At 41.2% G+C, this 230686-nt stretch carries 228 protein-coding genes, 2 tRNA genes and 1 other RNA gene (2 of these 231 cut by a window edge); 127 read left to right on the top strand and 104 right to left on the bottom strand.

All coding sequences use genetic code 11. From position 1 onward, the window contains the following. On the top strand, positions 1-423 hold the 3' end of the coding sequence (locus tag MURRU_RS01115; RefSeq protein ID WP_014031565.1) for a response regulator. The gene continues 489 nt to the left of window position 1, outside the view; only the last 423 of its 912 coding nucleotides appear in the window; its start codon lies off the left edge, out of view; the stop codon is at positions 421-423. A 253-nt stretch (positions 424-676) separates the two neighbouring features. Here MURRU_RS01115 and MURRU_RS01120 read toward each other — a convergent pair whose 3' ends face one another. Then, positions 677-1774 (bottom strand): hypothetical protein, encoded by a 1098-nt coding sequence (locus MURRU_RS01120; RefSeq protein ID WP_014031566.1) that lies wholly within the window; start codon positions 1772-1774, stop codon positions 677-679. 1 nt (position 1775) lies between these two features. Next, on the bottom strand, positions 1776-2570 hold the full coding sequence (locus tag MURRU_RS01125; RefSeq protein WP_014031567.1) for a sigma-70 family RNA polymerase sigma factor: 795 nt from the start codon (positions 2568-2570) through the stop codon (positions 1776-1778). Positions 2571-2765: 195 nt separating this feature from the next. On the opposite strand from MURRU_RS01125, the gene MURRU_RS01130 reads away from it, so the two are divergent. Together MURRU_RS01130 and MURRU_RS17265 are read left to right on the top strand one after the other, a co-directional pair. Then, positions 2766-3155 (top strand): helix-turn-helix domain-containing protein, encoded by a 390-nt coding sequence (locus MURRU_RS01130; RefSeq protein WP_014031568.1) that lies wholly within the window; start codon positions 2766-2768, stop codon positions 3153-3155. A 227-nt stretch (positions 3156-3382) separates the two neighbouring features. Next, on the top strand, positions 3383-4615 hold the full coding sequence (locus MURRU_RS17265; RefSeq protein WP_014031569.1) for a hypothetical protein: 1233 nt from the start codon (positions 3383-3385) through the stop codon (positions 4613-4615). Between the two features lie 177 nt (positions 4616-4792). Here the strand turns inward: MURRU_RS17265 and mobB are convergent, their stop codons facing one another. From mobB to MURRU_RS01155, 4 genes are all read right to left on the bottom strand, one after another. Continuing rightward, positions 4793-5815, bottom strand: a complete 1023-nt coding sequence (gene mobB, locus MURRU_RS01140) for a MobB family relaxase (RefSeq protein WP_014031570.1) — start codon at positions 5813-5815, stop codon at positions 4793-4795. A gap of 5 nt (positions 5816-5820) precedes the next feature. Next, complete coding sequence (locus tag MURRU_RS01145; protein WP_014031571.1) at positions 5821-6405, bottom strand: BfmA/BtgA family mobilization protein; 585 nt, start codon at positions 6403-6405, stop codon at positions 5821-5823. 263 nt (positions 6406-6668) lie between these two features. Further along, positions 6669-7907, bottom strand: a complete 1239-nt coding sequence (locus tag MURRU_RS01150; protein ID WP_014031572.1) for a site-specific integrase — start codon at positions 7905-7907, stop codon at positions 6669-6671. Positions 7908-8133: 226 nt separating this feature from the next. Beyond that, positions 8134-8207: transfer RNA gene (locus tag MURRU_RS01155), tRNA-Pro, on the bottom strand. A 167-nt stretch (positions 8208-8374) separates the two neighbouring features. Here MURRU_RS01155 and MURRU_RS01160 point away from each other — a divergent pair. Beyond that, entirely contained in the window at positions 8375-9493 is a 1119-nt protein-coding gene (locus MURRU_RS01160; protein WP_014031573.1) for a PQQ-dependent sugar dehydrogenase, read from the top strand. 12 nt (positions 9494-9505) lie between these two features. Here the strand turns inward: MURRU_RS01160 and murQ are convergent, their stop codons facing one another. Then, positions 9506-10321: an N-acetylmuramic acid 6-phosphate etherase gene (murQ, locus tag MURRU_RS01165; RefSeq protein WP_014031574.1), complete on the bottom strand. Its 816-nt coding sequence runs from the start codon at positions 10319-10321 to the stop codon at positions 9506-9508. A gap of 4 nt (positions 10322-10325) precedes the next feature. Then, entirely contained in the window at positions 10326-11075 is a 750-nt protein-coding gene (locus MURRU_RS01170) for a DeoR/GlpR family DNA-binding transcription regulator (RefSeq protein WP_014031575.1), read from the bottom strand. 172 nt (positions 11076-11247) lie between these two features. Here MURRU_RS01170 and nagB point away from each other — a divergent pair, with 172 nt between their 5' ends. The 5 genes from nagB (at position 11248) to MURRU_RS01195 (ending at position 18003) form a co-directional block, all read left to right on the top strand. Beyond that, the gene (gene nagB / locus MURRU_RS01175; RefSeq protein ID WP_014031576.1) at positions 11248-13185 is read left to right on the top strand and encodes a glucosamine-6-phosphate deaminase; all 1938 of its coding nucleotides are present in this window, start codon (positions 11248-11250) and stop codon (positions 13183-13185) included. 211 nt (positions 13186-13396) lie between these two features. Next, a complete protein-coding gene (locus MURRU_RS01180; protein WP_014031577.1) occupies positions 13397-14677 on the top strand; it encodes an MFS transporter in 1281 nt (426 codons plus the stop codon). Next, positions 14670-16256 carry a glycoside hydrolase family 3 protein gene (locus MURRU_RS01185; RefSeq protein ID WP_014031578.1) on the top strand — a complete coding sequence of 529 codons (1587 nt, stop codon included), beginning with the start codon at positions 14670-14672 and terminating at the stop codon, positions 16254-16256. Before MURRU_RS01180 ends, MURRU_RS01185 begins: the two co-directional genes overlap by 8 nt. After that, positions 16253-16918: a class I SAM-dependent methyltransferase gene (locus tag MURRU_RS01190; protein WP_014031579.1), complete on the top strand. Its 666-nt coding sequence runs from the start codon at positions 16253-16255 to the stop codon at positions 16916-16918. Before MURRU_RS01185 ends, MURRU_RS01190 begins: the two co-directional genes overlap by 4 nt. Next, entirely contained in the window at positions 16915-18003 is a 1089-nt protein-coding gene (locus tag MURRU_RS01195) for an anhydro-N-acetylmuramic acid kinase (RefSeq protein WP_014031580.1), read from the top strand. The genes MURRU_RS01190 and MURRU_RS01195 overlap by 4 nt, the downstream gene beginning before the upstream one ends. Here MURRU_RS01195 and MURRU_RS01200 read toward each other — a convergent pair. Next, on the bottom strand, positions 18000-19214 hold the full coding sequence (locus tag MURRU_RS01200; protein WP_014031581.1) for a multidrug effflux MFS transporter: 1215 nt from the start codon (positions 19212-19214) through the stop codon (positions 18000-18002). The two genes, MURRU_RS01195 and MURRU_RS01200, sit on opposite strands and share 4 nt — an antisense overlap. 175 nt (positions 19215-19389) lie before the next feature. On the opposite strand from MURRU_RS01200, the gene MURRU_RS01205 reads away from it, so the two are divergent. Beyond that, positions 19390-20451: a Gfo/Idh/MocA family protein gene (locus MURRU_RS01205; RefSeq protein WP_014031582.1), complete on the top strand. Its 1062-nt coding sequence runs from the start codon at positions 19390-19392 to the stop codon at positions 20449-20451. A gap of 312 nt (positions 20452-20763) precedes the next feature. Here MURRU_RS01205 and MURRU_RS01210 read toward each other — a convergent pair whose 3' ends face one another. From MURRU_RS01210 to MURRU_RS01220, 3 genes are read right to left on the bottom strand one after another with little or no spacing between them, the layout of a single operon-like run. After that, positions 20764-22305 carry an acyl-CoA carboxylase subunit beta gene (locus MURRU_RS01210; protein WP_014031583.1) on the bottom strand — a complete coding sequence of 514 codons (1542 nt, stop codon included), beginning with the start codon at positions 22303-22305 and terminating at the stop codon, positions 20764-20766. Between the two features lie 5 nt (positions 22306-22310). Further along, a complete protein-coding gene (accC, locus tag MURRU_RS01215; RefSeq protein WP_014031584.1) occupies positions 22311-23753 on the bottom strand; it encodes an acetyl-CoA carboxylase biotin carboxylase subunit in 1443 nt (480 codons plus the stop codon). A gap of 6 nt (positions 23754-23759) precedes the next feature. Beyond that, positions 23760-24260: an acyl-CoA carboxylase biotin carboxyl carrier protein subunit gene (locus MURRU_RS01220; protein WP_014031585.1), complete on the bottom strand. Its 501-nt coding sequence runs from the start codon at positions 24258-24260 to the stop codon at positions 23760-23762. Between the two features lie 236 nt (positions 24261-24496). On the opposite strand from MURRU_RS01220, the gene udk reads away from it, so the two are divergent. The 11 genes from udk to MURRU_RS18010 all read left to right on the top strand — a co-directional run bounded on the left by udk (position 24497) and on the right by MURRU_RS18010 (position 34832). Beyond that, positions 24497-25105, top strand: a complete 609-nt coding sequence (gene udk, locus MURRU_RS01225; RefSeq protein WP_014031586.1) for a uridine kinase — start codon at positions 24497-24499, stop codon at positions 25103-25105. A 1-nt stretch (position 25106) separates the two neighbouring features. Beyond that, entirely contained in the window at positions 25107-25439 is a 333-nt protein-coding gene (locus tag MURRU_RS01230) for an FtsB family cell division protein (protein WP_014031587.1), read from the top strand. Beyond that, complete coding sequence (locus MURRU_RS01235) at positions 25432-26817, top strand: methylmalonyl-CoA mutase subunit beta (protein ID WP_014031588.1); 1386 nt, start codon at positions 25432-25434, stop codon at positions 26815-26817. The genes MURRU_RS01230 and MURRU_RS01235 overlap by 8 nt, the downstream gene beginning before the upstream one ends. Continuing rightward, a complete protein-coding gene (gene scpA / locus MURRU_RS01240; RefSeq protein ID WP_014031589.1) occupies positions 26810-28918 on the top strand; it encodes a methylmalonyl-CoA mutase in 2109 nt (702 codons plus the stop codon). Before MURRU_RS01235 ends, scpA begins: the two co-directional genes overlap by 8 nt. A 134-nt stretch (positions 28919-29052) precedes the next feature. Beyond that, positions 29053-29826 carry a ParA family protein gene (locus MURRU_RS01245; protein ID WP_014031590.1) on the top strand — a complete coding sequence of 258 codons (774 nt, stop codon included), beginning with the start codon at positions 29053-29055 and terminating at the stop codon, positions 29824-29826. After that, positions 29827-30732 (top strand): ParB/RepB/Spo0J family partition protein, encoded by a 906-nt coding sequence (locus tag MURRU_RS01250; protein ID WP_014031591.1) that lies wholly within the window; start codon positions 29827-29829, stop codon positions 30730-30732. It abuts the gene before it with no gap. Beyond that, complete coding sequence (locus MURRU_RS01255) at positions 30725-31381, top strand: DUF5683 domain-containing protein (RefSeq protein WP_041801206.1); 657 nt, start codon at positions 30725-30727, stop codon at positions 31379-31381. The genes MURRU_RS01250 and MURRU_RS01255 overlap by 8 nt, the downstream gene beginning before the upstream one ends. Positions 31382-31384: 3 nt before the next feature. After that, positions 31385-32086, top strand: coding sequence for a 4-hydroxy-tetrahydrodipicolinate reductase (gene dapB / locus MURRU_RS01260; RefSeq protein ID WP_014031593.1), 702 nt, complete (start codon positions 31385-31387; stop codon positions 32084-32086). Between the two features lie 50 nt (positions 32087-32136). Beyond that, entirely contained in the window at positions 32137-33876 is a 1740-nt protein-coding gene (gene lepB / locus MURRU_RS01265) for a signal peptidase I (RefSeq protein ID WP_014031594.1), read from the top strand. Positions 33877-33898: 22 nt separating this feature from the next. Continuing rightward, positions 33899-34531: a WbqC family protein gene (locus tag MURRU_RS01270; protein WP_014031595.1), complete on the top strand. Its 633-nt coding sequence runs from the start codon at positions 33899-33901 to the stop codon at positions 34529-34531. Next, a complete protein-coding gene (locus tag MURRU_RS18010) occupies positions 34524-34832 on the top strand; it encodes a DUF6122 family protein (protein ID WP_014031596.1) in 309 nt (102 codons plus the stop codon). Before MURRU_RS01270 ends, MURRU_RS18010 begins: the two co-directional genes overlap by 8 nt. On the opposite strand, the gene MURRU_RS01280 is transcribed toward MURRU_RS18010, so the two are convergent. The 7 genes from MURRU_RS01280 to MURRU_RS01310 form a co-directional block, all read right to left on the bottom strand. Next, positions 34821-35615: an endonuclease/exonuclease/phosphatase family protein gene (locus MURRU_RS01280; protein WP_049789079.1), complete on the bottom strand. Its 795-nt coding sequence runs from the start codon at positions 35613-35615 to the stop codon at positions 34821-34823. The two genes, MURRU_RS18010 and MURRU_RS01280, sit on opposite strands and share 12 nt — an antisense overlap. A 249-nt stretch (positions 35616-35864) precedes the next feature. Continuing rightward, positions 35865-36725: a rhomboid family intramembrane serine protease gene (locus MURRU_RS01285; RefSeq protein WP_014031598.1), complete on the bottom strand. Its 861-nt coding sequence runs from the start codon at positions 36723-36725 to the stop codon at positions 35865-35867. 3 nt (positions 36726-36728) lie between these two features. Continuing rightward, positions 36729-37463, bottom strand: a complete 735-nt coding sequence (locus tag MURRU_RS01290; protein ID WP_014031599.1) for a rhomboid family intramembrane serine protease — start codon at positions 37461-37463, stop codon at positions 36729-36731. Further along, positions 37464-39311 (bottom strand): DNA mismatch repair endonuclease MutL, encoded by a 1848-nt coding sequence (gene mutL, locus MURRU_RS01295; RefSeq protein WP_014031600.1) that lies wholly within the window; start codon positions 39309-39311, stop codon positions 37464-37466. It lies immediately after the preceding gene. After that, positions 39311-39595, bottom strand: coding sequence for a hypothetical protein (locus tag MURRU_RS01300; protein ID WP_014031601.1), 285 nt, complete (start codon positions 39593-39595; stop codon positions 39311-39313). The genes mutL and MURRU_RS01300 overlap by 1 nt, the downstream gene beginning before the upstream one ends. Positions 39596-39793: 198 nt before the next feature. Next, the gene (gene ribH, locus MURRU_RS01305) at positions 39794-40276 is read right to left on the bottom strand and encodes a 6,7-dimethyl-8-ribityllumazine synthase (protein ID WP_014031602.1); all 483 of its coding nucleotides are present in this window, start codon (positions 40274-40276) and stop codon (positions 39794-39796) included. 3 nt (positions 40277-40279) lie between these two features. Further along, positions 40280-41041, bottom strand: a complete 762-nt coding sequence (locus MURRU_RS01310; protein WP_014031603.1) for a tetratricopeptide repeat protein — start codon at positions 41039-41041, stop codon at positions 40280-40282. Positions 41042-41168: 127 nt separating this feature from the next. On the opposite strand from MURRU_RS01310, the gene recF reads away from it, so the two are divergent. The 3 genes from recF to MURRU_RS01325 are packed head-to-tail and all read left to right on the top strand — an operon-like array spanning position 41169 to position 42971. Next, positions 41169-42248 carry a DNA replication/repair protein RecF gene (gene recF / locus MURRU_RS01315; protein ID WP_014031604.1) on the top strand — a complete coding sequence of 360 codons (1080 nt, stop codon included), beginning with the start codon at positions 41169-41171 and terminating at the stop codon, positions 42246-42248. 4 nt (positions 42249-42252) lie between these two features. Beyond that, the gene (locus MURRU_RS01320) at positions 42253-42675 is read left to right on the top strand and encodes a hypothetical protein (protein WP_014031605.1); all 423 of its coding nucleotides are present in this window, start codon (positions 42253-42255) and stop codon (positions 42673-42675) included. Next, a complete protein-coding gene (locus MURRU_RS01325) occupies positions 42675-42971 on the top strand; it encodes a DciA family protein (RefSeq protein ID WP_014031606.1) in 297 nt (98 codons plus the stop codon). The genes MURRU_RS01320 and MURRU_RS01325 overlap by 1 nt, the downstream gene beginning before the upstream one ends. 126 nt (positions 42972-43097) lie before the next feature. On the opposite strand, the gene MURRU_RS01330 is transcribed toward MURRU_RS01325, so the two are convergent. Both MURRU_RS01330 and MURRU_RS01335 read right to left on the bottom strand, forming a co-directional pair. Next, positions 43098-43517, bottom strand: coding sequence for a nucleoside-diphosphate kinase (locus MURRU_RS01330; protein WP_014031607.1), 420 nt, complete (start codon positions 43515-43517; stop codon positions 43098-43100). 49 nt (positions 43518-43566) lie between these two features. Further along, a complete protein-coding gene (locus MURRU_RS01335) occupies positions 43567-44601 on the bottom strand; it encodes an alkaline phosphatase D family protein (RefSeq protein WP_014031608.1) in 1035 nt (344 codons plus the stop codon). A 74-nt stretch (positions 44602-44675) separates the two neighbouring features. On the opposite strand from MURRU_RS01335, the gene MURRU_RS01340 reads away from it, so the two are divergent. The 6 genes from MURRU_RS01340 (at position 44676) to MURRU_RS01365 (ending at position 52843) form a co-directional block, all read left to right on the top strand. Then, the gene (locus MURRU_RS01340) at positions 44676-45692 is read left to right on the top strand and encodes a DHH family phosphoesterase (protein ID WP_014031609.1); all 1017 of its coding nucleotides are present in this window, start codon (positions 44676-44678) and stop codon (positions 45690-45692) included. Beyond that, on the top strand, positions 45689-46237 hold the full coding sequence (gene gldI, locus MURRU_RS01345; protein WP_014031610.1) for a gliding motility-associated peptidyl-prolyl isomerase GldI: 549 nt from the start codon (positions 45689-45691) through the stop codon (positions 46235-46237). Before MURRU_RS01340 ends, gldI begins: the two co-directional genes overlap by 4 nt. Before the next feature lie 11 nt (positions 46238-46248). Beyond that, the gene (locus tag MURRU_RS01350) at positions 46249-47352 is read left to right on the top strand and encodes a peptidylprolyl isomerase (protein ID WP_014031611.1); all 1104 of its coding nucleotides are present in this window, start codon (positions 46249-46251) and stop codon (positions 47350-47352) included. Positions 47353-47455: 103 nt separating this feature from the next. After that, complete coding sequence (locus MURRU_RS01355) at positions 47456-48529, top strand: DUF3810 domain-containing protein (protein ID WP_041801722.1); 1074 nt, start codon at positions 47456-47458, stop codon at positions 48527-48529. Between the two features lie 59 nt (positions 48530-48588). After that, the gene (locus MURRU_RS01360; protein WP_014031613.1) at positions 48589-51534 is read left to right on the top strand and encodes an amidohydrolase family protein; all 2946 of its coding nucleotides are present in this window, start codon (positions 48589-48591) and stop codon (positions 51532-51534) included. A 10-nt stretch (positions 51535-51544) separates the two neighbouring features. Continuing rightward, positions 51545-52843: an amidohydrolase family protein gene (locus MURRU_RS01365; RefSeq protein ID WP_014031614.1), complete on the top strand. Its 1299-nt coding sequence runs from the start codon at positions 51545-51547 to the stop codon at positions 52841-52843. A 57-nt stretch (positions 52844-52900) separates the two neighbouring features. On the opposite strand, the gene MURRU_RS01370 is transcribed toward MURRU_RS01365, so the two are convergent. Continuing rightward, complete coding sequence (locus tag MURRU_RS01370) at positions 52901-53698, bottom strand: DUF6503 family protein (RefSeq protein ID WP_014031615.1); 798 nt, start codon at positions 53696-53698, stop codon at positions 52901-52903. A 49-nt stretch (positions 53699-53747) separates the two neighbouring features. Between MURRU_RS01370 and MURRU_RS01375 the strand changes: the two genes are divergently transcribed. The 13 genes from MURRU_RS01375 to MURRU_RS01435 all read left to right on the top strand — a co-directional run bounded on the left by MURRU_RS01375 (position 53748) and on the right by MURRU_RS01435 (position 69918). Beyond that, positions 53748-54569: a TrmH family RNA methyltransferase gene (locus MURRU_RS01375; RefSeq protein WP_014031616.1), complete on the top strand. Its 822-nt coding sequence runs from the start codon at positions 53748-53750 to the stop codon at positions 54567-54569. Between the two features lie 3 nt (positions 54570-54572). Next, positions 54573-55805, top strand: a complete 1233-nt coding sequence (locus MURRU_RS01380; RefSeq protein WP_014031617.1) for a M48 family metallopeptidase — start codon at positions 54573-54575, stop codon at positions 55803-55805. A gap of 44 nt (positions 55806-55849) precedes the next feature. Further along, the gene (locus tag MURRU_RS01385; RefSeq protein ID WP_014031618.1) at positions 55850-58054 is read left to right on the top strand and encodes a RelA/SpoT family protein; all 2205 of its coding nucleotides are present in this window, start codon (positions 55850-55852) and stop codon (positions 58052-58054) included. Between the two features lie 41 nt (positions 58055-58095). Then, complete coding sequence (locus MURRU_RS01390; protein WP_014031619.1) at positions 58096-58551, top strand: Fur family transcriptional regulator; 456 nt, start codon at positions 58096-58098, stop codon at positions 58549-58551. A 12-nt stretch (positions 58552-58563) separates the two neighbouring features. Beyond that, positions 58564-59832, top strand: a complete 1269-nt coding sequence (locus tag MURRU_RS01395; protein WP_014031620.1) for an adenylosuccinate synthase — start codon at positions 58564-58566, stop codon at positions 59830-59832. 109 nt (positions 59833-59941) lie between these two features. Next, positions 59942-60421: a Dps family protein gene (locus MURRU_RS01400; RefSeq protein ID WP_014031621.1), complete on the top strand. Its 480-nt coding sequence runs from the start codon at positions 59942-59944 to the stop codon at positions 60419-60421. Positions 60422-60599: 178 nt separating this feature from the next. Next, positions 60600-62303 carry an OstA-like protein gene (locus MURRU_RS01405; RefSeq protein WP_014031622.1) on the top strand — a complete coding sequence of 568 codons (1704 nt, stop codon included), beginning with the start codon at positions 60600-60602 and terminating at the stop codon, positions 62301-62303. Continuing rightward, on the top strand, positions 62303-63499 hold the full coding sequence (locus MURRU_RS01410; protein ID WP_014031623.1) for an aspartate aminotransferase family protein: 1197 nt from the start codon (positions 62303-62305) through the stop codon (positions 63497-63499). The genes MURRU_RS01405 and MURRU_RS01410 overlap by 1 nt, the downstream gene beginning before the upstream one ends. A gap of 86 nt (positions 63500-63585) precedes the next feature. After that, entirely contained in the window at positions 63586-64986 is a 1401-nt protein-coding gene (locus MURRU_RS01415) for a tetratricopeptide repeat protein (protein ID WP_014031624.1), read from the top strand. Positions 64987-65007: 21 nt separating this feature from the next. Further along, on the top strand, positions 65008-65925 hold the full coding sequence (locus MURRU_RS01420; RefSeq protein ID WP_014031625.1) for a polyprenyl-phosphate transporter: 918 nt from the start codon (positions 65008-65010) through the stop codon (positions 65923-65925). Positions 65926-65944: 19 nt separating this feature from the next. Continuing rightward, positions 65945-66982 carry a DUF368 domain-containing protein gene (locus MURRU_RS01425; protein ID WP_014031626.1) on the top strand — a complete coding sequence of 346 codons (1038 nt, stop codon included), beginning with the start codon at positions 65945-65947 and terminating at the stop codon, positions 66980-66982. Continuing rightward, positions 66936-67688, top strand: coding sequence for a shikimate dehydrogenase family protein (locus MURRU_RS01430; RefSeq protein WP_041801724.1), 753 nt, complete (start codon positions 66936-66938; stop codon positions 67686-67688). Before MURRU_RS01425 ends, MURRU_RS01430 begins: the two co-directional genes overlap by 47 nt. A gap of 142 nt (positions 67689-67830) precedes the next feature. Then, a complete protein-coding gene (locus tag MURRU_RS01435; RefSeq protein ID WP_014031628.1) occupies positions 67831-69918 on the top strand; it encodes a DUF349 domain-containing protein in 2088 nt (695 codons plus the stop codon). 76 nt (positions 69919-69994) lie between these two features. Here MURRU_RS01435 and MURRU_RS01440 read toward each other — a convergent pair whose 3' ends face one another. The 5 genes from MURRU_RS01440 to MURRU_RS01455 all read right to left on the bottom strand — a co-directional run bounded on the left by MURRU_RS01440 (position 69995) and on the right by MURRU_RS01455 (position 72877). After that, complete coding sequence (locus tag MURRU_RS01440) at positions 69995-70414, bottom strand: CBS domain-containing protein (RefSeq protein ID WP_014031629.1); 420 nt, start codon at positions 70412-70414, stop codon at positions 69995-69997. Positions 70415-70487: 73 nt separating this feature from the next. Then, positions 70488-72059 carry a ribonuclease Y gene (rny, locus tag MURRU_RS01445; RefSeq protein WP_014031630.1) on the bottom strand — a complete coding sequence of 524 codons (1572 nt, stop codon included), beginning with the start codon at positions 72057-72059 and terminating at the stop codon, positions 70488-70490. A 52-nt stretch (positions 72060-72111) separates the two neighbouring features. Then, positions 72112-72221, bottom strand: a non-coding RNA gene (gene ssrS / locus MURRU_RS17545) — 6S RNA. 54 nt (positions 72222-72275) lie between these two features. Continuing rightward, positions 72276-72569 (bottom strand): cell division protein ZapA, encoded by a 294-nt coding sequence (locus MURRU_RS01450; RefSeq protein ID WP_014031631.1) that lies wholly within the window; start codon positions 72567-72569, stop codon positions 72276-72278. A 14-nt stretch (positions 72570-72583) separates the two neighbouring features. Further along, on the bottom strand, positions 72584-72877 hold the full coding sequence (locus MURRU_RS01455; RefSeq protein ID WP_014031632.1) for a hypothetical protein: 294 nt from the start codon (positions 72875-72877) through the stop codon (positions 72584-72586). A gap of 169 nt (positions 72878-73046) precedes the next feature. Between MURRU_RS01455 and MURRU_RS01460 the strand changes: the two genes are divergently transcribed. After that, positions 73047-74738 carry a M23 family metallopeptidase gene (locus MURRU_RS01460; protein WP_014031633.1) on the top strand — a complete coding sequence of 564 codons (1692 nt, stop codon included), beginning with the start codon at positions 73047-73049 and terminating at the stop codon, positions 74736-74738. 212 nt (positions 74739-74950) lie between these two features. After that, positions 74951-75598, top strand: a complete 648-nt coding sequence (locus tag MURRU_RS01465; RefSeq protein ID WP_014031634.1) for a hypothetical protein — start codon at positions 74951-74953, stop codon at positions 75596-75598. A 2-nt stretch (positions 75599-75600) separates the two neighbouring features. Here the strand turns inward: MURRU_RS01465 and MURRU_RS01470 are convergent, their stop codons facing one another. Then, complete coding sequence (locus MURRU_RS01470) at positions 75601-76749, bottom strand: cysteine desulfurase family protein (RefSeq protein ID WP_014031635.1); 1149 nt, start codon at positions 76747-76749, stop codon at positions 75601-75603. A 110-nt stretch (positions 76750-76859) separates the two neighbouring features. Here MURRU_RS01470 and MURRU_RS01475 point away from each other — a divergent pair, with 110 nt between their 5' ends. Beyond that, on the top strand, positions 76860-77381 hold the full coding sequence (locus MURRU_RS01475; protein WP_014031636.1) for a hypothetical protein: 522 nt from the start codon (positions 76860-76862) through the stop codon (positions 77379-77381). Here the strand turns inward: MURRU_RS01475 and MURRU_RS01480 are convergent. Continuing rightward, positions 77378-77920: a Smr/MutS family protein gene (locus tag MURRU_RS01480; protein WP_014031637.1), complete on the bottom strand. Its 543-nt coding sequence runs from the start codon at positions 77918-77920 to the stop codon at positions 77378-77380. The genes MURRU_RS01475 and MURRU_RS01480 overlap by 4 nt on opposite strands. An 11-nt stretch (positions 77921-77931) precedes the next feature. On the opposite strand from MURRU_RS01480, the gene MURRU_RS01485 reads away from it, so the two are divergent. From MURRU_RS01485 to MURRU_RS01495, 3 genes are read left to right on the top strand one after another with little or no spacing between them, the layout of a single operon-like run. Then, complete coding sequence (locus MURRU_RS01485; RefSeq protein WP_014031638.1) at positions 77932-78312, top strand: DUF2752 domain-containing protein; 381 nt, start codon at positions 77932-77934, stop codon at positions 78310-78312. Positions 78313-78324: 12 nt separating this feature from the next. Continuing rightward, the gene (locus MURRU_RS01490) at positions 78325-78648 is read left to right on the top strand and encodes a CCC motif membrane protein (RefSeq protein WP_014031639.1); all 324 of its coding nucleotides are present in this window, start codon (positions 78325-78327) and stop codon (positions 78646-78648) included. Between the two features lie 10 nt (positions 78649-78658). Beyond that, the gene (locus MURRU_RS01495) at positions 78659-78970 is read left to right on the top strand and encodes a CCC motif membrane protein (protein WP_014031640.1); all 312 of its coding nucleotides are present in this window, start codon (positions 78659-78661) and stop codon (positions 78968-78970) included. On the opposite strand, the gene recQ is transcribed toward MURRU_RS01495, so the two are convergent. Continuing rightward, positions 78967-81168 (bottom strand): DNA helicase RecQ, encoded by a 2202-nt coding sequence (gene recQ, locus MURRU_RS01500; protein ID WP_014031641.1) that lies wholly within the window; start codon positions 81166-81168, stop codon positions 78967-78969. The genes MURRU_RS01495 and recQ overlap by 4 nt on opposite strands. A gap of 185 nt (positions 81169-81353) precedes the next feature. Between recQ and MURRU_RS01505 the strand changes: the two genes are divergently transcribed. The 4 genes from MURRU_RS01505 to lptB are packed head-to-tail and all read left to right on the top strand — an operon-like array spanning position 81354 to position 84299. Next, on the top strand, positions 81354-82319 hold the full coding sequence (locus tag MURRU_RS01505) for a KpsF/GutQ family sugar-phosphate isomerase (protein WP_014031642.1): 966 nt from the start codon (positions 81354-81356) through the stop codon (positions 82317-82319). Beyond that, positions 82319-83158: a twin-arginine translocase subunit TatC gene (tatC, locus tag MURRU_RS01510; RefSeq protein ID WP_014031643.1), complete on the top strand. Its 840-nt coding sequence runs from the start codon at positions 82319-82321 to the stop codon at positions 83156-83158. The genes MURRU_RS01505 and tatC overlap by 1 nt, the downstream gene beginning before the upstream one ends. Then, positions 83151-83501 carry a carboxymuconolactone decarboxylase family protein gene (locus MURRU_RS01515; RefSeq protein WP_014031644.1) on the top strand — a complete coding sequence of 117 codons (351 nt, stop codon included), beginning with the start codon at positions 83151-83153 and terminating at the stop codon, positions 83499-83501. The genes tatC and MURRU_RS01515 overlap by 8 nt, the downstream gene beginning before the upstream one ends. A gap of 57 nt (positions 83502-83558) precedes the next feature. Next, positions 83559-84299 (top strand): LPS export ABC transporter ATP-binding protein, encoded by a 741-nt coding sequence (gene lptB / locus MURRU_RS01520; RefSeq protein ID WP_014031645.1) that lies wholly within the window; start codon positions 83559-83561, stop codon positions 84297-84299. 2 nt (positions 84300-84301) lie between these two features. On the opposite strand, the gene MURRU_RS01525 is transcribed toward lptB, so the two are convergent. Then, positions 84302-85027: a CDP-alcohol phosphatidyltransferase family protein gene (locus tag MURRU_RS01525; RefSeq protein ID WP_014031646.1), complete on the bottom strand. Its 726-nt coding sequence runs from the start codon at positions 85025-85027 to the stop codon at positions 84302-84304. A gap of 102 nt (positions 85028-85129) precedes the next feature. On the opposite strand from MURRU_RS01525, the gene MURRU_RS01530 reads away from it, so the two are divergent. From MURRU_RS01530 to MURRU_RS01560, 8 genes are all read left to right on the top strand, one after another. Then, positions 85130-86299: a lipoprotein N-acyltransferase Lnb domain-containing protein gene (locus tag MURRU_RS01530; RefSeq protein WP_041801208.1), complete on the top strand. Its 1170-nt coding sequence runs from the start codon at positions 85130-85132 to the stop codon at positions 86297-86299. A gap of 21 nt (positions 86300-86320) precedes the next feature. Continuing rightward, the gene (locus tag MURRU_RS01535) at positions 86321-88192 is read left to right on the top strand and encodes an ABC-F family ATP-binding cassette domain-containing protein (RefSeq protein ID WP_014031648.1); all 1872 of its coding nucleotides are present in this window, start codon (positions 86321-86323) and stop codon (positions 88190-88192) included. Between the two features lie 61 nt (positions 88193-88253). Beyond that, the gene (locus tag MURRU_RS01540; RefSeq protein WP_148261461.1) at positions 88254-88691 is read left to right on the top strand and encodes a hypothetical protein; all 438 of its coding nucleotides are present in this window, start codon (positions 88254-88256) and stop codon (positions 88689-88691) included. A gap of 17 nt (positions 88692-88708) precedes the next feature. After that, the gene (locus tag MURRU_RS17865) at positions 88709-88870 is read left to right on the top strand and encodes a hypothetical protein (protein WP_014031650.1); all 162 of its coding nucleotides are present in this window, start codon (positions 88709-88711) and stop codon (positions 88868-88870) included. Between the two features lie 54 nt (positions 88871-88924). Beyond that, positions 88925-89485 carry a cob(I)yrinic acid a,c-diamide adenosyltransferase gene (locus tag MURRU_RS01545; protein ID WP_014031651.1) on the top strand — a complete coding sequence of 187 codons (561 nt, stop codon included), beginning with the start codon at positions 88925-88927 and terminating at the stop codon, positions 89483-89485. Positions 89486-89607: 122 nt separating this feature from the next. Further along, on the top strand, positions 89608-89832 hold the full coding sequence (locus tag MURRU_RS01550) for a DUF2795 domain-containing protein (RefSeq protein ID WP_013551418.1): 225 nt from the start codon (positions 89608-89610) through the stop codon (positions 89830-89832). Positions 89833-89966: 134 nt separating this feature from the next. Further along, positions 89967-93329 carry a preprotein translocase subunit SecA gene (gene secA / locus MURRU_RS01555; RefSeq protein ID WP_014031652.1) on the top strand — a complete coding sequence of 1121 codons (3363 nt, stop codon included), beginning with the start codon at positions 89967-89969 and terminating at the stop codon, positions 93327-93329. Between the two features lie 159 nt (positions 93330-93488). After that, positions 93489-94706 carry a sensor histidine kinase gene (locus MURRU_RS01560; protein WP_014031653.1) on the top strand — a complete coding sequence of 406 codons (1218 nt, stop codon included), beginning with the start codon at positions 93489-93491 and terminating at the stop codon, positions 94704-94706. 171 nt (positions 94707-94877) lie between these two features. On the opposite strand, the gene MURRU_RS01565 is transcribed toward MURRU_RS01560, so the two are convergent. After that, on the bottom strand, positions 94878-95114 hold the full coding sequence (locus MURRU_RS01565) for a hypothetical protein (protein WP_041801211.1): 237 nt from the start codon (positions 95112-95114) through the stop codon (positions 94878-94880). A 323-nt stretch (positions 95115-95437) separates the two neighbouring features. Between MURRU_RS01565 and msrA the strand changes: the two genes are divergently transcribed. Further along, positions 95438-96133: a peptide-methionine (S)-S-oxide reductase MsrA gene (gene msrA, locus MURRU_RS01570; RefSeq protein ID WP_014031656.1), complete on the top strand. Its 696-nt coding sequence runs from the start codon at positions 95438-95440 to the stop codon at positions 96131-96133. Positions 96134-96218: 85 nt separating this feature from the next. On the opposite strand, the gene MURRU_RS01575 is transcribed toward msrA, so the two are convergent. The 4 genes from MURRU_RS01575 to MURRU_RS01590 all read right to left on the bottom strand — a co-directional run bounded on the left by MURRU_RS01575 (position 96219) and on the right by MURRU_RS01590 (position 99453). Then, positions 96219-97679 carry a hypothetical protein gene (locus tag MURRU_RS01575; protein ID WP_014031657.1) on the bottom strand — a complete coding sequence of 487 codons (1461 nt, stop codon included), beginning with the start codon at positions 97677-97679 and terminating at the stop codon, positions 96219-96221. Further along, a complete protein-coding gene (locus tag MURRU_RS01580) occupies positions 97651-98253 on the bottom strand; it encodes a hypothetical protein (RefSeq protein WP_014031658.1) in 603 nt (200 codons plus the stop codon). The genes MURRU_RS01575 and MURRU_RS01580 overlap by 29 nt, the downstream gene beginning before the upstream one ends. Then, positions 98243-98725 carry an RNA polymerase sigma factor gene (locus tag MURRU_RS01585; RefSeq protein ID WP_148261544.1) on the bottom strand — a complete coding sequence of 161 codons (483 nt, stop codon included), beginning with the start codon at positions 98723-98725 and terminating at the stop codon, positions 98243-98245. Before MURRU_RS01585 ends, MURRU_RS01580 begins: the two co-directional genes overlap by 11 nt. Before the next feature lie 302 nt (positions 98726-99027). Further along, positions 99028-99453, bottom strand: a complete 426-nt coding sequence (locus tag MURRU_RS01590; protein WP_014031660.1) for an Ohr family peroxiredoxin — start codon at positions 99451-99453, stop codon at positions 99028-99030. A gap of 211 nt (positions 99454-99664) precedes the next feature. Between MURRU_RS01590 and meaB the strand changes: the two genes are divergently transcribed. The 3 genes from meaB to MURRU_RS01605 all read left to right on the top strand — a co-directional run bounded on the left by meaB (position 99665) and on the right by MURRU_RS01605 (position 102723). Beyond that, positions 99665-100708 (top strand): methylmalonyl Co-A mutase-associated GTPase MeaB, encoded by a 1044-nt coding sequence (gene meaB, locus MURRU_RS01595; RefSeq protein ID WP_014031661.1) that lies wholly within the window; start codon positions 99665-99667, stop codon positions 100706-100708. A gap of 199 nt (positions 100709-100907) precedes the next feature. Next, positions 100908-101870, top strand: coding sequence for a glycosyltransferase family 2 protein (locus MURRU_RS01600; protein WP_014031662.1), 963 nt, complete (start codon positions 100908-100910; stop codon positions 101868-101870). Beyond that, complete coding sequence (locus MURRU_RS01605) at positions 101851-102723, top strand: lysylphosphatidylglycerol synthase transmembrane domain-containing protein (RefSeq protein WP_014031663.1); 873 nt, start codon at positions 101851-101853, stop codon at positions 102721-102723. Before MURRU_RS01600 ends, MURRU_RS01605 begins: the two co-directional genes overlap by 20 nt. On the opposite strand, the gene MURRU_RS01610 is transcribed toward MURRU_RS01605, so the two are convergent. The 5 genes from MURRU_RS01610 to mazG all read right to left on the bottom strand — a co-directional run bounded on the left by MURRU_RS01610 (position 102720) and on the right by mazG (position 107761). Further along, positions 102720-104378, bottom strand: coding sequence for an ArnT family glycosyltransferase (locus MURRU_RS01610; protein ID WP_014031664.1), 1659 nt, complete (start codon positions 104376-104378; stop codon positions 102720-102722). The two genes, MURRU_RS01605 and MURRU_RS01610, sit on opposite strands and share 4 nt — an antisense overlap. Next, positions 104375-104944, bottom strand: coding sequence for a phosphatase PAP2 family protein (locus tag MURRU_RS01615; RefSeq protein WP_014031665.1), 570 nt, complete (start codon positions 104942-104944; stop codon positions 104375-104377). The genes MURRU_RS01610 and MURRU_RS01615 overlap by 4 nt, the downstream gene beginning before the upstream one ends. Then, entirely contained in the window at positions 104944-105171 is a 228-nt protein-coding gene (locus MURRU_RS01620; RefSeq protein WP_014031666.1) for a hypothetical protein, read from the bottom strand. Before MURRU_RS01620 ends, MURRU_RS01615 begins: the two co-directional genes overlap by 1 nt. Before the next feature lie 366 nt (positions 105172-105537). Then, entirely contained in the window at positions 105538-106905 is a 1368-nt protein-coding gene (locus MURRU_RS01625; protein WP_014031667.1) for an MATE family efflux transporter, read from the bottom strand. A gap of 82 nt (positions 106906-106987) precedes the next feature. Beyond that, positions 106988-107761: a nucleoside triphosphate pyrophosphohydrolase gene (gene mazG, locus MURRU_RS01630; protein ID WP_014031668.1), complete on the bottom strand. Its 774-nt coding sequence runs from the start codon at positions 107759-107761 to the stop codon at positions 106988-106990. A 286-nt stretch (positions 107762-108047) separates the two neighbouring features. Between mazG and MURRU_RS01640 the strand changes: the two genes are divergently transcribed. Next, positions 108048-108692: a GDSL-type esterase/lipase family protein gene (locus tag MURRU_RS01640; RefSeq protein ID WP_014031669.1), complete on the top strand. Its 645-nt coding sequence runs from the start codon at positions 108048-108050 to the stop codon at positions 108690-108692. 54 nt (positions 108693-108746) lie between these two features. Then, positions 108747-110282 carry a family 20 glycosylhydrolase gene (locus tag MURRU_RS01645; RefSeq protein ID WP_049789080.1) on the top strand — a complete coding sequence of 512 codons (1536 nt, stop codon included), beginning with the start codon at positions 108747-108749 and terminating at the stop codon, positions 110280-110282. A gap of 3 nt (positions 110283-110285) precedes the next feature. On the opposite strand, the gene MURRU_RS01650 is transcribed toward MURRU_RS01645, so the two are convergent. The 3 genes from MURRU_RS01650 to ruvX are packed head-to-tail and all read right to left on the bottom strand — an operon-like array spanning position 110286 to position 111790. Beyond that, positions 110286-110729, bottom strand: a complete 444-nt coding sequence (locus MURRU_RS01650) for a DUF5606 family protein (RefSeq protein WP_014031671.1) — start codon at positions 110727-110729, stop codon at positions 110286-110288. A gap of 55 nt (positions 110730-110784) precedes the next feature. After that, complete coding sequence (gene def / locus MURRU_RS01655) at positions 110785-111375, bottom strand: peptide deformylase (RefSeq protein WP_014031672.1); 591 nt, start codon at positions 111373-111375, stop codon at positions 110785-110787. 4 nt (positions 111376-111379) lie between these two features. Beyond that, complete coding sequence (ruvX, locus tag MURRU_RS01660) at positions 111380-111790, bottom strand: Holliday junction resolvase RuvX (RefSeq protein WP_014031673.1); 411 nt, start codon at positions 111788-111790, stop codon at positions 111380-111382. A gap of 100 nt (positions 111791-111890) precedes the next feature. Between ruvX and MURRU_RS01665 the strand changes: the two genes are divergently transcribed. After that, a complete protein-coding gene (locus MURRU_RS01665) occupies positions 111891-112706 on the top strand; it encodes a 2,3,4,5-tetrahydropyridine-2,6-dicarboxylate N-succinyltransferase (RefSeq protein ID WP_041801214.1) in 816 nt (271 codons plus the stop codon). Here the strand turns inward: MURRU_RS01665 and MURRU_RS01670 are convergent, their stop codons facing one another. Then, on the bottom strand, positions 112707-113753 hold the full coding sequence (locus tag MURRU_RS01670) for a glycosyltransferase (protein WP_014031675.1): 1047 nt from the start codon (positions 113751-113753) through the stop codon (positions 112707-112709). 94 nt (positions 113754-113847) lie between these two features. Here MURRU_RS01670 and glf point away from each other — a divergent pair, with 94 nt between their 5' ends. Together glf and MURRU_RS01680 are read left to right on the top strand one after the other, a co-directional pair. Next, positions 113848-114966 carry a UDP-galactopyranose mutase gene (gene glf, locus MURRU_RS01675; protein ID WP_014031676.1) on the top strand — a complete coding sequence of 373 codons (1119 nt, stop codon included), beginning with the start codon at positions 113848-113850 and terminating at the stop codon, positions 114964-114966. Between the two features lie 190 nt (positions 114967-115156). Beyond that, positions 115157-115960: a glycosyltransferase family 2 protein gene (locus MURRU_RS01680; RefSeq protein ID WP_014031677.1), complete on the top strand. Its 804-nt coding sequence runs from the start codon at positions 115157-115159 to the stop codon at positions 115958-115960. Here the strand turns inward: MURRU_RS01680 and MURRU_RS01685 are convergent. Beyond that, on the bottom strand, positions 115942-116775 hold the full coding sequence (locus tag MURRU_RS01685) for a glycosyltransferase family 2 protein (RefSeq protein WP_014031678.1): 834 nt from the start codon (positions 116773-116775) through the stop codon (positions 115942-115944). The two genes, MURRU_RS01680 and MURRU_RS01685, sit on opposite strands and share 19 nt — an antisense overlap. 66 nt (positions 116776-116841) lie before the next feature. Between MURRU_RS01685 and MURRU_RS01690 the strand changes: the two genes are divergently transcribed. From MURRU_RS01690 to MURRU_RS01715, 6 genes are read left to right on the top strand one after another with little or no spacing between them, the layout of a single operon-like run. Further along, positions 116842-117690: a Zn-dependent alcohol dehydrogenase gene (locus MURRU_RS01690; RefSeq protein WP_014031679.1), complete on the top strand. Its 849-nt coding sequence runs from the start codon at positions 116842-116844 to the stop codon at positions 117688-117690. After that, positions 117662-118222, top strand: a complete 561-nt coding sequence (locus tag MURRU_RS01695; protein WP_014031680.1) for an L-threonylcarbamoyladenylate synthase — start codon at positions 117662-117664, stop codon at positions 118220-118222. The genes MURRU_RS01690 and MURRU_RS01695 overlap by 29 nt, the downstream gene beginning before the upstream one ends. A gap of 2 nt (positions 118223-118224) precedes the next feature. Continuing rightward, positions 118225-119655 carry a CCA tRNA nucleotidyltransferase gene (locus MURRU_RS01700; protein WP_014031681.1) on the top strand — a complete coding sequence of 477 codons (1431 nt, stop codon included), beginning with the start codon at positions 118225-118227 and terminating at the stop codon, positions 119653-119655. Then, on the top strand, positions 119652-120665 hold the full coding sequence (locus MURRU_RS01705; RefSeq protein ID WP_014031682.1) for a COX15/CtaA family protein: 1014 nt from the start codon (positions 119652-119654) through the stop codon (positions 120663-120665). The genes MURRU_RS01700 and MURRU_RS01705 overlap by 4 nt, the downstream gene beginning before the upstream one ends. Before the next feature lie 42 nt (positions 120666-120707). After that, positions 120708-121211 (top strand): IS1096 element passenger TnpR family protein, encoded by a 504-nt coding sequence (locus tag MURRU_RS01710; protein WP_014031683.1) that lies wholly within the window; start codon positions 120708-120710, stop codon positions 121209-121211. Between the two features lie 45 nt (positions 121212-121256). After that, complete coding sequence (locus MURRU_RS01715; RefSeq protein WP_014031684.1) at positions 121257-122315, top strand: nucleoid-associated protein; 1059 nt, start codon at positions 121257-121259, stop codon at positions 122313-122315. Here MURRU_RS01715 and MURRU_RS01720 read toward each other — a convergent pair. Further along, entirely contained in the window at positions 122312-123388 is a 1077-nt protein-coding gene (locus MURRU_RS01720) for a hypothetical protein (protein WP_014031685.1), read from the bottom strand. The two genes, MURRU_RS01715 and MURRU_RS01720, sit on opposite strands and share 4 nt — an antisense overlap. Positions 123389-123466: 78 nt before the next feature. Between MURRU_RS01720 and MURRU_RS01725 the strand changes: the two genes are divergently transcribed. From MURRU_RS01725 to uvrB, 3 genes are all read left to right on the top strand, one after another. Continuing rightward, positions 123467-124363, top strand: coding sequence for an ABC transporter ATP-binding protein (locus MURRU_RS01725; RefSeq protein WP_014031686.1), 897 nt, complete (start codon positions 123467-123469; stop codon positions 124361-124363). 11 nt (positions 124364-124374) lie between these two features. Beyond that, on the top strand, positions 124375-125208 hold the full coding sequence (locus tag MURRU_RS01730; RefSeq protein ID WP_014031687.1) for an ABC transporter permease: 834 nt from the start codon (positions 124375-124377) through the stop codon (positions 125206-125208). A gap of 65 nt (positions 125209-125273) precedes the next feature. Further along, entirely contained in the window at positions 125274-127262 is a 1989-nt protein-coding gene (gene uvrB / locus MURRU_RS01735; RefSeq protein ID WP_014031688.1) for an excinuclease ABC subunit UvrB, read from the top strand. Positions 127263-127352: 90 nt separating this feature from the next. Here uvrB and MURRU_RS01740 read toward each other — a convergent pair whose 3' ends face one another. From MURRU_RS01740 to MURRU_RS01760, 5 genes are all read right to left on the bottom strand, one after another. After that, complete coding sequence (locus tag MURRU_RS01740) at positions 127353-127778, bottom strand: Hsp20/alpha crystallin family protein (protein WP_014031689.1); 426 nt, start codon at positions 127776-127778, stop codon at positions 127353-127355. 115 nt (positions 127779-127893) lie between these two features. Next, on the bottom strand, positions 127894-128295 hold the full coding sequence (locus tag MURRU_RS01745; protein ID WP_014031690.1) for a hypothetical protein: 402 nt from the start codon (positions 128293-128295) through the stop codon (positions 127894-127896). A gap of 115 nt (positions 128296-128410) precedes the next feature. After that, positions 128411-128746, bottom strand: a complete 336-nt coding sequence (locus tag MURRU_RS01750) for a hypothetical protein (RefSeq protein ID WP_014031691.1) — start codon at positions 128744-128746, stop codon at positions 128411-128413. 352 nt (positions 128747-129098) lie between these two features. Then, a complete protein-coding gene (gene sucC, locus MURRU_RS01755) occupies positions 129099-130292 on the bottom strand; it encodes an ADP-forming succinate--CoA ligase subunit beta (RefSeq protein ID WP_014031692.1) in 1194 nt (397 codons plus the stop codon). Positions 130293-130411: 119 nt separating this feature from the next. Further along, on the bottom strand, positions 130412-131050 hold the full coding sequence (locus MURRU_RS01760) for an LON peptidase substrate-binding domain-containing protein (RefSeq protein WP_014031693.1): 639 nt from the start codon (positions 131048-131050) through the stop codon (positions 130412-130414). Between the two features lie 161 nt (positions 131051-131211). Here MURRU_RS01760 and lysA point away from each other — a divergent pair, with 161 nt between their 5' ends. Next, positions 131212-132450, top strand: coding sequence for a diaminopimelate decarboxylase (gene lysA / locus MURRU_RS01765; protein ID WP_014031694.1), 1239 nt, complete (start codon positions 131212-131214; stop codon positions 132448-132450). Positions 132451-132549: 99 nt separating this feature from the next. Next, positions 132550-133065: a thioredoxin family protein gene (locus MURRU_RS01770; protein ID WP_014031695.1), complete on the top strand. Its 516-nt coding sequence runs from the start codon at positions 132550-132552 to the stop codon at positions 133063-133065. Positions 133066-133097: 32 nt separating this feature from the next. Here the strand turns inward: MURRU_RS01770 and guaB are convergent, their stop codons facing one another. Further along, positions 133098-134570: an IMP dehydrogenase gene (guaB, locus tag MURRU_RS01775; protein ID WP_014031696.1), complete on the bottom strand. Its 1473-nt coding sequence runs from the start codon at positions 134568-134570 to the stop codon at positions 133098-133100. 153 nt (positions 134571-134723) lie between these two features. On the opposite strand from guaB, the gene MURRU_RS01780 reads away from it, so the two are divergent. Next, positions 134724-135074, top strand: coding sequence for a DUF6686 family protein (locus MURRU_RS01780; protein WP_148261463.1), 351 nt, complete (start codon positions 134724-134726; stop codon positions 135072-135074). Positions 135075-135248: 174 nt separating this feature from the next. Here the strand turns inward: MURRU_RS01780 and MURRU_RS01785 are convergent, their stop codons facing one another. Next, the gene (locus tag MURRU_RS01785) at positions 135249-135755 is read right to left on the bottom strand and encodes a hypothetical protein (protein WP_014031698.1); all 507 of its coding nucleotides are present in this window, start codon (positions 135753-135755) and stop codon (positions 135249-135251) included. A 271-nt stretch (positions 135756-136026) separates the two neighbouring features. On the opposite strand from MURRU_RS01785, the gene MURRU_RS01790 reads away from it, so the two are divergent. Next, positions 136027-138249 (top strand): TonB-dependent receptor family protein, encoded by a 2223-nt coding sequence (locus MURRU_RS01790; protein ID WP_014031699.1) that lies wholly within the window; start codon positions 136027-136029, stop codon positions 138247-138249. A gap of 160 nt (positions 138250-138409) precedes the next feature. Here MURRU_RS01790 and MURRU_RS01795 read toward each other — a convergent pair whose 3' ends face one another. From MURRU_RS01795 to MURRU_RS01810, 4 genes are read right to left on the bottom strand one after another with little or no spacing between them, the layout of a single operon-like run. Further along, complete coding sequence (locus MURRU_RS01795) at positions 138410-139273, bottom strand: hydroxymethylglutaryl-CoA lyase (protein WP_014031700.1); 864 nt, start codon at positions 139271-139273, stop codon at positions 138410-138412. 21 nt (positions 139274-139294) lie between these two features. After that, positions 139295-139951, bottom strand: coding sequence for a LysE family translocator (locus tag MURRU_RS01800; RefSeq protein WP_014031701.1), 657 nt, complete (start codon positions 139949-139951; stop codon positions 139295-139297). A gap of 6 nt (positions 139952-139957) precedes the next feature. After that, entirely contained in the window at positions 139958-140998 is a 1041-nt protein-coding gene (locus MURRU_RS01805; protein ID WP_014031702.1) for a quinone-dependent dihydroorotate dehydrogenase, read from the bottom strand. Between the two features lie 56 nt (positions 140999-141054). Next, positions 141055-141474: a hypothetical protein gene (locus tag MURRU_RS01810; RefSeq protein WP_014031703.1), complete on the bottom strand. Its 420-nt coding sequence runs from the start codon at positions 141472-141474 to the stop codon at positions 141055-141057. 103 nt (positions 141475-141577) lie between these two features. On the opposite strand from MURRU_RS01810, the gene pepT reads away from it, so the two are divergent. The 6 genes from pepT to MURRU_RS01840 all read left to right on the top strand — a co-directional run bounded on the left by pepT (position 141578) and on the right by MURRU_RS01840 (position 145779). Further along, the gene (pepT, locus tag MURRU_RS01815) at positions 141578-142807 is read left to right on the top strand and encodes a peptidase T (RefSeq protein ID WP_014031704.1); all 1230 of its coding nucleotides are present in this window, start codon (positions 141578-141580) and stop codon (positions 142805-142807) included. A 2-nt stretch (positions 142808-142809) separates the two neighbouring features. Further along, positions 142810-143400, top strand: a complete 591-nt coding sequence (locus MURRU_RS01820) for a YdeI/OmpD-associated family protein (protein WP_041801215.1) — start codon at positions 142810-142812, stop codon at positions 143398-143400. A 159-nt stretch (positions 143401-143559) separates the two neighbouring features. Beyond that, the gene (locus MURRU_RS01825; RefSeq protein ID WP_014031706.1) at positions 143560-144078 is read left to right on the top strand and encodes a hypothetical protein; all 519 of its coding nucleotides are present in this window, start codon (positions 143560-143562) and stop codon (positions 144076-144078) included. Positions 144079-144376: 298 nt separating this feature from the next. Next, positions 144377-144748, top strand: a complete 372-nt coding sequence (locus MURRU_RS01830) for a VOC family protein (RefSeq protein ID WP_014031707.1) — start codon at positions 144377-144379, stop codon at positions 144746-144748. 87 nt (positions 144749-144835) lie between these two features. Then, positions 144836-145027, top strand: a complete 192-nt coding sequence (locus MURRU_RS01835; protein WP_245545051.1) for a hypothetical protein — start codon at positions 144836-144838, stop codon at positions 145025-145027. Positions 145028-145218: 191 nt separating this feature from the next. Continuing rightward, entirely contained in the window at positions 145219-145779 is a 561-nt protein-coding gene (locus tag MURRU_RS01840; RefSeq protein ID WP_014031708.1) for a PepSY domain-containing protein, read from the top strand. 120 nt (positions 145780-145899) lie between these two features. On the opposite strand, the gene MURRU_RS01845 is transcribed toward MURRU_RS01840, so the two are convergent. After that, positions 145900-147297, bottom strand: a complete 1398-nt coding sequence (locus MURRU_RS01845) for a M20/M25/M40 family metallo-hydrolase (protein WP_014031709.1) — start codon at positions 147295-147297, stop codon at positions 145900-145902. Further along, complete coding sequence (locus tag MURRU_RS01850; protein ID WP_014031710.1) at positions 147294-148178, bottom strand: PPK2 family polyphosphate kinase; 885 nt, start codon at positions 148176-148178, stop codon at positions 147294-147296. The genes MURRU_RS01845 and MURRU_RS01850 overlap by 4 nt, the downstream gene beginning before the upstream one ends. A 182-nt stretch (positions 148179-148360) precedes the next feature. Here MURRU_RS01850 and MURRU_RS01855 point away from each other — a divergent pair, with 182 nt between their 5' ends. Continuing rightward, entirely contained in the window at positions 148361-149071 is a 711-nt protein-coding gene (locus MURRU_RS01855; RefSeq protein WP_014031711.1) for a hypothetical protein, read from the top strand. 2 nt (positions 149072-149073) lie between these two features. Here MURRU_RS01855 and MURRU_RS01860 read toward each other — a convergent pair whose 3' ends face one another. The 10 genes from MURRU_RS01860 to MURRU_RS01905 all read right to left on the bottom strand — a co-directional run bounded on the left by MURRU_RS01860 (position 149074) and on the right by MURRU_RS01905 (position 158640). Next, positions 149074-150237, bottom strand: a complete 1164-nt coding sequence (locus MURRU_RS01860; RefSeq protein WP_014031712.1) for a sigma-54-dependent transcriptional regulator — start codon at positions 150235-150237, stop codon at positions 149074-149076. 10 nt (positions 150238-150247) lie between these two features. Continuing rightward, complete coding sequence (locus MURRU_RS01865; protein ID WP_313777685.1) at positions 150248-151150, bottom strand: DUF6268 family outer membrane beta-barrel protein; 903 nt, start codon at positions 151148-151150, stop codon at positions 150248-150250. Further along, a complete protein-coding gene (locus MURRU_RS01870; RefSeq protein ID WP_014031714.1) occupies positions 151151-152038 on the bottom strand; it encodes a mechanosensitive ion channel family protein in 888 nt (295 codons plus the stop codon). Positions 152039-152044: 6 nt separating this feature from the next. Then, a complete protein-coding gene (locus tag MURRU_RS01875; RefSeq protein WP_014031715.1) occupies positions 152045-153382 on the bottom strand; it encodes an ABC transporter permease in 1338 nt (445 codons plus the stop codon). Continuing rightward, positions 153372-154310 carry an ABC transporter ATP-binding protein gene (locus tag MURRU_RS01880; RefSeq protein ID WP_014031716.1) on the bottom strand — a complete coding sequence of 313 codons (939 nt, stop codon included), beginning with the start codon at positions 154308-154310 and terminating at the stop codon, positions 153372-153374. The genes MURRU_RS01875 and MURRU_RS01880 overlap by 11 nt, the downstream gene beginning before the upstream one ends. Before the next feature lie 261 nt (positions 154311-154571). Continuing rightward, positions 154572-155693 carry a molecular chaperone DnaJ gene (gene dnaJ / locus MURRU_RS01885; protein WP_014031717.1) on the bottom strand — a complete coding sequence of 374 codons (1122 nt, stop codon included), beginning with the start codon at positions 155691-155693 and terminating at the stop codon, positions 154572-154574. A gap of 6 nt (positions 155694-155699) precedes the next feature. Continuing rightward, positions 155700-156275: a nucleotide exchange factor GrpE gene (locus MURRU_RS01890; protein WP_014031718.1), complete on the bottom strand. Its 576-nt coding sequence runs from the start codon at positions 156273-156275 to the stop codon at positions 155700-155702. A 150-nt stretch (positions 156276-156425) separates the two neighbouring features. Beyond that, positions 156426-157370 (bottom strand): TIGR01777 family oxidoreductase, encoded by a 945-nt coding sequence (locus tag MURRU_RS01895; RefSeq protein ID WP_014031719.1) that lies wholly within the window; start codon positions 157368-157370, stop codon positions 156426-156428. Positions 157371-157501: 131 nt separating this feature from the next. Beyond that, entirely contained in the window at positions 157502-158167 is a 666-nt protein-coding gene (gene mnmC2, locus MURRU_RS01900) for a tRNA (5-methylaminomethyl-2-thiouridine)(34)-methyltransferase MnmC2 (RefSeq protein ID WP_014031720.1), read from the bottom strand. Next, entirely contained in the window at positions 158164-158640 is a 477-nt protein-coding gene (locus tag MURRU_RS01905; RefSeq protein WP_014031721.1) for a DUF4920 domain-containing protein, read from the bottom strand. Before MURRU_RS01905 ends, mnmC2 begins: the two co-directional genes overlap by 4 nt. A 106-nt stretch (positions 158641-158746) precedes the next feature. On the opposite strand from MURRU_RS01905, the gene MURRU_RS01910 reads away from it, so the two are divergent. Continuing rightward, positions 158747-159817: a branched-chain amino acid aminotransferase gene (locus MURRU_RS01910; protein WP_014031722.1), complete on the top strand. Its 1071-nt coding sequence runs from the start codon at positions 158747-158749 to the stop codon at positions 159815-159817. A gap of 33 nt (positions 159818-159850) precedes the next feature. Here MURRU_RS01910 and MURRU_RS01915 read toward each other — a convergent pair whose 3' ends face one another. Continuing rightward, entirely contained in the window at positions 159851-160237 is a 387-nt protein-coding gene (locus MURRU_RS01915) for a pyrophosphohydrolase domain-containing protein (RefSeq protein WP_014031723.1), read from the bottom strand. 39 nt (positions 160238-160276) lie between these two features. Here MURRU_RS01915 and MURRU_RS18190 point away from each other — a divergent pair, with 39 nt between their 5' ends. The 6 genes from MURRU_RS18190 (at position 160277) to MURRU_RS01945 (ending at position 164265) form a co-directional block, all read left to right on the top strand. Further along, complete coding sequence (locus tag MURRU_RS18190; protein ID WP_014031724.1) at positions 160277-160465, top strand: hypothetical protein; 189 nt, start codon at positions 160277-160279, stop codon at positions 160463-160465. Between the two features lie 118 nt (positions 160466-160583). Then, a complete protein-coding gene (locus MURRU_RS01925; RefSeq protein ID WP_014031725.1) occupies positions 160584-160763 on the top strand; it encodes a hypothetical protein in 180 nt (59 codons plus the stop codon). A gap of 16 nt (positions 160764-160779) precedes the next feature. Further along, positions 160780-161154 (top strand): fluoride efflux transporter CrcB, encoded by a 375-nt coding sequence (gene crcB / locus MURRU_RS01930; protein ID WP_014031726.1) that lies wholly within the window; start codon positions 160780-160782, stop codon positions 161152-161154. 269 nt (positions 161155-161423) lie between these two features. Further along, complete coding sequence (locus tag MURRU_RS01935) at positions 161424-161762, top strand: P-II family nitrogen regulator (protein ID WP_014031727.1); 339 nt, start codon at positions 161424-161426, stop codon at positions 161760-161762. Between the two features lie 32 nt (positions 161763-161794). Then, on the top strand, positions 161795-163075 hold the full coding sequence (locus MURRU_RS01940; protein WP_014031728.1) for an ammonium transporter: 1281 nt from the start codon (positions 161795-161797) through the stop codon (positions 163073-163075). Positions 163076-163209: 134 nt separating this feature from the next. Next, positions 163210-164265 (top strand): outer membrane beta-barrel protein, encoded by a 1056-nt coding sequence (locus MURRU_RS01945; RefSeq protein WP_014031729.1) that lies wholly within the window; start codon positions 163210-163212, stop codon positions 164263-164265. A 54-nt stretch (positions 164266-164319) separates the two neighbouring features. Here the strand turns inward: MURRU_RS01945 and MURRU_RS01950 are convergent, their stop codons facing one another. From MURRU_RS01950 to MURRU_RS01960, 3 genes are all read right to left on the bottom strand, one after another. Then, positions 164320-164958, bottom strand: coding sequence for a DUF1684 domain-containing protein (locus MURRU_RS01950; protein WP_014031730.1), 639 nt, complete (start codon positions 164956-164958; stop codon positions 164320-164322). Positions 164959-165022: 64 nt separating this feature from the next. Continuing rightward, entirely contained in the window at positions 165023-166378 is a 1356-nt protein-coding gene (locus MURRU_RS01955; protein ID WP_148261465.1) for an alpha/beta hydrolase family protein, read from the bottom strand. Positions 166379-166506: 128 nt separating this feature from the next. Beyond that, on the bottom strand, positions 166507-166959 hold the full coding sequence (locus tag MURRU_RS01960) for an Lrp/AsnC family transcriptional regulator (RefSeq protein WP_014031732.1): 453 nt from the start codon (positions 166957-166959) through the stop codon (positions 166507-166509). Positions 166960-167080: 121 nt separating this feature from the next. Here MURRU_RS01960 and MURRU_RS01965 point away from each other — a divergent pair, with 121 nt between their 5' ends. Further along, on the top strand, positions 167081-167482 hold the full coding sequence (locus MURRU_RS01965; protein ID WP_014031733.1) for a hypothetical protein: 402 nt from the start codon (positions 167081-167083) through the stop codon (positions 167480-167482). Positions 167483-167491: 9 nt separating this feature from the next. Here MURRU_RS01965 and MURRU_RS01970 read toward each other — a convergent pair whose 3' ends face one another. Continuing rightward, on the bottom strand, positions 167492-170950 hold the full coding sequence (locus MURRU_RS01970; RefSeq protein WP_041801732.1) for a methylmalonyl-CoA mutase family protein: 3459 nt from the start codon (positions 170948-170950) through the stop codon (positions 167492-167494). A gap of 142 nt (positions 170951-171092) precedes the next feature. Here MURRU_RS01970 and purU point away from each other — a divergent pair, with 142 nt between their 5' ends. The 4 genes from purU to MURRU_RS01990 all read left to right on the top strand — a co-directional run bounded on the left by purU (position 171093) and on the right by MURRU_RS01990 (position 176729). Continuing rightward, positions 171093-171941, top strand: a complete 849-nt coding sequence (gene purU / locus MURRU_RS01975; protein ID WP_014031735.1) for a formyltetrahydrofolate deformylase — start codon at positions 171093-171095, stop codon at positions 171939-171941. Positions 171942-172159: 218 nt separating this feature from the next. After that, positions 172160-173512, top strand: a complete 1353-nt coding sequence (locus MURRU_RS01980; protein ID WP_014031736.1) for an MFS transporter — start codon at positions 172160-172162, stop codon at positions 173510-173512. A gap of 109 nt (positions 173513-173621) precedes the next feature. Further along, positions 173622-175913: a glycoside hydrolase family 65 protein gene (locus MURRU_RS01985; RefSeq protein ID WP_014031737.1), complete on the top strand. Its 2292-nt coding sequence runs from the start codon at positions 173622-173624 to the stop codon at positions 175911-175913. Between the two features lie 111 nt (positions 175914-176024). Next, the gene (locus MURRU_RS01990) at positions 176025-176729 is read left to right on the top strand and encodes a DUF4197 domain-containing protein (protein ID WP_014031738.1); all 705 of its coding nucleotides are present in this window, start codon (positions 176025-176027) and stop codon (positions 176727-176729) included. A 184-nt stretch (positions 176730-176913) separates the two neighbouring features. Here the strand turns inward: MURRU_RS01990 and MURRU_RS01995 are convergent, their stop codons facing one another. Beyond that, complete coding sequence (locus MURRU_RS01995) at positions 176914-177438, bottom strand: hypothetical protein (RefSeq protein WP_014031739.1); 525 nt, start codon at positions 177436-177438, stop codon at positions 176914-176916. 198 nt (positions 177439-177636) lie between these two features. On the opposite strand from MURRU_RS01995, the gene MURRU_RS02000 reads away from it, so the two are divergent. Beyond that, on the top strand, positions 177637-177828 hold the full coding sequence (locus tag MURRU_RS02000) for a hypothetical protein (protein WP_014031740.1): 192 nt from the start codon (positions 177637-177639) through the stop codon (positions 177826-177828). 16 nt (positions 177829-177844) lie between these two features. Here MURRU_RS02000 and pyrF read toward each other — a convergent pair whose 3' ends face one another. The 9 genes from pyrF to MURRU_RS02040 all read right to left on the bottom strand — a co-directional run bounded on the left by pyrF (position 177845) and on the right by MURRU_RS02040 (position 186790). Then, positions 177845-178666 (bottom strand): orotidine-5'-phosphate decarboxylase, encoded by an 822-nt coding sequence (gene pyrF, locus MURRU_RS02005; protein WP_014031741.1) that lies wholly within the window; start codon positions 178664-178666, stop codon positions 177845-177847. A gap of 41 nt (positions 178667-178707) precedes the next feature. Further along, positions 178708-179784 (bottom strand): peptide chain release factor 1, encoded by a 1077-nt coding sequence (prfA, locus tag MURRU_RS02010; protein WP_014031742.1) that lies wholly within the window; start codon positions 179782-179784, stop codon positions 178708-178710. A 69-nt stretch (positions 179785-179853) separates the two neighbouring features. Further along, positions 179854-181149 (bottom strand): DUF3570 domain-containing protein, encoded by a 1296-nt coding sequence (locus MURRU_RS02015; protein WP_014031743.1) that lies wholly within the window; start codon positions 181147-181149, stop codon positions 179854-179856. 34 nt (positions 181150-181183) lie between these two features. Next, positions 181184-181393 carry a DUF4266 domain-containing protein gene (locus tag MURRU_RS17550; RefSeq protein WP_014031744.1) on the bottom strand — a complete coding sequence of 70 codons (210 nt, stop codon included), beginning with the start codon at positions 181391-181393 and terminating at the stop codon, positions 181184-181186. A 12-nt stretch (positions 181394-181405) separates the two neighbouring features. Beyond that, positions 181406-182401: an FAD:protein FMN transferase gene (locus MURRU_RS02020; RefSeq protein ID WP_014031745.1), complete on the bottom strand. Its 996-nt coding sequence runs from the start codon at positions 182399-182401 to the stop codon at positions 181406-181408. Further along, entirely contained in the window at positions 182398-182835 is a 438-nt protein-coding gene (locus MURRU_RS02025; RefSeq protein WP_014031746.1) for a thioredoxin family protein, read from the bottom strand. Before MURRU_RS02025 ends, MURRU_RS02020 begins: the two co-directional genes overlap by 4 nt. A gap of 20 nt (positions 182836-182855) precedes the next feature. Next, the gene (locus tag MURRU_RS02030) at positions 182856-183296 is read right to left on the bottom strand and encodes a QcrA and Rieske domain-containing protein (protein WP_014031747.1); all 441 of its coding nucleotides are present in this window, start codon (positions 183294-183296) and stop codon (positions 182856-182858) included. A 48-nt stretch (positions 183297-183344) separates the two neighbouring features. Then, positions 183345-184523 carry an AIR synthase related protein gene (locus MURRU_RS02035; protein ID WP_014031748.1) on the bottom strand — a complete coding sequence of 393 codons (1179 nt, stop codon included), beginning with the start codon at positions 184521-184523 and terminating at the stop codon, positions 183345-183347. Positions 184524-184603: 80 nt separating this feature from the next. Continuing rightward, a complete protein-coding gene (locus MURRU_RS02040; RefSeq protein WP_014031749.1) occupies positions 184604-186790 on the bottom strand; it encodes a glutamine synthetase III family protein in 2187 nt (728 codons plus the stop codon). 211 nt (positions 186791-187001) lie between these two features. On the opposite strand from MURRU_RS02040, the gene MURRU_RS02045 reads away from it, so the two are divergent. After that, the gene (locus tag MURRU_RS02045) at positions 187002-188012 is read left to right on the top strand and encodes a glutamine synthetase beta-grasp domain-containing protein (protein WP_014031751.1); all 1011 of its coding nucleotides are present in this window, start codon (positions 187002-187004) and stop codon (positions 188010-188012) included. Between the two features lie 61 nt (positions 188013-188073). On the opposite strand, the gene MURRU_RS02050 is transcribed toward MURRU_RS02045, so the two are convergent. Continuing rightward, on the bottom strand, positions 188074-189012 hold the full coding sequence (locus MURRU_RS02050) for a calcium/sodium antiporter (RefSeq protein ID WP_014031752.1): 939 nt from the start codon (positions 189010-189012) through the stop codon (positions 188074-188076). 150 nt (positions 189013-189162) lie between these two features. Between MURRU_RS02050 and MURRU_RS02055 the strand changes: the two genes are divergently transcribed. The 3 genes from MURRU_RS02055 (at position 189163) to MURRU_RS02065 (ending at position 191937) form a co-directional block, all read left to right on the top strand. Next, positions 189163-189522 (top strand): BlaI/MecI/CopY family transcriptional regulator, encoded by a 360-nt coding sequence (locus tag MURRU_RS02055; RefSeq protein WP_014031753.1) that lies wholly within the window; start codon positions 189163-189165, stop codon positions 189520-189522. After that, positions 189522-191264: a M56 family metallopeptidase gene (locus MURRU_RS02060; RefSeq protein WP_041801222.1), complete on the top strand. Its 1743-nt coding sequence runs from the start codon at positions 189522-189524 to the stop codon at positions 191262-191264. The genes MURRU_RS02055 and MURRU_RS02060 overlap by 1 nt, the downstream gene beginning before the upstream one ends. 523 nt (positions 191265-191787) lie before the next feature. Beyond that, positions 191788-191937 carry a hypothetical protein gene (locus tag MURRU_RS02065; protein ID WP_014031755.1) on the top strand — a complete coding sequence of 50 codons (150 nt, stop codon included), beginning with the start codon at positions 191788-191790 and terminating at the stop codon, positions 191935-191937. On the opposite strand, the gene MURRU_RS02070 is transcribed toward MURRU_RS02065, so the two are convergent. Beyond that, entirely contained in the window at positions 191928-192440 is a 513-nt protein-coding gene (locus MURRU_RS02070; protein WP_014031756.1) for an adenine phosphoribosyltransferase, read from the bottom strand. The two genes, MURRU_RS02065 and MURRU_RS02070, sit on opposite strands and share 10 nt — an antisense overlap. A 63-nt stretch (positions 192441-192503) precedes the next feature. Here MURRU_RS02070 and MURRU_RS02075 point away from each other — a divergent pair. From MURRU_RS02075 to MURRU_RS02095, 5 genes are all read left to right on the top strand, one after another. Further along, positions 192504-192577, top strand: a tRNA-Arg gene (locus tag MURRU_RS02075). A 355-nt stretch (positions 192578-192932) separates the two neighbouring features. Then, positions 192933-194615 (top strand): sulfatase family protein, encoded by a 1683-nt coding sequence (locus MURRU_RS02080; RefSeq protein WP_014031757.1) that lies wholly within the window; start codon positions 192933-192935, stop codon positions 194613-194615. A gap of 66 nt (positions 194616-194681) precedes the next feature. Further along, positions 194682-195782 (top strand): formylglycine-generating enzyme family protein, encoded by a 1101-nt coding sequence (locus MURRU_RS02085; RefSeq protein ID WP_014031758.1) that lies wholly within the window; start codon positions 194682-194684, stop codon positions 195780-195782. Positions 195783-195794: 12 nt separating this feature from the next. After that, positions 195795-196607 carry a helix-turn-helix domain-containing protein gene (locus tag MURRU_RS02090; RefSeq protein WP_014031759.1) on the top strand — a complete coding sequence of 271 codons (813 nt, stop codon included), beginning with the start codon at positions 195795-195797 and terminating at the stop codon, positions 196605-196607. An 83-nt stretch (positions 196608-196690) separates the two neighbouring features. Then, the gene (locus MURRU_RS02095; protein WP_014031760.1) at positions 196691-199165 is read left to right on the top strand and encodes a TonB-dependent receptor; all 2475 of its coding nucleotides are present in this window, start codon (positions 196691-196693) and stop codon (positions 199163-199165) included. 91 nt (positions 199166-199256) lie between these two features. On the opposite strand, the gene MURRU_RS02100 is transcribed toward MURRU_RS02095, so the two are convergent. Together MURRU_RS02100 and MURRU_RS02105 are read right to left on the bottom strand one after the other, a co-directional pair. After that, positions 199257-200111, bottom strand: coding sequence for a universal stress protein (locus tag MURRU_RS02100; RefSeq protein WP_014031761.1), 855 nt, complete (start codon positions 200109-200111; stop codon positions 199257-199259). A 6-nt stretch (positions 200112-200117) separates the two neighbouring features. Beyond that, entirely contained in the window at positions 200118-200975 is an 858-nt protein-coding gene (locus tag MURRU_RS02105; RefSeq protein WP_014031762.1) for a universal stress protein, read from the bottom strand. A gap of 304 nt (positions 200976-201279) precedes the next feature. Here MURRU_RS02105 and MURRU_RS02110 point away from each other — a divergent pair, with 304 nt between their 5' ends. From MURRU_RS02110 to MURRU_RS02120, 3 genes are read left to right on the top strand one after another with little or no spacing between them, the layout of a single operon-like run. Continuing rightward, complete coding sequence (locus MURRU_RS02110) at positions 201280-202275, top strand: efflux RND transporter periplasmic adaptor subunit (protein WP_245545052.1); 996 nt, start codon at positions 201280-201282, stop codon at positions 202273-202275. Further along, positions 202272-203534 (top strand): ABC transporter permease, encoded by a 1263-nt coding sequence (locus tag MURRU_RS02115; RefSeq protein ID WP_014031765.1) that lies wholly within the window; start codon positions 202272-202274, stop codon positions 203532-203534. Before MURRU_RS02110 ends, MURRU_RS02115 begins: the two co-directional genes overlap by 4 nt. A gap of 10 nt (positions 203535-203544) precedes the next feature. Continuing rightward, entirely contained in the window at positions 203545-204222 is a 678-nt protein-coding gene (locus MURRU_RS02120; protein ID WP_014031766.1) for an ABC transporter ATP-binding protein, read from the top strand. On the opposite strand, the gene MURRU_RS02125 is transcribed toward MURRU_RS02120, so the two are convergent. Beyond that, the gene (locus MURRU_RS02125; protein WP_041801225.1) at positions 204216-205217 is read right to left on the bottom strand and encodes a universal stress protein; all 1002 of its coding nucleotides are present in this window, start codon (positions 205215-205217) and stop codon (positions 204216-204218) included. The two genes, MURRU_RS02120 and MURRU_RS02125, sit on opposite strands and share 7 nt — an antisense overlap. Before the next feature lie 80 nt (positions 205218-205297). On the opposite strand from MURRU_RS02125, the gene MURRU_RS02130 reads away from it, so the two are divergent. The 4 genes from MURRU_RS02130 (at position 205298) to MURRU_RS02145 (ending at position 212424) form a co-directional block, all read left to right on the top strand. Further along, a complete protein-coding gene (locus tag MURRU_RS02130; protein ID WP_014031768.1) occupies positions 205298-205762 on the top strand; it encodes an Hsp20/alpha crystallin family protein in 465 nt (154 codons plus the stop codon). 102 nt (positions 205763-205864) lie between these two features. Continuing rightward, positions 205865-208510, top strand: coding sequence for a cation-translocating P-type ATPase (locus tag MURRU_RS02135; RefSeq protein WP_014031769.1), 2646 nt, complete (start codon positions 205865-205867; stop codon positions 208508-208510). 283 nt (positions 208511-208793) lie between these two features. Next, positions 208794-211340, top strand: a complete 2547-nt coding sequence (locus tag MURRU_RS17270; protein WP_014031770.1) for a PAS domain S-box protein — start codon at positions 208794-208796, stop codon at positions 211338-211340. 4 nt (positions 211341-211344) lie between these two features. Beyond that, a complete protein-coding gene (locus tag MURRU_RS02145; RefSeq protein ID WP_014031771.1) occupies positions 211345-212424 on the top strand; it encodes a response regulator in 1080 nt (359 codons plus the stop codon). A 60-nt stretch (positions 212425-212484) separates the two neighbouring features. On the opposite strand, the gene MURRU_RS02150 is transcribed toward MURRU_RS02145, so the two are convergent. The 4 genes from MURRU_RS02150 to MURRU_RS02165 all read right to left on the bottom strand — a co-directional run bounded on the left by MURRU_RS02150 (position 212485) and on the right by MURRU_RS02165 (position 215594). Beyond that, positions 212485-213468 carry an MlaD family protein gene (locus MURRU_RS02150; RefSeq protein WP_014031772.1) on the bottom strand — a complete coding sequence of 328 codons (984 nt, stop codon included), beginning with the start codon at positions 213466-213468 and terminating at the stop codon, positions 212485-212487. 1 nt (position 213469) lies between these two features. After that, positions 213470-214249, bottom strand: coding sequence for an ABC transporter ATP-binding protein (locus MURRU_RS02155; protein ID WP_014031773.1), 780 nt, complete (start codon positions 214247-214249; stop codon positions 213470-213472). After that, positions 214246-215037 (bottom strand): MlaE family ABC transporter permease, encoded by a 792-nt coding sequence (locus MURRU_RS02160; protein ID WP_014031774.1) that lies wholly within the window; start codon positions 215035-215037, stop codon positions 214246-214248. Before MURRU_RS02160 ends, MURRU_RS02155 begins: the two co-directional genes overlap by 4 nt. Positions 215038-215207: 170 nt before the next feature. Then, positions 215208-215594, bottom strand: coding sequence for a hypothetical protein (locus tag MURRU_RS02165; RefSeq protein ID WP_014031776.1), 387 nt, complete (start codon positions 215592-215594; stop codon positions 215208-215210). A 119-nt stretch (positions 215595-215713) separates the two neighbouring features. On the opposite strand from MURRU_RS02165, the gene MURRU_RS02170 reads away from it, so the two are divergent. Further along, positions 215714-216094, top strand: coding sequence for a hypothetical protein (locus MURRU_RS02170; protein ID WP_041801227.1), 381 nt, complete (start codon positions 215714-215716; stop codon positions 216092-216094). A 208-nt stretch (positions 216095-216302) separates the two neighbouring features. On the opposite strand, the gene MURRU_RS02175 is transcribed toward MURRU_RS02170, so the two are convergent. From MURRU_RS02175 to MURRU_RS02195, 4 genes are all read right to left on the bottom strand, one after another. Next, the gene (locus MURRU_RS02175; protein WP_014031778.1) at positions 216303-218018 is read right to left on the bottom strand and encodes an adenosylcobalamin-dependent ribonucleoside-diphosphate reductase; all 1716 of its coding nucleotides are present in this window, start codon (positions 218016-218018) and stop codon (positions 216303-216305) included. Between the two features lie 49 nt (positions 218019-218067). Then, positions 218068-218916 (bottom strand): universal stress protein, encoded by an 849-nt coding sequence (locus MURRU_RS02180; protein ID WP_014031779.1) that lies wholly within the window; start codon positions 218914-218916, stop codon positions 218068-218070. 396 nt (positions 218917-219312) lie between these two features. Next, complete coding sequence (locus MURRU_RS02190) at positions 219313-219858, bottom strand: hypothetical protein (protein WP_014031781.1); 546 nt, start codon at positions 219856-219858, stop codon at positions 219313-219315. Then, on the bottom strand, positions 219855-220106 hold the full coding sequence (locus tag MURRU_RS02195; protein ID WP_014031782.1) for a hypothetical protein: 252 nt from the start codon (positions 220104-220106) through the stop codon (positions 219855-219857). Before MURRU_RS02195 ends, MURRU_RS02190 begins: the two co-directional genes overlap by 4 nt. Positions 220107-220393: 287 nt before the next feature. Between MURRU_RS02195 and MURRU_RS02200 the strand changes: the two genes are divergently transcribed. After that, positions 220394-221059 (top strand): dienelactone hydrolase family protein, encoded by a 666-nt coding sequence (locus MURRU_RS02200; RefSeq protein ID WP_014031783.1) that lies wholly within the window; start codon positions 220394-220396, stop codon positions 221057-221059. Continuing rightward, entirely contained in the window at positions 221052-221687 is a 636-nt protein-coding gene (locus MURRU_RS02205) for a phosphoribosyltransferase (protein ID WP_014031784.1), read from the top strand. The genes MURRU_RS02200 and MURRU_RS02205 overlap by 8 nt, the downstream gene beginning before the upstream one ends. A 345-nt stretch (positions 221688-222032) precedes the next feature. Here the strand turns inward: MURRU_RS02205 and MURRU_RS02210 are convergent, their stop codons facing one another. From MURRU_RS02210 to MURRU_RS02220, 3 genes are all read right to left on the bottom strand, one after another. Then, positions 222033-222671, bottom strand: a complete 639-nt coding sequence (locus MURRU_RS02210; protein ID WP_014031786.1) for a class I SAM-dependent methyltransferase — start codon at positions 222669-222671, stop codon at positions 222033-222035. 133 nt (positions 222672-222804) lie between these two features. Beyond that, positions 222805-223011, bottom strand: a complete 207-nt coding sequence (locus tag MURRU_RS02215; protein ID WP_014031787.1) for a dodecin family protein — start codon at positions 223009-223011, stop codon at positions 222805-222807. A 47-nt stretch (positions 223012-223058) separates the two neighbouring features. Beyond that, the gene (locus MURRU_RS02220; RefSeq protein ID WP_041801231.1) at positions 223059-223568 is read right to left on the bottom strand and encodes a nicotinate-nucleotide adenylyltransferase; all 510 of its coding nucleotides are present in this window, start codon (positions 223566-223568) and stop codon (positions 223059-223061) included. A 261-nt stretch (positions 223569-223829) separates the two neighbouring features. Between MURRU_RS02220 and ppsA the strand changes: the two genes are divergently transcribed. The 3 genes from ppsA (at position 223830) to MURRU_RS17555 (ending at position 227598) form a co-directional block, all read left to right on the top strand. Next, positions 223830-226229 carry a phosphoenolpyruvate synthase gene (gene ppsA, locus MURRU_RS02225; RefSeq protein ID WP_014031789.1) on the top strand — a complete coding sequence of 800 codons (2400 nt, stop codon included), beginning with the start codon at positions 223830-223832 and terminating at the stop codon, positions 226227-226229. A gap of 775 nt (positions 226230-227004) precedes the next feature. Beyond that, positions 227005-227406, top strand: coding sequence for a DUF302 domain-containing protein (locus tag MURRU_RS02230; RefSeq protein ID WP_014031790.1), 402 nt, complete (start codon positions 227005-227007; stop codon positions 227404-227406). Between the two features lie 21 nt (positions 227407-227427). Beyond that, positions 227428-227598: a zinc ribbon domain-containing protein gene (locus MURRU_RS17555; protein ID WP_014031791.1), complete on the top strand. Its 171-nt coding sequence runs from the start codon at positions 227428-227430 to the stop codon at positions 227596-227598. A 42-nt stretch (positions 227599-227640) separates the two neighbouring features. On the opposite strand, the gene MURRU_RS02235 is transcribed toward MURRU_RS17555, so the two are convergent. The 3 genes from MURRU_RS02235 to MURRU_RS02245 all read right to left on the bottom strand — a co-directional run bounded on the left by MURRU_RS02235 (position 227641) and on the right by MURRU_RS02245 (position 229639). Beyond that, positions 227641-228402 (bottom strand): SDR family NAD(P)-dependent oxidoreductase, encoded by a 762-nt coding sequence (locus MURRU_RS02235; RefSeq protein ID WP_014031792.1) that lies wholly within the window; start codon positions 228400-228402, stop codon positions 227641-227643. Continuing rightward, positions 228399-229076 carry a WG repeat-containing protein gene (locus MURRU_RS02240; protein WP_014031793.1) on the bottom strand — a complete coding sequence of 226 codons (678 nt, stop codon included), beginning with the start codon at positions 229074-229076 and terminating at the stop codon, positions 228399-228401. The genes MURRU_RS02235 and MURRU_RS02240 overlap by 4 nt, the downstream gene beginning before the upstream one ends. A 110-nt stretch (positions 229077-229186) precedes the next feature. Beyond that, positions 229187-229639, bottom strand: coding sequence for a DUF2267 domain-containing protein (locus MURRU_RS02245; protein WP_014031794.1), 453 nt, complete (start codon positions 229637-229639; stop codon positions 229187-229189). Positions 229640-229988: 349 nt separating this feature from the next. Between MURRU_RS02245 and MURRU_RS02250 the strand changes: the two genes are divergently transcribed. Together MURRU_RS02250 and MURRU_RS02255 are read left to right on the top strand one after the other, a co-directional pair. Beyond that, positions 229989-230531 (top strand): flavodoxin domain-containing protein, encoded by a 543-nt coding sequence (locus MURRU_RS02250; protein ID WP_014031795.1) that lies wholly within the window; start codon positions 229989-229991, stop codon positions 230529-230531. A 55-nt stretch (positions 230532-230586) separates the two neighbouring features. Further along, a protein-coding gene (locus tag MURRU_RS02255; protein ID WP_014031796.1) for a DUF2267 domain-containing protein crosses the window boundary here: on the top strand, positions 230587-230686 show its beginning. 356 nt of this gene lie beyond the right edge of the window; the window shows 100 of its 456 coding nt (coding positions 1-100); its start codon is at positions 230587-230589; its stop codon lies beyond the right edge, outside the window.

Raw genomic sequence — 230686 nt, forward strand, 5'->3', positions numbered from 1 at the left:
AAAGCACAATTAAAAAACCCTAAACTTTCAGATGAAATCAAGCCAGTTATTGAAAATATATTTGATAATATTTTTGCCAATGCTGAAGAAAAGTACAACAAGGCTAAGGCAAGAAAATCCAAGGACATATTTAGAGATAATATTTTATTCAATTCTTCTCAAAAAATATTCGCCTTAGGAGAAATTTTAAAGATTCTTAAGAAAGAAAATTTTTCGGAAGATTACTCGAAGGAAATAATCCTAATACGAAACCAATTTGCGCACGCTGAATTAATGAAAAACGAAGATGGTAAAGAATACTTTAAAGTAAAAGGTGAAGAAGTCTACTTTGATGAAAACCTGTGTAGAGAAATCAGAAAAAATATTATAAAGCACGTGAACAATATCTCTGGTCTTGAAAGTAAATTGGATTCCAACGCATAAAGCCATACACATTTGCAATTCGCTACAGCCAACACACAAGCCAAAAATTGCAAAAGAGTATGTCTTTGCCAACGCTGAATGACAAACTGAACGGAAAAAAGCCAGCGTACTATCAGTATAAAAGGTAGTAATTTAAAAGCTTAAACTAAAGATTACAAATAATAAGAGAGCCCACGCGTTGTACATGCAGTCTGCATTTAGTGAGTGTCTTGACCTCACCTTACGGGTGTACAAGCACCCTCGACCATTCTATTCAATCAATAATCAATTCAAGACCAGCTTTCTTAGCTTTGTATTCTATTTTGGTCATCAAATCACAATAGCTCCAATTTCTTAATACAAATCCCTCTTCTTTAGCAATCTCAGTTTTTTCCTCCTGATTCAAAAGTATGAGGGTTCCTGCTCTATGTTTAACACAAAAATCAATCAACCTCCGGCTATAGACATGCAGACGATGATGGACATATTTACGTTCCGTTTGACCAAGTCTGTCAACTGCCTTTAGTTTTCTTTTGATGCCTTTACCCGATTTGGAATAGGTTGCCCCGATCTTTGCCCGTCTGTGTGCCGACTGGATTGCCAGTCTTCTGTATAAAAATTCTTCCTTTGTGCCAATGGTAAGCCTTGCTTTGCCAACCTTTACAACAATGGGATATTCAAGGGAAAGTGAAGCCTCTGCAATAATCTCAGGTCTTAGGTCGTGGTTTTCTTTTTCAATTTCGAATACTGCCAACAAGAAAATCTTGCCCTCTTTTAGTTTTATGTGTGACGTGCACAGCTTAGTCTTGCCCTCCACTACCCGCTCCAACAATGTCCGTTTATCCGTAAAATCCTTTCCCAAATAGGTTTTAAAGGGAATCCGAAATAAACGAAAGCAGAAAGCCTTTTTTTCTTCGTTGTAGTGTAATCCACTCATACCCTCCAAGTCAAAAGGGAAGGCCATATCTCTTCTGAAATTTTTCAAGGAGCGTTCACCATTCCAATACTCTGGTCTGTTTTTCTTGAAAGATGAAATCAAGGCCTGGTTCAAATTGGACAATATGTTTGTGGGGATTTCGCCTTTAAACCGGTCTGATACCACTCGATAGGTGGTGTTGATTCTGGAACGATTAAGGATTCCTTGTTCATCTTTCTTTTCATCCGCCAGTTTATATTTTTTCCCCTCTGAGAGATAAAAGAATTCCCTTATCATTTCCTGAACATAAAGATGGGTTACTATTAGGTTGGCTGCCCTAAAGCACCTATTCTGCCACTGGTACAGTTTATCCAAAGCCTCTTTTTTCTCTTCTTTAGTAGAAAGGTCAATCAGAAGTTGGATCTTTCGAGTGAGTTTTAGTGTTGTCTTTTCCATGTTAGGCTGATTGCAATTGATGTTTTGCTTCCATTAGCCTATAGGCTATCATGAATTCCTGATGCACCTCCTTTTGAGAGATGTTAAGTTCATCCGCTATTTCGGAAAAGGAATATCTTAGTTCACAACGCATTTTAAGCACCTTTGTCTGCTCTTCTGTCATCTCGCCAGTAAACTTTATCTCATCTGTATTGTTATCACCGAAATCGAGCTTATTTCCTTGATGAAGGATGGTTTTAATATCTTCAATAGCTTCCTTGATCTCTCTACAGGTTTCATTGATGCCTTTTCCCATTGCTTTGGAAATGGCCTTGTACTGAAAACCATATTTCAAACACAGGTTGATTACGTGTCTTTTGCTGTCATCCAATAACGGCAGGACGCTTTTGATACTTTCGAACTTCTCTTGTTCCCCTTCCTGTAGTTTAACATTGTTATTGTCTTCAGCAGGGTCATACCCGACCATATAGTCTTGGTAATTCTCAAAACTCTCCAACGAGTGGACTTTCCTGAAAAACCTGTTCTTAGGGCGTGTATAGTATGAAATACACTCCCTTTTCATGACAAACCGCAAGAAAAAATAAATATGTTTCGGTGATTCCAATGTATCTCTATGTACCCACAACTTCAAGAATACATCTTGTACCAATGTTTCCACAACAAAACCATCATCTAGAAAGCTCTTTCCCAACCAGAAAATCTGTCTATTGTATTTGGTATGGATTTCCGTAAAAGAGTTGGAACAACCCTTTTTGAGGCCTTTATAGCATTCTTCTAGGGTATGGTGGTTTTCCATGTGTTTGTTCTTTTGCACTCCTTGGTGTTGATGAAGCCTTATTCTTTAGTTTGGAATTTTTCCAAGCTGAAATTTTCGCTTAAATTAGTCGTGTTGAAAGGTGTAACCCACCATTACCGATTGTAAATTACCAGTATGAGCCTGTATTTTACCAAAAAGGGGAAAGCGAAAGAAATTTATCGATATCTTTAAGTTATGACGACAGACACAAAAACCAATCATATAGGAAGAAAGATTGCCCGAATCAGGGAACTCCGGGGAATGAAGCAAGAAACGCTTGCGGAGGAACTGGGGATAAGCCAACAGAGTGTTTCTTCTTTGGAAAAAAGTGAAACCTTGGAGGATAAGAAACTTGAAGAAATCGCAAAAGCATTGGGAGTTACGAAAGAAGGTATCGAGAATTTTTCCGAGGAATCTGTTTTAAATATTATTTCAAATTCTTTTCATGACCAATCGGCATTAAATGCAATTTTACATCAACCCACTTTTAATCCGATTGATAAAGTAGTTGAGCTGTATGAGCGACTTGTTCAAGCTGAAAAGGACAAGGTTTCTTATTTGGAAGAGCTATTGAAGAAAAAATAAGTGATTCAAAAGGAAATAAGATCTCCTCATTTTTATTTGATATTGAGGTGTTTTATTATTCATTGAATTTTAAAAATCCCCCTTATAATTTAATACTTACTTAATTTTCAATTAATTGACACTTTCTTAGGAAAGTATCCACAGTATAAATTTTCTTAAGATTGGTCCTCAATATGTTGATTCAGTCAGACTTTTGAAGCCATAACTTGATTGAGTTAAAATCAGAAATGAAGCAAGGAACTTGTCATCTATGCGATAAAAACACAGACCTAGCAAAAAGTCATATAATCCCAAAGTTTGTATTTCGTTGGATGAAAAATACTGGTGGAAAATATTTCCGTTCTCCGTTGAATCCAAATAGGAGAATACAAGATGGAGAGAAAAACTATTTGTTCTGTTTTGATTGTGAACAAAAGTTTAGTTCTTATGAAAAATGGTTTGCCAACAATATCTTTTTTCAGCATTTAAACAACGACCAAAGGTTTCTAAATTATGATGAAAATCTCGGCAACTTCATCATTTCAATTCTATGGAGACGACTTTTGATCAGCAAAATTAATGCGGAGAATTACTATGAAGATGTTTTCTACGACTGGAAATCTTATTTAGATAAAAACAAACCTCTTAAGTTTAACGATATCCACATGTTATTCCTTGGAAATAAATGGGGAAAGCAAGCACAGCCAAATGAATTCGTGCATAGATATTTTAATAGGGCAGTTGACACAAATATAGCCGAAATAGATGGTGAAACATTTGTTTTTGCAAAATTTGCCAGGTTTCTATTATTCACTAAACTAAAGGGTGAAACCAATAATTTTAGAGGAACTCAAGTTTTATTTAAAAAGAGCCGATTTCCATTTGTTCAATACATAGACAATGGAAAATTTTTCCTTTTCTTTCTGGATAGAGCTGAAAAAATATATCAGTTAGCGTTAAGTGAAATTTCTATAAAGGAACAAGAAAAAATAGTAACAGAAATTAGCAACAAACCACAAGAGTTTTGGAAATCTGATGCAGGAAAAAGTGTGGCCTTGGATTTAGATAGCAATATTGCACCATTTGAAATTGACAATCATATGAAATATTTGTGCGATTGTTGTCTATCCTCTATGGAAGAACCTGATGGCTATTTATTACGAACATTTGAAGTAATACAGTCAGCTTACTATTGGGGGTTTGCTTTTCAAAGAAACGAACTTGGCTTAGACAAAGATGGATTAGATAGGCGGATTGAATATTTTAAGGAAATATCGTCATCACCAACCCCATGGATAATTTGCGATAAGTGTATATCAATGTTTGACATAGATAGAATAGAAAGTAAATCATTTATGAATAGATGGATTTCATTGAAGGGCAACTTTGAGCCTTCAAAATGTGATGATTTTAGAAATTATGTTGATGATGCAATGATGAAGAGGATATCAGAAATAATTGTGACTGTAAACAAAAACTAATGCCAATAACAAAACTATTCAGCCGGCTGTAGTTAAACTTGCCCGTTTAAAGTAGAATAAGAAGAACCCCAAATCTTACCCCCAACTTTTGCGCATGGATCCTATCGGGTTTTTGTAGCGTTCAGATAGATAAGCGTAAAGCAAAAACCCGGTAGGGCGCAACCTACTTCTTGAATTTCAGTAACCCATATCCTCGCCTGTACCCCTAGCCTTATCAATACCCTTTCCAAGGGCCTTGATGATCTTGGCTGCAATCTGTACTTTATTGGTCGGTATATTGGGAGCCTTGACACCCATCGTTTTAAGTAGTTTAAAGGCTATGTCCTTTTCCTTAGTGGGTAGTCCCATGACCTTCGCAAAGAACTTACCCGGTTCTTTAGCATGGGCCTTTCTCCCAACATAGGATTCCACATAGTTCCTCTTGAACCCTGTTGTCCTGTCATAGGTTTTTTCTGCTGCTTGGTAAAAACTGTCCCTATCAAATCCCCTCTTGACCATCTTTCCATTCAGTTCCACTTCGGATGCCTTGTGCTTGGCCATCGGGGAAAGCGTATAGGTGTTCGTTACATCCCTCCTGCTCACTATGATATGGATATGGGTCTGTGGCCCCTCTTTCTGCATCCCAGCAGCCACAAGCTGTCCGTTCTGCTTATGAGGTGCCAATCTTTCATGCTCTTTGATCCTTTTTTCAAGCTCTTTGACATTCCCAATGGATTCGCCCCTTTCCACTTTTCGTATCTCGTTCCTTAGCCTTGCTATTTCCCCTCGGTAGGGCGCATTCTCCTGAACCTGTTTGTCAAGGCCCCGATAGGTACGTTCATGTTCGATCTTGGCGTAATATTTCAAGTTCTCGGCCTTGACCTCTTGGTTGCGATGGAAACTCTTGGCATAGTCCTCCATAAGCTTCCTTGTATATTCCCTGAGCATGTTTGGGTCATTTCCTATGGCCTGCAATTCCTTTTTATTGGGACTGACCACTATGGAATAGAATTTCGGGTCTTTCTGCCTTAATTTGGCAGTATTGGCATCTATTTCATCGATGACGGTTTGAGGGCTTACGCTGTCGTTTTCTTGGTCAAAGAATTCTTCCCTCTGTTCCGGTAACCTGTCCTCGTTTTCCTTTTCCAGATAGTCCACATAGTTCCCCACACTGGAATTGTAGGTACTGCCCATTTTCTGTGCCGAGATGGTAAGGTACATAGCCGTTATCTTAAATGGTACTTTAATTTTTCAAACTCCCCGATGTCCATATTAATTTTTAAATAGGGCTTTCCCATCATGGGTTCTATCTTTTCAACGTTGTGGAGCATTTCATTGCAACGCTTTTTATAGCTTTCAAATTCACGGAGTATTCTCTCATGATCCACTTTAGGAACGGTGTTTCTTGGCTCCAAAAAATCCATTCGCTCTTCCTGAATTTGGACAGGTTCCTGTCTCGGTCTCTTCCCATCCTTTACATAGGCCTCGTAAAGAATCAACATCATTTCATAGGTGGGCCGGATACTGGTCTTTTCCATGTTCTTGATAATGGCGATGATTCTATCGAATTTTTTCATCATCTGACGCTCCAGTTTTTTGATACTGTCAAGAATGATCTTTGTTCCCTCCCCAAAAGGGTCAAGTTGATTCTCCTTGAAGTATTGTACCATTCCATCCAACACCTCACTATGCGATTTGTTGAACCTTTTGGAGTAATTGCGAAAGCGTGTGGCCGTTTCCTTCTTTACCGTGATATTGGAATAACCACCTGTCCCTCTCTTTGTTCTGCCGTTTGTTGATTGCTTTTCCATAGGTGCTATTTTGTTTTTTAGTGAAATTGCGTCAATTTTTTCGTCAAAAATTTCCAGTGTTTACAGGGCTTCCCAAAGGGTTTACTGTAGATTTCGGAAAAGTCTACTGTAGCCACATATTTTGTACAGTATTCTAAGTCCACTTCAATTGACTGGTTTTCAACTTGTTGAAGACCCGAAAACAACCGTGATGGCGCAATCTGCGCATCACCCTCTTGCTATTCCCTACGTCCCGCAAGCGGGACCTAATGAATACTACCTTATCATCCTTCGGCTGATCGGCTAGTCTGCATATGTTCAATTAGATTTTGCATGTCCTCCCCTATCTTGTGTTCCAATACCCTTGCATAGATCTGGGTAGTGGACAATTTGGTATGGCCGAGCATCTTTGAGACGGTTTCTATCGGGACTCCATTGGACAAGGTTACCGTTGTTGCAAAAGTGTGCCTTGCAGTATGGAATGTCACTTTCTTGTAAATCTTACAGGCTTTGCAGATTTCCTTTAAGTAATAATTGACCTTTTGATTGCTATAAACAGGCAATAGGACTTTTGCTATTCTCCTTTCGGCTGAATCTTCATATTTCTTGATGATTTCCTTTGCCTGTGGAAGTAACGGGATTTTAAGTTTTTCGTCCGTCTTTATCCTTTTGGTGAACAGCCATTCATTGCCATCTATCCCTTTAAGTAGGTGGTCTGGGGTCAATACCTTCACATCGATATAGGATAGGCCAGTATAGCATGAGAAAAGAAACACATCCTTGCATTTCTCAACCCCCTCCTTTGTGAACGTGGTTTCTTCAATCAACCTCAATTCCCGTTTTGTCAAATATTCCCGTTCGGTTTTCTCAAAACGCAGTTTATAGTTTTCAAAAGGGTCTTTTGTTATCCAATCCAACCGAACGGCCAACCTCGACATTTTCTTTAGCCGTTCCATATGTTTCATGGCCCCATTGTTGGTGCATTTGGTTCGTGTAGATGGTCTGTACTTTCTTAGGTACTGTTCAAAGTCGGATATAAAACGATAATTCAGTTTTTTGAGCTTGATGTCCTCAACCCCATATTCTTCTTTTAAAAATAGGCCCACGCATCTTTCTGTGATGTGGTAATTCTTTCTGGTTCCCGGACGTAAAGAAGTGTGCATGGTTCCATTATGGTAGGCAATCAATTGTTTTAATGTTTTTCCGCCTTCATCTTCCCCAAAAAACCTTGCTTTGATAGATAGTGGAGTGATTACTTTTTCTTCTGCCATCATCAATCTATGGGCCTCATGTAGTCCTGTATAAATTTGGTCCAGGTACTTGTTAAGGGAAATCACATAACTGGAAAAACCCTTGCCCCTTTTACGGTTATTGTCCCATAAATTGGCTTTTATCTCCCGATTTATGCTAAAATCGGTGCGATCACCATCGATGGTGATCCTACAATAGACAATCCGGTTCTCGGATTGCACCTTGTGCTTTCTAGTAAAGAAATTGATTGTTAAACGATTGTTTTTCTGCATGTTGTAACCTTTTAGAGTGTGAATACTGTGAAAGTCAAAACACAAGAAAAATGGTTCTAAAAGTCATTTAAAGTTACAATAAGAACTGTAAGTGTTTGCTCCCGATGGGAACACGCTTGATATGATTTTAGATGGTTTTAAATGAATTCAAACGATATGCCTAAAAACACAAAACACTGAAAATCATAAGATTAACAGTGTTTTGATTTTACTTGAAAAGGTTAAGTCGGGATGACTGGATTCGAACCAGCGACCACACGCACCCCATGCGTGTACGCTACCAGACTGCGCCACATCCCGAAAAGGGAATGCAAAAATATAAATTTTAGTGATACTTCAATCCTAAAATTACTTTTTTACCAAAACCACATAGAGAATACTCAGATTTGGAACTTCAATAATCTAAATCATAGATTCTGTTCTTACAAAAATTCTTTTTATCTTCAATAAAACTGACTAGTAAAATCATGCAAAAAAGCCTCTTATTTCCGTATTTTTTTATTCTATTGCTCAGTACATCTTGTGCCCAAAAATCCGATATGGGCATACAACTTCCAACAACCATTGATTTTACACCTAAGCTTGTGGTAGGTGGAGTCCAAAATCCTTGGGGCATGGTATTTTTGCCCGACAATAGTATTTTGGTATCCGAAAAATCAGGAAAGCTACTTCTCCACAAATCTGGAAAAACCATTGAAGTAGGCAATGCCCCTGAAATTTATAATAGAGGTCAAGGTGGGTTAATGGACATTGAATTGCATCCTAACTTTAACACTAATGGTTGGATTTATTTCTCTTATGCCTCCACAGAAGGCGAAGGCAAAGGAGGAAATACGGCGATTATTCGCGCTAAATTATCCAACAATAAACTCGTAAACATTGAAAAGCTCTACAAAGCATCGCCAAACTCAACACGCGGACAACATTTTGGCTCAAGAATAGAGTTTGATAGAGACGGATACCTGTTCTTTTCCATTGGTGACAGGGGAAACAGGGATGTAAATCCGCAAGATATCACCCGCGATGGTGGTAAAATATACCGTTTGCACGATGATGGCAGAATACCCAAGGACAATCCATTTATTGATGAAATAGGAGCAAAAAAAGCCATTTATAGCTATGGGCATAGAAATCCTCAAGGCTTGGCTCTTCACCCTAAAACTGGAGTGCTTTGGGAACACGAACATGGTCCAAGGGGCGGTGATGAAATCAATGTCATCCAAAAAGGAAAGAACTATGGGTGGCCCGTAATCACCTACGGCATTAATTATAGTGGTACCGAAATCACTGATGAAACCTCAAGACCTGGTATGGAACAGCCACTTTATCAGTGGACACCGTCCATTGCTCCGTCGGGAATGACGTTCGTTACTTCCGATAAGTATCCCAAATGGCAAGGCAACTTATTGGTCGGCTCCTTGGCTTTTCAATATTTGGAACGACTGGAACTAAAAGAAAACCAAGCGGTCTATCGAGAAAAGTTGCTGGATGGCATGGGTCGTGTTCGCAATGTACGTCAAGCACCCGATGGTTTTATCTATGTAAGTATTGAAGGGAAAGGTATTTACCGCTTAGAGCCGAAATAATATAGTTCTCACTTATTTCAAAGCATCTATGGCCATTTTTACCGAACCATATTTTTTGAGTGCTTTTTCCGCTTCATCATAGTCCAATCCAAGTTCTTCCATGATATAGCGTGTGCCCCTATCCACCAATTTGGTATTGCTCAGTTGCATGTGCACCATCTTGTTTCCTTTTACCCTGCCCACACGAATCATCAAAGCCGTGGAAATCATGTTAAGTACCAATTTTTGACTGGTTCCACTTTTCATTCGGGTACTCCCTGTTAAAAATTCGGGTCCTACGTTCACTTCAATGGGAATATTGGTTGATTGTGCCAACGGTGAACCCGGGTTGTTGGTAATACCAACCGTTAGGATGCCATTGGCCTTTGCATCCATAACACCTCCCAATACGTAGGGAGTGGTACCCGAAGCAGCAATGCCCACCAAAACATCATTAGGATTGATGTCATATTCTTGAAGGTCTTTCCAAGCTTGCTTCGTATCATCTTCGGCATTCTCTACCGCCTTGCGAATCGCCTGATCTCCACCCGCAATAAGCCCAATTACTTTATCATGAGGCATTCCAAATGTGGGGGGTATTTCCGAAGCATCCAATATACCAAGTCTACCACTGGTTCCTGCACCTATGTAAAACAATCTTCCTCCCTTGTCAAAACGCTTGGCCATCTCATCAACCACTTTAGAGACCTGAGGCAATACCTGCTCGACAGCTTCCGCCACTTTCTTGTCCTCATTGTTGATATGGGTCACAATATCCAAAGTCTCCATTTCATCCAACCCATCATAATGGGATGGTTCCTCAGTAATCTTAATGTGCTTTTGTACCACTATATTATAATATTTGTATGTTCAAATTCTTAAATGCATCAAGTTTTGAGTCCCAAGGCTCCAATTCCGTTATCATGGTGTTGATTACGTTTAAATCGCAAGTTTTAAAGCGATGCTGGGAATTCAGCTTCTCCGAAATACATAAAAGTACTGCTTTCTTGGAAGCATTGATAACGGCCTTTTTGGTCTGTACCACATCCCAATCAAACTCTGTTAATCCAAATTTGGTGTCAACATAGCCTGTTCCTATAAAACTATAATCCACTTTAATCTGTGACAATGCATTGATGGTACTGGAGCCCATGGCTATTTGCGACCCCTTTGAAAGTGTACCTCCAATAAATATCGTTTCTACATTTGGTTTGCGAAGCAATTCCATGGCTACGGGAAGGCTCAAGGTGAAACAGGTAAGCTTTAGATTTACAGGTAATAACCGTGCCAACTCCAGACAAGTTGTACCCCCATCAATTAGAACAACACTGTTATTTTTAAGGAGGCCCACCGCTTTTTTGGCGATCGCTATTTTCTTGTCTTGGGCATAAACATTGCTTTGTTGAGGGCTGTGATTGGCAAAGCCCAAAGAAACCGCACCCCCGTGAACTTTGACCAATAGGTTATCCGCATCAAGTTCTTTAACGTCTCGCCGCACGGTATCTATTGAAACATCAAGTTTCTCGGCCAAATCCGTAAGCAACACTCTGTTGTGCAACTCTACTTCATTAAGTATGGAATGTTGTCGTTCTTCTTTAAGCATATACTATCCTTTTCCTAAGATTTCAAAAGTAGAAAACAATTCAAAATAACGCCTTCTGGTTTGATTGCAATGTTAGCTTTTCTTTAAAAAAGCATAAAACTGCAAATTTATTGCAAAAAACAGCAATTTTAACGTATATTTGTCCCGTTTAACATCTAAACATGGATAAATAATGCAAGAATTAGCCGATAATCTATTAAAAAAAGAGGCCTTGGACACCGAAATGGTGAAGTTCGAAAAAATCGACACCCATATTTACCAAGACGCTCAAAGCGCATCATGGTATGTTGCCAATGAAATTGCAAGTCTGATCAAACAAAGGCAAGACGAAGGCAAAAAGGCAGTTCTTGGGTTGGCAACAGGTTCTACGCCGACCAAGGTGTACGATTACTTGGTTCAGTTTTATAAAGAAGGTAGACTTAGCTTCAAAAATGTGGTCACTTTCAATTTGGACGAATATTTCCCGATGGACCCAGACTCCATCCATAGCTATGTTCGCTTCATGAACGAACACTTGTTTGACCATATTGATATCGAACCTCACAATGTTCACATTCCAGACGGGAGTTTGCCCAAGGAAGAAATCAGAAAGTATTGCTTGGATTATGAGGAGAAAATAAAAAATGTCGGAGGTATTGATATTCAGATTCTGGGTATTGGTAGAACAGGGCATATCGGTTTCAACGAACCTGGTTCCTCCCTTAACAGTAAAACCCGATTGGTTCGTTTGGACCGTGTTACGCGCCTTGATGCCGCAAGTGATTTCTTCGGCGAGGAAAATGTGCCAAGAAGAGCAGTTACAATGGGTGTCGGCACCATTATGGATGCCAAAAGAATCATAATCATGGCATGGGGCGAAGGAAAAGCACCCATTGTTCAACAAGCCGTTGAGGGCGAAATAAAGGAATCCGTTCCTGCAACTTTCTTACAGCATCATAAAAACTGTGATTTTGTTCTTGACGGAGCAGCATCCTCCTATTTAACAAGAATAAAAACACCTTGGTTGGTAACCGAGTGCGATTGGGACGACAAACTCATCAAAACCGCATCAATTTGGCTTTCAGAAAAACTGGACAAGGCCATTTTAAAATTGACCAACGAAGATTATAATGAATATGGTATGGGTAGCCTGATTGCCGAGGTAGGCTCCGCAGAGCAAATCAATCTATCGGTATTTAACCAATTGCAACGCACAATTACCGGCTGGCCAGGTGGCAAACCCAATGCTGATGACAGTCAAAGACCGGAAAGAGCACAACCCCACCCTAAGACCTCATTGATTTTTAGTCCTCACCCCGATGATGACGTGATTTCAATGGGAGGCACTTTATTGCGATTGGTGGACCAAGGACACAATGTGCACGTAGCGTATCAAACTTCGGGTAATATTGCAGTTTTTGATGATGAAGTAATACGATTCCTTGATTTTGCCACCGATGTTCAAAAAGACAACAAGGAGCTCAAAAAGAGGTTTAAAGAGGTGCGTGAGTTTCTGGCCAACAAAAAACCGGGAGAATTGGACAGTCCCGAAGTACAGCATTTTAAAGGATTGATTAGAAAAGGGGAAGCCTTGGCCGCTTGTCGCTATTGTGGTGTGAAGGAGGAAAATGCGCATTTTCAGAACCTGCCATTCTATGAAACAGGTGCCGTTAGGAAGAAACCTCTTTCGGATGAAGATGTTCAAATCACCTATGATTTGCTGAACAAGCTAAAACCGCATCAAATCTTTGCCGCAGGAGACCTTTCCGACCCACATGGTACACACAGAGTTTGTTTGGATGTAATCTTTAAAGCTATTGAACGCTTGGTGGACGAAGGCTCGGATTGGATAAGAAACTGCTACGTTTGGTTGTATAGAGGTGCATGGCAGGAATGGGACATTGCAGATATGGAAATGGCCGTACCGATCGGACCAAAAGATATGGACAGAAAAATCAACGCCATATTCAAACACCAATCCCAAAAGGATAGTGCCATGTTCCCAGGGAACGACGAAAGAGAATTCTGGCAACGTGCCGAACAAAGAAACAAAGATACCGCAAATAGATATAATGCACTTGGAATGGCAGAGTACGAAGCCATGGAAGGCTTTGTACGATACCATTTCTAAAAAAAAACACCATTTCATTTTAAGTTGTTAGTTGTTTAATTAATCTTGAAAAGGCCTACATTTAGTGCATAAGTGGGCCTTTTTTCTTTTATGTGCCATCGTTAAAACGACATAAAAACTTAACCGTTAACTGAAGTGATGTTACCGAATTAGCCTGAACTTCCCGATATTTCAACAAATAAAAGACCAATTCTATATAAAACCACCACCAATGAATGTAGCTCCGAAAGATAAAAACGCATGGCTGTGGATTCCCTTTTTATATTTCACCCAAGGGATTCCCTACATTTTGGTGGTAACAGTTTCCGTGATTATGTACAAGCGTTTGGGCATTGGCAATGCGGAAATAGGTTTGTACACAAGTTGGCTATACCTCCCTTGGGTCATCAAACCTCTGTGGAGTCCCATTGTTGACCTTAACGGCACCAAACGAAAATGGTTTTTGGGAATGCAACTGGTGGTTTCTCTTGCGTTTTTAGGTATTGGCCTTTTTTTACCGTCAAACTCCTTTTTTATAATCACCTTAGCGTTCTTTTGGATGGCCGCCTTCGCCTCTGCAACCAATGATATTGCCTCGGATGGGTATTATATGATTGGCCTCACCCAGAAAAAGCAATCCTTTTTTATTGGCCTTCGCAGTACCTTCTACCGGTTGGCCATGGTAACGGGACAAGGGCTTTTGGTCATTTTCGCAGGCTTTTTGGAGAATCAGTACGGAGACAATACCAAAGCATGGTCCGTAACCATGATCAGTGCCGCGGTATTAATGCTTGCCCTAACGGTATCGAACTTTTTTACGGCTCCAAAATTCGAAGATGCAAGCTCAGAACCCAAGGAAAAACCAGCAGGATTCATTGAAGTATTTGCCACCTTTTTCAAGAAACATCAAATCGGAGTCGCCCTTTTGTTTGTGTTAACGTATCGTTTAGGAGAATCACAATTGGTTAAAATGGCATCCCCGTTTTTACTGGATGAGTTACAAGTTGGTGGATTGGCCTACTCCACCGAAGCCGTGGGCACCATTTATGGTACCGTGGGAGTCATTATGCTATCGCTCGGAGGAATTCTTGGGGGAATATTGATTTCCAGGGACGGTCTTAAAAAATGGATGCTGCCTATGTTGCTTGCACTAAACCTGCCCAATGCACTTTACGCAATTTTGGCCGTAACACAAACCACCAGCATATATGCAGTGGTCGGTACTGTGGTTCTTGAACAATTCGGGTATGGTTTCGGCTTTGCTGCGTTTATGATGTACCTTATTTATGTGGCCGAAGGTGCTTCCAAAACATCGCACTATGCCATTGCCACAGGCTTTATGGCCTTGGGCATGATGCTGCCCGGTATGCTGAGCGGATACATACAAGAATGGTTGGGCTACGATGGTTTCTTTATTTGGGTAGTGATTGCCGCTTTACCCGCATTTTTGGTGCTTCATTATTTAAAATACCCGGCTGATTACGGTAAAAAAACGGTTGAATCCAATGACTGATATCCATCGAACATACACGCTTCCAAAAGAAACACTGACCCTAAAACAGAAAGTAGGGCAATTGTTTATGCCTGCTGTTTTTATCAACGACACGGAAGAGGAAGTCCAGAAAATGGAGAAACTCATCAAAGAACAGCACGTAGGTTCCATCTGTTTTTTCCACAGCAGGGCCAGTGCGGCCACCAATTTTGAAGGGAAGAAAAAAATAGTCCACAACGAAAAAAGCTATGACCGTTTGTTGGAACTTATTGCGCGATATCAAGAAGCTGCCAGCACACCTTTACTTGTTGCTATTGATGCTGAATGGGGACTCGCCATGCGTATAGAAAATACCCCACAATACCCGTATGCCATTACATTGGGAGCTTTGACCAACAACAACGATTTGATTTATAAAGTGGGCGAAGCTATTGGAAATGATTGCAAACAAGCTGGAATACAATGGAATTTGGCCCCGGTGGTCGATATCAACAACAATCCTGAAAATCCCGTAATCGGTTATCGTTCTTTTGGGGATGATAGAAATAGTGTATTCCATAAAGCAGAAGCATTCCTAACAGGAATGGCCAAGAGTGGAACCCTAAACTCCATCAAGCATTTTCCAGGGCACGGCGATACGGCAACGGATTCCCATTTGGGGTTGCCCGTTATCGATAAATCCATGGATGAACTCATGGAAAACGAGCTATTTCCTTTTCAAAAACTGATTAAAGCAGGAGTAGATTCCGTTATGGTAGGCCATTTGCTCCTACCCCAGTTGGATGCAGAAAATCCATCCACAACCTCATCAAAAATTATTTCTGGACTGCTCCGAAAACAGTTGGGTTTTGACGGAGTTGTAATTTCTGATGCTTTGAATATGCATGCCGTTTCCAAAAAGTTTCCGCAGAAGGGGAAATTGGAAAGTGTTGCCTTCGAAGCTGGAATTGATGTACTCTGTTTTAGTGAACATGTGGAAGAAGGGATTGATGAAATTTTGACCACTGCCTCAAAAGAACGAATTCAAGATAGTTTTGAGAGAGTCTGGAAACTCAAACGCAAAGTCTTTTCTGAAGAGATGCGATCAGAGGAATTTGATCATGGTTTGCACTCCAAACTGAACCGTGAAATTGCCGAGCACAGCATCACAGAGTTATACGGGAATCCATCAACGGTCAAGAAGTTTAAATCTTCCGATTTTCTCAATATTTCGGTGAGTTTGGGCAAAAAAAACAGCTTTTCAGAGCAGATTTCATCACATTTTGGGTCCAAAGTAATTGATTTAGAGGCTCCATCCGTTTCAACTACAGATAATGTAGTATTAAGCATATTCCCACCTGCCGTAAAACCCAAAAACCAATTTGGCTTTGATGATGAAACATTGGCAATCCTCCATAAATTGGTGGAAGAAAAAAACATCTTAATTTATCTTTTTGGGAATCCGTATGTACTGGATATTTTAAAATTAAAGCCTTCAACCAATGTGGTCTTGGTCTATCAAGATTTTCTAGAGTTTCAAGAAGTTGCTTTTGAACATTTCTCTGGTAAAATTGAAGCGAAGGGCAATCTTCCCATCAAACTAAAAACTTTTCGACCATGAGCAAGGAAATTATTTCATCATGGGATAAAAACGCTGCGGAATGGATAAAAGTCATTCAAAATGATAGCATACCTTCCAGAAAATTCACGAATCTCGCTATTTTGGAAACCATAAAGCAATTGGACGGTGACAAAATTGTTGACATTGGGTGTGGTGAAGGCTGGTTGACCCGTGAAATGGCAAATTTGGGATGGGAAGCTACTGGTTTGGACGCTACTGCAAGTTTAATTGAGGAAGCACGGAAAAACAGTAATCAGCCTTTTGAAGTATTCACCTTTGAAGACATTATTGAAGGAAAAAATATTCCAAATACCCCGTTTGATGCCGCTGTCTTCAATTTTTGCCTGTATCTTAAAGATGGACTGAAAGAATTATTGTCAAACACATTAAATCAACTATCAAAGGATGGAGTGCTCCTTATTCAAACCTTACACCCCTACTTCCTCATTCAAAACGATTTAAAATTTAAAAGCCAATGGTTGTCCGATTCTTGGAAAGGATTACCCGGCAACTTCACGGACGGACATTCTTGGTATGCCCGAACTATGGAAGATTGGCTCCATGAACTCAATCAACTTGAAAATAGCAATTTCAACATCAGGGAAATCTTGAACGATGAAGAGAAACCGATTTCCTTGATTATAAAAATCAACAAGATATGAGCATTTATAAAGTCTTGGGACTAATGTCCGGTACTTCGTTGGATGGATTGGACATAGCCTATTGCCACATTTGGGAAGAAGGTGAAAAATGGAATTTCTCCATTAAAAATATCGCAGAAATTGACTATACCGATAAAATGCGGGAATACCTTAAAAATGCCATTCACCTTTCCAAGGAAGATCATGAGCAATTGCACAAGGATTATGGGATTTGGTTGGGACAACAATCCAAGTTGTTTATGGATGAATTGGGCAAAGAGGTCGATTTTATTGCCAGTCATGGACACACTTCGCATCACCGACCAGAAGATGGTGTAACGTTTCAATTGGGCGATGGGCAGCTATTGGCAAACACGTCTGGCAAACAAGTGGTTTGCGATTTCAGAACTAAAGATGTGTCCCTAAAGGGACAAGGCGCTCCTTTGGTGCCCATTGGCGATAAATTGCTGTTCCCTGAATACGATTTTTGTTTGAATTTGGGAGGCATAAGCAATATTTCTTTTGAAAAAGGTGGCGAACGCATTGCTTACGACATCGGATTGGCGAATATGCCGCTTAACTACATTACCCATAAAATGGGATTGGCCTATGACGAAGATGGAAAACTGGCCCGGTCCGGTAAATTGGACCATGCGCTGCTAAGAAAACTGAACAACCTTAAATATTATAGCCTGCCCTATCCCAAATCCACGGGGTACGAATGGTTCACTTCCAATATCGTCCCCTTAATTGAATCATCCACAGTCTCTAATGAGGATCTATTGCACACTTTTATCCATCATAATTGTGAACAGATTGCGTTTGCGGTCCTCAAGCATGGGGACAATGGCAAATCCAACAGTAAGCTGTTGGCTACGGGAGGGGGCGCACTCAATCAATTCTTTATGGATACACTTCAAGATAAACTAGGGAAGAGTGTTGAGGTTGTAGTACCCAACAAAACCTTGATTGCCTATAAAGAAGCTCTCGTTTTTGCTTTAATGGGCGTACTCCGCTTGGAGGGGAAAACCAACGTTTTAAAATCAGTTACTGGCGCCACTTCCGATTCGTGTAGTGGCGAAGTGTTTTTTCCTGAAACAATTTAAGTCGTGGCCACACGCTTTCTTTTGGGTTTGTTCACCAAAAGGAAGATGGTCAAAGCACACAGTCCACAAATCGCCAAACCTGCAAACAACGGCCAAACGGAATCTTTTACAAACTCACCGATAAAGGTTGCGATCGGTATGGAAAGTAATGTGGACACAAACCCATTAATAGCTGCTCCGATTCCTGCAATATGGCCAATGGGCTCCATGGCGATGGAACGGAAGTTACCCCACATAAATCCGAGGCAGAAAAACTGAACGGATAAAAAACCGACCAATACATAAATGCTTGGGTTAGGGGTGTTGAGAAAAACAATGGAGTAGGTCAGTGCTACAACGCAAAATACAATGGTTGCCATTAAGGACAACCTTCGCATACCAAAACGCATTACCAAGGTTCCATTCAAAAATGTGGAAAGTCCAATAGAAACCGCAAGGCCTGCAAAAATGTACGGGAATATTTCTTTAAGGGCATATTGGTCCTCAAAAATATGCTGGGCAGAACTCAGGTAAACCAAAAATGCCCCGGTTACCAATCCCGATGTCAAGGTAAAGGCAACCGTCTCCCTATATTTCACAAACTCTTTAACACCATCAACAAAAACGTGTCTAGTGAATGGGATTTTATATTCAGGATGAAGTGTTTCTTTTTGTCGCTTCCAAAACCATACAGCCACCACCAACACAAAGAACATCTGCACATAAAAAATGGCTTGCCAACCTGCAGCATCCAAAATCAATTTTCCTATGGCAGGAGCAACAACAGGCACTAGAATAAAAAATGCAACTACGAACGACATTACTTTGGCCATATAGTCTCCCTCATACGTATCTCGAATAATGGATATGGAAATGGTTCGAGGTGCTGAGAGCCCGATTCCCTGTAAAATTCTACCAATTACCATAATCTCCAACGATGGTGCATACAAACAGATGATACTTGCCAGTAAAAAGATGATAAAACCGATGTACACAACCGGCTTTCGTCCAAAACTGTCCGATATGGGCCCAAAGAACAATTGCCCCACGCCAAGTCCCAAGAAAATCATGGTTACCAACAATTGATTATCCGTAGGGTCCGTGCTATTAATGGCAGTCCCAATGTTGGAAATTGCTGGTAAGATGGCGTCAATGGCCAAGGCTACAATGGACATCAAAGCGGCCATCATGGCCACAAACTCAAAGTTGGGTTTTTGATTTAACTTTTGCATCTGGCAAAATTAGGCATACCCAACGGACCAGTAAAGCTTTTAAGAAAGGTTTAATGATAAGAAAACATATCCAACGTTGTAGTTTGAGATTATCGATGGTTTAAGGGAATATCTCCTTCCAAATCCGTTCAAAAAAACCAGATAACCTTATCTTTAAAGCTAAATTAACTAGGCAATGAAACAATTAAAAACCTTGGTCGTAGGATGTGGTAATATGGGAACTTCGCACGCTCGTGCCTATCACCAGTTGAATGGATTTGAAATAGTGGGATTGGTAAGTCGTGGCACCAAAAGTAGGGAACGCCTTTCCAAAGAATTGGATGCAGCACCCACTTTTTCGGATTATGCCGAAGCATTGAAAACAACCCAACCCGATGTGGTTTCCATAAACACATACCCAGACACGCATTATAATTATGTAAAAATGGCCCTTGAGGCCAATGCTCATGTTTTCGTAGAAAAACCGTTGGCTTTGACCGTGGAAGAAGCACAAAAACTGGTTGATCTTTCCCAAAAGAAGAATCGCAAAATGGTGGTGGGCTATATTTTGCGAGTGCACCCTACGTGGGCCAAGTTTACCGAAATGGCTCAGACATTGGGCAAACCCTTGGTAATGCGCATGAATCTGAACCAGCAAAGCTCAGGGGAGCAATGGTACACCCACAAACAGTTGATGCAATCCATGTCGCCCATTGTGGACTGTGGCGTACATTATGTGGATGTGATGTGTTCCATGACCCGTTCCAAACCTATCAGCGTTTCTGCCATTGGCGCACATTTATCGGATGAAGTGGATTCCGATATGTACAATTATGGACAGCTACAAGTTCGATTTGAAGATGGTTCCGTAGGTTGGTACGAAGCAGGTTGGGGACCCATGATGAGCGAAACCGCATTTTTCATTAAGGACGTAATTGGTCCCAAGGGCTGTGTTTCCATCAGCGATACGGACAAAGGTGCATCTGAAGATATTGAGGGCCACACCAAAACAGGTAGTTTAAAATTGCATCACAGCGAACTCAATGCTGACGGAAATTTCACCAAAAAGGATGAAATCATTAGCACAGCGGACGAACCCGACCATGATGGGCTATGTTTATTGGAACAGGAATACCTGTTGGATGCTATTGTGAACGACCGAGACCTCACTGACCACTTGAATGACGCCGTGAACAGTCTTAAAATTGTATTGGCTGCGGATGAATCCGTTAAAACGGGTAAAACCATATTCTTATAGAAGGAGGAGGAGTAAGATTTTAGTAAAAATTACTGCAACTGGTATCAAACCTTTGACCTGAGCGATAATAAACACAAGAGATTCTTCGCTACGCTCAGAATGACAGGTTAAGAACAGCTGTCATTTCGAACCGACCGAAGGAAGTGTGAGAAATCTAAACACGTACCCTTACTTCCTTCCCCCTGGAGGTCTCGTCCCGATAGTTGTCGGGAGCGCTCGACCTGACATTACAGAACTAGTTCAGATTTAAGTTTTTCGTAAAAATTAGCGTGATTCGTTTCAAGCCTTTTTCCTTTAACCCATCACCTTAATTTACAACGGAATATTCCCATGCTTCTTCCAGGGAGTTTGCACCTCTTTTTTCTCCAACATGGCAAAAGTCTTCAACAATTTGCTTCGCGTATCTTTGGGCAGAATTACCTCATCAATAAATCCACGCTTAGCGGCTCGATAAGGATTGGCAAACTTATCGGCATACTCTGCTTCTTTCTCCTTTAATTTGGCTTCCGGGTTATCGGCGGCAGCAATTTCCTTTCTAAAAATAATTTCACTGGCACCCTTTGCCCCCATCACCGCGATTTCCGCACTTGGCCAAGCAAAGTTGAAGTCGGCACCAATATGTTTGGAATTCATTACATCGTAGGCTCCGCCATAAGCTTTACGGGTAATTACGGTAACTCGTGGCACGGTCGCTTCACTCAAAGCATACAGCAATTTTGCCCCGTGCATAATAATTCCGCTCCATTCTTGGTCAGTTCCGGGCAAAAATCCAGGAACATCCACCAAAACCAATAATGGAATATTGAAAGAATCACAAAAACGGGTAAAACGGGCTGCCTTTGTGGAGCTGTTCACATCCAAAACCCCTGCCAAAAACATAGGTTGATTGGCAATAATCCCAATACTCCTACCCCCTAATCTAGCAAAACCGGTAATAATGTTTTCCGCGTAATCTTTATGGATTTCATAAAATGAATCGGTATCAATGATTCCACTGATTACATCGTGCATATCGTAGGGCTTGTTGGGATTGTCTGGCACAATACCAGACAGTTCATCCCTCGTTTCATCACCAAGCTCATAAGGTAATAATGGTGTAGTTTTCTTATTGTTTTGAGGTAGATAGTCCAACAAGTTTCGAATATCATCCAAACAAGTGGCATCATTGGCAGAAGTTTTATGGGCAACCCCAGATTTTACAGCATGGGTACTTGCTCCTCCCAACTCTTCAGAGGTTACGGTTTCATTGGTCACCGTTTTTACCACATTGGGTCCCGTAACAAACATATAACTGGTTCCCTCCACCATTATAATGAAATCTGTCATGGCAGGCGAATACACCGCTCCCCCAGCACAAGGTCCCATAATGGCCGAAATTTGTGGGATTACGCCAGATGCTTGCACATTACGGTAAAAAATATCGGCATATCCCCCAAGGGATTTCACCCCTTCTTGAATACGGGCTCCTCCAGAATCGTTAAGACCAATAACAGGTGCTCCCACTTTCATGGCCAAATCCATCACCTTACATATTTTTTCGGCATGGGTCTCGGAAAGTGCTCCCCCGAAAACGGTGAAATCCTGTGCATACACATACACCAATCTTCCATTTACGGTTCCATAACCCGTAACCACGCCATCGCCATAATACATTTCCTTGTCCATACCAAAATCTGTGGTACGGTGGGTCACCAAAAGGCCCATTTCTTCAAAAGAGCCTTCATCCAAAAAGTAAAGTACCCTTTCGCGAGCCGTCAACTTTTTCTTTTGATGTTGCTTTTCAATACGTTTTTCTCCTCCACCCAAATGGGCTTCTGCTATTTTTTCTTGTAGTGCTTTTATTTTGGGATCCATAGGATTCAGTTTGAAGGTAATCGTACTATTTTCTTATCTTCCAGAAATTGATAAAGGGCTATCATGGCGGCAACTTCTGCTCCGTTGGCGGTTTGCTCCTTGATTTTTTCTGGAGAATAATAATTCTTCACAAAATGGGTGTCAAAATTACCTGATCGGAACGCTTCATGGGCAAACACAAAACTTCCGAAAGGCAAGGTGGTCTGCACCCCTTTTACTTTATAATTTTGAATGGCATCGAGCATCAACGCTATGGCCTCCTCGCGGGTTTTACCATAGGTAATGAGCTTGGACAACATAGGGTCATAATAAATAGGGATATCCATTCCTTCCTTAAAACCATTGTCCACCCTTATCCCTTCACCAACTGGCAATTGATAGGCTTCCAAGTTGCCCACACTGGGCAAAAAATCGTTCAACGGGTCTTCGGCATACACCCGAAGCTCTACAGCATGCCCATTGATTTCAAGGTCTTCCTGTTTCATAGGCAGTTCCTCGCCACGGGCCACTTTTATCTGCAATTCCACCAAATCCATCCCAGTGATCAATTCGGTAACGGGATGTTCCACTTGCAGACGGGTATTCATTTCCAAAAAATAGAAATTGAGATCGGCATCGATCAAAAACTCAACGGTACCTGCACCAACATAATCACAAGATTTAGCCACTTTACACGCTGCAACACCCATTTCTTCACGTAATTCGGGGGTTAAAATGGCAGAAGGTGCCTCTTCCACCACTTTTTGGTGACGTCGCTGTACGCTACATTCCCTTTCAAAAAAATGGAGGACATTGCCATGCGTATCGGCCATTACCTGTACCTCGATATGCCTTGGTGAGGTTACGTATTTTTCAATAAAAACGGAACCATCGCCAAAGGCGGACGTAGCTTCACTGATAGCTCGTTTCATCCCCGATTCAAGGTCTTCTTCCTTTTCAACAATCCGCATTCCTTTACCTCCACCACCTGCGGAGGCTTTGATCAATACAGGATATCCTACTTCATTGGCAATTTCGTGTGCCTTGGCCACGTCAGAAATAGCTTCGTCAATACCCGGCACCATGGGGATATCATAAGCTTTCACAGCATCTTTGGCCGCCAACTTGCTCCCCATGATCCGAATGGCCTTGGATTTTGGACCAATAAAAGTGATTCCGCTTTTTTCAACCGCTTCGGCAAAATCTGCATTTTCACTTAAAAAGCCATAGCCTGGATGAATTCCATCAACTTGACGTTCTTTGGCCACCTCAATAATTTTATCCCCACGCAAATATGATTTATTGGAAGGTGCTTCGCCAATACAAACCGCTTCGTCTGCAAATTGCACATGAGGGGCATTCCTGTCTGCCTCCGAATAAACGGCCACGGTTTTAATGCCCATCTTTTTTACGGTCTTCATAACCCTTACCGCAATTTCGCCACGATTGGCTATCAATATTTTTTTCATGGTGTTCTATTGAAATTCAATCAACAACTGTTTCTTGTCAACGGCATCACCTTTCGAAACACTGATATTTTTAATTACTCCGTTTCTTGGAGAGGTGATGATGTTTTCCATTTTCATGGCCTCCAAAATCAATAATTGGTCTTCTTCCCGCACTTCTTGATCTTCTTCGACCAGAATGTCCAAGATCAACCCTGGCATAGGAGCAGTAATAGAGTCTATATTTTTACTGCCATTGGTAGCAAAGCCCATTTTTTGGATAAGTTCATCCAAAGGGGTTTGAATCGAGGCTTGATACTCACTCCCGTTAATACTTAAGGTGTAGGTTCCTTTATTAAAGTCGGAATCCAAAATTTTTACGTGGTACGATGCGCCATCTTTTAAAAGGTGATAGGCATCAGTACCCGTTTTAATCAAATCCAACGAAGAAATAGTGTCCTTGGAAAGTTTAAAGTCAAAGTCATCGCCAACCTTGACCGAATAAGAATCATTCATATAAAAATTTTCCATTGGTTAGCTTGATAAATATAAGGGTAATGCATTAAAATAACACAAAGCTAAACGCTTAAACTAGTAAGAATTATGACATTGATCATTCCTTTTTTGATTGAGGATTGCTAATTATGTTGTATCCTAGTAAACTGCCTCGAGGCAACTTGCCTAAAGGCAGTCAGGTTTAAACCTCGATTATCGAGTTAAGCGTTAGATATAATCATTTGTTTATTTTTGATGACAAATTTTGAACTATGTTGATTCTTGGGATTGCCGGTGGCACAGGGTGCGGAAAAACAACGGTAGTAAACCAAATTGTGGAGCAATTGCCCGAAAACGAGGTAGGTGTGATTTCGCAAGATTCCTACTATAACGATCTTTCCCATATGAGCCGGAAAGAAAGGACGAAAATTAATTTTGACCACCCCAATTCCATTGACTTCAATCTATTGATTGAGCATATTGACCAGTTACGGGAAGGAAAGACCGTGGATACACCTATTTATTCCTTTGTAGAGGAAACACGGATGAAGGAAACCATTCCCACACCACCCCGAAAGGTAATGATCGTGGAGGGGATCCTGGTGTTGAGCAATCCTAAATTAAGGGATCTGTTCGATATAAAAATATTTGTTCATGCAGATTCGGACGAGCGTTTGATTCGAAGGTTACAGCGGGACACGCAGGAACGGGGCCACGATTTGAACAAGGTACTCACTCGATATCAGACCGCAGTGAAACCGATGCACCTTCAATTTATTGAACCCTCGAAGGAGTTTGCGGACATCATTATACCAAACAATCGTTACAATACAGTCGCCGTGGATGTTGTAAGGACCATCATCAACAATAATCTTACATAACATGGGCCTAAAAGAATTGAGGAAAAAGAAATGGTTCAAGATAATGACCAATACCTATATTTTGGTCCTGACCATTTTTGTGATTTGGATGGCTTTTTTTGATACCAATTCCCTAATGATCCATTTGGAACTGGAAAACGAAATAGATAAGTTGGAAAAGGAGAAAGAGTTTCTGAAAAGTGAAATCGCCAAGGATAAGGAAATCTTGGAAAAGATGTCGGACAAGAAAGAGTTGGAAAAGCTTGCCCGTGAAAAATATTACATGAAAAAGGAGAATGAAGAAATTTTCCTGATTGAATATGAAGATAGCATAAAGAACCAACACCATGAATAACACTGGCCTTTTTAACGAATTTCCTGAAGTTTCCGCCAAACAGTGGAAACAAAAAATCCAGATGGACCTCAAAGGTGCCGACTACAACGAAACCTTGGTTTGGGAATCTTTGGAAGGTATTAATGTAAAGCCTTTTTACCATCAAGAAGACCTCAAGAACATCCCCATCTATGTTTTACCCGAGGACCATGATTGGTCTGTAGGGCAATCCATTTATGTCGGTGACACTCAAAAAGCCAATGAGAAAGCTTTGGTAATCCTTAAAAAAGGTGTGGAAAGTTTGATTTTTACTATTCCCAATGAGGATACCGATTTTGAAGCATTGTTTGAGGGCATCAATCTGGAAGAAATCAAACTCTATTTCAATTTTGAGTTTTTGGCCTTGGCACCCATCAAAAAGTTGGTTTCCCTCCTCAAATACAAAAAAACAAAGGCCTATTTGAACATCGACATCATTGGGCATTTGGCCAAAGATGGCAACTGGTACCATAATATGAAAAAGGACCATGAGCTATTGACCGAATTGGTTGCACTGGGCACTTCGGACATATCAATTATTGGAGTTGATTTATCCCTCTATCAAAATGCAGGCGCCAACATGGTGCAACAATTGGCCTACGGTTTGGCACATGCCAATGAATATCTCAATCATCTTGTCGCTTCGAACACAGTCCAGAAGTCTTTTCCCATCGCCTTTAAAGTGGCCGTGGGAAGTAACTATTTCTTTGAAATAGCCAAAATTAAAGCGCTGCGATGGCTTTGGAATAGTCTAGTATCTGAATACGGAATCAAAAGCGATTGTACCATTTTGGCCGTACCATCAAAGCGCAACAAAACCTTGTACGATTACAACGTGAATATGCTTCGAACTACATCAGAATCCATGTCGGCAGCTTTGGGAGGGGCAGATATCGTCTGTAATTTGGCTTACGACGCCATTTATCATAAAGATAATGCGTTCGGAGAGCGAATTGCACGTAACCAACTTTTACTTTTAAAAGAAGAGGCCTATTTCACCGAAGCGTCACAAATTTCTGAAGGTGCCTATTATATTGAATCACTCACAAATCAACTGGCAGAAAAAGCCTTGGTCCTATTTAAGCAGATTGAAAAATCCGGTGGTTTTTTGGACAGTTTAAAAAAGGGTGTGGTTCAACGAAAAATAAAGGAAAGTGCGGACAAGGAGCAACAGCTTTTTGATGAAGGAAAGATAGTTTCTCTTGGTACCAACAAATACCAAAATCCACAGGACCGGATGAAGGATGATCTGGAACTCTATCCTTTTGTAAAAACCAAAGCACGGAAAACAATCATTGAGCCTATTATTGAAAAAAGATGGGCCGAAGCCTCAGAACAAAAAAGATTGAACGATGAGTAGAAAAGACCTTCAACATTTGGAATTAAGTTCGGAGTTCGGAGTTCGGGGTTCAGAGTTGGAGAATACCCATAACTCAAAACTCATAACTCATAACTATAGCCATACCAACTTTGCTGCGGGTATTTCCCCATTCCTTCGCGGCCCCTACTCCACCATGTATGTCCGTAGACCTTGGACCATACGCCAATATGCAGGTTTTTCAACTGCCGAGGAAAGCAATGCGTTTTATAGAAGAAATTTAGAGGCAGGTCAAAAAGGGCTTTCCGTAGCCTTCGACCTCCCCACGCACCGTGGTTACGACTCGGACAACGACCGCGTGGTCGGAGATGTAGGAAAAGCTGGAGTCGCCATAGATTCCATAGAGGATATGAAAATTTTGTTCAATGGTATTCCTTTGGATAAAATGTCCGTTTCCATGACCATGAACGGAGCCGTAATCCCCATTATGGCTTTTTACATTGTGGCAGGCTTGGAACAAGGTGTTTCTATGGACCAACTTTCAGGAACCATTCAAAACGATATTTTGAAGGAATTTATGGTGCGGAACACCTACATCTATCCCCCTACACCTTCCATGCAGCTGGTTGCCGATATTTTTGAATTCACCAGTAAACATATGCCGCGGTTCAACAGCATCAGTATTTCCGGGTACCACATGCACGAAGCAGGAGCTCCAGCATCCATGGAACTGGCTTATACTTTGGCCGATGGTATTGAGTACATCCGAACTGGGATAAAAGCAGGCTTAAAAATTGATGAGTTCGCTCCAAGACTTTCCTTTTTTTGGGGTATCGGGATGAATCATTTCGCCGAAATCGCAAAAATGCGGGCCGGACGCATGCTTTGGGCCAAGTTGGTAGATCAATTCAATCCATCCAACCCAAAATCATTGATGCTTCGAACGCACAGCCAAACGAGCGGATGGAGCTTAACGGAGCAAGACCCTTTCAACAATGTGGCCAGAACCACCATTGAGGCTATGGCGGCAGTTTTTGGCGGTACCCAAAGCCTACATACAAATGCATTGGACGAAGCGATTGCGCTACCTACGGATTTCTCGGCACGAATTGCGCGGAACACACAAATCTATTTACAGCAGGAGACACAGATCACCAAGACCGTAGACCCTTGGGCAGGAAGCCATAAAGTGGAACAATTGACTCAAGAAATCGCCGAAAAAGCTTGGGAACTGATTCAAGAGGTGGAAAAATTGGGCGGAATGACGAAGGCCATTGAAAAAGGCATCCCAAAAATGCGCATTGAAGAAGCCGCCGCCAAAAAACAGGCACGTATCGATAGCGGTCAGGATATTATCGTTGGGGTAAACAAATACCGATTGGAGAACGAGGACGACCTTCAAATTTTGGAAGTGGACAACGCCAAGGTTCGCAAGCAACAAATGGCCCGCTTGGAGCAAATACGAAGCAGCAGGGATTCCAAAGCTGTGGAAAAGTCGCTCGAAGAAATACGTGTTGCTTCCAAAAAAGCCATGGAAAATGATTCTGACCGTGGAAATTTGTTAGCTTTAGCGGTAGAAGCAGCCAAACAGCGTGCTACCCTTGGTGAGATTAGCAACGCCATGGAAAGTGCCTTTGGACGATATAGAGCTAAAATTCAATCTTTTACTGGAGTGTATTCCAAAGAAATCAAAAACGACGAAAGTTTTGAAAAGGCCCGTAAATTGGCCGATGCCTTTGCCGAGCAAGAAGGACGAAGACCACGTATAATGGTTGCTAAAATGGGTCAGGATGGTCACGACCGTGGTGCCAAAGTAGTAGCCACTGGTTATGCCGACCTAGGTTTTGATGTGGATATTGGGCCTTTGTTTCAAACACCAGCCGAGGTCGCAAAGCAAGCCGTAGAAAACGACGTTCATGTTTTGGGGATTTCATCCCTTGCCGGTGGACATAAAACTCTGGTTCCAGAAGTGATTCAAGAGTTGAAAAAATATGGTCGGGAAGACATTATGGTGATTGTGGGGGGAGTAATTCCAAAGCAAGATTACAAGCATTTGTTGGGCAATGGAGCGGTTGCGGTTTTTGGGCCGGGAACCAAAATTGCAGATGCAGCCACCGAAATACTCAACATTTTGCTAGACTGACCCACATAACAATCTCGTAAATAAAACTTTAACTTTCTTTAACGCAGCATACAGGGGTTATTCACCCCCTGTTAACAAATTACATTTTATCGCATCCTAAATAATCGTATTTTTAGCACCTAACTTACTATGAAATGGGCAAGATTATTGCAATTGCAAACCAAAAGGGCGGTGTAGGTAAAACTACCACTACGGTAAACCTAGCAGCCTCCTTAGGTGTGTTGGAAAAAAAGGTGTTATTGATTGACGCCGACCCCCAAGCCAATGCAACATCGGGTTTGGGTGTTGATGTTGACTCTATTGAAAAAGGTACATATCAACTTTTGGAACACACCATGAGTGTTGAAGAAGTAACCATTCCCACGGATTCCCCAAATGTGGATTTGGTACCCGCACATATTGACCTTGTTGCCATCGAAATTGAATTGGTGGACAAAGACAATAGGGAATATATGATGAAAGAGGCCCTGAAGAATTTGGGTGATAAGTATGATTTTGTATTGATAGATTGTGCTCCATCTTTGGGATTGTTGACCTTGAACGCACTTACCGCAGCCGATTCCGTGATGATACCCATCCAATGTGAGTATTTTGCCTTGGAAGGCCTTGGCAAACTTTTGAACACCGTAAAGAGTGTCCAAAAAATACACAACAACGATTTGGATATCGAGGGAATGCTCTTGACCATGTACGATTCCAGGTTACGTCTCTCCAACCAAGTTGTGGAAGAAGTGAAAAAACACTTCGCGGATATGGTCTTTGACACCATCATCCAAAGAAATGTCAGGTTAAGTGAAGCCCCGAGTTACGGGGAAAGCATCATAAAATACGATGCAAGCAGCAAAGGTGCTTCCAATTATCTTAACTTAGCCAACGAAATTTTGAAGAAAAACAAGGAGAAAGTTTAGATGGCGAAAGCAACAAAAAAACAGGCACTGGGAAGAGGCCTGTCCGCTCTTTTAAATGATCCAGAAAACGATATCAAATCAGTTTCTGATAAAAATGCGGATAAGGTAATAGGCAATGTAGTGGAGTTGGACATCAATTCCATTGAGGTCAACCCTTTTCAGCCACGTTCCAATTTTAATGACGAAACCCTTGAAGAATTGGCGAGCTCCATTCGTGAACTGGGTATTATACAGCCAATAACGGTCAGGAAACTGGATTTCAATAAATTCCAATTGGTTTCAGGTGAACGTAGGTTCCGAGCATCAAAATTGGTCGGACTGGAGACCATTCCGGCCTATATCCGAATTGCCAATGATCAAGAATCCTTGGAGATGGCCTTGGTGGAGAACATCCAAAGGCAAGATTTGGATCCCATTGAAATTGCACTTTCGTACCAAAGACTTATCGACGAGATACAGATTACCCAAGAAAAATTGAGCGATCGTGTGGGGAAAAAACGCTCCACAATCACCAATTATCTTCGCTTGCTGAAACTGGATCCCATTATCCAAACCGGAATGCGGGACGGTTTCATAAGTATGGGGCACGGTAGGGCACTCATCAACATTGATAAGAAAAAAGAACAAATCGCCATTTACGAAAAAGTGGTATCTAATGGTTTGTCCGTAAGAGCCACGGAGCAATTGGTAAAAGCTCGAAAAGAACCTCAAAGTAATGGCTCCGACAAGAAAAAAAGCACATCGGACGTGCCCGAATTTGTTTCTAACAGCTTGGATTCCATTAAAGAGCGACTCGCTACAAAGGTGGACATCACCACATCAAAAAACGGAAAAGGAAAAATTGTGATACCCTTCCATTCAGAGGAAGACTTTAAGCGTATCAAAAAATTGTTGACAGGTGAATAAAAACCTCCTTTTATTGTTCTTTGCCTTTTTGTTGTTTCACTCAGGATTTTCTCAGGAAGAAGAGGAAAAAGAAAACACAAAACAGCCCCAGCAAACCAAAGAGGTAGATTCCATTGCTCAAAATATGGAAGGGGAAGGCGTTACTTTTGAAGAAGTCTCCAAACAGGAGAACATAAATCCTCTTGCTCCCAGTAAAGCTGCCTTTTATTCGGCAATACTTCCTGGTTTGGGACAAATTTACAATAAACGCTACTGGAAAGCTCCCATAGTTTGGGGAGCCATTGGAACGGGAATCTATGTCTATTCCTATAACAACACCGAATATCGAAGAGCAAGAAATGCCTTCAAACGCCGGCTTGCTGGTTTTGAAGATGATGAATTTTGGGATTTGAATGGTGATAACGAGGGTCCCGATGTTTCCACGGAAGCGCTACAAGAAGCACAGGAAAATACCCAAAGAGACAGGGATTTGGCTTTGGTAATCACCATAGCGCTATATGCCCTGAACATTATCGATGCCAACGTGGACTCGCACTTAAAACAATATAATGTAAGTGATGATTTGGCCGTTGACTTCAACCCTTATTTAGATATAAATCCTTTTACCAATCAGCCAAACTACGGTATGGCCATGGTGATAAAATTTTAATGTATGAAGATTGGTCTGTTTGGATATGGCAAAATGGGAAAGATGATTGAGCAAATCGCTCAGGACAGAGGCCATTCCATTGTAGCAAAAATTGACGACCCTTCACAAGATGTAGATTACACCTCCATGGATGTAGCCATTGATTTTAGTACACCCGAGGCAGCTTTTGACAATATTACCAACTGTTTTAAAAACAATGTGCCCGTTATAAGCGGTACCACAGGATGGTTGGACAACTATGCTGAAGCCATCAAAATTTGTGATGATAACAAGAGTGCCTTTATCTACGCCTCTAATTTTAGTTTGGGTGTCAATATTTTCTTTGAACTCAATAAACATCTAGCCAAAATGATGGCTGGTTTGGAACAATACAAGGTTGTTATGGAAGAAATCCACCATACCCAAAAACTGGACGCCCCCAGTGGAACTGCCATAACCTTGGCTGAAGGTGTTATTGAAAACACATCCTACGAAAAGTGGGAATTGGACAAATCTGGAGATAAAATCATACCAATAAAATCCATAAGGGAAGGTATGGTGCCGGGAACGCATAGCATTGCCTATGAAAGTCCCGTGGACACTATCGAAATAAAACACGAAGCACACAACAGGGAAGGTTTTGCTCTGGGAGCAGTTATTGCATCGGAATGGATACACGGAAAAACAGGTGTTTTTTCCATGAAAGATGTGTTAAACCTAAGCTAAAAAACGTAACAAGAATTTAGACCTAAGGTCTAACAAAGAAACTTTTTTATATGGACGGTACACAATGGATTATTTTTATCCTGGTCATCCAGGTTATCCATTTCTTGGGAACATGGAAACTCTACGTTAAGGCAGGCAGAAAACCATGGGAAGCCGCCATACCTATTTATAACGGCATTGTTTTGATGAAAATCATTAACAGACCTTGGTGGTGGGTGCTGTTGTTGTTCATCCCGATCATCAATTTATTGATGTTCCCCGTAGTTTGGGTGGAAACCATCCGAAGTTTTGGAAAGAATTCCCTTGTAGATACTTGGTTGGTGATTCTTACACTTGGTCTTTACATTTATTACATCAATTATGCTGAAGATGTACAATATATTGAAGACCGTAGCCTAAAACCAAAAACGGGATTGGGCGAATGGGTGAGCTCCATTGTGTTTGCCATAGTTGCCGCCACTTTCGTGCACACGTACTTCATTCAACCTTACGTGATTCCAACAGGATCCTTGGAACGTACCTTGCGTGTTGGTGACTTTTTGTTTGTTAGCAAATTCCATTTTGGTGCACGAGTACCTATGACCACATTGGCCGCGCCTATGGTTCATGATACGCTTCCCGTACTGAAAACAAGATCATATTTGGCCGATGTAAATCCGGAAACCTATAAAACTTCTTGGATAAACAAGCTTCAACTACCCTATATGCGTTTGCCTGGTTTTGAAAAAGTTGAAAAAAATGATATTGTGGTATTCAGCTTGCCAGCTGACACTCTTTATCAATTCTTTAAAGCTCAGAAAGCAGTTATAAAGCCAATTGACAAGAAATCAAATTATGTAAAACGTTGTGTGGGAACTCCTGGGGATTCTCTCGAAGTAATCAATGGATATGTTTATATCAACGGCAAACAGCTTCAACTTTCGGACAGGGCAAAACCGATGTATATGTATGATATTTATGCCCAAAATGGAGTTTCCAGTAAATACTTGGAAGAGGTTGATGCCTCTGACTACGTTCGAAAATACATAGCATCCAATATCAACGAATCCCAATATAATGGATTGGCTCCTTATATTTCTGGTGCAAGACCAACTGACAATGGAAAAATTGAGCTTTACACACAGGAAAATGGCATTCCAACCGATGTTATTCGTGAATTGCGGCTTTCCCTTACGGAAGAAAAGCCACGTTCTCGAATGGCCAATTTAACTGATGAAATGGTCTCGGCACTTAGAAACAATCCCGCTATTGATTCTGTAGTACAGACCGTTGAACCCAAAGGGGAATATGGTGGGGCTTTCCCTCAAAAACCCAACCTATATCCTTGGAACAACGATAACTTTGGGCCGATTTATATTCCCAAGAAAGGGACCACCGTGGAAATCAATTCGAGGACCATTCCGTTGTACAAAAAAATCATCCGCGATTACGAGCACAACGATGTAAAAGTAACAGGAAACAAAGTACTCGTTAACGGTGAGGAAGCCAGTACCTATACGTTTAAACAAGACTATTATTGGATGATGGGAGACAACCGCGATCATTCCGAGGACAGCAGAACTTGGGGCTATGTTCCTGCAGACCACATTGTGGGCAAACCTGTTTTTCTTTGGATGAGCTTTGACAACTTTAGACAGGGAATCGCCAACTGGAGGGTGCGTTGGGACCGTGTATTTACGACTGTTGGTGGTAGTGGAAAGCCTGTATCATACTTCTGGTACTTTATAGGGCTTTTGGCAGCATGGTTTATTTTTGATTTCTTCCGCAAGAGAAAGAAAAAGAAAGCATAGGTAATCCTAATTAATTTGTTCTTTGAAGATTCTTGTTCATCCATCTTATTTTCCTAGCATTGCTACATTTGCGGTCATTGTTCAACATGAGGTAATTTGGGAGGCCCATGATAATTTTCAGAAGCAGACTTATAGAAACCGCTGCTATATTTCCACGGATAAGGGCAAACACATGCTCAACATCCCCATTAAGCACGTAGGCGGCAAAGACGGACGTCAAAAATATGCCGATGTTACCATGGAGAACAGCTACAACTGGAAAAAGGAACATTGGCGTACTTTGGAAACCGCATACAGGACCTCCCCATTTTTTGAGTTTTATGAGGATGAGCTGAGACCTCTTTATGAAGGAAATGACGACTCACTATATAACTTCAATCTAAAAACTATTGAAGTAATTGCAGCTTGTATCGGAGTGGAGGTTCCAACAGAAAAATCTGAAAAATACGAAGTGGACCCAGAAACAGTCTTTGATGCTCGTTTTTTGGCTGATGCAAAAAAGGGGAAAGACTGGGACGTGGAACCCTATTCCCAAGTATTTGAAGAACGCCATGGGTTTGTTCCCAATTTAAGTGTGCTGGATCTCCTGTTCAACGAGGGAACCAACACACTCACCTATCTAAAAAGTTTATCTTTGGATTTAAAACATGCTTAGGCATCTCATCCATTATGGAATTCATTTCTTGGTGCCAATTCTGATTGCGGTTTGGTTTTTTAAGGATAATAGAATTAAGGTGGCTTTGATTCTACTCGCAGGGATTATCATCGATATAGATCACCTTTGGGCCAATCCCCTATTTGACACCAACCGTTGTAGTATTGGGTTTCATGCCCTGCATAGTTATTGGGCAATTGGCATTTACTGCATACTACCCTTTTTTAAACCTACACGAATTATTGGATTGGCATTGATCATTCACATAATCGCTGACACTATAGATTGTTTACTGATGTGAGTTGAAGCGCAAAGTGGCCATAACAGGATAGTGATCGGACAATCGCTCATTAAAATTTTGATGGGAAAGTACTTCAAACTCAGGGTCGGCCAATATATAATCGATACGCAATGGAATCTTCCAGAAATCATACGTACGACCAAAACCTTTGCCCTTTTCCAAAAAAGTATCTTGCAAATCTCCTTTTACTATTTTGTAGATGTTGGAAAACTGTGTGTTGTTTAAATCACCACAAACTATATTGGTATAAGAGCTGTTCTCAAAATGTTTCCTGAATATCTCTGCCTGTTCCAACTGCTTTGAAAATGTATGGACCAACCTTTTATATGTCCTCTCCGACTTTTCCCCATCTGAAAAATTATCGGTACTGGGTCTTATTTTAAACGATTGCAAATGCAGATTATAAACCCTAATGGTATCTTTTCGAAATAAAATATCTGCATATATAATGTTGTTCTGTGTACTGGGAAGATCCAACGAACCACTACTTATTATTGGGAACTTGGAAAATATAGCTTGAGTTGCTCTTTTATTGGGATGAGGTGTTTCACTACGGTATGGATATTGTCTCAGTTGCTGATACCGTGCTCTATTGTGTTCCTGCACACAAAATATATCAGGGTCATGTTTCTTAACAAATTCAATAATACTATCGCCAACACCAGGTTCCTCCATCCATCCATTTTTGTTGAAACCCCACACATTATAGGACATAATTTTCAAGTCGGATGATTCTTTTTGGGGAACATGGTTATTGCCCAATCCATAAAAAGGTCCAAACATTAAATAACCGAGTAAAACAGCAGTAAAGGACAACAAAAATTTCCTTTTCAATCTAGCGGCCCAATATAATAGAAACAGAATGTTGACGGCAAAAAGAAAAGGCACAACTAAACTCAATACAGAAATAGCAGAGAAAAATCGCAAGGGAACATATGAAATTACTCCAGTAAGTATCAATAGGAATGCTATCAGAATATTGACTGCATAAACCACCCTATTCCATATCGAGGTCGATTTCTCCACGGGCTATTATTCCTTACCAGCTTTAAACAAAAAGTCCTTTTCCTCCTTGGACAAACTTTCATAGCCAGATTTACTGATTTTATCCAAAATGGAATCTATCTTTTTTTGTTTGGCCTGTTTATCGTAATCCGCTTTTCTGCTAGATGATGTTTTTTTCTTGTAGACCGTTTTCATGGGTGCTTTCTTTTCTTTTGGTTTGAAAAGGGCAATAATAGCGCTCCTCAATTTGGTAAAGCCAGAACCAATATCGTTGCCTTTGAACAGTTGCCGGGCATACATATACCCCAAAAATGCACCTCCCAAATGGGCCATTCCACCACCAATATTGTCGCCCATGCCAATGAGCACCAAATCCTTGACCACCAAAGCGACACCAATATACCATAGTTTGATGTTGAAGAAAATAACACGAACTTCTTGGTTGGGAATATAGGCACAAACGAAAATAAGCACAGCGTTTACACCTGCAGATGCTCCAATTAAAGCTGTATTGGAATTGACCAAGGTCGGGAATACATTGTAACTGAGGAGAAATACCAACCCACCCAATATCAACCCTAAAAAGTAAACGTTGATAAAGCGTTGGGCATCAAAAAGGTTCAAGAATATCCGACTGGCAAAATAGAGTATGATCATATTCCAAAAAATATGACCAAAACCTGCGTGAAAAAAAGAATACGTGACCAAAGACCAAGGCTGAGCCAAAAATTCAAAGAAATCCTTGGGCAAGTGGAACCATTGCGAAAAAGACTGCCCAAACAATGCCCCTGAAAGTCCGTCTATTAGAAAAATCAGAACATTAACGGCTATAAGCTTTTCGGCAATGCTTAACCTAGCAAATTGATATCGAACCCCTCCACTCATCATAATCTAATCCCACCGTTTATTGTTAAACTGATTCTTTTTCCAGTACCACATCATTATAAAACCAATTAAAGCACCGCCAATGTGTGCAAAATGTGCCACCCCGGTATTAACATTGCCTATTCCAAAAATGAGGTCAACGGCAATAAGAATGGGCACAAAGTACTTCGCTTTTATCGGTACGGGCAAAAAGATAAGCATCAGTTTTGCCTCCGAATACATAAATGCGAAGGCCACCAAAATACCATAAATAGCTCCCGATGCCCCAACTGCTGGTGTATTGAAAGCCATCAACATGCTATCCACCGTACTTTTTCCAACAATATCGTACCAACCGGGACTATATTGACCATTGGCCAAAATATCTAAAATCTGTGTACGGGCAATACCTGCACCTTCCAAAGCACTCATTCCCTCGTTGAAGAGAAAATAATTCACTCCCGTATGCAATGCAGCAGAACCTAATCCTGCCGAAAAATAGAAGAAAAGGAACTTGTTCCTGCCCCAAATGCGTTCCAAAGGCGTACCAAAAGCCCAAAGCGCGTACATATTAAAAAGAATATGCATAAAGTTACCGTGCATAAACATGTGGGTAACCACCTGCCACCATTCAAAATTGGAGTTTTTGGGAAACCAAAGTGACATCCATTGGTACATTTGGTCTCCATATAGTTGTGTGGCAAGAAACATGATCACGTTAATGATCAAAATATGCTTTACTGCCTCGGTAAGTCTACCCATTTAATTGAATTTTTTATCGATATCCCCTTCGGAGATAATGGTGTACGTTATTTTTTGAAAAGGGCTCAAAGTAGGTTCTTTGCAAGCAAAAAGATTGTTCACCAAGGTCAATTGCGATTCTTGGTCCAAAACATCCCCTGTTCTTACAGCCAAATTTCTACTGAGTGCCTTGGCCAACATTTCGGCTTGCGAAATGGAACTATCGGCGTAACCCTCCATATAATCCGCAATCAAGCGATCCAATACCGTGCCAATTCCACTTTCGGGAACCATCATGGGCACGCCTGTCACTTTTACAGTTTCTTCTTCCAAACTCTGGAAAGCAAATCCAATGTTTGTCAGACTTTCTTTAATTTCTTGCAGCACCGCCAATTCCTGTTTATTAAAGGTCAATTCCAAAGGAAACAGCAATTGTTGGCTCACACCCTCTTTAACGGTAATCTCACCTAAAAACTTTTCAAAGAGAATCCGTTCGTGCGCCCTGTTCTGATGGATGACCAACATCCCTGATTTTACCGTGCTTACCACATATTTTCGGCGCAATTGAAACGTACTGGCCAAATGTTCTTCGACATCCTTGTCCGAATACAACGTTCCTTGCTCCTCACTTTCCGACTCAATAACTACACTACTAAACTCGTTGTGGTCATTTTGATTGCCAAGACCTTCGTACAAATCTTCCCAACCTTTGGTGCTTTGTTTACGGAAACTGTTACCTGTATTTTTCTTGGTCGGAGCTTCCTGAAACGGATTAAACGTAGCGTCCACAGTCACTTTTGGAATCACGACTCCTTTTTCTTTGTAGGAATATGGAGTGTCTAGATTGGGGTCATGGTCAAAATCCAATACTGGGGCCACGTTGAATTGCCCCAGACTATGTTTTATGGTAGACCTTAAAATCGCATACAAAGTGTTCTCATCATCAAACTTTACCTCGGTTTTGGTGGGATGAATGTTGATATCGATAGAGGAAGGATCCACATCCAAAAACAAAAAATAACCTGGGTAGGTGTCGGATTTAATCAACCCTTCAAAAGCAGCGACCACAGCATGATGCAAATATGGACTCTTTATGAATCGGTTATTGGCAAAAAAGAACTGCTCACCCCTACTTTTCTTGGCAAACTCGGGCTTACAGATAAAGCCAGAAACTTTTACTACCTCGGTTTCTTCGTTCACAGGTACCAATCGGCTTTCCATTTTACTACCAAATATGTGTACAATGCGTTGACGATGTTTTGCAATTGGTAGATTAAAGATTTCCGAGCCGTTATTGTAAAAATGGAACTCAATATTGGGATGCACCAAGGCTACCCGATGAAACTCATCCGTAATATGGCGAAGCTCCACTTGGTTCGATTTTAAAAAGTTTCGCCTTGCGGGAATATTGAAAAACAGGTTTTTGACAGATATGGACGTTCCTTTTGGAGTCGCTACGACATCTTGGGAAACAATCTTGCTGCCTTCAATCTTAAGGTGGGTTCCCACCTCATTGGACGAAGTTCTGGTTTGCATATCCACATGGGCAATCGCGGCAATGGAGGCCAAGGCCTCTCCCCGAAAACCTTTGGTCTCAAGATTAAACAAATCCTGAGCGGATGATATTTTGGATGTGGCATGCCGCTCAAAAGACAAGCGGGCATCCGTTTCGCTCATACCAACACCATCATCAACTACTTGGATAAGTGCTTTACCACCATCCTTGATGATCAATTTAATGGAAGTTGAACCTGCATCAATGGCGTTTTCCATGAGCTCCTTTACTACGGAAGCGGGTCGTTGGACCACCTCCCCTGCTGCTATTTGGTTAGCGACATGGTCCGGTAAAAGTTTAATGATGTCCGCCATTATGGGTTTAGGAATATTGATAAATCAAAATCGATGATAAACAGGAACAGCAACACCAAAACGGCCACAATAATCCAAAAACGAAGCTTCAAATTTTTATCCCCTTCGGTCTGTAAATCATCAACCGCAGAAGTCAACTTATTCTTGAGCCCCCTTGTAGAGTGTGCCGTACTTCGAAATTTATCGAGTTTATGCTCAATTTTATAAGGATTCCCCTCTCCCTTGTAATACCTGGGGGAGTAATCGAAGCTCTTATTTTTCCTAAGTTTTAAAGGGTTTCGCATGGCATCCTTATCGCTGTAGCCTCAAAGGTACTCAAAATAGAAAAAAAGGGTTGGGCGTTTGTCCCAAAAAATGTTAACAGCTATCTAGATACTTGGGCAACCGGATAATTGGACTTGTTGGATTCTTGGATGTTCGGAAGTTGGATTGCCGAAGCATTGAACTTGTTCTTGATATTTTTGAACTTGAACTTTGAGCTTTTACTTGCCCAGAACAGCCATTTGAATGGCGGCAATGGCAGCTTCAGTTCCTTTGTTTCCGTGTTTACCCCCGCTTCTAGCTTTGGATTGCTCAATGTTATCATCCGTCAACACACAAAATATCACGGGAACATCATACGCCACGTTTAAATCCTTGATACCTTGTGCTGTTGCACTGCATACGAAATCAAAATGACTGGTTTCGCCACGGATAACACTACCTATGGCTATAACGGCATCAACTTTTTCCGTTTGAATTATTTTTTTGCAACCAAAGGTCAGTTCAAAACTTCCAGGTACGTTCCATCGAAGCACATTTTCAGGAAGTGCCCCGCAATCCACTAAAGCTTCTTCGGCACCATCATATAGTGCTTCGGTAATTTCGCCGTTCCATTCAGAAACAACAATCCCAAACCGAAGGTGCTTCGCATTTGGGATTTTGCTTTTATCGTAAACGGATAAGTTTTTGTTCTCTGTGGCCATGGTTTAGTTTTGCGCCAACCCAATTAGGGCATCAACACCATTGGCTTCTTGTGAGTTTGGATATTCTTCTTTGATGCGCTCAAAGTACCCTAAAGCTTTGCTTTTTTCCCCGAGTTCCAAGGCTACAACACCAGCTTTGTGTAAAAATCTTGGTGCAGTAAACTCGTTATCGCTGTGTGCAACGGCTTTTTCGTAATAATCCAATGCGTCTTCAGGCTGGTTCAATTGTGAGAAAGCATCTCCAATTCCACCTTTGGCCATAGCTCCCATAATGTCGTCATCAGAAGAAAATCCTTCCAAATGTTCAATGGCTTGATCATATTGTTTCAGGTTCAAGTAGGTCATACCTGCTGAATATTTGGCCAAGTTCGCTGCTTTGGTACCGCTGTATTCCTCGATAATATCCAAGAAACCATACTTACCCTGAGCGCCGTTCAATGCCAAAGTGAACAAAGAATCTTTCTCTGTTTCACTTGCTAAGGCTTGGTCAAAATATTGTTGTGGGTAAAAAAGTTCGTTTGCAGCGGTAGCTTCTTTTGGATTCTGGATAAATTGGTGGTAACCCAGATAGGCCAAAACACCCACGGCAATTACACCAATAACGCCTAAAATGTAGTTTTGGTTCTTCTGAACCCACTCTTCGGTTTTGGAGGCACTTTCGTCCAAAGTGTTGAAAACTTCAGCGGTTGTGCTGTCGTGTTCATCTAACTGAGCTTCCTCTTCCTTATTTTTTGGCTTAAAGCCTCTCTTCTTGTATGTTGCCATCCGTCATTTAATTGGTCGCGCAAAAATAAAGTTTTTATCCAAAACCAAAAGGTTATTTATTCGTTATTTTTGGAATCCCGTTTTGGAGGGCTACCTTTTTAAATCCTAATTGTTTCTCTAACTTTTTATGTTTTTAAGACATTTATCCTTAGTCAATTACAAGAATTTCGATTCCAAGACGCTGGAATTCGACCCTGTGATCAACTGTTTGGTGGGCGATAACGGAGTGGGAAAGACCAATGTTTTGGACGCTATTTACCATTTATGCTTTGGTAAAAGCTATTTTAATCCTGTGTCCACACAAAACATAAAACACGGCACGGAATTTTTTGTGGTCGAAGGTGAATTTGAGAAGCTCAACAGAACGGAAAAAATACTTTGTTCTTTTAAAAAGGGGACCAAAAAAGTAATCAAACGCAACGATAAACCCTATGAAAAGTTCTCTGAACACATCGGTTTTTTGCCCTTGGTCATCATTTCACCATCCGACCGTGACCTTATTTTGGAAGGGAGCGAGACCCGAAGGAAGTTTATGGACGGGGTCATTTCGCAATCGGACAAAGTATATCTGCAAAACCTCATCAAGTACAATAAAGTAGTCGCACAGCGGAATTCCTTGCTTAAATATTTTGCCGCCAACCGCACCTTTGACCGCGACACCCTGAGTATTTACAACGAGCAAATGAATACCTTGGGAACGGCCATCCATCAAAAAAGGGTTGAGTTTATCGGTTCCTTTCTGCCCATTTTCAAGGAACAGTATCAAAATATCTCCGAGAAAGACGAGCAAATCGACCTCTCCTACGAAAGTCAGTTGAGCGATGACACACTTCAGAATCTCTTGGAAAAGAATATTGAAAAAGACAGAGCGTTGCAATACACCTCGGTCGGCGTTCATAAAGACGACCTCAGCTTTACCATTGCGGGACACCCCATTAAAAAATTTGGGAGTCAAGGTCAACAAAAATCCTTCTTGATTGCATTGAAACTAGCACAATTTCATTTTATAAAGAAACTGGCCGATACCACACCCATTTTATTGTTGGATGATATTTTTGACAAACTGGACGAAAACCGAGTGTCCCACATCGTTGGGTTAGTAAAAGATGACAATTTTGGACAGATTTTCATTAGTGACACCCATGCTGACCGAACTGAAAATGTGGTCAAAAACATCCATCAGAGCTATAAAATATTTACCTTGTAGTATCATGAGACGAATACTTACCTTATTATTGATTTTGGTGCTGTGGAGCTGTAATGATTCATCCGTAAATAAAGATGATTTGCGTTATTTGAATGGATACTGGGAAATTTCGGAGGTAGAATTTCCTGATGGAAGCAAAAAACAATATGCAGTAAATACCAGCATTGATTTTATAAAGTTTGAAGATGGGAAAGGTTACCGCAAAAAGATGCAGCCCCGGTTCGATGGCACTTACGATACTTCAAATGACGTGGAAGATTTTAGCATATCCAACCTAAATGAAACCATCACCCTTCATTACACAAGTGAATTCAGTGAGTGGGAAGAAAAATTGGTGCAGTTGGACTCATTGACCTTTTCGGTAATCAACCAAGAAGGGGTAACCTACAAATACAAACGCTTTGAACCTATCAAAATTCCAAAGTAATGGCCAAACGACATAGCTCACATATACCATTAAGCGAAGCTTTGAGCGAGTTTATCCAAGAGAACAAACTCCAAAAAGGTATGGACAGGGTAGATACCAGAGAGGCGTGGGTAAAACTTATGGGCAATGGGGTAAACAACTACACCACTGCCGTTGAACTAAGGAACGAAACGCTCTTTATCTCGCTCTCCTCTTCGGTTCTACGGGAGGAATTGAGTTTGGGCAAATCCAAAATCATTAAAATGATCAATGAGGAGTTAGGCAAGGAACTGGTGAAGAAGTTGGTCCTAAGATAAAACCTTTCGTCATGCTGAACCCGTTTCAGCATCTCATCTCTTTTTTAAGAGATTCCGCAACAAGTACGGAATAAATAAAAAAAGCCACCTTTTTGGGTGGCTTCAATTAAATATTGTATATCTGGTTTAGTATATTTCCCTACCTGAAAAGTGGAAAGCACCTTCTATAGCAGCGTTTTCATCACTATCGGAACCGTGCACTGCATTCTCTCCAATACTGGCAGCATACAATTTCCTGATGGTTCCCTCAGCAGCTTCCTCGGGGTTGGTTGCCCCGATCAATGCACGGAAATCATCCACTGCATTGTCTTTTTCCAAGATGGCGGCAACGATTGGCCCTCTTGTCATAAATTCCACCAATTCACCAAAAAATGGACGCTCTTTGTGTATGGCATAGAATATTTCGGCATCCCTAGTGCTCAATTGTGTAAACTTCATGGCCACAATCTTAAAACCAGCAGCCGTAATTTTATCCAAAATTGCACCAATATACCCGTTTTCAACGGCATCAGGCTTAATCATGGTAAATGTTCTATTTCCAGTCATTTTTTTAAATTTTGCGCAAACTTAAGCTTTTTCGCCCAAGGTACAAGGCTCAATAGCTTTGTTTTAACTCTTGGAGCACGACTCCGTTGTCCCCCATAATCTTGAATTCGGCCTCTTTATTTTCAAAATTTAGGTTGATGACACCATAACTTTTATCGGAAACCACCTCCCCTACGCGATACTGATTGGGCTCGCCACTAAAACTTGAGTACGAATGGGTAAGTCCGCTGCTGGTAAAATCCACTAAAGGATAAGCAAGGTCGGCAACATCGGCTCTGGAGAATTCCGAAATATGGCGATCACCAGACAGGATAATCACCCCCTTGGCTTTTGATTCAACAATCAAGTGTTCCAGTTTTTGCACTTCCAAAGGAAAATTGCCCCAAGTTTCAAAACCATGTTCCCCAGAAAGCACCTGAATACTGGACATAATCAAATTGAAATCGGCATCAGAATCCTTAAGTTGGTTCTCCAACCATTGCCATTGCACTTCCCCAAGTACAGTTGCGGTGGAATCCGTAGTGGGTTTATATCGTTTTTCGGAATCCTCATCTTTGATGAGTTCACTTCTAAAGTAGCGGGTGTCCAACACAATTACCTTTACTTTTCCAGCAGAAACCTCATATTCGTGAGAAGCATACACCCCCTCTTGATTCCTTCTTTCACTATCCTCTGGCACGCCCATAAAGTTCAAAAAGACCTGCTGGCTTTCTGCCTTTATAGCAAAATCAGAGCCTCCATCATTTAAACCAAAATCGTGATCGTCCCATGTTCCAATTATAGGTACTTCTTTTTTCAATTCAGCATAGCCTGCAACGGTGTCCTGCATCGCATAAATAGACCTCAATCTTTCCACATCATCCGTATCTGCGTAGACAATATCGCCGCCCCAAATCCACAGGTTGGGGTTTTCATCCAAAATATCGTCCCAAAAAGGATTGGGTTCTTGCGACATATTGCACGACCCAAAGGCCACAACAAAATCAGGTGTTGGTTCCTCTTTAGCTTTTACCGTTTTATCTGCTTTCTGTTTACATGATGAAAACAGAAACAGGACGGTCAGGAAAATATAAAATTGCTTCATAGTACACTTTTGAATAACCAAAAATAGGGATAAACCAAGTTACCTCTATATTATATTATTGTATATTTGGCCGCATGAATTCAGCGGATATCAAGACAGTAAAGTCGATTCTTTCCCAACCTCAGAAGATAGCCATTATACCCCACAGAAACCCTGACGGCGATGCTATGGGTTCCTGTTTGGCACTCTATGGATTTCTAAAAGCGACGGGGCACACGGTGCAGGTGGTTGCACCCAATGACTATCCTAAATTCCTGAAATGGATGCCATGGAACGATACCGTCATCAATTTTGAAAGGGAAAATCCAAAGGCCAAGGAGGCCATTAACGAAGCTTCCGTAATTTTCACCTTGGATTTTAATGACCTTTCCCGCGTTGGGCAAATGGAAGCCGTTTTGCAAGAAGCGGAGGCTGATTTTATTATGATAGATCATCACCAACAGCCGAGTGATTATGCCAAGGTGACCTATTCTGATGTTTCGATGAGCTCTACCTGTGAAATGGTCTACAACTTCATCAACTTTTTGGGTGAAACCGAACTTATTGATGCCGATATGGCAACGAATTTGTACACGGGCATTATGACTGATACAGGTTCTTTTAAGTACCGTTCAACTTCGAGCAAAACGCACCGCGTGGTGGCCGAACTTATCGATAAAGGTGCCGACAACATGAAGATCCACCAAAAAGTTTTTGACACCAATTCGCCCTCACGTTTGCATTTGTTGGGTGTTGCCTTGGGCAATATGGTGATTCTGCCCGAATATAGAACGGCGTACATTACCCTTAGCCAAGATGAATTGGACCAATACGATTTTAAAAAGGGGGATACCGAGGGCTTCGTAAATTATGGGCTAACTTTGGAAGGTATTATTTTTGCGCTCATTTTTATTGAAAATCGCGAAGAAGGCATTATCAAGATCTCCTTGCGCTCCGTTGGGGATTTTTCCGTTAACGAATTTGCAAGGGCACATTTTAACGGGGGAGGACATACCAATGCTGCCGGTGGAAGAAGTGAAGTGAGCATGGAGGAGACCATCTCCAAATTCAATGAGATTTTGAAAACCTATAAAAGTAAATTGAACCCATGAGATTTTTTCTAGCTGTACTGTTGACTGCAATCCTAATGAGCTGCGGGGGTCCAGAACCAAGAAAACCGGTGGAAGTTAAATCGGGTAGTTTTTATAAAGAGTCCATTGAACGCACCAAAAAACTATTGGCCGCAGAGGAAGAAGCCATTCAAGAAATCATTTCCAAGGATACAATTCACGAATACCTGTCCAGTCCAGATGGATTTTGGTACTATTACGATTCTAAGAACGATACGGCAACATATCAATTAAAAACGGGAGACCAAATTTTGTTTTCCTATAATTTGATGAGCTTGAACAACGACACCATTTACACTGCCGAAGAAATAGGGCCAACCTCTTACGTCATAGATAAACAACAACTGTTTCCCGGGCTTCAAAATGCCCTGAAACTTTTAAAAATAAACGAGAAGGCCACATTTTTGTTCCCATCTCCCCTAGCCTATGGCTATCAAGGCGACAACAAGGCCATTGGACCAAAAACCCCGCTTAAATCATCAGTAGAATTACATACAATCATAATAGATAACGACAGTTTAAACTAAATTCATAAGCAATGAAGAAATTATTTTATATCATACCCGTATTTCTCCTAGTGATCATAGGATGTAAATCGAGCAAGTATGCGGATTTGGGCGATGGCATTTTTGCCGATATCCAGACTACAAAAGGAGATATCATCATCCAATTGGAATACAAAAAGACCCCTGTTACCGTGGCCAACTTTGTATCCTTGGCCGAAGGCAAAAACCCATTTGTTAATGACGAGTACAAGGACAAAAAATTCTATGACGGGATTGTTTTTCACAGAATCATCAAGGATTTTATGATTCAGGGGGGAGACCCAACCGGGACAGGAAGCGGAAACATAGGGTATACCTTTAAAGATGAGTTCGACGATTCTTTGAGGCACTCCAAAAAAGGAATCCTTTCTATGGCCAACAGAGGTCCCAAGACAAACAGTAGTCAATTTTTTATCACACACAAAGCAACGCCATGGCTGGATGACAAACACACCGTTTTTGGTGAAGTAGTCGCTGGTATGGATGTAGTGGACACCATTGCCAATGTAGAAACTGGAGCTGGCGACAAGCCAACTACCGATATTGTAATGGATCATGTGGAAATTGTTCGCAATGGCAAGGAAGCTCGACAGTTTGACGCCGTTCAAATTATGAGCGATTACTTTGAGGAAGCCAAAGCCGCCGAAGAAGCATTCAAAAAAATGAAAGAAGATCTGGCCGCTCAGTTTACGGAACAAATCAACGAAGCCGAAGAAACTTCCAGTGGCTTGCGCATTTTGACTTTGGAAGAAGGAGAGGGAGAGCAGCCCAAAGTAGGTCAAAAAGTATTGGTCAACTATGCGGGATGGTTGTTCAATGGTGATTTGTTTGATAGTAATATTCAAGAAATTGCCGAGCAATTCAACCAATTGAACCCTGGAAGAAGAGATCAAGGCGGTTACACACCTTTCCCTATGGATTACAGCCCAGATGCCCAGTTGGCAGCAGGTTTCCGTGAAGGATTGTTGACCATGAAGGTAGGAGATAAAGTCCGTTTGTTCATTCCGCCACACTTGGGCTACGGAGATAACGACTACGGCCCTATTCCCGGTGGTTCCACTCTGGTTTTTGATATTGAAATCGTGGGAATCCAATAATAAGGTTATAATATTATTTTTAAAAAACCGTACTTTTCCGTGCGGTTTTTTTATGTATTCCATGCTCGGCACGGAATCTCACAACACATTGCTTTCATTTTTGATGGGACAAAAAATCAAGACCATAATTGCTATTGCCCTGCCAATACAAATACTATTGGTAAAGTGGCTCAGCAGCTACCCCAACTTTGTTGAAGAGTATTACAGCAATGGCGTATATCCCAATATTTCAGGTTTTTTAAGGATTTTGTTCGGCTGGATTCCATTTTCATTTGGAGATTTAATCTACACAGCACTCGCCATTTTGGCAATTCGATACGTTTACAAACATTGGAAAAGCATCAAAAGGAAACCTCTATTGTTCTTAAAGGATATTGCTGTGGTACTTTCCATCGTTTATTTTGCCTTTCATCTGCTTTGGGGAATGAATTACCACCGTCAACCCATCAACTGGAAATTGAGCATTGAACGTGAATATACCGTTGACGAATTGGTTGATTTAACTCGATACATTGTCGAAAAAACAAACCAGTATCAATTTGAGTTAACAGGAGATACCGTATCTCCTGTACATATACCCTACTCCAAAAAGGAAATCTTCTCAAAAACGGAAGAGGCCTACGGGAACTTTGCAAAGCAATACCCCGATTTTGGATACGAACACCGCAGTCTAAAGTCTTCCATATACAGTATTCCACTCACTTTTATGGGATACGGCGGCTACCTAAACCCTTTTACCAACGAGGCACAGGTAAACGGGATTACCCCAAAATTTAGATTGCCCACCGTTAGCGGCCACGAAGTAGGTCATCAATTGGGTTATTCCGCAGAAGGAGCTACCAATTTTATCGGGTATTTGGTCACCTCGCAAAGCAAAGACCCATATTTTAAGTATTCTGCTTACAATCATGCTCTAGGATATTGCCTCACAGACCTTTACCATAAAGACGAGGAGCAATACAATGCACTTGTGACCACCATTAACCCGGGAGTGAAAGAAAATTTTAATGAACTACGGGAATTTTGGGAAAAATATGAGAACCCTATGGAACCCATCTTTAAATCCGTGTTCAACACTTTTTTAAAGGTGAACAACCAAAAGGATGGCATAAAAAGTTACAATGCCGTAGTTGGGCTCATCATTAACCACCGAAAACAATATTTTCAGCAGGATTGAAACTTGTAGAGTCCTGCTACAAAGGTTATCTTTAAACCGACTAATTCAATTTAAACCTTATGAAACTTAAACTTTTAGCACTGTTGCTCTTCATGGGCAGTGTTTCTTTGTTTGCGCAGGACTACTTTCCAAAAAATGATGGCGTAAAGGCAAAGAAGAACAACAATTACACGGCATTCACCAATGCCAAGATCTATGTAACTCCCACGGAAGTTATCAATAACGGTACCTTGCTGATTCAAAACGGCAAAGTGGTACAAGCGGGCAAATCCGTAAGCATTCCCAAAAATGCTGTTGTAGAAAACCTTGATGGAAAATCCATCTACCCATCATTCATCGATGTATTCTCTGGATTTGGCGTAAAACTTCCCGAAAAAGCCAGCGGTGGCGGAAGATCAGCACAATATGGCCCATCCAGGGAAGGATTCTACTGGAACGACCATATTATGCCAGAGAACGATGCCATCAATAGTTTTACTTATGATGAGAAAAAAGCCAAAGAACTCCGAAATGCAGGTTTTGGGGCCATCAATGCACACATTGAAGATGGTATTGCCAGAGGAACAGGACTTTTGGTAGCATTAAACGATGAAGCATCCGAAGCACAACGAATCCTTTCGGACAAATCAGCACAATACTTTTCTTTTGAGAAGAGCAGAGCATCAAGACAATCTTACCCAGGTTCCTTAATGGGGGCCATGGCCTTGATGCGTCAGTTGTATTATGATATGGACTGGTATAGCAAAGGCAATGTGGATACCAAAGACCGTTCTTTGGAAGCACTTATCAACAACAAGGGATTAACACAAATCTATGCAGCTGGGGATAACGGCAACGTTTTAAGAGCTGACAAAATTGGTGACCTCTTCGGAATTCAGTATACCATATTGGCCGGAGGAGATGAGTACGAGCGTATTGAGGACATAAAAGCCACAAACGCCAAATTAATCCTTCCGTTGGATTTTCCAGATGCATTCGATGTATCCAACCCTTACCAAGCAAAATACATTGCTTTGAAAGATATGAGACATTGGAACTTGGCTCCATCCAATCCAAAAGTGTTGGCAGATAATGGCGTAGATTTCTCCATAACGCTGCACGGACTTAAATCCCCCAAAGAGTTGAAGGGAAAAATCATGAAGGCCATTACTTATGGTCTATCCAAAACCAAGGCTTTGGAAGCTTTGACCACTATTCCTGCTCAAATCTTGGGTAAATCCACCGAAATAGGATCATTGCAAGCTGGAAGCCAAGCCAACTTCTTGATTACTTCAGGAGATATTTTTGATAAAGAGACCACGCTTTATGAAAACTGGGTGCAAGGAAACAAAAATAGTATCGAGCGCATGGATGTCACTGATATCCGTGGTGACTACAATCTTGCAGTAAACGGAAGCACTTATACTGTTTCATTGACAGGAGAGGCCGATAAACCAAAGGCAGAAATCAAAAAAGGTGACAAAACTGTAGATTCCAAAATAGATTATTCCGCCGATTGGTTGAATATTTCTTTTAGTGAAGATAAAGTAGGTTCTTACCGCATGGTTGCCCATGTCTTGCCAGACACTAAAACCATTAAAGGAACCGTGGTTCTTCCCAATGGCGATGAAACTTCGGCAACAATGACCAAGACTTCATCTTTTAAAGAAAAATCCAAAGACGAAGAGGCCGCTGAAAAACCAGAATTAATGGCTTTGACCTACCCTAATGTTGGTTATGGTTTCAAGAAAAAGCCAGAACAAGAAAATATCCTATTCAAAAATGCGACCGTTTGGACCGGTGAAAGCATTTTGGAAAACACCGACGTACTGATTAAAAACGGTAAAATTTCTAAAGTAGGTACAGATTTACGTGCCGGAGGAGCTACCGTGGTGGACGCCACAGGGAAGCACCTTACTGCAGGAATAATTGATGAGCACACCCATATTGCCGCATTGGCCATTAACGAAGGAGGCCACAATTCTTCCGCAGAAGTACGTATGGAAGATGTTATCGATCCCGAGGACGTTGCCATTTACCGCGATTTGGCCGGTGGAGTTACTACCGCTCAATTGCTTCACGGTTCCGCCAACCCTATCGGTGGACAATCTGCTATTTTTAGATTGAAATGGGGAGAAAGTGCCAAGAATATGGTATTCGACAACTCACCTAAGTTCATCAAGTTTGCCTTGGGAGAAAACGTGAAGCAGTCCAACTGGGGCAGTTATTCCCGTTTTCCACAAACAAGAATGGGTGTTGAGCAGGTGTATACCGATTATTTCCAACGCGCCAAGGAATATGATGCCAAGAAAAAAAGCGGAGAGCCGTACCGTCACGATGAAGAAATGGAAACATTGGCCGAAATCTTGAACGGAGAACGATTTATTTCTTGCCACTCCTATGTACAGAGCGAAATCAACATGATGATGAAAGTCGCTGAGAAATTTGATTTCCGCGTGAACACCTTCACCCACATTTTGGAAGGTTACAAAGTAGCCGATAAAATGGCCGAGCACGGTGTTGGCGGAGGTACATTCAGTGACTGGTGGGCATACAAATATGAAGTAAATGATGCTATTCCTTACAATGCCGCTATCATGGCAAGTCAAGGCGTTACCGTGGCCATTAACAGTGATGATGCGGAAATGTCCAGAAGATTGAACCAAGAAGCCGCCAAAACCGTAAAATACGGAGGTATGTCAGAAATTGAAGCTTGGAAAACCGTAACCTTGAATCCTGCCAAATTGCTTCACTTGGACGACCGTGTAGGAAGTATCGAGGAAGGGAAGGATGCAGATGTGGTGCTGTGGAGCGAACATCCGCTATCAGTTTACGCCAAAGCTGAAAAAACTTTGATCGAAGGGAAAGTTTATTTTGACTTGGAAAAGGACAAAATGCTACGAGAATACATCAAAAAGGAAAGAAACCAATTGATTGGAATGATGTTGAACGAAAAGAAAAATGGCGAAAAAACCCGTACTCCCGTTCAAAGCAAAAAAGAAGAGTTTAATTGTGACACCCTTTAAAAAATAGACCATGAAAAAAATATTTTTAATCATAGCAATTGTTTTTGGGGTTTCATTGAACGCACAGCAAACCCCTGCTCCGCCTCAATCCGAACAAGTTGCCATTATCGGAGCCACGGCCCACATTGGTAATGGAGAGGTTATAGAAAATTGTACCATCATTTTTAAAGATGGAAAAATTACTGCCATTGGCGCCGACATTATGACTCCAACTATCGGAACCATGATCAATGCCGAAGGCAGACATGTATATCCTGGTTTTATCGCACCATCCAAATCCCTTGGTTTGGTAGAAGTTGATGCCGTTAGGGCAAGTGACGACCAAGATGAGATTGGCGAAATGATTCCACATATTCGTAGTTTGATAGCCTATAACGCAGAATCCAAGGTTGTGGAAAGTATGCGTCCCAACGGTGTCCTAATTGGACAGGTAACCCCACAGGGCGGAACCATTTCCGGGACTTCCAGTATTGTTCAGTTTGATGCATGGAACTGGGAAGACGCTGCCGTAAAAACAGACGATGGCATCCACATGAACTGGCCCAACTTTTTTAGAAGAGGCCGTTGGTGGATGGGCGAAGAAAGAGGTTATATCCCCAACAAAGAGTACGGTAAGGAAATGGATGACATCAAGCTCTTTTTTCAAAACTCATTAGCTTACGGAAAAGCAGCAGAAAAGGAGAAAAACCTCCCATTTGCTGCCATGCAAGGCCTTTTTGATGGATCCCAACGCTTATACATTCATGCCAACGGTGAAAAGGAAATGACCGATGCTGTGACCATGGCCAAAGAAATGAGCGTAAAAAACGTTGTAATTGTAGGAGGATATAAAGCCAACAAAATAGCTGATTTTCTAAAAGAAAATGATGTTGCCGTTTTAGTGGAACGTACACACGCCCTACCAAGTTTTGATGATGATGATTACGACATCACCTACAAATTACCAAAATTATTGTTGGACGCTGGTCTTTTGGTAGGTCTTCAAAATGAGGATGCCGCCAATTTCCAAGCCAGGAACCTTGCCTTTTACGCAGGCCAAACAGTAGCTCAAGGACTTGACAAAGAAACCGCCTTACAGCTACTTACGGGCAATACAGCCAAAATTTTAGGTATTGATGATATGTACGGAACTTTAGAGGAAGGCAAAAGTGCCACGCTCTTTATTTCTGAAGGAGATGCGTTGGACATGCGCACCAATAAACTCACCAAAGCCTATATTGATGGCAGGGACATTTCCTTGGAAACCCACCAAACCGAACTTTGGAAACGGTATATGGGCAAATACGAAAGAGAAAAAGAAGGACAATAGATTCCAAAAAAAAAAACGGCGCCCTTTCAAGCGCCGTTTTTGTTTTGTGTTATTAATTTATTTTACCGGAACAAACGCTCCACTCTCTGGTTTTGCATAAAACGCTTTAGGTTTGGAAGCCTCACTTAAGGTAACTTCTTCAAAAGTGACCGTACTTGCAGGCTCTTTGATTTTTCGCTCTTCATATTTGTGCCATGTAATGGATTTTGGGAGTAATAACCCGTCCACATCTTGCCAATTCCCATAATTGATCCATCTTACATTGTCCGAGCTTTCTCCTGTTCGGTAAGTAACGGTATAGCCTAACCAAGTCATTTGATACGTCTCTGGATCAAAATGGATGTAGTACTCATCTTTAGATGAGGCACCAACTCCAGACTCATAAGCTATTTGTATCCCTGGATATCTTTTTCCGTTGTATGATATGGCTTCAGCTTCAGAATAGATAATGCCATCATCTGCCAATACAAAGGGCATTGCATAAAAATAGAACATCAAATTATGGTAAAATCCTGCGTCACCTTTGTAGTTTTCATCTGTATCCAAAAGCCACGCTTTTTCACTATCAAATCCCATTGAAAATTGTTCGGTGTCGATTCTATCCCTTCTGGACCACAAGTCAATAGTATGTGTTTCGGACAACTCAGGTTTTGGAAGTACATAAGACAATGTTCGTTGCTTTTTCCATTGCTCCAAACCTCCATGCGCATCAAAAACTTTGACCATGGCATCTGGGTACTTCGTTTTGGATTCGGAAATTTCCTGCTGAACAGGTTCTTCAAGTTTTGTGGGTTTCGTGTTTTGTTTGCAGGCAGAAATGCCTAAAATTAAAAGTAGAATGGTTAATTTGTTCATGATATGAATTTTATCAATTGGTCGAAAACCCCTTTTTATAATTACAGGAATGGCTATTTTTACCATGCGTATGGAACCTAAATTGATTAGTAGTGTCCAAAATCCTTTGGTGAAAAAAGTTCTTCAACTGAAAGAAAAATCCCGTGAACGAAAAAAGACCGGGCTTTTTGTTGTAGAGGGACAACGGGAAATTGAATTGGCCCAAAAAGGCGGTTACATGCTACAATCACTACTTTTTTGTCCCGAAATTATGGACTCCGCTACTATTGAATCGTTTATCAAAGCTTCCAATCCAGAAATTATCCAAGTCTCCGAAGGCGTTTACAACAAAATTGCACACAGAGGCACTACAGAAGGTGTTCTTGGCTTAATGCTGACCAAAGACCATGCATTGGAGTATATTAGTTTTAAGAATAAAACACCTTTGGTGCTGGTCGCCGAAGCTCCTGAAAAACCAGGAAATATTGGTGCCCTTTTGCGAACCGCTGATGCGGCCGCCGTGGACGCCGTTTTAATAGCAAACCCCAAGTCTGACCTATATAGTCCAAACATTATACGTTCCAGCGTAGGTTGCCTTTTTACCAACCAAATAGGCGTGGGAACTACGGACGAAATCATTACTTTTTTACAAACCAACCAAATCAAAATTTACTGTGCTGCCTTAACCGCTTCCAAAAATTATGTGGATTGTGATTTTAAAGCCGCTTCGGCCCTAGTTATGGGTACGGAGGCTACTGGATTAACCGAAAATTGGCTTAAAAATTCCGACCAAAACATAATTATACCGATGCAGGGAGAAATAGACTCCATGAATGTTTCGGTATCCGCTGCAATACTTATATTTGAGGCGAAGCGCCAGCGCGGATTTTAAACTATGGAAAAAAATTTACTCTTTTACGTAATACTGGCCATCCTTGTGGTTCAATATTTGGCTCACCAATATTTGGAGTACCTGAATGCCAAGCGTTTCAAATCAACACTGCCCCAGGAACTTGCCGATATTTATGATGAGAACGAATATCGAAAATCGCAGCAATACAAACGGACCAACTACAAGTTTGGATTGATTTCCGATGGATTCTCTCTGGTTTTGACAGTATGTTTTCTGTCGTTTGGAGGTTTTGAATGGGTGGACCAACTCACTCGCTCCATCACCGACGAACCCATTCCAATGGCTTTGATTTTCTTCGGAATCATTATGTTGGGGAGCTCTATTTTAGGATTGCCATTTTCGTACTACCGAACTTTTGTTATTGAAGAACAATACGGATTCAACAAGACCACTAAATCCATTTTTTTATCGGACAAATTAAAAGGCGGAATCCTCACCATTATTTTAGGAGGTGGTATTCTGACCCTATTTATGCTGTTTTACCAGTCTACCGGACCCAATTTTTGGATTTATGCATGGGCTATGGTTGCCGTGGTTATCCTTTTCATCAATTTGTTTTATAGTCGACTAATTGTTCCGCTTTTCAACAAACAAACGCCCTTGCAAGAAGGTAGCTTAAAAAGTTCGATTGAAAACTATGCCCAGAAAGTGGGCTTTGAACTCCAAAACATCTTTGTAATCGATGGCTCCAAGCGTTCCACAAAGGCAAATGCTTATTTTTCGGGCTTTGGAAAAGAAAAACGCATCACATTATTTGATACGCTGATCAATGATTTGAGCGAAGATGAAATTGTGGCAGTATTGGCTCACGAAGTAGGTCACTATAAACGCAAACACATTATCGTTAACCTTATCGTATCACTGTTGACGACTGGATTAACATTGTTTATTTTATCCTTGTTCATCAACCATCCTGAAATATCTTTGGCCATTGGGGTATCCACACCAAGTTTCCATGCTGCCCTGGTAGGCTTTGCCCTGTTGTACAGCCCAATCTCCGAAATCACTGGTTTGGTCATGAACTATTTATCGAGAAAATTCGAGTTTCAAGCCGACGATTTTGCCAAAACTACATTTGCCGCAACACCGCTGGTATCTTCCTTAAAAAAGTTGTCCAAAAAAAGCTTGAGCAACTTAACGCCACACCCCGCCTATGTTTTTGTGCACTACTCCCACCCACCGCTGGTGGAACGTATCCGAAACCTAAAGGCATAGTTTTTGTTGTTTAGATAATAAGATTGTAGTAAATTTAAAATACTATGACAGAGGCTGCTATTGAAAAAGAGAACAAGGAGATTGCGAAGCAGTACAAAGAATTACTTCGCATAAGCTACCAAACGCTGACGGATGAGGACAAGAAGCTGATTCGTTCTGCGTTTGACGTGGCCGTGGATGCCCATAAAGATCAGCGACGTAAATCAGGGGAAGCGTATATTTTCCACCCGATTGCCGTGGCCAAGATCGTAGCGTCTAAAATTGGCCTGGATGCCGTTTCCATTGCCTCTGCCCTACTCCATGATGTAGTTGAAGACACGCCATATACTTTGGCTGATATTGAGCGGATGTTTGGCGAGACCGTTGCCCGAATTGTGGACGGACTCACCAAAATTGCCCACCTGAAGAAGGACAAAGACATTAGTCAGCAAGCAGAGAACTTTAGAAAAATGCTGCTGACCTTGCATGATGATGTTCGGGTAATCATTATTAAGATTGCAGATCGTTACCACAATATGCTCACCATGGAATCCATGCCCGAGCATAAACAGGTAAAAATCGCCTCTGAAACGCTTTACATCTACGCTCCTTTGGCGCACCGGATAGGTTTGTACAACATTAAGACTCACCTGGAAGACCTTTCTTTAAAATACACGGAGCCTGAGGTATACAATGACATTCAGGCCAAAATAGAAGGGACAGAGGAGGAAAGTTCGGCCTATATCGAAGATTTTGCCAACGTAATCCGGACATCCTTGGACAAGGAAGGACTGAATTACTACATCAAAGGCCGAATGAAGTCCATCTTCTCCATTCGCAAGAAGATGAAGACCCAAAATGTTACTTTTGACGAAGTCTACGATAAATTCGCGATTCGGATCATTTACAAATCCGATAGAAAAAACGAGAAGTTCCTCGCTTGGAAAATCTATTCCATTGTTACCGACCACTTCACTCCCAACCCAATCCGATTACGTGACTGGATCACCTCACCAAAATCCACTGGTTACGAAGCGCTACACATTACGGTAATGGGACCCAAGGGCAAATGGGTAGAGGTACAAATCAGAAGTGAGCGCATGCACGAAATCGCCGAAAAAGGCTATGCGGCACACTTTAAATACAAGCACGGGGCACAAAAAGAACAAGGTATAGAAGAATGGCTGAACAAATTACAGGAAGCACTGGAAAGTGCCAATGGCAATGCTGTTGATTTTGTTGAAGAGTTCAAACTGAACCTATACTCCAAAGAAATATTTGTCTTTACCCCCAAAGGAGATTTAAAATCCATGCCGAAGGGTGCAACGGCACTGGACTTTGCGTTCAACATTCACACCGAAATTGGTTTAAGGACCCGTGGTGCCAAAGTAAATGGCAAACTAGTTCCTTTAGGCACCGAACTGCGCAGTGGGGACCAAGTGGAAATCATAACTTCGGAAAGTGCCAAACCCACCCAAAACTGGTTGGATTATGCCGAAACAGCGCGAGCACGCTCCAAAATAAAATCATCGCTTAGCGAAGAGAAAAAAGAGGTTGCCGAAGAAGGAAAGGAGATATTGCGACGCAAGCTAAAAGCGCAAAAAATCAACCTGAACGAAGATACCATCAACAAACTGGTAACTTTCTTCAAATTAAAGACGAGCTTAGACTTGTTCTACAGAGTGGGCATCGGGGTTATTGACAACGATAAGCTGAAGGATTTCTCTTCTTCCTATCATAATGCCTTTATCAATTTCTTTAAGAACAGGATGCGTAAAACCCCTGCCCCAAAAGATGTTGATAAAAACGAGATTACCACCAAGTACGATTTACTTGTATTTGGAAAGGAGGAAGAAAGGCTCAACTATAAATTGTCCCAATGCTGCAACCCTATTCCTGGCGACGATGTCTTTGGTTTTGTAAGTGTAACTGATGGCATAAAAGTACATAAGAAAAATTGCCCAAATGCCATCTCGCTACAATCCAACTATGCCTACCGGATCATAAGTGCCAAATGGATAGATTCCACACAGGAAGAATTTTCGGTGGATATCAAAATCACGGGTATCGATAATATGGGGTTGGTGAAGGACATCACCAAGATTATCTCAGAAAACATGCACGTAAATATGCGCAACCTTAACTTTAGTGCAGATGGAGGCACCTTTAAAGGAAAAATCACTTTGGTTGTAAAAAACAATAACATCCTTAAAAGATTGATGAACAGTTTAAAGCAGGTCGAAGGGATAGATAAAGTAACCAGAATTTAATTTTTAACTGTACCTTTGTGCCTTAGCATAGGTAGAAAGCCATGGGAAACAATAAAAATCAGGAAATTGTAAAAAATGTGTTCACTACATTCCTTGAGGAAAAAGGACACCGCAAAACCCCTGAACGCTACGCCATTTTACAGGAAATTTACGAAAGTGACGATCATTTTGATGTGGAATCCCTCTACATTAAAATGAAAACAAAAAACTACAGGGTAAGCCGTGCCACCCTCTACAATACCATAGAGCTTTTGTTGGAGAGCAAATTGGTACGCAAGCATCAATTTGGCAAAAACCAGGCACAGTACGAAAAGTCATATTTCGACCGTCAGCACGATCACGTTATCTTGACCGATACAGGTGAAGTAGTGGAGTTTTGCGACCCGCGCATACAATCCATCAAAAAAACAATTGAAGAGGTTTTTGACATTAAGATCAACAATCACTCATTATATTTCTACGGAACTCGAAACAAAGAAAAAAACCTAACTGAATAACCCGAACATTACATGGTAGATTTATTGCTTGGACTCCAATGGGGAGACGAAGGAAAAGGAAAAATTGTTGATGTACTGACCAAGGAATACGATATTATAGCCCGATTTCAAGGGGGGCCCAACGCTGGCCACACCTTGGAATTTGATGGCATAAAACACGTTTTGCATACGATTCCCTCCGGGATTTTTCATAAGAACGCCATAAACGTTGTGGGGAACGGAGTTGTGATAGACCCCGTTATCTTCAAAAAAGAACTGGACAACTTGGAACAATTTAATATTGATATTGAATCCAAACTGTTTATATCCAGAAAAGCCCACTTGATTCTCCCAACACACCGTTTGTTGGATGCCGCTTCCGAAGCTTCCAAAGGCAAGGCCAAAATTGGTTCCACCCTTAAGGGCATTGGCCCAACTTATATGGACAAAACAGGCCGTAATGGTATGCGTGTTGGGGATTTGGAATTTGAGGACTGGAAAACAAAATACCGTGCCCTGGCAAACAAGCACGAGGCCATGATCGATTTTTATAATGTGGACATCCAATACAATTTGGCCGAACTTGAAGCAGAATTCTGTGAAGGTGTGGAAACGCTTAAAAAATTGACCTTTATAGACAGTGAGGAGTACATTTTTAAAGCCCAAGCAGAAGGCAAAAAGATTTTGGCCGAAGGCGCCCAAGGCTCTTTATTGGATATTGATTTCGGAACTTATCCTTTTGTAACATCATCCAACACTACGGCAGCCGGCGCTTGTACCGGATTGGGCGTAGCGCCCAATAAAATTGAAAGAGTTTTGGGAATATTCAAGGCCTATACCACCCGAGTAGGCAGCGGACCGTTCCCCACAGAGCTTTTTGATGAGGATGGAGCAAGAATGGCAAAAATAGGCAACGAATTTGGTGCCACCACGGGAAGACCAAGACGGTGTGGTTGGCTGGATTTAGTCGCCCTAAAATATGCCGTTCAAATTAATGGGGTAACCGAGCTTATGATGATGAAAGCCGATGTTTTAAGCGGTTTTGAAACCATCAAGGTTTGTACGGCCTACAAATACAAGGGAGAGGAAATTCAACATTTGCCCTACAATATCGAAGAGGAATATGTAACACCTGTTTACACCGAAATGAAAGGTTGGGCCAAAGACCTCACCAAACTTACAAAGGCAGAGGAGTTACCAGCTGCCCTAAACGACTATATCACGTTCTTGGAAGAGCAATTGAACGTACCAATTAAGATAGTTTCAGTAGGTCCGGACAGGCTTCAAACTATTCATAGGTAAGCTACAAAAGTAGTTTTTCCAGCATCTAAGGCATTGCCTTATGTGACTTATATCACTTTAAGTGCAAGACATTTGCTTTATCTTTAATTCAATTTAAAAATAAAGCGACATGACTGATAAACTCAATCAAATAGGACTCGATAAAAAGGTATCCAGCGATTTATCCGACAAGCTAAACGAGCTTTTGGCAAACTATCAAATATTCTACATGAACGCCCGTGGATTCCATTGGAACATTAAGGGCGAAAAGTTTTTTGAACTTCACGCAAAGTTCGAAGAACTCTACAACGATTCATTAATAAAAATTGATGAGGTCGCTGAAAGAATCTTGACCTTGGGCTTTACCCCATTACATAACTATGCCGATTATTCAGCGCTATCCAAGATTAAAGCTGCAAAAAATGTATCAAACGGCAAGGAAGCTGTTCAGGCAATCCTAAATGGATATGAAGTGCTGTTACCTTTGGAGAGAGAACTTTTAGAAATGGCCGGCGATTCCAACGATGAGGGTACCAATGCCTTGATGAGCGATTACATCCGTGAACAGGAAAAGCTCATTTGGATGTACTCTGCATATCTAAACCAATAAATTACAGGGCAAAGAAGGTTCTTTATCACAACACCTACCATTGTGGCCAAATTACATTGACCTTGAAACGCAGAAGATAAAACCCGCTAAACCTGCAACCATTTGGCATAGAAATCCCAAAGCTTTCTAAACGGTATATGCCACGTCCGTTAAAAATCCTACTTTTGGGCAAAATTTCATGAACTTGAAAAGCATTTCATTTTTCATTCTATTTTTGGCCGCTTTTAGCGTTTTTGCCCAAGAACAAGAACCCAAAGGAGAAAGGCAAATAAATATTGTTTACGGAGCCAACTTCACCAAGGACGAGGCTCAGTACCCAGGTGCCTCCATTTTCAGCAAAGACGATGAGCGACAAGTACAGTTTGAACACCAAGGTGCCGACCTTTGGTGCGATATTGCTATTTTTTATGCCGAGGAGAATCGCTTAAAGGCCATTGGCAACATTCGATTACAGCAAGGAGATTCCATAGAAATGAACAGTGCGAAACTGGATTGGAATGGCAATACCAGCTTGGCCAAGGCCTGGGAGAATGTGGACCTCACCAACGGTCAGATGACCTTGACCACGGACACCCTTTATTTTGATCGCGAAAAACAACAGGCGTACTACAATTCAGGAGGGAAAGTGGTAGATTCCGCCAACGTGCTTACCAGCAAGGTCGGTACTTATTTTATGACCCCGAAAAAGTATCAGTTTCAGCGAAACGTACACATAGACAATCCTGATTATATTATCGACTCCGAGCAATTGGACTACTACACTACCTCTAAGAATGCCTACATGTACGGTCCATCGACAATCACAGGCGAAGAATATAAAATATATTGCGAACGTGGGTTCTACGACACCAAAATAGAACAAGGCTACGGCATCAAAAACACCCGTATTGATTACGACAACAAAATCATTGAAGGAGACAGCCTTTATTTTGACAAAGCCACTGAATTTGCTTCCGCCACCAACAACATCCAGATTACGGATACCATCAACAATGGAGTGATCAGAGCCCATTATGCCGAGGTGCACAAGGCCAAAGATTCAGTTTTTGCCACCAAAAGGGCGGTTTCCATCAGCCTAGTGCAAAAAGACTCCCTCTACATGCACGGCGACACCTTAATGGTTACTGGCAAAGAGGAAGAGCGCATTCTCAGGGCTTTCAGGAATGCCAAATTCTATAAAACTGATTTGAGCGGTAAATGCGATTCCATACATTTTGATGAGAAAACAGGAATCACCCAATTGATCACAGACCCGATTTTATGGAATGTGGACAATCAAATTACCGGTGATAGCATTCATTTGATATCCGATATGGAGACCGATAAATTGGATTCGCTAAAAGTGATTGAGAATGCCTTCATTATTTCGCTGGATACCATTAGCGGAACTGGGTACAATCAAGCCAAGGGTAAAAACCTCTTTGGCAAGTTTATCGAAAATGAGCTCAAAATTATCGACTTGGTTCAAAACACCGAGGTCATTTATTACGTCTACAACGATGATGAAGAACTTGTAGGTATAGACAAAACCATCTGCAGTAAGATTCGATTGCTCATGGCCAATAACGACATTGAGGACATCACCTTTTTTGTTAATCCTGATGGGGACATATTCCCAGAGACCGATTTGCCTGTGGAAAGCCGAAAATTAAAAGGCTTTGTTTGGCGTGGCGATGAACGGATTATGTCCAAAGAAGAAATTTTTGATGAAGACGACAACAATATTGAACTAGTTAAAATTAGGGGAATAGACAACCCTATTGATATTGATGCAGAGGAAAACGAACGGCAGAAAAACCAGAACGACCCTATAAATGCACCCAATAACAAGGCTGTAAAACCCAAAAAGCCCGTTCTTAAAAAGAAAGCACAGACCCCATAATGTCCAAAAACGACTTTTTCACATACCAAGCCCAAACTTCCACCCACCCATTGGCCTTGGAAGTTTCCCGTGCCAAGGGTAGCTACATCTACGACCAAGATGGCAATGCCCATTTGGATTTTGTGGCCGGGGTATCTACATGTAGTTTAGGACATTGTCACCCGAAAATTGTGGACGCTATAAAAACACAGGTAGACCAATATATGCACGTAATGGTCTATGGCGAGTATGTTCAGAAACCCGCTGTGGAATTTTCAAAATTATTGGCGGCACATCTACCCGACAACCTGAATACTACCTATTTGGTCAATTCTGGCACCGAAGCTATGGAAGGAGCCATTAAATTGGCACGTAGACACACAGGTCGCTCACAAATTATTGCCGCAAAAAATGCCTATCATGGCAACACCATGGGCAGTTTGAGCCTTATGGGACTGGAAGAACGCAAAAGTGCCTTTCGTCCATTGATTCCAGATGTTAGGTTCATCCAATTTAATGTGGAAGAAGAACTGGGCAACATTACCAAGAAAACCGCTGCCGTGGTCTTGGAAACCATTCAAGGTGGAGCTGGGTTCATATTACCCGAGAACGGTTACTTAGAAAAAGTAAGAAAGCGTTGCAGCGAAGTCGGCGCTTTGTTGATTTTGGACGAAATACAGCCAGGTTTTGGCCGTACAGGTAAGTTGTTCGCTTTTGAACACTTTAATTGTCCGCCTGATATCTTGGTCATTGGAAAAGGAATGGCTTCAGGTATGCCAGTGGGAGCTTTTGTGGCATCAAAAGAACTTATGGCAGATTTAAAAGAGAAGCCAAAATTTGGCCATATCACTACTTTTGGAGGGAATCCCGTGATTGCTGCGGCAAGTTTGGCAACACTAAAAGAAATCACCGAAACAGACCTTATTCCACAAACGCTGGAAAAAGAAAAATTGTTCCGAAAACTGTTGAAACATCCCTTAATAAAAGAAATTAGGGGCAAAGGATTAATGCTTGCCCCAATATTGGAAAGCAAGGAAGTTGCCGATTATTTGGTACTTGAAGCCGCTAAAAAGGGTTTAATACTTTTTTGGCTTTTGTTTGAGGCCAAAGCTGTGAGAATATCACCACCTTTGACCATCTCAATGAAAGAAATCGAGGAGGGTTGCGCCCAAATTCTCAGTATTTTAAAAAGCTACCAACCCGACACTGTTAACTAATTTGTTGATAACATACCCCGAATTTGGACTTAAACAGAACCGCAAAGGGTTAATTTTAAGTCCATAGTTCAACCAAAAACGTTCCTATGGCGTTAGAATCTAACGAATATCCAGACAAATCCATAAACAAATTTGAGTCCATGCTCAAGACGGATGACGTCTATTTTTTTGATGCGGAGGACTTTGAGGAAATTATTCATCATTACCTGAACAACGGTAAAATCTCCTTGGGCAAAAAAGCCATTCAAATTGGCTTGGAACAACATCCAAACTCCATGGAATTGAAGCTTTTACAGGTAGAAGTATTGGCTTTTGAAGACAAGTTTGATGCTGCAGAAACTCTTCTGGATGAAATTCAGACCATTAATGTAACCAATGAGGAAGTCTATATCCAACGGGCCAACATCCGCTCCAAACAGGACAAACATCAAGAAGCCGTAAATCTTCTACTGGAGGCATTGGACATCACGGACCACTCGTTTGATATTCACTCCCTATTGGGAATGGAGTATCTATTTATGGACAACTACGAGCAGGCAAAACTTAGTTTTATGAGATGTGTTGAGATTGATGACAGGGATTATTCATCGCTCTATAACGTAGTGTACTGCTTTGAGTTTTTGGAGGATTATGATGGTAGTATCCTATACCTAAACGATTATCTCGACCGAAACCCCTATTGCGAAGTGGCCTGGCACCAATTGGGCAAAATGTACTTGGCCAAAAAACTCTATATCGAGGCTTTGACCGCTTTTGATTTTGCGGTGATTTCGGATGATTCCTTTATCGGCGCCTATTTTGAAAAAGGCAAAGTGCTGGAAAAATTGGGCAGGTACAATGAGGCTATCGAGAACTACGAGTCCACCATATCCATAGAAGACCCTACATCGTATGCTTTCCTGCGGCTTGGTAAATGCCACGAAAAACTGGGAAACTACGACTTGGCCAAATATTATTATTACCACACCGTTCACGAAGACCCTTTATTGGACAAGGGATGGTTGGCCATTACCGATTTCCATTTTAGGCAAAAAAACTATGAAAAAGCCATATACTACATCAATAAGGCCATAAATATTGATGGGGAAAACCCTAAATATTGGAAAAAAGCCGGAAAGTTATATGCTGCCCTAAACAATTGGGACGAGGCGGATTTTGCCTATAAACAAGCGGTGGACTTGGGCAATTACGAACTGGAAACGTGGAGGAACTGGGCGGAAGTACTCAATAAAATTGGAGATTACAATTCGGCAATACAAGTTTTGATCCAAGGGTTGGAATTTTACCCCGACAATTCGGACCTTACCTATAAATTGGCAGGCATCCATTTAAAAAATCACGATTTGGATGAAGCAAAAAGTATCTTATCCAAGGCTATGAAATTGGATATTGGTAAATTGCAGCAGTTTGAAAAAGAATTCCCCGAATTCATTGAAGTTGATTGGGTAAAAGCGCTGGTTTCAAAAATCAGGAAAACAGCCAAGTAGCCCCGCCTTATTATCAAATTAATGCAAGCACGTCGTATACTGGACTTCGTTTTTATTACCCTGAAAGGAATGGCCATGGGTGCCGCAGACGTTGTCCCAGGAGTATCAGGAGGAACCATTGCCTTTATTTCTGGCATTTATGAAGAACTCATAACCTCCATCAACAACATAGATCTTTCCCTGATTTCAATTTTAAAAAAAGAAGGCATCAAGGCCGTTTGGAACAAAGTCAATGGAAACTTTTTACTGGCTCTTTTCCTCGGAATTTTTATTAGTGTGCTATCCTTGGCAAAATTCCTGAGTTGGCTTTTGGAAAACGAACCAATCTTATTATGGTCCTTTTTCTTTGGATTAGTGGTGGCCTCCATTTTTATGGTAGGCAAAGAAATCACCAGATGGACCATGGGAACAGTGGTTGTATTGATTTTTGGCGCTGCCTTGGCTTTCTTTATAACCGAACTACCTGCAAGCGATAACTCGGACAGCCTACCCTATTTGTTTCTTTCGGGTGCATTGGCCGTTTGTGCCATGATCCTCCCAGGTATTTCGGGAGCATTTATCCTTGTACTGTTAGGCTCCTACAAAACCATTTTGGATGCTGTTCACGAAAGGGATATCAAAATAATTTTGACCGTGGGCGTTGGGGCCATTTTTGGACTTTTGAGTTTTGCTCGACTACTCAAATGGATGTTCAATCACTACAAAAACATCACTTTGGCATTGCTAACAGGTTTTATCTTGGGTTCCTTAAATAAAATTTGGCCTTGGAAAAAGGTTTTGGAAACCAAAACCTTTGGCGAAAAGACCATCGTTGTGGATGATATGAACGTGCTTCCCGGTGCTTTTGAGGGCGATAGTAAATTAATACTGGCCATTGTCTTAGCCATCCTAGGTTTTTCACTTATTTTTATCCTGGAAAAAGTAGCTTCCAAAAAATAAGGAAAACCTATTTGTGCAAATGCATCAACCTAGAACATTTCTGGATAATTTCTTCTTGGTCATAAAAGGCCTGTGCATGGGGGCCGCCAATAAGGTTCCCGGGGTTTCGGGCGGTATAGTAGCCTTTGTTGCCGGATTTTACGAGGAGTTTATCTACTCCTTACAAAAATTGAATTCCAAAGCGGTGAAGTTGTTCTTCAATGGCAGGTTCAAAAGTTTTTTCCGATACACCAATGCCAAATTTCTGGGCTTGCTGATTTTTGGAATGCTGGTCAGCTATTTTAGTGTTTCCCGGATTCTAGATTATTTTTTGGACCATAACGAGGTCTTTGTTTGGGCCACTTTCTTTGGAATGGTCATAGGCTCCATCTACCATATAGGGAAAGATTTTGCTCCTTGGAACAAACGTACTATTCCAGCAGGGATCATCGGGTTTATTATTGGGATATCCATCAGTTTTTTAAACCCTGCCAAAGAGAACGACAACTTATTTTTTGTTTTTTTCTGTGGCATCGTTAGTGTTTCTGGGATGACGCTTCCCGGGCTGTCCGGCTCTTTCATATTGATTTTATTGGGAAACTACGTCCTGTTACTGGTAGATTCGGTCAACGCACTCTACGATACTTTTTCTGAGGTTTTCTCTGGGGATTTTAGCTTCGTAAAAAATTCTGAACGCATACAAATCTTAAAGATACTAGGGGTTTTTACCTTGGGATCCGTTACCGGATTGGTTACTTTTTCACATTTGCTCAGTTATGTACTAAAACACTTTAAAGCCACAACAACAGCGGTATTATTGGGTTTTATCACAGGATCTTTGGGCGTACTTTGGCCTTGGAAAAGAACCGTTTTTAAGGTGGACGAAGCCGGCAACCCCTTATTGGATTCCAACGGGGATAAAATCATCCTCAACTACAAACGTCACCTTCCACAAATGGCAGAGGCAGAAACTTGGTGGGCCATACTTTTTATTTTATTGGGGATTTTGGTATTATTGATTTTGGATTGGTATGGCAACAACAGAAAAAAAAATGAACAGGTTCGGGCTACTAGGTAGAAACATTTCTTATTCTTTCTCGCAGGGATATTTCACCCAAAAATTCAAGGATTTGGGACTGGATGACCATAGCTACGAGAATTTTGATCTTCAAAAAATCGAAGAGCTGAAAAACGTGCTCGCCCAAGATAATCTTAGAGGGCTTAACGTAACCATACCCTACAAACAAGAGGTTATCCCCTATTTGGACGAGCTGGACGCCAAGGCAGCGAAAATAGGGGCCGTAAACACCATTCAGTTTACAGAAAATGGCCTAAAAGGCTTTAATACTGATGCTTATGGTTTTCAAAAATCATTGGAACCCTTCTTGAAACCACATCATAAAAATGCATTGATCCTGGGCACGGGCGGTGCTTCCAAAGCCGTTCGTTTTGTTCTAGATGAACTGGGAATTGCCAACACCTATGTTTCGCGCAGTAAAAGGGACGGGCAATACACCTACGACGAACTGGACGAAACCACCATTAAGAAAAACACCCTGATTATTAACTGCACCCCACTTGGCACCTACCCCAATATTGAGGACAAACCTGCACTCCCTTATCAATATATTGGAGCTGATCATTTGCTGTACGACTTGATCTACAATCCAGAAAAAACCAGTTTTTTAGCTTCAGGCGAGGCGAAAGGAGCAACCATCTGCAATGGGCTGAACATGTTGGAGCACCAAGCGGAAAAGGCTTGGGAAATCTGGAACAATGTCTAAAAAAAAGGAGTTAACATAAGTATTCCACCCATCCGCACAACCATCTCCGTCCGTAAAAGAAGAATCAATACTTTTGCTATTAGACAATTAAGTTGTTAAATTGGCTATAATTTTCATCAATCAATAGGTAAACAAGCTACGAATGCAGGAAAACGATCGTAAACTTCAGCAAGCTGAAGGTGGTATAGAGGAAACTTCAGAAAATACAAAAGGACAAATGGAAGAAGCTACACAAGCCGAACCAAAAGTGTCCGAAGAAACTGTATCTGAAACTGAAGAGTCACAAAAGCCTAAGAAAGAGGTTGTTTCCGAATCCAAAAGCAAAAAGAACGATTCCGAGAAGAACGATTCCGAGAAGAACGATTCCGAGAAGAACGATTCCGAAGAGCATATAGACGAGATTGACGAATCCAATGCAGAGGATGCTGAAGATACTGAAAACGAGAAACGGCATACCATACCCATGCTGGATTACCACTCCATGACCATGGAAAACTTGGTCGGGGAATTACAGCGTTTGGTAAAAAACGAGAAAGTACAGGCCATCAACAAGCATGTTAGCGCCATTAAGTACGAGTTCGACCAAAAGTTCCAAGAGTTTCTCGATGAGAAAAAGGAAGAGTTTGTATCCAAAGGAGGCAATGAAATTGATTTTCGATATAATTCCGTTGCCAAAAGGCAATTCAATGAGGTGTATTCGGATTTCCGGGAAAAGCGTGATCAATATTATAAACAACTCGATCAATCACTAAAAGCCAACCTACAAAAAAGGTTGGATATTATTGAAGAGCTGAAAGGCCTCATTGATATTGAGGAGGACATCAATACTACTTACAACAACTTTAAAGACCTCCAAAATAGGTGGAAAAATGCAGGGCCCATACCTCGAACCAATTACAACGATGTTTGGCGCACCTACCACCACCACATGGAAATCTTTTATGATTTTCTGCACCTAAACCGTGAATTGCGCGATCTGGATTTTAAACATAATCTGGAAGAAAAGCAGAAGTTGGTGGAACGTGCCGAAGCTTTAGCGGAAGAACCGGATTTGAACAAGGCGTTCAGGGAGTTGCAAACGCTTCACAAGATTTGGAAAGAGGACATCGGTCCCGTAGCCAAGGAACATCGCGAAGAAATCTGGGAGAAATTCAGCACCGCCACCAAGGCCATGCACCAGCGTAGGCAAGAACATTTTCAGGAATTGGAAAAGGTCTACGAGAAAAACTTGGAAAAAAAGCAAGAGATCATAGCTAACATCGCTAAAATAGCCGAAAACGTTGCGGATAACCACAGAGGCATCCAACAACAAATAAAAGAGGTGGAAGCGCTAAGGGATTTGTTTTTTAAGGCAGGTAGGGTGCCCCAAAAGGTGAACGAAGAAACTTGGAGCTATTTTAAGGAAACCGTCCGTAAATTCAATAGGACCAAAAACGCATTCTATAAAAATCAGAAAAAAGAGCAACAGCTAAACCTTGAAAAGAAAAAGGAACTGTTGGAATTGGCCGTTTCTTTGAAGGATAGTGATGATTGGGACGAAGTTACCCCACAAATGAAGCGCATACAAAGGGATTGGAAAAAAATTGGCCATGTTCCCAGAAAATATTCCGATAAAATCTGGAAAGAGTTCAAGGACGCTTGTAACCACTATTTTGACCGCTTACACGCGGAAAAGAACGAGGCCCACAAGGAAGAATTCGAAAACTTTAAGAAGAAAAGCGAATGTTTAAACCGTTTAAAAGAGTTCCAACTGAGCGGTGACAAGAAGAAGGATATTGAAGACGTTAAAGCCTTTTTAGCCGAGTGGAAACAATACGGTCGCATTCCGTATAACAAAAAGCACATCAACAGCAAGTTCAATAAAATTGTGGATGCCCTCTTCAAAAAATTAGGGGTTGGCAAACAACAATCGGAACTGCTCAAATACGGGAACAAAGTACAGGAACTTGCCAAAACAGAGGACAACTACGCTATAGGCAATGAACGTGTTTTTGTTAAGCGTAAGATTGATGAGGTAAAATCCGAAATTCGTCAGTTAGAGAACAACCTACAGTTTTTCTCTGGTGATTCAGAGGACAATCCTTTGGTCAAAGAAGTCGTCAATAAATTGGACAAACAAAAAGAAGCGCTTCAAACTTGGAAAGAGAAAATGAAGAAGCTGAACATTCTTAAACACAAACTGAACAAAGAAATCGAGGAAGAAGAAAATGACAGCAACGAAGAGGAATAAATTTTAATCTACCTTATAAAATAATATCAAAGGGCCGCTCGTATAGCGGCCCTTCAACTTCTTCCCTTCCAAAAGTTCAATACAATTCGAGTAAATAGTTGATTAAATCCGTAGTGGTAACTATCCCCACAAGTTTTCCGTTATCCACCACAGGCAAAGCATGAAACTCTTTTTTGGAAAGAAAACGTGCCACATCCCTAATTGACGTATCGGATGCTATGCTAACAACATCGTTGACCATTACTTGCGGAATGGTGAACATGTTATAAACAATGGTTTCCACATGTTCTTCGTGCTCATCTATCGCGTCTGCAAAACTGATCCGCAACAAATCCGTATAGCTTAACATACCCACAATAGAGCTACCTTCAACAACTGGAATATGTCGGATATGATGCTTTTTAAAAAGACGTTCGGCAGTCACCAAATCATCTTTGGCAGTAAGCGTAACCAGTTTTTTGGTCATTATTTCCGAAACAGGCACATCTTTTTTCATCACTCAAGTAGTTTATCAATTTCTTGAATGAAGTTAGCCTGACCTTAGTTAGAAAAGTATGATAATTATCAGTTTACTTGGCCACGTTTACAGACCGCGTTTCACGGATTACGGTAACCTTAACTTGACCGGGATAGGTCATATCGGTCTGTATTTTTTGTGATATTTCGAAAGAGAGTTCCGCCGCTTTGTCATCGTTCACTTTTTCGCTTTCCACAATTACACGCAGTTCCCTACCCGCCTGAATAGCGTAGGCTTTCTGTACTCCGTTGAAGCCGAAGGCAATATCTTCCAAATCCTTCAATCTTTGAATGTAGGAGTCCAAAACTTGTCTCCTAGCTCCAGGGCGTGCACCGCTGATAGCATCACAAACTTGAACTATGGGAGAAATTAAAGTGGTCATCTCGATTTCATCGTGGTGGGCTCCGATTGCATTGCAAACCTCGTCTTTTTCACCATATTTTTGTGCCCATTGCATACCTAAAATAGCGTGGGGTGTTTCCACTTCAACTTCAGCCATGGGAACTTTTCCTATATCGTGAAGCAATCCGGCTCTTTTGGCCAATTTAGGGTTGAGTCCTAATTCTGCTGCCATTACGCCACAGAGTTTAGCTACCTCTCTTGAGTGCTGCAATAGGTTTTGTCCGTAAGAGGAACGGTACTTCATCCGCCCTACCGCCTTTATCAGTTCTGGGTGCAATCCGTGGATGCCCAGGTCGATTACGGTACGCTTGCCTATTTCGGCAATTTCTTCATTGATTTGTTTTTCGGTCTTCTTCACTACCTCTTCAATACGGGCAGGGTGAATTCTTCCGTCGGTCACCAATCGGTGCAAGGACAAACGGGCCACTTCCCTCCTAACGGAATCAAAACAAGATAGGATAATGGCTTCTGGGGTATCATCTACAATAATCTCAACACCTGTGGCCGATTCCAAAGCACGAATGTTTCTACCCTCTCGGCCAATAATACGACCTTTAACATCATCCGACTCCAAATTGAATACCGAGACACAGTTCTCCACGGCTTCTTCGGTTCCGATACGCTGAATGGTGTTGATCACTATTTTTCGGGCCTCTTGCTGTGCGGTGAGCTTTGCTTCTTCCAAGGTGTTTTGAAGATATGCCATGGCATCGCTTTTGGCAGTTTCTTTTAAAGATTCCAACAATTGGGCCTTGGCATCTTCTGCGGAAAGTCCAGAAATTACCTCCAACTGTTGTACTTGGCTCTTGTGGAGCTTTTCAACCTCAGATTGTTTTTTGTCGAGTATCTCACTTTTGTACTCGATCTCTTTTATCTTTTCTTGAAATTGATCGTTAAGCTTTTTGTTCTTGGCCAATTCACTGCTAACCTGGGACTCTTTGTCCCTTGTGCGTTTTTCGGCCTCTGCAATTTTTTTATCCTTATTGATGATGACCTTCTCGTGCTCCGCCTTCAGCTCCAAAAACTTCTCCTTTGCCTGAAAGATCTTATCCTTCTTTATGCTATCGCCCTCTTTACTGGCTTCTTTTATAATGTTGGATGCTTCTTTTTTTGCATTGGCAATGGTTTTGGATGCTTTGCCTTTCTCCATCATCTTGGCAATTGCGAATCCTATTGCCAGCCCCACAACAGCTGCGCCAACAATAACTATGATATTATCCATGTTTGCTTGTGTTTAGTTAAAAAAAAAGCCCACATCGGAAGAAGTTTTGTACAAACTCCAAAATACAGGTTTAGGGCTAACAGACTGATCAAGGATCCCTATACAAGTAGGGCCTGCTTTTACAACCTAAACTCACCCTTTCTAATTATAATAGTGTTGAGTTTGTCAAAAATTAATTACCAATGTGGGCAGTAACAATATTTTATTTAAAAGAACTTATTCTCCCAATTTGGAGTGAACCAATTCATCCAAGGCCCTGAGGCGCTGCATGGCGGCCTCCGCATTTTCTGAACGGTCTATTCCACCTTGCTCAATTTTGGAAGCAAATTGCAAGGCACACATGGCCAAAACATCCTGCTTATCCCGAACGGCATAGTTTTGCTCAAACTTTTTTGCCAAATTTTCTATATTCTTGGCCGCTTTTCGCAACCCTTCCTCTTGCTTGGGGTCAATCGTTAAAGGATATACCCTGTCGGCAATGGAAAGCTTTATTTTGAGCTTCTCGTCCATAATCTCGGTATCCGTTAATCCGCCAACTTGGCTATGCAAACATCAAGTTCGCGAATCAATGTATTTATTTTGAGCTTAGCTTCTGTTTTACTACTAGTATTACCACCCAGCATTGTGTTCGCCATTTTCAGGGAGTCATATTTTTCTTCCCATTCTTTCAGAGCACTCTCTTTGAGTTCGTTTTTCTCCTTTTGAAGTTCCAATTCCTGTTTTAGTTTGGCATTCACTTGGTGCAACAGCTCCATTTTGTGCAGCAGTTTGCTCACCTTGTTCTCCAAAGAATCCACAATCTCAACAAGTTCGCTCATATATGCAAACAACAATACGTATTACACAAAGTTAACCAACCTAGCACAACCTCGCAATACTTTTTGGATTTATTCTTAAAGCTTTGCTTGAAGTGCTGATGGGTTATCTTAAATCTTTTTTATCAAATAAAAACATTGGTTACTTTCGTAAGGAAATATTGATTTTTATATGCGCCACAACTTTTTTTTAGTCCTTTTTTTTACTGTATTATACCTACCTGCCCAAAAAAAATATCCTCAAGGTGAATTTCGCCCCCCTTTGGACATTCCCTTGGTTTTGGCCGGAACTTTTGGTGAGCTTCGTTCCAACCACTTTCATTCGGGAATGGACATTAAGACCCAACAACGGGAAGGACTGCCGGTTTTTGCCATTTCCGATGGCACGGTAACACGCATTAAAGTTTCGCATTGGGGCTATGGGAAGGCCCTGTACGTAGCACACCCCAATGGATATACCTCGGTATATGCGCATCTTAAAAAATTTGGCCCGGAAATAGAGGAGTATGTAAAGAAAGTACAGTACGAGAAGCAGTCCTACGAAGTAGAAATGTTCCCGGATTACGGTGAGTTAAAGGTTGCCAAGGGCAGTACAATTGCTTTCTCTGGAAATACGGGTGGTTCCGCGGGGCCCCACCTCCATTTTGAAATACGAAGCAGCGTAAGCGGCAAACCTACCAACCCCCTGCTCTATGGTTATGAAGTAAGGGATGCGACTGACCCAACCTTGTCGGGACTATATGGCTACCCTTTGTCCGAAGGCGCCTTGATCAACCAAAGTGCTGAGAAAATCCAGTTAAATTACACAAGGCAGTCCGATGGTTCTTTTTTGGCCGATAAAGTAACCGCCATTGGCACTATTGGTTTTGGCATCGATACTTTTGACCGTTTGGACATGGCCGCGAACAAAAATGGGGTATATGCCGTTAAGCAATCGGTAAATGGCAGGGTATTTTCCGAGTTCGACTTTGAATCTTTCTCCTTTGGAGAAACACGATACATTAACACACTTATTGATTACGCTCATTTTTATGACCATCGGCGGCGTATCCAAAAATGTTTTAAGGAGCCCTACAACCATTTGAGCATCTACAAATCACTTTACAACGACGGTAAAATCAATGTGGAAGAAGGAATGTCCTACAACGTGGAATTGTACATTTCCGATATGGCCGGAAACACCACCAAGCTAATTATTCCAGTTGAAGGGAAACGAGAGGAAGAAAAAATCAGTAAAATTGATGACACCACAGATGATTTTGTGATTGCAGACAAACCCAACAACTTTGATCTGGGTGCTGCCAAAGTGTATTTCCCCGCCAGTACATTTTATGAAGATTTCTTCATCAATCTGGAAAAAGGGAACGATACCATCACCGTGCACGACAATAGTATAGCGGCACACCGAAATTTCACCATCAGCTTTGATCCTTCAAAATATTCGGCTGAAGAAAAAAAACAACTATTTATTGCGCATTTGGATAGTGGAATGAGGCCTACTTATTCCAAAACTTATAAACGTGACGGTTCTTTTACAACCCGAACTCGCACATTGGGGACCTATACCTTGGTCAGGGATAGTATTGCTCCTGAGATACGGCCCAAGAATTTTAAGGAAAAGCAATGGTTGAGCAACTATAGTTATTTGAGCCTCTCCATTTCGGACGATCTTAGCGGTATTGATACCTATTCGGCCACCTTGAACGGAAAATGGATTTTGATGGAGTACGAACCCAAGACCAATACCATAACATACAATTTTGACGACAATATCTCCAACGAAACGGAATGTGAGCTAAAAGTTACGGTTACCGACAATGTGGGCAATTCTACAACCTATACAGGCACTTTTTTCAGGAAATAGCGTTATTTTTGCAAACGTAAAATCGCCTAGACCGATTTCCTAAAAAATTAATCAACTACCTCGGGGTAACCCCATGAGATATTCAAACGAAAAAAATTTAATCCATTTTGACGTAGAACGTCGAGGAATCAAACCCTCAATGAGGGATTCAAACTCAACTTTTTATAAGCTTCGGCCAATTAACTCCCGAATGTTTAGCTAAATAAAATTTGATGAAAAAAATTGTCTTTGTTTTTGTTCTTTTTGCTTCGACCCTAACCATGGCGCAAAAAAACATTTATGAGAGCATACGGTTTGATGAATACACCAATGACCATGAAACTTTGGCGATTGTACCCTTTATAGCCCATTTGGAACTCAAAAAAGCCGTGAACAGGGATGAGCTAAGCATATTGGCCGAAAAAGAAGGGTACGCGGTACAGAATGCATTGGAAACCTATTTTTCCAAACGAAAAAAGCGGAAGAAGTTCAGTGTGGATTTCCAAAACATTAGGAACACGAATGCCATTTTGGCCCAAAATAATATCAACTACGACAATATTGACACCTACACCACCCAAGAATTGTGCGAAATTTTGGATGTTGATGGAATTATCAGTGGCAACCTAAACCTAAATATTTTACTTTCCGAGGGCGTGCCCACCGATTTCAGTATTTTGGATTACTTCAGCGGAGATGCCAATTATGGCCGCATTGGGGTAAAAATAAGTGATGGCGAAACCGGGAAATTGCTTTGGAAATATGAAAACGAAATCTCCAAGAAAACAGGTAAAAACACCACGGAGCTCATCGACAAAATGATGAAAACCGCATCCAGAAAATTTCCTTACGACAGAGAAAAGCGTAGGAACAGAAACTGATTTTAACTGTTCGCAAATTCCTTTAATACCTCAACGACGTAGTCGAGTTCTTCCTTAGTATTGTAGATGGAGAAAGAAAAGCGCAGACTTGGCTTTTCCAGCTCCTCACCGGACAGAATCTCGTTAAGTACATGCGAACCTTGGTTGCTTCCCGATTGGCATGCACTACCTTTGGAGCAGGCAATTCCCTTCATATCCAAATGGAACAAGAGCATCAACCCTTTTTGTTTGTCAAACGGCAAGCGGATATTGGCCAAGGTATAGGTGCTTTTTTCCAAATCACCCGAAAATCCATTGCATTTGGCTCCCGGAACTTCCTTTAAAACTTGGTCTACAAAATACTTTTTAAGCTCTTTTACGGTTTTGGTCTCCTCTTCCAAGTGCTCGTAAGCCCTCACAAAAGCTTCTTCCAAGCCTACAATGTTATGAAAAGGCTCTGTACCCGCTCTAAAACCCCTTTCTTGGGCTCCACCAACAATCAATGGTTTTAATCCAGAATTTTTTCTGATAAAGGCAAACCCGATTCCTTTGGGCCCATGGAATTTGTGGGCTGCAGCTGTCATAAAATCAATGTTTATAGCCTGTGCATCCCAAGGATAATGTCCAATGGACTGAACAGTGTCCGAATGGAAAAGTGCATGGTTTTCTTTGCAAAGCTCACCAACAGCCCCTATATCCGTAATATTGCCAATCTCATTGTTCACATGCATTAAACTCACCAACTTCTTGGAATCGTCTTTTTTGAGCAACTCCTCCAAATGTGCAAGGCTGGGGCTGCCAAATTCATCTAAATTCACATACCAAACATTGGTATTGTGCTCTTTTTCGAGCTCTTCCACGGTATGCAGCACGGCATGGTGCTCTATTTTGGAGGTAATAATGGTCTCAACCCCCAAATCCCTAACTGCACATCGCAAAATCATGTTATCAGCTTCGGTTCCCCCCGAAGTAAAAATGATTTCCGAGGGTTGCGCATTCAAGGTTTTGGCAATGGTTTTTCTTGCTTGCTCTACGGCGGTTTTTGCCGACCTTCCAAAACTGTGTGTGGAAGATGGATTGCCATAATGCCGTGCAAGAGCTTCTTGCATACATTGAATAACCTCTTCCCTTACCTGCGTTGTAGCAGCATTGTCCAGATACACTTTTTGCATGGTTGAGTTCTCTTTTTAACAGGGGCAAAAATACGGGAAATAAAGTTAATTTCTTTTAAAGTAGATCTTAGTATTGGCGTATTATAATGGAATTGCTTTAAATTTGGTGCATGAGAAAATTTATCTTTTCAATTCTTACTTTGGGTTTGCTATTTTCTTGCAGTGATGGCGACCTTCAAATTGAAACCATTGATTTTGACAGTGTTTCCATTCAATATTGCGCTGCCCCGGTTAGGAACGCAGGAAATCTGATGTTTAAAATAAATGAGGGCGAAGCCCTTATTTTACAACTGCAAAGTGGGGTCTTGAACAATGGTATCGTTGGAGATACCATTACTACGGAAAGCACTGTTCCCGGTCAATCTCAAGTTACTTACAGGGTTTTCTCAGATGCTGTGGACAATGATTATTTCTGTGATGATATTCCAGTGGTAGAACCAACTGTTATTGACGAAGTTGTTGCAGAAGATGGGATGGTGATTGTTGAAACCATGTTGGCCGATAACGACAGCACCCTTTTTGTACACAATATTAGCCTGAGCGGAATATCTTTTGTTACTGGCAACGGAGAACGCATTACCAATTTGGCCATAAACGAGTTTGGCGAGGTGACCACCACCGTTCCCAATTAGCTGTTCTGATAAATATAAACCTCGGTGGCACCTAGTCCGTATTTCTGATACTCGGCATCGTAAAATTTCACATTGTCGTACTTCTTGAACAAGTAGTGCAATTCCTCTTTTAGAACACCTTCACCTACCCCATGGATAAACACTACTCGTTGGATGCGTTTTCGTATCGCAAAATCCAATTGCCGTTTGGCCGTGTCCAATTGAATGTTCAGCATGTCGTAATTACTCATTCCCTTACTGGACTTAACCAATTGATGAATGTGTAGGTCCACCTCCATTTTGGGAGCGCTGCGCTCTTTGGGTTTTATGGTCGGTGCTTTTCTTCTTTTGGGCAGTTCCTTTTCTTTTTTGATTTTGGCCACCTCATAATTAGTAACAGAAATATTGCCTTCGATTTTAACAAGGTCGCTGATTGTATATTGCATGGGAAAACCATCATCGGTGATAAGAGTCACCCTGTCACCATCTATTTTTTGTACAATTCCTGCAATTGCTTCGTCCAATACCTCTGCCCTATCTCCAATAGAAAATTTGCCCATAATTAATATCTGTGGTAAAAAATGATGTAAAAATTAAACCTGAATACAAAAATAATAGTATTTTTCGGGCACTACAGCCTATGATGAACCTAACACCAACCATAAACGCCTTTAGTTTAGAAAACTACATGCTACCGTGCCTCAATAAAAAAATTTTGGGTGTGGATTGCCCGGGTTGTGGGTTGCAACGATCCGTTGATTTGTTGTTGCATGGTGAGTTTGTGGCCGCTTTTCAAATGTATCCGGCTATTTATACCATTATACCTCTGTTTGCTATGGTCATTAGCAATAAAGTATTCAATTTAAAGGTAGATAACCGATTGATCACTGGCTTAGGTGCAGCAACTGTAGCTCTAATTTTAATAAATTATATAATCAAATTTATCCACTAAACATTTTTAACCATGGAACAAAAAAATCTACCTAATGTAACCATCGCCCTAGTTTTGGCCATTTTATCATTCCTCTGTTGCTGTTTTGGAGGAGCACCTGGTCTTATTTTAGCTGGAATAGCATTCTTTTTAGTCAAAAAAGATGAAAAAACGTATGCTGAGAATCCAGAGATATACAAGAATTACAGTACGTTAAAAACAGTTAGGATACTTGCATTAATAGGCATGGTCATAGGATTACTTTATCTATTATATACTTTATGGTCGATCAACCAAATGGGAGGCTGGGAAGGCTACATGGAAAAAGTCCAAGAAATGACGGAACAATATCAATAAACACAAATAAATGAACCAACAACCCTTACCCGGGGCGAGCACCGTGTTGACAATGGGGATTCTCTCCATTGTTGGCACCTTGTTTTGCTGTGGCCCATTTGGTGCTATATTTAGCATCATAGGATTGGTGAAAGCCAAAACTGCCAACCAATTGTACCAACAAAACCCAGAAAATTACACCGATTACAGCAATGTAAAGACAGGTAAGATATTATCCTACATTGGATTGGCCTTGTCCTTGATTTATTTAGTACTGTCCATCCTTTACTTTGGACTTATAGTTGCAGCGATAACAACAGGTGAGTTGAGTGGCGAATTTTAATTCGCCACTTCACTTATAAATTTTAGACGGTACAAGCGGAGCTCTTCGTCTTCGTAATCGCCCTCGAACTCTTCAATGGCAGCAGAAATGGAGTCTGTTTCTGCTTCCAAAAAGTAATCGTGGATTTCTTCTTGTTGGTCCTCGTCCAAGATTTCATCTATCCAGTAGCCAATGTTCAACTTGGTGCCGCTGAATACGATTTGTTCCATCTCTTTTATAAGTTCTGGCAGTTCCAATCCTTTGGCAGAGGCGATATCATCCAACGGTAATTTTCTGTCCACACTTTGAATCACATAAAGTTTTAGTCCAGAGTTGGCCCCGGTACTCTTCACCACAAGGTCATCTGGCCTTATAATATCATTTTCATCCACATATTTGGAAATCAGATCTACAAAGGCTTTCCCATATTTTTTTGCTTTTCCCTCGCCAACCCCTTGAATATTTATCAACTCTTCCATGGTTACAGGGTATTTTAGCGACATATCCTCCAAAGATGGGTCTTGAAAAACTACAAATGGAGGCACATCCCGTTGTTGTGCCTCTTTTTTTCGGAGGTCACGAAGTAGTTTCAATAAATTGTCATCCGCAACAGCCCCGTTAGATTTCTGGGCCGTAACAATATTTCCGGTATCTTCTCTGGAGTAGACATGATCCTTCGTCATCATAAATGATTCTGGATTTTCCAAGTACTTTTCACCCAATTTGGTTAAATGAAGAATCCCGTATCGTTCAATTTCCTTTTTCAAAAGCCCAGCAACCAGAACCTGCCTGGTCAAGGCCATCCAAAATTCCTTGTCATTGTCCTTCCCTATTCCGAAAAAGCTTTTTTCATCGGTTCTATGCGAGGATATCATGGCATTGGTTTTACCAATCAAAACCTTGACAATTTCTTTGGTCTTGAATTTTTCTTTGGTATCTCTCACCACAGTCAAAAGTTTGACTACTTGTTCCTTGGCTTCTTCTTTAGGTTTGGGGTTTCTGGAATTATCGTCCATGTCGGCTCCTTCCCCGTTCTCCTCATCAAAATCTTCACCGAAGTAATGCAGAATAAATTTTCTACGGGACATGGATGTCTCGGCATAAGCTACAATTTCTTGCAATAAAGCATTGCCGATTTCTTGCTCCGCTACGGGTTTACCTGACATAAATTTTTCCAGCTTTTCCACATCTTTATAGGCGTAATAGGCCAAACAATGTCCCTCGCCCCCATCTCTTCCGGCACGTCCGGTTTCTTGGTAATAGCTTTCAATACTTTTGGGAATATCGTGATGAATTACAAAACGCACATCAGGTTTGTCTATCCCCATTCCGAAAGCAATGGTGGCCACAACCACATCAACCTCTTCCATTAAGAACATATCTTGATATTTGGAACGGGTTTTGGCATCGAACCCGGCATGATAGGGAACTGCGCTTACGCCGTTTACCTGAAGTACCTGGGCCAATTCTTCTACCCTTTTGCGGCTTAAACAATATATAATTCCGGATTTCCCTTGATTTTGCTTTACAAAACGAATAATATCGGCATCTACATCCTTGGTTTTGGGACGTACCTCATAGAACAAATTGGGTCGGTTAAACGATGCCTTGAAAACTTTGGCATCCGTCATACCCAAATTTTTGATGATATCCTCTTGCACTTTGGGTGTAGCCGTAGCGGTAAGACCTATAATAGGAATGTTGTCCCCAAGTCTGTTTATAATGCCCCGAAGGTTTCGGTATTCCGGTCTAAAATCGTGCCCCCACTCCGATATACAGTGGGCCTCGTCCACCGCAACAAAGGAAAGTTTCACATTTTTGAGGAAATCCACATTTTCTTCCTTCGTCAAGGATTCCGGGGCCACATAAAGCAATTTGGTAACACCTTTGGTAATATCTTCTTTAACCTGCCTTACCTCTGTTTTGGTCAGGGAAGAGTTCAATACATGTGCAATACCATGCTGTTCGGATATTCCCCGTATGGCATCGACTTGGTTCTTCATCAGGGCGATCAAAGGAGAGACAACAATCGCTGTTCCTTCTTCCATAATTGCCGGCAATTGATAACATAGGGATTTTCCTCCGCCCGTTGGCATAATCACAAAAGTGTCGTTGCCACTAAGAATATTCTGGATTACATCTTCCTGTAATCCTTTAAATTTTGAGAAACCAAAATATTTTTTGAGCGAGGAGTGCAAATCGGTGTTCATTAGGCTCATTTCCGCATTTTCAATTTGTTACAAGCAGCCTAAAAGGCAGTTGAAGCTTTTATTTTAAACCATTCAAATACAGATGAATCTATTCTCACTTCTAGAATAGTCTGTAAAAGATAGTTTGATTAGTTTTGTAATCTTAAATATAAGACATTCTTTTAGGAATACAATCAGTTAATCGGTTAATTACATTGAGCGAGATTAAGTCAATTTTATCCATAGCCAAGCGGACCCTTGAAATAGAGAGCAAGGCCGTAGCAAATTTGATTAGTCTGTTGGACGACCAATTTGCACATGCAGTACAGTACATTTTGGAATCGGAAGGAAGGGTTATTGTTTCCGGAGTGGGCAAGAGCGCCATTGTGGCCTCCAAAATTGTAGCAACATTGAACTCCACGGGGACCCCGGCCATATTTATGCATGCCGCGGATGCCATTCATGGCGATCTGGGCACTATCCAACAAAACGATGTGGTCATCTGTTTGTCACAAAGCGGGAACACTCCAGAGATCAAAGCTTTGCTTCCTTTAATTAAAGTAGGAAAGCACAAGCTTATCGGTATCACGGGAAACATGGATTCCGTATTGGCCAAACAGGCCGACTTTGTCCTGAACACCTATGTTGAAAAAGAGGCTTGCCCCAATAATTTGGCGCCTACCACCAGTACTTCGGCCCAAATGTCCATGGGCGATGCACTTGCTATCAGTCTATTAGAACTAAAGGGATTCAGCAGTTCCGATTTTGCCAAGTACCACCCTGGCGGTGCATTGGGAAAGAAGCTATATTTGCGCGTTGCAGACATTGTGGTGAAAAATCAAAAACCACAAGTTGACATTAACTCGGACATTAAAGAGGTTATCGTAGAAATATCCGAAAAAATGTTGGGTGTTACCGCCGTAATGGACAAGGACAAAGTAGTCGGCATTGTAACTGATGGAGATATCCGAAGAATGTTGAGTAAATATGATAATATAAATGGACTTACCGCAAGGGACATTATGACCTCCAATCCCAAAACAATAGATGTGGATACTTTGGCCGTAAAGGCCCTAAAACTATTGCAGGAAAAGAGCATATCCCAATTATTGGCCTTTGACGGCGACACCTATGCCGGAGTGGTCCACATCCATAACCTTATAAACGAGGGAATCCTATAATGGCTAAAAGAGAAAGAAAAAATCCGGATGAAATGTCCTTTTTGGATCATTTGGAAGAATTGCGTTGGCATTTGGTGCGCTCCACTTTGGCAGTTGTGATCATTGCTTGTTTTGCCTTTGTATTCAGGGGCTTTATTTTTGATACCATATTATTCGGTCCCAAGAACATGGACTTTCCTACCTATCAGTTCTTTTGTAACATCGGAAAGTTTTTTGGGGTAGATTCCGAATTCTGTGGCGATTCAATGCCGTTTACCATTCAGAGCCGTTTGATGGCCGGACAGTTCTCCGCACATATCTGGACATCCATCTGGGCGGGGGTAATCCTTGGATTTCCTTATATTTTATGGGAATTGTGGAAATTCATCAGCCCTGGGCTTTACGAGAAGGAAAGAAAACATTCCAAAGGATTCATCATTACAGCCTCTGGATTGTTCTTTCTTGGCGTACTGTTTGGATATTATATCGTGGCTCCTTTATCCATCAACTTTTTAGGGTCGTACCAAGTCAGTAAAGAAGTATTGAACGAAATCGATCTTGCTTCCTATATCGGAACGGTAAGGGCTTCGGTGATTGCCTGTGGAATCATGTTTGAATTGCCCATCGTTATTTTCTTTTTGACCAAAGTTGGATTGGTAACCCCCGAAATCCTAAAGAAATACAGAAAAATAGCCTTGGTAATCATTTTGATACTATCCGCAATCATCACACCTCCGGATATAACCAGTCAAATTATTGTATGTATACCCGTACTTATTTTGTATCAGGTGAGCATATTCATTTCCAAAATGGTAGTTAAAAACGAAGCAAAAAAAGAGAAAGCCAGAAACAATGCCTAATAAAGTAGAAGAGTTCAATGCCTATCGTGCTAAAATGAACGATAAGCTGCTTGCAGAGAACAACAAGCTCATAAAACGTATTTTTAATCTGGACACCAACGCCTTTATGGAAGGTGCCTTGGATGTCAAAACCAAAGAATTATTGGGATTGGTCGCCTCTGCGGTACTCCGTTGTGATGACTGCGTAAAGTACCACTTGGAAAGCTCCAAAGAAGCCGGTGCCAACAAAGAAGAGGTTATGGAAACCTTGGGCATCGCCACTTTGGTGGGGGGAACCATTGTAATACCACATTTACGGCGCGCCTACGAGTATTGGGAAGATTTGGAAGAGAGCGAAGCCTAAAAAAAACCAAAAGACCATACGGCAGAAAAAGAATATGTTTAGTTTTGGCAAGTTCCTATGAAGCTACGCGCAGAAAATATAATGAAGGCCTACCGTGGCCGAAAAGTTGTTAAGGGCATATCCCTTGAAGTAAACCAAGGTGAAATTGTTGGGCTTTTGGGCCCCAACGGAGCGGGTAAAACCACTTCGTTCTACATGATTGTCGGGCTGATAAAACCCAATGGTGGGAATATTTACTTGGACGGCACCAATATTACCAGTTTTCCCATGTACAAAAGGGCACAGCACGGTATAGGTTATTTGGCGCAAGAAGCTTCCGTTTTCCGAAAACTCAGCATAGAAAAAAACATCCTCAGTGTGTTGCAGCTCACCAACATGAGTAAAAAAGAACAACACATGAAAATGGAATCCCTGATTGATGAATTTGGCTTGGGACACATCCGTAAAAACCGCGGAGATTTATTGTCTGGAGGTGAGCGCCGCCGCACCGAAATTGCACGAGCATTGGCCACCGACCCCAAATTTATTTTACTGGATGAACCTTTTGCCGGGGTAGATCCCGTAGCCGTGGAGGATATTCAGCGTATTGTAGCCCAGTTGAAGAACAAAAACATCGGTATTTTGATTACCGACCATAACGTACAGGAAACCTTGGCCATTACCGAACGCTCTTACCTAATGTTCGAAGGTGGTATCCTAAAAGCGGGGATTCCCGAAGAACTCGCTATGGATGAAATGGTGAGAAAAGTGTATCTGGGGCAAAACTTTGAGCTAAGAAAAAAGAAGCTGGATTTTTAAAACTACTTTTCGGAAGGCATCAGCAAAGAAGCCAAAACATAAAAGAGAATTATCACAGGTATCGCCAAAAAACGAAGCGTTAGCAGCATTACCAAGCTCCCGATAATGAACAAGTAACGAATTCCATTGTCCTTAAAGCTCTTGTTTTTGAATTTCAAGGCAAATAGTTTGATGGGGGAGTTCAATAAGTAAGAGCTCAAAACCGTCAAAACCACCAAAAACCAAGGGTTTAGGATGATGTTGTTCAGTTCTTCGCTGTTATGGTACAGAAGAATCATTGGCAACGACAAAATCAAAAGTGCATTAGCAGGTGTTGGCAGCCCGATAAATGAGGATACTTGATTTTCATCTATATTAAACTTGGCCAATCGGTAGGCCGAAGCCAAGGTTATGGCAAAACCAACAAAAGGCAACAACGTAATTTCTGCATCGTGACCAATAAATCCAAGGTTCCATCCACCTCGTTCGGCCATGCTCAACAATTGAAACATCACCACGCCTGGAACCAAACCGCTTGTAATTACATCGGCCAACGAATCTAGCTGCACCCCTACCTCACTCTGCACATTAAGCGCCCTAGCTGCGAGACCATCAAAAAAGTCAAAGAAAATCCCGATAAACACAAAAAGTACGGCCCACTCCAAATGATTTAGCACTGCAAACACCGTGGCAACACAGCCGCTCAACACATTGAGCAAGGTTAAAAAATTGGGAATATAGGACTTCATATAACTAAGATTTCCGTAAAAATAAAGGAAAAATTAAACTGTGGGCAACGTATGGCATACCGAGTCGTTTTTATTCTGATATTTGCTTTGATAAAAATCAGAATGAGACGAAAGCTCCATCTATTACTTTTTTTCTTGATTATCGGGAAATTCCTTTTTTCCCAAGCCCCAGAACTCACCGAAAATTCAAAGATAAGCTTGCTTACCTGTGCTGCGGGTGATCAACTTTATTCCGCTTTTGGACACACAGCTTTCCGTGTACAGGACCCCGCCCTCGGCATCGATGTGGTCTACAATTACGGTACTTTCGATTTCAATCAACCTAACTTTTATTTGAACTTCACCAAGGGTAGAATGATATATTCCCTTTCCCGCAGAAATTTTGAAACCTTCCTTTACGAATACGAACTGGAAAAAAGATGGGTAAAAGAGCAAATTTTGGACCTGAATCTGCAACAACGCAACCAGCTTCTAGCTTTTTTTGAAGAAAACTATCTGCCCGAAAATCGGGATTACCCCTATGACCCGCTATTGAACAACTGCTCCAGCATTACGGGCGATATTTTAAAAGAACAATTCGGAGATGACGTTGTTTTTGACGACTCCCATCTCGAAAAACGATACACGTTCCGCCAATTGGTACGTCAATTTATGGATGTGAACACTTGGTCCATGTTTGGGATTGACTTGGCTTTTGGGTCACCTGTTGACAGAAAGGCCACCGTTCTAGAACATATATTTTTGCCCTACTATGCCATGGAGCAACTGCGAAACACCACATTGGATGGGGTACCTTTGGTAAAGCGAGAACGTACCATTTTGGATTACAGCGAACACACGCAACGAAGTTTTTTTCCACTATCTCCGCTATTTTGGTTCATTTTGCTAATGGCTTTCACTGGAATAATCACCTATTTTGATTACAAACACAAAGCACGTAGCCGCTGGTTGGACTTTTCGCTCTTGTTTATAACAGGTTTTGCAGGAACCTTCCTGTTCTTGCTTTGGGTAGCGGCAGATCATACCTCTACTCCATACAATTACAATATTTTATGGGCATTCCCCATAAATATCATAGTTGCCTTTGCCCTGGTGGTACAAGATAAGGTGCCACAATGGGTTTCAAAATATTTATGGTCCACCTTGGTGTTGATAGGCATTGTGTTATTGCTTTGGATAATTAAGGTTCAGATTTTTTCTCCTGTGCTTATTCCGTTACTTTTGACCCTGGCCATCCGATACCTGTACATGATCAAGTATTCCAAATTATAGGCTGGTCCGTAAACAACACCCATGAACTTATTAACGGTCGAAAACATATCAAAATCGTATGGGGAGCTGGTGCTCTTCTCCGGTATTTCTTTTGGAATCAACAAGGACCAAAAGATAGCGCTCATCGCCAAAAACGGGAGTGGAAAAACATCTATTCTCAATATCATGGCAGGTAAAGATACCTCCGAGACGGGCCAAGTGACCACCCGAAAAGGCATCAAGATTTCATTTTTGGAGCAAGAACCCGATTTGAACCCCAATTTGACCATTGAGGAAACCATTTTTACTACCGACAGTGAAATACTAAAAGTGATTTCCGCTTACGAAAAAGCTGTGGAGAATCCAGAGGATACCGATCAATACCAAAAGGCTTTTGAGGCCATGGAACGCCACAATGCATGGGATTTTGAAACGCAGTACAAGCAAATCCTTTTTCAATTACAGCTTTCCAAACTCGATGCCAAAGTGAGTACGCTTTCTGGCGGACAAAAGAAACGCTTGGCCTTGGCCAATGCCCTGCTCAACAAACCCGATTTATTGATTCTGGATGAGCCCACCAACCATTTGGACCTTGAAATGATCGAATGGCTGGAAGCTTATTTTGCCAAAGAGAGCATTACCTTGTTTATGGTAACGCACGATCGTTATTTTTTGGACAGGGTGTGCAATGAAATCTTGGAGCTGGACAACAATCAACTGTATACCTACAAAGGCAACTATTCCTACTACTTGAATGAAAAAGACGCCCGAATGGAGCGTGAAGCGGTGGAACAGCAAAAATCCAAAATGCTGTACAAAAAGGAGTTGGATTGGATGCGGAGACAACCTAAGGCCCGTACTACAAAATCCAAATCACGGATTGATGATTTTGCAGAGATAAAACAACGCGCCCACCAGCGTCGCCAAGAGCATGAGGTTCAACTGGAACTGAACATGGAACGTTTGGGCAGTAAGATTTTGGAACTTCACAATATTTCCAAATCCTATGGTGATAAAACCATTTTGGATAAGTTCGATTACAACTTCACCAAAGGTGAACGAGTCGGAATCATAGGAAAAAACGGAACCGGAAAATCCACATTTTTAAATATCCTCACACAACAAGAAGACATTGAAGGTGGCAAAGTTGTGGTTGGAGATACCGTAAAATTTGGATACTACACCCAAAAAGGAATTCTTGTTAAAGAAGGACAAAAGGTTATCGATGTTATTCGAGAGTACGGGGATTACATCCCTTTAAAAAAAGGACGTCAAATTTCTGCGCAACAATTATTGGAGCGTTTTCTTTTTGACCGTAAAAAACAGTATGATTTTGTTGAAAAACTAAGTGGTGGCGAACGGAAACGCTTGTATTTATGCACCGTTCTTATCCAAAACCCCAATTTCCTTATTCTGGATGAGCCCACAAACGATTTGGACATTGTTACCTTGAACGTACTGGAAAGTTTCTTGTTGGATTTCCCCGGATGTTTGATCGTGGTCTCCCACGACCGCTATTTTATGGACAAAATTGTGGACCATTTGTTTGTCTTCAGAGGTGAAGGGGTTGTGGAGGACTTTCCCGGCAACTACTCCGATTACCGAATCTATGAGAACAGTAAAGTAATCGAGAAACGGGAAAACAAGACCGGTTCTTCAGAAAAAACGGAAAATAATTGGAGGGACACCAGCGGAGGTAAACTTTCCTATGCAGAGCAAAAGGAATACAAGCAACTGGAAAAGGACATTCAAAAACTGGAAGAGAAGAAAAGTTTACTCCAAAATAAATTTACCGACCCCGAGTTGGATGGAGATGAAATTGCAGATTTATCCATTGAACTAAAAGAGATCACGGGCGCCATTGAAGAAAAAACGGAGCGCTGGTTCGAACTTTCTTCCATAATAGAGGGGTAGAATGTGGTTCCAATTTATTTCATATTTAAAATTTCTAGCGAAATCCACCAACCAACATGGAGTGCACTCTCCTTTTGTGTTCAGTTATGTGACCCAATGCCTCTATTCCAAAAAAAGGCTTCACAGGAACAAAAGCATCAATGTGCTGCTCAAGACCATTGCATATTTCAATTTTGAAAGTATTTCGGTAAATAATAAATCCATCAGGGAATTGGTCAAACAAAATTTTCCCGAGGTACAGTTTGATAAAAGCACTGTTGACCTCCTTTTTATGAACGAATTGAGTGCTTCCAGCTTTGAAAAAATACTTTCCGAAAAAAAATTGCACAACGACAGTCTTATTCTAATCGATTCAATTTATGCAAATCGACAAAATTTAGCACAATGGCACCAGTTGATTGCCCTACCAGAGATTACGGTAAGCATCGATATGTATTATTGCGGACTTATTTCCATCAGAAGGGAGCAGGTAAAGGAACATTTCAGGATTCGGATTTAAAATGGTAATTTTAGCTTATGGAAAATATAGCATCAGATAACACCATTTGGTATGTATTGGCCGTTTTGGGGCTCATTTATTTGATCATTTTGTTCAGAAACAAAAAAGTGAGAAAACGCAGGAAGTCCCGAAGGTTTATGGAAGGTAAAAGACAACACGATAAAAACAAAGAGCAATGAGCAATGGACAATAGTTAGGCATACTGACTACTAACCACTGACCACTGAGAAATAATGAAGATATATACCAAAACTGGAGATAAGGGCACCACAGCATTATTTACAGGAACCCGCGTACCCAAACACCATGTTCGTATAGAAAGTTACGGCACCATAGATGAGCTCAACTCTTATTTAGGTCTTTTGCGCGATCAAGAGATGGACGAACATTCCAAAGAAACGCTAGCCTTGATCCAAGAAAAACTTTTTACCGTAGGTTCCATATTGGCCACAGAGCCCAAAAAAGATAAAAGACTCAAAATTCCACGTATAAGTTCGGAGGATATCGAATTTTTGGAAAAGGAAATGGACAAAATGAACGAAGATCTTCCGGAAATGACACATTTTATCCTTCCGGGAGGACACACCACCGTGTCATACTGTCATATCGCCAGAACGGTTTGTCGCCGTGGCGAACGTATGATTTCCTATCTACATGAAAATGAGCCTGTACCGGACAACGTACTCTCTTATATTAACCGCCTTTCGGACTATTTGTTTGTATTGGCACGTAAATTGTCAAAAGACTTAAAAGCTCAAGAAGTCAAGTGGATTCCTGAGAAGTTGGACCGATAAAATCGTTTTTTTATCATAAATGTTTTGTAAACAACAAAATAATTTTTAAATAATAGTGTTTTTACTTGGCAAATTGAGTTTAAAAATTACTTTTGCAAAAAATTATAAATCAAACCGTTACTATGTACTGGACGTTAGAACTAGCTTCATATTTAAGTGATGCGCCTTGGCCAGCAACCAAAGACGAACTGATAGATTATGCGATTCGAACAGGAGCGCCGTTGGAAGTTGTAGAAAATTTACAATCGATGGAAGAAGAAGGAGGCGAGATTTACGAGTCCATCGAAGAAATTTGGCCGGATTATCCCACCGAAGAGGACTACCTCTGGAATGAGGACGAATATTAAATCCGAAAAAACAAACCCCGTTAAAAAGTCTCATTTGAGGCTTTTTTTTATGTAATTTTGACAGCCTAGCAAAAGTATTCCATCGTAATCCCATCAATGGAACAGCTTTTGACAATCAAAAGAAAAAACATTTCATGAGTTTTATTAATTCCGTACTTAAGGTATTTGTAGGAGATAAATCGGAGAAGGATGTAAAATCGTTACAACCTTTGGTGAATGAGATAAAATCCTTTGAGCAACAACTGGAAGGATTGTCACATGATGAACTGAGACAAAAAACTATTGCCTTTAAAGCAAGAATAACAGAGGACTGCAAAGAAATCAACGATAAAATTGCCGAGCTAAAAGAAGAAGTAGAAAATTCCAACGACATGGATCGTAACGAGGAAATCTACTCCGAAATCGACAAGCTCAACGAAGAGGCCTATGCGATTTCAGAAAAAACGCTCAACGATTTACTGCCCGAGGCATTTGCCGTAGTCAAGGAAACTGCCAAGCGATTTGCCGCCAACGAAACGCTTACGGTCACGGCCAGCGAATTCGACAGGGTACTTTCCGGAGACAAAGATTACGTTTCTTTGGACGGAGATAAAGCAGTTTGGCTAAATTCATGGGATGCAGCAGGAAAAGAAGTAACCTGGGATATGGTGCACTACGATGTGCAACTTATCGGGGGTATTGCCCTGCATCAAGGAAAAATTGCAGAGATGCAAACGGGTGAAGGTAAAACCTTGGTGGCCACGCTCCCACTCTACCTCAATGCATTGGTAGGAAAAGGCGCCCACTTGGTAACCGTTAACGATTACCTTGCCAAAAGGGATAGTGCTTGGATGGCACCTATATTTGAATTCCATGGCCTTTCCGTGGATTGTATTGACAAGCACAGACCCAACTCCGATGGAAGAAGGGCCGCCTACAATGCCGATATTACCTACGGAACCAATAACGAGTTCGGTTTTGATTACCTGCGCGACAACATGGCGCATACCCCGGACGATTTGGTACAGCGCCCACACCATTACGCCATTGTGGATGAGGTGGATTCTGTTCTTATTGATGATGCACGTACACCGTTGATCATATCCGGTCCCGTACCCGAAGGGGACCGCCACGAGTTCAACGAACTCAAACCGCAGGTATCCGACATTGTTCAAAAACAACGTCAGCATTTAACAGGGGTATTGGCCGAGGCCAAAAAATTGATTAAGGAAGGAAACACCAAAGAAGGTGGTTTCTTGTTGCTTCGCGTTCACCGAGGGCTGCCAAAAAACAAAGCACTCATCAAGTTTTTGAGTGAAGAAGGTGTGAAACAATTGCTTCAGAAAACCGAAAACTTCTATATGCAGGACAACAATAGGGAAATGCCCAAAGTGGATGAAGACCTGTTGTTTGTGATTGATGAAAAGAACAATCAGATAGAACTTACCGATAGAGGTGTAGAGCATATCTCAACTGACCAAGACAAGGAATTTTTTGTGATGCCCGATATTGGTAGCGAGATAGCCAAAATCGAGAACCAAGACCTGGATATTGAAAAAGAAGCAGAGCTTAAAGAAGAACTCTTCAAGGATTTTGCCGTAAAAAGCGAACGCATCCATACCATGACCCAATTGTTGAAAGCCTACACCCTCTTTGAAAAAGATGTGGAGTACGTGGTGATGGACAACAAAGTAATGATCGTGGATGAGCAGACCGGTCGTATTATGGATGGCCGTAGATACTCGGACGGACTGCACCAAGCCATTGAGGCCAAGGAGAACGTGAAAATCGAGGCGATGACCCAGACTTTTGCGACAGTTACGCTGCAAAATTACTTTAGGATGTACAACAAGCTGTCCGGTATGACAGGGACAGCGGTTACGGAAGCAGGGGAATTCTGGGAGATTTATAAGTTGGATGTAATGGAAATTCCAACCAACAGACCCATCGCCCGTGACGACAGACATGATTTGATCTACAAAACCAAACGGGAGAAATACAATGCCATCATCGATGAGGTGACGAAAATGTCGCAAGCTGGCAGACCTGTTTTGATCGGTACCACATCCGTTGAAATTTCGGAATTATTGTCCAAATTATTGAGTGTACGCAAAGTTCCACATAACGTACTGAACGCGAAACTCCATAAAAAAGAGGCGGACATTGTAGCCGAAGCGGGGAAAGGCGGTATTGTAACCATTGCCACCAACATGGCCGGTAGGGGTACCGATATTAAACTATCCCCAGATGTTAAGGAAGCTGGTGGTTTGGCCATTATTGGTACGGAGCGCCACGATTCCAGACGTGTGGACAGACAGTTGAGAGGTCGTTCCGGACGTCAGGGAGACCCAGGTAGCTCGCAGTTCTATGTTTCTTTGGAGGACAACCTGATGCGTTTGTTCGGGTCGGACCGTGTAGCCAAAATGATGGACCGCATGGGCTTGGAAGATGGTGAAGTTATCCAGCATTCCATGATGACCAAATCCATAGAACGTGCTCAGAAAAAGGTTGAAGAAAACAACTTTGGTATCCGTAAGCGTTTGTTGGAGTATGATGATGTAATGAATGCCCAGCGTGAAGTAATCTATAAAAGAAGAAGACACGCATTGGAAGGCGAGCGCTTAAAGGTGGACATTGCCAATATGATCTACGACACTTGCGAAGCCATTGCGGAGACCAATAAAATGGCCGATGATTACAAGAACTTTGAGTTCGAGCTCATCAAATACTTCTCCATCACATCACCTATCAGCGAAGAGGAGTTCAAAAAAATGAGCTTTCAGCAAATCGCGAACAAAATTAATGATGAGGCCTACGATTTCTACAAACAGAAAATGGAGCGTAGTGCCACAGTTGCATTCCAGGTCATCAAAAAGGTGTACGAGGATGAGGCCAACAAGTTTGAACGTATCGTAGTTCCCTTTACGGATGGCATCAAATCCTTAAATGTAGTGACCAACCTGGAGAAGGCCTACAACACGAACGGTAAGCAATTGGTCACTGATTTTGAGAAAAACATCACACTGGCCATTATTGATGATTCTTGGAAAACACACTTGCGTAAAATGGACGAGTTGAAACAGTCCGTGCAATTGGCTGTTCACGAACAAAAAGATCCGTTATTGATCTATAAGTTTGAGGCTTTTGAACTTTTCAAGGAAATGATCGACAAAGTGAACCGAGAAGTAATATCCTTCCTTTTCAAAGGAGAATTGCCATCGGAGAACACATCCCATATCCAAGAAGCCCGCAACGTTCGGAGACCAAAGGAAAAACTTCAGACCACAAAAGAAGAAATTCCGAACAGCGACGAATTGGCAGCACAAAACAGAGCAGCTGGACAAACGCAAGGACAACGTCCTCAGATAACAGAAACCATTGTGCGGGAAAAACCGAAAATTGGCAGAAACGAAAGGGTTACCATTAAAAATGTAATGTCCGGGGAAAGCAAAACGTTAAAATACAAACAGGCCGAACCCCTGATAGACAAAGGAGAATGGGTTCTGGTCAACGACTAGAACAACACAAATAAAGCTTTTAAAGGTGGCAGTTATTAAAGCTGCCACTTTTTTTATATGAAAAACATGGTTAGATTTACAGCTTAAAACACCCCATTAAGCTACTCTACCGCTCGGTTTGCAACTTTTTTGCAGTAGAGGAACATTCACACGCAGCAAATGAAAATTCCTAGTAAGGATACATATAGGTTACAAGACAAGATTGATTTGATACTTAAGGTAAATTACAATTCGTCCTTCTTTGCTGCCATTTTCGGACTGGTGTGTTTTTTCTTTTTGGATATAAGAGGAATCATACCCTACACCTTTTTGGGTTATGCCTTCATCAATTTACTGAACACCCTTTTGTACAAACAGCACAAGAATTTGGTGCTCACCTATAACTCCACCTCTATCCTTTCTATGTTGGGAGCGGTCATCATCACAATTTACAGTGGAGGAATCGAAAGTCCCTTTATTTTTGTTTTGGCGATAATTGTTTTTGCTGGCTATGTCACCACCAAAGTTTTTGGTCAACTCTATCTAATCCTCAATTTAGCGGTACTCACCCTTTTATTTCTCTACGATACAGGGGATTTTACGATTTCGGAAAATACGGTTCCTACGGAAGCGAGGGATTGGTTTGCTTATTTGAGTGCCATGTTTGCCGTATATTTATTGGGCGGGGTTTTTGGTAAAAACCTTTTGAGCGCACACCATAAACTGTACAAATCCCGAAACGAAATCCAAGAGCGCATCGAGGAAAAAGAAACATTGTTAAAAGAGGTCCATCACCGGGTAAAAAACAACCTGCAAACGGTTTCCAGTCTTCTAAGCCTACAATCCAGGGCAATAGATGACAGTAAAATCAGCAGTATTATAAAAAGTAGCCAAAACCGTGTGGTATCCATGGCCATGGTCCATGAGATGCTTTATAAACGAGATGACTATCTTTCCAAAATAGAACTTGAACCCTATGTAAGGGAACTTTGTGATTATTTGGTAAGGTCGGTAAAAGGAAGCAACCGAAATGTAAAGGTTGCCTTGGACATATCGGATTACAAATTGAGTATTGATACGGTAATCCCTTTGGGATTAATCATTAACGAAACCATTACCAATGCCTTAAAATATGGCATCACAGAAGGAAATGATGGAGAAATCCATGTCTCCGTCCAAAAAATGGAGGGTAACCGCTACAAAATGTATCTAGGTGATAATGGAGTTGGCTATTCTGAAGAAATCAACCCTAAAACATCCAATTCCTTGGGATTAAAACTTATTTACAATCTAGCACGCCAACTTAGGGGCTCCATAAGTAGGGATTACTCCAAAAAAGGAACGCACTACACTATTGAGTTTGAGGAGGTGATAGAGCAATTCAACTCAGTGGATTAAAGTTTTTTCCAAAAGAAAAGGCCGGTTTAAAACCGACCTCATCCATACTTATTCCAATATAAACTTAAACTTCTAAAAATTTTCTTTCCCTGAAGGAAAAGGCTATGCTTGCCAAAACAAAGGCAACACTCAGAAACAGCGCAAAGGGTATTAAAATATCCAATATCATAATTATGCCAATTTAGCTTTGTTCTTTTTGGTTTTAAAAGAAAGCTCCTTTTTAATACGAGAGTTCTTAAACTTGTATAGTCTCACCATTTTTCTATCCTTTCTAACAGTGTTGTTGATAGTTACATCTAACTCAACTCCTACTGTAAGGGCATCTACCTTGGCCTCTTTGGAAATATCTTGGGCAGAAGCCATAGTTCCGAAAAAAGTTACTGCGATGATGGTGAAAATTGTCTTCATTGTTCTGTTTGTTTTGTGATGTAAAATTACTTTCAAGCACAAGCTCAACTCGATTTCCATCGCTCAACAACCCATTTTTTTCGGTGAATATTTTTTTTTCGGATGAAGTGTTTTTTATCTTCGACGAACGATTTTACCCCTAAAAACAGCACACCGAAGGCTTATGCATTTTATCGATAAACCCGCAATTTCAAACCCCTACAGGGCATTGAAGTATATTTTCTTTTCTTTGTAAGAAAAAACAGCTAATAGGATGGTTAACATTTTTTAACGGCCAACCAAGTAATTGTTGCTACCTTATTGCAACTAAACAAGAAACTAAAATGAAAATCGTGAGAACTCCATTTTTAATTCTGCTATTATTGGCATCCATAAGTTGTCAGCCCAAAAATAAATCGGGCAAGCAGGAAGTTGCCCAAAAAGAAGAATCCGACACTCATTTGGAGACCAAATTGACTTCAGAGCAACTCCAGGAATACGAGACCGCTTATTTTGCCAGTGGATGCTTTTGGTGTGTTGAAGCCATTTTTGAGAGCGTAAAAGGCGTTAAGGAAGTGTATTCAGGGTATTCCGGAGGTTCGGAGAAAAACCCGACCTACGAACAGGTTTCATATGGTAGAACCCATCATGCGGAGGCGGTAGAGGTATATTATGACCCAGATGTAATCTCGTTCATGCAGTTGGTTCAGGTATTTTTTGGCTCCCACGACCCAACCACCCTTAACAGGCAAGGACCTGACCGTGGTACACAATACCGTTCCATCGCTTTTTATAAAAACGATAAGGAAAAAAAGATCATTCAAGACTATATTGACAAACTGGAAGCCGAAAATGTTTATGGCAATCGCCCTATTGTAACAGAAGTGGAACCTTTTGAAAAGTTTTACAAAGCGGAAGAGTACCATCAGGATTACGAAAAACGAAATCCAAATAACAGTTACATTCAAAATGTTTCGATTCCCAGATTAAATCGTTTTAAAAAGAATTTTAAATCCTACCTAAAAGAAGATGTCCACTAAAATTGGAAGGTAGGTTGTGGCCGTTGAAGAAAGAATGGCCCGAGAACAAGTTTGAGGTGGTTCCTTGGGACGTCTTGTAACAAGATCAGTTCTTAAGAACCACCTCGCTGTATTTGGAGTTGATTTTGATGGTTTTCCCATCGTTTTTACTGATATGATATCCCGTATGGATATTGGCGCCATTTTTTTGGGTGGATGTCAATTGTAATGCTTTCGGATATTGGAAACCTGATGTTGTTTCGCTAACGGAAATTGTATAAGGCGTTTTGGGCAGTTTACAATCCAGTTCCCCATTTTCCATGGAAATATCAATGGTGCTGAAACCATCGGAAACTTCATCAATACTAAGTACACCAAAGTTATTGGTGACCGTTGCCCTGTTCGCAATGCTACCAATCACCACGTTGGACGATACCGAGTGCAATTTTAGTTCCTTTACCTCTTTTAAATTGACCTTATCGGAGTAATCCGTACTAAGGCTGCCATAATTCCAGTTCTGTACCACAACTGGCGAGTACGACACCCGAATATCCGTTTTGTCGCCATCAATGGTAGAGGCAAGCAAGCTTGCGTAGGACAAGCTTGCATTAATGTTCTTGGTGTTTTCGGCCAGTTTTACCTCACCATGCCTCACGTTCAAGTTCAATTTAATGTACTTGGGCATTTTAATAATGATTCGTTTTTTGACTTTATACTCTTTGTGTTCTCCATCTGAGGAGAAATAGAATACATTGGGACTGCCGTGGATTGTTCTTGCTTCTTCGCGCAGCTGTTTTCTGAGCTCGGTCTGCTCCTCTCTTAGCTCTGCTTGCTGAGTTCGGAGTTCTTCACGTTGCTGTCTGAGCTGTTCGTGCATCTCCTCGCGCACCTTTTCACGTTCTTCTCTCAGCTTATCTCTTTCCTCCCTCATCTCCTCTCTTCGAGCTTCTCGCTCTTCTGCCATCTCCTCCATACGTTTGCCCCATTCTTCAAAACGGGCTTTATATTCCTTGTCAAAAGTTTTGTCGAATTCTTTCTTCCACTCCTTCATGTACTTATCTCCATCTTTTTTGTAGGCATCGTAATCAAACTCAATGGGTGGCATGGGAGGCATCGGTGGCATGGATGGCATTACATTTATTTCCGGGATGGTGAACTCAGGGATTTCCGGAATCTCTACATTCGCAATAATCTCGGCAACTGAAGGCATCTCAGGGATATCGATATTAAACCCTTGAAAATCAAAAGTATAATTAGGTCCAGCACCTTCAGTGCTTACTTCAATTTCTTTGCTATTGCCCATTATTTTGACCAAATCCCGCTCAAAATAAGCATCGGCCTCCTCTTTGTCGACACCCTCCAGTTCGATTACCGCCGTAATTTCCACTTGATCTTTGTCCCATGTCTCAAATTGAATATCGGCATAACTGGTATTGATGTTAAGTTCAGTGTCCTTATTGACATTGAAATTTTCCTTGTAGGTTTTGGATTTCTCCTGCGCTTGGCCGGTAAATCCAACCAAGGCAAGGAGCAACCCGCTAAACAATATTTGATGATTCCTGCTCATTTTTTGATGATTTTAATTGATTCAACTTTGTTTTTAATTTTTGCAACAACTGCAACCTTAACTGTAGGTTTTTGATAAGTGCGTTTATAGTTTGGTCATTGGGGCCCAATTCGTTCAACTCTTCATTTAGCCTGTGGTATTCTTTGTTCAACTCGGCCAATCGTTCCATATAGCTGTCCATAAGCTCCTTGTTCTCTGGATCAACATCTAAATCTGATAGCTGTAAATTGATATTTGTAGTGTAATAGGTTTCAATCTTTTTTAAGTCCGGTGATAAATCGCCCAGCGACATACCCTCGCCACTACCATTTGAATTATCGCGATCAACAACCGTTACTTGCTCTTCAGGCACATCAATGGGGTCGGTATTGTTGAAATAATAAATGGATAGGCCAAGTGCCACAACAACGGAGGCAGCTATCTGCATCCAAAGAGAGAACACTTTTTTCTTTGGAGGGTTATTGGGCAATTCCTTTTCCAGTTTAGCTAAAAACCGGCCTTCATGCCTATCCTCCATGGTGAAGCGTTTCTGCTCCCTTTCTTTCTCAAACAATTTTCTAAGGTCACGTGCCATAGGCCAAATCTTTTAATTTTTCTTTCAATTGTGCTTTTCCTCTTAACAATCGGGTTCTGGATGCTGTCTCTGTAATGTTCAAAATTTCAGCTATTTCCGAATGATCGTACCCTTCTACCAAGAACAATTGCACTACATATTTGTATTTTTGGGGCAGTTCTTCAATAGCTCCCGTTACTTGTTCAATGGAAATTCCTTCCTCCACGGACCAATCATCCTCTTCTGCCACCTGCAAGTAACTTTCGTTCAACTCAACCGTACGTTGGTGTTTCGATTTTAAAAAGTCGATACTGCCGTTCACTACAATTCTCTTTAACCAGGCCCCGAACGTAACATCTCCCTTAAACTGTTCAATCCGCTGAAAAGCCTTTATAAACGAGTCCTGCAATACATCCTCCGCATCATCAGCATTTTTAAGAAATCGCATGGCCACACAAAACATACCATCGCAATACTGATGGTACAGTTTCATTTGTGCCTGACGGTCGTTCGCCTTGCACTTTTCTACAAGCTCAATATGGAGCACATTCGGTTCTATGTCTGGTTTTTTAGTTGTTCTGTAATAAGGACGATGCAAAAAATACAACGTTGCAAATTAGGGCGTTTTTGGCGTATTTTTAACAAAAAAAGCCCCGCTGATTTTTCAACGGGGCTCTTTAATTAACTACCTCGGGGCAATCCCGCAAGGTATTCCAACAAACAAAACCTTAACCCATTTCGATGCAGAACATCGGGGAATTAGCCCCATTTAATGGGATTAAAAAGTTAGGTGATTTATTCGTCTACCAATAAATTTAAATGTACGGTAATATTGTCACGTGTGGCTTTGCTGTACGGACAAATTTCGTGAGCTGCGTTCATCAAGGTTTCCCCCATTTCCTTGTCCACCGTGGGCAAGTACGCATCCAAGGTAGCTTCCAAGAAGAGGCCGTCCTCCTCTTTGTTCAGTGAAATATTGGCCGTAACATTGAAATCCCCTAAATCCTCGATTCCCCGCTCTTTGGCAACGGCCTGAATTCCTGCCGCGTAGCAGCTGGAGTATGCGGCTGCAAAGAGTTCTTCGGGATTGGTTGATTTTGTGTCTGGTTTTCCTTTTGAATTTGGCATCCTTATGTCGAAATCCAAAACGCCATCTTCACTCTTCACATGTCCAGCTCTCCCTCCTGTATTAGTGGCCTTGGCCTCAAAAATAGTTTTCATCTTTAAAAAGTTTATAGGTTCGTAAGATCAGCACCTACGCGGTAACCGATAATTTAACGAATAAGGTACCAATTTGTAGGCGGAAGTCCACCTTAACAGATATTAAATTTTTGTGAAATGGATAAATCAAAATTTGCAGTGTATTCCCATGTTAGTTTGATTAAACCCGTAAAATCTTTATAAATTCGTGATGAATTGATCAACAGCACCCTTGGCAGACAAAAGCAAAACACCCTCGAACGCGGTTTCCAAAATCAAAGCCCTTAGAAAGCAAGAACTTTCTGCTGAAGCTTTGGCCCAAGGTATTTTTGATGGCAACAAAGCTATGCTTGCTAAGGCCATCACCTTATTGGAAAGCACAAAGCCAGCACATTTTGAAAAGGCCAATGCTATCATAGAAAAGTGTTTGACCCAGCCTAACAAAAGCATTCGGCTAGGAATAACAGGCGTACCAGGGGTAGGCAAAAGTTCCTTTATCGAAATCTTGGGCAAAACATTGACCAACCAAGGAAATAAAGTAGCTGTTTTGGCCGTGGACCCAACAAGTTCGTTGAGCAAGGGAAGTATTTTGGGGGACAAGACCCGAATGGAAACCTTGGCCAAAGACCCAAATGCCTTTATACGCCCCTCCCCTTCTGGAACCTCTTTGGGTGGTGTGGCGCGAAAAACCAGAGAGAGCATTGTTCTTTGCGAAGCAGCAGGCTATAATGTGATTTTGGTGGAAACCGTTGGCGTAGGCCAAAGTGAGATTGCCGTGCACAGTATGGTGGATTTTTTTCTTTTGCTAAAACTATCCGGTGCAGGTGACGAACTCCAAGGCATTAAAAGAGGGATTATGGAAATGGCAGATGCCATCGCCATCAACAAAGCGGACGGTAGCAATTTGGAACATGCCAAACTCGCCGTTACCGAATTCTCGAGGGCCTTGCACCTATATCCGCCCAAAGCCAATGGTTGGACTCCCAAGGTGATGAAGTGTTCCGCATTGGAGAAAACAGGTATTGAAGAAATCTGGGAAATGGTGCAACAATTTGTGGAACACACCAAGGAAAACGGTTTTTTTGAAAAAAATCGGAAGCAACAGAACAAAAATTGGTTCCTTCAGACCGTGGATGAGTACATCAAACAATTTTTTCATCAAAAAGAAACCTTTAAAAAGGAACAAGCTGCTTTATTGACAGCTATTGATGAGCATAAAATTTCACCATTCTATGCCGCCAAAACCCTGTTGGACAAGATTACCAAGGAACTTTAGAGCCTGTTTAGGAATTTGTGATTGGAATTGATATAGGCTATTTTTGATGCAGTTTGAGGCATAATTTTTAAGCATAGCCGTGGCTACGGTTCAAAATTATAACGAAGAAATGCGCAAAAAAAGGCATAACAAAACAATTGACAAATTCCTAAACAGGCTCTTAAATAAAAGCGATAAATTTGCACAGATTTTATACTGAATGAGCACCGTTACCGATTCCCTTTTATCCATAGTGGTTCCTTTGTACAACGAGGAGGACAATGTGGTTCTTTTGACCCAAAAAATTAACGAAAGCCTTGAGGGGTACAACTATCAAATTGTTTATGTAGACGATTTTTCTACGGACAGCACCCGTATTAAGGTCAAGGAAATGGACGATAAGAGAGTCCATTTGATTGAACTGAAAAAGAACTACGGACAAAGTTTGGCCTTGGCCGCCGGGATTGATTACGCCGAAGGGGAATATATCATTACCATGGATGGGGATTTGCAAAACGATCCCTCCGATATTCCGCAGATGTTGGAACACGCCATTACCGAGGAATACGATTTGGTAACGGGTATCCGTCAGAAAAGAAAGGACTCCCAAGTTAAAAAAATACCCTCCAAGATTGCCAACTTTTTGGTACGCAGGGTGACTAAGCTCGATATTAAAGATAATGGTTGCGCGTTAAAAGTTTTTACCAAGGATATTGCAAAAAGCCTTAACCTATATGGCGAAATGCATCGTTTTATTACACTTTTGGCCCATTTGGAAGGTGCACAGATAAAACAGGTTCCCGTAAAACACCATGCTCGACACGCTGGAGTTTCCAAATACGGCTTGGAGCGGGTTTTTAAAGTGGTGGCAGACATGATGCTGCTACTTTTTATTAGAAAATACTTCCAACGCCCCATTCACCTATTCGGGATTTTTGGGGTATTACTGGTTATTCTGGGAGTTTTGATCAATGTGTATTTGTTGATCGTAAAGCTTGGCTTCGGACAGGATATCGGAACCAGACCATTGCTCATATTCGGGATGATGTTTATTGTGGGCGGTATCCAATTATTTACCATCGGGATTGTAATGGAACTCTTGATCCGTACCTACTACGAATCGCAACAGAAAAGACCGTATCGCATCAAAAAAATTACCATAGGTGACGGAAAAGCTACGTAAAAAGGGCATAACTGCCCTAAAAATCATCATTAGTGCAGTATTGATCTACTTTATTTTCACCAAAATAGAGTTGAAGGATGTACTCCAAACCTTAAAAAAGAGCGACCCCTTATATTTATTTTTGGCATTGCTGTTTTTTGTGTTGTCCAAGACCTTATCAGCTTTTAGGCTGAACCTTTATTTTCATCAAATTGGGGCTAGAATTACACAGTTGAGCAATTTGAAGCTTTACCTTTTGGGGATGTTCTACAACCTTTTTTTGCCAGGAGGTATTGGCGGTGATGCGTACAAAGGCTACGTCATCCAAAAAAAATATCAAACTGGGACCAAGAAAGTGATATCCAGTTTACTGTTGGACCGTTTAAGTGGTATGTTGTTGCTTTTTGTTTATGCCTGTGTACTTGCTTTGTTATCCAATAATGATTTTTTAAACAACTTTTATGGGTTGATCATCCTTGCCATCCCCTTGAGCGTGATTGTTTTTTGGTTTGTAAATAAGCGTTTTTTTACTACTACCCTGCCCGTATTTTGGAAATCCGTAGGGTTTTCGGCCTTAGTGCAATTGGCTCAGTTGGTTAGTGTGGTTTTTATATTGAAAGCCATGTCGGTCTCCCTTGATGCAATTGAATATTTGTTCATATTTCTGATTTCCTCCATTGTATCCGTGATACCTTTGACTATAGGAGGAATTGGAAGTAGGGAAGTTACTTTTTTATACGGAGCTGAATGGTTGGGCTTGGATGCAAGTACTTCCATAGGAATCAGTTTTACCTTCTTTTTGATAACGGCACTGATCTCTTTTTTTGGCGTGATTTATCATTTCAAAAAACCAAAACTGGAATCGGTTGATTAATCCAACTGCACCAAATGCATTTTGTTCAATTTTCCTGCTCTAGTGTTAGGGTTCAAAAACTTGGTCTGTAAGCGGGTTATTCGGAACTGGTCCACGGTAATTTGTTCGTCCCAAACAATTCCATTTTTTCGTAACTGCTCCAATTCTTTGTCCGTGACATATACCCAAACATCATTTTTGTTTGCTATTTCTGAGAGCGATGTTATTTGTACAGGTTTCTTATTGTAAAAATCCAACGACCAAGAATATCTTTCCGAAATCTTGTAAATCCTATCAACGGGAATGTTGTTCTCCTTCACCTGCTCCGCCATGGTGGAACCTCCTTGGTATTCGAGCAGTTTTGGGTAAAAATGGGCATTCATCAAACCATTTAACAACACCGAACTAAAAATGGCAACGGTTACAATTTTTGTGTACGGAGCTTCTTTCTGAACTATAAAGTACATCACCAACCCAAGAGCCATCAGCAATAACAAATAGTTATACCAATGCTCCAATTTAAATACGTAAAAACTCACCAAAATGGTAAAGACCACCACTAGACCCAATATAAAATATTGGATGCCCAAAATTACCTTGGCCATCTTCAATTTTTCCTTTTGATGCAACATATACAGGAATGCCGCCGATAGAATCGTATACAAAGGCATTAAAATATTCATGTAGTGCGGCAATTTAAACTGCGCAAAACTGATGAGCAGGAACAAAATGGAAATCCCGCCCACGGTCAAAAACTCCAAGTCGGGCCTGTAGGCAAATTTGGTTTCCCAAAAGGCTTTCAGTTTGGTCCAATAGCCAATCAATGCGAGAACCGTCCATGGCAGGAACACCCATAAAAAGGTGTGAAAGAAAAAGAAGAAGTCACTACTGTTCTTCCCCACGCCTTCGCCACTCATGCGTTCAAAACTCTGTTCCCAAAAAATAAAGAAGATACCGCTTCGGTTATCTTTTCCTCTGATTACTTTCTCGGGATGCAAATCAAATTGATGGTAATAGGCGTACAACATCGGGGCAATGGTGACGCCAAACACCAAAATTGCCACCAGAACTTTCCAATTGAACAATTGCTGCCACTTTCGGGTATAGATCAAGTGGCACAGTATCGAAATTCCAATCACTACCAAAGCAATCTGACCTTTGGTGGAAAAGGCTATCCCCGCCCCAAAGGCTCCCAAAGCAATGCTTTTCAAGCTACTTTTTTCAATATAGCTAACCAATTGCCAAATGGAAAAAATCGTGAACCCCGTCAAAACAGCATCGGTACGCACATCAATATTGGCCAGTACCATGGTTTGGGCCGTCATAAAAATCAATGAAGCAAACCTTCCAACATCCTTGTTGTAAAGCAATTTTCCGAGACCATAGCAACTGTAAGCGCCCAATAGAGTGGACAATATACCGGGAATGCGATATGCCCAATCGTGAATACCAAATATTTTATAGGAAATGGCGGCCAGCCAGTAATGCATGTGTGGTTTGTCCAGATACTCTTCAGTGCCCTTGAACAGACTCAGAAAGTCGTTTTCTTGAACCATTCGCATGGCCATAACTGCAAATTGGGCTGAATCGTTCTCGAACAGGGTCACGAACATTCCGATGATGTATACCAAAACAATCAACCCAATATAAAACCAGTATCTGGCAGTTGAGATCATACCTCTGTTTTTTGGAAAGCAAATATAGCCAACTTGGCCCACAACCATCCGAAAAGAGAACCTACCAAAGCTCCCGAAACCACATCCAACGGATAATGCACACCGATGTAAATTCGGCTATAGGCCACAATACAGGCCCAAAGCAACAACACCCAAGAAATGTACTTCACTTTATTCCTGAACATCACAGTAAAGAAAATAGCTGGCCCAAAAGAATTCGCCGCGTGGGCTGAAAAATACCCAAATTGCCCGCCACAATAACTTTTTACCAAACGCATGGCGCCGCTTACTTCGGGGTCGTGGCAGGGTCGAAGTCGACCCACGCCATATTTAAAAAAATTGGACAATTGGTCGGTACAAGTTATCAGCAAAGCGATGGAAACCAAAATGACTGCGGTTCCTTTCCATCCAAAATTTCGGTAAATCAAATAAAGTAATAACAGATAAAGCGGGGCTGAATTTCTGGTAGCAGTCATGAACATCCAGAAACCGTCCCAAGTTTCGGTTCCCAAACCATTGAGGAACAAAAACAGTTCTTTATCGTATTGCAGTAACTGTTCGATCATCAATCGTCGTATCTGGAGACTTCCCTATCGTAAAAGGCCGTAGCAGCTTCGATTAGGTTTTCCGCTTCTTCCATTAAATCGTCCTCATCTTGTTTGGAGAATTCTTCCATCCATTCCACTTCATCATTTTCCAGATTGATGATAAAGCGCGGGTATTCGGTATGGACAATAAAAATGGCCTCGGGATAATCCGTATTGTCGGCCAATAAAAATTTAGGTAGTTCCATGTATCAAATAGTTAGATTTCAAATTTTGGAATCTTCTTAATTCAATACCCGATGTGTATTTTGAAGATTTCTCGTCCAAAAACCGTCAATTCGAGTGAAATTCCAAAGGAATTTTGTATCGAGAATCGTTTTTTGGCTTGAAATTCTAGTTCTCGATACAATTTTCTTTTGTTTCGACTTCGCTCAACAACCAAAAATCACTCGAACTGACGAATTTCGTCCAAAATCCACAACTGGTTTCAAATTTATAATTAAATGTGCCATGTTGAACTCCTGTCTGCCGACAGGCACGGCGTTTCAACATCACATATATTTTCATTTTATAATGAGACCCTGAGACGAGCTCAGGGTGACAACCATTCTAATTTAGTTTCCAATCAATTTCTTGGTCAAAAAGTTAAATCGAAGATACAACATTACGGCCGATGCGGTAAGTCCCGACAACAATCCTATCCAAATTCCTGTACTCTGCAAACTTGTATGAAGGCCCAAGTAATAACTAATCGGAAAACCAATCAACCAGTACGCTACAAAAGTAATCAGCGTAGGTATCTTCACATCCTGTAAACCACGTAACGCACCCAAAACCACTACTTGGAGCCCATCAGAAATTTGAAAAAAGGCCGCAACCAACAATAGTGTTGCCGCAATGATGATCACTTCAGTATTGTCTGCTTGGTTGGCAATATCGTCCACATCCAAATAAATGGTCGGCAACCAATGTCTCCCCAATAAGAAAATCACAGCGAAAGCTATTTCCACCAAAAGCGTCAAGAAAAACACAGATTCCGCGATTCGCTTCAACTCTTTATAATTTCGAAGCCCTTTCTGATTTCCGACCCTAACTATAGCTGCCACACCAAGCCCCATACCTACCATAAAGGTCATACTGCTCAAGTTCAATGCTATTTGATTGGCCGCTTGGGCATTTTTTCCAAGCACTCCGCTCAACCAAATGGCCGCTGTAAAAATGGCCACCTCAAAAAACATCTGCAGCGCCGATGGAAATCCAAGACCGATGATTTTGTTTATCACTTTTTTCTCAATCTTTCTAAAGTTGAAATGAGTTACATAGGGAGCAAACTTTTCTTTCCGCTTTAGCAAGTACCAAATAAAGGCCACCATGATCACACGAGATGCCAAAGTACCTACTGCCGCGCCAACAATTCCCATCTTGGGAAAGCCCAAAGCACCAAAAATGAGTAAATAATTCAGGGTGATGTTTACCACATTGGCCACAATAGTAGTGTACATTGGATATTTGGTCTGCGATAAACCATCCGAAAACTGCTTAAAGGCTTGAAATATGATTAAAGGCACCAACGAAAATGCGACCAAATCCAAATAGGGTAAAGCAAGTTCCACCACTTCTGGAGGCTGCTCCATGTGGTGTATCAAGGGTTTGGAAACTTGAATAAGTCCAAACAGGGACAATCCAAGTACCGTACAAAGTACCAAACCGTGTTTTAAGGCACTTTTACCCGCTGCCTGGTCCTTTGCCCCATCCGCTTCGGCCACCAAAGGGGTAATGGCAGTGGAGAAACCAATCCCGAGTGACATCGCAATAAAAACAAAACTATTGCCCAAAGAAACGGCTGCCAACTCTGCTGTACCCAGTTGCCCCACCATAATATTGTCCGCAAAAGCCACAAAAGTATGCCCCAACATCCCCAAAATAACGGGATAGGACAATTTTAGGTTATAGGCAAACTCTTTGGTGTAATTCTGAAACACAACGGATACTTAAAAAGGATGGCAAATATAGATAGATTGATGACAATTTCCATCCCTCCTTATGTTAGCTTAGAGATAAATTTTAAAGCATCTTGGCCTCTTCCCAAAACACATCCATTTCGGCCAAGGTCATATCCTTTATGGACTTTCCCGCTTCCTTGGCTTTTCCCTCCAAATATTGAAAGCGTTTTATAAATTTTTTATTGGTCCGTTCCAATGCATTTTCTGGATTGATTTTTAGAAAACGTGCATAATTCACCATAGAAAATAGCACATCTCCAAATTCGGATTCCATTTTATCAGCATTCTTGGCCTCCACCTCTTCTTGAAGCTCTCCCAACTCCTCTTTCAGCTTTTCAAAAACCTGCTCGGGCTTTTCCCAATCAAAACCCACACCTGAAACCTTATCTTGGATTCGGTTGGCCTTGACCAGCGATGGCAAACCATTGGGAACACCTTCCAGTACGCTTTTCTTGCCTTCCTTTAATTTGATGTTCTCCCAGTTTTGCTTTACCTCTTCTTCATTTTCCACTTTTACATCGCCATAAATGTGCGGGTGTCTGTTAATGAGTTTCTCGCAGATACCATTGGCCACATCGGCAATGTCAAAATCCTGTGTTTCGGAACCGATTTTGGCATAGAACACAATGTGCAATAAAATATCGCCCAGTTCTTTCTTCACCTCCTCCAAATCATTGTCGAGAATGGCATCGCCCAATTCGTAGGTTTCCTCAATGGTTAAATGGCGAAGCGTCTGCATGGTCTGCTTTTTGTCCCACGGGCATTGCTCGCGCAGTTCATCCATTATGGTCAAAAGACGGTCAAAAGCAGCCAACTGCTCCGATCTTGTGTTCATTTATTTCTATTTTGACCAAAAATACAAAGACCCCACATTAGAAAATCCATCATCAAAATTTACTTATGAAAAAATTCGTCATTTCGAGTGGTTTTTTGAACTGTAGGTCAAAAAATTGTATCGAGAAAAGAATTTTCTTACGCATAAACCTTGTTCTCGATACTTTTTCCTTCTGAAAAAACTCGAACTGACGGTTTATGAAAAGTATTCTTGTATTTTTCAACAAAGCATGTTTACGGAAAAATATTACTATCTTCAACGTCGTTTTTAGGCAAACCCCGGTAGAATGAAACATTTTTTTATTGCATTGCTCTTGGTGCCATTAATGGCTATTGGGCAGAAGGATAACCCTTACAAAAATGAGGTTAGGTTAATTCAGCAAAAAAATGATTCCCTTTGGGATTCTTCCAAGCCAACCATTGTTTTTACGGGAAGTTCCAGTATTCGGTTTTGGACAGATATACAGAAAAGGTTTCCAGAACATCAAGTGCTGAACACAGGTTTTGGGGGTTCCCAATTTTCCGATTTAGAACTTTATCTTGATGAATTGATTTTAAACTACAAGCCCGTAAAAGTATTTATTTATGAAGGTGACAACGATATTTTTGCGAAGAAAAGACCTCGAAAAATAGTAAAAACTGCCGAAGGCATCCTTGATAAACTCCAACAGAGAAATCCAGAAATGGAGATTGTATTAATATCGGCCAAACCGAGCATATCCAGATGGAAGTACCGCGGGAGATATAGACGTTTGAACCGCAAACTCGACAGATTGGCATCCGAAACAACGGGAATTGATTTTGTTGACGTTTGGTATCCGATGTTGGATAAAAGAAAAGTAAAACAAGACATCTTTATTGAAGATGGACTTCACATGAACGATAAAGGATATGACATCTGGTACGATGTTATCAAAAATTACATAGACTAAAACTAAACAAACGTGATTTACAGATCAATTTTGCTGTTCGTTGCAGTTATCTGCATGGCAGCTTGCCAAACCGAAAAAAAGGAAATCAATTTTCCAAAAACAGACCTTGCCAAAGCTCCGTTGATTCCAAAACCCATTAAAACCATCCCAACAGGTAGCGCCTTTGGGCTGGATGCGAGCACTGCTATTTACACCTCGACCACAAACCCAGAGTTTGAGAAAGTGGGTAAATTGCTATCCGAAAACATAAAGACAAAGACTGGTCTGGATGTTGCGGTAAATGCTTCAACCGGGGAAAAATTAGAGCGATTGATCTACATTAACCAATCGGACAGCATTGATTTGGAGAGCCCGGAATCCTATCAGCTCTACATCAAAAAAGATTCGATTTTATTGAATGCCAAAACCGCTGCTGGGGCTTTTAGGGGTGTACAGACGCTTCGCCAACTCATTCCAGAAAAAAGCAATGATACGCTTACGGACCATCCTTTATGGCCCATCCCATCCGGAAAGATAATGGATGCCCCAAAATTTGGGTACCGTGGTTCCATGCTGGATGTTGCCAGACACTTTTTCACGGTTGAGGAAGTCAAAAAATACATTGATGCCTTGGCGTACTACAAATTTAACACGCTGCATTTGCATTTGTCGGATGATCAAGGGTGGCGGATTGAGATAAAATCTTGGCCTAAACTGACCGAGGTAGGCGGTGTCAGTGAAGTTGGTGGCGGCGAAGGTGGATTTTATACCCAAGAACAGTACAAGGATTTGCTTGCTTATGCCGCAGAGAGGCATATTACCATTGTACCTGAAATTGATATGCCGGGCCATACCAATGCAGCATCCTTGAGTTATCCTTTTTTACACTATGCTGGAGCAGAGACGCCTCGGGTACGAACCGACATGAAAGTAGGCTACAGCTCTTTTGATGCCAAAAAAGACACAGTTTACAGCTTTTTGGATGATGTTATCGGCGAAATTGCTGCAATGACTCCTGGCCCATACTTTCATATTGGAGGTGATGAAAGCCACGTGACCAAAAAGGATGATTACATTCTTTTTGTGGAAAAAGTGGAAAAAATTGTACAAAAGCACAACAAAAGAATGATCGGTTGGGACGAAATTGCACAGGCAGATATTGCCCCTAGCTCGGTAGTTCAATTATGGAACAATGCTGAAAATGCCTTGAACGCAGCTGAAAATGGTTCTAAAATTATTATTTCCCCTGCAAAAAAGGCCTATTTGGACATGAAATACGATTCCATCTCCGAATACGGATTGCACTGGGCAGGTTACATTCCTGTTGATGTTGGGTACAAATGGAATCCCGAAACTTATGCGGATGGGCTTGCCAAAGAAAATATTCTCGGGATTGAAGCTCCGCTGTGGTCGGAAACCATCAGCAACGGTACCGAATTGGAATATCTGGCCTTCCCACGAATAATTGGTTATGCCGAATTGGGATGGTCCCCGAGCGAACATTTAAATTGGGATGACTACAAAGAGCGCCTTGCCGCACAAGTTCCATACCTGAAAGCCATGCAGATCAATTACTACCCATCAAAATTGGTGGATTGGAAAAAAGAATAGTGTTTATTCTTCCTCTTCGGAGGCAGGAACAGTAGGTTCTTCAGCATCCTTTTCGTCTTCAACAAAATCAGTGATGTTGTTGTCGAGAAGGATGTTGTACCACTGTATAATTTTTTTGATGTCGCTAGCGTATACTCGGTCCTCATCATAATTGGGAAGCACTTCGAAGAAATACTCTTCCAACTCAATTTTTTCAGCCTTGTGGCTGATGGAAGTTTTTTTACCGTCTTCCTTTTCCTTGATTTTTTGGAACACTTCTTTTAGCGGAAGCTCTTCTTCCAAAGTGTAAATGGCGATCTCGGACAACACGCTTACATTGCTTCTTAAACCAACGGTTACACGTTTGCCATCCAAAAGGGATTCGCCAACAAAGCCACCCCTGGTCTGGGTCAATAATTTGTAAAGTCCTGGTTTACCTCCAATAGATAAAATCTTGTCTAATGCCATTTAAATAGTAATTTATGGGCGCAAAAATATGTTTTTATCGCAAACAGCAATTTTTTTAACGTCCTTTTTTGATTTTGGGAAACCTCATTCTATAATCCACATCGATTTTTCCTTTGGAAATCTTCTCCAATCGACTTTTTAAAAGACGCTTTCTCAGCGTTGAAAGCTTATCTGTGAACAAAATTCCCTCAATATGATCGTATTCGTGTTGAATCACTCGGGCCAAGAGGCCGTCATAGGTTTCGGTATGTTCTTTGAAATCCTCATCCAAATAGGTGATAGTGATTTCGGGCTTGCGTTTTACATCTTCACGGATATCGGGGATACTTAAACAGCCTTCGTTAAAGTCCCATTCTTTTCCGTTTTCCTCTTCAATTTTGGCATTGATGAATACTTTCTTGAAACCATCCAACTGCTCTTGCTCTTCCTTGGTCAACCCATCATCTTCTGCAAAAGGTGTGGTGTCCACCATAAACATTCTGATGGGAATCCCAACTTGCGGGGCGGCCAAACCAACGCCATGGGCATTGTACATGGTCTCCCACATGTTTGTTATCAATTCATCCAGTTTTGGATATTCTGGTGTAATATCCTTTGCCATTTTACGCAAAACGGGGTCTCCGTACGCTACTATGGGTAAAATCATAAAATCAATATCTGTTTAAGTATGCCTGCAAAATCAGCGTGGCACTTATTTCGTCAACCAGGGCCTTGTCCCTTCTTTTTTTCTTTTTCATTCCACTGTCCAGCATGGACCGTACCGCCATTTTAGAGGTAAACCGCTCGTCTTGGCGTTCCACGGGAATGGATGGAAACTTGGCTTTCAGTTTGTTTAAAAATCCTTGGATAAGCACTTCGGACTCGGATGCGGTATTGTCCATTTGTTTGGGCAAACCTACTACAAAACGTTCTACTGATTCCTTTTGCGTATACTTCGCCAAAAACGTCAACAAATCTTTGGTCTCAATGGTGGTCAATCCAGACGCAATCAATTGCAGTTCATCGGTAACTGCTATTCCCGTCCGCACCTTTCCAAAATCCAAAGCCAAAATTCTAGCCAAAATATTTTTTTGGCAAAAATAACCTTAAAAATGTTATGCGCTTAAAAATGGGAACCATAATTCTGCCATGGGGCTTATCTTTGTCAAAACTTTAAGAAAAATGACAGGATTAAGAACGCTGATTGAAAAAGCGTGGGACAATAGAGCGTTGTTGGAAGATGAAAAAACTCAAGTCGCCATACGTGAAGTAATAGACCTAATCGACTCGGGTGAGTTACGATGTGCTGAACCAACGGAAGATGGATGGCAGATCAACGAATGGGTTAAAAAAGCAGTGGTACTTTATTTCCCAATCCAAAAAATGGAAGTTTTAGAAGCTGGCATTTTTGAATATCATGACAAAATTCCATTGAAAAGAGGTTACAAAGAAAAAGGAGTCCGTGTAGTGCCACATGCCGTTGCAAGGCATGGAGCCTATATTTCCAAAGGGACCATTTTAATGCCCAGTTATGTAAACATTGGCGCTTATGTGGATGAAGGCTCCATGGTGGATACTTGGGCCACAGTTGGTAGCTGTGCACAGATAGGAAAGAATGTCCACTTAAGTGGAGGTGTAGGTATCGGTGGTGTATTGGAACCTTTGCAAGCAGCCCCTGTTATTATTGAAGATAATGCCTTTATCGGCTCTAGATGTATTGTTGTGGAAGGGGTACGTGTGGAAAGGGAAGCTGTTTTAGGTGCCAATGTGGTTTTGACGGCATCTACCAAAATCATTGATGTTACTGGAGACGAACCTGTTGAACTGAAAGGTCGTGTACCTTCGAGGTCTGTTGTAATTCCTGGAAGTTATACCAAAAAGTTCCCTGCTGGGGAGTATCAGGTGCCCTGTGCTTTGATCATAGGTAAAAGAAAAGAAAGTACGGATAAGAAAACTTCGCTGAACAATGCGCTTCGTGAGCACAATGTAGCGGTTTAACTACTTGTTCAACTGTTCCAAAGCATTACCAACGGCCACTTTTAAAAAATGGCCGTTGGTGATTTTTTCTCTTATTGTTTTTACATTGGAAATCATTTTTGAATAGGTTTCCTCATCGATACTATTAAGTTTTTCGGACAGTTCATCTAAAGATGAAATAGAAAATCCAATTTGTTCTTCTTCAATTAATTTGGCAACCGCTGCCTTATCCCAAACAATAACTGGTAATCCTGCCAATAAATACAATGAGGTTTTATGTGGATTGTTGTATTGGATGTATTTGCCAAAGGCTCCATCACATTCTTTAATGGCGTTCCCGTTCCACACCAAACCAAAATTTCCTTTCATTTTATCCAAAACCTCATCTGGGGCAAAAACTCCTTGATAATCCAATATGGAACTTGTTCCTGCTTTTTCCTTTTGATAACCATTTCCGTAAAGTCTCAGTATAAAATCTGTTCCTTCCAACTCATTCGCCTTGTAAAGAAATGCGCTTTTTTCCATACCCAAGCCTCCAGCAAAAACTACATCCCTTCCAACGCTATCTGACATTTCGGGCAAATTCTGCCCCGTAGCCAATAAATAATCGAACAGATACAACGACACCATTTTCCCCTTATACCCGTTTTCTGCAAACCACTTCATCATCACCTCGTTGTGCAACACCAGGACATCGGCTTTATTAAAGCGTTTCATTTCCTTTTTTACATCCTTGTTTTTGCCCATGAGGGTTTTTACATCATGGACAATCAAAATAATTTTACAACCCTTGAGTTTGGCAATCCCGATCTTGTAATTAAAAAACTTGCTGAGCGGGTACTGCATGCACAGGATGGATGAAAATGGCAATACAATCAATCCTTTGGTAATTCCAAAAAAACTAATAATGGCTCCAAGAGCCGAACTTGGATGATTGCTTTGCTTAAACCCTATGTTTTTAAATCCTATTTTGGACAAAACGTTTTCGCAATCCATTTTGGGCTTGGATGCGGCATTTTTGGAAAATTTATAATTTCTGGAAATATAGAATAGGTTAGTGTTTTGCATTGTATGGTGTTTATGCTCCAAAAATATTCTTTTTAGGCAGCTAATCCATAAATTGCGACCAACCATTTGTTAAAGCTATTAAAACACTGACCTAATGAAAAACAGTCCCAAATATGATTATTTAATTGTTGGCGCAGGACTTTATGGTGCCGTTTTCGCACGCGAGGCAACCAAACACGGCAAAAAATGTTTGATAATTGACAAAAGAAACCATCTTGGTGGAAATACCTACTGCGAGGAAATCGAAGGAATCAACGTACATAAATACGGTGCACATATTTTCCATACCAACGACAAACCTATTTGGGACTATGTGAACAGTTTTGTCCTATTCAATAGATACACCAACTCCCCGTTGGCAAACTTTGAAGGAAAGTTATACAATCTACCGTTCAACATGAACACCTTTTACCAACTTTGGGGCACAAAAACCCCTGAGGAAGCAAAGGCAGTTCTTGATAAACAGACCAATAAATATAACAGCATCAACCCTTCCAATCTTGAAGAACAGGCCCTAAAACTTGTTGGGGATGATATTTATAAAAAACTTATAAAGGGATATACCGAAAAGCAATGGGGTAGAAAAGCCAGCGAACTCCCGGCCTTTATCATTAAAAGATTACCCTTAAGGTTTACTTACGACAACAATTATTTTAACGATGCTTATCAAGGCATACCCATTGGTGGATACAATAAATTGATACAAGGATTACTGAAGCATGTAGAATGCAGGACAAATGTGGACTTTTTTAAGGAAAAAGAAAGTTTAACCGAGTTGGCTCAGCAGGTCGTGTTTACAGGGAAAATAGACGAGTATTTTGATTACTGCCATGGTAAACTCGAGTATCGAGGCTTGGATTTTAAACATGAAGTACTAGATCAATCCAATTACCAAGGGAATGCAGTCGTAAACTATACAGAAGCAAAAATTCCGTTTACAAGAATCATAGAGCACAAACATTTTGAATTTGGCAACCAAAAGGCTACAGTGATCACAAAAGAATACCCTCTGGAAGCCTCATCGGATAAAGAACCGTACTATCCCATTAACGACACCAAGAATACCAAAATTTTTAAAGCATATCAAGAAATGGCAAAGAAAGAGACCACTATTTTTGGAGGACGACTGGCCGAATACAAATATTACGATATGCATCAGGTAATAGGTGCGGCCCTTAGCAAAACAAGAAAACTATTTATAGAAAAATCTTAATTAAATACGCAACTCTTGGCCCTGAATCCCGTCTAAACAATAAATGAAAATGCCCCAATTAAAGTTTTAACAAAAAGTAAGTAGGGAAATTGAAGAGTTGATTGTTTGTAAGAAAAAGAAGCGTTCAAACAATTTTTACGCTACTTTTTTGTTATAGCTTTGTAAAAATTAAACACTACACCAATAAATTATGGCTGAATTACGCGCCCCAAAGCAAAAAATATCAGCACTTGTGATTACCTACAATGAAATGGGATACATTGAAAAATGTATCGATTCCGTTTCCTTTGCCGACGAAATTTTAGTGGTTGATTCTTACAGTACCGATGGAACCTATGAATATCTTTTGAACCATCCAAAAGTCAGGGTAATCCAAAATCCTTTTGAAAATTTTACGGCTCAAAAATCGTTCACACTTAAACAGGCAATAAATGATTGGGTCTTGTTTTTGGATGCAGACGAGGTGGTTACCGAAAGCCTTCAGGAAGAAATTATCGATACTATAAACGACCCTAATGCCCATGAGGCCTATTGGTTTTACAGAAAATTTATGTTCCAAAGCGAGCCTCTAAATTTTAGCGGATGGCAGACCGACAAAAATTATAGACTGTTCCGGAAGAGCAAAGCTCATTTCACCGATAGAAAAATTGTACACGAAACTTTGGTTGTCGATGGCAAGTCTGGCATTCTAAAAGAAAAATTGATTCACTTCTGCTACAAAGATTATGAAGACTACAAAGGTAAAATGCTCAAATACGGCAGATTAAAGGCCAAAGAAGACTTTTACAAGGAAAAGCATTTCAATTACCTTTTGATGACAGTAAAACCTATCTGGAAATTCTTCAACCATTACATTTTACGTCTCGGATTTTTGGATGGTAAAAAAGGGTGGACCATTTGCTACTTGAACGCACTTGGTGTTTTTGAAAGGTTCAAAGAGTTAAAACGATTGGAAAAAAAGAACGAGCTTGCCTATTATTTGGTAATGCCGTAGTGCGTCCAAACCATTTTATTGGATTTGGTTTCCTTTCTAATAGCTTGGTTCTTGGCAATGGATTCAGGTGTTTTATATCCCCTTTTATGGTCTAAGTGCACACAAACCGCACTATATCGCAACTGTTTCGATTTTATCCCAAAATTGAACAACCGCTCCCCCAATTCTCGGTCCTGTCCGCCATACTGCATACGCTCGTCAAAACCGTTTACGTTTAAAATATCCTTTTTCCAACCCGAGGAATTATGACCGTTCCAGCTCGCATTGGTCGGAGTAAAAGTGTTTAGCAATTTGGATATAACTCCATTCGCAGTAAGCTTGTTGTTCTTAAAAGTTTTGGGAATACCTTTTTTCTTGAGCCAATGAATATTAAAGCAATTCTGTTTTTCAATATCTTCAAGGGTAATCATTTTGGAAATGTTCATGGGCAGCATGTAATACCCCCCCGATATAAAATAACCAGGCTCTTTGTTAATGTAGTGCACCTCAACAAAATCTTCTCGTGGAATGCAGTCACCATCCGTCATAATAATATAATCGGCATTGCTGGCCTCCACAGCTTTATTAAGAATTCTTGACTTCTGGAACCCATCGTCCTCTTGCCATACATGGACAATATTGTAAAAGACCTTTTTAGACATCTCTTCCAATAACTCCTTGGTTTTAGGGCCGGAACCATCATCGGCAATAACCACCTCAAAATCCTTGAAAATTTGGCAGTTGAATCCCCACAGCACTTTTTTCAGCCACTCTTCGGCATTATAAGTGCTTACAATTACTGATATTTTGGGTGTTTCCGTTTCCTTTTGGTTCATCTGAGCAAAAATAGAAATATTAAATGTTATCTCATATCCTTAATTTTGTGATTCTAAACTTCCAGAATGAAGGTCAAAGAAATTCCTGTTTCACTTTTTCATCAAGCTAATTTGACTTGGCAATCTAAGGAGAAGCTTCTATCCAATAAGAAACAGATTCCAGTAATAGTTTCGTTGGCTTCAATCCCATCAAGGTTAAACATTGTACACCTTACCATTCGGAGCTTGCTGAATCAAGATGTGTTACCAGATAAAATTGTGCTTTGGCTCCATAAAGATTTAATGCACAAAATCCCTAAAAAACTGAACGCCTTGATTGGGGACTTGTTCACTATTGAATTTACGGACTATTACAGTTCACATAGAAAACTTGTAGAACCTCTTAAGCGTTTTCCAAAAAAAGCTATCATCACATGTGATGATGATATGATGTACCGGAAAAACTGGCTGTCAAAATTGTATGAAGCGCATCAAAAGAATCCAGATAAAATTATAGCCAATCAAACCCGATGCATTACTTATGATGAATCAGGGGAACTGCTGCCGTACAAGCAATGGAAACCAAATGAATCAGGCTGTGAAAACCCTAAATTAACATTGCCCATTGGTGCTGGCGGTACTTTTTATCCACCCAACACCATGGATGAACAGGTTTTCGACAAAGACCTATTTTTAAAACTTGCATCAAATGCAGACGATCTTTGGTTTAAGGTCATGGGACTTTTAAAAAATACCGTTTCAATACAAGCCGCCAATACCGGAAAGGACCCCATCCCTATTTGGGGTTCACAAAAGGTTTCCTTGAAAAAAGGGAATATTGGGATGGACAAAAACAGGACGCAATGGATGGCCTTGACCAACCATTTTAATCTAAAATTCGAGAACATTGATCGAAGAAATCAACAACTGCAATAAAATACTCCAAGAAGGTGGACTCATCCTCTACCCTACCGATACGGTCTGGGGCATAGGCTGCGATGCCACCAACCCCGAAGCCGTTAAAAAAGTATACGCCCTCAAAAAAAGAGAAGACACCAAAGCCCTTATCTGTTTGGTGGCCAACCAAGCCATGTTGGAACGCCATGTAAAAGAAGTGCCCGATGTGGCCTACGATATTATGGATCTGGCCACAAAACCTACCACCATTGTGTTTGATAATCCCATCGGCATCGCCAGCAATCTAGTGGCTGAAGATAATACATTAGCTATTCGGGTGGCTTCCGATAAATTCTGCCAATACCTCATCAATAAATTCAGAAAACCAATAGTTTCCACATCCGCCAATATTTCGGGTAATCCCGCCCCAAAACAATTCAAGGATATTGATGAAGAAATTTTAAAAGGAGTGGACTATGTGGTAAATTTGCCCGATGAAAATATAAACCCTTCCCCATCCTCTATTATTAAATTGAGCAATGACGGACAGGTGAAGATTATTCGGGAATAATAATGGCGAAGGAATTCCATACAGAGGCAATACAGCATCCTATTTTTAAACTTATTGGAGAAGCTTCGGATGAGTTGGGAGTGGATTCTTATGTAATCGGCGGTTTTGTGCGTGATTACTTTTTAAAACGAAACACTCCAAAGGACATAGATATTGTCGCCATTGGCAGTGGAATCGAATTGGCCAAAAAAGTGGCATCCAAGTTAAAAGGAAAACCAGAGATTTCCGTTTTCAAAAACTTTGGCACCGCCATGATCAAACACAAAGATCTGGAATTGGAATTTGTGGGCGCCCGAAAAGAAAGCTACAATCGCGATAGCCGAAAACCCATTGTGGAAGACGGCACCTTGGAAGATGACCAGAACCGTCGCGATTTTACCATAAATGCCATGGCCTTGACGCTGAACCAAGAAAACTTCGGGAAGTTGCTAGATCCTTTTGGAGGATTGGCAGATTTGGACAAAGAAATTATACGCACCCCTTTAGAGCCGGGCATTACTTATTCTGATGACCCATTACGGATGATGCGCGCCATTCGTTTTGCCACACAATTACACTTTACGATTGAACTACAATCACTCCAGGCCATTACCGAGAACAAGGACCGCATTAAAATAGTGTCCAAAGAACGTATCGTGGACGAGCTACACAAAATTTTGATGAGTTCCAAACCATCTGTTGGTTTTAAATTGATGCACCAAACAGAACTTCTTCCATTGATTCTACCTGAACTAACGGCACTACAAGGAATAGAGGAAAAGGAAGGACAACGCCACAAGGACAACTTTTGGCATACCTTGGAGGTGGTTGATAATATTGCAAAAACCACCGACAACCTTTGGTTGCGCTGGGCCGCATTGTTGCACGACATCGGGAAGGCACCCACCAAAAAATTCCATAAAAAAATTGGTTGGACCTTCCACGCGCACGAATTTGTGGGCTCAAAAATGGTCTACAAACTCTTCAAAAGGTTGCGAATGCCTTTGAACGAGAAAATGAAGTTCGTTCAAAAAATGGTGTTGATGAGCTCAAGGCCCATCATACTATCCGAAGACCATGTAACCGATTCCGCGGTAAGGCGATTGGTTTTTGATGCGGGCGATGCTGTGGAAGACCTGATGACTTTGTGCGAGGCCGACATTACGACCAAGAACCCGCGCAAACAGAAAAAGTACAAGAATAATTTTAAGATAGTCCGCCAAAAAATAGTCGAGGTAGAAGAACGGGACCACATCCGAAACTTTCAGCCTCCTGTTTCCGGTGAAGAAATAATGAAAACCTTCAACCTAAAGCCCTCCAAAGAGATAGGAGTCATAAAAGATGCGATTAAAGAAGCCATTCTAGAGGGAGAAATTCCCAATGAGTATGAAGCCGCCTACAATTTTATGTTGGAAAAAGGCAAAAAAATGAATCTAAAAGTCCACTCCGAATGAAGAAGAACAAATATGTAGTGTATTGGTTGTTAACAGGATGCTTTCTGATTTTTGTGATGGTTTTGGTGGGAGGCATTACGCGCCTAACCCACTCCGGACTTTCCATTTCGGATTATAAATTGATACAGGGCACCATACCGCCAATGAACGAGCAGGAATGGCAAGAAGCCTTTGAATTGTACCAGCAATATCCAGAATACCAAAAGCTCAATAATCATTTCGGAATCGAGGAGTTCAAGGATATCTATTTTTGGGAATGGTTGCACAGGGTTATTGGTAGATTTATAGGCGTGGTATTCATTTTGCCGTTCCTGTACTTTTTGTTCACTAAAAAACTGGACAGACCCACGATAAAAAAATGTTTGATTCTGCTCTTTATGGGTGGATTCCAAGGTTTTTTGGGCTGGTATATGGTCAAAAGTGGCCTTGTGGACCGTCCCGATGTGTCTCACTATAGGTTGGCAGCGCACTTGACCACGGCATTCCTCACCTTTGCCTATAGTTTGTGGGTGGCACTGGACCTTATTTATCCAGAACGAAAAGAAATCAATATAAAAACCAGGAACCTGATTCGAGTTGGACTAGTTCTGCTTTTGATACAGATTATCTGGGGTGCCTTTGTGGCAGGTTTGGACGCAGGTTTTATACACAATCATTGGCCCTTGATGAACGAAGGCAAACTGATGCACGAAACCGTGTACATTGAACAACAACCCGTCATCAAAAACTTTTATGAGGGGAAAAGCGGGGTTCAGTTTGTACACCGATACCTAGCTTATGTTGTTGTTGGTTTTATTACATTGATTTGGTACAGAACTCGAAAAATACAAACGACCCCACTTCAAGAAAAAGGATTAAAAACCCTTTTGGCCTTGGTTTTTGTTCAATTTTTATTGGGTGTGCTCACGCTTATTTACGCTGTGCCCCTTTGGTTGGGAATTGCGCATCAAATTGGGGCATTTTTCCTTTTGGCAGCAATGACTTTTACCTTGCACAGGTTCGCCAAATAAGGTCTATTATTGTACCTTTGTGCCCACTCTAAAATTTTATGGATGATTTATAAAATCAGGATAATACTTGATGCTGAGGAAGATATCTTTCGCGATATCGAAATTGAAGACCAAAGTAATTTGGAAGATTTCCACAATGCCATAACCCAAGCTTTTGGTTTTGAAGGGAGTGAAATGGCTTCTTTTTACACTTGTGATGAAGAATGGAACCAAGATGAGGAAATTGCCCTTTTTGATATGAGCGAGAGCGGTTCCGATATCCGATTGATGAACGAAACCGCTTTGGATGATGTTTTGACGGAGAATAGCCCGAAAATGATCTATGTGTACGACTTTTTTAGCATGTGGACCTTTTTTGTGGAACTTGCCGATATTGTTGACAAGGAAGATGGCAAGGTATACCCGAACCTACTCTTCACTTTTGGGGAGCTCCCCGATGCCCCGCCAGAAAAAAAATTTGAAGCAAAGCCCAGTGATGATGAGGGGAATTTTGACGACCTCTTAGATCGGTACGATGATATGGACTTTGATGAAAATTGGAATTAAACCTACGCTTGACCTAAGTTTTAACCATTAACACTTTACCTAAAAATGCTAAACCTATATTCCGCCCAGATTGAAAGTATTTCGCTTCACCGTGTTGGCAATAAAAGTAAAAACGAATCCGCTTTTTTATCCGCAGAGCCATTTTCGCTCAACGATGAAATGGCCGGTCTCTTAAAGGAATACTTTTTTAAACCCTTTAGGGAAAAAGAGGAAAACTATTATAAGTTTAGCCACGAAGTGGACTTGGAATTCAATGAGATTTGTACAGCGGTCACGGGAATTTTCGAAAATCCATCCGACAACCACAGACTTTCCAAAAAAATAACCACCCACCTGTATGAACAATCCAACCATCCACATATAAAAAGTGGGGAGGTTTATGTGGTTCACTTTTCAGATATGTTGATCGACAACCAAAAAACGGATGCCGTAGGTATTTTTAAAAGTGAATTGAAGCACGATTTCCTTCAATTTGAGGAAAAAGCACAAAATTTGGAGATTTTGATTCGCCAAGGAATCAATGTTAACAAGTTGGACAAGGGGTGTATTGTTTTCAACACAAGCAAAGAAGAAGGTTACAAGGTACTTTCAGTAGACAGCAATAGGTACGATGCAAAATATTGGTTGGAGAACTTTTTGGGCGTTGCTCCATTGACGGATGAAAACTTTTATACCAAGAACTACCTTAAATTCTGTCAAAACTTTGCAAAAGATGTTGTTTTACCTGCTGAGGACAAGCAACAGGAAGTAATGTTCATGAACCGTGCTGTGAACCACTTTGCCAAAAACGACAATTTTGAGGAAACCTCATTTTTGAACGAAGTGATGGAAAATCCAGAGTTGATTCCCGAGTTTAAGCACTACAAGGTGGAAAAAGGGCCAAAATACAGCATTGGGGACGTTTCCAATTTTGATATAGCCAACAAGGCAGTGAGCGATGCCCGTAAAAAGATAAAAAACGTTATCAATTTAGATACCAACATTCAGATTAAAATGGATTTCATCAATCCGGAATCCGCGGAAAAATTTGTGGAAAAAGGTTGGGACGAGGAAAGGCAGATGTATTACTATTTAGTGTATTTCAACAAGGAACAGAAAAGTTAGAATTTCTTTTCTATAATCTGTTTCATACTTACATCCTCGTAGTTTCGCTTCACAAAATCCAGGGCGTGGATCAATACCTCTCCCATGGTGTTGCTGTCCCTGAAATTAATATCTCCCGTCAGTTCCAACAATTGAGTTTTAAGCATCTCTATATTTTCTGGCGGGGCAATGGTGTCTTCTTTGCATATATCCAACAGTCGTTTTAGTCTTCTGCCCCAACTCAATATTCTTTTGGCAATAATGGAACGTTCCTCTACAATGTACTGGTTTACGGAATCAATGGTCAATTTATCCTGCACCAAATCAACCATTGTTTTATTCTCCTTAAAAAATTGGGGGCGGTACACTTTTATTTTTCCCTCATAACATTGTTGGTCAAAATCGATGGCCCTTATCTTATAGACCACACTATCAAAATCGTGGGTAGGAACTATAACATAGTTATAGGAACGCATATCACCCAGCAAACGAATCATACATCGTTCGTTAAATTTTACGAACTCCTTGGCAATCTGCGCTTTATCGAATTCGGTACACTTTGGCAGGTTTTTCTTCATAAAAACATCCCCTGGTATACCAACAATGTGTTCTTCGATCAATGTATTTTCGTAAATCACAAAATTGAGATTGTACGGAGATAGCATGTGTTCGAGCTCCAAGCCATAGACACGGGAGGCATCGGTCTTTTTTACATAGAGCAGGGTATAGTTATCGTTCAAAATGTTACGCACCTTTATCCTGAAAGGTTTGGAGTTCCCAAAAGTGCAATAGTCTACATAATCCACATTCAAGTATGGAAAAATGGAATCGCTACCATCCGACACAAAATTGGAGTAGACGCGCTTTAGGGCAAGGTCGATTTCATCGCGGTCAAACTCTGGATAGAACACCCTTACCCAAAGGGTATCCTCATCGTTGGCATCGTATACGGCAACACTTCCCGAAAAACGAAGCAGGTCATCATAATGGATGGGAATCTCTATTTTTCGATTGTAATATTTCAAATATTTGTCCAAATCCTTACTTATGGGATAGGCAGGTTTCTTTTTCGACATCAACTTTTCTTCCGACATTGTATTTGATTATTTTGTAACAAATTGCAATATACTTCGTCAAGTTAGTATAAACCATTCAAAAAACGATAGCATATCTTGGAAACAATACTAACCGTTAACCATCTTACAAAAAAATTTGGTTACCTCACAGCTGTCAAAGATCTTTCCTTTACCATAGAAAAAGGAAATGTTTATGGCATACTGGGACCCAATGGGAGTGGCAAGTCAACCACATTAGGAATTATTTTAAACGTGGTGAACCGAACTTCCGGTGATTTTAGTTGGTTCGAAGGCAACACATCTACCCATGATGCCCTTAAAAAGGTAGGCGCCATTATTGAGCGCCCCAACTTTTATCCGTACATGAACGCCATCCAAAATTTAAGGCTGGTCTGTAAAATCAAGGATGTACCGGAAACCAAGATTCAGGAGAAACTGGAGTTGGTAGGTTTATGGGACCGCCGTAACAGCAAGTTCAAAACCTATTCACTGGGTATGAAACAGCGCATGGCCATCGCTTCGGCCCTGCTCAACGACCCAGAAATTCTTATTTTGGACGAGCCCACCAATGGTTTGGACCCGCAGGGGATTCATCAAATACGGGAAATCATCAAAAAAATTGCAAGTCAAGGTACCACCATTTTATTGGCCTCCCACTTATTGGACGAGGTGGAAAAAGTGTGTTCACACGTCATCATTCTTCGAAAAGGCGAAAGTTTATACTCCGGTCCCGTAGATAGTATGCTGGCGAGTCACGGCTTTTTTGAACTGAGGTCCAACGATATTGACCAATTAAAGGAATTACTGGAAAAAAGTGCCAGTTTTGGAAAAATCGAAAACTTCAATGGAACCCTTACCGCTTATTTAAAGGAAGAAATGGATGCCGAAAGTTTGAACAAAATGCTGTTCGATAAAGGGGTTGTACTGTCTCATCTCGTAAAACGGAAAGAGAGCCTCGAAGAACAATTTTTAACCTTGACCAAGAACCAATAATCAAAAAACGAATGTTACGTCTCCTACAAATAGAATTTATAAAACTTTGGAACAATAGGGCCAGTAAGGTACTTATTATCTCCTATTTTGTGCTTTTGACATCCATTGCACTTATTGCCGCCATTAAGTTTGATATTGGCCCCGTCCAATTTCATTTGGCTGACCAAGGGATTTTCAATTTCCCGTATATTTGGCATTTCAATACCTTTGTCACTGCACTATTCAAACTGTTTTTGGCCATTGTAATCGTCTCCATGATGTCCAATGAGTACAGCAACAAAACCATTAAACAAAACCTGATTGATGGCTTGTCGAAAAGGGAATTTATCTTTTCCAAAGTACTCACAGTAATTTCTTTTGCCCTAATATCCACAATTTTTGTGTTCGTGGTCTCCATGATTCTTGGACTTGTATATTCAGACTACAACGAGGTCTCCATCATATTTTCGGATATGGAGTTTCTACCTGCATTCTTTTTTAAGCTTGTCGGCTTCTTTTCCTTTTGCCTTTTTCTGGGCATTTTGGTAAAGCGATCGGCCTTTGCCCTTGGTTTTCTAATTTTATGGACCATATTGGAACAAGTGGTTTTTGGTTTGCTGGGCTGGAAAGTAATGAGCTGGGAAGCTGCAAAAGCAGTAAAACGGTTCTTCCCTTTAGAGTCAATGTCCAACCTGATCAAAGAACCTTTTACAAGGCTTTCAGCAGTTCAGAACATAGGGCAACAGATCGGGGAAAACATGAAGTTCGACTACCATGTGTATTGGTACGAGTTCTTGATCGTTATGATCTGGACAGCTGTTTTTATCTATTTATCCTACGCACTGTTGAAGAAACGTGATTTATAGTTCTATTGGATAATAATATCTAAGCTTTGCTTCGATTTAGCATCTACCTTTAGTATTTTTATCGAATGAAATTTGAGGTAGTATCTGGCTTTAAACCTACGGGCGATCAACCCGAAGCAATAAAACAATTGGTAGAAGGCATCGAAACCAAAGCTCGGCACCAAACCTTGCTTGGGGTAACCGGGTCGGGTAAAACATTTACTGTGGCCAATGTGGTGGAATCCGTTCAGCGCCCAACCTTGGTTTTGGCGCACAACAAGACCTTGGCGGCACAATTGTACTCGGAATTCAAGCAATTTTTTCCCAACAATGCGGTGGAATACTTTGTTTCCTACTACGACTATTATCAGCCCGAAGCCTATATTCCAACTAGTGGACTTTACATTGAAAAAGACCTTTCCATAAACGAGGATATAGAAAAATTACGGTTGAGCACTACCTCTTCCCTCCTGTCAGGCAGACGGGATGTGCTCGTGGTAGCCTCTGTTTCCTGTCTGTATGGTATTGGTAACCCCGTAGAGTTTCAAAAAAACGTGATTACCATCCATCGGGACCAAGTAATATCGCGAACCAAGTTTCTAAAACAATTGGTTCAGAGCCTGTATGCTCGTACAACGGCAGATTTCCGAAACGGAAACTTTAGGGTGAAGGGCGATGTTGTGGATGTGTTTCCGGGCTATGCCGATCATGCTTTCCGGATTCACTTTTTTGGTGATGAAATTGAGGAGATTGAAGCATTGGACCCCCACAACAACAAAGTCATTGAAATTTACGACACCTTGAACATCTACCCTGCAAACATGTTCGTTACCTCTCCCGATGTGCTTCAAAATGCGATAAAGGAAATACAAGACGACCTCGTGAAGCAGATAGATTATTTTAAGGAAATTGGCCGACCACTTGAAGCAAAACGCTTGGAGGAGCGCACCAATTTTGACTTGGAAATGATTCGTGAGCTTGGATATTGCTCTGGAATCGAAAATTATTCTAGGTATTTGGATGGAAGAAAACCCGGCACCAGACCTTTCTGTTTGTTGGATTATTTCCCAGATGATTACCTTATGGTGATTGATGAAAGTCATGTAACCATACCCCAGGTACATGCCATGTACGGTGGAGACCGCTCCAGAAAAGAGAATTTGGTGGAATATGGTTTCCGTTTACCTGCGGCCATGGATAACCGTCCGTTAAAATTTGAAGAATTTGAAGCACTTCAGAACCAAGTGATTTACGTAAGTGCCACCCCGGCCGATTACGAACTGGAGCTGAGCGAAGGGGTTTATGTGGAACAGATTATTCGACCAACAGGTTTGTTGGACCCCATAATCGAGGTGCGACCAAGTGAAAACCAGATTGATGATTTGGTAGAAGAGATTCAGCAGCGTGTGGAACTGGACGAACGTACCTTGGTGACCACGTTAACTAAACGTATGGCGGAGGAACTTACCAAGTACCTGTCCAGAATCGATGTTAGATGTCGGTACATTCATAGTGATGTGGACACGTTGGAACGGGTGGAAATTATGCAGGACTTGCGCAAAGGCCTGTTTGACGTTCTCATTGGAGTCAATCTTTTGCGTGAAGGTTTGGATTTGCCCGAAGTGTCCCTCGTAGCCATACTGGATGCGGATAAAGAAGGTTTTTTGCGCAGCAACCGCTCATTGACCCAAACTGTAGGTCGTGCAGCTCGAAATTTGAATGGAAAGGCCATCATGTATGCTGACAAAATTACCGATAGCATGCAAAAAACCATTGATGAGACTAATTACCGTAGGGATAAACAGATGTCTTACAACAAGGAGAACAACTTAACTCCTACGGCATTGAAGAAAAATCTGGACAGTGCTTTGGCCAAAAATTCGGTATCTACCTATCACTTCCAAAAAGAGGAGCTACGGGCAGCAGAACCAGACCTTGAGTATATAACCCAAGACCAAAAAGAAAAATTGATCCGGGAGAAAAGAAAAGCTATGGAAAGAGCCGCCAAAGAACTCAACTTTATGGAAGCAGCCAAGCTCAGGGACGAAATAAAAATGCTTCAGGAAAAGGAATAAAAAACGCGCCCCCGCTAATGCAGGGGCGCGCCTCAAACTAACCAACTAATCCAACCATCATGAAACACCTATAGTTGGTGTTCTAATGTCTTATCCTATTTCAATTAATCGTTTTGGTTTTGGCAATGCCTCTTGTTTTTTGGGCAATGTCAATTTCAATATTCCATCTTCGTACTTGGCGTCGATTTTAGATCCATCTACAGTTTCGGGCAATGTAAAGGCTCTTTTAAAAGAGGTAAAGGAAAACTCTTTTCTTGTGTAGTTGTCTTTGTTCTTCTCATTTTCAGTTTTCATTTCACTGGAGATGGTCAACACATCATTGTCAACCTCAACGGTGAAATCATCTTTTTTCATACCAGGAACGGCAAGTTCCAATTCAAAACCTTCGGTATTGTCCTTTATATTCACAGCGGGCACAGAAATATTCCACTTTTCTGTTCCACCGAACCAATCAGGACCCATAAAATCATTCATCAAGGATGGAAAAAACAGGTTGTTTCTTTTTACTATACTCATGGCGATTCAATTTTAGTTAAACATTTAAATCACCTTGTATAAGTCAAAACCTATACCAATAGAAAAAGTATGCCTTTATGGCATTGTTTAGATAGAATTACATGTCATTTTGACACTAATTGTAATGTGCTTTGAAGATATTGATAAGCACATCTGGCGGAACAATTTTGTTTGGATAGCGGTGCATCACCTCTAAAACCTGACTAATGGCCGTGGGAGGCAAACCCATTTTAAGTCCAATATTGTAAAGTGTATTGATTTCTTTTTTGTGCTGCTCCTGATCTATGTTCATGAGGAGAATGAGCCTATGAAACTGTACAATTCGCTCCGCTTGGGTTTTTAGGCGCACTTTGGGGGATTTTTCCTTTAACAGACCATCAAAAATATCTTTACTAACACCCAAACTTCGGGCTACTTCCAGCAAAAAATCATACTCCGACCGCTTCAAGGAATGATCCACCCTGGCAAAGGCAATCATCTCCGAAAGCATGCTCAATTTTTCCTTGTAGGTTCCCATATAGATGGTTTTGGTTTGCAATCTTTATTAGATAACTCCAAAACACCTCCTTTTAGTACATAAAAAAGCCCTGAAATTCAGGGCTTTTTCTAACTAACTCAAACAATTCCCGTTTTTAAGCGGTAATTCGTACTGGAAGTTCGTAAACTCTACCTGGTGCTACATTGTCCAATTGCACCTTTTTGTAGTTTAAACGATTTTTTACGAAACCTTCCAAAATTTCATCTTTTGTTTCTACGGAAAGTACCACTAGTTCACCTTTTTCATTCACGATAAAGCGAACTTCGGCAGTCATTTCCTTATGATCTGCATTGAATTGATTTTCTTTCAACATTTCATAAATCTGACCAGAAAGATTGTTTTCTTTCATTGGCTTTTTGCCTTCTGTTGCAAAAGCACTCATTGTGGCAAATAGTGCCAACACTACTGATACAGTTTTGAATTTTCTCATGATTTTTGTTTTTTGATTGAAATTGATGATTATCGATTTGTCAATATTTAGACTTGATTAATGTCCCTTTTTAATGACACCTCAAAAATAAGACGATCAAAAAATAAAATTGATAGGGCTTAGTGCGATTTAACAAATGTTTAATGTCCCTCTACTTGGGGGAAATACCGATTTTGATGATAAAAAAATACTAGCCCTTAAACCTTATTTTCGGAAACCATTCAAAACGAAATAAGTACAAATCTGAATGGTTTGGTCAGAGCTGAAAAGAACAGTTTTTTAGCCCAAGAAAACAAAAAAGGGCAACGTTAAGATAACGTTGCCCTTTAACATATTTTAGGATTCTGAGAAACTAGCTCAAAACCTCTTCTACTTTATCTGCAGCTTCTTTAAACTGTACGGCAGAATGTACTGCCAACCCGGAGTTGTCGATGATTTCCTTGGCCAATTCGGCATTTGTACCCTGTAGCCTGACAATAATCGGTACTTGTATTGCATCTCCCATATTTTTATAGGCATCTACAACACCTTGTGCCACACGGTCGCAACGAACAATACCTCCAAAAATATTGATAAGGATTGCTTTTACGTTAGGGTCTTTTAGGATAATTCGAAAAGCTTCTTCTACCCTTTTGGCGTCTGCAGTACCACCTACATCCAAGAAGTTTGCTGGTTCTCCACCGGCCATTTTAATCAAGTCCATGGTAGCCATTGCCAATCCGGCGCCGTTAACCATACAACCTACGTTGCCGTCCAAATCAACATAGTTCAAACCTACTTCACGCGCTTCAACCTCGATCGGGTTTTCTTCGCGAAGGTCACGCATTTCAGCATACGCTTTTCTTCTATATAATGCGTTGTCGTCAATAGATACTTTGGCATCAACTGCCATAATTTTATCATCTGAAGTCTTCAAGACCGGATTGATTTCAAAAAGACTGGAATCGCTTTCAACGTAAGCTTTGTACAAAGACATTACGAACTTTACCATTTCTTTGAACGCAGTACCGGAGAGACCCAAGTTAAAGGCAATCCTTCTTGCTTGAAAAGGTAATAGACCTAATCCAGGGTCTACTTCTTCGGTAAAGATCAAATGAGGGGTATTCTCCGCCACTTCTTCAATATCCATACCACCTTCGGTAGAATACATGATCATGTTTCTTCCGGTTCCCCTGTTCAAAAGAACCGACATGTAAAACTCGCTGGTCTCACTGTCACCTGGGTAGTACACATCTTCAGCTACCAATACCTGATGTACTTTTTTACCTTCGGCAGATGTTTGCGGGGTAACAAGGTTCATACCTATGATGTTACCAGCTATCTCTTCTACTTCTTTCAAGTTTTTGGCCAATTTTACGCCACCGCCCTTACCACGGCCACCGGCATGCACTTGTGCTTTTATTACGTGCCATCCGGTTCCGGTTTCTTGTGTAAGTTGTTTTGCGGCATCTACCGCTTCTTTAGGGTTGTGGGCAACAATTCCTCGTTGGATTCTAACTCCAAAACTGGCTAAAATCTCTTTTCCTTGATATTCGTGAAGATTCATCTGTGAATTTACTTTTGTTTGCAGACAAAAATAGAAAACACCGCTGACAAATTGAAGATGTTAAATGAATAATTAGCAATCGGGCATAAATAAAAAGCCTCTTTCTTGTTTTGGAAAGGCTACAACTTGAAATCTTGAAAGTCCAAAGGATCGAAATTTTTGAAATGTCCGTTCATTTCTATGACTTCCTTGGTTCGGTTTACCTCGTTCAGAATATTTGCGGTGGTCTCTAAATGCCTTTTTATAAAATTCAAGCGATTAGTTTCTTTCGTCATGAGCAACAATTCATATTCCTGTTCAAAAGAAAGTCCCATTTTGTGCGCCAATGAATAGCTGTTGAACTGTTTGGGGGTAGTTTTCGTGAACGGGACATCCATAATATCGTACAGGGCTTCCACTTTTTGAAGCACTTCTTCCCTTAAACTTTCATCGGCATCGTTTTCCATTTCCAAGAATTCAACTTCTCCTCCAGCATACAACTTGCCTTCCATTTGTTTTTCAAAGCTCAATACTTTAAATACTTGGCGTGCCACACAAACCACGTCCATTTCCCCAGATTCGTAGGTATTCACCACCTCCACCAATTGCACCTCTGTACCATGAGAAATTGCATTATTGATAAAAACTGGGATACCAAAGGTCAAGGCTTCCTTTCTGCAATCGGCGATCAATTGTTTGTAGCGGTCTTCAAAAATATGCAACGGTACCGTTTCACCTGGATAAAATACGGATTGTAATGGAAATAAGGGTAGCTTCATTTTCACAATTTACTTAAAAATACATATCAAAACCTAAAACCACAACATCAAGGGAACTGTTGTTGTTTTAAATAAAACAACTTGTTATATTTTGATAAAAATGTTTTATTTCTTGCGTGTATAAGCAACAACACATAGTTTTGTTTAAAATACCGTTTAACATGAATTCTAAGGACTTACTTCAGCTTACCGAGCAGTTTGGCGCACCTCTTTATGTTTATGATGCCGATAAGATTACCTCACAATATAAAAAACTCACCAATGCTTTTAAGGGTGTACCCAATCTTAAATTGAACTATGCTGCCAAAGCTTTGTCCAATCTTAGCATCTTAAGATTGTTGAACAGCTTGGGTAGCGGGTTGGATACCGTGTCCATTCAAGAAGTTAAACTAGGGCTTTTGGCGGGATTTAAGCCGGAATCCATCATTTTTACGCCCAACGGCGTTTCTTTGGAAGAGATAGAGGAAGCTGCGGCCCTTGGTATTCAGGTAAACATAGACAACCTCTCCATTTTGGAGCAATTTGGAAGCAAGCACCCTGATATTCCCGTTTGTATTCGAATCAATCCTCATGTGATGGCGGGAGGCAACTCCAAAATATCCGTTGGACATATCGATTCAAAATTCGGAATCAGCATTCACCAAATACCACATTTGTTGCGTATTGTGGAGTTGACCAATATGAACATAAACGGAATCCACATGCACACCGGTAGCGATATTTTGGATATTGATGTGTTTCTTTATGCGTCCGAAATTCTTTTTGAAACCGCAAAAAACTTCAAGGATTTAGAGTTTATAGATTTTGGTAGCGGGTTTAAAGTACCTTACAAAGAGGGCGATATCCAGACCAATGTAGATGAATTGGGCAAAAAACTCACCACAAGATTCAACGAATTCTGTAAGGAGTATGGCAAAGAACTTACCCTCGCCTTTGAGCCCGGTAAATTTTTAGTGAGTGAAGCCGGTCACTTTTTAGCAAAAGTCAATGTGGTGAAACAAACCACTTCCACGGTTTTTGCAAGTGTGGACTCAGGCTTCAATCATCTTATCAGACCTATGTTGTATGGTTCCAACCATCAAATCATCAATATATCCAATCCAAAAGGCAAAGAACGCTATTACTCTGTTGTTGGGTACATCTGCGAAACGGACACTTTTGGAAGCAACCGTAGAATCAACGAAATATCCGAAGGTGACATATTGTGCTTTCAAAATGCTGGTGCCTATTGCTTTACCATGGCCAGCAACTATAATTCCAGATACAGACCGGCCGAAGTGCTTTGGTTCCAAGGAAAAGCCCATTTAATAAGAAAAAGGGAAACTTTTGATGACATCCTGCACAACCAGGTAGATGTAAAAGGGCTTTTCGAATCACCTAAGAAACAGACCGTAAAATAACTGCAAAGCCTTATTGGACTGTTAAAATGAATACTTTTTTGGCACAATTTTCGTTAGTTTTGTATTGATAAGACGACAATTACGTCAAAAACCAAGACTATGCGCTCAATTTTTACCCAAATCAGCTTACTTTTTATAGTATTTATAGGCTTTAACGCCCAAGCTCAAGATATTCAATGGATTTCTTGGGAAGAAGCCGTACAACTTTCCAAAACTGATGCCCAACCCAAAAAAATCTTTGTGGATGTTTATACAGATTGGTGCGGATGGTGCAAAAAAATGGATAAAAACACGTTTCAACATCCCGAAGTATCCAAATACATGCAGGAGAACTTTTATATGGTAAAGATGGATGCTGAAGGCAAGGACCCTATTGAGTACCAAGGCAAGACATTCAAGTTTGTCCCATCCGGAAGAAGGGGTTACCATGAATTGGCAGCTGCGCTATTACAGGGCAAGATGAGCTACCCTACCGTTGTTTTCTTGGACGAACAATTGAATATGCTTTCCCCTGTTCCCGGATATCAGCAGGTAGAGCCTTTTATGCAGATTGCCAAATACTTCGGCGACAATATTTACAAGGATAAGGATTGGCAAAGCTATGCTGGGAAGTAAATTGCCCCGCCAGCATGACTTTATTTTATATTTTACCTACTATAATTCGGACTTTCTTTGGTAATGGTCACGTTGTGCGGGTGACTTTCGTGAATACCGCTTGATGTAATCTTCACAAAACGAGCATTGTTTTTTAAAGTTTCAATATCGCCTGCGCCACAATAGCCCATACCAGCTCGAAGGCCACCAATAAATTGGTGCATACTTTCCTCCAGTTCTCCTTTGTAAGGCACTCGGCCAACAATGCCTTCGGGAACCAATTTCTTGATATCGTCCTCAACATCTTGGAAATAGCGGTCCTTACTACCTTTTTTCATAGCTTCCACAGAGCCCATTCCACGGTATGATTTAAACTTACGGCCTTCGTAAATAATGGTCTCTCCCGGAGATTCTTTGGTACCGGCCAACAAAGAGCCCAACATCACTGTATCGGCTCCGGCTGCCAATGCCTTGGGAATATCTCCTGTATAACGGATACCACCATCGGCAATTACGGGAATACCTGTTCCTTTTAATGCGGCAGAAACCTCCAAAACTGCGGAAAACTGCGGAAAACCAACACCTGCCACAACACGAGTGGTACAAATGGAACCTGGTCCAATTCCCACTTTAACGGCATCGGCACCTGCCTCAACCAAATATTTTGCAGCTTCGGCGGTCGCGATGTTTCCTACCACCACTTCCAATTCTGGAAATGACTTCTTCACTTCTTTTAAAATACTGACCACACCTTTGGTGTGTCCGTGAGCCGTATCAATAATTATGGCATCCACTCCTGCTTTTACCAATGCTCCGGCTCTATCAACAGCGTCGGCCGTTACCCCTATGGCAGCAGCTACGCGCAAACGTCCATATTGATCTTTATTGGCGATGGGTTTTTGAGAAAGTTTAGTAATATCCCTAAAAGTAATCAAACCAATAAGTTCCTCCTTATCGTTGATCACTGGTAGTTTTTCAATTTTATTTTCCTGTAGAATTACCTCAGCTTGTTGCAGCGAAGTACCTTCTGCTACCGTAACCAAATTTTCGGAAGTCATTACATCGGCTATGGGCCTATCATCATTTTTCTCAAAACGAAGATCGCGGTTGGTTACGATACCAATAAGCCTTTTATTGTCATCCACAATTGGGATTCCACCAATACTATGCTCTTTCATGCTGGCTTTGGCATCACGTACCACAGATTCCAAAGGAAGGGTAACGGGATCCATGATCATTCCACTTTCTGCACGCTTTACCTTTCTAACCTTGATCGCCTGTTGCTCAATCGTCATGTTCTTGTGAAGAACGCCAATACCGCCCTCTCTTGCCATAGCAATTGCCATACGCGATTCGGTTACCGTATCCATGGCCGCGGAAACAATGGGCACATTTATGGTAATGTTCTTTGTAAATTTTGATTGAATGTTTACTTCTCTGGGAAGTACTTCGGAGTATGCGGGCACAAGAAGAACGTCGTCATAAGTAAGTCCTTCTCCAACAATTTTGTTTTGGTGAGCTTCCATTGCAATTACGGATTAATTGCGTGCAAATATACCACTAATTTATTTGAATACCTCGTCGTGCCTATATTACATTTTCCCACTTATTCGGAATTTCATTTCAATTATTTAGAATGATTCTATATAATTATTATCTTTATGACTCAATTCTTTTTTATGTGCAGCTATTTGAATGTAATGAACCGGTCCAAAAATGGGGTGTTGACTTTTTGCAACCGCACCAAATTATTCCAATTGATATATAACAATCTCTGTTTTGAACTCTACGAGTGGGAATTGGAAGCTTTGAAGAAATATATAGAGCAATTGGATATTCCTTATTGGGAAAACCACCTGAAAAATTGGAGTCAACAACGTAAAATACCAATTTCGGTGGGGAAAAAGCACTTCATCATTTTGGTGAACAAAGAAGAGGTAAGTGAAATATTAAGCTTGCTGCGTTTTGAAAAACAAAAGGTGGAACTTTTAACGCATGATGAAATTGACTATCAATTTATAGAAAACTAAAACTTATTACCCGTTGTGCATTTAGATAAAATTCGTCATTTCGAGTGGATTTCACGACAGCATGAGTGAAATTTGTATCGAGAAAAAGGTTCTCGATACGATTTTTCGTTCCTCAAAATCACTCGAACTGACGCCCAAAACTAAGTTGTATGTTCAAAATGCACAACGGGTAACTTATTGTACTTTTTGCAATCTTTTAGGAAAAATACATTGCCATAGCACCAAGCCTGCCGACCCCATATAGGTAATCGTCATTAAAATTCCGGAAAACACCACTACATATCTAAACCAGCTTATTCCCGACCACATTAGATAGATTCCCCCAAACGTTAGGATAATGGAAAGGAAAGGTTCCAAGGTCAAAAAAAGTTTCAATTTTTTGGGAGCTTTTGTTATCCAAACCAGCCCACCAAGCAGAAAAAAGATGAATGACATGGAAAGTACATGGGTATGAATTACGGTCAGCATTTCACGCTCCCCTTTTTTAAACTTCATCACTTCAGCTTCTTCATCATCTTCGTTGCCCAAGTAATTTTCCTCTATTCCTGCGGGAGTGGTCGATTCTGTTTCTTGAATAAAAAGTAATCCTGTAAAATATCCTACGGAGAGAACAATTACAAAAACTGCGATAAACAAACGTAGTTCCTTGGGCAATGTAGGCAATACGCCATTATAATTCATATAAAACCAATTTTGAGAGGACAAAGATATTAGTTTAGACCCAATCTAAATAGCTGTCATTTGTGTTCCGTGATAAAGTCTACATCAAGACCACAAAAAACACATTTATCTACAAAACCTAATATGCACAATGTAAAACCGGAATTTCCAGCGCAAGACAGCTCGGTCACTTATATTTATTTATTCTAAATAATGTTTGTTTTATCCAAAGTAGGGTATACTTTTGCAATCCGAAACTACAATTTATTTAAAATAAGTCTTAATTAAAGTTATGTACAGACTATCCTTAACTATTGCACTTTTCAGTTGCTTAATTCTTTCTGGGCAGCAAAATCAAATGCCCACCGACTCATCGACCATTCAATTGAATGAGATAGTGCTATCGGCCAAGGTCATTTTTGGGAGCAAATTTGCCGCCAAGAACAGGACAGGTTCCTCTTATTACCTTTCTCCCGAAGAAATCAAAAAATTCAACTATACCGATATCAACCGTACATTACGTTCCGTTCCTGGGGTGAACATTTACGAAGAGGATGGTTTCGGCCTTAGACCGAATATTAGTTTACGGGGCACATCCCCAGAAAGAAGTTCCAAGATTACATTGATGGAAGATGGTGTCCTCATTGCACCCGCTCCCTACAGCGCTCCATCCGCCTATTATTTTCCCACCATAGCCCGTATGCAAGCTGTAGAAATATTGAAAGGGAGCAGCCAAGTCCAGTTCGGGCCATATACTACGGGCGGCGCCATCAATATGGTTTCCACAGAAGTCCCCAATAACTTCGGTATCTTTTTAAACAGTAGCTACGGAAGCTTTCAAAGCGGCCGTATTCACACCCAACTTGGAGATAGTCGCAAAAACTTCGGGTATTCCGTGGAATACCTCAACTACAATTCCAATGGTTTCAAAAATCTGGAAAATGGGGATAACACCGGTTTTGACAAGAATGACCTCGTTGCAAAATTTAAAGTCAACACCAATCCAGAGGCTGCTTTGGGACAGGAATTCGAGGTGAAATTCCAATACTCTGATGAAACCTCCAACGAAACCTATCTAGGGCTCACCCAAGAGGATTTCGATACAGACCCCTTTCGTAGATATGCAGGTTCTCAAAACGACCAAATGAACACCGAGCATTTTCAGGTCATGGGAACACATGCCTTAAAGTTCAGCGATCAGTTTCGAATTACCACTGTCGGTTATTACAACGATTTTAGCCGTAATTGGTATAAGGTCGACTACGTTACAGTTGATGGGGAGCGCCAAGGAATTGGGAACATATTCAGCGACCCTACCACATTTAATGCTTACATTGATTTGGTTACAGGAACTACCAACAGTGGTGGTGACGATTTCCTGAATGCACGCAACAACAATCGGGATTATTTATCAACGGGGGTGCAGACCAAATTGGACTACCATTGGAACGGTGAGAATACTTACCATGATTTGGAAATAGGATTACGTTATCATTATGATGAAGAAGATCGTTTTCAATGGATAGATGATTATGCCATGGTGAACAGGAACATGCAATTGATTAATGCAGGTATTCCCGGAACCAATGCCAATCGCATCAGTAGTGCAAGAGCCTTTGCTTCCTACGCCATGTACAAGGTAAAAATCAACGATTTGACCTTGACCCCGGGGATACGATACGAAAATATTTCTTTGGAACGATTGGACTATGGTACAGATGATGTATCCCGCAACGGCATTGACATTTCAGAGCGACAAAACAAGGTAGATGTATTTATTCCCGGCATTGGGTTCAATTATAATTTTAATGCCCTATCTATTTTCGGAGGGGTTCACAAAGGGTTTTCGCCCCCCAGCAACCAACCCGGTGAAGATCCTGAAGAAAGTATCAATTACGAATTGGGGAGCCGTTTTTCCTTTGCAGGAATCTCTGGGGAGCTGGTCGGTTTCTACAACGATTACAGTAACCTATTGGGAAGCGACCTTGCCGCAACTGGGGGAACTGGCTCTTTAGATCAGTTCAATGCTGGAGAAGTGCGCGTGCAGGGCATAGAATTGTTGCTCAATTATAACTTTTTGGAAAACAACGAAAACCTTCAATTGCCCTTTACTTTTGGCTACACCCTGACCGATACAGAGTTTTTGAACAGTTTTGGTAGTGATAATGATATCTGGGGCGAAGTTAATTCAGGCGATGAAATGCCCTACATCGCCAAGCATCAGTTCAACGCCTCTCTATCATTGGAGCATCAAAATTTTGAAATCAACCTTAGCGGCAGATATAATGGCGCGTTTAGAACCAGGGCAGGCAATGGACCCATTCCAGTTAGTGAGAAAGTGGAGTCCAATTTTATTGTGGACCTTGGCGGTCGTTACAGATTCAACAAGCATTTAGCCCTTACTGCGAATGCCATCAACTTACTGGATGAAACCTATGCCGTTTCGAAGGTTCCTGCCGGTCTTCGACCTGGGCATCCCTTCGGGATTTATGCGGGAATCGAACTTCGCTATTGATTTTTGATTTTAAAGATATTCCAAAAGAGGGTGTCTAAAAAGGCAATTTTCGTCAACCTGAACTTGATTCAGGTTCTCATAATTATTTGTTTATCAGTATAATGAGATTCTGAAATAAATTAAGAATGACGTGTTTCAATACTTTTTAGACACCCTCTTTTTAATGGTACACCGAAAACAATTCGGTAGCCTTATTATATGCAGCTTCAAAAACCATCCAATTGACACCAGTATCGGCTTTTTCTGCAGTAAAATAGGACAGCATTTTTTCCGTGGGCATATTGCCCGTGAGCTCATCTTTGGCCATAGGGCAACCACCAAAACCTTGTACAGCTCCATCAAAACGGCGGCAACCTGCCTTGTAGGCAGCATCTACTTTTTCGTGCCATTTGGTGGGCGTAGTATGTAAATGGGCCCCAAACTCAATCTCTGGGTATTTGGGAATAAGATTGGAAAACAGATATTCTATCACCTCCGGTGTAGAACTTCCGATGGTATCCGACAAAGATAGGATTCCGGTTCCCATCTCGGCCAGTTTCTCGGTCCATTCCCCTACTATCTCCACATTCCAAGGGTCGCCATAAGGATTACCGAACCCCATGGAAATGTAAGTGACCACTTCCTTGCCATTCGTATCGGCCAACTCCAAGATTCCTTTTAGTGTTTCCACGGATTGGTCAATGGTCTTGTGCGTGTTCCGCATCTGAAAGTTTTCCGAAATCGAAAAAGGAAAGCCCAAATACTTAATCGCCTCATACTTACAAGCATCTTCTGCCCCACGAACATTGGCAACAATGGCCAAAAGTTTGCTTTGGGTTCGGGATAAATCCAACTGCGCCAATACCTCTGCCGTATCTTGCATTTGCGGTATGGCCTTGGGCGACACAAAACTTCCAAAGTCGATCGTATCAAAACCACAGCCCAACAAGGATTGGATATACTTCACCTTCTCATCTGTAGGGATAAAGGTTTTGATACCCTGCATGGCATCCCGCGGACATTCTATGAGTTTTACTTTTGGCATAGGCTTCCGTAAAAATAGCACTTATTTATCCGATAGAAATAGATAAATGGCAATCCCCACAAAAACAACGATCTGCACCCATTTTAAATATAATCCAGCCTTTTTATGACTTATTAGATATTTGGAAATTTTACCTGCAAGTACTGCAATTGTGCCAAAAACAATGAGGGCCGAAAGCATAAAAAGTAGTCCTAAAATGTAGAATTGAATTACGGTATTGAGTTCTTCACTGAACAAAAACCCGGGGAAAAAGGCCAAAAAGAAAATGGTGACCTTGGGGTTGAGCACATTCATGGTAAAACCTGTCCAAAATAACTTGCCATGAGGTTTAGCAGCTTTATTTTCTTTATCCAAATGTATGGCCGAATCACTTTTGTACACCTTCAAGGCCAAAAACAATAAATAAAGGGCACCAAAAAGCTTGATGAGAAAAAACAAGGTATCGCTCCTTTTAATGATTTCCGAAACCCCAAAAGCCAGTAAGGTTGTATGCACCAAACAGCCCGAAACCAAACCAAAAACCGTGGCCAATCCCGATTTTGTTCCGTTGCTGATGCTTTGGGTAAGTACAAAAATATTATCCGGACCCGGTGAAATGGCCAAAGCGAGCGATGACACCAAAAACCCGATCAGTATGGGATAATTGATGGTTTCCAGAAATAAAAACAAACTGTGCATATAATCTTAGTCCATTTTTTTCAAAATGGCCTTGTTGATTTTCTTGATAAGTCCGGGGCCTTCGTAAATAAAACCGGTATAAAGTTGTACCAAATCGGCACCTGCATCCAATTTTTCCAATGCATCTTCTGGGGAATGTATACCCCCCACACCAATAATCGGGAATGCTTTTCTACTGTTTTCAGATAAAAAACGAATCACCTCAGTGCTTCGTTTGGTCAAGGGTTTTCCACTAAGGCCGCCTTTTTCTTCGGATAAAATTAAATGCGATTTTAATCCTTTTCGTTCTATAGTTGTGTTGGTCGCTATGACACCATCAATACGGGTGTCGGCAACAATCTCTATGATATCCAATAGTTGATCATCGGTCAAATCCGGAGCGATCTTTAGTAAAACTGGCTTCTCTTTCTGCTTTGAAATCTTTGCCAATTTACTGTTATGGCTTTTGAGTTTTTTCAACAATTTGGTCAAAGGTTCCCTATCCTGAAGCTCTCGAAGCCCCGGGGTATTGGGAGAACTCACGTTTACCACAAAATAGTCCACGTGTTCGAACAATGCTTCAAAACAAATTAAGTAATCCTTAATGGCATCTTTGTTTGGCGTTACTTTGTTCTTCCCGATATTTCCCCCAACTATAACACGGTGCGGCTTCTTTAACTGTTCCACAGCCTCAAAAACACCTTTGTTGTTAAAACCCATTCGATTGATAATGGCTTTATCTTCACGCAGGCGAAACAACCGTTTTTTTGGATTGCCGGGTTGAGGCTTTGGGGTTACCGTGCCTATTTCCACAAAACCAAAACCAAAGTCCGAGAACTCATTGTACAGCTTCGCATTTTTATCAAATCCAGCGGCAAGTCCTACGGGATTCTTAAATTTTATACCAAAAACCTCGCGTTCCAATTTTGGGTCTTCCACATCAAAAATCTTCCTGAAAAGACCGCTAAAACCCAATTTTGAAAATAACTTAATGGCCCAAAAGGAAAAGTGGTGCACGGTTTCTGCATCAAACAAAAAAAGTACTGGGCGAATAAGTATTTTATACATTCAAAATGGATTTTGGACAAAAATAAAAACTCTTAAAACAGTTCTTAACAATTCGGTCAATTTTCGTCAACAGACCTATTAATGTGGATAGGACGCAAGCTTAGCTGACTACATAATTTTAAATACCTCTCGTATTGGGTTTTATTGAAACTTGTCAGCAGTCTTTTATCAATCATTTGCACGTTTTGTTTCATGCTGTCTATTATGGTAGCATATTCCTTGGAAACGGTAATCAATACCTCCGGAGAGCTTTCCTTGTTCTTTTTCATCAGATATGCTGCCTTATCCTTTAAAAAATCGTTCCGGACTTTTAATTCGGCACTCCAATTCTTCAGGTTCTCTTGTTGCTCTTCTGTCAACTCAAAAACCTTGGTTATGGTTTCGTTGTCTCGTCCGCCCACACCCAATATGCAATCCATTTGGGCAAACCCGCAAAACCCAAAAATCAAAAAAAGAAAAAATACTACCGCTTTCAATTGAGGTTGCTATTAATGGTTTTGGAAAGATACTTATTAATGCCTTTGATTTGCAAAATTACGTTTGAATAAGCATTATTTTTGAAAAAATTCAACACTGACCATGGAAAAACTATTACCCCGATTTTTGGAATATGTGACCACGGATACGCAAAGTGACCCCTATTCCAAAACCACACCCAGTACGGAAAAGCAATGGGACTTGGCCAAAAAATTGGTGATGGAACTGCATCAGATTGGAATGCAAGAAGTGTCCATTGACGAGAACGCCTACATTATGGCTACGTTGCCCAACAATTTGGACAAAAAAGTGCCCATCATTGGTTTTGTTTCCCATTTTGATACTTCTCCTGATTTTTCGGGCAGAAATGTAAAGCCCCAGATTTTTGAGAATTATGATGGGAAAGACATTGTACTGAACAGGTTGAAAAACATTGTACTATCTCCCGATTATTTTGAAGATTTAAAGGCATACGTAGGTCAGACTTTAATCACCACCGACGGAACAACTTTGTTGGGTGCGGATGACAAGGCGGGGATTGCGGAAATCATCACGGCGATGGAATACCTGATCAATCACCCCGAAATAAAACATGGAAAAATACGGATTGCCTTTACCCCGGATGAGGAAATAGGCCGTGGGGCACATAAGTTTGATGTGGAAAAGTTTGGAGCGGAATGGGCCTACACCGTGGACGGCAGCCAAGTGGGCGAACTGGAATATGAAAACTTTAACGCGGCCAAGGCCAAAATCACCATAACGGGAAAAAGCGTGCACCCGGGCTACGCCAAAAACAAAATGGTCAATGCCATTGGAATCGCCAACGCTTTTTTAAGCCACCTCCCTCCTAGCGAGGTTCCCGAACACACCACGGGAAGAGAAGGTTTTTTCCATGTGCACAACATAAAGGGCGAAATTGAAAAGGCGGAGATAGAACTTATTATCCGAGACCACGATGCAGTCCATTTTGAGGCAAGGAAAGATTTATTGAACGACATCAAAGATAAACTCAACAAAAAATATGGGGAGTACGTCAACCTGACGATTGAAGACCAATACAAAAACATGAGGGAAAAGGTAGAACCCATGTTCCATATTGTGGAGATTGCCGAAGAAGCGATGAAATCGCTCCAAATAGAGCCCATTATAAAACCCATTCGAGGAGGCACGGATGGCTCGCAACTAAGTTTTATGGGCTTGCCCTGCCCCAATATTTTTGCCGGGGGGCATAATTTTCATGGCAAATACGAGTACGTTCCTTTGGAAAGCATGGAGAAAGCAGTGAAGGTAATCGTAAAAATTTGCGAACTTACCGCTACTCAAATCAGATAGTTGTGGAAAAATCCGAAAAATTAGAGGGCTATTACGAAAAGGAGCATCCGTTTAGGGAGGGAATTGCCTTTCTACGAGAAATTGCCTTAAAAACCGAGGCCACAGAGGATTTTAAATGGGGTATGCCCGCGTACACCTTAAATGGAAAGAATGTATTCGGTATTTGTAAGTTCAAAGGGCATTTTGGGATTTGGTTTTTTAACGGTGTGTTTTTAAATGATCCAAAAAAGGTTTTGGAAAATGCGCAGGAAGGCAAAACGAAAGGCATGCGCCATTGGAAGTTCCATAGTTTGGACGAAGTGGATGGAAAAACGGTGTTGTCCTATATGGTAGAAGCTTTGGAAAACCAGAAAAAGGGGCAGGAAGTGAAAGCTGAAGGAACATCAAAAGTTGTTATTCCCGAGCTACTGCAATCCGAATTGACCAAAAATGCTACATTAAAGGGTGCTTTTGAAAAGTTTACGCCCTATAAGCAAAAAGAGTTCTGCGAATACATTGCCGAAGCCAAACAGGAGAAAACCAAACTCCGACGGTTGGCCAAAATACTTCCCATGATCAGCAAAGGTGTTGGGTTGAATGATGCTTATAGATAGTTGATAGTTGGACAAATGATTTTTTAAAAGCAGTTCATTAATCGAATAGTTCACATGATGTTTCACTTTATTCTATTACCTCTAATACTTTTTCAAATTTCAAGTCCGAAGTTTGATAATGACATAAATAATTCTGAACTATGTAAAAAGCTTCAGGAAATGGCAATTGCTGACCAAAAGCACAGAGGCAGCGACCAAAACATCAAAGACGTATATCCATTGGTTTTAGACTCACTTATTAAGGCTAAAGGTTATACCCAACAGACTTTTGAACTTCTGCCTGAACAAGAACAAGGTAAAATCAAGCATTTATCTTTAAAATTATTGTCCCATCACATAAAGCCCAAAATGGCAGGAAATAAATCATTGGCAAAGAAGCAAGAAAAAATTGATGCTGCGAATACCGAGGAGCTTATCAAAATTGTAAAAGAAAATGGTTGGGTCACAAGAAGAAGCCTGGGGTGTGATTTAAAGTTTCGGACAGCTATTATATTCCGTCATGCCCCAAAAAAGTATTGGAAACAAGTTCGAGAACTCATAGAAAAGGAAAAAAAAGCGAAGCGAATATCGGAGTACGAATATTATGTAATCGACAATCATTTGAAAGGAAGGCCTCCACTGACCAAAAAACGTTCAGACTTTCCGAATTCAAATTGGTACATTAATGATTATAAATAAGTTTTAAATTTTGGTATTGACTTAGGCACTTTGTAAATATTTTTATTCTACATCCAAGGAGATTGCCACACAACTGGGAAAGGAGTTTGGTTGGAAAATAGAAGTAGCCCCGAACATAGGACACGATTATAAAAAAATGAGTTCTGCTGCAGCCGATTTTCTATATAAAACTGAAAAATAAAATAACTTCACTTCTTGTGCTGAACTTGTTTCGGTAATCGTTAGATATTTAAAAATCATAGCTTTAAAGTGTTATCTGTAATAGCAAAACAATGAGATAACTAACAATAAATAAGTAATGGAGAATCACTTTTTACAAGGAATAGATACCGTGATTTTAAGAGTATCGGACATTGAAAAAGCTAAATCTTGGTATACCGAAAAGCTTGGATTTAAAAATGTTCATGAGGACAAAAAACTAAAATTGGTTGTTCTGGATACTTTTAGCCCTACAAGCCTGACAATTTGGGAAACACAGGAAAAGATTGTGTTAAACCCAAATACCGCCTCTTACCCTATTTTTCGTACTTTGGATGCACATTTAGCACATCAAAGGCTAAAACTAAATGGTATAACTGTTGGTGAAATTATTACTGACCATGTTGTGACATACTTTACCATTCACGATACTGATGGAAATATTTTGGAGGTTTGTCAAGTCCACAATTAAATACCATGCCCTATAACAATGCTAAAATTTAAGGCAGGTAAAAACTAAAATCAAAACTACTAGCTGTTTATCAAGTTCATTTTGCTGTTGCTTTTGATACCCCTTATAGCCATGCAGTTCTCATCCGAAGTCAATTGGTCGTTGTTCTATTTCTTGATTGCTGGCACAGGATTATTGGCTTTGGGCTTTTCCATTGATTTAGTTACCGGAAAAATCAAATCCTTCAACAAAAAATTGATTGCAATCGCAGCAATTGTGATGCGCTTCCCTCTTATTTAGGCAGAATTGGCCATTGGCGTGTTTGGTACTCCTTTTACAAGCAATTCATCTGTTTTTGTTTGGCCGATCGATCAATCCTCTTTTATATTCCAAAATTTATGTTAAATACGAGCTTATCTTTTAAGTTCGGGTATTGGCAAGCATCATACTTTCATAAAATTTAATGATCTTTAGAGTTTTAACTGGCAGGAATGGGCAAAAGGAAGAAGCAAGCCAAAATATTACGCATTTTTAGAAAAGTACACCGAACCACAGGAGCGTTATTGTTCATTTTTTTCTTTTTTATTTCCGTATCCGGTCTCATTTTGGGATGGAAAAAGAACTCCAACGGATATATTCTCCCAGAAACACAACAAGGAACTACCGCAGAACTAAAAAAATGGTTGCCTGTTGATAGCTTGCATACCATAGCACTGAATACAATCAACAACGAAGTACCGAACACCTCTTTTAAGGTAGACCGTATTGATATGCGAAAGGAAAAAGGATCGGTCAAGTTCCTTTTTGTGGACTCTTTTTACGAAGTACAACTAGATGGAGCCAATGGCAATGTTTTATCTATTGGAAAACGAAGGTCTGATTTTTTTGAAAACATTCACGATGGTTCCATAGTGGATGATTACCTTGGGACAAACGGCTACATCAAACTAGTATACACCAACGTAATGGGTATTTCCCTTTTAATTTTCACCATCACCGGATTTTGGCTCTGGTATGGGCCCAAGCGCATGCGAAAAGCTGGCAAAGCCTAAAGTTTTATATTTAAATACGGTTTTATAAGAGAGAAAATCTGTTCTCGATACTCATTTTCTACACTTTGTTGCGAAAACAAACTCGAACTGACGCAAAATTTTGATTCAAGATATACCAACTTATCCTTTTACCTTTTTGATGGGGATGGTTCCGTATTTATCGATAAGGTAAACCAAACTGGCCATCGTAGCTGCTCCCAACTCCAATTCGCGCTTGTTCACGTGCTCAAAAGTATCGTTTTCGGCATGGTGATGATCAAAATAGCGCTGGGTATCGGGTCGCAATCCCGCCAATACTATTCCATCCTCTTTTAGCGGACCTATATCCGCACCACTTCCTCCTTCGTAGAACATGTGAACCAAATAAGGTTCGAACAAATCCCTCCATCCTTGAATCTGTTTCACATTCTCTGGAGAAGCATCAATGGAAAAACCCCTAGGAGTGAATCCCCCGGAATCACTTTCCAATGCAAATATGTGTTGTTCGTTTTTGTTACGGGCTACTTCCGCATACTTATTGCCGCCCCGCATTCCATTTTCTTCATTCATGAACAACACTACGCGTAAAGTTCGCTTGGGTTTATATCCGGTTTCCTTTAACAATCGTAACACATCCATACTTTGCACACAACCGGCCCCATCGTCGTGGGAACCATCTCCCAAATCCCAAGAATCCAAGTGACCGCCTACCACCATAATCTCGTTGGGATAGGTACTGCCCGTAATTTCTCCAATCACGTTATAGGATTGCACATCTTCCAACTGCTTACAGTTTTGTTTGAAGTAAAATTTGACATTAGGATTTAATTTAAGTGTAGTGCTCAGTAATTCAGCTCCTTTTGTACTGATAGCTGCGGCGGGTATACGCTCATTCAGGGGAGTATCGCCATACCCCATGGAACCTGTATGCGGATAATCGTCCAAACGAAGGTTCATGGAGCGCACGATAACGCCCGACGCCCCATATTTTGAGGCTTCGGCCGCGCCAGAATAGCGTTGGTCCACACAACCTGAATATGCTGAGAAGGTATTGATCAAAGTTGGGTCCATGGGACGGTTATAAAAAACAATCTTACCTTCTATTTTATCCTTTCCCAATTTTTCCAAATCCTCAATGCCCTCAACCTCGACCACGTTGGCCTTTAAACCGCCAGCGGGTGTTGCCACTGATCCTCCAAGTGCGCAAATGGGCACATTGGTGGTCAATCCAGGTTTTGTTTCAAAATAGGCAAATTCAGGAACTCCCCTTACCCATTTTGGTACCATTACGGGTTGCAACCAAACCTTGTCCAATCCCAGTGAGTCCAATTGTGCCTTGGTATAATCCACAGCTTGTTGTGCTTGCACGGAACCTGAAAGACGTCCGCCAATTTGGTTGGAGAGATAGTTCAGCCAATCATAAGCCTTACCATTGGTCAGGGCTTCATCGTAAATTGCTTTTATTTGTTTTTCGTCCTCGGTCTGAGAAAAAAATGGGGTACTGACCAACAAAAAGGCCAAAAGTAGGACTGTTCTCATGTGGTTTCTTTTTCCAGTTTTTGTTTAAAGGTTTCTAAATTAGCTTTTATTTCATCGTCCAGCTCGGGTTCCTCAATATCTTTGTACTTTTTTAACGCTTCCATCATAATGGAGGCCACAATTACCCTAGCTGCTTTTTTGTTATCAGCAGGTATTATGTACCATGGAGCACGTTCCTTGGAAGTTTTGCTCAAGGCTTCTTCATAACACTCTTGGTAATTATCCCAAAGTTTTCGCTCTTCGAGGTCACCTGGGGAAAATTTCCAATTCTTTCGCTTTAAGTGGATTCTACGCAATAAGCGTTGCCGCTGTTCTTCTTTGGAAAGATGGAGGAAAAACTTGAAGATTATGGTGCCATTATCGGCAACATGCTTTTCAAAATCATTGATTTGCTGATAGCGTCTTTCCCAGAAATCATTATCAATATCGTCCACAGATTCCACTTTTGGCAGGTTCTCTCCCAAAATATATTCTGGGTGGACCTTGGTCACCAATACATTTTCGTAGTGTGTACGGTTAAAGACAGAAAATTTTCCTCTTTCGGGCAAATCGATATAGTGCCGCCACAGGTAATCGTGCTTTTTTTCCAAGGTGGATGGCACCTTAAAACTATGCACCACCACTCCCCTAACATTAAAATCTTTAAAAACTTCTCTGATCAAACTGTCCTTGCCCGCGGTGTCCATTCCTTGTAAACAGACCAGTACCCCATACTTTCCGTGGGCGTAGAGCGTATCTTGAAAATCCCCAAGGTCCTTTCGGATATCTTTCAGTTCTTTTTTGAGTTTCTTTTTGGATGCACCAAAATCCTCATAGGTGTCTTTTTCAGATAGCTTTACCGTATCAACTACCTTATAATCTTCTGTTTTGATTTCTTTCATAGGAATGAATATAATTCTTTTTGATTACTCCTTCAACCTACTTATTAAATGTGTAGTTCATCGATACTTTGACCACTTGTGCCCAAAGTTGGTTCTTTAATCGATCTATTTATTCCTCTAGACGATGAAAATCGTAACTTTATGATTATCAACGACGCAGTGTCCCAAATCTGTAAAGCGTTATGAAAAGCAGAAAGATTATCCTACTAATAGTCTTTGCTATTGGTCTTCTTGGCCTTTGGCTCATGGCTTCGTTCACTACTCCCGCAAATGCTTGCCAATATGCAAGCACCAATTTAGAGTACATCAAAAGTAAAATCCAAGAGGCTGTGGTGGCCGACAATTTAAATATGACCAAGTACCACGCTTACAAAGCGTTGAACGGCATTGAAAAAACGAAGGGCAATTTTTTGGATTGCGGCTGCGAGGGAGCCATAGAAAGTTTGGAAAATGCACTTTCACATTTAAAAACGGCAACAAAAGCCAGTGTTTTACCAAAGTCCAAAGTGGCATTGCACCAGGCTTTGGAGAGCACTATAATAGGTATTAATGTGTTACAGGAATTCGGGCAACAGACTTCCAGTGATTACGGAAGTAATGTGCTGGTACTGAACACCAAGGAGGTTCTGGGTTTTCAGAGCGGGATGATGTTGACACATGGTTCTGCTGTAAAAAAACAGGTGCACAGCTGTTTATTGAGGTTTGAATCCTCCTTGGATAAAGTGGTTTCTGATGTGGACTGTGAAGAAGCTCACAGATTCATTACCAATATTTATGAAGAATCTCGTTTGACCTTGTTGAACACCAACCTATCGCAACATAAAAAGGAATATCACCAACGGGTCAAAACCTTGGCCAAAGATGCTCTGGAAAAATTAGGTGATTGCAATTAGGCTTATTTACTGGCGAATAGTTTCACATCCTCTTCGGATACTTCCTTACCCCCTAGAATGATAAGACGTTCCACTACATTGCGAAGTTCTCGTACATTCCCCGTCCAATCATAACTTTTAAGCAGCTCTATGGCCTTTTCGGAGAAGCTTTTTTGTCCTGTTCCTTGTTCGGATGCTATTTTTTTTGCAAAATGTTCTATCAACAAAGGTATATCGTCACGCCTATCGTTGAGTGCCGGAACCTTGATCAAGATCACGGCCAAACGATGGTAAAGATCTTCCCGGAATTTGCCTGCTTCAATTTCCTTTTTTAAATCCTTGTTGGTAGCTGCGAGTACCCGAACATCTACTTTAATGTCCTTATCGGAACCTACGCGACTGATTTTGTTCTCTTGCAGGGCTCGAAGCACTTTGGCTTGGGCAGAAAGGCTCATATCGCCTATCTCATCTAAAAATATGGTTCCCTTGTTGGCTGCTTCGAACTTACCTGCCCTGTCCTTAACAGCAGATGTAAATGCACCCTTGACGTGTCCAAACAACTCACTTTCAATCAACTCAGAAGGAATCGCTGCACAATTCACCTCAACAAACGGGGACGATGAACGGGGACTTTTTTGGTGTACCCAATGGGCCACTAATTCTTTACCGGTACCGTTGGAACCCGTAATCAGAACCCGGGCATCGGTAGGCGCTACTTTTTCGATCATGTCCTTTATGGCATCTATTTCTTTGCTCTCGCCTACCATTTCATAGTTCTTGGAAATCTTTTTCTTGAGCACCTTGTTCTCCACGGCAAGTTCCTTCCGGTCCAAGGCATTGCGAACTGTGGTAAGCAATCGGTTTAAATCCGGTGGTTTGGAGATGTAATCGTATGCTCCCAACCGCATGGTATTTACTGCTGTGTCGAGGTCTCCATGACCGGAAATCATAATAAATGGAATTTCTGGTTTTATTTTCTTGGCAGCTTCCAAAACTTCTACCCCATCCATCTTTGGCATTTTGATATCGCAGAGCACTAGGTCAAAATCTTCCTTTTTGATGGCTTCAATTCCTGCTAGACCATCCTCGGCTTCCACTACATTATAACCATCGTTTTCCTCGGCCAATATTTTTACCAATACCCTTCTAATTGCCGATTCGTCCTCTATTATCAAAATTTTTGACATATACTGCTATTTAAAATATTCCTATTTTGAAACCTGTTCTAATATAAAAATTTGCGTCGTTATTGAACAAATACACCTCGCCACGATCTTTATTTCTTAATTTGCCCTCTTGGTACACACTGCTTCCCACAATGGCAAAAAAGGACATACTCTTGGAGATGCTGTATTGATACCCCAAACTACCTACCAAAGTGTTGAACGAAATCCGGGAAGCTGCCAACCCATTATCCAAAACAATATCGTTTTGAAGATTTAAAAAGTAACCATCCAAGAACAGTGCCAACTCCAAACTGTGTTTTTTATCAAAATGATATTTCAGGTTGGATTTTGGCACTCCTGCTATAAACGACCAATCCGGGTGGAACTTTTTATAGTAATGAATCAGGGGCAACGGAACTGGAATCCCGGTAGTGCTGTTGTAGGTCAGCCCCAAAACCACCCGAAAAGGCTTATCTGCTTTTGGTTTTTCTTTCCAAAAAGCCACCGAGCCATTCATAAAAAAATCATCCTGTAACACTCCATTCAATAAATTGGACGCCAATCTAGGAGTCAATATGGCCACAAAATTCCAATCCTCGTTCCATTTTTTGATCAATCCCAAATTAAAATCGATAACATGGAAGCGGATCATCTCTTTTTTATCAAATGGGAGGTCTGCTGAATATCCCATATCAAAACGATTATATTCGGCACCCGTAACCAGATAATCCTTATTGTCGTTCAGTTGTATGGGAAAATTGAGCAACGCCTTGTAACGCTGTGTCTTGACACCGCTATCGTTCTCAGGAATATTAAGGTATTCCAGCCTAAAAATATCTGTGCTCTGTGCCCATAAACTATGGCTACAAAGTATTACAATGAAAGTGAACCACTTCCAAATTGCAATATGGTGAGTTGAGGTTTTTATATGTATCTATTGTTTTGGCTGAATAATATGTATATCGCGTTGCGGGAACGGGATGCTAACGTTGTTCTCCTTGAACTTGGCATTGATTTTATAACGCATTTCACTTTTTATCCGTGGATCTCGGAAAGTATCGTTGGTAAAAAAGTATATGGAGAAGATCAATGCCGAATCTCCAAAATCCTCGAACAGTACAAATGGTTTTGGATTTTTGAGCACTTGTTTTTGGGTATTGGCCACTTCTTCCAAAATAGTGGTCACCAAATCCACATCGCTCCCATAGGCAACACCTACGCTTACTTTTTCCCTTGTGGTTCTATGGTTTTGGGTATAATTGTAAACAATGTCACTTATAAATTTATGATTGGGCAGTATCAATACCTTATCATCTCGGGTAATGGCCCTTGTGGTACGGAGTTTAATTTCGAACACCTTGCCTACCTTACCATCAACCTCCACAACGTCTCCAACCTGCAGGGATTTATCTATAATAATGAAAATGCCTCCAAGAACATCTTTGAACAATTCCTGTAGTGCAAGACCCAAACCAACAAAAAGGGCTGCGGAAGCTGTAATCACCAAGGTGATGTCCACCCCTGCCGCACTTAGGGTTACCAGTATGGCAACTAGATAAATAACGTAATTAATAAACTTAAATATACTGGAGAACTTCTGTTTGTCCTCCTGCTCCATCTTACGGGTAAAAATATTACGGAACCATTTTAAGATAAACTTTGTTGCCACCAATGTGACCGTTAACAACAGTAAAAGTCCAATAGTAAGATTTATAGCCTTTTCGCCTTCACCTATATGGAATCCAAGGTTCAAAAAATCCTTTATGGTCCCCCAAACATCTTTCGTAATGATTTCCTTTATTTCTTCTGCACCTTCTTGCATACTATTTTAATATCTCAACCATTTTATCAATTCTTTGTACGTTGGCTTTTTACCATACATTAAGATACCTGTTCTATAAATTTTGGCCGCCAATGACACAATACCCAAAAAGGTAACGATCAAAAGAAAAACGGACGCTAAAAATTGCCACAAAGGCACTCCTCCTTCCCCAATTCCTCCGGGCAAGCGCATCAGCATTACAATGGGCGATGTTAACGGAAACAACGAAAACCCAACTGCAATGGGACCATGCGGGTTGCTAAACACTGAAAAGAACCCAACATAAATAGCCAGCATTAAAGGTAATATAATAGGGAAAATAAATTGTTGTGTATCCGTCTCATTATCCACCGCAGCTCCAATAGCCGCATAAATAGAGCTATAAATAAGGTAACCAAGTATAAAATAAATAAAGAACGATACTATGAGCAAACCCCAAGGAATATCGTAGATTTCCTTTGCGTACATCATCATTTTATCATCCATGGCGCCTAATTGTGACATTCCCATTGGCCCAGGAGTCATCCCATTGTCGCTTGATAGTGCCGTCAAGTCTATTCCAAAAATCAATACTGCTGCAAACAACAATAATGATGCGGAAACAATCCAAATGATAAACTGGGTGATTCCTGCCAAAGAATTTCCAATAATCTTTCCGAGCATTAATTGAAAAGGTTTTACCGAGGATATGATCACTTCAATAATCCTACTGGTTTTTTCCTCGATAACACTGCGCATCACAAAGCCCCCATAAATAATGATGAACATCATGATCGCATAGCCAAATCCTCCTCCGATAATAGCTTTGATCTCGTTGATGCCCCTCATACTTTTTTCCCCATCGAATGTGGATAGGTTGATTTCAAAAGGTTTTTCCACACTGGAAAACTGTTTTGAGGTCACTCCTAGCTTTTGCAAACGATCTTGCCGCAATTGGTTTTGAAAAATATCCTCCAATTCTTTGGTCACGGAGGTATTGGGGTTGTCCTTAGTAAAAAGATATGAGGAATTGGACACCTCCTCAACCGTTGCCCCTTCGGGAATATAGAGCAACCCATAATATTCCAAGGAATTGGTTGAGTCCTTCGCTTGCTCCAAGGTCAAGTCGTCCATGTGGACATAGGATATATTCTTGGATGGACTGAATTCACTTTGAAAGAAGGCACTTTTATTCAAAACAGACACTACCCTAGTCTCATCATCATTTATTTTGGCCAAATACGCAATAAGCACAATCATCCCTACCATTAGAAGCGGGCTCAAAATGGTCATAACAATAAAGGAACGGTTGCGCACCTTGGCCAAATATTCGCGTTTTATAATCAAACCAAGTTTACTTGTCATTGTCCTTGTTGTTTACAGTTTGAATAAAAATATCGTTGGCCGAAGGTATGGTTTCTTCGAACCTGTTAATATTCCCCATTTTAGAAAGTTTTGCCAAAATTTCCCCGGTGTGGGATGTGGGTAATTGCACCTTGAAATTTAGTTGATGGTCCAATGTATCAATATCCGAAGAAAGAATATTGAGATTTTGTTCCAAAGATTGCATTAAAACCTCAGCTTCCTTTTCCACTTGCAGACCCACATTAAAAATGTTGTTCTTGTACGCTTTTTTGATGTCCGACAGTTTTCCGTCCAATATCTTTTCGGACTTATGGATAAGGGCAATGTACTCACAAAGTTCTTCCACCGACTCCATACGGTGGGTGGAAAAGATGATGGAGGTACCGTTTTTTTTCAACTGAAGGATCTCATCCTTGATCATATTTGCGTTAATGGGATCAAAACCGCTAAAGGGTTCATCAAAAATCAACAGTTTTGGTTCGTGCAGCACGGTAACGATAAACTGTATCTTCTGGGCCATTCCTTTGGAAAGTTCCTGTATTTTTTTATCCCACCAGTCACCAATATTTAAACGGTCGAACCAATATTTGAGTCTTGTTTTTGCCTCACTTTTGGACAATCCCTTCAATTGTGCCAAATAAAGTACCTGCTCTCCCACCTTCATACTCTTGTACAGCCCTCGCTCCTCGGGCAGATAACCGATGGATGCAATATGCTTTGGAGCCAAGGGCTCACCATTGAGCCAAATTTCCCCCTCGTCTTGGTGCGTAATCTGATTAATAATTCTGATAAACGAAGTTTTACCCGCCCCATTCGGGCCCAAAAGTCCGTATATGCAATTCTCAGGAATTTGAAGTGAAATGTTGCTCAGTGCTGTGTAATCACCATAGGTTTTGGTCACATTTTTGGCAACAAGGATATGATCCATGTAAACTATTTTTTCAAAGATATGTATTTGGGAAATGAACTCGTCTTGAATTACTAGATCCAAGCAAAGATTTAAGATTTTGCAGCGGATTTGGACAACTCAAGATGAGTTCTCAATACCTTATTTCCTATAAAAACAAAAACCCACCCTTAAAAAAATCAAGGATGGGAAAAAAATTGCTATGAAAAAGAAAATTAGATATCGGTCACCCAACATCAGTTTCAAATATACGTTTTTTATTTAAACAGAAGGTTTTTTCTCTTAAGAGAACATATCTTTTACCTTCTCAAAAAAAGATTTATCCGATTTTTCGGGCCTTGGAACAAAGTTATCATCGTCCTGCATACGCTCAAAAAACTCCTTTTGTTCCTTATTTATATTTTTTGGTGTCCATACATTTACATGCACCAATAAGTCTCCCGCACCATACCCATTAAGGCTGTTGATTCCCTTGCCACGAAGTCTTAATATCTTCCCAGACTGTAGCCCTGGTTCCAATTTTATACGGACTTTTCCGCCAATGGCATCAATTTCTTTGGAACTACCCAAAACAGCTTCCGGCATACTTATGTACAAATCGTAGTGAAGATTGTCTCCTTCTCGCTTTAAAGTATCGTGCTCAATAGTTTCTATCGCAACCAACAAATCTCCCGCAATACCATTTCCGGGAGCATCATTACCTTTACCGGATACTTTTAGCTGCATACCATCTTCCACACCTGGCGGAATTTTAATGGATACGGTCTCTTCTTCAACCTTGAGCCCTTGAGCATCGGCTCCAGCAGGTTTTTTATCTATGGACTGACCGGCCCCTCCACAGGTTGTACAGGTGGTGGCCGTTTGCATTCTACCCAAAATGGTGTTGGTGATCTTTGTGATCTGTCCGGTACCCTTACAAGTAGGGCAAGTTCTATAGGTAACCCCGTCAGCTTGAAGCTTTCGTCTTACCTTAACTTTCTTTTCTACACCATTGGCCACTTCTTCCAGCGTTAGTTTAACACGGATACGAAGGTTACTTCCCTTGGCTCTGCGCTGTCCGCCACCAAAGCCTCCGAATCCGCTAAATCCGCCACCGCCACCAAAGGCACCTCCAAAAATATCACCGAACTGGCTGAAGATATCGTCCATATTCATACCTCCACCGCCAAATCCGCCACTTCCATCGAAGGCAGCATGGCCAAATTGGTCGTATTTTGCCTTTTTGTCAGGGTTGCCCAATACTTCATAAGCCTCGGCAGATTTTTTGAACATTTCCTCTGCCTTGGCGTCACCGGGGTTTTTGTCCGGGTGAAACTCGATGGCCTTTTTCCTGTAGGCTTTTTTTATTTCTGCAGCTGAAGCTCCTTTGGAGACTCCCAATATTTCGTAATAATCCTCCTTCATACAGATTTAGTTTCCAACAACAACTTTTGGATGTCTTATAATACGGTCTCCAAGTTTGAATCCTTTTTCAACCACATCAATAATTTTCCCTTTCATTTTCTTGTCCGGTGCAGGAATCTGGGTGATGGCATCGTGCACCTCGGCATCAAACACATCGCCCGGGCTGATCTCCACTTGTTCCAGCCCCTTGTTCTTCAAGGTCTCCTTAAATTTATTGCTGATAAGTTCCACTCCTTTGAACATTTCCTTATCCTCGGATTTGGAAAGCTCTTTTAACGCACGTTCAAAATCGTCCAAAATAGGAAGCAATGCCACCATGACTTCTTGTCCCGCAGTCTTGAACAAATCCATGCGTTCTTTGGAGGTTCTTCGTTTGTAGTTTTCAAACTCGGCAAAAAGCCTAAGGAACTTTTCTTTTTCTTTTGCCAAATCTTCACGCAGCTTCTCCTCCTCAGAAATTTCTTCTTCGATTTCTTCCGTGGTTTCGGCTTTTGTATTTTCATCGTTCAGCTCAGTACTCTCTTCGGTTTGCCCTTTTTTAGGCTCATCTTCCATTTCCTCAACCTTACTTTTATTGCTCATGTTCTAATGTTTTATTCCGATTTGAAGTGGCAAAAGTACTGCCAATTGTCTAAAAATGTCAAAATGTCACCGCAAAACATAAAAAAAGCCGCCTAAGCGGACTTTAACCATCTAAAAAGTCATGAAAATTTAAAAATACCTTCCGTTTTCCTATGCTTCCACGGATGCAGGAACACCCTCTTGCTGAGAGGCAAACAAACTTTTTAATGCTTGACAAATATTAGCATACTGAAAAGAAAATCCTTCTTCTTCAATTTTTTTACTGCTCACCCTTTGGCTTTCCAATAAAAGAGCAGACATTTTGCCCAAAACCAACTTTAAGAAAAATGCGGGCATATTGGGCAACCAAAGCGGTCTGTCCAAAATTTTTGCCAGTTCCTTGGTAAGTTTTGTGTTGGTTACTGGATTGGGGGCCACACCGTTATACGTTCCCCGAAGGTTGTTCTCTACCGCAAAAACGAACATTTGCGCCAAATCTTCGATATGAATCCAAGATTGCCATTGATCTCCACTCCCTATGGCTGCTCCAACAAAGTTTTTGACAGGCATTGCCATTTTGGGCAGGGCACCGCCATCTTTAGAAAGAACCAAACCTGTTCTGATTTTAGCCACATCTACACCGATCGCTTCAAAGGTTTCGGCCTCGGCTTCCCATTTTTGCACTACCTCGCCCAAGAAACCATTAGCTATTTTGGTTTCACTTTCATCATAATAGTCACAGACGGAATCTGGATAAATTCCTATGGCAGAAGACGAAACAAGGCATTCAACTTCCTTGTTATTGGACTGTTGCAGCCCTTTTTTTAATGTTCTTAGGCTATTGATTCGGCTAGAGAGTACTTTCCTTTTTTGCTTGGGGGTCCAACGTTTGGCTATACTGGCTCCGGCCAAATTGATAATGGCCTGTACATTTTTGAAGCACTCCAAATCAATCTCTCCCTTGTTGGGGTTCCAGTAAAAACCTTGAAAATCTTCTGTGGAAGAAATCTTGTCCTTACTTGTGGTTAAATAATTTACGGGTATGTCTTTTTGGTGCAGTACTTTTGTTATGGCCTGCCCAACCAATCCTGTAGCTCCTGTTATCAACACCTTCATACTGTCATTTTATACAAAGTTATAGGTTTAATTGACTGTTTATTAGACCTTAATTCAGGTTTAACATATTTGTTTAAACTTTAAACCATTTCATGGTACCAAAGGCTTTTTCCTTAACAGAACATTGGGAACTACTCAGGTTTTTTGGCCCTAAGCATTTCTCTTTTTCCTGGCGGTCCCGGTAATCTTTCCACGGTAAAACCAACTGTTTGCATTGCTCGGCGTACACTACCTTTTGCAGCGTAAGTGACCAAAATTCCGTTGGTTTTTAGTGCTTGGTACATTTTTAAAAAAATCTCTTCGGTCCAAAGTTCGGGTTGGACCCTAGCTCCAAATGCATCAAAATAAATAAGATTGAAAATGTTTTGCTGATCAACCTCTTTAAAGTCCTTTTTCTGTTTGAACAAAGAAAAATCAGCAGTTATTGGCATGTTTTCTTCCCAAGGGGAACTATGCATTTTTTGAAAAGTTGTTTGCTTATCTTCAATCCCCAACTGTTGGCAATAATCCAATGCTTCCACTTCTTCCATGGAAACCGGAAATGCTTCAACACCCACATAATCAACACTCAAATATTGTTTGGGAGCTTCTATTAGGGTAATAAGAGCATTGAGGCCCGTGCCAAAACCAAGCTCCAAGATTTTGACCTCGGTTTTTTCAAATAATCTGAGGCCATGTTCGATAAAAACATGGTAAGCTTCTTGGACGGCACCATGCTTGGAATGGTACTGTTCGTCCCAATCCTCTATTTGGATGGTTTTGGAGCCATCTCCCGTGGTAATTATTCTTCGTTTCAAGGTTGAGAGGCGATTAGCACGCCTTCCGCTTCGAACCTGAGTGTTTTTTTCGGAGTGGTTATTTGGGCCAATTCATCTTCGGAAGCACCTTCGTCCTCGGCATAGTGTTTTTGGTCTTCTACAGACATTTCCTCGAAAAATGCAGCTCCTTTCATAACCACTTTTTTACCTGCGGCATCTTTGGGAACAAAGAATCCATAATCCTTAAAACGGACAAAAACCTCGTCGTTGGATTCCAACTGCACCTTCATCCAGCATCCTTTTGCCTGACAAACTTCCTTGATCTCGCCCACGATTTGGGTCTGCAAGGAATCCTTGCCTGAAATTTGGTCAAAAGGGGCGGATGTTTTGGAGACTTTCCGGGAGATTTCAAATTCCTCCCCAAAATAATCGCCTTGAATAGCCTCTTGTTTGCAGGAGACCATCAAAATACCCAGTAAAAAAACAGTAGTAAAAGTGTTAAAAATCTTCATTTTTGATAACATTTAAGTAATTGTGGGTCAAGTACAGTATTTAGATTTGTGAAATGTCCAAAACTAACAATAAATAGCTAATTTTATCACGGTAAATGTAAGTGATATGGAAACAATGGCTAACAAAATTGCTATAGAGAAAGCTAAATCCTCTAAAATCCATGATGTGGATTTTGATAACCTTTCCTTTGGAAGTGTTTATTCTGACCACATGTTGGTCTGTGATTATAAAAACGGAAAATGGAATACACCAAAAGTGGTTCCTTACCAGCCCATTACGCTGGATCCTTCAGCAAAGATTTTCCATTATGGACAGTCTATTTTTGAAGGAATGAAAGCCTACAAGGACGAGAACGGCAAGGTATGGCTTTTTAGACCCGAAGAAAACTGTAAACGTTTGAACAAGTCGGCCCAACGTTTGGCGATTCCTGAAATACCCGAAGCTTATTTTATGGAAGGCCTCAATACTCTTATTGATTTGGAAAGCGAATGGATTCCACAAAGTCCAGGGAGTTCCTTATATATTAGACCTTTTGTTTTTGCCTCTGGAAATGGATTTCACGCTTCACCGGCCGATGAATACAAATTTATTATTGCCTGTGCACCTTCAGGATCTTATTTTTCTGGAAAAGTGAAAGTTTTGATAGAAGAAACCTATTCCCGAGCAGCAAACGGCGGGGTTGGTTATGCCAAAGCTGGTGGTAACTACGCGGGTCAGTTCTACCCAACAAAATTGGCTGCGGACAAAGGGTATCAACAAGTAATTTGGACGGATGACAACACCCATGAGTTTATTGAGGAAGCTGGTGCCATGAACGTTTTTGTTCGTATCAACGACACTTTGATGACCGCACCAACAAGCGACCGTATATTGGATGGGATAACCAGAAAAAGTATTTTGGACATCGCCAAAGACGAAGGCATTAAAACTGAGGTTCGTAAAATATCCGTTCACGAATTGGTTGAAGCGGCAGAAAATGGCTCGTTAAAAGAAATGTTCGGGGCAGGTACGGCTGCGGTAGTTTCTCCGATTTCAGGCTTTGGCTACCACGGCAAGGATTACGATCTTCCGGATTTGGAGGAAAGCTATGCTTCTTTGCTCAAGAAAAGAATCACGGACATTCAATACAACCGGGCCGAAGATAAATTTGGATGGCGACACGAAGTCATCCAGTAAAACAAATAACAAAGGCGCCGATGGGCGCCTTTGTTATTTGTCGATTATGTTTTGTATGTCCGGCTTAAAATAATTTGGGCCTTTCAGTACTTTTCCATCCTCACGGTAAATGGGCTTTCCATTCGCTCCAAGTTTACTCATATTACTGCGTTGTATCTCTTCAAAAACTTCTTCTATCTTGTATTGCATGCCATGCTCAAGTATGGTTCCGCATAAAATGTAGAGCATATCGCCCAATGCATCGGCAACCTCAACCAAATCGTTATTATTGGCGGCTTCCAAATACTCACGGTTCTCTTCATCCATCAAATTAAACCTTAGATTGTTTTTGTCCTTTCCCAAATCTGCCTTTGGCTCTTGGGAAACTCCGAGACCAAAAGAATTGTGGAAGAGCTCCACGGCCTTAATTTTACTTTCCATTACACTTATTTGATTTAGCTTTGCATAAAAATATAAAATATGTTCAGTACGGGACAGCTAATTTTCGCAGCCTTATTTTTTATAGCCTTTGTGGCGATTATCGCCTTTTCCTATCGTAAGGATAAAAAACTGCATAAAAAAAATTATAAAGGTGTCATCTGGATTCTAGCTGCCTTCTTAACATTTATAATTATCCTGTTTTTGATTAAACACTTCCTCAAAAATTAACATTTAAATTGTCTTTACCACAAAAATCAATCGTTTAACAACAATAGTTCGCCCTGTATTTCGTTCTTATAGGAAAAAACGTACTTTTGTTTTAACAATACTTTAGCAACTAACCTAAATGACTGTATTTTTTAGTATTCTTTTTGTTTTGCTTGTTATTAATGCCATTCTGTTGGTTTTTAGCGTCAATGGAGCTAAGGAAAGATTCATAAAACCGATTCAACGGATTTCCGAAACCTCGACCACCAAGCTTTTCCCCCGTGAGGCCGTAGAAACCGAGTACAAAGAAGCGGTTTAGTTTGTACCTTTAAGGCATGAAACAGGCCTTTCTTGTTTTTTTGGGTGGGGGAATTGGAAGCGTTTTACGCTTTTTGATTTCCAAACCTCTCAACCCCCTTTTCCATAATTTCTTTTTTGGGACCTTTTTGGTCAATATTATAGGTTGTCTTTTAATTGGACTTTTTTTAGGTCTCTCTGCCAAGGGCAATGTACTATCCCATAACAACACTCTTTTTCTAGCTACTGGATTTTGCGGTGGCTTCACTACTTTTTCTGCATTTGCTTTTGAAAAGCATACCTATTTAAAGAATGGCGAACTCCTCAATTTAGCCATTTACATGATTTCGAGTATTGGCATTGGTGTATTGGCCGTTATTTTGGGATTATGGATCGCCCGACACATCCATTAGTTATAAACTGTGTTTTTATCGTTAAAATTTGTTAAAAGCTAAACATTTTACATGTTTTAAGGTGCTGCTATTGAGAAAAATAAAGCAATAGACACATAATCTTAATATAAAATCAACAAATACATAACAAAAAATAATTTAAAATTGAATACCCCTAAAATTTAGGGGGTATTTTTCTTATACCCATAAAAATAATACAACCACCCTCCTATTTTAGGTAGTCTATATTGAATTCATATATATTTGAATAATCAATTAACTACTTAATTATGAAAAAAGTCGAGGCAATTATTAGAAAATCCAAATTTGATGAGGTGAAAAAAGCCCTACATCAAATTGAGGTCAACTTCTTTAGTTACTGGGATGTAACAGGGGTTGGAAATGAAAAACAAGGACATGTCTATCGTGGCATATCGTACAGTACAAGCGATATACAGCGAAGGTATTTGGTTATCGTGGTTAGCGATGACTTTCTGGAAAAAACCGTGAATGTTTTATTGGACACAGCAAGTACCGGTAACGTTGGTGATGGAAAAATTTTCGTCTCCGATGTTATCGAGGCTTACAGAATCAGAACCAAGGAAAACGGTAGCGCAGGAATCAACTAACACTAATAGCCAAAAACTTAAAAACTTAGATTATGATTGTACAAGAACAAGAAGCGATAGACAAAGCCGTTGAAGCCATTACTGGCGATATAGGCGCCTTGTGGATTACACTTGCCGCCGTTTTGGTATTTTTTATGCAAGCAGGTTTTACCCTTGTGGAAATAGGTTTTACCAGAAGTAAAAACAGCGGCAATATAATAATGAAAAACGTTATGGACCTTGCCGTAGGCTCAATAATGTTCTGGGCAGTAGGTTACGCCATTATGTATGGTAGCGATTTAGTGGGCGGAGGATTTTTTAGGTCCAGTCCTTCGGATCAGGGATATTTATTTTTTAGTGCCGATGATTGGCACAATCTGTTTTTCCAAACTGTATTCTGTGCCACAGCTGCCACCATTGTGTCCGGAGCTATTGCAGGTAGAACCAAATTTTCCACTTATTTGATTTTCTCCGCAATCCTTACCACTTTAATTTACCCTATTTCAGGTAGCTGGTACTGGCCTTTTGATGACGATGCATGGTTGAACACAGCCGGATTCGTTGATTTTGCAGGTTCTTCCGTAGTGCACGCCGTTGGTGGTGCTGCTGCATTGGTGGCTGCCATTTTGGTTGGGCCGAGAATTGGTAAATATGTGGATGGAAAGGCCAAGGCGATTCCAGGTCACAATATGGCCTTTGGAGCATTGGGTGTGTTTATCCTTTGGTTGGGATGGTTTGGATTTAACGGTGGTTCTCAATTGGCTTGGGGCGGTGACGACACCATTGCAGCAACGAGCGTTATCATAAACACAAACCTTGCCGCTGCCATTGGTGCCATTGCAGCCCTGTTCTTTACCTGGGCCAGATATGGTAGAGCAGATATTTCCATGACATTGAACGGTGCTTTGGCCGGTTTGGTAGGTATTACCGCTGGATGTGGTTCCGTAAATGCTTGGGGAGCCCTTGCCATTGGTTTGATATGTGGTATTGTAGTAGTAGCGTCCATTGAATTTATTGATAAGAAACTTAAGATTGACGACCCAGTAGGTGCCATTTCCGTTCATGGAGTTTGTGGATTCCTAGGAACCGTTCTTATTGGTCTATTTGCACTGGATGGCGGATTACTTTACGGAGGTAGCGGAAAACTACTTTGGGTACAGACATACGGATCGTTGGCCTACATTGTTTGGGCAGCTGTTGCATCCTTTATAGTACTCTTTATATTGAAGAAAACCATTGGGCTTCGCGTATCGGAGCAAGAGGAAGTTGATGGTTTGGATTTGCACGAACATGGAGTGGAAGCTTATCCAGAACACATTTCCCAAGACAAATAGTTTCAAACAAACTCACAGATTGGACAAAAGGAAACGGAGCGTTCTGCCAAACGCTCCGTTGAATAACCTTTTCAATCAAACTCACAATTAAACAACCGTCCTTAAATAAAAGGACAACTTAAAACGATTATGATATGAAAACGATTATAAATACAAACTTCGGAAAAATTTTGGCTATCGCCATCTTTTCAATGGTAACATTTTCTGCTTCTGCACAGGAGGAAGAAACTACTCCAAAGTTTAGCTTTAGCGGTACTGTTGATGCTTATTACAGAGCAAATATTACTGCTCCAAATGACGAAGAAGCCATAGCTCCAGGATCCTCTTTTGCGCAACTCCCTGGATTCTCTTTGGGTATGGCAAACCTTATTGCCGCTTACGAGGGTGAAAAAGTAGGTTTTGTTGCCGATTTGGTATTTGGCCCACGTGGTACGGATGCTATTTTTGAATCACCAATGTACTCAGCAACTGGAGACATCATCAACCAATTGTACGTATATTGGAATGTAAGTGATGCCGTCACCCTTACCTTTGGTAACTTCAACACCTTTTTGGGATACGAAGTAATCTCTCCGGCCGCTAACTTTAATTATAGTACTTCCTACTTATTCTCTTACGGCCCTTTTAGCCACACAGGCCTTAAGGCTGATTTTGATTTGGGCAACGAATGGTCCGCCATGGTTGCTGTGATGAATCCAACAGATCTGACCGAGTTCAACCCGACAGGTGATTACGCTGTGGGCGCACAATTAGGATACTCAGGTCAGTTTTTGAACTTCTTGTACAGCCAGGGAGGCTTTGAGATTGACTACACTGGTGGTTTTGACCTTTCAGATGAGTTCTTCTTAGGTATCAACGCTGCTCACTTTAGCATGGAAGATGACGGAGGATCTTTTACAGGTGCTGCGCTTTATCCACAGTACGCAATTTCTGATACTTTCAGCCTAGGGCTTAGGGGTGAATACTTTATGGAAACGGATGAATTTGGTGCCATTGGAGAAGTGTTTGATGCTGATGGAGATGCAAGTGTATTGGCATTAACTTTAACAGGTAGCGCTACTATAGGCAACTTGATTCTTAAGCCAGAAGTTAGATTGGATAGTGCTTCTGAAGATACTTTCATCGACCACGATCTTGCTCCAACCTCGAGTTTGGCCTCTGTATTGTTCGCCGCAATATACTCCTTCTAAGCAATATAGATATGACACGAAAAAAAGCCTTATTCCAATAGGATTAAGGCTTTTTTAGTCCTTGTTAAAATTTTTCACTCCTGCTCTCACTTTAGTTCTCAAATAATTTTGCCTTGGCACTAGAGGGCAGGAGTACTTTTTGTTGTAAACGCAGTACGGATTGTAAGCTTTGTTAAAGTCAATCACCAAAGTATCCCCTTCCGGAATGGACAAATCGATATACCTGCCACCACCATACGTTTCTTCCCCATTGGTATTATCCAAAAAAGGCAAAAACAGATAATCTTCGTATGCTTCGTCATCCATCAAATCCAAACTTTGGTATACTTCCAGTTGATGCACTGCACCGTTTAAGGTAAAATGGGCAATTCCATAAACCACTTCTTGGGTCCGCCTATCCGTAGTAGTGGGCATAAAAAAAGGTTCTGCATTGGGAGTACGCTCAAACCGTGCTTTTACAATATATGATGTATCCGGCTCAAAAAAATCGAGCCCTTCAAAATCTTTACGGTATTTATCGGGCAAAGGAGAGGAATCCGGGTCTTTAAAGCTTTCATTCTGTTCTTCTTGGTATTCCAAAATATCAGCTATCAAGTCAGATTCAACTGCTACCTCCTTTTCTTTATCGTGATATTTTTTACCTTGTCCACAGGCTGTTAGGAATATAACTGAAAGTAAGATTGCGTATTTCATCCAGAAAGTATTTATACAAAAATACAGCTCTAAACTAAATCAATGTTTAGGCCTGCGTGGCAGATTAATTTTCATCGACCTTAATGTCGTATCGCGCGTCTTTCAAATATTTTGAGACAAGCTCGTTAAACTCCGGTGTAATTCTAAATAAGGCCGTATTTTCCAGATCATAGAGCTTTTCCTTGTCCTTGAAACCCTTTTTCAATAACTCCTCCAAATAGAACAACGAAGTACCAAAATCATCATTTTTAGCACTAAGTGAAATGGTTTTTAGATAATACTCGTAGTTGTCGGGCTCCAAAATTGTTTTTAGCATGTACAAAAATGCCAGAGCATCCTCATCAACCACCTTTTCCGATGCTATAATACTAATGTTATCCTCTGCCAATGCATTGACAAACCCCTTTAACCGATGTCCCATTTGTCTTTCATACGGTTTTGAGCCCGAAATGAACTTCTCTATCTCCCCCATTTGGTGGTTCCACCAGCCCAAATTGTTGAAATTATGGGTATATACATCTTCCTCCATATAAAATTGATAATCTTCCTTGAGCATGGATTCCTTTAAAAAAGCAGCATTTTCTGCCCTCTTCATTGTCTTGAAACTCCTATCTCTACGAAGGTCCTTTTGTACCGATCTTAGAGAATCCGTATTTTTCAATGCTCCGTACATGGACATCATTTCGGTCATATATTGCTCCGCCCACAACAAGTCTCCAATATTTTTTAACTGATTCACCTTTTCCAAATCATCTTGGTAGGCTTTTTCAACGTAGGTCGAATCCATAGGAATCCATTTTCGCCCCATGGCATCGAGGGTGAAGAGCTGCATCCCTTTTTGTAAATAAGTTACCCCTGGCCAGTTACCATTTCCATCGAATAGCAAAACCTGATTTGGAAACTTATAGCGGTCCAAAAGTTTGGTATCCGTAAGCATAAAAGGATAATTGAAGTTTTCTTTGCTAACCATACCTATAAAATGAAAAGGTTTCTTAACATTAATGAGTTCGCTATTGGATAAAGAAGCGCCAATGGACATGGCCCCGTTGACCCCATTGATCAGAATGGGCACCAAACTGGCAAATTGCCCTCCGGAATCCTCGCCTGCAGCATAAATCCGATCATTATGTATTGGTAATAGACTTGCAACTTTCTGAATTGCCTGGCCAGCTACTACCATGTTCTTGGTCAAAGAAATACTGTCCATTAATTTTGGGGCCGCCAAAACATAACCTTCTTTTTCCGCAGCAAGTACAAACATGGACAGTGCTTTTTTCTCATTTCCCTCCGCATCAAAAACCATGAGCAACGGCCACTTTTCATCCATGGAAAACGTTTTGGGAATATAAAGGGAGTAGGTATTTTTGGTTGAATCATTGACCGAGAGATTATCAATAATCTCCCCCTTTTTCAAAACCATTTGTTGCGAAAAGACAGAAAATGTGCAAAAAATAGTCAAAAGCGGTAACAAATATGTTTTTCTCATAACCCTATTTTAACAAAAATCTAGCCAAAGTTTGTTTTGAAAACGTCAAATTTATCAGCCAACTACTTACCCGTCTTATTTTTTTTGATCGGCGAGTTAGCCACAACGTTGGACAATACAATATGTGTCCTACATTCACCATACACGATCAGTTCATCAATAAATTCTTCTAAATGCGACTGATCACGAAGCACTACCTCCATTATTATATTCTCATTGCCCGTAATTCGATAGCAATTTACCACTTCCTGAAAAGTTTTGACCTTATCCAAAAACGGTTTGAGCTTTCCCATAAAAGCACGCAACATAATAATGGCCTTTAGCTGATACCCGGCCTCCACATAAGAAATTTCAGTACCGTAACGCTCAATAATTCCGAGGTCTTCCATCTTTTTTACACGCTCCGCCACAGCGGGTGGTGTCAACCCGATTTTCCTTCCAATATTGGCAAAAGATTCCCTCGCATTTTGCTGCAAATGATTCAGAATTTGCCAATTCAAGTCATCTATCTTCATATCTAAAGAAATTTACCACTATTTTTTTACTATCGAAAGTAAAATCGAATAATTGCTTTATTAACAAAAGTAAAAAAATTTTAATCGTGCTTAATTTTATAGTACAAAATTGCTGTTGAAAATGGAGAGAAATTCCCTTAACTCCTTAGGTGTTTATCGTAAATCTTTGGCGCTACGCGACATGAGCGAAGCCGTAGCGGCTTATTTTGCTCAAAACAGGGAAATTCTGTCTTTGCGTAAAATTGATTCCTTCCGAGACGACATTTCCAAATCCCTTTTGGCAGATGCCGATTTGATTACAAAAGAAGTGGAACAAGCTGCATTGAGCAATTGCCATTCCTCGCGAATGAGAAGTCTTTCGTACGTAAACATTATGACCCGTAACATCTTGGCCTATTGCAATGGCTTGGAAAGGGACGGTGTTAAAGAAAAGGAATACCTAAATCTTCTTCGTAGAGAAATTCGGATATTCCGAGTTTCCTTTAAAAAGTGGAGAAAGTCTTTGATCAACAAGAACGACTAAGTTCCCCCTTTACATATTTCTTCGGTATTGCCCTCCCACTTGGAACAAAGCTTCGGTAATCTGACCCAATGAGCAATATTTAGCAGCTTCCATTAATTTTGAAAAAATGTTCTCATTATTGATAGCTACTTCCTGTAATTCGGATAGTTGCCTTTCTGCCATGCTTTTTTCTCTTTCATGAAGGTTTTCCAGTGTTTTTATCTGATTTTCCTTTTCGGTTTCGGTAGCTCGGATTACTTCTGCGGGCAAAATGGTAGGCGAGCCTTTGGAACTCAAAAATGTATTCACTCCAATAATCGGATATTCCCCGGAGTGCTTTAAAGTTTCATAATGAAGGCTCTCTTCTTGTATTTTGGAACGTTGGTACATGGTTTCCATGGCTCCAAGTACACCACCACGTTCGGTAATTCTGTCAAACTCCATCAAAACGGCCTCTTCCACCAAATCTGTCAACTCTTCAATAATGAATGATCCTTGAATTGGATTTTCGTTTTTGGCCAACCCCAATTCTTTATTAATGATCAACTGAATGGCCATGGCCCTACGCACCGATTCCTCGGTCGGGGTGGTAATGGCTTCATCATAGGCATTGGTATGCAATGAATTACAGTTATCATAAATCGCATAAAGTGCCTGAAGCGTGGTACGGATATCATTAAAATCAATCTCTTGCGCATGCAGACTCCTTCCCGAAGTTTGAATATGGTATTTGAGCATTTGCGCTCTCGGGTTGGCCCCATATTTCTCTTTTAAAGCTTTGGACCAAATACGTCGAGCTACGCGACCAATTACCGCATACTCTGGATCTACTCCATTGGAAAAGAAGAACGAAAGGTTCGGGCCAAATTTGTTGATGTCCATTCCACGGCTCAAATAGTACTCCACGTAGGTAAACCCGTTGGACAGCGTAAATGCCAATTGGGTGATAGGGTTGGCACCTGCCTCCGCAATATGATAGCCCGATATGGAAACTGAATAAAAATTACGAACCTGTTGCTCTATAAAATATTCTTGCACATCGCCCATTAACCTTAGGGCAAACTCGGTTGAAAAAATACAGGTGTTCTGTGCCTGGTCTTCTTTTAATATATCGGCCTGTACCGTACCGCGAACTTGATTCAGGGTTTTCTTCTTTATTTCTATATAAACCGATTCTGGCAATACTTGGTCACCCGTAACGCCCAAAAGCATCAATCCCAAACCATTGTTCCCTTTAGGAAGCTCTCCATAATATTGGGATTGCCCCCCCTCTTTCTTATCAAAAATAGCTTTGAGTTTGTCTTTCACCTCTTTCTCCAGACCATTTTCCTTGATGTACTTTTCGCAGTTTTGATCAATGGCGGCATTCATAAAAAATGCCAACAGCATTGGAGCGGGACCATTTATGGTCATACTCACAGAAGTCATTGGGCTGCTCAGATCAAAACCTGAATACAATTTTTTGGCATCGTCCAAACAACAAATGGACACTCCTGCATTACCAATCTTTCCATAAATATCAGGGCGATGGTCTGGGTCGTTTCCGTACAGCGTCACCGAATCAAAAGCAGTGGAAAGCCGCTTGGCGGGCATATCCATACTCACATAATGGAACCGTCGGTTGGTACGTTCCGGGCCTCCCTCACCAGCAAACATTCGGGTTGGGTCCTCTCCTTCCCTTTTAAACGGATACAAACCTGCCGTATATGGAAATTCACCAGGTACATTTTCTTGCAATATCCATTGTAAAATATCCCCCCACGCTTGGTATTTGGGCAGGGAAACTTTAGGAATCTGACTGTGCGACAGGGATTCGGTATGGGTTTTTATCTTGACCTCCTTTTCTCGAACTTTAAAGGAATAGATTTCAGATTTGTAGCGATTTACCTTTTCCCGCCATTTTAAAATAGCCTCCCAATGATGCGGATTCAAATGCATCTTGACTTTGTCGAACTCCTTTACCAGTAGTGAAATAAATTCTTTGGATTTATCACTTTTTAGGTATGATTGAATTTCCTCTTCGTTCAACCCTGACTTATCTAAAAACAGTTCCTCGGCTTTCTCTTGATCAAGTCCCAAGGCAGATGCCAATGTTAAAAAGATACCATAGAGCTTTTGGGCTATTTTGGATTCCTCCCTTGCCTTGGCATCATAACTTCTATTATTTTCAGCTATTTCTGATAAATAACGTGTTCGTGCTGGTGGGATTACATAGATTTTCTCTGCCATTTCTTGGATAATCTCGATGGTTGATTCCAAATTGGAATCTGCTTTCTCCAACAAGGTGTCCATCACCTTTTTGTAGAGATTATTCATCCCAGGGTCGTTGAACTGTGAAGCGATTGTTCCGTAAATGGGCAGTTCATCTTCATTGGCATGCCATAATCCATGATTACGGGCATATTGTTTTTTTACATCGCGAAGGGCGTCCAAAGCACCACGTTTATCAAACTTATTGATGGCAACAATATCGGCAAAGTCCAGCATGTCAATCTTTTCTAATTGCGTGGCCGCACCAAACTCGGGCGTCATCACATATAGCGAAACATTGCTGTGTTCCAAAATTTCGGTATCGGATTGACCAATTCCAGAGGTTTCCAAGATAATCAGGTCATATTTTGCAGCTTTCAGCACTTGAACTGCCTCCGATACGTGTTTGGACAGGGCCAGATTGGACTGTCGCGTAGCCAAAGAACGCATGTACACTCTATCGCTGTTGATGGCATTCATTCGGATTCTATCTCCCAAAAGTGCGCCTCCCGTTTTTCGTTTTGAGGGATCTACCGAAACAATACCGATGTGCTTATCGGGAAAATCCATCAAAAAACGTCGCACCAATTCGTCTACCAAACTCGATTTTCCTGCCCCACCTGTACCGGTGATACCTAAAACAGGTACGTTGGTCTGTCTTTGTTCAATTTCTTGTTGAAATTTCTCGTACTCTTTATGACGGTTCTCGGCCAATGAAATTAATCGTGCCAAGGTATTCGGATGCTTTTTCTTCAATTCGTTTTCCAGTGATTTTCCTTTAGGAAGATTTAAATCGGGAACGGCATTATCACATCGTTTCACTAAATCGTTGATCATTCCTTGAAGCCCCATTTGCCTACCATCGTCTGGGGAATAGATTCTTTCAATCCCATAATCCATCAACTCCTTTATTTCTTCTGGAAGGATGACACCTCCGCCACCACCAAAAATTTTGATATGTGCTGCGCCTCTTTCTTTCAGCAAGTCGAACATATACCTAAAATACTCATTGTGCCCTCCTTGGTAAGAGGTCATTGCAATGGCATTGGCATCTTCTTGAATGGCACAATCCACCACTTCGACCACACTCCTATCGTGCCCCAAATGAATCACCTCAACTCCAGTAGCTTGGATAATCCTTCGCATAATATTGATGGCCGCATCATGTCCATCGAACAAAGAAGCTGCGGTCACGATTCTGATTTTATGTTTAGGCTTGTAGGGTTTAATTTGTTCCATCTGCAATAAAAGGTCTGTTTTCGCCCTGCAATTTACAGAAAATGCAAATGAAAATTGGTTTTGATTAAGATTATACAAAAAATAATAAAAGTTTGGACTTCCTTTTTTGAATACCATAATTTTATCCGCTCAAACATGTTCAATGAAACTGACCATTCTTATCAATTGCCCGGACCAATCTGGTATAATTCGCTCTGTAACCACCTTTATCCATCAGCAAAAAGGGAACGTGGTGTACCTTGATCAACATGTGGACAAACAGGCGGGCGTATTTTTTATGCGTTTAAAGAGTGAATTTGAACAGGAATTGGACCTACCCAAGTTCAAAGAGGATTTCGGTCGGGGATTGGCAACTGGTTTCAACATGGAATGGGATGCCTACACGGATGAATACAGGCCTAAAATGGCCATTTTTGTTTCCAAGTACAATCATTGCCTTTATGATTTGTTGAGCCGTTACAATTCTAGGGAGCTCTCAGTAGATATTCCTTTTATTTTGAGCAACCACAAGGATTTGGAGTATGTAGCAGAACAGTTCAACATTCCTTATTTCCACATTCCCGTAACCAAAGAAAATAAAGCTGAGGCCGAGGACAAACAACTGGAGCTATTAAAAAAGTACGGTGTGGATTTTATTGTATTGGCTAGGTACATGCAGATTGTATCACCAAAGGTGATTGATGAATTCCCCCAGAAAATCATCAACATCCATCACTCTTTCTTACCTGCATTTGCCGGGGCTAAACCTTACCATGCCGCTTTTAATCGAGGCGTAAAGATTATCGGTGCTACCAGCCATTATGTTACCGAAGATTTGGATGAAGGGCCGATTATTGAGCAGGATGTCACCACCGTTTCGCACACGCATTCCGTTAAGGATTTTATTGCCAAGGGCAGGGATTTGGAACGCATAGTCCTTTCCCGAGCCGTTCAACTTCACGTAGCTCGAAAAACTATGGTTTACAACAACAAGACCGTGATTTTCTCCTAAAATCAACTACCTCAAGGCAAGCCTGTCTGCCGACAAAGGCAGGCCCACGAGGTATTCAAACGAACAAACCTTAAAACCATTTCGACGCAGTGCATCGGGGAATTAAAGCCATTTAATGGGATTAAAGTTTGTCCACGAAAATGTTTTATTTTACTTTCCCTAAAAGTATTCGAGAGCGGCATAAGCAGTTCAAATTGTGGATCTAACACTCTATCACAATGTTTCAAAAGCGTAGATTAAGCTTCTGGGAAATCTGGAACCTCAGTTTCGGATTCCTTGGAATTCAAATGGGTTTTGCCCTCCAAAATGCCAATGCCAGTAGAATTCTCCAAAGTTTTGGGGCCGATGTCCACGAACTTTCATGGTTTTGGATCGTTGCTCCACTTACCGGACTTATTGTTCAACCTATTGTAGGCCATTATAGCGACAGGACCTGGACACGCTTGGGACGCAGACGACCTTATTTTCTAACAGGCGCCCTTTTGGCTTCATTGGGACTCATTTTTATGCCCAATGCGGATATGTTCACTGCTTTTTTGCCCTCACTCTGGGTTGGGGCCGGTATGCTTATGGTGATGGATGCCTCATTCAACATTGCCATGGAACCCTTCAGGGCTTTGATTGCGGACATGCTACCATCTGACCAACGTACGCTGGGCTACAGTATTCAAACCGTATTAATTGGTGTAGGTGCGGTCATCGGTTCTTGGTTACCATACGTATTGACCAACTGGATTGGAATTAGCAATACGGCCGCGGCGGGCGAAGTTCCTTTAAACTTGCTGCTTTCCTTTGTAATAGGTGCGCTAGTGCTGATCATCAGTGTGGCAATTACGGTGTTTACCACAAAAGAGTACACTCCCAAGGAAATGGCTCTTTTAAACCAAAACGAAAAAGTCAAGGAAACAGAAAAATCGACAGGCGGCCTAATCGATATATTTACCGATTTTGCCAAAATGCCAAAGACCATGCGGCAATTGAGCTGGGTACAGTTCTTTTCCTGGTTTGGGCTGTTCGGTTTATGGGTGTTTGCCACTCCGGCCATTGCTGAGCATATTTATGGATTGGATCCCAACCATAGTCAAAGTACCGCCTATCAAAATGCAGGTGATTGGGTGGGCGTTTTATTTGGTGTGTACAACGGTGTTTCTGCCATCTTCGCTTTTTTTCTTCCTGCCATTGCCAAAAAAGTAGGCCGAAAAAAAACACACGCAATCTCATTGATCATAGGTGCCCTAGGCTTTCTATCCATTTATATTATGCCCAACGAAAATTGGCTGATACTTTCCATGATAGGCATCGGAGTCGCATGGGCCAGTATCTTGGCTATGCCATACGCTATTTTGGCAGGTGCCATTCCTCCACAAAAGATGGGAGTTTATATGGGCATTTTCAATTTTTTTATTGTGATTCCCCAAATTATAAATGCACTAATTGGAGGCCTAATGGTACAATACCTATACAACGGACATCCTATATATGCACTAATGACTAGCGGTATCGCCTTTTTAATTGCCGCCTTATTGGTTTCAAGGGTCGAGGATATAGACGAGAATGGAACTGCTATTTAATCGGAATTTATTATGTTCGGGCAATGTCAATATCCATAAAAACCACAGGTTTTAATCAAATTCTAACAATTTAATCCAAAAAACAAACAACACATCAATCACCCCTAAAATGAATCAAGACTATATACAATCACATCCATGGAGCATTATAGAAGAAGGTTTCGACAAGGAACGCATCAAATCTTCCGAAAGCCTTTTCAGTATGGGAAATGGGGTTATGGGGCAGCGTGCCAATTTTGAAGAATCCTATTCGGGCCCCACATTTCAAGGAAGCTATATTGGAGGCGTATACTATCCAGACAAAACCCGTGTCGGATGGTGGAAAAATGGCTATCCCGAGTATTTTGCCAAGGTTATAAATGCCCCAAATTGGATTGGCATCGATGTTAGTATCGATGGAGAGCCCTTGGATTTGGCCACTTGCACTAATATCAAAAACTTTAAGAGGGAGCTTAATATGAAGGAAGGATGGTACCGAAGAAATTTCGTCGCCACTACGCCCAATAATGTAGAAATAGAAGTTGTGGCCACTCGGTTTTTGAGTCTATCCCATGATGAAGTTGGAGCAATTCAATTTGAGATAACCCCAATGAATACTGATGCTGAAATTGTTTTTAAACCTTATATTGATGCTGGTATTACCAATGAGGATAGCAATTGGGACGATAAGTTCTGGAACACCACCAATATTGAATCCAATAAAAACAGAGCCTTTATTGAGTCTCACACCATGAAAACACATTTTAATGTGTGTACTTTTATGCAGGCCCATTTGGTTTACGGGGATACCATAAAAGAAACTCCTGATTCCCTAAATAAAGAAGAACTTGCAATCGGTTTTGAGTTTTCCCAAAAAATCAAGAAAGGAGAAAAGGTAAGTTTGATCAAATATGGTGGTTACGCGGTAGACCGAAACCATGACGCGAACAAATTAATGGAAGCTGCCAACTCAGTGCTGGATGAAGTTTCTTCCCTAGGTTTCGATAAACTTCTGGAAGAACAGAAAAAGGCATGGGCAGCTATTTGGGAAATGAGCGACATTACCATAAAAGGTGATGTAAAAGCCCAACAAGGTATCCGTTTTAATATTTTTCAATTGAACCAAACCTATACCGGAACAGATTCCCGATTAAATATTGGGCCAAAAGGATTTACAGGTGAAAAATATGGCGGAAGCACCTATTGGGATACCGAGGCCTATTGCCTTCCTTTTTATATGGCCACCAAAAATCAGGAAGTGGCCAGAAAACTGCTCAAATACAGATACAACCATCTGGATAAAGCCATAGAAAATGCCGAAAAATTGGGTTTCACCAAAGGTGCTGCATTATATCCTATGGTTACCATGAATGGTGAAGAATGTCACAACGAGTGGGAAATCACCTTTGAAGAAATCCACAGAAACGGTGCCATAGCCTATGCCATTTACAACTATACAAGATACACCCAAGACTATAGCTATGTTCCAGAAATGGGGTTGGAAGTACTGATCGGAATTGCACGATTTTGGCAACAACGGGTCAATTGGTCCACTCACCGCAATAAATATGTGATGTTGGGAGTAACCGGGCCCAACGAGTACGAAAACAACGTTCATAACAACTGGTACACCAATTATATTGCTAAATGGTGTTTGGAATATACTTTGGAGCAATTAAATTATGTACAGCAGGAGTATCCCAACGACTACAAAAGAGTTTTGGAAAAAACCCAATTGAGCAACGACGAAACTGGACTGTGGATAAAAGTAGCCGCCCACATGTACTTGCCCTATTCCGAAGAACATGGGGTTTACCTTCAGCAAGATGGGTTCTTGGACAAAGATTTGGTTCGCGTGGCCAAGTTGAATAAAAAAGAACGCCCCATTAACCAACATTGGAGCTGGGACAGAATTTTACGTTCCCCGTACATTAAACAGGCCGACACCTTGCAAGGGTTTTATTTTTTCGAAGACCATTTTACAGAACAAGAACTGGAAAAGCATTTCGATTTTTATGAACCCTTTACCGTACATGAATCTTCACTTTCACCTTGCGTTCATGCCATACAAGCAGCAAAGCTGGGTCGTATGGAGCAAGCGTATACTTTTTACCTCCGTACATCCAGATTGGATTTGGACGATTATAACAAGGAAGTGGAAGAAGGGCTTCACATTACTTCCATGGCAGGAACTTGGATGAGCATTGTGGAAGGTTTTGGGGGCATGCGTGTAAGAGACGGTAAGCTTTGCTTTTCTCCAAAAATCCCAGAGCAATGGGACAGGTATTCCTTCAAAATTAATTTTAGGGACAGGATTTTAAAGGTTACTGTTGCCCAAAGTGGCACAATAATTACGATGAACGAAGGGGAAAGCCTGGAAATTCTTGTCAATGGCGAACCCATCATTTTGGATCAACAATAAACTGAACAAATCGTTGAACTATAAACAATGAATTCATCCAAACGTCTTAGAAATCAAAGATTATTTATGTAGTTTCCCATATATTATTACTCCAAATTAAAAAATTTAACCATGAAAAGATTATTGCTATGTATTTTGGTGTTGCAGCTCGTGGGATGTGCGGAACTCCAACAAGTTGTAAACCAATTACCCCAAGGAACTACAGGAATCGGAAATGCCGAAATAGCACAAGGATTACGGGAAGCCCTGAATATGGGTATTGAGAAACAAGTGGATAAGCTAGCTCTGGAAAATGGCTTTTTTAGAAACGAACTTGTAAAAATCTTGCTTCCGGAAGAACTACAAAAAGTGGACAAAACCTTGCGTGATGTTGGCTTGTCCAGCTTGGCGGACGAAGGCTTGAGAATAATAAACCGTGCCGCAGAGGATGCCGTTGGCGAAGCCACACCTATTTTTGTAGATGCCGTAAAGGGAATCACTTTTAATGATGCCAAACAGATTCTTTTAGGGAACGATAATGCCGCGACCCAATACCTACAACAAGCCACAAAAACACAGTTGTACAATAAATTCAACCCAATTATCAAAAATTCGTTCCAAAAAGTGGGAGCGGACCAAATCTGGAGCAACATTATCACCAAATACAATAGCCTGCGCCTTACCAATAATGTAAATCCAGATTTAACCGACTACACCACCAACGAAGCATTGGAAGGAGTCTATACCATGATTGCTCTGGAAGAAAAGGAAATTAGGACAAAAGTTTCATCAAGAACAACAGATTTGTTAAAAAAGGTATTCGCCCTTCAGGATTAATCATAATTTTTTGCTAAAAATGCAATAACTCAAAAACTAAAGCGTTATAAACTCAATAATTAAGAATAATTATAACAAAATCCTAAAGTTAAATTAACCTTGGCCTGAAGGTTAAACTTGAATTTTGTACAAGTTATCTGAGTTAGCATTTTTTTGAGTTAGTTAGTTTAAAAACCGGTGTTCTTCACCGGTTTTTTGTTTTCTGAGCTTTTCGGTAGAGCCCATCAAAAGCAATTGAGATACTGTTCCCTTCTCCGAGAACCTCCCATAATTGTCTCACGGTTCCATCATCGTTTTTGGTCCAGGTAATTCGGTTCCTATATTTTTTGCCATCAGATTTTTTAAACTCATCAGAAGTCAAGATCATTTGATTGTCAACCCTATTCCCCTTCAATTTTAAAGAAGCTCCTGCATTATCTATCCATAACTGCTCCCATTCATTGGTCTGAGCATTATAAAAATTAAGACTGGTTCCCGTATACCCTGCTTTGGCACTGATCCAATTTTCTCGAATCACGCAACCACCTTCTTCCTTACTGATTACACTAGAACCTGCAAGAGAGCCATCTTGGAAATTAACTACTTCCCACTCCCCTACCCAAAAATCAAAAGCAATGTGGTTTTCAGAGCAGCAATTACAACTTTCCGCATCTTGTGCTTGCACAGCCACTTGAAAAATTAAGGTGAAGATGAATAGTAGCTTTCTCATAAGTACAATCTATCTGTTGTTCAACTTCTTTTAAAAGTACGTTAATTTTATTCTAACGAAATGTAAGCGCCACAACCAAATGGTCACACATACGTTAAATTTTAGATAAATTACCTGATTTATAGATGTATACCACCCTTAACATAATCCACAAGCCTGTTTTGAACGTATCTTTGTTATTAACAAATCTTGAGAGCTATGAATAATCAGTATTGTAAAGTTGGATCTGTTACACCAATCACCAGTGTAAACCAAGCAGCATCAGTTTTGGAGGTAATGCACAATAATTTTATGGAAAAAGCTGCCAGCGTTGCCGGTAAAGACACTCAGTTGGGAGAATTTTTTAATAGGAAAGCGCAGAGCATCAAGAAGATTTTGGAAAGCCTATAATGGGCATTGATATGATCTATTTGATTTTGCTCAGTTCAATTTGCATTTCTTGCTGGATTTCTTGTGCCTTTTTCGCAGCGGTTTCAGCAAAATCCAAACCTGTTGAGGCATATAAAATACCTCGAGAAGAATTCACCAACAAACCTATATCCTTGGTAATTCCATACTTGCAAACTTCTTGCAAACTTCCCCCTTGCGCACCAACTCCGGGCACCAACAAAAAACTTTCTGGTACAATTTCCCTAATATCCTCAAGATAAGAAGCTTTAGTGGCACCCACCACATACATTAGCCTTTCTGCACCTTTGTACGTTTTAGAGACGGACAATACTTCTTTATACAATTCCTGACCATCTACATTTTTGGTCTGAAAATCAAAAGCCCCTTGATTGGACGTAAGTGCCAACAAAATGGTATGCCTGCCCTCAAACTCCAAAAAAGGCTCTACAGAATCCTTGCCCATGTAAGGAGCAATGGTAATGGAATCAAAATCCATGGTTTCGAAAAACGCCTTGGCATAGCGAGTGGATGTATTACCGATATCTCCACGTTTCGCATCAGCTATGGTAAACATTTCTGGATGATTGGCATTCAAATATGCCATGGTACGTTCCAAGGATTTCCATCCTTCCAGACCATAAGCCTCATAAAAAGCAATATTGGGCTTGTAGGCTACACAATAAGGATGCGTAGCATCAATTATAGCCTTGTTGAAAGCGAAAATAGGGTCTTCTTCTTTTAAGAGGTGTTCTGGAATTTTATCTAAATCCGTGTCGAGACCAACACAGAGGAACGATTTTTTTTGATGTATTTGGGCAATTAAATCTTCTATCTTCATTTTGAATGGTTCTCAACCGTGCTCAATTGGGAATTAACCGATTAAAATATCTCCGAAGCTTCTTTGAGTTTCTCGGTGTTTTCCACCAACATCAACTCATCGATTATCTTTTGGACATCTCCATTGATGATGTTCTGTAAATCGTACAGTGTTAGACCAATTCGGTGGTCGGTTACCCTACCCTGTGGATAATTGTAGGTACGGATTTTTGCCGAACGATCTCCGCTACTCACCTGCGAATTACGTTTGGCAGCATCCTCGGCCTGTTTCTTGGCCAATTCCATATCGTACAAACGGGAACGAAGTACTTTAAAGGCTTTATCCTTGTTCTTGTGTTGGGACTTTTCGTCTTGACATTGCGCTACAATCCCTGTGGGTTCGTGGGTTAAACGTACTGCTGAGTATGTAGTGTTCACCGATTGCCCTCCAGGTCCAGAGGAACAGAAGTAATCAATCCGTACATCTTTTGGGTCTATTTGAACATCGAACTCTTCCGCCTCGGGAATCACCATAACGGTAGCCGCACTAGTATGCACCCTACCTTGGGTTTCGGTCTGTGGTACACGTTGTACACGGTGCACCCCGGCTTCAAACTTCAGGGTTCCGTATACATCCTCACCGTTTACCTCAAAATGGATTTCCTTGTATCCACCGCTAGTTCCTTCGCTCAAATCGATTACGTTGGTTTTCCATCCTTTGGATTCGCAATATTTGGTGTACATACGGAATAGGTCTCCAGCAAAAATACTGGCCTCGTCCCCTCCAGTTCCTGCTCGGATTTCCATTACTACGTTTTTCTCGTCTTCAGGATCCTTCGGAATCAACAAGTATTTGATTTCTTCTTCCAATTTGGGCAAGGCACTTTTGGCCTCGTCCAATTGCATTTTGGCCATTTCCAACATTTCTGTATCACTACCGTCGGCAATAATTTCTTCTGCTTCCTGGATATTGTTGGTAAGGCTTATGTATTCGTCGCGTTTGTCGCTGAGCAACTTCAAGTCTTTGTACTCTTTGTTTAGCTTTACGTACCTTTTTTGGTCCGCAATAATATCGGGTTGTATGATGAGGTCCGAAACCTCATCAAAACGCTGTTTTACAATGTTGAGTTTGTCTAGCATAAATCAATCCTCCTAATGGGAATGCGAATTTACGATTTTTTAGTTGGATTATTTTTTAATTAATTGAGGTCAGTTCCCAACAAAAGTAGTCCCAAGGGTAACAATAAAGGCATTGAGGCCATCACTTCTATCGTACTGACTAAAACGCAGATTGATGGTTTTCAGTCCAAAATTGAGCACTCGGGCACTAGTAAAAATATCCTTGTACTGCACTCCCATTCCATACTGATGGGCATCGTATTTGGACAAATCGTAATCCGAAGTATAGAAATCATAGGTAGATAACGCTTGCTCCTTGGGATAAAAATAGTCAGCCGCCGTTTGGGTATAATATCGGTAACTTGGGTATAGGGTGAACCTGTTCGTCAACTTAAAAGGTGCTTCCAAACTTGCGGTATGGGAACGAATTCCCCAATCGTCCCAATAAAAACGATAATACGAGCGCAGCACTACCAAATCATTTAAATAATAATTTAACCTTCCGCCCACAGGTATTTTGAACCTGCTATCGGGCAATTGCTCCACATTATCCGCCAATTGGAAATCATCAATATAAAAATCTTCAAAATCCGAGAAATACACGCGTTGGAATGGCGTGCTCAACAATCCGTTCTGAGATACCACATCCATAAATAGGGCACCTTGCAATTTTTGGCTCAAGATCTGGGAGAAATTCAAGGAAAGTGAGTAAGAATTCCGCTTTTCATCCTCAAACTCAGAAAAAATCGGATTGTAAGCACCGTTTCCGGTGATACGGTCATCAAAGAAACCATCACGTAGTTCGATAGGGTACTGTGAATTCCATTTATCCAAATATACATTACCACTAAGTGTGATTTCTGTGTTCTTCTCGTTGAATAACTTGGTGTAACTGCCTCCAAAGCCAAAGGAAAAATAATCGTACTCCGACGAAAAATAGGCATTGGCACTCCAAATGGAGTTACGGTCGTGGGAACTGTGCTGATAAGTTGGGTTGATATAGACCAAAACATCCTTTCGAGATTCTCCCGAAGAAGCATCAAACGGAGTAGCATTGAGTCCGCCGTCCAAAGGATTTACATTACTGGAAGATGCCGAAGTATAGGCGGACAACCCCACATCCACAGTTAAAACATCGTCCTCGTTCATGGGCATTCGCAAGACAATGCTAGAGGTAGCGTCCGTTAATTCCTCAGTACCTTCGCCACCTGTAACTGCCGCATTTTGCCCATCTTGATCGTAATAGCTAAAAAGCAAGTCAACCTCACTTGCCTCCAACACCCTTCGTTTGTACGAGGTATCACCCTGTTGCGACCATCCCAAGGATACCATCAAAAATAATAAGACTACGAAAACGGTTTTTGCTGATTTGGATGATTGGGTCATGAGGTTTTTTAAATTAATCATTTGAGGTTCTCATTCAATTACATCCGCATCCACCGCCCGTTTTGCCTCCGTTGGCACCAGAGGAGGCCTCTCTATAAATATGGAAATTGGTTTCAAAACGTTCGCAAGGTCGCGCACTCAACTGCATCTCTTCGTCGTTCACGTAAACTTTATCGTATTCACGAACGGCGACACAGGAACTTGAGAAAATTAAGAGTAGTAGCAAAAAAAGAGGTCTTCCCATATTTTAAATGTACTAATTCGTATCGAACATGATACCTGAACTTTTATGAACCTTATTTTTGGAATCTACCACAACGGCCTCCACACCGTCAATTTGGTTGATCATGTGCAGACCAACGTCCCGGCCCATTATAAAAACTGCTGTGGCAAGGGCATCGCACAATTCAGCTTGTTTTGCAAAAATCGATACGCTATTAATACCTGTGGTAGGGTACCCTGTTCGCGGGTCAATGATGTGCGAATATTTTTTTCCGTCCAGCTCAATATACTTTTCGTAATTGCCCGAAGTAGCTACGGAAGACTCGATTATTGGTAGCCAACTGAACACTTTATCCTTGCTCAGTGGATTAGCAATGCCCACCAGCCATTTTTCACCTGTGACCTTAGTGCCCCAAGTGGTAAGGTCACCCGAAGCATTGATGATTCCGCCTTTCACTTCTTTGGACACCAAGAGTTCTTTGGCCCTATCTGCTGCATACCCCTTTCCGATAGCTCCAAACCCAATGCACATACCTTTTTCGGGCAAAAAAACGGTTTGGGCATCTTGGTCCAACTGTATTTTTTGATACCCGACTTTTAAAATGGACTTTTTAATTTCTTCTTCTGAAGGAATTTTATCCATGGTTCCATCAAACCTCCAAATCTCATCCATGGAGGCATAGGTAATATCAAAGGCCCCATCTGTTATTTCCGATATTTTGATGGACCTCTCGATTAAATCAATCAATTCTTGACTCACCTTAACTGGTTTTATCCCAGCATTTTTGTTGATCAAAGATGTTTCGGAATCCTTATCCCATGATGAGATGATTTTTTCTATACGTTCAATTTCTGAAACAGCTTCATCTATATTGATGTAGCCAATATCCTCGTTCGGTGCCACTACGGTAATCTCGAACCGGGTACCCATAAGTTTTAGGGTCTTTTTTACAGTGACATCTGTTTGCCTCAACTGCCCAAACGACAGCAGACAAGAAAAACTGCAGATAAAGGCTATAAGGCTTTTCATTTTAGAAATTTGTTAAGTGTTCTGATATATTTTTCGGGACTGGTTCGGGCCACAAAACCTGTGGTGCCCAAAACGTTTTGGTTCTTATCCATTACCACAACCAATGGGAAATAACCCTTTGGGTTATATTTTGCGGCCAAGGACTTATTCACATTTAATTTTTCTTCGGGTAATTGATTTTTCTTTTTGCGGGGAAAATCTGCATCATACATCACATAATGCTCAGAGGCATAGGCTTTGAACTCCTCGCTATCAAAAACATGTCTTTTTAAACGGATACATGGCGCGCACCAATCCGAACCAGAAAAGACCAAAACAATGGGTTTATCTTCTGTTGCAGCCTTGGCAAGGGCATCATCAAAATTATCTTGCCATTCTTGGGCCTGAAGTATACCGGTACATACAAAGATCAGTATGTAGATTAGATGTTTCATAAGATTGGGGACTCAAAAAACTATTCATAAATCCGTAAAATGGAACCGTTCAGTTCCGTATTGTAAACCTTGAGTGCTCTTGCGGGGGAGCTGTCAACCTGGTTAAGGGGTGCTCCATCTTGATCAAAACGAGATCCATGCACATCGCAATAAAAAATACCGCCACTTTCATCTACAAATCGCACTTGATCATAAGATTGATGGCTGCAAACCTGACTTGCGGCCACATATTCACCTTCTAAATTTTTAACGATAACCACTAAGTTTTTTAATATAAAACCTCCATTGGAAGCCAAAGCTTGAGCTTCTTGCGATGTAAGGTCTACTGTAAAGTCGACACCAGTGGGCTCTTCCACTATATCTCCGTTCACATCATCCTTGGAACACCCTTGTAAACAGGGGAACGTAAGTGCAAAGGCTGCGCCTGCGCCCAAACTTCGCAGAAACTCTTTTCTTTCCATAGCGTGAGAGGTTTATTACAAGAACGCTATTTCAAGGTAAATCGTATGTTAATAATCAAACTTGCCGTACGAGCTTTGGATAGTCAACTTTTTACTACTAGCGGATTCTACCCGACCAATAATTTGGGCATCCACATCAAAACTTTTGGAAATGGAAATGATTTCTTCTGCAACCTGCTCATTCACATAGAGTTCCATTCGGTGACCACAATTAAAAACCTGGTACATCTCTTTCCAATCGGTCCCTGATTGTTCTTGAATTAGTTTGAACAGGGGTGGAATCGCAAACATATTGTCCTTGATGATGTGAAGGTTTTCCACAAAATGAAGAATTTTGGTCTGTGCCCCTCCGCTACAATGCACCATGCCATGTATTTCTTTGGAAGTATATTTTTCCAATACTTTTTTAATGATGGGTGCGTAGGTTCTTGTTGGGGACAGCACCAATTTACCTGCATCTAACGGAGAATCGGGCACTGCATCTGTGAGTTTTGTGTTTCCAGAATACACCAATTCTTCCGGAACTGAAGCATCAAAGCTTTCTGGATATTTCTCAGCCAGATATTTGGAGAACACATCGTGTCTGGCAGATGTTAATCCGTTACTGCCCATACCGCCGTTGTATTCAGTCTCATAAGTCGCCTTTCCAAAGGAAGCCAGGCCAACGATTACATCTCCAGCTTTGATATTGGCGTTATCTATCACGTTTTTTCGTTCCATTCGGGCCGTTACCGTGGAATCCACGATAATAGTCCGCACCAAATCACCCACATCAGCGGTTTCACCTCCTGTGGAACGAATGGTGATGCCATGCTTGTCCAAATCGGAAATAAGCGCTTCGGTACCATTGATAATGGCCGAAATTACTTCACCCGGAATCAAATTTTTGTTTCGCCCAATGGTTGATGACAATAGTATGTTATCGGTGGCACCCACACAAATCAGGTCATCCACATTCATAATGAGTGCATCTTGGGCAATGCCTTTCCAAACCGAAACATCGCCTGTTTCTTTCCAGTACATGTATGCCAAGGAAGATTTGGTGCCGGCACCATCGGCGTGCATTACCAAACAATGGTCATCGCTACCTGTTAAATAATCGGGTACAATTTTGCAGAACGCTTTGGGGAAAAGCCCTTTGTCTATATTCTTGATTGCGTTGTGCACATCTTCTTTGGAGGCCGAAACACCTCTTTGGGCATATCTTTTACTGGTATCCGATGACATATAAATGGTTTGGGCAAAAATAACGGAAAGCCATCAAATTATTGATATGCTTTCCGTCTTTTCCTTTTTGGGTTGTCTTTCTATTTGGAAAACAACATTTCCCTGTATTTGGTAAATGGCCAAAATTCATCCGCGATCAGTTTCTCCAATTTATCGGAATGTTCCCGGATTTTATCAAAATACGGTTTCACATTATTGCAATAAGCCTGGGCCTTTTTATCCACTACGGACATGCCATTGGCTCGCCTTCTGGCATCCGCCATTTCATCGGTAAGTTTTTTGATGTCCACAATGTGCTCTCCGATCTGTTCCAGAATGTTCAATTGACCTTCGGCCACTTTCTTGTGCGCCGCTCCATAGACCTCTTTTAACCCATGAATGTTCTCCAACAACATGTTTTGGTACTTGATCGCGGCGGGAATGATGTGGTTGTACACCATTTCGCCCAATACACGACCTTCTATCTGAATATGGAAAATATAAGCGCCCAATTCCACCTCTTTGTGGGCCTTGAGCTCCACTTCGTTCATCACCCCCATTTGCTTGAAGAGCTCGTAGCTTTCCTTTGATGTGATTACTTGGAGTGCCTCTGGTGTATTTTTATTGAAGCTCAACTTTCGCCTTCTTGCTTCTTCTTGCCATTCAATACCATATCCATCACCTTCAAAACGGATGCGTTTGGAAGTTTTTATGTATTCACGAAGCACATTGAAGACCGCCTCGTCCTTTTTCAGGTTTTTCTTGTCAATCAGTGTATCGACTTCCTTTTTAAAGTCGGTAAGCTGCTTGGCCACGATGGTGTTGAGCGTGGTCATGGGCTTGGCACAGTTCATCTTGGCACCTACCCCCCTCATCTCAAACTTGTTTCCGGTAAACGCAAATGGAGATGTCCGGTTCCTGTCCGTATTGTCCAGCAATATTTCCGGAATCTTACCTACTACATTGAGCTTGAGTTCTGTTTTTTCCTGTGGAGACAATTTTCCTTTGGAAACCCCTTCGAGTTCGTCCAGCACATCGCTTAATTGTTGTCCTATAAAGATGGAAATAATAGGTGGTGGTGCTTCATTGGCGCCCAATCTGTGGTCGTTACTCGCCGAGGCAATGGAAGCTCTCAACAATTCCTCGTATGTATCCACAGCTTTGATGGTGTTCACGAAGAAAGTCAAGAACTGAAGATTTTTCATGGGTGTTGTACCGGGGCTCAATAGGTTCACCCCCGTATCGGTACCCAAGGACCAATTGTTGTGCTTGCCCGACCCGTTGATGCCCGCAAATGGCTTTTCGTGGAACAGTACGGAAAAATTGTATTTGTCTGCAATCTCCTCCATTACATCCATCAACAATAAATTATGGTCCACGGAGAGGTTGGCTTCTTCAAAAACCGGGGCAAGTTCGAACTGGTTTGGCGCTACCTCATTATGGCGCGTTTTTACAGGGATTCCAAGTTTGGTACATTCCTTTTCCAGTTCACTCATAAAACCTAAGACCCTTGCCGGTATCACTCCAAAATAGTGGTCGTCCAGTTGTTGTCCCTTAGCCGAAAAACTACCTACTAGGGTTCGCCCTGTCACGGAAAGGTCCAAACGGGAATTCACCAATGATTTATCAATCAAAAAATATTCTTGCTCCCACCCTAGCGTGGCATGCACCTTTCTTACATTCTTATCAAAATACTGCGCTACACCTGTCGCGGCCTGATCTATGGCCTGCAACGCCCTCAACAGTGGTGCTTTATTGTCCAGTGCTTCCCCCGTATATGCTACAAATATGGTGGGTATACATAGGGTTGTTTTGTAAATAAATGCTGGGGAGGTCGGGTCCCAGGCCGTATAGCCGCGTGCCTCAAAAGTGTTTCTGATTCCTCCGCTCGGAAAACTGGATGCATCGGGTTCTTGCTGCACCAATTGTGCGCCCCCAAACTTCTCCATGGCCCTTCCGTCGGGAAGGATATCAAAAAATGCATCGTGCTTTTCTGCGGTGGCTCCTGTTAATGGCTGAAACCAATGTGTGTAATGCGTGGCCCCCATGGATAGTGCCCAAGCTTTCATACCCTCAGCGACTTGATCGGCAATCTTCCTGTCGATCTTATTTCCTTGATAAATGGCTGATTTTACTTTATCAAATGCTTCTGCTGTCAAAAATTGCAGCATTTTTTCTTCGTTAAATACATGCTTACCGAACAGGTCGGATCTTTTCCCTGTTTCATTAATAGTGGCATATTCCCTGTTGCGGCTTTCTACCAAGGCTTGAAATCGTGTTTTAGGCATTTTCAATAATATTTAATTTTCAAATCTACAATTAACAATTTAATAAAATATACTGCAAAAATTACTTTTTTTTCATTCTGCCCTAAATAAAATAGGGGTAATATAAATAATAGGTGCAGATTTGTGATTTTACCCCCATAAAACATTGATAATTAAATGAAAAAACTATTTTTGTAAATCATAAAATTGAGAACGATTAACTACCAGAATTATGAGCAAATCTAAATTAGAGTATCTATGGTTGGATGGTTATGAACCAACGGCCAACATTAGAAGTAAAACTAGAATAGAAGAAGATTTTAGTGGTAAATTGGAAGACTGCCCCATGTGGTCCTTCGATGGTTCATCTACAAAACAAGCCGAAGGCGGTTCCTCTGACCGCCTGTTGAAGCCTGTTGCCATTTACCCTGATCCCGCAAGAAGAAATGGTTATTTGGTTATGACCGAGGTAATGAATGCTGATGGAACCCCGCACGTGAGCAATTCCAGAGCCACCATCGATGATGCAGATGATGATTTCTGGTTTGGATTTGAGCAGGAATACTTTATTATGGACACTGCAACCCAACTACCATTAGGATTCCCTGTTGGTGGTTATCCTGGGCCTCAAGGTCTTTACTATTGTTCTGTTGGAGGAAGAAATACTTGGGGAAGAGATCTTGTTGAGGAGCATGCCGACCTTTGTTTGGACGCCGGACTTACCTTTGAAGGTATCAACCAAGAGGTTGCCGCCGGACAGTGGGAATTCCAATTGTTCGCCAAAGGTGCCAAGAAAGCTGGTGATGAAATTTGGGTAGCGCGTTACATGCTACAAAGATTGACAGAAAGCTACGGATACTACATCGAATACCACCCAAAACCTGTTAAAGGTGACTGGAACGGTTCCGGTATGCATGCCAACTTCTCCAATACTTTGTTGAGAACTTGCGGGTCTAAAGAAACTTACGAAAAAGTATGTGAAGCGTTCCGTCCAGTAACCGATGAGCACATTGATGTTTATGGTGAGTTCAACGATGAAAGATTGACCGGTAAGCACGAAACAGCGCACGTTTCTGATTTTTCTTATGGAGTATCGGATAGAGGTGCTTCCATTAGAATTCCAATTATGACTGTTGAAAAAGGTTGGAAAGGTTGGTTGGAAGATAGAAGACCAGCTTCCAATGCAGATCCATACAAAGTTGCAGCCAGAATTATTAAAACGGTTAAATCCGCAAACGTATAAACACGTATATAAATTAGTTGTTGATTATAGGTGAAAACCGTCCCGTTTTGTGGGGCGGTTTTTATTTTATGGTAAAATAGATAAAGGTGGCATAAAATGCCAAGAGTATCAATCCATCTCTCCACCCCAAGCGCAGCCCTTTTGGGAAGAACACCAAAGGAAGGATAAGGAAAGAAATCCCCAACATCCAAAAGATATCACTGGACAACAATCCTTCGTCCATAACGGTTATGGGAGTAATTATTGAGGTAATTCCCAAAACGGCCAATAAATTGAAAATGTTGGAACCTATCAAGTTTCCCAAGGATATAGCCTTCTCTTTTTTTAGCACCGCTATTACCGATGCTGCCAGTTCAGGGATGCTTGTTCCTACGGAAACAATGGTAATTCCAATTACACGATCACTGACCCCAAATGAGGATGCAAGGCCTATGGCTCCATCTATAAGTAATTCGGAACCTCCCCAAAGTGCCGTTCCACCAATTCCCAAGAAAAGTGCAATCTTGTATAATGGTAGGGGTACATCATCTTCGGGCATTTCGTCCACAACCGCCGTTTTTTGAAATCTAAGCAGGTACACCAAGAACACAAATAGAAGGGATACAAGAATAATTCCTTCATATTGCTGAAGCACTCCATCAAAATAGATGAAACCACAGAACAAAAGCGAAGCGACCATCATTACAGGCCAATCGGTGGTATAAAAACTCTTCCGTACATTTATACTTCCCATAATAATGGTGATTGCCAAAACCAATCCTAAATTGGCAATATTGGAACCTACCACATTTCCCAAAGAAAGATCAGGGAAACCATCCAAAGCAGCTTTTACACTAACAATAAGTTCTGGAGCAGAGGTAGCGAACGACACCACCGTCATACCAATAATAATTTTGGGGATGTACAATCTCAGGGATAAAGCAACTGCCGATTTTAATAACCAATTCCCCCCGGCTATCAAAAGGACCAATCCCAAAACAATAAAAAGTAGATTTCCCAAAAAGTAAAATTTTGTGCAAAGATACGGGAAGAATCGCTGGTCAAAGAAGGTTCTTTCAAAAAGAAAAACTATAAATATAGTTAATAAACTATAAAAATAGTTATTTAACTAAGATATTAGTATTACGTTTGGGTAGATAAAGAATATATCATGCAAAAATTGACCAATAAGGAAGAGGAAGTCATGAAAATCCTCTGGGAGCTGAAAAAGGCTTTTGTAAAGGAAATACTTGAGGAAATACAGGGTGAAAAACCACATTACAATACCTTATCCACCATTGTGAGAAATCTTCAAGAAAAAGGATTCGTAGATCATGAGACCTTTGGCAACACCCATAGGTATTTCCCAGTGGTGAGCAAAGAGCAATACCGTAAAAAATATGTGAACGCAGCCATTGCGGATTACTATAATGATTCCTTTAAAAGTTTGGTCTCCCACTTTGCGCAGGAGGAAAAAATATCCATTGCAGAACTCAAAGAGATCATTGACCTGATAGAAAAGAAAAAATAATGGAACCGATACTCATGTACTTATTACAATCGGCACTTATATCCGGAGGGTTTTTGGCGGTTTACCATATTTTTTTAAAGCGCGACACCCTTTTTACGGAAAACCGCATGTTTCTTTTATCGGGATTGATACTCGCTTTTGTGTTCCCCTTCATCAAAATTAAAAAAACGGTAGTGGTTTCCAAACCTATACTTATTCAGGCCGATGAGTTGGGAGCTCAAGCTACCTCAGCCCTTGTCGAAAGTAGTTTGTTCACTGCGGAAAACATACTCCTTACCCTATATAGTGTAGTAAGTGCTATTTTGTTGGTAAAGTTTATGATTCGATTGATTTCGTTAAAAAGATTGGCCGAAAATGCCCATAAAAGAAAGGAAACTCCGTTTTTACACTTGGAAACGGAAAAACAGATATCTCCTTTCTCTTTCTTCAACTACATTTTTTATAATCCAAGACTTTTTGAACCCAACGAACTGCATTCGGTTTTGGAGCACGAAAAGGTACATGCCCGTCAATACCATACGTTGGATATCTTATTTCTTGAGGTTTTAAAGATATTTTTCTGGTTCAACCCCGTATTATGGCTCTACAAAAGTGCTGTAAGGCAAAATCTGGAATATTTAGCGGACCACTTTGCCATAGCGCAAACAGAAGACAAAAAATCCTACCAATACCTGATGCTGAAGCAGGTGGTAGACAAGCAAGAATACATTCTAGCCAATTCATTTTATAATTCATTAATCAAAAAACGAATAGTTATGTTAAATCAAAATCAATCGAAAAAAATCAATGTGCTAAAAACCCTGGTCGTAGCACCGTTATTGGGGTTGCTTCTAGTGAGTTTTAGTATTAAGGAAACCTATCTGTATAAAGATTTCGACAGTGCAGGGAGTTTAATGACCGAAAAACAATCAAAAGACAACAAAAAAATTGAATTCACCATAGACAAAAATACGTCAGATGCTAAACTCAATAATATCAAAAAAGATTTAGCCAAAGATAACATTGATTTCAGTTACACCGCAGTTAGAAATGATGCAAAAGAGATAATTGAGATTTCTCTGCAATTGAGCGGTAAAAATGATGAGGGCAAAAAAGTGAGCGGAAATTACAGTGGTAATTCCGATGGCCCCATAGGTCCAATTACAGTTATTTATGATGATGAAAGCAATGTGGTTTCTTTTTGGAATTCCGGCAAAAAGAAAAATGTTAGCATTCATAAAATAAAAGGAACGAAATCTTGGACCACTAATGATCAGACCGAAGTCATCATTAAAAAGATAGATAATGAAAAAGTTGTAATTGTAGACGGTAAAAGGCTAAGTGACAAAGAAGCTAAAAAACTACATATTGAAGATGATGAGGACATAAAACATGTTAGTATTAAAAAAATTGAAAAGAAAGGCGAAGGAAACAATGTGATGATCATTAATACCGATGAAAACAACGATGTTGAAGTAAAAAGGAACAATAATGTAATGATCATCAAAGATTCGGATGACTATGGGGATATTAAATTAATCAGCAACGATGACGATGCCAGTTTCTTTTTTATTGATTCTGACGGTAAAGATGAACCGCTATTTATTGTGGATGGCAAAAAAGCACAATCAAAAAATATTAAAAAGATTTCTCCCAGCAGTATTGAAAACGTAAATGTATATAAAGGGGATAAAGCAGTTGAGAAATACGGAAAAAAAGCTAAAAACGGGGTTGTTGAAATAACTACCAAGAAAGGTAAATGATTACAGTATAATCATTTTTTGAATAGTCCAAGGAACCGTCTTTTAAGGCGGTTCTTTTTTGACATGCCCAAACGAAAACCTAAAAACAGCCCCATTTTTAAACGAAATCTCCCTTGGCTTTTAGAAAATGCCCAAAAACACCTCTATAATTCTAACATTTAGATAGCTAAAAATCATTTAACAATTACAATTCATAACTTCAAACAAGATGAAAGATTTCAGTTGAAGAGGCAATCCATTTTCTAAGATACAATCTCGTATGCAATTGCATTGTTTTTGACCTAATTAGTTGGAAGCATGACTTTTATCATTATATATTCGTAGAAACAACAATAAGATAACAGTTTTTTCAAACCTAAAATCAATCAAGAAATGATAGCAATTGTAAAGTTTTTCATCGCACTCCTTGTTCAACTCTTAACAATAATATTTATTTAGAACATGGGGTTTTCTTTACTGCAATACTTATAAATCTACCTTGTAAACAGCTTTACCTATATTTGCCTAAAACCAACGCAATTATATGTTTTACAAGATATTGGCAAAAATCAACAAAGTCGTACTTCCTTCTTACAGCAAAAGGGGTTTGGACCTTTCCAAGGCATCCAAATTACAAATGGCCATTATAGGTTGGAGATACTATGTCACCAAAAAAGCATTGGATCAAAATTGAAGAAGCGCCTCTTTTCGGTAACCTTTTATTTTTTCAGCTCCATTTAAAAAGGTGAGTTCAATCAAAAAATTGCATTGCACCACTTCTCCCCCTAATTTTTCAACAAGCTTACAAACGGCCTGGGCCGTACCGCCAGTGGCCAAAACATCATCGTGCACTAGCACCTTCTCCCCTTTTTCTATGGCATCCGTATGGATTTCCAGCGTTCCAGTACCATATTCTAAATCGTAAGATTGGGAAATCGTCTTATAAGGTAGTTTTCTGGATTTACGGACAGTAACAAAGCCTGCTCCAAGTTTTTCGGCCAGCATGGGCGCAAAAATAAACCCACGGCTGTCCACCCCAACAACTTTGTCTATTTTCGTGTTGCCTACCAAACCCAACAGGGCATCCGCGGCTTTTTGGAAAGCGCTTGGGTCTTTTAACAGCGGGGTTATGTCCTTAAAAACAACACCGGGCGTAGGGAAGTCCTCAATATCACGAATATAGGGGGCAAAATCCATTTTTTTGTATGTTAGGGTTTTGTGGTAAAGTTAAAAAGAAATATATTTGCAGCCCTTAAATAAGGCCGCGTGGCGCAACTGAATAGCGCATCTGATTACGGCTCAGAAGGTTGCAGGTTTGAATCCTGCCGCGGTCACTGGGCAGCAATGCCAAACAAACGGAAAACCTTGCAAAATCTATGAGATTGCAGGGTTTTCGCAGTTTTAGGCACATCCATTAATTTGTATTGATTTGATTTGAGAACAAATCGGTCAACAAATTTTTGATAGGTCAACAGTGTTGACCGAATGGCCATAGACCCAGAAGCCATAGTTGATTTGACTCTTATCTAATTGTCCACTTTTTTGTTGCAAGTCCATTTTAGTGCAACAAGAAAAAAAGCACACAAAGAACAAACCATAAAAACAACCTATGCCCCAGTAGCTTTTTATTAACTTTAGCACTTTAGAAATTTCGAGCACATATAGACTCCTAATAAGACCAAAAAAACAATGAGACATCAACTAAGCAAACCAATTACCAACCTATTTTACATCTTTCTTGGATCCCTTTTACTGGTTTCCTGCAAGGATGAAACCAAAAAAAGTGAAACTCAAAAAGAAGAAAGTAAAAAAAGACCCAATATTGTTTTCATCATTAGTGATGACCATGCTTTTCAGGCCATAAGTGCCTACGGTGGGCGATTGGCGGAAGTTGCTCCTACGCCCAATATTGATAGAATCGCCAAGGATGGTATGCTGTTTGAACGTTGTTTGGTGACCAACTCCATTTGTGGGCCATCAAGGGCTGCCATACTCACAGGTAAGTACAGTCATCAAAACGGTTTTATTGACAATACCATTGGTACCAAATTCGATTTTAGCCAACAAACATTTGGCGAACTCCTTCAACAAGCTGGGTATAAAACAGGGGTATTGGGAAAACTTCACTTAGGAGACACCCCATCCAAAGGCTTTGACTATGTAGACATCTTGCCTGGACAAGGCTCCTACTACAATCCGACCTTTATCAACGAGGAAGGACAGTATCAATTGGAAGGCTATACCACCGAAATTATTACCGACAAAGCCATTAAATGGATGGATTCTGTTAAGTCTGGAGAGCAACCTTTTATGCTGTTTCTTGGTCATAAATCCCCACACAGGCCTTGGCAACCTGGGCCCAATGAATTGGGCATGTACGAAAATGTGGAGATTCCTGAACCTGAAACCTTATTTGATGACTATTCCGGAAACAGGGAGGTAGCTTCCTTAAACTATATGTCCATTTCCGAAGCCATGAAATTGGAACAGGATCTCAAAATAACGGATCAACCCCAAAATGGGTTTACCGAAGAGCAACAAAAACAGTGGGACGCCATTTATGGTCCAATCAATGAAAAATTCAAAAAGGACAATCCCCAAGGCGACGACCTCACCCGATTCAAGTACCAACGCTATATGCGGGATTACCTTGCCAGTGTGGCCGGGGTGGACAAAAGTGTAGGCCACGTCTTGGACTATTTAAAAGATGCTGGACTAGATGAGAACACCATAGTCATCTACACCTCTGATCAAGGGTTTTATTTAGGGGAGCACGGTTGGTTCGATAAAAGATGGATGTACAAGGAATCCTTGCGCACCCCATTGTTGGTAAAATGGCCCGGAACTGTTAAACCAGGAACGGTCAATACCGATTTGGTTTCCAATCTCGACTTTGCTGAAACCTTTCTTGACATCGCACAAACCGAAATTCCGGAAGATATGCAAGGAAAAAGTATCCTTCCTGTGTTAGAAGGAAATACACCTTCCGATTGGCGAAATGCACATTATTACCATTATTACGAGCACCCTTCGGAACATGATGTGAGACGTCATTATGGAATTACTACCGATAGGTATAAATTGATTCACTTCTATTACGATATGGATGTGTGGGAATTATATGACTTACAGAAGGATCCCAGTGAACTGAACAACATTTACGGAGATTCCGAATATACAGAAGTTCAGGACAAACTACATAAACAACTGGAGGAGCTAAGGGTAAAATATGAGGACAATGATTCCTTGAACCAACAATTTATAGAGGAATACAATGAAAAAGTGAAAAAAAATCCTTTAATCGAGTATTGGAAGCTTTCTCCGGAAGAGATGAAGAAACTGTATCAGGAATATTTAAAAAACAGGGAGTAAAGCTTAAACATCTCACGAACCATCGCAAAATACTTCGGATAAAAACATTCAAAAACCGAAAACAAAATGACACCTCAGCGTACCTTTTCTTTTTACTTTATATTATTTACCCTGTTTACAAGCTGTAAATCCAAACCGGACCAATCAAAAGAAAGCGTTGGCACTTCCAAAACAATAGAGCATGTAAAGCCAAGCAAAGCTCCCAGTGAAGCTCCCAAAGGTATGGTATGGATACCCGGCGGGGAATTTAACCAAGGGGCCGTACCCAACGATAACATGGCCATGTCCCACGAAAAACCTGCGCACAAAGTATATGTTGATGGCTTTTTTATGGACATCCATGAGGTAACCAATGCCCAGTTTGCCAAATTTATTGAGGAAACCGGCTATGTTACCATGGCCGAACGTGAGATAGATTGGGAAGAAATGAAAAAGCAGTTGCCCGAAGGCACCCAAAAACCCCATGATTCCATTCTACAGCCTGGTTCTTTGGTGTTTAAAAAGACAAAATCCAGTGTTCCCAATCTGTATGATTACTCCCAATGGTGGGAATGGAAGATCGGTGCCAGTTGGAAGCATCCCAATGGTCCCGACAGCAATATTGACGGCAAAGAAGACCATCCTGTGGTTCACATAGCCTTCGAGGATGCACAGGCCTATTGTAAATGGGCAGGACGAAGATTGCCCACGGAAGCTGAATGGGAGTTTGCGGCCCGTGCCCAAAAAACGGACAGCAAGTTTTTTTGGGGCGACGACATCGACCAGCTCAGTTCTCATGCCAATTCTTGGGAAGGCGAATTTCCCGTGAAAAATACGATGCAAGACGGTTTTGAACGCAGAGCTCCGATCATGAGCTACCCAAAAAACGATTTTGGTCTTTATGATATGGCCGGCAACGTTTGGGAATGGACCAGCGATTGGTACAACACAAATTACTATCAAAAGCTGGCTTCGAACGGGGAGGTCGCACAAAACCCAAAAGGGGCTGCAAGTGCGTTCAATTCTAATAATCCTTATGCCAAGGAACGCGTGATCAAAGGGGGATCGTTCCTCTGTAGTGCTTCTTACTGTGCAAGCTATAGAATTTCGGCACGCATGGCCACTAGTCCGGATTCGGGTATGGAGCATTTGGGCTTTAGGACCGTTCACTCAGCAAATATGCCATAATTTTAGTGACGTATGAGTACAGCAATTAAAGTGAACAACAAGATTTCCCTTGCACTGGATATAAAAATCGAACTTTTTGATGTGAACAAACGCTATACCAGACCACACCGGCACAATAAGTATCTGGAACTGGTTTATTTCAGCAAGGGATCAGGTTTTCACTATATGGATCAAGATTCGTATGAAATCAAACCTCCTATTGCTTTTATCATCAAAAAAGATGAAGTGCACCATTGGCAGATTGACACCGTACCCGAAGGGTATGTCATTATAATTAAAGATGGTTTTTTGGACAAAACATTGGACAAACACATCAATGATCAATTTAGACAACTTGAAAATCACCGAGCATTTGAAGTGCCCATTGATGCATCGCTCAACTCCCTCTTTCAATTGGCTTCCGAACTGGTGAAAAATCAAGCAAAAAGTTCCCAAATTACGGTAGAAGGAATTCTTAAGGCCCTGCTGTCCAAAATATTGCACTACGCACCCAACAAATCCCATTCGGAACAGAATTTGGCATTTCATTTTAAACAGCTACTTCAAGAAAGCCCAAAAAATGATGTCTCACATTACGCTGATTTATTGCATACCAGCTCCCAGAACCTAAACACCCATTGTAAAAAAGAGTTCGGCAAGACGGCTTCACAGGTAATTGCACAACATATTGTACAAGAAGCAAAACGCCAACTTACCTATACCAACCTTTCGATAAGCGAGATAGCTTATGCCACAAATTTTAAGGACAGCTCCCATTTTATAAAATATTTTAAGCGGTTTGAAGGAGTGACCCCGCTACAGTTCAAGAAAAGCAAGGTTTTATAGATACCATTCTTTTTTCAAAAGGACTATAATCATGCTATTGCGGTATTTAATTTTGAGGCAATTCAAAATATCAGCCGTATACCATGTTGTACAGATTCCCCCTCTGCTTTCTTTTGCTCTTGCTCGCAACCGTTACATCCGCCCAGATTACTGGTAAAATTGTCGATGCAACGGGACAAGCCCCCTTGGAATATGCCACTGCGGCCCTATATGACCAATCATCGGAACAGCTGATTACAGGAGTCATCACGGATTTAGATGGAAATTTTAACATGGAGGGAGTAAAAAAAGGCACCTATTATCTTGAGGCTTCCTTTATGGGATATCGCACAAGAGTGGTCAAGGATATTGAAATCCCTAATAGAAACGCTAAAATACGGCTTAGAACCATAGCATTGTCCATGGGCGAAAATCAACTGGATGAAGTTGTTGTTGAGGGAGAACGGGCGGCTATTATCAACAAAATTGACCGGCAGGTTTTCGATGCCACCAATTTTCAGAACAGTCAAGGGGGAAGTGCTACGGATGTGATACGGAACATTCCTTCGGTTACGGTAAACGGTTTGGGTGAGATCAATGTGCGGGGCAGTAGTGGCTTTGTGGTCTTGCTCAATGGCAAACCCGTGCAAGGAGGGGCTTCGACCTTATTGAACCAACTACCTGCCAACTCCATTGACCAAGTTGAAGTGATTACGGCTCCTTCGGCCAAATATGATCCTGAAGGAAAAGCTGGAATTCTCAACATAATCACTAAAAAAGGAGCTATTGACGGAGCATTTGCCCAAATCAATGTAAAGGGAGGATTACCATCCATAGAAAAATATGACAACGCAGAGGCCCATCAACGTTATGGTGTTGATGCTACCTATAACATGGTCAAGGGCGATTGGAACATTTCCCTTGGGGCCAACTACCAGAGAAATGATCTTGGGGGACGACGCGAAGGGGATGTCTTTACCATTAATAATGATACGTTGACCCAGTTTCCATCCGATGGAGAACGAAGTTTTGACGAGGTTAACTATAGCGGAAGGTTTTCGGTGGACTACACCCCGGACAGTACCAATACATATTCCCTCGGTTTTTATGCAGGCAAACGCAGCAAGGACAGGACTGCGGATATCCTTTATTATGACAACCATGCCATAACACCGGTAATGGGCGGGAATCGCGTGTATACCATGCAGTACTTTAACGAGAACTTAAGGATCAGAAAAGGGGACTTTGTTTTGGGAAGCCTGGATTATGCCCACACCTTTAACAATACTTCCAAACTTTCCACTTCATTCCTATATGAATATACATTGTTGGGAGGGCCGACCACCAACCGCAATCTTGGGTACCCGGACACAAACACGGTCCTGCAGGACGAATACAACACCAACGACAACCCTTTGCACGGAATTCGTTTTCAGCTAGATTATATGTGGAATCCATTTTCCTTTGGGCAACTGGAAACAGGCTACCAGTACCGATTATTGGATCATACGGGCGATTTTGTTTATGAAAGAAGAAACAATGAAACTGGACAATTTGAACTGGTACCAGAATTTTCGAGCGAGGTGGACCTCAAAAGAAAATTACATTCCGGTTATGCCCAATTGAGCGGTAAAAAAGAATCATGGGAATATTCCGCAGGAACAAGGGTCGAAGCCATGAATCGGGAATTTGACCTTAGGGACAAGACCAATACCATAGACACCACCTATGTGTACGATTACGTAAAACTGTTCCCATCTGCCTCGGCGCAATACACCTTTAAGAACAATACTAAAGTAAAAGCGGCCTATAGCAAAAGAGTGGAACGCACCACCACCTTTAAAATGAACCCGTTTCCTGAACGGGAACATTCCGAGACCTTGGAACAGGGAGACCCTACATTAAAGCCAGAATTTATTGATTTGTTCGAGTTGGGGGTGACCAAAAACTTCAAAGGGGGAAACTCGGTTTATGCCACGGCCTACTTTCAGGATGTCAAGAACCTCGTCAATCGGGTCAATACGGTTTATAACGACACCATCTTGAACCGTATTTACACCAATGTGGGTAAGGCCCGCTCCTTAGGCTTGGAAATCGGAGCTCAAATCAAACCAACCAAAAACTGGTCCAACTTTATCGGGGGCAATCTCTATACCTACAAAATAGATGGCTCTTTTGATGGAAGACCTGTGGATTCGGAAACCTTTGTATATTCCATTAACGCCAACAGCACCGTTGACTTTTCCGAAACAGCATCACTCCAGTTTACATTCAACTATATTTCGGATAGAAACACGGCCCAGGGAGAAGATTCGCGTTTCTACTCCCCTAATCTCACTTTTAGAAAAACCTTTTTTAACAATCGTCTTAGCGCAACATTGCAATGGCAGAATATAGACCTTGGGCTACTGGATACAAACGAGCAAAGAATCACCACTTTTAGGGAAGGTGAGTTTTATACGACCACAAATTATGTCTACGAAGTGGATATGATCATCCTCAACCTCTCCTACACCTTCAATAACAGAAAGAACAAATCAAGGTTCATTGACAGTGAATTTGGAAAAAATGAATTTTAATTGATTATTGAAACCATAAATCATTTAGAAAACACCAAATACATAGGGACAATTCTTCATTTTCGGGTATTCTGCAGCTCCTCAACCTTTATCAATGCCCACCAAAATCAGGTAGTACCAGCAAAGGTATTTCGGTCCTCCCTCCCACTTTTTTCACCACAGGTTCCCGGGTGAGGCTTTCAAAAAAACCATGGGAATGCTTGGTCAGTACGACCAAGTCCACTTTCAATCCTTCGGTAAATTTCAAAATGGCATCCGTCACATTGGACGACATGGGAACTTCATGGAACACCATCTGGAAACCCTTGAAACGCTCCATCAACATCTTTTTGTTGGTTTCTTGCTGTTCCGATAATATAAACTCCTGGGCCACGTGCAAAATATGTACTTCAGGTTTCCATATTTCCATCAAATCCTGTATGGCAAACAACATTTTTTTGGGTTCATAGTGGGCGAATTCCGTAGGAAAGGCCATGGATTTGAGCCTTTGGAAATTAAAAGAACCTGGGACCAACAGCGTTGCGCAATTATCGATTCCCCGAATAACCTTCAGGGCATTGCTGCCAAAAAACAGCTTCTTGGATCCCGTGGCCCCATGGGTCCCCATAACAATGTTGTCAATGTCAAGTTTGGGGATCAGTTCTTGGATGTTTTCCACCAACCCACCGGTAAAGGACAAGGTCTCAAAAATGTGTTTTTTGTTCTTGTGATGTTTCAGCAAATACTCCTTGATTTTATGGAGCTCCCCCTCCGATTCGGCAGCCAATGAAGCATATACGTTCCCTGCTCTGGAAGTGCTCTTAAATCCCAACACATTCTGCTGTTTTGGTTCAAAGGTGTGCAATAGGTAAAATCTGCATTCCAAAGGTGCATACAGTTTGGTGGCCGTAAAAATGGCATTCCAGGCGTTTTTGGAAAAATCGGTGGGCAAAAGGATGTTCTTCATTGCGCTTTACTTTGAAATTTCGGATGTATCGGGAAGCACCAAAAATGGTATTTGGGAATGGTACCCCACAACATCCACATTCTGTTTCATGACAAGTCGTTCCAAAAAAGAGTGTTTCCTGTTCATCATGGCCACCAGACCAATGTGATGTTTTTCGATATAATCATGCACAATATTGGGCATATACTCATCAGTGTTGTCCATAAAATTGACGTTTGGGATCGTTTTCAGTATTTTTTGGAGGTGCTGCTTGTTTTGTGTTTGTGCCTTGGTAAGGCCATGTCCTTCCAGAGCGTGCAGCACATGTAGGTCCATCCCAAACCTTTTGACCAGGTCCAAGAGGGGGGCCAGTTCACTGGACTTATATTTTGACCAGTAATCCGTGGGCAACAACACTTTTTTGATGTCCCTGAAGCCGTAGCCACTGGGAACGGCCAAAACGGGCACTGGTGATTTTTTGATGACGTGAACGGTGTTGGAGCCCAGAAAAAACTCCTTGGCACCGGTCGCCCCTTGGGTCCCCATAACCACCAAATCAATATCTCTATCTTGGCACACTTCGTTGACCTCATCGGGCAGTGTGTTGAAAGCTGACAGGATTTCCAAGGTATGCCTTGGATTGTAGTGGTCGTTTTTGATACGTTCCGATGTACTTTCCAATCCATTCAGGGAAATGTCCACCCCAATATCCGGAATGGCACTGGCCATAGGGCCTCCGAGCATATAATCTAGTCTGTAAAAAGCCGGTGTGTAGGCGTTCAAAAGGTAGAAAGTGCATTTCTCCTCCTTAAAAAGTTCCAAAGCGTAAAGGATTGCGTTCCATGCATTCTTGGAAAAATCGGTGGGCAGCAGTATTTTTTTCATAATCTCTTATTTTAAAGGGATTGGATGCTTCCTTTGCAAACACTTTTGTGCGCTACTTTGAATGATTCAATATTAGGACATGATGGGCTCTTTTGCCATGATCTGAATCATATAGGCATCTCAGATAACACGGGTATAGTACCGTTACTGATCTTGCTCATGTCCCAGATCGGTATTTTATTGGTAATTTGAACAATATCCCATGCCGATTACAATGAAACACTTTTTGCTGTCCACCATCTTCTTTTCCTTCCTATTTGCGTGCTCAGGTCCAGTTGAAAAAATATATCCAGATAAATTGCCGATGACCGAATCGGTATATGCTTCTGCCACCGTGCAGCCCGATAGCATGTATCAGGTCCACTCCGTGGCCATGGGCATTCTGGACAAGATCTGGGTAGAAGAAGGCGATAAAGTGGCCAAAGGAGACCACATTCTACAAATCACCAACACCTCCCCTGAACTGAACAAGGAAAATGCCAGATTGTCCTTAGAACTGGCCCGAAAAAATTACAGTAGCACTTCCGCGGTGCTAAGCAGTATAGAGGATGAAATCCAAGCGGCAAAACTCCAGCTCAAAAACGATTCCATCAACTATAACCGTCAAAAAAAGCTCTGGGACCAAAACATTGGCTCCAAAGTGGAGTTTGACAACAAAAAACTGGCCTATAACCTTTCCCAAAATCATCTGGAACTCCTAAAAAAGAAATTTAATCAGGCTAAAAACGAACTGGAAACCCAACTTAGGCAAGCAGAGAACAATTATAAAACCTCGCTCACGACCACCAACGATTTTACCATTACGAGCAAAATAAACGGAACGGTGTATGCGCTTTATAAAAATCCCGGGGAAATTGTGAATACTGTGGAACCCGTGGCTACCGTGGGCAAAAGCGATATGTTTGTTGTGGAGTTATTGGTGGACGAGGTGGATATCGTGAAACTCCATATCGGGCAAAAGGTATTCATCACGCTCGATTCTTATGGCGAAACCGTTTTTGAAGGAACCTTGGATAAAATCTTTCCCAGAAAAGATGAACGTTCACAAACTTTCAAGGTAGAAGCATTGTTCAATGACCCGCCAGAGACCTTATATCCAGGCCTTTCTGGAGAAGGGAATATTGTCATCGCAGAAAAGAAAGAAGCCCTTGTCATTCCAAAAGCATATCTGATCAATGGGTCCAAAGTGCTTACGGATGAGGGCGAAACATCTGTGACCATTGGCCTTGAAAACATGGTCATGGTGGAGATTTTGGATGGGATCAACGAAAACACGGCCATATACAAACCTGAACCATGATCAATTGGAACGTGATATTGGGCATTGCCAAAACGCATCTTCTCACCAAGATGAAATCTACCGTGACAGCCACGCTGGGGGTCACTTTTGGAATCGGTTCCTACATCACCTTAGTGAGTTTCATGACAGGACTGAACACTATGCTGGATGATCTGGTGCTGAACCAAACTCCCCACATCCACATCTATAATGAGATTCGTCCCTCCCCTGAACAACCCATTGCCCTTTATGACGATTTCAAGAACGCATTCAACGTGGTGCACTCCATAAAACCCAAATTGAGCCAGAAAAAAATCCACAATGCGCTACCCATTCTCAATTATCTGAAAAAACAGCCAAACGTGTATGGGGCCACACCACAGTTAAGGGCACAGATTTTTTATTTATCCGGTTCCATGGAACTGGGAGGCAATCTTATCGGGGTAGATATCATGGAAGAAGTCCGATTGTCCAACCTACGGGACAATATTGTGGAAGGCTCCCCCGAAGCCTTAAAAAATAATGAGAATGGTATTTTATTGGGGGCAGGGCTCGCTGAAAAAATGTCTTTGTCGCTTGGCGACAGGGTACAGATAAGTACGGTGTCCGGAAATATCTTCCCCTTGAAGATAGTGGGCATTTACCAAAGTGGCATTGCAGAAGTGGACAATGTCCAAAGCTTTACCAATCTGAAGACCGTACAGCGGATTTTGGGGGAAGCAGAAAATTATGTCACGGATATCAACATTAAATTGTTGGACATTACAGAGGCCCAATCCATGGCAGAACGCTTGGAAAAACAGTTCAATGTCAAGGCCATGGGAATCAACGAGGCCAACGCACAGTTTGAAACGGGCTCGAACATCAGGAACCTAATCACCTATGCGGTTTCCATCACCTTGCTTATTGTGGCCGGATTTGGCATTTACAACATCTTGAACATGCTCATTTATGAAAAAATGAAAGACATAGCCATACTCAAGGCGACCGGATTTTCGGGAACGGACGTGCAACTTATCTTTATGGGACAGGCCATGATCATTGGTATTGCAGGTGGCGTTTTGGGACTGTTGATCGGGTTAGTGCTCTCAAAGATCATTGACCAGACCCCTTTTGAAACAGAGGCCCTGCCTACCATCACCACCTATCCTGTAAATTACGACCCGACCTATTATATCATTGGGATTACTTTTGCCCTTTTGTCAACCTTTGTGGCGGGCTATTTGCCCTCGAACAGGGCCAAAAATATCGATCCCGTAAAAATTATCAGAGGAACCTGATCCTGCGTTTATGGAATTTGTAATGGAAACCAAGAATATCAACAAATACTTTCACAAGCCGAAGGAATTCCACGTGCTCAAAAACATATCCTTTGGGGTAAAGAAGGGTGAATTTACCTCTATCATGGGAAAATCAGGATCTGGAAAATCCACCTTGCTGTACATTCTTTCCACCATGGACACGGACTATACGGGGCAGTTGTACCTCAACAATGACCTGGTAACGGGCAAATCCCAAAGGGAACTGTCCCGCATCCGCAACAAGAATATCGGTTTTGTGTTCCAGTTCCACTATTTGCTGTCCGAATTCAGTGTTTTGGAAAATGTGATGTTACCTGCAAAAAAACTCGGCGAAAAATCCCCTGCCGAGATTGAACGCAACGCCCAACAAAAACTTGACATGCTCCACATAGGCCATCTGGCCCACCAGCGAGCCTCCCGAATCTCTGGAGGGGAAAAGCAACGCGTGGCCATTGCCCGGGCGTTGATCAACGACCCCACCATTTTGATGGGCGATGAACCCACGGGCAACTTGGACAGCCAAAACTCTGAAAACGTGTTCAACATCTTCAAAAAACTCAAGGAAGAACAAGGACTATCGCTCTTGGTGGTGACCCACGATGAGGATTTTGCCAAACGTACCGATCGTATCGTGCAGTTGGAAGACGGGGAGATCATTGCTCAATGAAACAAGTTTTTGTTCAAACTGAGCAAAGGAAGTTGGGTCTTGGACATCATCTGCTTGACAAAATCCTTGTGGGCAAAGGGGGACAAAACGCTTTTATTGTTCCGCTCCAGCATGACCAAGACATCCATTTCCCTTCGCTTTGCGCACTGCTCCAAGGCACTGGAAACATTGTCCGAATAAATCAGTTCAAATCCCAATTTTTCATACTTTACTTTATGTCTCAGCTTTTTTTGGAAACAGCGCATCTGTTCCTCCCCTTTTTCCCAATCCAGGGTACTTACATGGATTATTTTAACAAAAGCTTGATCTGGACCCGCCATGGTTTTGATGAGCCAATCTATCGCATGTATGTCTGTGTCTTCAAAATCAGAGGCATAGGCTATCTGCTCTATTGAAAATTTATCCGTAGTTGGTGGTACCATCAAGAAGGGGCAGGGACTTTCCTGAATCATTTTTTTGGCATTGCTGCCCATTACCAAATTCCTGAATGCGTTGCTGCCCTTGGTTCCCATTATAACCAAAGATGCATCAAACTCAGTGACCACGTCAATGATAGCATCGTTTACCATTGCATTTTCCCTTACCATTAACTGGAGTTTTGTGCCATCCTTGATCTGTCCCAGATGTTTTTTATAGAAATCGACAAGTTTTTTGCGATTTTCTTCGAATGCTTCTTTCTCCATCTTGGCATACGTCATGCTCAAGGGGGTCAACAGCGCCACATTCAAATCGAAAACATGGAGCACCAACAATCTTGAATCGAGCTTTTCGCTCAGGGTATTGGCCATTTTTAGGGCAGCTGCTGCATTGTTGGAACAATCTGTGGCACAAACAATAGGTCCCATAAGTTTTTTGCCCAAAACTATCATATCGCAGCCTGTTTGGAAATGACCTTGGTCACATCCAAATTGCAAAAGAGTCCTTTCCATATACCAAAAAGGGGCAATGGGCAAAGCTCTTTTTAGGCGGTTCCATTCATGGGTGACGTACATCATTTCAACAAAGCAAACTGCTAATTACCTTAGTTTCAGTTAAGTTGTGAAAACATTATTGTATAACCTAAAAAAAATGTGTCATGTCATTAGTTAAGTTTAGAAGCAGACCCTTTGGAGACCTTATCAGATCTAATTTCTTCGATCTTGATGATTTCTTTGAAGACCGAGTATGGGATTCCGACCTGTTAAAAGGAAGATTTTGGAACGGAAAAAGCATGATTCCGGCCATGAACATCAAAGAGACCGATAATGATTATGAAATCGAACTTGCAGCACCTGGCTTTGACAAGAAAGATTTCAAGGTCACCATTGAGAACGGATGTTTGAACATTTCAGCGGAAAAATCGACATCTGAAGAAGAAAAGGATACGAATTACACTCGAAGAGAGTTCAGCCACAATTCCTTTGAACGTTCCGTAAAATTGCCGGATACCATTAAGGATGATGCCGTCAATGCAAAATACAATGACGGTATTCTCAGGTTTAAACTGGCCAAAAAAGAAGAGGCCAAAAAAAAGAAACCCAAGGTAATCGAAGTCTCATAGATATACCTTGATCCCAGTCCCCATTGCAGCTATCTCGACCTTTCATTCCTAAATTTTTGTAATGGGGATTTTATATTTATATTACTTGCTCTTATCCATGCTATGCTGAACAATGCCTTTGCCCTGCCCTGGAAAGAAGTTGTCAAGGACCTGGGCAGTGATGTCGGGACAGGATTGGCTGCCAATGAGGTGAAAAATCGTTTGACCAAATATGGAGACAACTGTCTCCCCGCCCACGTCAAAAAGGGAAACCTTAAAATTTTTCTGGAGCAGTTCGATAATCCCATCATTTATATCCTTGGTGTTGCCGCTGGCCTAAACCTCATCTTTGGTGAGTGGTTGGAATCCGTAACGGTAGGGATTGTCATCCTGATCACCATACTTATTGGTTTTTTTATGGAGGTGAGTGCAGTCCGATCCATGGAAACGCTAAGGAACATAGGGCAACTGGAATGCAGTGTGCTAAGGTCGGCCAAGGTGCAAAAAGTTCCTTCTACCAAAATTGTTCCCGGCGATATTATTTTGTTTGGAGCTGGAGATGTCATCCCAGCGGACGCCCGATTGGTGGAAAAAAAGAATCTTGAGGTGAAAGAAGCCATACTTACTGGGGAAAGTGCTCCCGTTGGAAAGGATATTTTGTCGCTGGAACCCAACGCACAAATGACAGAACAAATGAACATGGTCTTCAAAGGCACCATGGTGAACAAAGGTTTTGGGAAGGCGGTGGTGGTCGGCACTGGGGGAAATACGGTATTGGGGGAAATACAGCAGCTCGGGGAGATTGCCGAGGAAACCAAAGCACCATTGAACAAAAAGCTGAACCAACTCAGCAAACGTCTTATTTGGGTCATGTTGGCCTTTGTGATTCCCATGATCTTGTTCGGATTTCTGGCCGGAAAAGACCTTTTGGTAATGGTACAAACAGGAATAGCCTTGGCCGTGGCCACTATTCCGGAAGGTTTGCCCGTTGTGGTCACTATTGCGCTGGCCCGGGGGATGCTCAGATTATCCAAACAACAGGTAATCATCAAAAAAATGGAAGCGGTCGAAATTCTTGGCTCCGTCACCATGGTCGCCACCGATAAAACAGGAACACTGACCGAGGATGCCATGATAGTGCACACCTTAAACTTTGATGGAGAAACATTCAAAGACCTGGATAAAGGCAATTACTTAGCACTTCGAAATACTCAGAATAAAATTGCCTACGAACAATTTGTGTTATGTTGTGTCCTCTGCAATGATATTACCCTTAGTGTGGACGAACCCTACCGCGACGCCATAGATTCGAGCTTATTTCGGTTTGCTGAAAACTTGGGGGAAAATCCAAAACAGATTAAGGAAAGATTTCCAGAAATATACAAGCTCCCCTTTGACGAGGAAAGAAAATTAATGGCAACTGCCAATAAAAAAGGTGACGACTCCCATGTCATTTTTATAAAAGGAGCCTTTGAAAATGTTACCGCATTGTGCACAAAGAGATTGATCGGAGACAATATTGTTCCACTCAATAATAAGGAACAATGGGAGGAAACAGTCGATAAAATGTCCTCGCAGGGACTTCGGACCATAGCCATGGCATATAAGGAAGTAAAAGGGTCAAACTTTGAAAAAAATGAACTCCTGAACAATCTGGCTCTCATTGGAACAGTCGGGTTTATAGATCCCGCCAGGGAAGATGTAAAGGACATTGTGGACATATACAAAAAAGCTGGGGTCAAAGTGGTCATGATGACCGGGGACCATCCAAAAACTGCTAAAAAAATTGCTTCGGACATTGGGTTATTGGAAAACGGGGAAAGCAATGTAATGGAAGGAAAGGACTTGGACATGGCCAATTTGAACGAAGAAAAGGACCAAAACCTGCTATTGGGGACAAAGGTTTTCGCAAGGGCCACCCCAAAACAAAAATTGGAACTCATTTCATTTTTTCAAGAAAAGAACAATGTGGTAGGGATGTTTGGCGATGGTATCAATGACGTTCCGGCGCTCATCAAGGCGGACATTGGCATAGCCATGGGAAAAAGAGGGACCGGTGCAGCTCGGGAAGCGGCAGATGTAATCCTGCGGGACGATCGCTTTGGGTCTGTGGAACTGGCCATCAGGCAGGGCAGGATGCTTTTTGAACATATCCGGCAATTTCTGATTTATCTTTTGTCGTGCAACGTGGCGGAAATCATGACAGTGGGCATAGCGGCCCTGTTAAATCTACCCTCTCCACTACTGCCCTTACAGATCCTGTTTTTGAACCTTGTGACCGATGTGTTTCCTGCCTTGGCACTGGGCTTTGGCAAAGGCGAAGAGGATATGATGGACAGACCGCCAAGAAGTAAAGATGAACCAATTTTGACAAACATACATTGGAAATCGACCTTTATTTATGGTACCTCCATCACTTTTTCCGTACTGGGAATCACACTCTTTTCCGAGTTCAAATTGAATCTTTTGCCCGATCAGATCAACAATTTGGCATTCTATACCCTGATCATTGCCCAATTGCTGAATATTTTCAACATGCCCAAAAGACAGGCTTCATTTTTTTTCAACGAGGTTACCAAAAATCCATGGGTATGGGGCGCCATTGTTTTGAGCGTCGCCATAATGGTGGTGGCCTATTTGATCCCATCCATATCCCGCGCTCTTTCCTTGGTTCCTTTGGATTGGACAATGCTCCAATGGCCTGTGATTTTTGGATTGGGCTCATTGCTTTTCTCACAATTCCTAAAAAGGATAAATCTGGCCCAGTAAATTGGGCAGGTCCTGGACTTTTTCATATATATTTTCCAAATAAAGCCGAAAGTCCATTATTTATAACAATGAATCAGCACGTTTGAACATGATTATTATCATAATAAAATAAGGAAACGCATACTATATTTGATTGGGTTTTTGTTACTGTTCCATTACAATATAGCGCCGAAAAACACTTTCACTGGTAAAATGCCATCTCATTTTAGTAAGACCCAAAACAATAATCAAAAAATCCATCAACCTTAATCTGTTGTTATGACCTAAAAAACCACCTATTTAAATGAAACGGCGAAATTCCAAAGAAGAAAAACGATCTTATCCTTTGTTTGAAGGTGACCGAAAACTAAGGACGTTGGTGGAAAACCTTCCGGGCATCGTATTTCGCTGTAAAAACGATGAGAACAGGACCATGCAGTACATTAGTGATGGATGTAAATGGATCACGGGATATTGGCCTGAGGAATTTTGCAAGACGGGTGGCATCACATGGACATCCCTGATCCATCCCATGGACGGGGAAGATGTTTGGAACAGAATCCAAACCGCTGTGGCCAAAAAGGAAAAGTTTCAGTTCGAGTACCGAATAATGGACAAAGACGGTAATGTACACTGGATCAGCGAAACTGGAGTAGCAGTTGAAAAAAAAGAAGACACGGTCTTTCTTGAAGGATATATGCAAGATATTACTGCCCAAATTATGGGCGGCAACATCAATGTTATCAAGGAAAGGGCCTTGGAAGAGGTAGGAAACGGGATTGTGATCTCCAATGCTCAACTGAAACAGTTTCCCATCATCTATGTCAACAAGGCTTTTGAAAAAAACACAGGCTATACCAGCGAGGAGGTCATCGGTAAAAATTGCAATTTCCTACAGCTTGACGACCGCCAACAGCAAGAGGTCCAAATCATTGGTGAAGCACTCTCGACCCAATCCCCATGCCATGTGGAAATCCGCAACTACAAGAAAGATGGCACTCTGTTTTGGAACGAGCTGTCCATCACCCCGGTACGTGACTTCCATGGTGAAACCACCCATTTCATAGGTATCCAAAATGATGTAACGGAACGGAAAAACCTAGAGTTTCTGAGAAAGGCCAAGAACGATGTGCTGGAAATGATCATCAAAAAAAAGCCGTTGCCCGATATTTTTGACCGGATTCAAGGCGTGTTGGAACAACAGATGCGGATCGGCACTGTGGCCATTTGTTTGTATGATGGTAGCGAGCAAGTCATCAAAAGGATTTCCGGAAACAAAATACATCCCACAATTGCCAAGGCCATGGACCAAATTTTGGAGGCAACCGATTCCTGTCCATGTGTACGGGCCGTGCAAAGCAAAAAAAAGGAAGGTACTGCCAATATCCTGGACGAGCCTTCATGGTCCAAACATGAAGTTGCTCTGACCAAAGCAGGTATCAAATCCATCAGTTCCACCCCTATCTTGGATGCCGATGAGAACGTTTTGGGCGTTTTGTCCATTTTTTATCCCGATGGATTCCTGAGTTCCCCACAGAAGGAAGATTTGGTAGATGAGATGGCAGGTCTTGCGGGGTTGTCCATTGAGCAGGATAAAGTCAGAAAAAGACTCCAGATGAACCAAGAACGTTTGGAAGCACGATCCAAGGGCCTGGAAAAAGAGGTGGAGCAGCGAAATAAAGACTTGGAACAGATACTTAAGGAATTGAGAGTAACAAACTTTGAGCTGAACGTACAGATAACAGATGCCCAAAATGCACGGAAAAAGATTGAAGTTCAAGAGGCCATGCTTTTGGCAATTGCACAAAAATTTCCGAAGGGTGCTCTCATTTTGGTAAACGAGCAAATGCGGATAAGCTTTGTGGAAGGTGCCGAGCTAAAGTTCCTTCAACATCAAATCCGATCAAATCAGAAATTGTCCATAAACGATCTCAATGGTTTTTCGGTCAATAGCAAACCGCTCTTACTGACCTGCATCAAACAAACATTAAAGGGCAAGCATTTAAGTTTTGAGATAGAATACCAAAAAAGAAACTACATTGTGAACACCACGCCCTTGTTCATTGAAAATAGAAGGACATCCCTTGCGCTTCTTGTCCTGTTCAATATATCTGATAGAAAACGAAACGAGGGAAAAATGCTCCAAAACCTCATCAAGGAAAGGGAGCTGAGTGAGCTGAAGACCCAGTTCATCAGCACAGCCTCGCACGAGTTCAGGGCTCCGCTGAGTGTCATCCTATCCTCTGCTTCACTCATCGAAAAGCTGAACGCCCCCGACAAGGGCGAGCGACGTTTGGCCCATTTGGAAAAGATCAAGTCCAATGTGCGGTACTTGGTCAATATACTCAACGATTTCCTTTCGGTGACCAAATTGGACGAAGGAGAGACCAAAGCCTCTCCCGAATATTTTGACCTGCTCCATTTTTCCAAATCCTTGGTTCAAAAAGTGAAAACAAGCAAGAAAAAAGGGCAGTCCATCATTCTGGAATGCGAAAAGGCCGAATTGGAAACCTTTTTGGACCCTAAGCTCATGCACCTGGTGCTTTCGAACCTGCTCAATAACGCCATCAAATATTCCGAAGAGGGCCAGCCCATCACCTTAAAGATCGAGGACAGTGACCATAAAGTTCGAATTTGGGTAACTGACCAGGGAATAGGGGTACCGGAAGATGACCAACAACATCTTTTTCAACGGTTCTTTAGGGCCAAGAACAGTGTCAACATTGCCGGTACCGGACTTGGTCTTCATATAGTCAAAACGTATGTGGAACTCATGAGCGGGCAGATAGATTTTGAAAGCAAAGAAAATCATGGAAGTACCTTTAAACTGGAGTTTCCAAAAAAACACTGAACAAATGAAAAAAATACTGGTAATCGAAGATCATAAGGAGTTCCGAGAAAACACAATGGAAATCCTAGAAATGGCCAATTATGTAGTTCTGGGTGCTGCCAATGGTAGATTTGGTATCCAAATGGCACTGGAGCATCTTCCAGACCTTATCATAAGCGACATAATGATGCCCGAGGCCAATGGATATACCGTACTTGAAGTTTTGGGCAAGGATCCAAGCACTTCCAAGATTCCCTTTATCTTTTTGACCGCCAAAGATAGAAAAGAGGACATGAGAATGGGAATGAACTTAGGGGCGGATGATTACATCTACAAACCCTATGAAACCCAGGAACTCTTGGATGCCATAGCAATGCGGTTAAAGAAAAGCAGTTTTATCCACCAACATTTCTCCAAGACACCCGTTGGAATCAACCATTTTTTTAAGGAAGCATCGGAATATCTGGGCAAAGAGCTCACCTCACAAGATAGGGAATCCCAATCTTTCCGTGACAGGGAAGTCATTTACAGGGAAGGGAATGCCGCACATTTCCTCTATTTTATAGAGGAGGGAAACATCAAAACTTTCAGGGGTACGGAGGAAGGCAAAGAAATGATCACCGGACTTTATGGCCCTGGGGATTTTGTGGGGCAACTCTCTTTGTTGGGAAGTGGTGGAACCTATCTCGAAACGGCCATTGTCATGGAACATGCCACGGTTCTGGGTATTCCGAAAGAGGATTTCATCCACTTGGTCTATCAGGACAAAGAAGTGGCCAATAAATTCCTTGAGATTATTTCCAACAATATGGCCCATTTGCAGGAAAGATTGCTGGATATTGCCTATTCGTCCGTGGATAGGCGGGCGGCAAAAGCATTGTTGGAACTTCACGAAAAAGGAATCCTAAAAGATGGCCATCACAAAGGCGTGGATATGCTTCGGGAAGATTTTGCCTCCATGATCGGCGTGGCCAAGGAAACTGCCATCCGGACCCTTACCAAGTTTAGGGAAATTGGTCTGGTAGGCACTGACAAGCGGAGGAAACTCACTTTATTGGATAAGGATAGGTTGAAGCGTATTGCCGATTTTGACGATATGGCTTGATTTCACAAAGGAATTGTAAAGTCAAGCATGAGCTGCCAAACGCATCATTTTGACAACAATTCAATCTTTTTGGGTCTTGGCCTTCTCTTCTTCCAGTTTCCGAAAATATCTTCTCGTTAAAAAATTGTGTTTTAGGGCTTCCATATTCTCATTGAACTTATCTGTCCCTTCTTCTATGTTGTGCATTGTTTTCATGAGGAGATTGGCCATGGTCGTATCTTTGGATACCAAATGGAGCATCCCTTCACCTGTGTCCAGACCTTGGATCAATTTGGTCAGGTCGTTTGTCATTTGCTTAATTTCGACGCTTGAGTCCTCCAAATTTTCAATGCTGCTTCTGATATTTGCAGCTGCCACGGTATCCGTCAGTATCACCCCGGCAACACTTTCTTCCATATCAATTTTTCCCACAATGGCCTCAAGTTCCATGAGTGTGGCATTGGCATGATGGCTACTCCGTTCTAGATTTTTTATGATTCGCTGCAAGTCCTTCACCATCACCGTATCATTTAGCAAGCGGCCCAAAACCCCTTTTCCCTCCATCATGGATTGGGTCACCTTCAAAAGATTGGATGTCAGCAAAGCTGCATTTTCGTTCGTAACGTTGAGCGTGCTGAGCATATCTTGGGATGAAATCCTACTGTACGATTGGAGCTCGTCACCGTTCTGCACCAAATCCGCTTTTCCCACACTTGGAACGATGTTCACCAACATGCTGCCCACCAAACCATCCGAACCTATAGTGGCAATGGCATTTTTTCTGATGTGATTGCGCATTTTGTCCTCAATGGTCATATATACATAAATGGTGGTGTCGTTCATCATTTCCATCCGGTTCACCGTACCAATGTTGATGCCCGAAAACCGCACATTATTGCCATTTTGCAGTCCGTTCACATTTTTGAAAACAGCACTTAGTGTAAAGTTTTTGACAAACATGTTCTGTCGGTTGCCAATGAGATAGGCAGCGGTGAGCAGCAGTAAAGTTCCGGCCACTACGAAGATGCCCAACCTTATATTTTCAGAAGAAGTTTTTGAAGCCATATCACTTTTTAAAAAATGCGTTTACCATAGGGTTCGAAGATGCCAACAGTTCCCCGTAGGTGCCTTCGGCATAATTTGTTCCATCCACCAGCAAGATCATCCGTTCCGATACGACCCTGGCACAATCCACATCATGTGTAATGATCAGGGCCGAAGTGCCATACTTTTTTTGGATGTTCCGCATCAACTCGATGATTTCCTTTGCCGTTATGGGATCCAAGCCGCTTGTTGGTTCATCGTACATGATCAATTTTGGTCTTAAAATAATCGCTCGAGCCAGGGCAACCCGTCTTTTCATTCCCCCGGACAGTTCAGCGGGCATCAGATCCAAGGTATGGGCCAAGCCCACATTCTCCAAGGCTTCCATAACATACGGAAGCGTATCTTGATCTGCACCAAATCTATTCCTGTGCCTTCGCATGGGAAATTCCAGATTTTCACGCACTGTCATGGAATCATAAAGTGCACTCCCCTGAAAGAGGAACCCAATATGGGAACGAAGCTCATCCAAGGCATGTTGATCAAGGGTGCCGATGTCCTTTCCCAGTACTTCCACGTAACCTCTATCCGGGGTCAAGAGGCCCACCATGCACTTGATCAGCACGGACTTGCCCGAACCTGATTTTCCCATGACCACTAAGTTTTCCCCCTTCTTCAAAACCATGTTGAACCCTTTCAGGACATGGTTGTCCCCAAAACTGACATGTAAATCTTCGATCTTGATCACCACATCGTCATCAACCTTGGTCTTTCCCACAATCCGTTCTTGCTCTAGGTTCATAGTTCGTAAAATATATCAGAAACAAAAACTGCAATGAAATCGACCACGAACAAGAGAAGGGATGCCATGACCACGGCCGAATTTGCGGCTATTCCAACCCCTGCGGTTCCCTTATCCGAGTTATATCCCTTGTAACAGCCTGTAAGACCAATGACAAACCCAAAGAAAAAAGATTTAATGGTCGCCGGCACCAGATCTCCGAAGGAAAGCGCATCAAAAACCGTGTTAAAATACAATCTGAAGGAAACATCCCCTTTCATGTTCTCTACGAGCGATGAGCCATAAAGGGCTACCAAATCCCCAAAAATAACCAACAAAGGAAGCATGAGAGTAGCAGCCCAAATGCGGGTCACCACCAAATACTTGAAGGGATTGGTACCGGACACTTCCATGGCATCTATCTGCTCCGTAACGCGCATGGAACCAAGCTCTGCACCAAAACCGGAAGCTATACGGCCCGAACAGATCAGGGCCGTGATCACAGGACCAATTTCACGGACTATGGAAATCCCCACCATGTTGGGCATCCAGGAAACGGCCCCAAATTCTATGAGTGTTGGCCTGGATTGCAGGGTCAGTACCAAACCAATGATGAAACCTGTGGCCATCACCAAGAGCAGGGATCTGTTCCCCACTTGGTAACATTGCCTCAACAATTCCTTGAATTCGAAAGGAGGGTTCAGGGCCTGTTTAAAAAAACGGCCTGCAAAATGGGAAAGGTTGCCCACCTCTTTAAAAAAAAGTTTGGTCCTTTCCATAATTTTCATGGGAATTGCCATGTCTTCCATACTCAAAAATAGGTTGGCAAAATGGGTGCTGAAATGACGGTTATCATAAAAACCGTTATCATGTTAAAGGTCAATTGGCTTTCAGCCGCATTGGCCCTTCAATCCATCAGCAAACACAACTTCCCAAATCTATCCGCGCATGGAACCTTTATCCTGACAAGTCGTTATTTTCACAAGTATTGAGACAAGAATCGAAAGAATTCCTTTTTCAGATTTGCATAGATCTGTCGCTGTTCTTCCATTTTTTTTCTAAACTCCGAATGGTTTTTGACCAAAACGGTATCCAGTGCAGGCCTGCCTGTCCTTTCTTGCGCTGCTATATTCGCTTCATGTACCTGTATCTCCCCTTGAAGCTTTTCGATGACGCCTTTGTGGAGCATAAACTCGTTTTGGAAGTGTTCCAATTTTTGGAGCACCTCCTTTTTGGTCCATCGGTTTACCAATTCATCCAAACGAAGGTTGAACGATTTTAACTCATCTTTCCAAAAAGCAAGTTCGGAATCCCACTGTTTGTGTTCAAAATGCAGGTCACTGTTATCTATGATTACTTTGTCCATGATTGTTAACCACTTAATGTTCTATCCCAAAACTATCCTATTCCATGCTTTCATGGAATGATCTGGATCATTTTCCGGGGCTCTCCTTTACATTACTTTGTCTTACTAAATGGAATACCATGAAGAGAATTTGTTCATACACAGCAATGGTCTTATTGTTTATGTCAATGCAGGGCTGTGGCCCGGTGTTGGTTTCGCATAATTTGGCAGACCCTCCCCCACCTTGGTTTTACCCGAATAGGGTGGAGACGGTGAGATATGTTTATTTCCCGGAACTGAGCATTTATTACGATTTATCTGCCAGAACCTACATTTACTTGGATGGTGGGGTATGGTTAAGGAGAAAAGTATTGCCGCCCCGGTACCGTACACAAGACTTGAACCGATCTAGGTATGAACGCATTAGAAATTACTATGAGGACGACATTAGGCGGTATCACAATCAGAACAATGCGGATAGGGGACGAAGCAATAAAAGCGTTGGGAGAAGAAACAAATGAATCACTATAGATTTGAAATCCATAGTTTTAAAAAAAAGAAAGAATAAAATTCTTTGTTATCTGGTATCTAGTCCTCCCTTAATCCCTCCAAAGAAGGGAAACCTCTCCCCTTGGGGAGACTGGAAAGGGAACCATCCATAAAATTTATAGAAAACTAAACTAACCACAATAAAACCTTTAACTAGATAATAAATCACATACAGCTTCTTCAACAATTGGAACTCTTGTTCAACCTACAGGCTTGCAAAACTTGGTCCGCTTTGCTGCCATCCCTGTAGATGGTGATTCCTTTCAACCCATATTCCCAAGCGGTCCAGTATATCTCCGAAACAGTTTCCACTGGGGTTTCTTTGGACAGGTTTATGGTCTTTGATACGGCATTGTCGGTAAATTTCTGGAAAGCTCGTTGGTGGCGCAAATGGTACTCCCATGGAATCTCCAAACTAGTCTCGAACAACTTTTTGATCTCTTTTGGAACTATTTTCGAGTGCTGGACACTCCCCGTTTCAAGCACCTCTGCTTTCAACTTTTCCGTCCATAGCCCAAGTGCCTTCATACTTTCCACAAAAGCGGGATTGATTTCTGTTTGGATTTTATTCCCCATAATCCCAACCCGAAGATATGCAATGGCATACAAGGGCTCTATGGAATAAGAAGTGTCCGCAATGATGGAGATGCTTCCCGTAGGGGCAATGCTGTTGCAGGTTGCATTTCTCATGGGTCTGTTTGGATGGAAAATGCTATTCGTCCATGAGGGAAAGACGCCTCGTTCCCCTGCAAGTGATTCGGATACATCATAACTTTTTGATTGTATGAAATGCATGATTTTTTCTCCCAGTTCGATAGCTTCCTCAGAGGCATAGGGAATTTCCAATCGGGCAAGCATTTCCGCCCAGCCCATCACTCCCAGTCCCACCTTACGGGTATTCGTGGTCTGGGTCTCAATCTGAGGCAGTAAATAGTGGTTTACTGAAATTACGTTGTCCAGAAACCTGATGGAAGCTTCGATGGTTTTTTCCAATATCTCCCAATCAACCCTCTTTTCATCTTTTTCGGACTTTAGCATTTTGGAGAGGTTAAGGGAACCCAGATTACAGCTTTCATACTCAAGAAGGGGCACTTCCCCACAGGGATTTGTACTTTGGATAATACCTTGGTCGGGAATTGGGTTGTGTTTATTGATCGTATCCAAAAAAATGAGCCCGGGATCCCCAGTTTTCCATGCTTGGGAAACAATCAGTCCCCATAAGGATTTCGCCCTGATGGCTTTTGTTACTTCTCCCGTTCTTGGGTTGATCAGGTTCCAATCCGTATCCTCTTTTACCGCTTTCATAAAATCATTGGTGATGCCCACGGAAAGATTAAAGTTTTGGAGCTTGTTTCCTTCGGATTTCGCCAAAATGAATGCTTCAATATCCGGATGGTCCACATTTAGAATCCCCATATTGGCTCCTCTCCTTTTTCCGCCTTGTTTCACATGTTCTGTAGCCGTGTTGTATATTTTGATAAAGGCAATTGGGCCCGACGAAGTCCCTCCGGAAGATACAATTCTGTCCCCGTGGGGCCTAAGCTTTGAAAAATTATACCCTGTACCCCCTCCATTTTGATGGATCAGGGCAGTGCTTTTCAGTGTGCTAAAAATACTGTCCAAGCTATCTTCTACCGGAAGCACAAAGCATGCACTCAACTGTCCTTTGGGCAGTCCCGCATTCATTAAAGTCGGTGAATTGGGCAAAAAGTGGAAATTGGCCATTAGGGTATAAAATGTTTGCTCCCACCCACCTTTATTCTTTTTCTCTGCACTTGCAACATGTTTGGCCACTCTCTTAAAAAGCTCATGGGGTGTTTCAATAATCTTTCCCGAAGGGTTCCTGAGCAAGTATCTTGCCTGGAGCAACTGCTGTGCATTGGATGTACGTTTCATGGTATGTTGAAATAATCGCCTCAACTATGGTGGAAACCATGCCTTGGGATTACTTCCCTTCGAGATGGGGCAAGACCATAAAAGGGATATTGAGATGCATGCCTATTTTTCTGATAATCGGCCGGATGAACAGGCTTTCCAAAAAAGTATGCTTGTTCATGATCATGGTCAAAAGGTTTATTTTATTCTTTTTTTGAAAGTCATTGATACCCTCTATAACCCCATTGATAGGAGTCTCATGAAATATATAAGTATGGGGTTCCAAAAGCTGTTCGAGTTTTTTCTTGTTCTTCATCTGGAATTCTGTCATACTATTACCGGTTGAAATATGCAGGATGTTGATGTTTCCCTTATTTTCACTTGCCAAATAAAGAAATTCCTCAATTATTTTTTTATCATAATCAACCTCAAAATCCACAGGAAATAGGATTTGTTTAGGGCTTTCGTATTTAAATTCCCCAGGGACTGCTATAAGTGGACATTTTGTTTTTTTAATAGTATGGACGGTATTACTGCCAAACAGCAATTCCTTGGCTCCCGTGACTCCCTTTGTTCCCATCACAATCAAGTTTATTCCTTCTTTTTTTACCACTTCCCCTATTTCATCCACGAGTTGATTGAAGGCTCCTTGCAATACAAATTTGTGCTTGGGGTTTGCATGGTCAGTTTCCAGTTCTTCCTTCAAAGCATTTAGTTGATCCATTGTTTCCTTTTGGTAAAAGGCTATCGGGTTTGTTTCGTGGAAATCCATCGTCCAATTTTCAATGCTGTACACGGGAATGCCATAAGCGTGCAATAAATAAAAGGTACATGGTGTATCCTTATATAGCTTTAAAGCATAGATAATGGCGTTTTTTGCATTTTGGGAAAAATCAGTTGGAAGCAATACCTTTTTCATATTACATCTATTTGGAAATGTCCACCAAAATTAGAATTTAAGAAGTGACCAAACCATGACTTAGGTCATTTCCAAAACCTTACCGCCCTTTATCTGTTTTTCCTTTGCTTAGAGTAAGGCCTGGTTTATGTTTTTAAGAGATAATGTTCCTATTACATCATGGCTTAGATTTGGTTTGTAGACCTCTTTTATTTATTTCCAATTTCAATTTCTCTGGAATGTCCCTACACTCACAATTCTTTTGGTGTTCCAAATGCCACTCTATCCGTTCATATATAGTAGGGTTTTTGGGCATTTTGTTTGCAATGTGCCAATTCTTGTTGAGTTTCATTATACTTGATTTTAATGATTGATTCCAGCTCCCCCACATAGAAAAGGGTAAGGTGGTCGGCGATGTTAAAATTCACGAAGGTAGGCGTGACTATTTTCATGAGACAATAAGATGTCTAGTTTCAATATAGTCCAATCCGTATACAGGATTATATTTTTTATGATGGATTCGCCTGCCAGACCATCTACCCCTTCAATAGTATTGTTTCCTTCTCCTGAGGTAGTGAGCACAATGATCTTTTCAAGATGGTTCTTATTGGCGTTAACGAATGCTTCAACCGCTTCGGGTGGTTTTCCATATTCCCAGGTATGTAATAGCCACACTGCATTAAAATCCGAGTGGTCTATTTCGGGAAGATCGGAAACGTCTATTATCTTAATGAATACCGAATCATTTTCGTAATGGCGAACAACATTCCGAACCAGGGAATCCTTGAAAATACTACTCTGTGTCGCAATGAGCAGTTTCTTATCAAAAGTTTGCGAATACATTGCGTATGGCTCCACAGCTTCCATCGAATACATGTTCTTGTACCAAACTGCCAGTAAAAAGAAAAGGACCAAGGCGCCGATCAATATCCAAACCACTATTTTGTACCATTTCACTTTCATGTTTTCCTTTTTTGATGTTCTTTTTGTACCGGATGGATACCATAATTATGGGTTTTTACATGATGCTCCAACAGTTCATGCAAACTTTGTAGATAGTCCTCCAAGGCATCTTTGTCAACATTGGGATGGGTCAACACAGGAAGGGTAATGGGATCTTCGTCCAAAAAGTGGTACAGTTCAGGATATTGCGATTCCATGGTATGGGTCAACACGGTAATCTTGTTCAATATGGAATTCAACTCTCTCATAGTTTTGGGCAACTTTTAACTACAATGCACGTACACTTTGTTAGCTTTTTCAGGATGATGATTCAATAAAAATAATGGCTGGGATGCACTTTGAAAATGATCTTCATCACCCCAGAATAACTACCGTGAGTGATCAATGTCATTGATGTGAGCAGGTCTTTGCTCTAACTTTCTATTCAAATTGGGCACGACACAGTATAAGACATTTTTTGCACCCCATTTTTGGGTGTGATGCTTAAAATTCCAATGCTGTAAGAAACTATGAATTTCAAGCAAAGAGAAAAAACATGAAGACCGAAGAACAAAATGTAACAGTTTATATATCGTTCAAAGATGTTACCTTGGAAGGGTTTCTTAACATCCCCACCAATCCCAAAGGTCTTGTCCTCTTCTCCCACGGAAGTGGCAGTAGTCGTTTGAGTCCCCGAAACAACTATGTTTCCAACATATTACAGCAAAAAGGAATAGCTACGTTATTATTTGATCTTTTAACCGAATCGGAAGACAAAATCTATAAAAATAGGTTTGATATCGATAAGCTTGCCCATCGGCTTATTGAAACGACACAATGGGCTCAACAACACCAAAGAGTCAAGGGATTGCCTTTAGGATATTTTGGCGCCAGTACCGGTGCTGCTTCGGCCCTACGGGCAGCTGCCTTTTTTGGAACTGCTATAAAAGCGGTGGTATCCCGTGGGGGGAGACCAGATCTGGCCATGGACGAACTTTCCAAAGTTAAGGCCTCCACCCTTTTTATCGTAGGTTCGCGGGATACCGATGTAATTACCATGAACCAAAGGGCTTATGAAAAATTGGAATGCAAAAAGAAATTGGAAATCATTCCCGGGGCGGGGCATTTGTTTGAAGAGCCGGGCAAGTTAAGAGCGGTTGCCGAGATTTCTGCTACTTGGTTCCTGAAATGGTTCGGAAAAAATCCAGAAAATTATGTTTAGAGACAGGGAAGATGCCGCACTGCAATTGGCAGAAAGGCTTGAAAAATACAAAAACCAAAATATAGTGGTACTTGCCATACCCAAAGGCGGACTTCCCTTGGGGGCCATTATCGCAAAAACTTTGAATGCCCCGTTGGATGTAGCTCTTTCCAAAAAAATTGGCCATCCCTACAACAAGGAATATGCCATTGGAGCCGTAAGTTTGGAGGACGTCATTCTGTCCTATGAGCATGGAGTTGAAACGAATTACATTGCTAAAGAAACGCAACGCATCCGTGAAAAGCTTCAGAGAAAATCTGAGGTTTATCATAAGAATAAAGTATCCATACCCTTGAAGGACAAAACTGTGATTATAGTGGATGATGGTGTAGCTACAGGAAACACCATAAAGGTCACTGCCCAATTGGTACAACATCAAGATCCAAGAAAAACAATAGTTGCCATCCCTGTGGCGCCCCATGGAGCGGTACAAAATCTACAGGATTCCAAATATATTGATGAGGTGATCTGCCTTCTCATCCCTCGTAATTTTCATGCTGTGGGGCAATTTTATTCAGAATTCGAGCAAGTTTCCGAAGAAGAAGCCATTGAATTGTTGGAACAAACCAACGGTACGGTCAACCCTTGATTCGGTGTTGGTGGCAAACCTTTCCCTGTCTCTCTCATTCAAATAGTAAAAATGATATGGCTTTCCCATATATTCTTTTCGTTCCTTAGCACATAACCATCTTGACAGATTACCTTCTTTGATATTTTTATCAAACCCACCCAACCACTTTCCATAAAGCTGGGCCTTGATTCTATTTTCCGATAGCTCGGCAAAGTAAACATTACAAAAAAGGGTTTTTTGCATCTAGGTAAGGGAAAGAATATCTGAGAGGAAATCGATTAAGAGGTCGGTCGCATTATCTGTGGAAATCTCCGTACACATTTGACAGTCAAAAAGACCCACATTGTCACATCTGCCGTTCATTCATGGCTTAACCGCTTTAACGGTCACAAAAGACCCCATTCCGTAGCCGGTTTTGGGTATTTGTACCTCCTTGATGTCCTCAAGGTTCCCAAAAAGGGTTTGGTTATATTTCAAGTTCCTGAACCCTACATTTTTGAGCAATTGTTCCACTTGGTTGACCGAATGGAAAATGGCCGTTTTGTAAAAATTGCTCCGATCTCTTTTGGCCATGTACGCTTTTGCAACACTTTGCTCCCTGTCCAAAAAACCTATGATTATAGCTCCATCGGGCTTTAACACCCTATACGCTTCAGACAGGGCTTTCTTAAGGTTTTTGAAGTAACAAATGGTAACGAAGAGCACAAAATCAAACTGCATGGCGGCATAGGGCAAGTGTTCTGCTTTACCTTTCATGATCTCAACACCTCTGTCAAACGCTTTTTTTGCCATCTCCACAGAAGGCTCAATTCCTTCCTTGATACCCAAAGGCTCGGAGAACCTTCCAGTACCCAGACCTACCTCAATGCCCCTAATGTTCTGGGGCAGCTCCAAAAACTGCTCCTGCAATGCCAATATTTCGGATTGATATACCTCGGGATGGTCCTCATACCATTGTTCGTATTGGGATACATGTTCATCAAATACTTCTGTAGTTGCCATAGCTTATTGTTTTTTTATAAAATTTAGTCATTGGACGCATGGTCCACAATGATGCAGGTCGACAATACAAATTATATGGCCCGAAGCCAGGGGACCAGCACGGACCATACAAACAAAACCACCTAACTAGGAATTATTCTCCATCTATTCCGAAAGTGACCTTTGCATTCACACGGTACTCGGAAATTTGGTTGTTTTTTACACAAACCTGCATGTCCTTTACATAAACAGACTTGATGTTCCTCACTGTTTTTGATGTCTCCTTGACAATGTTGTTTACAGCGTCCTCAAAACTCTCTTTTGAGTTTCCCATAATTTCGACGACTTTTAATACTGACATAATGATTGATTTATTGTTTATAAATTAGGCCAAAGACGGCCCCATTTCTATAGAAACTCACCTTTTTCATCCACTTTTACCCGCAGCGTCTTATCTCCATTTTCCAGTTTCAATTTGTACTTTTTGGAAACACCCTTTTCGTTGTGGTAAGTAACCCGGTAAACATCCTTGCTAATGGTCCATTCCGGAAACCTATCCAAGATGGCCTTCTTTACAGAATTTGGCAGATTAATGTTTTTAAACCTCTCGGCAGTTCGGATAATCTTGCCATCTTTATCATAAGCTGCAAGTATCTTTCCTTCGGGGATAAAGAAATTGATGTTGTACAGGTCATAGTCATCCTGATAGAACTCGGAATCTTTTACATCGAAGGCCGCAACTTTTCTTCTAAGCATTTCAACAGGTATGGATGCTTCTTCCTCTGTATCTACGTTATTCAAGTACTTGTAATTGGTCGCATACACAATTACCTCGGACAATTCTTCCGTTTTGATAATCTGGGACTGCAAAGAGATTGCGAATCCCATCGACAATAGAGTTAATACTATCTTTTTCATAATCTTAGTGTTTTTGTTAATACCTCAATGACTAATGAGCCATCTTTTTAAAATTATCGCTTTATACATTCAAAACTAGTGTAGATGGGCTCTTTGCACAATGATCCAGATCACCCTGAATCATTTTAAGTAGCTCATTTAGAATCTATTGAAAACAGGACAGTCATTACCGAAATCGGCATCCAGAGAATCCGATGGACTGACCCAAGTCATTGGAAAATATTCGCTGTGCCTTGAAATTTGTCAATTAAATCCTAAGCCATGGATGTTTACATCAAACCTTTCAAAGCAATACATATTGATGACTTACCAAAAGTTGGTGGGAAAAATGCCTCATTGGGTGAAATGTACAATGAATTGACAGGGGAAGGGGTTCGTATTCCCAATGGTTTTGCCACTACATCGGACGCCTTCTGGGATTTTTTGGATAAAAATCAGCTTCGAAAACCTTTGGAAGACGTTTTGGCAGGTTTGGATACGGATACATACATCAACCTAAGCGAAATTGGCAAAAAGGCGAGGGAGCTGATATTGAGTGGAACCTTTTCAGATAAATTTTCCCAAAAGATAGCAGAAGCTTACCAAAATCTTGATAAGAACAGTCCTGCTACTGTTGCCGTAAGGAGCAGTGCCACGGCCGAAGATCTTCCCGGAGCCAGTTTTGCAGGGCAACATGACACGTTTTTGAATATTAAGGGAGAAAAGCCTGTTCTGGAGGCGGTTAAAAAATGTTTTGCCTCACTATATACAGATAGGGCCATCAAATATCGTAACGACAAGGGTTTTAAACATGCTGATGTTGCCCTATCGGTAGGTGTGCAGCAAATGGTAAGGGCAGGTAAGGGCTGTTCGGGCGTGGGGTTTACCATAGAACCTGAATCCGGTTTTGAAAATGTCATTTTGTTATCAGGGGTTTGGGGCCTCGGGGAAAACATTGTACAAGGCAATATCAATCCTGATGAATTTTACATTTTTAAGCCCACCTTGAAAACAGGGCACTTCCCCATCCTCCAAAAAAAGAAGGGCGACAAACGTTTGACCATGATCTATAACACGGAACAGCATGGAGAACCAACATTGAACATCAAAACCCCAGTTTTAAAGCAGATCCAGTTTGTCCTCTCCGATGATGAAATTGTGCAATTGGCCCAATGGGCCCTGGCCATAGAAAAACATTACCAAAAACCCATGGACATTGAATGGGCAAAGGACGGTCTTTCCGGTGAACTTTTTATCATTCAGGCACGGCCGGAAACGGTACATCAAGGTAGGGACATGAACATATATATTGAGTACAAACTACTTGAAAAGGGAACTACACTCACCTCTGGAAATGCCGTAGGGTCAAAAATAAAAGTGGGCACAGTACTCCAATTGGAATCCCCCAAGGAGGCTAAGGACCTAACATCGGAACACTTGATCGTGACCGATACCATAACCCCAGATTGGGATCCGCTCCTAAAACAGGTTGGTGGAATCATCACCAACAAAGGTGGGCGTACCAGCCATGCAGCCATTGTGGCCCGCGAATTGGGGGTGCCTGCCATTGTTGGCTGTGGCAATGCCACCGATGTTCTTTCAAATGGTCAGAATGTTACCCTGTCCTGTGCCCAGGGAAAAACCGGTTACATCTATAATGGAGCTTTAAAATTTGAGGAGACCAAGGTAGATTTTTCAAATATCCATTTACCTGATACTGAGGTTAAAATGATTCTGTCCGATCCCGAGAGTGCATTTCAACTCTCCTTTTACCCCAATAATGGCGTGGGATTATTGCGCATGGAATTTATTATAACCCATTCGGTAAAGATCCACCCCATGGCCTTGGTAAATTTTGACAACATCAAAAATAAAGGTGCAAAAAAAGAAATCGAAACGCTTACCAAGGGCTATCCCAAGAGGACAGATTATTTCATCGACCAGCTTTCAGAGGGAATTGCCACCATTGCAGCGGCTTTTTATCCCAAAGAAGTCATTGTGCGCCTCAGTGATTTTAAAACCAATGAATATGCCAACCTCATCGGAGGAAAAGATTTTGAGCCCAAAGAGGAAAACCCCATGTTGGGCTTTAGGGGAGCTTCCCGTTATTACAACAAACGGTACAAGGATGGATTTGCGCTTGAATGTGCAGCCATAAAAAGGGTTAGGGATACCATGGGTTTGACCAACCTAAAAGTAATGGTTCCCTTTTGCCGTACCTTATTGGAAGGAAAGAAAGTACTCTTGATAATGGAGGAAAACGGATTGAAAAGAGGGGAAAACGGGCTTGAGGTCTATACCATGGTCGAAATACCTAGCAATGTGATCTTGGCAGAAGAGTTTGCACAGATCTTTGATGGCTTCTCCATTGGTTCCAACGATCTTACACAACTTACTTTGGGGATTGACCGTGACTCGGAAATCATGGGTGGTCTCTTTGACGAAAATGACCCCGCTGCCAAAAAGATGATTTCCATGGCCATCTCATCCGCAAAGAAGACCGAGACCAAAATTGGACTCTGTGGCCAAGCGCCAAGCGATTTTCCTGAGTTTGCAGCATTTTTGGTGGACCGGGGTATCAACAGCATTTCCTTTAATCCCGATGCGTTGTTGAAAGGTATAAAGAACATCAGCAAGGCAGAAAAAAGAATGGTTGACAGAAAAAATACGTTCTTGGCTTGACATTGAACTTATCCTTCCGTAGCTCTACTATGCAACTCGAAAAAGTATTCAACTGGGCACAAATTGACTAATTTTCGCTTCAATCCTAAAAGTTTAAATGAGTTCATCACATAGGAAATGACAATGTCGTCCAAAATGTTAAAATTTGAAAAAAAAGCGCCAAGATGATCCAGATCATTCCACAAGCTGAACAATCGTCTTAATTTAGTGCCAAGATTACGATACAATACGTTCTTTGAAGATAAAAACCATTGGTGTACAAAAGATCCAGAAGGAGATACAACTATTTTTTGACTCCTCTTGGAATTGTGAAAACGTTTAGTGATAAACACAAGTAGCATATCCAAGAAAAAGAGCTTTGGATAGGATAACTTCTTCTGTGAAACCGGGACATTTCGATGTCCCGGTTTCTACAAAAACTACAAAAAATAGTTGATTGGAAAAAAGCCAACGGTTATAAAAGGTGTTTTATAAGGCACGAGGATTTGAATATCAACCACATTGTTTCCAAATGCGGAGAACAATCCTCCTCTCCATCAAAAACACCCCATAAAATGTTTATGGTCTGAGAAGATACATAAACTAGAAAGGTTTGGATTGTCCACTGTACAATCGTTCTTAAGCATTTTAGCAATAAGATGGTATAGAGAAAGTTTAAGGCAGAAAGCAACTCAAGCCTTTCGAAGAAACAGGGAGTTTAGGCTCCCTGTTTCCATTTAAATTCCGTCCATTTTCCTTGGTAGTGGCACATTATAATTAATTCATTCTGATAAAAATGGAATATTATTTCAATACCGTTCTCAGTGATACCACTTTCGAGAAAGTCGTACAAAAAACAACCCAAGCCCTTAAAAATGAAGGTTTCGGGGTTCTTACCGAAATTGACATTCAAAATACCTTGAGACAGAAATTGGATGTACACTTTCCCAATTATACGATTTTGGGAGCCTGTAACCCATCATTTGCCCATAAAGCATTACAGGTTGAGAATAAGATTGGTACCATGTTGCCCTGCAATGTCATAGTACGTAAAGCTGAAGATGGCAACATAGAGGTAGCCGCCGTAAACCCCATTGCTTCGATGATGGGAGTCCACAATGAGGCCTTAATGGGCATTGCCGAGGAGGTCCGGGACAAACTGAAGAGAGTGATAGAAGCCCTTCAAGAAAATCATTGATCAATACCGATAAATAGCACCATGGAACCTTCAAATATCTGTGAACATTGTGGCATGCCCATGTACCATCTTACCGATTTTGGAACCAACCAAGATGGAAGTATCAATACGGAATATTGCCACAAATGCTATCAAAAAGGGAAGTTTATCCATCCAAGAGAAGAAAACTTGGACCAAGAGAGGGTAATCTAATGCTTTGTCTACTGGGATACGAAACAGCTCCAAGACCTAAAATCATGCAATAACCATCCCACCATCTGCAACATAAGTGCCACCAGTGATATACCTGCTTTCATCCGAAGCGAGGAAAAGAACCAAATTCACGATTTCAACAGCTTCGGCGTAGCGCCCTAGGGGTATACTGGTCTCAAATCCTTTTTTGGCCCCGTCGCTGTCCTCTGGTGAAATATCAGCCTCTATCCTGCGCATCATATCAGTTTCCACAGGGCCCGGGTGTATGGTATTTACGCGTATTTTTTTGTTGGAAAACTCCAGGGCCGCGGTGCGCATGATGCCCACAACGCCATGTTTGCTGGCCACATAGGCACCCAAGCCTTCAAAACCTTTAAGACCAGCCACGGAAGAGGTAATAATGACACTTCCCCCCTGCTCCATTTTCGGGATCACATACTTGCATCCGTACCAAACGCCTTTCAAGTTTACATCGATGACCTTGTTGAAGATATCATCGGGGTAGTCTGCCATGGGTCTTGAGCTTCCCTCAATTCCGGCATTGTTGAAAAAAACATCGATTTTACCAAAATTATCCAAAGCTGCCCGAACATATTCCTTTACGGCATCCGCTTTGGACACGTCCGCCTTACAATAAGCAATATTGGGATTATTGAACCCTTCAACTGTTTCTTTTAGGCTCTTTTCGTTAATGTCTACCAAAAGCACTTTGGCTCCTTCCCGCAAGAAAGTTTTAGCTGTCTCTTTGCCTATTCCTGCCGCACCTCCGGTGATTATGGCCACTTTATTGTCCAATTTTTTCATGGTTTCTGGATTTGTTCACTAATATTGGAGATTTGAAAATCATTGTCGCCGGTCTTTACCAGTATCAAATCGGACGAAATGAAGGATGCCGTCAAATTTGGTGTCTGGTACCTCCTTTTAGTCATGGAGATATTTTCTCTTTTACTGATGGGCCAAATAATTTCACCTTGGGTATTCAGAACGACTTCGGTAAAGGCATATTCATAAATATTCAGCTGAAAGTTATTTTTCCCCCTGAAAGTTCTTCTACAATAAATTCCTATGGCCCTGTCATCTTTGAAACCTGTAACATTCAGATACTCCGGTTCGATCACAATATTTCCTTGGGTATCCATAAACCCATAATACGGGATTCCTTCATCCTTTATTTCCTGTATGGCACATAGACCATTCTTGAATTCCGGATACTTGATGCCCTTGACATCACTACGGGATTCATCCGCATTTTGATCCCACACCAAATCCTCTCTAAAATCTATGGCCAGATTACCCTCCTTATCGATAAAACCCCATTTACCGTCTTTTCGGACGGCTGCCAAACCTTCACTGAAAGGCCCCACTTCAGTCAGCTCTTTTATTTTAATTGTAGGATCATTGATGGTTTCAAGGGTTTGTGCTCCCATTAAAAATGGGATGGCCATAAAAGTCAAACCTACCAAATATTTCAGTCTCATAATTCATGTTTTTAGATTATATGAAGGTAAGTCACAAGCTGGTTTACAACAATGATCCAAATCAGTGAAGACCGCAGTTTGTATAGGATGCCATTGCTTTTCCACCAGTTTTAAAACATCAAATTGGAATAGATCAAACTTTTGAGGTCCTTTGGAAGTTCGTTCCGGATGTCCTCCATTTCTCCCAAAGACACATATCTCCGTAGAAATAAAAATGTGACATCGATATAGGTCTCGGCAAGATCGTTCTCTTCTCCATAGTCGTGGATGGCAGAAGGTCCATCAAATTGCTTTACCAACTCAATAAATTCATCCACGTGTTTGATGCCCGGTTTTCTTTTTTTAGGATTCCATCCATTCACGTAGGCCCCTTTGAGAAACATGGGCAATTGTGCAATAAATTGCAGCGATTCTTCCACAGATATGATTTCCCGCAGGGCATGCATAATCGAAACAAATATCCTGCCCGCTTTTTCAGTATCTTTTCCTACGCCCAATTGTTTGGTATACTCATTCAAGAAGGCATTGCCTTCCTGTGCATATTGATTGAAATTCAGTGCCATGGCCTTTTGTTTTAAAAAATTACACTTAAAAATGGTGTTTTCTTCGGTTCCTTGAAATGACCTCCGTCAATGTCACTCATAAACCCCGATAGCCTAAAAAAGACACCTTTTCCAGTATTAGGTCCATCGAAGAGCAACCCAATGATTCAAATCATTGTGCCATGCAAGGCAAGGGGGTAAGTTTACATTTAAAATAAGATCAATACCTATTTGAAATTTTGAAATGTCTTGCAAAAATTATGTGGGGAGGCGACGAGTTTAAGGGCATCTACCTTACTCAAAATAATAGGGAAGGAAATCACAAAGTAATTATCGTTACCCAAATATAAATAACTAAAAATTCGATAAAATGAAAATCCTTATTGTATATGGCACAAGTGAGGGCCAGACCCGAAAAATTGCCAGATTTATGGAAGAAGTGCTTCAAGGAGGAGACCACAAGGTGGTTATTGCAGATGCCACAGAAGAGCCCCCTTCCCCATCCCATTTTGAGGTTGTACTTATAGGTGCCTCTGTTCACATGCAAAAATATCAAAGTGCCGTGACCAATTATGTGATGCGTCATTTGGACATTCTTAATAAAAAGCATTCCGCATTCTTCTCGGTTTCCATGGCCATTGCTTCCAACATAGAAGAAGAGCATGAGGAAATCAAAAAAATTGCTTTGGATTTCTTCGCAAGAACAGGATGGAAGCCCAATGAAGTGCGCCATTTTGCAGGAGCATTAAAATATACCCAATACGACTATTTTAAAAAGCTCATCATGCGAATGATTGCAAAAAAAGAGGGGGGCAGCACAGATACTTCCCGTGATCATGAATATACGGATTGGGACAACGTAAAGTCGTTTGTCCTCAACTTTTGCGCAGAAAATGTACAATCAACTGTGTAAAGACAGGTGGGCTTGAATCACCGTAAATCATATTTATAACACTAATACTATAACCATGGGGTTCAATTTTGATCAATACACCGCAGAAGGAAATACTTTTTTAAATGACTACGCCAAACAGATGTCCATGGAGAACGACAAGGACAGAGCCGGCA

It is taken from the genome of Allomuricauda ruestringensis DSM 13258, assembly GCF_000224085.1.
In the GTDB taxonomy this organism is placed as follows: Bacteria; Bacteroidota; Bacteroidia; order Flavobacteriales; family Flavobacteriaceae; genus Flagellimonas; species Flagellimonas ruestringensis.

Excerpts from the sequence above, each read along its gene's own strand:
- secA (WP_014031652.1), top strand. The coding sequence starts at position 89,967 with ATGAGTTTTATTAATTCCGTACTTAAGGTATTTGTAGGAGATAAATCG.
- MURRU_RS01860 (WP_014031712.1), bottom strand. The coding sequence starts at position 150,237 with ATGTCAAAAATTTTGATAATAGAGGACGAATCGGCAATTAGAAGGGTA.
- MURRU_RS02065 (WP_014031755.1), top strand. The coding sequence starts at position 191,788 with ATGTTTTACAAGATATTGGCAAAAATCAACAAAGTCGTACTTCCTTCT.
- MURRU_RS01870 (WP_014031714.1), bottom strand. The coding sequence starts at position 152,038 with ATGCAAGAAGGTGCAGAAGAAATAAAGGAAATCATTACGAAAGATGTT.
- ppsA (WP_014031789.1), top strand. The coding sequence starts at position 223,830 with ATGGATGTTTACATCAAACCTTTCAAAGCAATACATATTGATGACTTA.
- MURRU_RS02155 (WP_014031773.1), bottom strand. The coding sequence starts at position 214,249 with ATGAACCTAGAGCAAGAACGGATTGTGGGAAAGACCAAGGTTGATGAC.
- MURRU_RS01425 (WP_014031626.1), top strand. The coding sequence starts at position 65,945 with ATGCATCAACCTAGAACATTTCTGGATAATTTCTTCTTGGTCATAAAA.
- MURRU_RS01185 (WP_014031578.1), top strand. The coding sequence starts at position 14,670 with ATGACTGATATCCATCGAACATACACGCTTCCAAAAGAAACACTGACC.
- MURRU_RS02070 (WP_014031756.1), bottom strand. The coding sequence starts at position 192,440 with ATGGATTTTGCCCCCTATATTCGTGATATTGAGGACTTCCCTACGCCC.
- MURRU_RS01890 (WP_014031718.1), bottom strand. The coding sequence starts at position 156,275 with ATGAGCAATAAAAGTAAGGTTGAGGAAATGGAAGATGAGCCTAAAAAA.
- MURRU_RS01925 (WP_014031725.1), top strand. The coding sequence starts at position 160,584 with ATGACTGTATTTTTTAGTATTCTTTTTGTTTTGCTTGTTATTAATGCC.
- MURRU_RS01130 (WP_014031568.1), top strand. The coding sequence starts at position 2,766 with ATGACGACAGACACAAAAACCAATCATATAGGAAGAAAGATTGCCCGA.
- MURRU_RS01310 (WP_014031603.1), bottom strand. The coding sequence starts at position 41,041 with ATGGCAACATACAAGAAGAGAGGCTTTAAGCCAAAAAATAAGGAAGAG.
- MURRU_RS01585 (WP_148261544.1), bottom strand. The coding sequence starts at position 98,725 with ATGAAACTGTACCATCAGTATTGCGATGGTATGTTTTGTGTGGCCATG.
- MURRU_RS01205 (WP_014031582.1), top strand. The coding sequence starts at position 19,390 with ATGAAACAATTAAAAACCTTGGTCGTAGGATGTGGTAATATGGGAACT.
- MURRU_RS02235 (WP_014031792.1), bottom strand. The coding sequence starts at position 228,402 with ATGAAAAAATTGGACAATAAAGTGGCCATAATCACCGGAGGTGCGGCA.
- MURRU_RS01875 (WP_014031715.1), bottom strand. The coding sequence starts at position 153,382 with ATGACAAGTAAACTTGGTTTGATTATAAAACGCGAATATTTGGCCAAG.
- MURRU_RS01440 (WP_014031629.1), bottom strand. The coding sequence starts at position 70,414 with ATGAAAAAAGATGTGCCTGTTTCGGAAATAATGACCAAAAAACTGGTT.
- MURRU_RS18190 (WP_014031724.1), top strand. The coding sequence starts at position 160,277 with ATGTTCAGTACGGGACAGCTAATTTTCGCAGCCTTATTTTTTATAGCC.
- MURRU_RS01180 (WP_014031577.1), top strand. The coding sequence starts at position 13,397 with ATGAATGTAGCTCCGAAAGATAAAAACGCATGGCTGTGGATTCCCTTT.
- MURRU_RS01965 (WP_014031733.1), top strand. The coding sequence starts at position 167,081 with ATGGAGAGAAATTCCCTTAACTCCTTAGGTGTTTATCGTAAATCTTTG.
- MURRU_RS02045 (WP_014031751.1), top strand. The coding sequence starts at position 187,002 with ATGAGCAAATCTAAATTAGAGTATCTATGGTTGGATGGTTATGAACCA.
- MURRU_RS01530 (WP_041801208.1), top strand. The coding sequence starts at position 85,130 with ATGAGACGAAAGCTCCATCTATTACTTTTTTTCTTGATTATCGGGAAA.
- MURRU_RS02160 (WP_014031774.1), bottom strand. The coding sequence starts at position 215,037 with ATGGAAGACATGGCAATTCCCATGAAAATTATGGAAAGGACCAAACTT.
- MURRU_RS01940 (WP_014031728.1), top strand. The coding sequence starts at position 161,795 with ATGATTGTACAAGAACAAGAAGCGATAGACAAAGCCGTTGAAGCCATT.
- MURRU_RS01780 (WP_148261463.1), top strand. The coding sequence starts at position 134,724 with ATGTGCAGCTATTTGAATGTAATGAACCGGTCCAAAAATGGGGTGTTG.
- MURRU_RS02205 (WP_014031784.1), top strand. The coding sequence starts at position 221,052 with ATGTTTAGAGACAGGGAAGATGCCGCACTGCAATTGGCAGAAAGGCTT.
- accC (WP_014031584.1), bottom strand. The coding sequence starts at position 23,753 with ATGAAAAAAATATTGATAGCCAATCGTGGCGAAATTGCGGTAAGGGTT.
- MURRU_RS17550 (WP_014031744.1), bottom strand. The coding sequence starts at position 181,393 with ATGGGAAGACCTCTTTTTTTGCTACTACTCTTAATTTTCTCAAGTTCC.
- MURRU_RS01575 (WP_014031657.1), bottom strand. The coding sequence starts at position 97,679 with ATGAGCAGGAATCATCAAATATTGTTTAGCGGGTTGCTCCTTGCCTTG.
- MURRU_RS01430 (WP_041801724.1), top strand. The coding sequence starts at position 66,936 with ATGGCAACAACAGAAAAAAAAATGAACAGGTTCGGGCTACTAGGTAGA.
- MURRU_RS02090 (WP_014031759.1), top strand. The coding sequence starts at position 195,795 with ATGAGTACAGCAATTAAAGTGAACAACAAGATTTCCCTTGCACTGGAT.
- MURRU_RS01465 (WP_014031634.1), top strand. The coding sequence starts at position 74,951 with ATGAAAAAAATTGTCTTTGTTTTTGTTCTTTTTGCTTCGACCCTAACC.
- MURRU_RS01415 (WP_014031624.1), top strand. The coding sequence starts at position 63,586 with ATGGCGTTAGAATCTAACGAATATCCAGACAAATCCATAAACAAATTT.
- MURRU_RS01360 (WP_014031613.1), top strand. The coding sequence starts at position 48,589 with ATGAAACTTAAACTTTTAGCACTGTTGCTCTTCATGGGCAGTGTTTCT.
- mobB (WP_014031570.1), bottom strand. The coding sequence starts at position 5,815 with ATGTACCTTACCATCTCGGCACAGAAAATGGGCAGTACCTACAATTCC.
- MURRU_RS02015 (WP_014031743.1), bottom strand. The coding sequence starts at position 181,149 with ATGACCCAATCATCCAAATCAGCAAAAACCGTTTTCGTAGTCTTATTA.
- MURRU_RS01935 (WP_014031727.1), top strand. The coding sequence starts at position 161,424 with ATGAAAAAAGTCGAGGCAATTATTAGAAAATCCAAATTTGATGAGGTG.
- mutL (WP_014031600.1), bottom strand. The coding sequence starts at position 39,311 with ATGGCGGACATCATTAAACTTTTACCGGACCATGTCGCTAACCAAATA.
- lepB (WP_014031594.1), top strand. The coding sequence starts at position 32,137 with ATGGACGGTACACAATGGATTATTTTTATCCTGGTCATCCAGGTTATC.
- MURRU_RS01615 (WP_014031665.1), bottom strand. The coding sequence starts at position 104,944 with ATGATCGAACAGTTACTGCAATACGATAAAGAACTGTTTTTGTTCCTC.
- MURRU_RS02100 (WP_014031761.1), bottom strand. The coding sequence starts at position 200,111 with ATGAAGAACATCCTTTTGCCCACCGATTTTTCCAAAAACGCCTGGAAT.
- MURRU_RS02115 (WP_014031765.1), top strand. The coding sequence starts at position 202,272 with ATGATCAATTGGAACGTGATATTGGGCATTGCCAAAACGCATCTTCTC.
- nagB (WP_014031576.1), top strand. The coding sequence starts at position 11,248 with ATGCAAGAATTAGCCGATAATCTATTAAAAAAAGAGGCCTTGGACACC.
- MURRU_RS01395 (WP_014031620.1), top strand. The coding sequence starts at position 58,564 with ATGGTAGATTTATTGCTTGGACTCCAATGGGGAGACGAAGGAAAAGGA.
- dnaJ (WP_014031717.1), bottom strand. The coding sequence starts at position 155,693 with ATGAAGGAGGATTATTACGAAATATTGGGAGTCTCCAAAGGAGCTTCA.
- MURRU_RS01550 (WP_013551418.1), top strand. The coding sequence starts at position 89,608 with ATGTACTGGACGTTAGAACTAGCTTCATATTTAAGTGATGCGCCTTGG.
- MURRU_RS01665 (WP_041801214.1), top strand. The coding sequence starts at position 111,891 with ATGACAGGATTAAGAACGCTGATTGAAAAAGCGTGGGACAATAGAGCG.
- MURRU_RS01785 (WP_014031698.1), bottom strand. The coding sequence starts at position 135,755 with ATGAATTATAATGGCGTATTGCCTACATTGCCCAAGGAACTACGTTTG.
- dapB (WP_014031593.1), top strand. The coding sequence starts at position 31,385 with ATGAAGATTGGTCTGTTTGGATATGGCAAAATGGGAAAGATGATTGAG.
- MURRU_RS01525 (WP_014031646.1), bottom strand. The coding sequence starts at position 85,027 with ATGAAGTCCTATATTCCCAATTTTTTAACCTTGCTCAATGTGTTGAGC.
- MURRU_RS01590 (WP_014031660.1), bottom strand. The coding sequence starts at position 99,453 with ATGAAAACTATTTTTGAGGCCAAGGCCACTAATACAGGAGGGAGAGCT.
- MURRU_RS01380 (WP_014031617.1), top strand. The coding sequence starts at position 54,573 with ATGGAAAAAAATTTACTCTTTTACGTAATACTGGCCATCCTTGTGGTT.
- MURRU_RS01850 (WP_014031710.1), bottom strand. The coding sequence starts at position 148,178 with ATGAAAGAAATCAAAACAGAAGATTATAAGGTAGTTGATACGGTAAAG.
- MURRU_RS01370 (WP_014031615.1), bottom strand. The coding sequence starts at position 53,698 with ATGAACAAATTAACCATTCTACTTTTAATTTTAGGCATTTCTGCCTGC.
- pyrF (WP_014031741.1), bottom strand. The coding sequence starts at position 178,666 with ATGAAGATAGAAGATTTAATTGCCCAAATACATCAAAAAAAATCGTTC.
- MURRU_RS01670 (WP_014031675.1), bottom strand. The coding sequence starts at position 113,753 with ATGCAAAACACTAACCTATTCTATATTTCCAGAAATTATAAATTTTCC.
- MURRU_RS01700 (WP_014031681.1), top strand. The coding sequence starts at position 118,225 with ATGGCGAAGGAATTCCATACAGAGGCAATACAGCATCCTATTTTTAAA.
- uvrB (WP_014031688.1), top strand. The coding sequence starts at position 125,274 with ATGAAATTTGAGGTAGTATCTGGCTTTAAACCTACGGGCGATCAACCC.
- MURRU_RS01895 (WP_014031719.1), bottom strand. The coding sequence starts at position 157,370 with ATGAAGGTGTTGATAACAGGAGCTACAGGATTGGTTGGGCAGGCCATA.
- recF (WP_014031604.1), top strand. The coding sequence starts at position 41,169 with ATGTTTTTAAGACATTTATCCTTAGTCAATTACAAGAATTTCGATTCC.
- MURRU_RS01290 (WP_014031599.1), bottom strand. The coding sequence starts at position 37,463 with ATGGGTAGACTTACCGAGGCAGTAAAGCATATTTTGATCATTAACGTG.
- MURRU_RS01580 (WP_014031658.1), bottom strand. The coding sequence starts at position 98,253 with ATGGCACGTGACCTTAGAAAATTGTTTGAGAAAGAAAGGGAGCAGAAA.
- MURRU_RS02215 (WP_014031787.1), bottom strand. The coding sequence starts at position 223,011 with ATGTCAGTATTAAAAGTCGTCGAAATTATGGGAAACTCAAAAGAGAGT.
- mazG (WP_014031668.1), bottom strand. The coding sequence starts at position 107,761 with ATGAACACAAGATCGGAGCAGTTGGCTGCTTTTGACCGTCTTTTGACC.
- MURRU_RS01560 (WP_014031653.1), top strand. The coding sequence starts at position 93,489 with ATGAAAATTCCTAGTAAGGATACATATAGGTTACAAGACAAGATTGAT.
- MURRU_RS02190 (WP_014031781.1), bottom strand. The coding sequence starts at position 219,858 with ATGAAAGTGAAATGGTACAAAATAGTGGTTTGGATATTGATCGGCGCC.
- MURRU_RS01515 (WP_014031644.1), top strand. The coding sequence starts at position 83,151 with ATGCCTAATAAAGTAGAAGAGTTCAATGCCTATCGTGCTAAAATGAAC.
- MURRU_RS02165 (WP_014031776.1), bottom strand. The coding sequence starts at position 215,594 with ATGGACAAAGTAATCATAGATAACAGTGACCTGCATTTTGAACACAAA.
- MURRU_RS01565 (WP_041801211.1), bottom strand. The coding sequence starts at position 95,114 with ATGAAGACAATTTTCACCATCATCGCAGTAACTTTTTTCGGAACTATG.
- MURRU_RS18010 (WP_014031596.1), top strand. The coding sequence starts at position 34,524 with ATGCTTAGGCATCTCATCCATTATGGAATTCATTTCTTGGTGCCAATT.
- MURRU_RS02240 (WP_014031793.1), bottom strand. The coding sequence starts at position 229,076 with ATGAGACTGAAATATTTGGTAGGTTTGACTTTTATGGCCATCCCATTT.
- MURRU_RS01455 (WP_014031632.1), bottom strand. The coding sequence starts at position 72,877 with ATGAGCGAACTTGTTGAGATTGTGGATTCTTTGGAGAACAAGGTGAGC.
- MURRU_RS02125 (WP_041801225.1), bottom strand. The coding sequence starts at position 205,217 with ATGATGTACGTCACCCATGAATGGAACCGCCTAAAAAGAGCTTTGCCC.
- MURRU_RS02250 (WP_014031795.1), top strand. The coding sequence starts at position 229,989 with ATGAAAATCCTTATTGTATATGGCACAAGTGAGGGCCAGACCCGAAAA.
- MURRU_RS01650 (WP_014031671.1), bottom strand. The coding sequence starts at position 110,729 with ATGGCATTAGACAAGATTTTATCTATTGGAGGTAAACCAGGACTTTAC.
- MURRU_RS02040 (WP_014031749.1), bottom strand. The coding sequence starts at position 186,790 with ATGCCTAAAACACGATTTCAAGCCTTGGTAGAAAGCCGCAACAGGGAA.
- MURRU_RS01250 (WP_014031591.1), top strand. The coding sequence starts at position 29,827 with ATGGCGAAAGCAACAAAAAAACAGGCACTGGGAAGAGGCCTGTCCGCT.
- MURRU_RS02135 (WP_014031769.1), top strand. The coding sequence starts at position 205,865 with ATGCTGAACAATGCCTTTGCCCTGCCCTGGAAAGAAGTTGTCAAGGAC.
- MURRU_RS01880 (WP_014031716.1), bottom strand. The coding sequence starts at position 154,310 with ATGGATCATATCCTTGTTGCCAAAAATGTGACCAAAACCTATGGTGAT.
- MURRU_RS01645 (WP_049789080.1), top strand. The coding sequence starts at position 108,747 with ATGGCAGCTTGCCAAACCGAAAAAAAGGAAATCAATTTTCCAAAAACA.
- udk (WP_014031586.1), top strand. The coding sequence starts at position 24,497 with ATGTTGATTCTTGGGATTGCCGGTGGCACAGGGTGCGGAAAAACAACG.
- MURRU_RS01955 (WP_148261465.1), bottom strand. The coding sequence starts at position 166,378 with ATGGTTTTGAAAAAGGGGGAGATTATTGATAATCTCTCGGTCAATGAT.
- MURRU_RS17865 (WP_014031650.1), top strand. The coding sequence starts at position 88,709 with ATGGAAAATATAGCATCAGATAACACCATTTGGTATGTATTGGCCGTT.
- MURRU_RS01640 (WP_014031669.1), top strand. The coding sequence starts at position 108,048 with ATGAAACATTTTTTTATTGCATTGCTCTTGGTGCCATTAATGGCTATT.
- MURRU_RS01190 (WP_014031579.1), top strand. The coding sequence starts at position 16,253 with ATGAGCAAGGAAATTATTTCATCATGGGATAAAAACGCTGCGGAATGG.
- MURRU_RS01325 (WP_014031606.1), top strand. The coding sequence starts at position 42,675 with ATGGCCAAACGACATAGCTCACATATACCATTAAGCGAAGCTTTGAGC.
- MURRU_RS01985 (WP_014031737.1), top strand. The coding sequence starts at position 173,622 with ATGAATCAAGACTATATACAATCACATCCATGGAGCATTATAGAAGAA.
- MURRU_RS01845 (WP_014031709.1), bottom strand. The coding sequence starts at position 147,297 with ATGAGAACAGTCCTACTTTTGGCCTTTTTGTTGGTCAGTACCCCATTT.
- MURRU_RS01990 (WP_014031738.1), top strand. The coding sequence starts at position 176,025 with ATGAAAAGATTATTGCTATGTATTTTGGTGTTGCAGCTCGTGGGATGT.
- MURRU_RS01400 (WP_014031621.1), top strand. The coding sequence starts at position 59,942 with ATGACTGATAAACTCAATCAAATAGGACTCGATAAAAAGGTATCCAGC.
- MURRU_RS02025 (WP_014031746.1), bottom strand. The coding sequence starts at position 182,835 with ATGAAACATCTAATCTACATACTGATCTTTGTATGTACCGGTATACTT.
- MURRU_RS01480 (WP_014031637.1), bottom strand. The coding sequence starts at position 77,920 with ATGGGCAAATTTTCTATTGGAGATAGGGCAGAGGTATTGGACGAAGCA.
- MURRU_RS02110 (WP_245545052.1), top strand. The coding sequence starts at position 201,280 with ATGACCGAATCGGTATATGCTTCTGCCACCGTGCAGCCCGATAGCATG.
- MURRU_RS17265 (WP_014031569.1), top strand. The coding sequence starts at position 3,383 with ATGAAGCAAGGAACTTGTCATCTATGCGATAAAAACACAGACCTAGCA.
- MURRU_RS01750 (WP_014031691.1), bottom strand. The coding sequence starts at position 128,746 with ATGAGAAAATTCAAAACTGTATCAGTAGTGTTGGCACTATTTGCCACA.
- MURRU_RS01745 (WP_014031690.1), bottom strand. The coding sequence starts at position 128,295 with ATGGGAACCTACAAGGAAAAATTGAGCATGCTTTCGGAGATGATTGCC.
- msrA (WP_014031656.1), top strand. The coding sequence starts at position 95,438 with ATGAAAATCGTGAGAACTCCATTTTTAATTCTGCTATTATTGGCATCC.
- def (WP_014031672.1), bottom strand. The coding sequence starts at position 111,375 with ATGATTTTACCCATAGTAGCGTACGGAGACCCCGTTTTGCGTAAAATG.
- MURRU_RS01600 (WP_014031662.1), top strand. The coding sequence starts at position 100,908 with ATGAGCACCGTTACCGATTCCCTTTTATCCATAGTGGTTCCTTTGTAC.
- ribH (WP_014031602.1), bottom strand. The coding sequence starts at position 40,276 with ATGGCCACAGAGAACAAAAACTTATCCGTTTACGATAAAAGCAAAATC.
- glf (WP_014031676.1), top strand. The coding sequence starts at position 113,848 with ATGAAAAACAGTCCCAAATATGATTATTTAATTGTTGGCGCAGGACTT.
- MURRU_RS01170 (WP_014031575.1), bottom strand. The coding sequence starts at position 11,075 with ATGCTTAAAGAAGAACGACAACATTCCATACTTAATGAAGTAGAGTTG.
- MURRU_RS01825 (WP_014031706.1), top strand. The coding sequence starts at position 143,560 with ATGGCAATTGCTGACCAAAAGCACAGAGGCAGCGACCAAAACATCAAA.
- MURRU_RS01690 (WP_014031679.1), top strand. The coding sequence starts at position 116,842 with ATGAAGGTCAAAGAAATTCCTGTTTCACTTTTTCATCAAGCTAATTTG.
- MURRU_RS02230 (WP_014031790.1), top strand. The coding sequence starts at position 227,005 with ATGGAATATTATTTCAATACCGTTCTCAGTGATACCACTTTCGAGAAA.
- MURRU_RS01145 (WP_014031571.1), bottom strand. The coding sequence starts at position 6,405 with ATGGAAAAGCAATCAACAAACGGCAGAACAAAGAGAGGGACAGGTGGT.
- pepT (WP_014031704.1), top strand. The coding sequence starts at position 141,578 with ATGGAAAAACTATTACCCCGATTTTTGGAATATGTGACCACGGATACG.
- MURRU_RS01490 (WP_014031639.1), top strand. The coding sequence starts at position 78,325 with ATGGAACAAAAAAATCTACCTAATGTAACCATCGCCCTAGTTTTGGCC.
- MURRU_RS01470 (WP_014031635.1), bottom strand. The coding sequence starts at position 76,749 with ATGCAAAAAGTGTATCTGGACAATGCTGCTACAACGCAGGTAAGGGAA.
- MURRU_RS01915 (WP_014031723.1), bottom strand. The coding sequence starts at position 160,237 with ATGGAAAGTAAAATTAAGGCCGTGGAGCTCTTCCACAATTCTTTTGGT.
- MURRU_RS01795 (WP_014031700.1), bottom strand. The coding sequence starts at position 139,273 with ATGCCAAAAGTAAAACTCATAGAATGTCCGCGGGATGCCATGCAGGGT.
- MURRU_RS01830 (WP_014031707.1), top strand. The coding sequence starts at position 144,377 with ATGGAGAATCACTTTTTACAAGGAATAGATACCGTGATTTTAAGAGTA.
- MURRU_RS02245 (WP_014031794.1), bottom strand. The coding sequence starts at position 229,639 with ATGGCACTGAATTTCAATCAATATGCACAGGAAGGCAATGCCTTCTTG.
- guaB (WP_014031696.1), bottom strand. The coding sequence starts at position 134,570 with ATGGAAGCTCACCAAAACAAAATTGTTGGAGAAGGACTTACTTATGAC.
- MURRU_RS01730 (WP_014031687.1), top strand. The coding sequence starts at position 124,375 with ATGTTACGTCTCCTACAAATAGAATTTATAAAACTTTGGAACAATAGG.
- MURRU_RS01855 (WP_014031711.1), top strand. The coding sequence starts at position 148,361 with ATGAAAAGCAGAAAGATTATCCTACTAATAGTCTTTGCTATTGGTCTT.
- MURRU_RS02095 (WP_014031760.1), top strand. The coding sequence starts at position 196,691 with ATGTTGTACAGATTCCCCCTCTGCTTTCTTTTGCTCTTGCTCGCAACC.
- MURRU_RS01705 (WP_014031682.1), top strand. The coding sequence starts at position 119,652 with ATGAAGAAGAACAAATATGTAGTGTATTGGTTGTTAACAGGATGCTTT.
- MURRU_RS01120 (WP_014031566.1), bottom strand. The coding sequence starts at position 1,774 with ATGGAAAAGACAACACTAAAACTCACTCGAAAGATCCAACTTCTGATT.
- scpA (WP_014031589.1), top strand. The coding sequence starts at position 26,810 with ATGAGTAGAAAAGACCTTCAACATTTGGAATTAAGTTCGGAGTTCGGA.
- rny (WP_014031630.1), bottom strand. The coding sequence starts at position 72,059 with ATGGATAATATCATAGTTATTGTTGGCGCAGCTGTTGTGGGGCTGGCA.
- MURRU_RS01365 (WP_014031614.1), top strand. The coding sequence starts at position 51,545 with ATGAAAAAAATATTTTTAATCATAGCAATTGTTTTTGGGGTTTCATTG.
- MURRU_RS01245 (WP_014031590.1), top strand. The coding sequence starts at position 29,053 with ATGGGCAAGATTATTGCAATTGCAAACCAAAAGGGCGGTGTAGGTAAA.
- MURRU_RS02195 (WP_014031782.1), bottom strand. The coding sequence starts at position 220,106 with ATGAGAGAGTTGAATTCCATATTGAACAAGATTACCGTGTTGACCCAT.
- MURRU_RS02130 (WP_014031768.1), top strand. The coding sequence starts at position 205,298 with ATGTCATTAGTTAAGTTTAGAAGCAGACCCTTTGGAGACCTTATCAGA.
- MURRU_RS02210 (WP_014031786.1), bottom strand. The coding sequence starts at position 222,671 with ATGGCAACTACAGAAGTATTTGATGAACATGTATCCCAATACGAACAA.
- MURRU_RS01950 (WP_014031730.1), bottom strand. The coding sequence starts at position 164,958 with ATGAAATACGCAATCTTACTTTCAGTTATATTCCTAACAGCCTGTGGA.
- MURRU_RS01840 (WP_014031708.1), top strand. The coding sequence starts at position 145,219 with ATGGGCAAAAGGAAGAAGCAAGCCAAAATATTACGCATTTTTAGAAAA.
- MURRU_RS01285 (WP_014031598.1), bottom strand. The coding sequence starts at position 36,725 with ATGATGAGTGGAGGGGTTCGATATCAATTTGCTAGGTTAAGCATTGCC.
- MURRU_RS01905 (WP_014031721.1), bottom strand. The coding sequence starts at position 158,640 with ATGAAGATTTTTAACACTTTTACTACTGTTTTTTTACTGGGTATTTTG.
- sucC (WP_014031692.1), bottom strand. The coding sequence starts at position 130,292 with ATGAATCTTCACGAATATCAAGGAAAAGAGATTTTAGCCAGTTTTGGA.
- MURRU_RS01330 (WP_014031607.1), bottom strand. The coding sequence starts at position 43,517 with ATGACTGGAAATAGAACATTTACCATGATTAAGCCTGATGCCGTTGAA.
- MURRU_RS01620 (WP_014031666.1), bottom strand. The coding sequence starts at position 105,171 with ATGGAACTACCTAAATTTTTATTGGCCGACAATACGGATTATCCCGAG.
- MURRU_RS01340 (WP_014031609.1), top strand. The coding sequence starts at position 44,676 with ATGAATTCAGCGGATATCAAGACAGTAAAGTCGATTCTTTCCCAACCT.
- MURRU_RS01420 (WP_014031625.1), top strand. The coding sequence starts at position 65,008 with ATGCAAGCACGTCGTATACTGGACTTCGTTTTTATTACCCTGAAAGGA.
- MURRU_RS02030 (WP_014031747.1), bottom strand. The coding sequence starts at position 183,296 with ATGGAAAGAAAAGAGTTTCTGCGAAGTTTGGGCGCAGGCGCAGCCTTT.
- MURRU_RS01350 (WP_014031611.1), top strand. The coding sequence starts at position 46,249 with ATGAAGAAATTATTTTATATCATACCCGTATTTCTCCTAGTGATCATA.
- MURRU_RS02175 (WP_014031778.1), bottom strand. The coding sequence starts at position 218,018 with ATGAAACGTACATCCAATGCACAGCAGTTGCTCCAGGCAAGATACTTG.
- MURRU_RS01220 (WP_014031585.1), bottom strand. The coding sequence starts at position 24,260 with ATGGAAAATTTTTATATGAATGATTCTTATTCGGTCAAGGTTGGCGAT.
- MURRU_RS02170 (WP_041801227.1), top strand. The coding sequence starts at position 215,714 with ATGAAGAGAATTTGTTCATACACAGCAATGGTCTTATTGTTTATGTCA.
- MURRU_RS02080 (WP_014031757.1), top strand. The coding sequence starts at position 192,933 with ATGAGACATCAACTAAGCAAACCAATTACCAACCTATTTTACATCTTT.
- MURRU_RS01545 (WP_014031651.1), top strand. The coding sequence starts at position 88,925 with ATGAAGATATATACCAAAACTGGAGATAAGGGCACCACAGCATTATTT.
- MURRU_RS01740 (WP_014031689.1), bottom strand. The coding sequence starts at position 127,778 with ATGAGTATAGTAAAAAGAAACAACCTGTTTTTTCCATCCTTGATGAAT.
- MURRU_RS01405 (WP_014031622.1), top strand. The coding sequence starts at position 60,600 with ATGAACTTGAAAAGCATTTCATTTTTCATTCTATTTTTGGCCGCTTTT.
- MURRU_RS01800 (WP_014031701.1), bottom strand. The coding sequence starts at position 139,951 with ATGCACAGTTTGTTTTTATTTCTGGAAACCATCAATTATCCCATACTG.
- MURRU_RS01235 (WP_014031588.1), top strand. The coding sequence starts at position 25,432 with ATGAATAACACTGGCCTTTTTAACGAATTTCCTGAAGTTTCCGCCAAA.
- MURRU_RS02150 (WP_014031772.1), bottom strand. The coding sequence starts at position 213,468 with ATGGCTTCAAAAACTTCTTCTGAAAATATAAGGTTGGGCATCTTCGTA.
- MURRU_RS01320 (WP_014031605.1), top strand. The coding sequence starts at position 42,253 with ATGAGACGAATACTTACCTTATTATTGATTTTGGTGCTGTGGAGCTGT.
- MURRU_RS17270 (WP_014031770.1), top strand. The coding sequence starts at position 208,794 with ATGAAACGGCGAAATTCCAAAGAAGAAAAACGATCTTATCCTTTGTTT.
- MURRU_RS02180 (WP_014031779.1), bottom strand. The coding sequence starts at position 218,916 with ATGAAAAAGGTATTGCTTCCAACTGATTTTTCCCAAAATGCAAAAAAC.
- MURRU_RS02220 (WP_041801231.1), bottom strand. The coding sequence starts at position 223,568 with ATGAAAAAGATAGTATTAACTCTATTGTCGATGGGATTCGCAATCTCT.
- MURRU_RS02020 (WP_014031745.1), bottom strand. The coding sequence starts at position 182,401 with ATGAAAAGCCTTATAGCCTTTATCTGCAGTTTTTCTTGTCTGCTGTCG.
- MURRU_RS01435 (WP_014031628.1), top strand. The coding sequence starts at position 67,831 with ATGCAGGAAAACGATCGTAAACTTCAGCAAGCTGAAGGTGGTATAGAG.
- MURRU_RS01160 (WP_014031573.1), top strand. The coding sequence starts at position 8,375 with ATGCAAAAAAGCCTCTTATTTCCGTATTTTTTTATTCTATTGCTCAGT.
- MURRU_RS02145 (WP_014031771.1), top strand. The coding sequence starts at position 211,345 with ATGAAAAAAATACTGGTAATCGAAGATCATAAGGAGTTCCGAGAAAAC.
- MURRU_RS01300 (WP_014031601.1), bottom strand. The coding sequence starts at position 39,595 with ATGCGAAACCCTTTAAAACTTAGGAAAAATAAGAGCTTCGATTACTCC.
- MURRU_RS01980 (WP_014031736.1), top strand. The coding sequence starts at position 172,160 with ATGTTTCAAAAGCGTAGATTAAGCTTCTGGGAAATCTGGAACCTCAGT.
- MURRU_RS02000 (WP_014031740.1), top strand. The coding sequence starts at position 177,637 with ATGAATAATCAGTATTGTAAAGTTGGATCTGTTACACCAATCACCAGT.
- MURRU_RS01125 (WP_014031567.1), bottom strand. The coding sequence starts at position 2,570 with ATGGAAAACCACCATACCCTAGAAGAATGCTATAAAGGCCTCAAAAAG.
- MURRU_RS01150 (WP_014031572.1), bottom strand. The coding sequence starts at position 7,907 with ATGCAGAAAAACAATCGTTTAACAATCAATTTCTTTACTAGAAAGCAC.
- MURRU_RS01710 (WP_014031683.1), top strand. The coding sequence starts at position 120,708 with ATGATTTATAAAATCAGGATAATACTTGATGCTGAGGAAGATATCTTT.
- MURRU_RS01610 (WP_014031664.1), bottom strand. The coding sequence starts at position 104,378 with ATGATCTCAACTGCCAGATACTGGTTTTATATTGGGTTGATTGTTTTG.
- MURRU_RS02120 (WP_014031766.1), top strand. The coding sequence starts at position 203,545 with ATGGAATTTGTAATGGAAACCAAGAATATCAACAAATACTTTCACAAG.
- MURRU_RS01945 (WP_014031729.1), top strand. The coding sequence starts at position 163,210 with ATGAAAACGATTATAAATACAAACTTCGGAAAAATTTTGGCTATCGCC.
- MURRU_RS02060 (WP_041801222.1), top strand. The coding sequence starts at position 189,522 with ATGGAACCGATACTCATGTACTTATTACAATCGGCACTTATATCCGGA.
- MURRU_RS01385 (WP_014031618.1), top strand. The coding sequence starts at position 55,850 with ATGACAGAGGCTGCTATTGAAAAAGAGAACAAGGAGATTGCGAAGCAG.
- MURRU_RS01715 (WP_014031684.1), top strand. The coding sequence starts at position 121,257 with ATGCTAAACCTATATTCCGCCCAGATTGAAAGTATTTCGCTTCACCGT.
- MURRU_RS01960 (WP_014031732.1), bottom strand. The coding sequence starts at position 166,959 with ATGAAGATAGATGACTTGAATTGGCAAATTCTGAATCATTTGCAGCAA.
- MURRU_RS02035 (WP_014031748.1), bottom strand. The coding sequence starts at position 184,523 with ATGTCATCGGATACCAGTAAAAGATATGCCCAAAGAGGTGTTTCGGCC.
- purU (WP_014031735.1), top strand. The coding sequence starts at position 171,093 with ATGAAACTGACCATTCTTATCAATTGCCCGGACCAATCTGGTATAATT.
- prfA (WP_014031742.1), bottom strand. The coding sequence starts at position 179,784 with ATGCTAGACAAACTCAACATTGTAAAACAGCGTTTTGATGAGGTTTCG.
- MURRU_RS01280 (WP_049789079.1), bottom strand. The coding sequence starts at position 35,615 with ATGTTTGGACCTTTTTATGGATTGGGCAATAACCATGTTCCCCAAAAA.
- MURRU_RS02200 (WP_014031783.1), top strand. The coding sequence starts at position 220,394 with ATGAAGACCGAAGAACAAAATGTAACAGTTTATATATCGTTCAAAGAT.
- MURRU_RS01210 (WP_014031583.1), bottom strand. The coding sequence starts at position 22,305 with ATGGATCCCAAAATAAAAGCACTACAAGAAAAAATAGCAGAAGCCCAT.
- MURRU_RS01200 (WP_014031581.1), bottom strand. The coding sequence starts at position 19,214 with ATGCAAAAGTTAAATCAAAAACCCAACTTTGAGTTTGTGGCCATGATG.
- lysA (WP_014031694.1), top strand. The coding sequence starts at position 131,212 with ATGAATTCTAAGGACTTACTTCAGCTTACCGAGCAGTTTGGCGCACCT.
- MURRU_RS02055 (WP_014031753.1), top strand. The coding sequence starts at position 189,163 with ATGCAAAAATTGACCAATAAGGAAGAGGAAGTCATGAAAATCCTCTGG.
- MURRU_RS02105 (WP_014031762.1), bottom strand. The coding sequence starts at position 200,975 with ATGAAAAAAATACTGCTGCCCACCGATTTTTCCAAGAATGCATGGAAC.
- recQ (WP_014031641.1), bottom strand. The coding sequence starts at position 81,168 with ATGAGCCTAATGAACACCGATTTGCACTCCTCGCTCAAAAAATATTTT.
- MURRU_RS01355 (WP_041801722.1), top strand. The coding sequence starts at position 47,456 with ATGGGACAAAAAATCAAGACCATAATTGCTATTGCCCTGCCAATACAA.
- MURRU_RS02085 (WP_014031758.1), top strand. The coding sequence starts at position 194,682 with ATGACACCTCAGCGTACCTTTTCTTTTTACTTTATATTATTTACCCTG.
- gldI (WP_014031610.1), top strand. The coding sequence starts at position 45,689 with ATGAGATTTTTTCTAGCTGTACTGTTGACTGCAATCCTAATGAGCTGC.
- MURRU_RS01375 (WP_014031616.1), top strand. The coding sequence starts at position 53,748 with ATGGCTATTTTTACCATGCGTATGGAACCTAAATTGATTAGTAGTGTC.
- MURRU_RS01720 (WP_014031685.1), bottom strand. The coding sequence starts at position 123,388 with ATGTCGGAAGAAAAGTTGATGTCGAAAAAGAAACCTGCCTATCCCATA.
- MURRU_RS01910 (WP_014031722.1), top strand. The coding sequence starts at position 158,747 with ATGGAAACAATGGCTAACAAAATTGCTATAGAGAAAGCTAAATCCTCT.
- lptB (WP_014031645.1), top strand. The coding sequence starts at position 83,559 with ATGAAGCTACGCGCAGAAAATATAATGAAGGCCTACCGTGGCCGAAAA.
- crcB (WP_014031726.1), top strand. The coding sequence starts at position 160,780 with ATGAAACAGGCCTTTCTTGTTTTTTTGGGTGGGGGAATTGGAAGCGTT.
- MURRU_RS01995 (WP_014031739.1), bottom strand. The coding sequence starts at position 177,438 with ATGAGAAAGCTACTATTCATCTTCACCTTAATTTTTCAAGTGGCTGTG.
- MURRU_RS01685 (WP_014031678.1), bottom strand. The coding sequence starts at position 116,775 with ATGAACCAAAAGGAAACGGAAACACCCAAAATATCAGTAATTGTAAGC.
- MURRU_RS01495 (WP_014031640.1), top strand. The coding sequence starts at position 78,659 with ATGAACCAACAACCCTTACCCGGGGCGAGCACCGTGTTGACAATGGGG.
- MURRU_RS01805 (WP_014031702.1), bottom strand. The coding sequence starts at position 140,998 with ATGTATAAAATACTTATTCGCCCAGTACTTTTTTTGTTTGATGCAGAA.
- MURRU_RS01475 (WP_014031636.1), top strand. The coding sequence starts at position 76,860 with ATGAGAAAATTTATCTTTTCAATTCTTACTTTGGGTTTGCTATTTTCT.
- MURRU_RS01760 (WP_014031693.1), bottom strand. The coding sequence starts at position 131,050 with ATGAAGCTACCCTTATTTCCATTACAATCCGTATTTTATCCAGGTGAA.
- MURRU_RS01535 (WP_014031648.1), top strand. The coding sequence starts at position 86,321 with ATGAACTTATTAACGGTCGAAAACATATCAAAATCGTATGGGGAGCTG.
- MURRU_RS01410 (WP_014031623.1), top strand. The coding sequence starts at position 62,303 with ATGTCCAAAAACGACTTTTTCACATACCAAGCCCAAACTTCCACCCAC.
- MURRU_RS01680 (WP_014031677.1), top strand. The coding sequence starts at position 115,157 with ATGGCTGAATTACGCGCCCCAAAGCAAAAAATATCAGCACTTGTGATT.
- MURRU_RS01970 (WP_041801732.1), bottom strand. The coding sequence starts at position 170,950 with ATGGAACAAATTAAACCCTACAAGCCTAAACATAAAATCAGAATCGTG.
- MURRU_RS01770 (WP_014031695.1), top strand. The coding sequence starts at position 132,550 with ATGCGCTCAATTTTTACCCAAATCAGCTTACTTTTTATAGTATTTATA.
- MURRU_RS01230 (WP_014031587.1), top strand. The coding sequence starts at position 25,107 with ATGGGCCTAAAAGAATTGAGGAAAAAGAAATGGTTCAAGATAATGACC.
- MURRU_RS01195 (WP_014031580.1), top strand. The coding sequence starts at position 16,915 with ATGAGCATTTATAAAGTCTTGGGACTAATGTCCGGTACTTCGTTGGAT.
- MURRU_RS01790 (WP_014031699.1), top strand. The coding sequence starts at position 136,027 with ATGTACAGACTATCCTTAACTATTGCACTTTTCAGTTGCTTAATTCTT.
- tatC (WP_014031643.1), top strand. The coding sequence starts at position 82,319 with ATGGCTAAAAGAGAAAGAAAAAATCCGGATGAAATGTCCTTTTTGGAT.
- MURRU_RS01460 (WP_014031633.1), top strand. The coding sequence starts at position 73,047 with ATGCGCCACAACTTTTTTTTAGTCCTTTTTTTTACTGTATTATACCTA.
- MURRU_RS01390 (WP_014031619.1), top strand. The coding sequence starts at position 58,096 with ATGGGAAACAATAAAAATCAGGAAATTGTAAAAAATGTGTTCACTACA.
- MURRU_RS01335 (WP_014031608.1), bottom strand. The coding sequence starts at position 44,601 with ATGAAGCAATTTTATATTTTCCTGACCGTCCTGTTTCTGTTTTCATCA.
- MURRU_RS17555 (WP_014031791.1), top strand. The coding sequence starts at position 227,428 with ATGGAACCTTCAAATATCTGTGAACATTGTGGCATGCCCATGTACCAT.
- MURRU_RS01450 (WP_014031631.1), bottom strand. The coding sequence starts at position 72,569 with ATGGACGAGAAGCTCAAAATAAAGCTTTCCATTGCCGACAGGGTATAT.